The 227,412-nt window shown below is 59.2% G+C and carries 210 protein-coding genes, 8 tRNA genes, 3 pseudogenes and 1 riboswitch (1 of these 222 cut by a window edge); of the genes and pseudogenes, 158 read left to right on the top strand and 63 right to left on the bottom strand.

Annotated elements, in window-relative coordinates; translation table 11 throughout:
• The first annotated feature begins 11 nt into the window (after positions 1 to 11).
• Entirely contained in the window at positions 12 to 1,022 is a 1,011-nt protein-coding gene (gene astE, locus K5K95_RS01320; protein ID WP_222588078.1) for a succinylglutamate desuccinylase, read from the top strand.
• Between the two features lie 120 nt (positions 1,023 to 1,142).
• Here the strand turns inward: astE and K5K95_RS01315 are convergent, their stop codons facing one another.
• Together K5K95_RS01315 and K5K95_RS01310 are read right to left on the bottom strand one after the other, a co-directional pair.
• A complete protein-coding gene (locus tag K5K95_RS01315; RefSeq protein WP_090187099.1) occupies positions 1,143 to 1,652 on the bottom strand; it encodes a 6,7-dimethyl-8-ribityllumazine synthase in 510 nt (169 codons plus the stop codon).
• 102 nt (positions 1,653 to 1,754) lie between these two features.
• Positions 1,755 to 1,925, bottom strand: a riboswitch (FMN riboswitch).
• The gene (locus K5K95_RS01310) at positions 1,885 to 2,067 is read right to left on the bottom strand and encodes a hypothetical protein (protein WP_222588077.1); all 183 of its coding nucleotides are present in this window, start codon (positions 2,065 to 2,067) and stop codon (positions 1,885 to 1,887) included. Its footprint overlaps the riboswitch before it by 41 nt.
• 56 nt (positions 2,068 to 2,123) lie before the next feature.
• Here K5K95_RS01310 and ltaE point away from each other — a divergent pair, with 56 nt between their 5' ends.
• The 7 genes from ltaE to K5K95_RS01275 all read left to right on the top strand — a co-directional run bounded on the left by ltaE (position 2,124) and on the right by K5K95_RS01275 (position 8,094).
• Positions 2,124 to 3,128 (top strand): low-specificity L-threonine aldolase, encoded by a 1,005-nt coding sequence (ltaE, locus tag K5K95_RS01305; RefSeq protein ID WP_222588076.1) that lies wholly within the window; start codon positions 2,124 to 2,126, stop codon positions 3,126 to 3,128.
• Between the two features lie 146 nt (positions 3,129 to 3,274).
• On the top strand, positions 3,275 to 5,899 hold the full coding sequence (gene alaS, locus K5K95_RS01300) for an alanine--tRNA ligase (protein WP_222588075.1): 2,625 nt from the start codon (positions 3,275 to 3,277) through the stop codon (positions 5,897 to 5,899).
• Between the two features lie 91 nt (positions 5,900 to 5,990).
• Positions 5,991 to 7,232, top strand: a complete 1,242-nt coding sequence (locus K5K95_RS01295; protein WP_222588074.1) for an aspartate kinase — start codon at positions 5,991 to 5,993, stop codon at positions 7,230 to 7,232.
• 188 nt (positions 7,233 to 7,420) lie between these two features.
• Complete coding sequence (gene csrA / locus K5K95_RS01290; protein WP_002554426.1) at positions 7,421 to 7,609, top strand: carbon storage regulator CsrA; 189 nt, start codon at positions 7,421 to 7,423, stop codon at positions 7,607 to 7,609.
• 62 nt (positions 7,610 to 7,671) lie between these two features.
• Positions 7,672 to 7,762, top strand: a tRNA-Ser gene (locus K5K95_RS01285).
• A 107-nt stretch (positions 7,763 to 7,869) separates the two neighbouring features.
• Positions 7,870 to 7,946 (top strand) — tRNA-Arg (locus K5K95_RS01280).
• A 71-nt stretch (positions 7,947 to 8,017) separates the two neighbouring features.
• A tRNA-Arg gene (locus tag K5K95_RS01275) sits at positions 8,018 to 8,094 on the top strand.
• Between the two features lie 19 nt (positions 8,095 to 8,113).
• On the opposite strand, the gene K5K95_RS01270 is transcribed toward K5K95_RS01275, so the two are convergent.
• Positions 8,114 to 8,632 carry a cell envelope protein SmpA gene (locus K5K95_RS01270; protein WP_222588073.1) on the bottom strand — a complete coding sequence of 173 codons (519 nt, stop codon included), beginning with the start codon at positions 8,630 to 8,632 and terminating at the stop codon, positions 8,114 to 8,116.
• A 321-nt stretch (positions 8,633 to 8,953) separates the two neighbouring features.
• On the opposite strand from K5K95_RS01270, the gene mgtE reads away from it, so the two are divergent.
• Entirely contained in the window at positions 8,954 to 10,396 is a 1,443-nt protein-coding gene (mgtE, locus tag K5K95_RS01265; protein WP_222588072.1) for a magnesium transporter, read from the top strand.
• A gap of 102 nt (positions 10,397 to 10,498) precedes the next feature.
• Here mgtE and K5K95_RS01260 read toward each other — a convergent pair whose 3' ends face one another.
• The gene (locus K5K95_RS01260) at positions 10,499 to 10,825 is read right to left on the bottom strand and encodes an Arc family DNA-binding protein (protein WP_028620557.1); all 327 of its coding nucleotides are present in this window, start codon (positions 10,823 to 10,825) and stop codon (positions 10,499 to 10,501) included.
• Positions 10,826 to 11,210: 385 nt separating this feature from the next.
• Here K5K95_RS01260 and phnN point away from each other — a divergent pair, with 385 nt between their 5' ends.
• A complete protein-coding gene (phnN, locus tag K5K95_RS01255; RefSeq protein WP_222588071.1) occupies positions 11,211 to 11,783 on the top strand; it encodes a phosphonate metabolism protein/1,5-bisphosphokinase (PRPP-forming) PhnN in 573 nt (190 codons plus the stop codon).
• Here phnN and K5K95_RS01250 read toward each other — a convergent pair.
• Positions 11,758 to 11,937, bottom strand: coding sequence for a PA3371 family protein (locus K5K95_RS01250; protein WP_222588070.1), 180 nt, complete (start codon positions 11,935 to 11,937; stop codon positions 11,758 to 11,760). The genes phnN and K5K95_RS01250 overlap by 26 nt on opposite strands.
• Positions 11,938 to 11,960: 23 nt before the next feature.
• A complete protein-coding gene (locus K5K95_RS01245) occupies positions 11,961 to 12,197 on the bottom strand; it encodes a hypothetical protein (protein WP_222588069.1) in 237 nt (78 codons plus the stop codon).
• Positions 12,198 to 12,488: 291 nt separating this feature from the next.
• On the opposite strand from K5K95_RS01245, the gene K5K95_RS01240 reads away from it, so the two are divergent.
• Together K5K95_RS01240 and K5K95_RS01235 are read left to right on the top strand one after the other, a co-directional pair.
• Positions 12,489 to 12,565: transfer RNA gene (locus tag K5K95_RS01240), tRNA-Arg, on the top strand.
• A 148-nt stretch (positions 12,566 to 12,713) separates the two neighbouring features.
• Positions 12,714 to 13,253 carry a hypothetical protein gene (locus tag K5K95_RS01235; protein ID WP_222588068.1) on the top strand — a complete coding sequence of 180 codons (540 nt, stop codon included), beginning with the start codon at positions 12,714 to 12,716 and terminating at the stop codon, positions 13,251 to 13,253.
• Position 13,254: 1 nt separating this feature from the next.
• Here the strand turns inward: K5K95_RS01235 and K5K95_RS01230 are convergent, their stop codons facing one another.
• Positions 13,255 to 17,403, bottom strand: a complete 4,149-nt coding sequence (locus K5K95_RS01230; RefSeq protein ID WP_222588067.1) for a CheR family methyltransferase — start codon at positions 17,401 to 17,403, stop codon at positions 13,255 to 13,257.
• A 202-nt stretch (positions 17,404 to 17,605) separates the two neighbouring features.
• Between K5K95_RS01230 and K5K95_RS01225 the strand changes: the two genes are divergently transcribed.
• The 4 genes from K5K95_RS01225 to K5K95_RS01210 all read left to right on the top strand — a co-directional run bounded on the left by K5K95_RS01225 (position 17,606) and on the right by K5K95_RS01210 (position 22,782).
• The gene (locus tag K5K95_RS01225; RefSeq protein ID WP_222588066.1) at positions 17,606 to 19,210 is read left to right on the top strand and encodes a tetratricopeptide repeat-containing response regulator; all 1,605 of its coding nucleotides are present in this window, start codon (positions 17,606 to 17,608) and stop codon (positions 19,208 to 19,210) included.
• Positions 19,207 to 19,899, top strand: coding sequence for a sensor histidine kinase (locus tag K5K95_RS01220; protein ID WP_222588065.1), 693 nt, complete (start codon positions 19,207 to 19,209; stop codon positions 19,897 to 19,899). The genes K5K95_RS01225 and K5K95_RS01220 overlap by 4 nt, the downstream gene beginning before the upstream one ends.
• A gap of 200 nt (positions 19,900 to 20,099) precedes the next feature.
• On the top strand, positions 20,100 to 21,341 hold the full coding sequence (locus K5K95_RS01215; RefSeq protein WP_222590261.1) for a glutamine synthetase family protein: 1,242 nt from the start codon (positions 20,100 to 20,102) through the stop codon (positions 21,339 to 21,341).
• A gap of 70 nt (positions 21,342 to 21,411) precedes the next feature.
• Positions 21,412 to 22,782 carry an MFS transporter gene (locus tag K5K95_RS01210; protein WP_222588064.1) on the top strand — a complete coding sequence of 457 codons (1,371 nt, stop codon included), beginning with the start codon at positions 21,412 to 21,414 and terminating at the stop codon, positions 22,780 to 22,782.
• A 66-nt stretch (positions 22,783 to 22,848) separates the two neighbouring features.
• Here K5K95_RS01210 and K5K95_RS01205 read toward each other — a convergent pair whose 3' ends face one another.
• From K5K95_RS01205 to flgA, 4 genes are all read right to left on the bottom strand, one after another.
• Entirely contained in the window at positions 22,849 to 23,595 is a 747-nt protein-coding gene (locus K5K95_RS01205) for a flagellar brake protein (protein WP_222588063.1), read from the bottom strand.
• Positions 23,596 to 23,687: 92 nt separating this feature from the next.
• A complete protein-coding gene (locus K5K95_RS01200) occupies positions 23,688 to 24,155 on the bottom strand; it encodes a flagella synthesis protein FlgN (RefSeq protein ID WP_222588062.1) in 468 nt (155 codons plus the stop codon).
• A 48-nt stretch (positions 24,156 to 24,203) separates the two neighbouring features.
• The gene (gene flgM / locus K5K95_RS01195) at positions 24,204 to 24,530 is read right to left on the bottom strand and encodes a flagellar biosynthesis anti-sigma factor FlgM (RefSeq protein WP_090187018.1); all 327 of its coding nucleotides are present in this window, start codon (positions 24,528 to 24,530) and stop codon (positions 24,204 to 24,206) included.
• A gap of 172 nt (positions 24,531 to 24,702) precedes the next feature.
• On the bottom strand, positions 24,703 to 25,464 hold the full coding sequence (gene flgA / locus K5K95_RS01190) for a flagellar basal body P-ring formation chaperone FlgA (protein ID WP_222590260.1): 762 nt from the start codon (positions 25,462 to 25,464) through the stop codon (positions 24,703 to 24,705).
• 81 nt (positions 25,465 to 25,545) lie between these two features.
• Here flgA and K5K95_RS01185 point away from each other — a divergent pair, with 81 nt between their 5' ends.
• The 6 genes from K5K95_RS01185 (at position 25,546) to flgE (ending at position 30,661) form a co-directional block, all read left to right on the top strand.
• Positions 25,546 to 26,478 (top strand): chemotaxis protein CheV, encoded by a 933-nt coding sequence (locus K5K95_RS01185; RefSeq protein ID WP_222588061.1) that lies wholly within the window; start codon positions 25,546 to 25,548, stop codon positions 26,476 to 26,478.
• Between the two features lie 47 nt (positions 26,479 to 26,525).
• Positions 26,526 to 27,353: a protein-glutamate O-methyltransferase CheR gene (gene cheR / locus K5K95_RS01180; protein ID WP_007899126.1), complete on the top strand. Its 828-nt coding sequence runs from the start codon at positions 26,526 to 26,528 to the stop codon at positions 27,351 to 27,353.
• A gap of 364 nt (positions 27,354 to 27,717) precedes the next feature.
• Entirely contained in the window at positions 27,718 to 28,125 is a 408-nt protein-coding gene (flgB, locus tag K5K95_RS01175; RefSeq protein ID WP_222588060.1) for a flagellar basal body rod protein FlgB, read from the top strand.
• 3 nt (positions 28,126 to 28,128) lie between these two features.
• The gene (flgC, locus tag K5K95_RS01170) at positions 28,129 to 28,572 is read left to right on the top strand and encodes a flagellar basal body rod protein FlgC (protein ID WP_007937507.1); all 444 of its coding nucleotides are present in this window, start codon (positions 28,129 to 28,131) and stop codon (positions 28,570 to 28,572) included.
• Positions 28,573 to 28,587: 15 nt separating this feature from the next.
• Positions 28,588 to 29,316, top strand: a complete 729-nt coding sequence (gene flgD / locus K5K95_RS01165; protein ID WP_222588059.1) for a flagellar hook assembly protein FlgD — start codon at positions 28,588 to 28,590, stop codon at positions 29,314 to 29,316.
• A 31-nt stretch (positions 29,317 to 29,347) separates the two neighbouring features.
• Positions 29,348 to 30,661: a flagellar hook protein FlgE gene (flgE, locus tag K5K95_RS01160; protein ID WP_222588058.1), complete on the top strand. Its 1,314-nt coding sequence runs from the start codon at positions 29,348 to 29,350 to the stop codon at positions 30,659 to 30,661.
• Between the two features lie 289 nt (positions 30,662 to 30,950).
• Here flgE and K5K95_RS01155 read toward each other — a convergent pair whose 3' ends face one another.
• Positions 30,951 to 33,845 carry a ribonucleoside-diphosphate reductase subunit alpha gene (locus tag K5K95_RS01155; protein ID WP_222588057.1) on the bottom strand — a complete coding sequence of 965 codons (2,895 nt, stop codon included), beginning with the start codon at positions 33,843 to 33,845 and terminating at the stop codon, positions 30,951 to 30,953.
• A gap of 140 nt (positions 33,846 to 33,985) precedes the next feature.
• Between K5K95_RS01155 and K5K95_RS01150 the strand changes: the two genes are divergently transcribed.
• The 3 genes from K5K95_RS01150 (at position 33,986) to K5K95_RS01140 (ending at position 36,900) form a co-directional block, all read left to right on the top strand.
• The gene (locus K5K95_RS01150) at positions 33,986 to 34,126 is read left to right on the top strand and encodes a hypothetical protein (RefSeq protein WP_222588056.1); all 141 of its coding nucleotides are present in this window, start codon (positions 33,986 to 33,988) and stop codon (positions 34,124 to 34,126) included.
• 453 nt (positions 34,127 to 34,579) lie between these two features.
• Entirely contained in the window at positions 34,580 to 35,293 is a 714-nt protein-coding gene (locus K5K95_RS01145; RefSeq protein WP_222588055.1) for a response regulator, read from the top strand.
• Entirely contained in the window at positions 35,290 to 36,900 is a 1,611-nt protein-coding gene (locus K5K95_RS01140) for an ATP-binding protein (protein ID WP_222588054.1), read from the top strand. The genes K5K95_RS01145 and K5K95_RS01140 overlap by 4 nt, the downstream gene beginning before the upstream one ends.
• Positions 36,901 to 37,024: 124 nt before the next feature.
• Here K5K95_RS01140 and K5K95_RS01135 read toward each other — a convergent pair whose 3' ends face one another.
• Together K5K95_RS01135 and K5K95_RS01130 are read right to left on the bottom strand one after the other, a co-directional pair.
• Positions 37,025 to 37,750, bottom strand: a complete 726-nt coding sequence (locus K5K95_RS01135) for a 4'-phosphopantetheinyl transferase (protein WP_222588053.1) — start codon at positions 37,748 to 37,750, stop codon at positions 37,025 to 37,027.
• Positions 37,751 to 37,911: 161 nt separating this feature from the next.
• Positions 37,912 to 38,703 (bottom strand): dienelactone hydrolase family protein, encoded by a 792-nt coding sequence (locus K5K95_RS01130; RefSeq protein ID WP_222588052.1) that lies wholly within the window; start codon positions 38,701 to 38,703, stop codon positions 37,912 to 37,914.
• Positions 38,704 to 38,822: 119 nt separating this feature from the next.
• Here K5K95_RS01130 and K5K95_RS01125 point away from each other — a divergent pair.
• The 4 genes and pseudogenes from K5K95_RS01125 to K5K95_RS01110 all read left to right on the top strand — a co-directional run.
• Positions 38,823 to 39,052 (top strand): annotated as a pseudogene (locus K5K95_RS01125) (hypothetical protein); the annotation flags it as partial.
• Between the two features lie 72 nt (positions 39,053 to 39,124).
• Positions 39,125 to 39,802, top strand: coding sequence for a response regulator (locus K5K95_RS01120; protein WP_222588051.1), 678 nt, complete (start codon positions 39,125 to 39,127; stop codon positions 39,800 to 39,802).
• The gene (locus K5K95_RS01115) at positions 39,799 to 41,145 is read left to right on the top strand and encodes an ATP-binding protein (protein ID WP_222588050.1); all 1,347 of its coding nucleotides are present in this window, start codon (positions 39,799 to 39,801) and stop codon (positions 41,143 to 41,145) included. Before K5K95_RS01120 ends, K5K95_RS01115 begins: the two co-directional genes overlap by 4 nt.
• Positions 41,146 to 41,615: 470 nt before the next feature.
• Positions 41,616 to 41,972, top strand: a complete 357-nt coding sequence (locus tag K5K95_RS01110; RefSeq protein WP_222588049.1) for a DUF6124 family protein — start codon at positions 41,616 to 41,618, stop codon at positions 41,970 to 41,972.
• A 150-nt stretch (positions 41,973 to 42,122) separates the two neighbouring features.
• Here K5K95_RS01110 and K5K95_RS01105 read toward each other — a convergent pair whose 3' ends face one another.
• Positions 42,123 to 43,121: an AraC family transcriptional regulator gene (locus K5K95_RS01105; protein WP_222588048.1), complete on the bottom strand. Its 999-nt coding sequence runs from the start codon at positions 43,119 to 43,121 to the stop codon at positions 42,123 to 42,125.
• Between the two features lie 338 nt (positions 43,122 to 43,459).
• Here K5K95_RS01105 and K5K95_RS01100 point away from each other — a divergent pair, with 338 nt between their 5' ends.
• The gene (locus tag K5K95_RS01100) at positions 43,460 to 44,794 is read left to right on the top strand and encodes a dicarboxylate/amino acid:cation symporter (RefSeq protein WP_222588047.1); all 1,335 of its coding nucleotides are present in this window, start codon (positions 43,460 to 43,462) and stop codon (positions 44,792 to 44,794) included.
• A gap of 145 nt (positions 44,795 to 44,939) precedes the next feature.
• Positions 44,940 to 46,121, top strand: a complete 1,182-nt coding sequence (locus tag K5K95_RS01095; protein WP_222588046.1) for a CaiB/BaiF CoA transferase family protein — start codon at positions 44,940 to 44,942, stop codon at positions 46,119 to 46,121.
• Between the two features lie 121 nt (positions 46,122 to 46,242).
• Here K5K95_RS01095 and K5K95_RS01090 read toward each other — a convergent pair whose 3' ends face one another.
• Positions 46,243 to 46,737: a SprT family zinc-dependent metalloprotease gene (locus K5K95_RS01090; protein WP_222588045.1), complete on the bottom strand. Its 495-nt coding sequence runs from the start codon at positions 46,735 to 46,737 to the stop codon at positions 46,243 to 46,245.
• A 157-nt stretch (positions 46,738 to 46,894) separates the two neighbouring features.
• Positions 46,895 to 47,497, bottom strand: a complete 603-nt coding sequence (locus K5K95_RS01085) for a Yip1 family protein (protein WP_090186965.1) — start codon at positions 47,495 to 47,497, stop codon at positions 46,895 to 46,897.
• Between the two features lie 369 nt (positions 47,498 to 47,866).
• On the opposite strand from K5K95_RS01085, the gene ttcA reads away from it, so the two are divergent.
• Positions 47,867 to 48,691, top strand: coding sequence for a tRNA 2-thiocytidine(32) synthetase TtcA (gene ttcA / locus K5K95_RS01080; protein ID WP_090186962.1), 825 nt, complete (start codon positions 47,867 to 47,869; stop codon positions 48,689 to 48,691).
• A 132-nt stretch (positions 48,692 to 48,823) separates the two neighbouring features.
• Positions 48,824 to 49,498, top strand: a complete 675-nt coding sequence (locus tag K5K95_RS01075) for a DNA-3-methyladenine glycosylase I (protein ID WP_222588044.1) — start codon at positions 48,824 to 48,826, stop codon at positions 49,496 to 49,498.
• 99 nt (positions 49,499 to 49,597) lie between these two features.
• Here K5K95_RS01075 and K5K95_RS01070 read toward each other — a convergent pair whose 3' ends face one another.
• Genes K5K95_RS01070 through arsC form a run of 3 tightly spaced genes read right to left on the bottom strand, consistent with a single transcriptional unit; the run spans position 49,598 to position 50,971 of the window.
• Positions 49,598 to 50,023: a DUF2069 domain-containing protein gene (locus K5K95_RS01070; protein WP_222588043.1), complete on the bottom strand. Its 426-nt coding sequence runs from the start codon at positions 50,021 to 50,023 to the stop codon at positions 49,598 to 49,600.
• A gap of 1 nt (position 50,024) precedes the next feature.
• Complete coding sequence (gene wrbA, locus K5K95_RS01065; RefSeq protein WP_090186954.1) at positions 50,025 to 50,621, bottom strand: NAD(P)H:quinone oxidoreductase; 597 nt, start codon at positions 50,619 to 50,621, stop codon at positions 50,025 to 50,027.
• A complete protein-coding gene (gene arsC, locus K5K95_RS01060) occupies positions 50,618 to 50,971 on the bottom strand; it encodes an arsenate reductase (glutaredoxin) (protein ID WP_090186951.1) in 354 nt (117 codons plus the stop codon). The genes wrbA and arsC overlap by 4 nt, the downstream gene beginning before the upstream one ends.
• Before the next feature lie 114 nt (positions 50,972 to 51,085).
• On the opposite strand from arsC, the gene K5K95_RS01055 reads away from it, so the two are divergent.
• The gene (locus tag K5K95_RS01055; protein ID WP_222588042.1) at positions 51,086 to 51,553 is read left to right on the top strand and encodes a TlpA disulfide reductase family protein; all 468 of its coding nucleotides are present in this window, start codon (positions 51,086 to 51,088) and stop codon (positions 51,551 to 51,553) included.
• A gap of 160 nt (positions 51,554 to 51,713) precedes the next feature.
• Here K5K95_RS01055 and K5K95_RS01050 read toward each other — a convergent pair whose 3' ends face one another.
• A complete protein-coding gene (locus K5K95_RS01050; protein WP_222588041.1) occupies positions 51,714 to 52,118 on the bottom strand; it encodes an META domain-containing protein in 405 nt (134 codons plus the stop codon).
• Positions 52,118 to 52,552: a hypothetical protein gene (locus K5K95_RS01045; protein ID WP_033056853.1), complete on the bottom strand. Its 435-nt coding sequence runs from the start codon at positions 52,550 to 52,552 to the stop codon at positions 52,118 to 52,120. The genes K5K95_RS01050 and K5K95_RS01045 overlap by 1 nt, the downstream gene beginning before the upstream one ends.
• 134 nt (positions 52,553 to 52,686) lie before the next feature.
• Between K5K95_RS01045 and K5K95_RS01040 the strand changes: the two genes are divergently transcribed.
• Complete coding sequence (locus K5K95_RS01040) at positions 52,687 to 53,094, top strand: hypothetical protein (protein WP_222588040.1); 408 nt, start codon at positions 52,687 to 52,689, stop codon at positions 53,092 to 53,094.
• 6 nt (positions 53,095 to 53,100) lie between these two features.
• On the opposite strand, the gene K5K95_RS01035 is transcribed toward K5K95_RS01040, so the two are convergent.
• Together K5K95_RS01035 and K5K95_RS01030 are read right to left on the bottom strand one after the other, a co-directional pair.
• Complete coding sequence (locus K5K95_RS01035; RefSeq protein ID WP_222588039.1) at positions 53,101 to 54,090, bottom strand: 2-hydroxyacid dehydrogenase; 990 nt, start codon at positions 54,088 to 54,090, stop codon at positions 53,101 to 53,103.
• Between the two features lie 83 nt (positions 54,091 to 54,173).
• Complete coding sequence (locus tag K5K95_RS01030) at positions 54,174 to 56,927, bottom strand: response regulator (RefSeq protein WP_222588038.1); 2,754 nt, start codon at positions 56,925 to 56,927, stop codon at positions 54,174 to 54,176.
• 214 nt (positions 56,928 to 57,141) lie between these two features.
• On the opposite strand from K5K95_RS01030, the gene K5K95_RS01025 reads away from it, so the two are divergent.
• The 8 genes from K5K95_RS01025 (at position 57,142) to K5K95_RS00990 (ending at position 66,746) form a co-directional block, all read left to right on the top strand.
• Entirely contained in the window at positions 57,142 to 57,864 is a 723-nt protein-coding gene (locus K5K95_RS01025) for a response regulator transcription factor (RefSeq protein WP_222588037.1), read from the top strand.
• Positions 57,851 to 59,281 carry a sensor histidine kinase gene (locus K5K95_RS01020; protein ID WP_222588036.1) on the top strand — a complete coding sequence of 477 codons (1,431 nt, stop codon included), beginning with the start codon at positions 57,851 to 57,853 and terminating at the stop codon, positions 59,279 to 59,281. Before K5K95_RS01025 ends, K5K95_RS01020 begins: the two co-directional genes overlap by 14 nt.
• Positions 59,282 to 59,464: 183 nt before the next feature.
• On the top strand, positions 59,465 to 60,487 hold the full coding sequence (locus K5K95_RS01015) for a YhcG family protein (RefSeq protein WP_222588035.1): 1,023 nt from the start codon (positions 59,465 to 59,467) through the stop codon (positions 60,485 to 60,487).
• A gap of 114 nt (positions 60,488 to 60,601) precedes the next feature.
• Positions 60,602 to 61,504 (top strand): cysteine synthase CysM, encoded by a 903-nt coding sequence (cysM, locus tag K5K95_RS01010; protein WP_084321990.1) that lies wholly within the window; start codon positions 60,602 to 60,604, stop codon positions 61,502 to 61,504.
• On the top strand, positions 61,504 to 62,856 hold the full coding sequence (rlmD, locus tag K5K95_RS01005) for a 23S rRNA (uracil(1939)-C(5))-methyltransferase RlmD (protein WP_222588034.1): 1,353 nt from the start codon (positions 61,504 to 61,506) through the stop codon (positions 62,854 to 62,856). Before cysM ends, rlmD begins: the two co-directional genes overlap by 1 nt.
• Positions 62,857 to 62,978: 122 nt before the next feature.
• Positions 62,979 to 65,222, top strand: a complete 2,244-nt coding sequence (relA, locus tag K5K95_RS01000) for a GTP diphosphokinase (RefSeq protein ID WP_090186916.1) — start codon at positions 62,979 to 62,981, stop codon at positions 65,220 to 65,222.
• 119 nt (positions 65,223 to 65,341) lie between these two features.
• Positions 65,342 to 66,175: a nucleoside triphosphate pyrophosphohydrolase gene (gene mazG / locus K5K95_RS00995; protein ID WP_090188863.1), complete on the top strand. Its 834-nt coding sequence runs from the start codon at positions 65,342 to 65,344 to the stop codon at positions 66,173 to 66,175.
• A 28-nt stretch (positions 66,176 to 66,203) separates the two neighbouring features.
• Entirely contained in the window at positions 66,204 to 66,746 is a 543-nt protein-coding gene (locus tag K5K95_RS00990) for a DUF2058 domain-containing protein (protein WP_208669451.1), read from the top strand.
• Between the two features lie 76 nt (positions 66,747 to 66,822).
• On the opposite strand, the gene K5K95_RS00985 is transcribed toward K5K95_RS00990, so the two are convergent.
• The 6 genes and pseudogenes from K5K95_RS00985 to K5K95_RS00960 all read right to left on the bottom strand — a co-directional run.
• Positions 66,823 to 67,011: a hypothetical protein gene (locus tag K5K95_RS00985; RefSeq protein WP_090186910.1), complete on the bottom strand. Its 189-nt coding sequence runs from the start codon at positions 67,009 to 67,011 to the stop codon at positions 66,823 to 66,825.
• 392 nt (positions 67,012 to 67,403) lie between these two features.
• Positions 67,404 to 68,624, bottom strand: a complete 1,221-nt coding sequence (fabB, locus tag K5K95_RS00980) for a beta-ketoacyl-ACP synthase I (protein ID WP_222588033.1) — start codon at positions 68,622 to 68,624, stop codon at positions 67,404 to 67,406.
• 11 nt (positions 68,625 to 68,635) lie between these two features.
• Entirely contained in the window at positions 68,636 to 69,151 is a 516-nt protein-coding gene (gene fabA, locus K5K95_RS00975) for a 3-hydroxyacyl-[acyl-carrier-protein] dehydratase FabA (protein ID WP_008148022.1), read from the bottom strand.
• A gap of 248 nt (positions 69,152 to 69,399) precedes the next feature.
• Complete coding sequence (locus K5K95_RS00970; RefSeq protein ID WP_222588032.1) at positions 69,400 to 71,301, bottom strand: ATP-binding protein; 1,902 nt, start codon at positions 71,299 to 71,301, stop codon at positions 69,400 to 69,402.
• Complete coding sequence (locus tag K5K95_RS00965; RefSeq protein ID WP_222588031.1) at positions 71,298 to 72,230, bottom strand: ABC transporter substrate-binding protein; 933 nt, start codon at positions 72,228 to 72,230, stop codon at positions 71,298 to 71,300. Before K5K95_RS00965 ends, K5K95_RS00970 begins: the two co-directional genes overlap by 4 nt.
• Positions 72,231 to 72,278: 48 nt before the next feature.
• A pseudogene (locus K5K95_RS00960) lies at positions 72,279 to 72,632 on the bottom strand (TonB-dependent receptor domain-containing protein); the annotation flags it as partial.
• Between the two features lie 285 nt (positions 72,633 to 72,917).
• Between K5K95_RS00960 and K5K95_RS00955 the strand changes: the two are divergent.
• From K5K95_RS00955 to K5K95_RS00910, 10 genes are all read left to right on the top strand, one after another.
• On the top strand, positions 72,918 to 73,943 hold the full coding sequence (locus tag K5K95_RS00955) for an NAD(P)H-dependent glycerol-3-phosphate dehydrogenase (protein WP_222588030.1): 1,026 nt from the start codon (positions 72,918 to 72,920) through the stop codon (positions 73,941 to 73,943).
• A gap of 31 nt (positions 73,944 to 73,974) precedes the next feature.
• Positions 73,975 to 74,322, top strand: coding sequence for a DUF4389 domain-containing protein (locus K5K95_RS00950; protein WP_222588029.1), 348 nt, complete (start codon positions 73,975 to 73,977; stop codon positions 74,320 to 74,322).
• Positions 74,319 to 74,774, top strand: coding sequence for a phosphohistidine phosphatase SixA (gene sixA / locus K5K95_RS00945; protein WP_222588028.1), 456 nt, complete (start codon positions 74,319 to 74,321; stop codon positions 74,772 to 74,774). The genes K5K95_RS00950 and sixA overlap by 4 nt, the downstream gene beginning before the upstream one ends.
• A 205-nt stretch (positions 74,775 to 74,979) precedes the next feature.
• The gene (locus tag K5K95_RS00940) at positions 74,980 to 76,647 is read left to right on the top strand and encodes an AMP-binding protein (RefSeq protein WP_222588027.1); all 1,668 of its coding nucleotides are present in this window, start codon (positions 74,980 to 74,982) and stop codon (positions 76,645 to 76,647) included.
• A 33-nt stretch (positions 76,648 to 76,680) separates the two neighbouring features.
• Positions 76,681 to 77,124: a hotdog fold thioesterase gene (locus K5K95_RS00935; protein WP_222588026.1), complete on the top strand. Its 444-nt coding sequence runs from the start codon at positions 76,681 to 76,683 to the stop codon at positions 77,122 to 77,124.
• Between the two features lie 202 nt (positions 77,125 to 77,326).
• Complete coding sequence (locus tag K5K95_RS00930; RefSeq protein ID WP_090186881.1) at positions 77,327 to 78,133, top strand: alpha/beta fold hydrolase; 807 nt, start codon at positions 77,327 to 77,329, stop codon at positions 78,131 to 78,133.
• Positions 78,130 to 78,984, top strand: a complete 855-nt coding sequence (locus K5K95_RS00925) for an alpha/beta hydrolase (RefSeq protein ID WP_090186877.1) — start codon at positions 78,130 to 78,132, stop codon at positions 78,982 to 78,984. The genes K5K95_RS00930 and K5K95_RS00925 overlap by 4 nt, the downstream gene beginning before the upstream one ends.
• A gap of 50 nt (positions 78,985 to 79,034) precedes the next feature.
• The gene (locus K5K95_RS00920) at positions 79,035 to 79,694 is read left to right on the top strand and encodes a glutathione S-transferase family protein (protein ID WP_222588025.1); all 660 of its coding nucleotides are present in this window, start codon (positions 79,035 to 79,037) and stop codon (positions 79,692 to 79,694) included.
• Positions 79,695 to 79,702: 8 nt separating this feature from the next.
• Positions 79,703 to 80,509: a DUF4892 domain-containing protein gene (locus tag K5K95_RS00915; protein WP_222588024.1), complete on the top strand. Its 807-nt coding sequence runs from the start codon at positions 79,703 to 79,705 to the stop codon at positions 80,507 to 80,509.
• 68 nt (positions 80,510 to 80,577) lie between these two features.
• Positions 80,578 to 81,633, top strand: a complete 1,056-nt coding sequence (locus K5K95_RS00910) for an AI-2E family transporter (protein ID WP_222588023.1) — start codon at positions 80,578 to 80,580, stop codon at positions 81,631 to 81,633.
• Positions 81,634 to 81,760: 127 nt separating this feature from the next.
• On the opposite strand, the gene xopAW is transcribed toward K5K95_RS00910, so the two are convergent.
• The 3 genes from xopAW to K5K95_RS00895 form a co-directional block, all read right to left on the bottom strand.
• Positions 81,761 to 82,414, bottom strand: coding sequence for an EF-hand domain-containing protein (gene xopAW, locus K5K95_RS00905; protein ID WP_222588022.1), 654 nt, complete (start codon positions 82,412 to 82,414; stop codon positions 81,761 to 81,763).
• A gap of 235 nt (positions 82,415 to 82,649) precedes the next feature.
• Positions 82,650 to 83,699 carry a sensor histidine kinase gene (locus tag K5K95_RS00900; RefSeq protein ID WP_222588021.1) on the bottom strand — a complete coding sequence of 350 codons (1,050 nt, stop codon included), beginning with the start codon at positions 83,697 to 83,699 and terminating at the stop codon, positions 82,650 to 82,652.
• On the bottom strand, positions 83,699 to 84,457 hold the full coding sequence (locus tag K5K95_RS00895) for a response regulator (protein WP_090186861.1): 759 nt from the start codon (positions 84,455 to 84,457) through the stop codon (positions 83,699 to 83,701). The genes K5K95_RS00900 and K5K95_RS00895 overlap by 1 nt, the downstream gene beginning before the upstream one ends.
• Before the next feature lie 293 nt (positions 84,458 to 84,750).
• Between K5K95_RS00895 and pyrF the strand changes: the two genes are divergently transcribed.
• Positions 84,751 to 85,449 (top strand): orotidine-5'-phosphate decarboxylase, encoded by a 699-nt coding sequence (gene pyrF / locus K5K95_RS00890; protein WP_222590259.1) that lies wholly within the window; start codon positions 84,751 to 84,753, stop codon positions 85,447 to 85,449.
• 138 nt (positions 85,450 to 85,587) lie between these two features.
• Here pyrF and K5K95_RS00885 read toward each other — a convergent pair whose 3' ends face one another.
• A complete protein-coding gene (locus tag K5K95_RS00885) occupies positions 85,588 to 86,592 on the bottom strand; it encodes an NADP-dependent oxidoreductase (protein WP_222588020.1) in 1,005 nt (334 codons plus the stop codon).
• A gap of 235 nt (positions 86,593 to 86,827) precedes the next feature.
• Between K5K95_RS00885 and K5K95_RS00880 the strand changes: the two genes are divergently transcribed.
• From K5K95_RS00880 to K5K95_RS33435, 4 genes and pseudogenes are all read left to right on the top strand, one after another.
• A complete protein-coding gene (locus tag K5K95_RS00880) occupies positions 86,828 to 87,589 on the top strand; it encodes an SDR family oxidoreductase (RefSeq protein ID WP_222588019.1) in 762 nt (253 codons plus the stop codon).
• Positions 87,590 to 87,772: 183 nt separating this feature from the next.
• Positions 87,773 to 89,155 (top strand): PLP-dependent aminotransferase family protein, encoded by a 1,383-nt coding sequence (locus K5K95_RS00875; protein ID WP_222588018.1) that lies wholly within the window; start codon positions 87,773 to 87,775, stop codon positions 89,153 to 89,155.
• A 117-nt stretch (positions 89,156 to 89,272) separates the two neighbouring features.
• Positions 89,273 to 90,328, top strand: a pseudogene (locus tag K5K95_RS33440) (HAMP domain-containing protein); the annotation flags it as partial.
• Positions 90,329 to 90,355: 27 nt separating this feature from the next.
• Positions 90,356 to 91,237, top strand: coding sequence for a methyl-accepting chemotaxis protein (locus tag K5K95_RS33435; protein WP_409999748.1), 882 nt, complete (start codon positions 90,356 to 90,358; stop codon positions 91,235 to 91,237).
• 1,583 nt (positions 91,238 to 92,820) lie between these two features.
• Here the strand turns inward: K5K95_RS33435 and K5K95_RS00865 are convergent.
• The gene (locus tag K5K95_RS00865) at positions 92,821 to 93,591 is read right to left on the bottom strand and encodes a hypothetical protein (protein WP_222588016.1); all 771 of its coding nucleotides are present in this window, start codon (positions 93,589 to 93,591) and stop codon (positions 92,821 to 92,823) included.
• 379 nt (positions 93,592 to 93,970) lie between these two features.
• On the opposite strand from K5K95_RS00865, the gene K5K95_RS00860 reads away from it, so the two are divergent.
• The 4 genes from K5K95_RS00860 (at position 93,971) to K5K95_RS00845 (ending at position 94,384) form a co-directional block, all read left to right on the top strand.
• Positions 93,971 to 94,046, top strand: a tRNA-Glu gene (locus K5K95_RS00860).
• Between the two features lie 2 nt (positions 94,047 to 94,048).
• A tRNA-Gly gene (locus tag K5K95_RS00855) sits at positions 94,049 to 94,124 on the top strand.
• Positions 94,125 to 94,229: 105 nt separating this feature from the next.
• Positions 94,230 to 94,305 (top strand) — tRNA-Glu (locus K5K95_RS00850).
• A gap of 3 nt (positions 94,306 to 94,308) precedes the next feature.
• Positions 94,309 to 94,384 (top strand) — tRNA-Gly (locus K5K95_RS00845).
• Between the two features lie 136 nt (positions 94,385 to 94,520).
• Here K5K95_RS00845 and K5K95_RS00840 read toward each other — a convergent pair.
• The 4 genes from K5K95_RS00840 to K5K95_RS00825 all read right to left on the bottom strand — a co-directional run bounded on the left by K5K95_RS00840 (position 94,521) and on the right by K5K95_RS00825 (position 98,586).
• The gene (locus K5K95_RS00840) at positions 94,521 to 96,260 is read right to left on the bottom strand and encodes a dipeptidase (RefSeq protein WP_222588015.1); all 1,740 of its coding nucleotides are present in this window, start codon (positions 96,258 to 96,260) and stop codon (positions 94,521 to 94,523) included.
• A gap of 196 nt (positions 96,261 to 96,456) precedes the next feature.
• Positions 96,457 to 97,095 carry a LysE family translocator gene (locus tag K5K95_RS00835; RefSeq protein WP_222588014.1) on the bottom strand — a complete coding sequence of 213 codons (639 nt, stop codon included), beginning with the start codon at positions 97,093 to 97,095 and terminating at the stop codon, positions 96,457 to 96,459.
• Position 97,096: 1 nt separating this feature from the next.
• Positions 97,097 to 97,867, bottom strand: a complete 771-nt coding sequence (locus K5K95_RS00830; protein ID WP_222588013.1) for a 2OG-Fe(II) oxygenase — start codon at positions 97,865 to 97,867, stop codon at positions 97,097 to 97,099.
• A gap of 92 nt (positions 97,868 to 97,959) precedes the next feature.
• A complete protein-coding gene (locus K5K95_RS00825; RefSeq protein WP_222588012.1) occupies positions 97,960 to 98,586 on the bottom strand; it encodes an alanyl-tRNA editing protein in 627 nt (208 codons plus the stop codon).
• A 90-nt stretch (positions 98,587 to 98,676) separates the two neighbouring features.
• On the opposite strand from K5K95_RS00825, the gene K5K95_RS00820 reads away from it, so the two are divergent.
• Positions 98,677 to 99,666, top strand: coding sequence for a LysR family transcriptional regulator (locus K5K95_RS00820; RefSeq protein ID WP_222588011.1), 990 nt, complete (start codon positions 98,677 to 98,679; stop codon positions 99,664 to 99,666).
• A 191-nt stretch (positions 99,667 to 99,857) separates the two neighbouring features.
• On the opposite strand, the gene K5K95_RS00815 is transcribed toward K5K95_RS00820, so the two are convergent.
• Positions 99,858 to 100,265 carry a PA2817 family protein gene (locus K5K95_RS00815; RefSeq protein ID WP_222588010.1) on the bottom strand — a complete coding sequence of 136 codons (408 nt, stop codon included), beginning with the start codon at positions 100,263 to 100,265 and terminating at the stop codon, positions 99,858 to 99,860.
• 77 nt (positions 100,266 to 100,342) lie between these two features.
• Positions 100,343 to 102,790: an acyl-CoA dehydrogenase gene (locus K5K95_RS00810; RefSeq protein WP_222588009.1), complete on the bottom strand. Its 2,448-nt coding sequence runs from the start codon at positions 102,788 to 102,790 to the stop codon at positions 100,343 to 100,345.
• A gap of 249 nt (positions 102,791 to 103,039) precedes the next feature.
• Here K5K95_RS00810 and K5K95_RS00805 point away from each other — a divergent pair, with 249 nt between their 5' ends.
• From K5K95_RS00805 to K5K95_RS00790, 4 genes are all read left to right on the top strand, one after another.
• Positions 103,040 to 103,699 (top strand): transglutaminase-like domain-containing protein, encoded by a 660-nt coding sequence (locus tag K5K95_RS00805; RefSeq protein ID WP_222588008.1) that lies wholly within the window; start codon positions 103,040 to 103,042, stop codon positions 103,697 to 103,699.
• A 43-nt stretch (positions 103,700 to 103,742) separates the two neighbouring features.
• Positions 103,743 to 104,366: a glutathione S-transferase family protein gene (locus K5K95_RS00800; RefSeq protein ID WP_222588007.1), complete on the top strand. Its 624-nt coding sequence runs from the start codon at positions 103,743 to 103,745 to the stop codon at positions 104,364 to 104,366.
• Positions 104,367 to 104,498: 132 nt separating this feature from the next.
• The gene (locus tag K5K95_RS00795) at positions 104,499 to 105,431 is read left to right on the top strand and encodes an ABC transporter ATP-binding protein (protein WP_222588006.1); all 933 of its coding nucleotides are present in this window, start codon (positions 104,499 to 104,501) and stop codon (positions 105,429 to 105,431) included.
• Complete coding sequence (locus tag K5K95_RS00790) at positions 105,428 to 106,207, top strand: ABC transporter permease (RefSeq protein ID WP_222588005.1); 780 nt, start codon at positions 105,428 to 105,430, stop codon at positions 106,205 to 106,207. Before K5K95_RS00795 ends, K5K95_RS00790 begins: the two co-directional genes overlap by 4 nt.
• A 170-nt stretch (positions 106,208 to 106,377) precedes the next feature.
• Here K5K95_RS00790 and K5K95_RS00785 read toward each other — a convergent pair whose 3' ends face one another.
• On the bottom strand, positions 106,378 to 106,893 hold the full coding sequence (locus K5K95_RS00785; RefSeq protein WP_222588004.1) for a DUF2062 domain-containing protein: 516 nt from the start codon (positions 106,891 to 106,893) through the stop codon (positions 106,378 to 106,380).
• A 136-nt stretch (positions 106,894 to 107,029) separates the two neighbouring features.
• Here K5K95_RS00785 and K5K95_RS00780 point away from each other — a divergent pair, with 136 nt between their 5' ends.
• From K5K95_RS00780 to K5K95_RS00725, 12 genes are all read left to right on the top strand, one after another.
• Positions 107,030 to 109,264, top strand: a complete 2,235-nt coding sequence (locus tag K5K95_RS00780) for a DNA internalization-related competence protein ComEC/Rec2 (RefSeq protein WP_222588003.1) — start codon at positions 107,030 to 107,032, stop codon at positions 109,262 to 109,264.
• Positions 109,265 to 109,362: 98 nt separating this feature from the next.
• Positions 109,363 to 110,001 carry a MotA/TolQ/ExbB proton channel family protein gene (locus K5K95_RS00775; protein WP_222588002.1) on the top strand — a complete coding sequence of 213 codons (639 nt, stop codon included), beginning with the start codon at positions 109,363 to 109,365 and terminating at the stop codon, positions 109,999 to 110,001.
• Positions 109,998 to 110,426: an ExbD/TolR family protein gene (locus K5K95_RS00770; RefSeq protein ID WP_208669422.1), complete on the top strand. Its 429-nt coding sequence runs from the start codon at positions 109,998 to 110,000 to the stop codon at positions 110,424 to 110,426. The genes K5K95_RS00775 and K5K95_RS00770 overlap by 4 nt, the downstream gene beginning before the upstream one ends.
• Complete coding sequence (gene lpxK / locus K5K95_RS00765) at positions 110,426 to 111,436, top strand: tetraacyldisaccharide 4'-kinase (RefSeq protein ID WP_222588001.1); 1,011 nt, start codon at positions 110,426 to 110,428, stop codon at positions 111,434 to 111,436. Before K5K95_RS00770 ends, lpxK begins: the two co-directional genes overlap by 1 nt.
• A gap of 23 nt (positions 111,437 to 111,459) precedes the next feature.
• Entirely contained in the window at positions 111,460 to 111,645 is a 186-nt protein-coding gene (locus K5K95_RS00760) for a Trm112 family protein (protein ID WP_090186803.1), read from the top strand.
• Entirely contained in the window at positions 111,642 to 112,406 is a 765-nt protein-coding gene (gene kdsB, locus K5K95_RS00755) for a 3-deoxy-manno-octulosonate cytidylyltransferase (protein WP_222588000.1), read from the top strand. Before K5K95_RS00760 ends, kdsB begins: the two co-directional genes overlap by 4 nt.
• Positions 112,406 to 112,870 carry a low molecular weight protein-tyrosine-phosphatase gene (locus tag K5K95_RS00750; protein ID WP_090186798.1) on the top strand — a complete coding sequence of 155 codons (465 nt, stop codon included), beginning with the start codon at positions 112,406 to 112,408 and terminating at the stop codon, positions 112,868 to 112,870. The genes kdsB and K5K95_RS00750 overlap by 1 nt, the downstream gene beginning before the upstream one ends.
• Positions 112,867 to 113,886 (top strand): UDP-N-acetylmuramate dehydrogenase, encoded by a 1,020-nt coding sequence (murB, locus tag K5K95_RS00745; RefSeq protein ID WP_222587999.1) that lies wholly within the window; start codon positions 112,867 to 112,869, stop codon positions 113,884 to 113,886. Before K5K95_RS00750 ends, murB begins: the two co-directional genes overlap by 4 nt.
• Positions 113,887 to 114,132: 246 nt before the next feature.
• Positions 114,133 to 114,603 carry a (2Fe-2S)-binding protein gene (locus tag K5K95_RS00740; RefSeq protein WP_222587998.1) on the top strand — a complete coding sequence of 157 codons (471 nt, stop codon included), beginning with the start codon at positions 114,133 to 114,135 and terminating at the stop codon, positions 114,601 to 114,603.
• Positions 114,600 to 116,921, top strand: a complete 2,322-nt coding sequence (locus K5K95_RS00735) for a xanthine dehydrogenase family protein molybdopterin-binding subunit (RefSeq protein WP_222587997.1) — start codon at positions 114,600 to 114,602, stop codon at positions 116,919 to 116,921. The genes K5K95_RS00740 and K5K95_RS00735 overlap by 4 nt, the downstream gene beginning before the upstream one ends.
• Positions 116,921 to 117,904 carry an XdhC family protein gene (locus tag K5K95_RS00730; protein ID WP_222587996.1) on the top strand — a complete coding sequence of 328 codons (984 nt, stop codon included), beginning with the start codon at positions 116,921 to 116,923 and terminating at the stop codon, positions 117,902 to 117,904. Before K5K95_RS00735 ends, K5K95_RS00730 begins: the two co-directional genes overlap by 1 nt.
• Entirely contained in the window at positions 117,901 to 118,491 is a 591-nt protein-coding gene (locus K5K95_RS00725; RefSeq protein WP_222587995.1) for an NTP transferase domain-containing protein, read from the top strand. The genes K5K95_RS00730 and K5K95_RS00725 overlap by 4 nt, the downstream gene beginning before the upstream one ends.
• Before the next feature lie 186 nt (positions 118,492 to 118,677).
• On the opposite strand, the gene rne is transcribed toward K5K95_RS00725, so the two are convergent.
• The gene (gene rne / locus K5K95_RS00720; protein ID WP_222587994.1) at positions 118,678 to 121,914 is read right to left on the bottom strand and encodes a ribonuclease E; all 3,237 of its coding nucleotides are present in this window, start codon (positions 121,912 to 121,914) and stop codon (positions 118,678 to 118,680) included.
• 701 nt (positions 121,915 to 122,615) lie between these two features.
• On the opposite strand from rne, the gene rluC reads away from it, so the two are divergent.
• Genes rluC through K5K95_RS00705 form a run of 3 tightly spaced genes read left to right on the top strand, consistent with a single transcriptional unit; the run spans position 122,616 to position 125,241 of the window.
• Positions 122,616 to 123,578 carry a 23S rRNA pseudouridine(955/2504/2580) synthase RluC gene (gene rluC, locus K5K95_RS00715; protein WP_090186781.1) on the top strand — a complete coding sequence of 321 codons (963 nt, stop codon included), beginning with the start codon at positions 122,616 to 122,618 and terminating at the stop codon, positions 123,576 to 123,578.
• On the top strand, positions 123,565 to 124,227 hold the full coding sequence (locus K5K95_RS00710; RefSeq protein ID WP_222587993.1) for an HAD-IA family hydrolase: 663 nt from the start codon (positions 123,565 to 123,567) through the stop codon (positions 124,225 to 124,227). Before rluC ends, K5K95_RS00710 begins: the two co-directional genes overlap by 14 nt.
• Before the next feature lie 24 nt (positions 124,228 to 124,251).
• Positions 124,252 to 125,241, top strand: coding sequence for a S49 family peptidase (locus K5K95_RS00705; RefSeq protein ID WP_222587992.1), 990 nt, complete (start codon positions 124,252 to 124,254; stop codon positions 125,239 to 125,241).
• 118 nt (positions 125,242 to 125,359) lie between these two features.
• Here the strand turns inward: K5K95_RS00705 and K5K95_RS00700 are convergent, their stop codons facing one another.
• Complete coding sequence (locus K5K95_RS00700; RefSeq protein ID WP_222587991.1) at positions 125,360 to 125,938, bottom strand: Maf family protein; 579 nt, start codon at positions 125,936 to 125,938, stop codon at positions 125,360 to 125,362.
• A gap of 106 nt (positions 125,939 to 126,044) precedes the next feature.
• Between K5K95_RS00700 and K5K95_RS00695 the strand changes: the two genes are divergently transcribed.
• From K5K95_RS00695 to K5K95_RS00565, 27 genes are all read left to right on the top strand, one after another.
• The gene (locus K5K95_RS00695; protein ID WP_004371317.1) at positions 126,045 to 126,572 is read left to right on the top strand and encodes a YceD family protein; all 528 of its coding nucleotides are present in this window, start codon (positions 126,045 to 126,047) and stop codon (positions 126,570 to 126,572) included.
• Positions 126,573 to 126,585: 13 nt separating this feature from the next.
• The gene (rpmF, locus tag K5K95_RS00690; RefSeq protein WP_003179396.1) at positions 126,586 to 126,768 is read left to right on the top strand and encodes a 50S ribosomal protein L32; all 183 of its coding nucleotides are present in this window, start codon (positions 126,586 to 126,588) and stop codon (positions 126,766 to 126,768) included.
• Positions 126,769 to 126,771: 3 nt separating this feature from the next.
• A complete protein-coding gene (gene plsX / locus K5K95_RS00685; RefSeq protein ID WP_222587990.1) occupies positions 126,772 to 127,782 on the top strand; it encodes a phosphate acyltransferase PlsX in 1,011 nt (336 codons plus the stop codon).
• Between the two features lie 125 nt (positions 127,783 to 127,907).
• Complete coding sequence (fabD, locus tag K5K95_RS00680) at positions 127,908 to 128,846, top strand: ACP S-malonyltransferase (RefSeq protein WP_222587989.1); 939 nt, start codon at positions 127,908 to 127,910, stop codon at positions 128,844 to 128,846.
• A gap of 16 nt (positions 128,847 to 128,862) precedes the next feature.
• Positions 128,863 to 129,606 carry a 3-oxoacyl-ACP reductase FabG gene (gene fabG, locus K5K95_RS00675; RefSeq protein ID WP_090186765.1) on the top strand — a complete coding sequence of 248 codons (744 nt, stop codon included), beginning with the start codon at positions 128,863 to 128,865 and terminating at the stop codon, positions 129,604 to 129,606.
• A 191-nt stretch (positions 129,607 to 129,797) separates the two neighbouring features.
• Positions 129,798 to 130,034 carry an acyl carrier protein gene (gene acpP, locus K5K95_RS00670; RefSeq protein WP_003442511.1) on the top strand — a complete coding sequence of 79 codons (237 nt, stop codon included), beginning with the start codon at positions 129,798 to 129,800 and terminating at the stop codon, positions 130,032 to 130,034.
• Positions 130,035 to 130,142: 108 nt separating this feature from the next.
• Complete coding sequence (fabF, locus tag K5K95_RS00665; RefSeq protein WP_095132060.1) at positions 130,143 to 131,387, top strand: beta-ketoacyl-ACP synthase II; 1,245 nt, start codon at positions 130,143 to 130,145, stop codon at positions 131,385 to 131,387.
• A complete protein-coding gene (gene pabC, locus K5K95_RS00660) occupies positions 131,387 to 132,202 on the top strand; it encodes an aminodeoxychorismate lyase (protein WP_222587988.1) in 816 nt (271 codons plus the stop codon). The genes fabF and pabC overlap by 1 nt, the downstream gene beginning before the upstream one ends.
• Positions 132,203 to 132,205: 3 nt before the next feature.
• The gene (mltG, locus tag K5K95_RS00655; protein WP_222587987.1) at positions 132,206 to 133,444 is read left to right on the top strand and encodes an endolytic transglycosylase MltG; all 1,239 of its coding nucleotides are present in this window, start codon (positions 132,206 to 132,208) and stop codon (positions 133,442 to 133,444) included.
• A gap of 19 nt (positions 133,445 to 133,463) precedes the next feature.
• Positions 133,464 to 134,096, top strand: a complete 633-nt coding sequence (gene tmk / locus K5K95_RS00650) for a dTMP kinase (protein ID WP_222587986.1) — start codon at positions 133,464 to 133,466, stop codon at positions 134,094 to 134,096.
• Positions 134,089 to 135,075, top strand: coding sequence for a DNA polymerase III subunit delta' (locus tag K5K95_RS00645; protein WP_222587985.1), 987 nt, complete (start codon positions 134,089 to 134,091; stop codon positions 135,073 to 135,075). The genes tmk and K5K95_RS00645 overlap by 8 nt, the downstream gene beginning before the upstream one ends.
• A gap of 42 nt (positions 135,076 to 135,117) precedes the next feature.
• Complete coding sequence (locus K5K95_RS00640; protein WP_090186752.1) at positions 135,118 to 135,474, top strand: PilZ domain-containing protein; 357 nt, start codon at positions 135,118 to 135,120, stop codon at positions 135,472 to 135,474.
• A gap of 14 nt (positions 135,475 to 135,488) precedes the next feature.
• The gene (locus tag K5K95_RS00635; RefSeq protein WP_222587984.1) at positions 135,489 to 136,274 is read left to right on the top strand and encodes a TatD family hydrolase; all 786 of its coding nucleotides are present in this window, start codon (positions 135,489 to 135,491) and stop codon (positions 136,272 to 136,274) included.
• A gap of 342 nt (positions 136,275 to 136,616) precedes the next feature.
• Positions 136,617 to 137,255, top strand: coding sequence for a TetR/AcrR family transcriptional regulator (locus tag K5K95_RS00630; protein WP_008152317.1), 639 nt, complete (start codon positions 136,617 to 136,619; stop codon positions 137,253 to 137,255).
• 138 nt (positions 137,256 to 137,393) lie between these two features.
• On the top strand, positions 137,394 to 138,362 hold the full coding sequence (locus K5K95_RS00625) for a GTP 3',8-cyclase MoaA (RefSeq protein ID WP_222587983.1): 969 nt from the start codon (positions 137,394 to 137,396) through the stop codon (positions 138,360 to 138,362).
• Between the two features lie 95 nt (positions 138,363 to 138,457).
• Positions 138,458 to 139,063 (top strand): DUF4823 domain-containing protein, encoded by a 606-nt coding sequence (locus tag K5K95_RS00620; protein WP_222587982.1) that lies wholly within the window; start codon positions 138,458 to 138,460, stop codon positions 139,061 to 139,063.
• A gap of 15 nt (positions 139,064 to 139,078) precedes the next feature.
• The gene (locus K5K95_RS00615) at positions 139,079 to 139,639 is read left to right on the top strand and encodes a DUF1285 domain-containing protein (RefSeq protein WP_222587981.1); all 561 of its coding nucleotides are present in this window, start codon (positions 139,079 to 139,081) and stop codon (positions 139,637 to 139,639) included.
• A gap of 110 nt (positions 139,640 to 139,749) precedes the next feature.
• On the top strand, positions 139,750 to 140,466 hold the full coding sequence (locus tag K5K95_RS00610) for a FadR/GntR family transcriptional regulator (protein WP_222587980.1): 717 nt from the start codon (positions 139,750 to 139,752) through the stop codon (positions 140,464 to 140,466).
• Positions 140,467 to 140,592: 126 nt separating this feature from the next.
• Entirely contained in the window at positions 140,593 to 141,468 is an 876-nt protein-coding gene (locus K5K95_RS00605; protein WP_222587979.1) for an SMP-30/gluconolactonase/LRE family protein, read from the top strand.
• A gap of 196 nt (positions 141,469 to 141,664) precedes the next feature.
• Positions 141,665 to 142,483 carry an SDR family oxidoreductase gene (locus tag K5K95_RS00600; protein ID WP_222587978.1) on the top strand — a complete coding sequence of 273 codons (819 nt, stop codon included), beginning with the start codon at positions 141,665 to 141,667 and terminating at the stop codon, positions 142,481 to 142,483.
• A 115-nt stretch (positions 142,484 to 142,598) separates the two neighbouring features.
• Positions 142,599 to 143,603 (top strand): substrate-binding domain-containing protein, encoded by a 1,005-nt coding sequence (locus K5K95_RS00595; RefSeq protein ID WP_090186726.1) that lies wholly within the window; start codon positions 142,599 to 142,601, stop codon positions 143,601 to 143,603.
• Positions 143,604 to 143,669: 66 nt separating this feature from the next.
• Positions 143,670 to 145,214 carry an L-arabinose ABC transporter ATP-binding protein AraG gene (gene araG, locus K5K95_RS00590; protein ID WP_222587977.1) on the top strand — a complete coding sequence of 515 codons (1,545 nt, stop codon included), beginning with the start codon at positions 143,670 to 143,672 and terminating at the stop codon, positions 145,212 to 145,214.
• A gap of 9 nt (positions 145,215 to 145,223) precedes the next feature.
• Positions 145,224 to 146,192, top strand: a complete 969-nt coding sequence (gene araH, locus K5K95_RS00585; RefSeq protein WP_090186721.1) for an L-arabinose ABC transporter permease AraH — start codon at positions 145,224 to 145,226, stop codon at positions 146,190 to 146,192.
• Positions 146,193 to 146,421: 229 nt separating this feature from the next.
• A complete protein-coding gene (locus tag K5K95_RS00580) occupies positions 146,422 to 147,135 on the top strand; it encodes a GntR family transcriptional regulator (protein ID WP_222587976.1) in 714 nt (237 codons plus the stop codon).
• Positions 147,132 to 148,130 (top strand): ADP-ribosylglycohydrolase family protein, encoded by a 999-nt coding sequence (locus tag K5K95_RS00575; protein WP_222587975.1) that lies wholly within the window; start codon positions 147,132 to 147,134, stop codon positions 148,128 to 148,130. Before K5K95_RS00580 ends, K5K95_RS00575 begins: the two co-directional genes overlap by 4 nt.
• A gap of 222 nt (positions 148,131 to 148,352) precedes the next feature.
• The gene (locus K5K95_RS00570) at positions 148,353 to 149,819 is read left to right on the top strand and encodes a purine-cytosine permease family protein (RefSeq protein ID WP_222587974.1); all 1,467 of its coding nucleotides are present in this window, start codon (positions 148,353 to 148,355) and stop codon (positions 149,817 to 149,819) included.
• Positions 149,812 to 150,741 (top strand): PfkB family carbohydrate kinase, encoded by a 930-nt coding sequence (locus K5K95_RS00565; protein ID WP_222587973.1) that lies wholly within the window; start codon positions 149,812 to 149,814, stop codon positions 150,739 to 150,741. The genes K5K95_RS00570 and K5K95_RS00565 overlap by 8 nt, the downstream gene beginning before the upstream one ends.
• 131 nt (positions 150,742 to 150,872) lie before the next feature.
• Here K5K95_RS00565 and K5K95_RS00560 read toward each other — a convergent pair whose 3' ends face one another.
• From K5K95_RS00560 to K5K95_RS00545, 4 genes are all read right to left on the bottom strand, one after another.
• Positions 150,873 to 151,253, bottom strand: a complete 381-nt coding sequence (locus K5K95_RS00560) for a Rho termination factor N-terminal domain-containing protein (RefSeq protein WP_222587972.1) — start codon at positions 151,251 to 151,253, stop codon at positions 150,873 to 150,875.
• A 73-nt stretch (positions 151,254 to 151,326) separates the two neighbouring features.
• On the bottom strand, positions 151,327 to 151,581 hold the full coding sequence (locus K5K95_RS00555) for a hypothetical protein (protein ID WP_222587971.1): 255 nt from the start codon (positions 151,579 to 151,581) through the stop codon (positions 151,327 to 151,329).
• Positions 151,582 to 151,627: 46 nt separating this feature from the next.
• Positions 151,628 to 151,963, bottom strand: coding sequence for a hypothetical protein (locus tag K5K95_RS00550; RefSeq protein WP_222587970.1), 336 nt, complete (start codon positions 151,961 to 151,963; stop codon positions 151,628 to 151,630).
• Positions 151,964 to 152,076: 113 nt separating this feature from the next.
• Positions 152,077 to 152,730, bottom strand: a complete 654-nt coding sequence (locus K5K95_RS00545; protein ID WP_222587969.1) for an HD domain-containing protein — start codon at positions 152,728 to 152,730, stop codon at positions 152,077 to 152,079.
• A gap of 130 nt (positions 152,731 to 152,860) precedes the next feature.
• Here K5K95_RS00545 and K5K95_RS00540 point away from each other — a divergent pair, with 130 nt between their 5' ends.
• The 6 genes from K5K95_RS00540 to K5K95_RS00515 all read left to right on the top strand — a co-directional run bounded on the left by K5K95_RS00540 (position 152,861) and on the right by K5K95_RS00515 (position 158,740).
• Positions 152,861 to 153,343 (top strand): GNAT family N-acetyltransferase, encoded by a 483-nt coding sequence (locus K5K95_RS00540; RefSeq protein WP_090186699.1) that lies wholly within the window; start codon positions 152,861 to 152,863, stop codon positions 153,341 to 153,343.
• 179 nt (positions 153,344 to 153,522) lie between these two features.
• Positions 153,523 to 154,515 (top strand): 2-dehydro-3-deoxygalactonokinase, encoded by a 993-nt coding sequence (locus K5K95_RS00535; protein ID WP_222587968.1) that lies wholly within the window; start codon positions 153,523 to 153,525, stop codon positions 154,513 to 154,515.
• Positions 154,516 to 154,534: 19 nt separating this feature from the next.
• Positions 154,535 to 155,155: a 2-dehydro-3-deoxy-6-phosphogalactonate aldolase gene (locus tag K5K95_RS00530; protein ID WP_222587967.1), complete on the top strand. Its 621-nt coding sequence runs from the start codon at positions 154,535 to 154,537 to the stop codon at positions 155,153 to 155,155.
• Between the two features lie 63 nt (positions 155,156 to 155,218).
• A complete protein-coding gene (gene dgoD, locus K5K95_RS00525; protein ID WP_090186690.1) occupies positions 155,219 to 156,367 on the top strand; it encodes a galactonate dehydratase in 1,149 nt (382 codons plus the stop codon).
• A 198-nt stretch (positions 156,368 to 156,565) separates the two neighbouring features.
• Entirely contained in the window at positions 156,566 to 157,876 is a 1,311-nt protein-coding gene (locus K5K95_RS00520; protein ID WP_222587966.1) for an MFS transporter, read from the top strand.
• A 60-nt stretch (positions 157,877 to 157,936) separates the two neighbouring features.
• A complete protein-coding gene (locus tag K5K95_RS00515; RefSeq protein WP_090186684.1) occupies positions 157,937 to 158,740 on the top strand; it encodes an IclR family transcriptional regulator in 804 nt (267 codons plus the stop codon).
• Here the strand turns inward: K5K95_RS00515 and K5K95_RS00510 are convergent.
• Positions 158,737 to 159,789, bottom strand: coding sequence for an NAD(P)-dependent alcohol dehydrogenase (locus K5K95_RS00510; RefSeq protein WP_222587965.1), 1,053 nt, complete (start codon positions 159,787 to 159,789; stop codon positions 158,737 to 158,739). The genes K5K95_RS00515 and K5K95_RS00510 overlap by 4 nt on opposite strands.
• A gap of 191 nt (positions 159,790 to 159,980) precedes the next feature.
• Here K5K95_RS00510 and K5K95_RS00505 point away from each other — a divergent pair, with 191 nt between their 5' ends.
• Complete coding sequence (locus tag K5K95_RS00505) at positions 159,981 to 160,871, top strand: AraC family transcriptional regulator (RefSeq protein WP_090186679.1); 891 nt, start codon at positions 159,981 to 159,983, stop codon at positions 160,869 to 160,871.
• A gap of 181 nt (positions 160,872 to 161,052) precedes the next feature.
• Here the strand turns inward: K5K95_RS00505 and K5K95_RS00500 are convergent, their stop codons facing one another.
• Positions 161,053 to 162,717, bottom strand: coding sequence for an electron transfer flavoprotein-ubiquinone oxidoreductase (locus tag K5K95_RS00500; RefSeq protein WP_222587964.1), 1,665 nt, complete (start codon positions 162,715 to 162,717; stop codon positions 161,053 to 161,055).
• Positions 162,718 to 163,263: 546 nt separating this feature from the next.
• On the opposite strand from K5K95_RS00500, the gene K5K95_RS00495 reads away from it, so the two are divergent.
• From K5K95_RS00495 to K5K95_RS00450, 10 genes are all read left to right on the top strand, one after another.
• Positions 163,264 to 164,013: an electron transfer flavoprotein subunit beta/FixA family protein gene (locus K5K95_RS00495; protein ID WP_090186674.1), complete on the top strand. Its 750-nt coding sequence runs from the start codon at positions 163,264 to 163,266 to the stop codon at positions 164,011 to 164,013.
• Positions 164,014 to 164,015: 2 nt separating this feature from the next.
• Positions 164,016 to 164,945 carry an electron transfer flavoprotein subunit alpha/FixB family protein gene (locus K5K95_RS00490; protein WP_222587963.1) on the top strand — a complete coding sequence of 310 codons (930 nt, stop codon included), beginning with the start codon at positions 164,016 to 164,018 and terminating at the stop codon, positions 164,943 to 164,945.
• A 193-nt stretch (positions 164,946 to 165,138) separates the two neighbouring features.
• A complete protein-coding gene (locus K5K95_RS00485) occupies positions 165,139 to 165,966 on the top strand; it encodes a substrate-binding periplasmic protein (RefSeq protein WP_222587962.1) in 828 nt (275 codons plus the stop codon).
• 9 nt (positions 165,967 to 165,975) lie between these two features.
• A complete protein-coding gene (locus K5K95_RS00480) occupies positions 165,976 to 166,332 on the top strand; it encodes a DUF4398 domain-containing protein (RefSeq protein ID WP_222587961.1) in 357 nt (118 codons plus the stop codon).
• Positions 166,329 to 167,141: an OmpA family protein gene (locus K5K95_RS00475; RefSeq protein ID WP_222587960.1), complete on the top strand. Its 813-nt coding sequence runs from the start codon at positions 166,329 to 166,331 to the stop codon at positions 167,139 to 167,141. Before K5K95_RS00480 ends, K5K95_RS00475 begins: the two co-directional genes overlap by 4 nt.
• A gap of 201 nt (positions 167,142 to 167,342) precedes the next feature.
• Positions 167,343 to 168,782 carry a PLP-dependent aminotransferase family protein gene (locus K5K95_RS00470; RefSeq protein ID WP_059406834.1) on the top strand — a complete coding sequence of 480 codons (1,440 nt, stop codon included), beginning with the start codon at positions 167,343 to 167,345 and terminating at the stop codon, positions 168,780 to 168,782.
• Between the two features lie 89 nt (positions 168,783 to 168,871).
• The gene (locus K5K95_RS00465; RefSeq protein ID WP_222587959.1) at positions 168,872 to 169,342 is read left to right on the top strand and encodes a translation initiation factor 2; all 471 of its coding nucleotides are present in this window, start codon (positions 168,872 to 168,874) and stop codon (positions 169,340 to 169,342) included.
• A 163-nt stretch (positions 169,343 to 169,505) separates the two neighbouring features.
• Positions 169,506 to 169,760: a YkgJ family cysteine cluster protein gene (locus K5K95_RS00460; protein ID WP_222587958.1), complete on the top strand. Its 255-nt coding sequence runs from the start codon at positions 169,506 to 169,508 to the stop codon at positions 169,758 to 169,760.
• Between the two features lie 41 nt (positions 169,761 to 169,801).
• Positions 169,802 to 170,407: an START domain-containing protein gene (locus K5K95_RS00455; protein ID WP_222587957.1), complete on the top strand. Its 606-nt coding sequence runs from the start codon at positions 169,802 to 169,804 to the stop codon at positions 170,405 to 170,407.
• A 285-nt stretch (positions 170,408 to 170,692) separates the two neighbouring features.
• Positions 170,693 to 172,786 carry an LTA synthase family protein gene (locus K5K95_RS00450; RefSeq protein ID WP_222587956.1) on the top strand — a complete coding sequence of 698 codons (2,094 nt, stop codon included), beginning with the start codon at positions 170,693 to 170,695 and terminating at the stop codon, positions 172,784 to 172,786.
• Between the two features lie 60 nt (positions 172,787 to 172,846).
• On the opposite strand, the gene K5K95_RS00445 is transcribed toward K5K95_RS00450, so the two are convergent.
• Entirely contained in the window at positions 172,847 to 173,005 is a 159-nt protein-coding gene (locus K5K95_RS00445; RefSeq protein ID WP_169858239.1) for a DUF3309 family protein, read from the bottom strand.
• Between the two features lie 278 nt (positions 173,006 to 173,283).
• On the opposite strand from K5K95_RS00445, the gene K5K95_RS00440 reads away from it, so the two are divergent.
• The 3 genes from K5K95_RS00440 (at position 173,284) to csrA (K5K95_RS00430) (ending at position 174,827) form a co-directional block, all read left to right on the top strand.
• On the top strand, positions 173,284 to 174,099 hold the full coding sequence (locus K5K95_RS00440; RefSeq protein WP_222587955.1) for an SDR family oxidoreductase: 816 nt from the start codon (positions 173,284 to 173,286) through the stop codon (positions 174,097 to 174,099).
• A 64-nt stretch (positions 174,100 to 174,163) separates the two neighbouring features.
• The gene (locus K5K95_RS00435) at positions 174,164 to 174,496 is read left to right on the top strand and encodes a YnfA family protein (protein ID WP_222587954.1); all 333 of its coding nucleotides are present in this window, start codon (positions 174,164 to 174,166) and stop codon (positions 174,494 to 174,496) included.
• A 145-nt stretch (positions 174,497 to 174,641) separates the two neighbouring features.
• Positions 174,642 to 174,827: a carbon storage regulator CsrA gene (csrA, locus tag K5K95_RS00430; RefSeq protein WP_222587953.1), complete on the top strand. Its 186-nt coding sequence runs from the start codon at positions 174,642 to 174,644 to the stop codon at positions 174,825 to 174,827.
• A 5-nt stretch (positions 174,828 to 174,832) separates the two neighbouring features.
• Here the strand turns inward: csrA (K5K95_RS00430) and K5K95_RS00425 are convergent, their stop codons facing one another.
• The 4 genes from K5K95_RS00425 to K5K95_RS00410 form a co-directional block, all read right to left on the bottom strand.
• Positions 174,833 to 175,060 carry a YheU family protein gene (locus tag K5K95_RS00425; RefSeq protein ID WP_007945785.1) on the bottom strand — a complete coding sequence of 76 codons (228 nt, stop codon included), beginning with the start codon at positions 175,058 to 175,060 and terminating at the stop codon, positions 174,833 to 174,835.
• 188 nt (positions 175,061 to 175,248) lie between these two features.
• Entirely contained in the window at positions 175,249 to 176,439 is a 1,191-nt protein-coding gene (locus K5K95_RS00420) for an osmoprotectant NAGGN system M42 family peptidase (protein ID WP_090186641.1), read from the bottom strand.
• Positions 176,440 to 176,601: 162 nt separating this feature from the next.
• Positions 176,602 to 178,350: an N-acetylglutaminylglutamine synthetase gene (gene ngg, locus K5K95_RS00415; protein WP_222587952.1), complete on the bottom strand. Its 1,749-nt coding sequence runs from the start codon at positions 178,348 to 178,350 to the stop codon at positions 176,602 to 176,604.
• Between the two features lie 3 nt (positions 178,351 to 178,353).
• On the bottom strand, positions 178,354 to 180,126 hold the full coding sequence (locus K5K95_RS00410; protein ID WP_222587951.1) for an N-acetylglutaminylglutamine amidotransferase: 1,773 nt from the start codon (positions 180,124 to 180,126) through the stop codon (positions 178,354 to 178,356).
• Positions 180,127 to 180,422: 296 nt separating this feature from the next.
• Between K5K95_RS00410 and K5K95_RS00405 the strand changes: the two genes are divergently transcribed.
• Positions 180,423 to 185,225 (top strand): NEL-type E3 ubiquitin ligase domain-containing protein, encoded by a 4,803-nt coding sequence (locus K5K95_RS00405; RefSeq protein WP_222587950.1) that lies wholly within the window; start codon positions 180,423 to 180,425, stop codon positions 185,223 to 185,225.
• A gap of 3 nt (positions 185,226 to 185,228) precedes the next feature.
• Here K5K95_RS00405 and mnmC read toward each other — a convergent pair whose 3' ends face one another.
• A complete protein-coding gene (gene mnmC / locus K5K95_RS00400) occupies positions 185,229 to 187,208 on the bottom strand; it encodes a bifunctional tRNA (5-methylaminomethyl-2-thiouridine)(34)-methyltransferase MnmD/FAD-dependent 5-carboxymethylaminomethyl-2-thiouridine(34) oxidoreductase MnmC (RefSeq protein WP_222587949.1) in 1,980 nt (659 codons plus the stop codon).
• 161 nt (positions 187,209 to 187,369) lie between these two features.
• Between mnmC and pap the strand changes: the two genes are divergently transcribed.
• Positions 187,370 to 188,893: a polyphosphate:AMP phosphotransferase gene (gene pap, locus K5K95_RS00395; RefSeq protein ID WP_222587948.1), complete on the top strand. Its 1,524-nt coding sequence runs from the start codon at positions 187,370 to 187,372 to the stop codon at positions 188,891 to 188,893.
• A gap of 102 nt (positions 188,894 to 188,995) precedes the next feature.
• Positions 188,996 to 190,180, top strand: a complete 1,185-nt coding sequence (locus tag K5K95_RS00390; RefSeq protein ID WP_222587947.1) for a thiolase family protein — start codon at positions 188,996 to 188,998, stop codon at positions 190,178 to 190,180.
• Positions 190,181 to 190,291: 111 nt separating this feature from the next.
• On the opposite strand, the gene K5K95_RS00385 is transcribed toward K5K95_RS00390, so the two are convergent.
• Positions 190,292 to 190,486, bottom strand: a complete 195-nt coding sequence (locus K5K95_RS00385; RefSeq protein ID WP_222587946.1) for a DUF6316 family protein — start codon at positions 190,484 to 190,486, stop codon at positions 190,292 to 190,294.
• Positions 190,487 to 190,699: 213 nt separating this feature from the next.
• On the opposite strand from K5K95_RS00385, the gene K5K95_RS00380 reads away from it, so the two are divergent.
• Positions 190,700 to 191,659, top strand: a complete 960-nt coding sequence (locus K5K95_RS00380) for a DMT family transporter (RefSeq protein WP_222587945.1) — start codon at positions 190,700 to 190,702, stop codon at positions 191,657 to 191,659.
• Between the two features lie 122 nt (positions 191,660 to 191,781).
• Here the strand turns inward: K5K95_RS00380 and K5K95_RS00375 are convergent, their stop codons facing one another.
• Entirely contained in the window at positions 191,782 to 193,176 is a 1,395-nt protein-coding gene (locus tag K5K95_RS00375; protein WP_222587944.1) for a class II fumarate hydratase, read from the bottom strand.
• A 191-nt stretch (positions 193,177 to 193,367) separates the two neighbouring features.
• Here K5K95_RS00375 and K5K95_RS00370 point away from each other — a divergent pair, with 191 nt between their 5' ends.
• The 7 genes from K5K95_RS00370 (at position 193,368) to K5K95_RS00340 (ending at position 201,418) form a co-directional block, all read left to right on the top strand.
• Positions 193,368 to 193,892 carry a DUF2059 domain-containing protein gene (locus tag K5K95_RS00370; RefSeq protein WP_033055281.1) on the top strand — a complete coding sequence of 175 codons (525 nt, stop codon included), beginning with the start codon at positions 193,368 to 193,370 and terminating at the stop codon, positions 193,890 to 193,892.
• Positions 193,893 to 193,904: 12 nt separating this feature from the next.
• Entirely contained in the window at positions 193,905 to 194,204 is a 300-nt protein-coding gene (locus K5K95_RS00365) for a BolA family protein (RefSeq protein ID WP_017340055.1), read from the top strand.
• Positions 194,205 to 194,306: 102 nt separating this feature from the next.
• Positions 194,307 to 195,248 (top strand): rhodanese-related sulfurtransferase, encoded by a 942-nt coding sequence (locus K5K95_RS00360; RefSeq protein ID WP_222587943.1) that lies wholly within the window; start codon positions 194,307 to 194,309, stop codon positions 195,246 to 195,248.
• A 39-nt stretch (positions 195,249 to 195,287) separates the two neighbouring features.
• Positions 195,288 to 195,890, top strand: a complete 603-nt coding sequence (locus tag K5K95_RS00355) for a DsbA family protein (protein WP_222590258.1) — start codon at positions 195,288 to 195,290, stop codon at positions 195,888 to 195,890.
• Entirely contained in the window at positions 195,883 to 197,700 is a 1,818-nt protein-coding gene (locus K5K95_RS00350) for an ABC transporter ATP-binding protein (protein WP_222587942.1), read from the top strand. The genes K5K95_RS00355 and K5K95_RS00350 overlap by 8 nt, the downstream gene beginning before the upstream one ends.
• A gap of 418 nt (positions 197,701 to 198,118) precedes the next feature.
• On the top strand, positions 198,119 to 200,578 hold the full coding sequence (locus tag K5K95_RS00345) for an EAL domain-containing protein (protein WP_222587941.1): 2,460 nt from the start codon (positions 198,119 to 198,121) through the stop codon (positions 200,576 to 200,578).
• 78 nt (positions 200,579 to 200,656) lie between these two features.
• Positions 200,657 to 201,418 carry a TenA family transcriptional regulator gene (locus tag K5K95_RS00340; protein ID WP_405046048.1) on the top strand — a complete coding sequence of 254 codons (762 nt, stop codon included), beginning with the start codon at positions 200,657 to 200,659 and terminating at the stop codon, positions 201,416 to 201,418.
• A 75-nt stretch (positions 201,419 to 201,493) separates the two neighbouring features.
• On the opposite strand, the gene K5K95_RS00335 is transcribed toward K5K95_RS00340, so the two are convergent.
• The 5 genes from K5K95_RS00335 to K5K95_RS00315 all read right to left on the bottom strand — a co-directional run bounded on the left by K5K95_RS00335 (position 201,494) and on the right by K5K95_RS00315 (position 206,477).
• Positions 201,494 to 202,420: a GGDEF domain-containing protein gene (locus K5K95_RS00335; RefSeq protein WP_222587939.1), complete on the bottom strand. Its 927-nt coding sequence runs from the start codon at positions 202,418 to 202,420 to the stop codon at positions 201,494 to 201,496.
• Positions 202,421 to 202,792: 372 nt separating this feature from the next.
• Positions 202,793 to 203,533 carry a YciK family oxidoreductase gene (locus tag K5K95_RS00330; RefSeq protein WP_222587938.1) on the bottom strand — a complete coding sequence of 247 codons (741 nt, stop codon included), beginning with the start codon at positions 203,531 to 203,533 and terminating at the stop codon, positions 202,793 to 202,795.
• Between the two features lie 177 nt (positions 203,534 to 203,710).
• Complete coding sequence (gene mupP, locus K5K95_RS00325) at positions 203,711 to 204,382, bottom strand: N-acetylmuramic acid 6-phosphate phosphatase MupP (RefSeq protein WP_222587937.1); 672 nt, start codon at positions 204,380 to 204,382, stop codon at positions 203,711 to 203,713.
• A 4-nt stretch (positions 204,383 to 204,386) separates the two neighbouring features.
• The gene (gene ubiG / locus K5K95_RS00320) at positions 204,387 to 205,085 is read right to left on the bottom strand and encodes a bifunctional 2-polyprenyl-6-hydroxyphenol methylase/3-demethylubiquinol 3-O-methyltransferase UbiG (RefSeq protein ID WP_046042598.1); all 699 of its coding nucleotides are present in this window, start codon (positions 205,083 to 205,085) and stop codon (positions 204,387 to 204,389) included.
• A gap of 60 nt (positions 205,086 to 205,145) precedes the next feature.
• Positions 205,146 to 206,477 carry a TRZ/ATZ family hydrolase gene (locus K5K95_RS00315; RefSeq protein WP_222587936.1) on the bottom strand — a complete coding sequence of 444 codons (1,332 nt, stop codon included), beginning with the start codon at positions 206,475 to 206,477 and terminating at the stop codon, positions 205,146 to 205,148.
• A gap of 108 nt (positions 206,478 to 206,585) precedes the next feature.
• Here K5K95_RS00315 and mtnA point away from each other — a divergent pair, with 108 nt between their 5' ends.
• From mtnA to K5K95_RS00225, 18 genes are all read left to right on the top strand, one after another.
• Positions 206,586 to 207,662 (top strand): S-methyl-5-thioribose-1-phosphate isomerase, encoded by a 1,077-nt coding sequence (mtnA, locus tag K5K95_RS00310; RefSeq protein ID WP_222587935.1) that lies wholly within the window; start codon positions 206,586 to 206,588, stop codon positions 207,660 to 207,662.
• 426 nt (positions 207,663 to 208,088) lie between these two features.
• Positions 208,089 to 210,752 (top strand): DNA gyrase subunit A, encoded by a 2,664-nt coding sequence (gyrA, locus tag K5K95_RS00305; RefSeq protein ID WP_222587934.1) that lies wholly within the window; start codon positions 208,089 to 208,091, stop codon positions 210,750 to 210,752.
• A 266-nt stretch (positions 210,753 to 211,018) separates the two neighbouring features.
• Positions 211,019 to 212,104: a 3-phosphoserine/phosphohydroxythreonine transaminase gene (gene serC, locus K5K95_RS00300; protein WP_222587933.1), complete on the top strand. Its 1,086-nt coding sequence runs from the start codon at positions 211,019 to 211,021 to the stop codon at positions 212,102 to 212,104.
• Positions 212,104 to 213,198, top strand: coding sequence for a prephenate dehydratase (pheA, locus tag K5K95_RS00295; RefSeq protein ID WP_007899727.1), 1,095 nt, complete (start codon positions 212,104 to 212,106; stop codon positions 213,196 to 213,198). The genes serC and pheA overlap by 1 nt, the downstream gene beginning before the upstream one ends.
• A gap of 10 nt (positions 213,199 to 213,208) precedes the next feature.
• Complete coding sequence (gene hisC / locus K5K95_RS00290; protein WP_222587932.1) at positions 213,209 to 214,321, top strand: histidinol-phosphate transaminase; 1,113 nt, start codon at positions 213,209 to 213,211, stop codon at positions 214,319 to 214,321.
• Positions 214,322 to 214,349: 28 nt separating this feature from the next.
• A complete protein-coding gene (locus K5K95_RS00285) occupies positions 214,350 to 216,557 on the top strand; it encodes a bifunctional prephenate dehydrogenase/3-phosphoshikimate 1-carboxyvinyltransferase (protein ID WP_261398201.1) in 2,208 nt (735 codons plus the stop codon).
• Positions 216,554 to 217,243 carry a (d)CMP kinase gene (gene cmk / locus K5K95_RS00280; protein WP_090186583.1) on the top strand — a complete coding sequence of 230 codons (690 nt, stop codon included), beginning with the start codon at positions 216,554 to 216,556 and terminating at the stop codon, positions 217,241 to 217,243. The genes K5K95_RS00285 and cmk overlap by 4 nt, the downstream gene beginning before the upstream one ends.
• 120 nt (positions 217,244 to 217,363) lie before the next feature.
• Positions 217,364 to 219,052: a 30S ribosomal protein S1 gene (gene rpsA, locus K5K95_RS00275; protein ID WP_208669354.1), complete on the top strand. Its 1,689-nt coding sequence runs from the start codon at positions 217,364 to 217,366 to the stop codon at positions 219,050 to 219,052.
• A 219-nt stretch (positions 219,053 to 219,271) separates the two neighbouring features.
• Positions 219,272 to 219,550, top strand: a complete 279-nt coding sequence (locus tag K5K95_RS00270; protein ID WP_222587930.1) for a hypothetical protein — start codon at positions 219,272 to 219,274, stop codon at positions 219,548 to 219,550.
• A 155-nt stretch (positions 219,551 to 219,705) separates the two neighbouring features.
• On the top strand, positions 219,706 to 220,002 hold the full coding sequence (gene ihfB, locus K5K95_RS00265) for an integration host factor subunit beta (RefSeq protein ID WP_003369729.1): 297 nt from the start codon (positions 219,706 to 219,708) through the stop codon (positions 220,000 to 220,002).
• A gap of 27 nt (positions 220,003 to 220,029) precedes the next feature.
• A complete protein-coding gene (locus K5K95_RS00260; protein WP_222587929.1) occupies positions 220,030 to 220,269 on the top strand; it encodes a LapA family protein in 240 nt (79 codons plus the stop codon).
• Between the two features lie 229 nt (positions 220,270 to 220,498).
• Positions 220,499 to 221,575 carry a dTDP-glucose 4,6-dehydratase gene (gene rfbB / locus K5K95_RS00255; RefSeq protein WP_222587928.1) on the top strand — a complete coding sequence of 359 codons (1,077 nt, stop codon included), beginning with the start codon at positions 220,499 to 220,501 and terminating at the stop codon, positions 221,573 to 221,575.
• Positions 221,572 to 222,465: a dTDP-4-dehydrorhamnose reductase gene (gene rfbD, locus K5K95_RS00250; protein WP_222587927.1), complete on the top strand. Its 894-nt coding sequence runs from the start codon at positions 221,572 to 221,574 to the stop codon at positions 222,463 to 222,465. Before rfbB ends, rfbD begins: the two co-directional genes overlap by 4 nt.
• Complete coding sequence (gene rfbA / locus K5K95_RS00245; RefSeq protein ID WP_222587926.1) at positions 222,462 to 223,352, top strand: glucose-1-phosphate thymidylyltransferase RfbA; 891 nt, start codon at positions 222,462 to 222,464, stop codon at positions 223,350 to 223,352. The genes rfbD and rfbA overlap by 4 nt, the downstream gene beginning before the upstream one ends.
• A 54-nt stretch (positions 223,353 to 223,406) precedes the next feature.
• The gene (locus K5K95_RS00240) at positions 223,407 to 224,330 is read left to right on the top strand and encodes a glycosyltransferase (RefSeq protein ID WP_222587925.1); all 924 of its coding nucleotides are present in this window, start codon (positions 223,407 to 223,409) and stop codon (positions 224,328 to 224,330) included.
• Complete coding sequence (locus tag K5K95_RS00235; protein ID WP_222587924.1) at positions 224,327 to 225,289, top strand: UDP-glucose 4-epimerase family protein; 963 nt, start codon at positions 224,327 to 224,329, stop codon at positions 225,287 to 225,289. Before K5K95_RS00240 ends, K5K95_RS00235 begins: the two co-directional genes overlap by 4 nt.
• Positions 225,286 to 226,305: an MraY family glycosyltransferase gene (locus tag K5K95_RS00230; RefSeq protein WP_222587923.1), complete on the top strand. Its 1,020-nt coding sequence runs from the start codon at positions 225,286 to 225,288 to the stop codon at positions 226,303 to 226,305. The genes K5K95_RS00235 and K5K95_RS00230 overlap by 4 nt, the downstream gene beginning before the upstream one ends.
• 136 nt (positions 226,306 to 226,441) lie before the next feature.
• Positions 226,442 to 227,412 carry the 5' portion of a glycosyltransferase family 2 protein gene (locus K5K95_RS00225; protein WP_222587922.1) on the top strand. 967 nt of this gene lie beyond the right edge of the window, so the window shows 971 of its 1,938 coding nt (coding positions 1-971); its start codon is at positions 226,442 to 226,444; the stop codon falls past the right edge of the window.

Here is a 227,412-nt window from a genome sequence, read left to right as displayed (position 1 = left end):
GAAACCGCTCTATGCTCGCCCTCGGCAAACTGCTTGAACTGACGCTCGCCGGCCGCGAACCGGCGGAGAAGACTCAACTGACTGTCGAAGGCGTACGCATGCGCTGGTTGAGCGAAGGTGCGCTGGAAGTCCGGCCACCCGAAGCTCGCGACAATGGCCTGGACCTGCTGCTGTCAGCCGGTATCCATGGCAATGAAACAGCGCCGATCGAGTTGCTCGATCGCCTGTTGCACGACATTGCCCGCGGCGATATCAAGCCGCGCGCCCGTATTCTGTTTCTGTTCGGTAACCCTGAAGCCATTCGCAAAGGCGAGCGTTTCGTTGAGCAGGACGTCAATCGGCTGTTTAATGGCCGTCACGAACAAACCAGCGGCTCCGAAGCCCTGCGCGCGTGTGAACTGGAACGGTTGGCCGCGAGTTTCTTCAGCTTGCCGGACCGCAACCGTCTGCATTACGACCTGCACACGGCGATCCGTGGCTCGAAAATCGAGCAGTTCGCGCTGTATCCGTGGAAAGAAGGTCGCCAGCATTCACGCGTAGAGCTGGCTCGCCTGCGCGCCGCCGGCATGGAAGCGGTATTGCTGCAGAACAAACCGTCCATCGTGTTCAGCTCCTACACCTACGACAAGCTCGGTGCCGAGTCTTTTACCCTTGAGTTGGGCAAGGCGCGGCCGTTCGGGCAGAACGAAGGGGTTAACGTCTCGCTGCTGGAAAAGCGTCTGCAGCAGATTATCGAAGGCAACGAACCGCCGATGGCTGATGACGACCTCAATGGTTTGCAGCTGTTTAGCGTGGCCCGGGAAATCATCAAGCACAGCGATAGCTTCCGCTTGAACCTGCCAGCAGACATTGAGAATTTTTCGGAATTGGATGTGGGTTACGTGCTGGCCGAAGACATCGCCCAGACCCGCTGGATCATCGAAGAGCAGGGCGCGCGGATCATCTTCCCCAACCCCAAGGTCAAGAACGGCTTGCGTGCCGGCATCCTGATCGTGCCCACCACCGACGAAAACCTCGCCTGAATTCGCCGCAAACCAATGTGGGAGCTAGCCTGCTGGCGATAGCAATGTGTCAGTCACCCTGGTTGTCGACTGATACTCCGCTATCGCCAGCAGGCTAGCTCCCACATTTTTGTCCGGTGTTTAGACGGCTACTGCGCGATGTTCTGTGCGACGCAACGCACGCATCTTGTGCAGTGTATCGGCACACGTCTTCGCTGCTTCCTGACCTTTATGCACGAAATGCTCGAAGAAGAACTTCTGATGTTCTTCGCCGGCATGGAAGTGATGAGGGGTCAACACCACCGAGAACACCGGCACTTCGGTTTCCAGCTGAACCTGCATCAGGCCGCTGATCACCGACTGGGCAACGAATTCGTGACGGTAGATGCCGCCATCAACCACCAAGCCAGCAGCGACGATACCGGCGTATCGGCCGGACTTGGCCAGCAGCTTGGCGTGCAATGGAATTTCAAAGGCGCCGCCGACTTCGAAGAAATCGATGTCCGACTCCTGATAACCCTGCGCAATCATTTCGGTGACGAAGCCTTTACGGCTCTGGTCGACAATTTCCTTGTGCCAGCAGGCCTGGATGAACGCAACGCGCTCGCCCTGATGGTTTTTGCTTTTGCTATCGATTGCGGTGGGTTGCATGTTCTGACTCCTGTTTATGTATAAAACAGGGCATATGAATCGAATGGGATTTAAGGGTGCGCACGCTTGCACGGATGCCTGCGGACGGCCCTTTGGCGCCAATCCCGTTCTCTCTTCATCCGGACTATGACCGTCGGCCCCGGGATCACACCGGGTCTGCTGACCTTGTCGCCAGTACGGCCATTGCCGTGTCAGTCGCCAAGCGCTCGCGGGCTATACGCATTGCGCGCAATTACCGCCGGTGGGGAGTTGCACCCCGCCCTGAGAACGTTTTTGCCGCCAGATTGTTTGGCGGCGAAGCGTTTTTAACACATATTTGTGGGCTGCGCACCGCTGCTTTCTGATGATTGATATCGAGATTTTCACTGATACGGCGGGTCTTTTCCGTGCTCAAGGGTTGATTATTCATCGTCATGACCGCAGTACTTCCTTCCTGAAAGGGATTTTCCCCTGCTTACCGAGGCCAGATTCATGAGCGTTATCGATCTTCGCAGCGACACCGTCACCCAACCGACCGCAGGGATGCTCGACGCGATGGCCAACGCGGCCACCGGGGACGACGTTTATGGCGAGGATCCGACGGTCAATCGTCTGGAAGCGGAATTGGCAAAACGCCTGGGTTTCGCCGCGGCGCTGTTCGTGCCGACGGGCACCATGAGCAACCTGCTGGGCCTGATGGCTCACTGCGAGCGCGGCGATGAATACATCGTTGGCCAACAAGCGCATACCTATAAGTACGAAGGTGGCGGCGCGGCGGTGCTCGGCTCGATCCAGCCACAACCGCTGGAGGTGCAGGCCGACGGTTCGCTGGACCTGGCGCACGTGGCGGCGGCGATCAAGCCGGACGATTTCCACTTCGCCCGCACGCGCCTGCTGGCGCTGGAAAACACCATGCAAGGCAAAGTGTTGCCACTGGAGTATCTGGCGCGGGCCCGCAGCTTCACCCAGGAACATGGCCTGGCCTTGCACCTGGACGGTGCCCGGTTGTACAACGCGGCGGTCAAATTGGGTGTTGATGCCCGGCAGATCACTCAGTATTTTGATTCGGTCTCGGTCTGCCTGTCCAAAGGTCTGGGCGCGCCGGTTGGTTCGGTGCTGTGCGGTTCCGCCGAACTGATCGGCAAGGCGCGGCGTCTGCGCAAGATGGTCGGCGGCGGCATGCGCCAGGCCGGCATTCTGGCGGCGGCGGGGCTGTACGCCCTGGACAATAATGTCCAGCGTCTGGCCGATGATCATGCCAATGCTCAATTGTTGGCCGAGGGGCTGCGCGCGGCGGGTTACGAAGTCGAGCCGGTGCAGACCAACATGGTCTATGTGCAGATGGGCGACAAGGCTGAGGCGATCAAGGCGTTTGCCGGCGAACGCGGGATCAAGCTGAGCGCCGCAGGTCGCTTGCGAATGGTCACGCACATGGACGTGAGCCGTGCTCAAATCGAGCAGGTCGTCGCGACATTCGTCGACTTTTCTCGCAACTGATCGCGTCAGCGGTCCAATTGACCGTTTCTATCGTATAAACACGCTGTACCCCGCGCGCTGGGCCGATATAATGCGGCCCTTTGCCGTCGCTTCGTCTGTTGACGTTTCGAACAGGCCTTTGGCCGCAGCCTCCGTGGAAGAACCTAATGAAAAGCGCAGAAATCCGTGAAGCCTTCCTTCGCTTCTTCGAAGAGCAAGGCCACACCCGTGTAGCCTCCAGCTCTTTGATTCCGGGCAACGACCCAACCCTGCTGTTCACTAACGCGGGGATGAACCAGTTCAAGGACTGCTTCCTGGGCCAGGAAAAGCGCGCGTACACCCGCGCGGTCTCCAGCCAGAAATGCGTGCGCGCCGGCGGTAAGCACAACGACCTGGAAAACGTCGGTTATACCGCTCGTCACCACACGTTCTTCGAAATGCTGGGTAACTTCAGCTTTGGTGATTATTTCAAGCGCGACGCGATCACCTACGCGTGGAACTTCCTGACCTCCGAAAAGTGGCTGAACCTGCCCAAGGAAAAGCTCTGGGTCACCGTTTACGCCAGCGATGACGAGGCGTACGACATCTGGACCAAGGAAATCGGCGTTCCGGCCGAGCGCATGGTTCGCATCGGCGACAACAAGGGCGCGCCGTACGCTTCCGACAACTTCTGGACCATGGGCGATACCGGCCCGTGCGGTCCTTGCACCGAGATTTTCTACGATCACGGCGCCGACATCTGGGGCGGCCCACCGGGCTCGCCGGAAGAAGACGGCGACCGTTACATCGAGATCTGGAACAACGTCTTCATGCAGTTCAACCGCACCGCCGATGGCGTGTTGCACCCGCTGCCAGCACCGTCGGTCGATACCGGCATGGGCCTGGAGCGGATCAGTGCCGTGCTGCAGCACGTTCACTCGAACTATGAAATCGACCTGTTCCAGAGCCTGCTGAGCGCATCGGCCAAGGCCATCGGTTGCACCAACGACAACCAGGCTTCCCTGAAAGTCGTGGCCGACCACATTCGTTCGTGCGGCTTCCTGATTGCCGACGGCGTGCTGCCATCCAACGAAGGCCGTGGCTACGTGCTGCGCCGGATCATCCGTCGCGCCTGCCGTCACGGCAACAAACTGGGCGCCAAAGGCAGCTTCTTCTATCAGATCGTTGCAGCCCTCGTGGCTGAGATGGGCGAAGCGTTCCCTGAGCTGAAATCCCAGCAGGCGCACATCGAGCGCGTCCTGAAAGCCGAAGAAGAGCAATTCGCCAAGACCCTGGAGCAGGGCCTGAAAATCCTCGAGCAGGATCTGGCCGAGCTCAAGGGCGACGTAGTGCCGGGCGACGTGGTGTTCAAACTCTACGACACCTACGGTTTCCCGATGGACCTGACGGGCGACATCGCTCGCGAGCGCAACCTGACCATCGACGAAGAAGGCTTCGAGCGCGAGATGGAAGCCCAGCGAGTCCGTGCCCGTTCCGCCAGCTCCTTCGGCATGGACTACAACAGCCTGGTCAAGGTTGACGTGGCCACCGAATTCACCGGCTATCAAGCGACTAAAGGTTCGGCGAAAGTCGTTGGTCTCTATAAAGATGGCCAGTCGGTCGACGTACTGAGCGAAGGCGAAGAGGGTGTGGTCGTACTGAACCAGACGCCGTTCTACGCTGAATCCGGCGGTCAGATTGGTGACTGCGGTTATCTTCAGGTCGGCAACGCACGCTTCGACGTACGCGATACCACCAAAACCGGCGGCGCTTTCTTGCATCACGGCGTGCTGGCCTCGGGCAGCCTGACCATTGGTGCGCCGGTAGAGACTCATGTTGATGCCGAAGTGCGTCACGCCACGTCGTTGAACCACTCGGCGACTCACTTGCTGCACGCCGCACTGCGTCAGGTGCTGGGCGATCACGTCCAGCAGAAAGGCTCGTTGGTCGACAGTCAGCGCCTGCGCTTTGACTTCAGCCACTTCGAAGCCATCAAGCCTGAGCAATTGAAGGCGCTGGAAGATATCGTCAACGCCGAGATTCGCAAGAACTCCGAAGTTGAAACCGAAGAAACCGACATCGAAACCGCCAAGAAAAAAGGCGCCATGGCGCTGTTTGGCGAGAAGTACGGTGACAACGTGCGCGTACTGAGCATGGGCGGCGATTTCTCCGTCGAGCTGTGCGGCGGTATCCACGCCAACCGTACCGGCGACATCGGCCTGCTGAAAATCATCAGCGAAGGCGGTGTAGCCTCTGGCGTACGTCGTATCGAAGCGGTCACCGGTGCTGCGGCATTGGCATACTTGAACGCTGCGGAAGAACAACTCAAGGAAGCGGCTAACCTGGTCAAGGGCAGCCGCGACAACCTGATCGACAAGCTGTCGGCTGTGCTGGAGCGCAACCGTCTGCTGGAGAAGCAACTCGAGCAGTTGCAGGCCAAGGCTGCCAGCGCGGCGGGCGACGATCTGTCGGCTTCCGCTCTGGACGTCAAAGGCGTGAAAGTGCTGGCCGTGCGTCTGGACGGTCAGGACGGCAAGGCGCTGCTGGCGCTGGTCGATCAACTGAAAAACAAACTCGGCCGCGCAGTGATCCTGCTCGGCAGTGTCCATGAGGAAAAGGTCGTTCTGGTTGCAGGCGTAACCAAAGACCTGACTGGCCAACTCAAAGCCGGTGATTTGATGAAGCAAGCCGCTGCGGCAGTGGGCGGGAAGGGCGGTGGTCGTCCAGATATGGCGCAGGGCGGTGGTACTGACGCTGGCGCACTGGATGCCGCATTGGCCCTGACCGTTCCATTTGTAGAGCAGGGTTTATAAGGCAGTGTGTACGGCCCGCAGTCTAGTGGCGGGCCGCAACGCTGTTTGAGTGATTATTTGGGCGCCCTTCATGGGCTGAGGCGGCTTTGAAATGGCTTTGATCGTACAGAAATTTGGAGGCACCTCAGTCGGTACTGTCGAGAGAATCGAGCAGGTCGCCGACAAGGTTAAGAAATTCCGCGATGCCGGCGATGACCTGGTGGTTGTGCTGTCTGCAATGAGCGGCGAAACCAACCGTCTGATCGATCTGGCCAAGCAAATCAGTGGCGACGGCCAACCGGTTCCGCGCGAGCTGGACGTGATCGTCTCCACCGGTGAGCAGGTGACGATTGCGCTGTTGGCGATGGCGCTGATCAAGCGCGGCGTGCCAGCGGTGTCGTACACCGGCAATCAGGTGCGGATTCTGACGGACAGCGCGCACAATAAAGCGCGGATCTTGCAGATTGATGACCAGAAGATTCGCGGTGATCTGAAGGCGGGTCGTGTAGTAGTTGTCGCCGGTTTCCAGGGCGTCGACGAGCACGGCAACATCACCACCCTCGGTCGTGGCGGTTCCGACACCACCGGCGTGGCGCTGGCGGCAGCCTTGAAGGCTGACGAATGCCAGATCTACACCGACGTCGATGGCGTCTACACCACCGATCCGCGTGTTGTGTCCATGGCTCAGCGCCTGGACAAGATTACCTTTGAAGAGATGCTGGAAATGGCCAGCCTCGGTTCCAAGGTGTTGCAGATCCGTGCGGTGGAATTCGCCGGCAAGTACAACGTTCCGCTGCGCGTACTGCACAGCTTCAAGGAGGGTCCGGGCACCCTCATTACTATTGATGAAGAGGAAACCATGGAACAGCCGATCATTTCCGGCATCGCTTTCAACCGCGATGAAGCCAAGCTGACCATCCGTGGCGTGCCAGACACCCCAGGCGTGGCGTTCAAGATTCTCGGCCCGATCAGTGCCGCGAACATCGAAGTCGACATGATCGTGCAGAACGTCGCGCACGATAACACCACCGACTTCACCTTCACCGTGCACCGCAATGACTTCCAGGCTGCACAGACCGTGCTGGAAAACACCGCTCGCGAGATCGGTGCCCGTGAAGTGGTTGGCGACATCAAGATCGCCAAGGTCTCGATCGTCGGCGTCGGCATGCGTTCCCACGCAGGCGTGGCCAGCCGTATGTTCGAATCGCTGGCAAAAGAAAGCATCAACATCCAGATGATCTCGACCTCGGAAATCAAGGTTTCCGTGGTGATCGAAGAGAAGTACCTGGAACTGGCTGTGCGCGCCCTGCACACAGCTTTCGAACTGGACGCTCCGGCCCGACAGGGCGAGTGATGCGTTTTGCCAAAGGGCGCGGTCTGACCGCGCCCTTTGTCTTTTTTGAATGGCGCGACCCAGGAACTGTTCTTTTGCTCGCGCTGGTCAATACTCAGGCATGTAGGCCGCGATCGTTCAGGTTGTAGGTCGAGTGCCTTTTTTTTGCAGACTGCTGTCCCTGAAATGAAATGCGTGAGGAGAAAGGTATGCTGATTCTGACTCGTCGGTGCGCAGAAAGCCTGATTATTGGTGATGGCGAAATCACCGTGACCGTGCTCGGCGTTAAAGGAAATCAAGTGCGCATCGGTGTCAACGCCCCGAAAGAGGTTGCGGTCCACCGTGAGGAAATTTACCTGCGTATAAAGAAAGAGAAGGACGAAGAACCAAGCCATTAATTTTTATCGTTTTTTATGTTTGCAAACGGGGAAGAAGCTGGTTAATATACGCCCCGTGTTGCGGAGAGCTGGCCGAGTGGCCGAAGGCGCTCCCCTGCTAAGGGAGTACACCTCAAAAGGGTGTCGGGGGTTCGAATCCCCCGTTCTCCGCCATTATTTGCGTAGTACGTTGTAATCTGGCTTTTTCGGTAAGTGTTTGAAATTACTAGAAAAAGTGCTTTACATAGAGATTAAACGGCCTATAATGCGCGGCAACAAATGCACTCGTAGCTCAGCTGGATAGAGTACTCGGCTACGAACCGAGCGGTCACAGGTTCGAATCCTGTCGAGTGCACCATTTAAGAGTCAGTTGCAGTAATGTGAATGACTTGGCTTCAACCAGTTGTGATCTGGTCTAAAAACACAAATGCACTCGTAGCTCAGCTGGATAGAGTACTCGGCTACGAACCGAGCGGTCACAGGTTCGAATCCTGTCGAGTGCACCAAACACCAAAAAGCCCGCGTTTAACGCGGGCTTTTTGCCGTCTGGGATTTGGCTTTTCCTTTAGTACATCCTTTCTCATCGAACTCCACGTTTGCGCTACGACCTCGCTTGGTGTCGTAGCGGTAGCTCGTGGCTGAATTGCGAACGCTGACCTTGTCTGGCTTGCCAAGGGCGCTCTCGACGTCCTGCTGGCTCATGCCGGCGATGACCCGTTGATTGATGATCGCTTCGCGCCGCTCCCTGGCGCTGATCAGGTTTCCACATTTATCTTCGGTCTTGCCGACAATGACCGGTTCTCTTCTTTTTACTTTCGTGTCAGTTTTTTCGCGATTGTCGGCTTCCGGCATGACAGCCACTGTGCTGCTTGGCGGGAGTGCGCGGACATCCTGCAGCGAGAGGTTTTCTCCGGCTGTACAACTGAGAGTGGTGAACGTAATGCGCCCGTCATCGGCTTCGCAGCGGTGAATTGTCTGTGCGTTCACGCAGGGCGGCAGACAGAGCAGGATGCTCAGCAAAAAATAATGTGAATGAGATGGCATTTGGCGTCCTCCATGACGGTCCAAGCCAAAGGGTAGTCGCTGCATTTTTCAACGGTGGTGTGTTTTCTTTTCAGAATGAGTCGTCGCAGTTTGAGAGATCAGGACTGCACTCAGCTTTGTCTTGCAACCGCTTGTTTCAGCCACGATTTTTTAACGTTTTAAACCGTCGGGCGGTGTATCATTGCGCCCGTCAGCCCCGCCGGGGCTTGTGGAATACCTCCATGGACTTACCCAGTAGTTACTCAGTATCCCGTTTTTCCAATCATGAATTGACTGATTGATCCTTCCGGCGTGCCCCGCTGCTGGGAGTGGAGTTCGCCTATGTCCGATGTTGAAGTAAAGAAAACACAAGAAAGCTTGCAGGACCGCCTTGCTCAAGTCATTGAGCTGCTGCAACGCCAGCGCGTGGTCGAAGACCTGACTCACCGCCAGGAAGGTCCGCATCACGACCGGGTCGAGAACCTGGTCCACCGGCAAAACCTCGTCGAGCTGCAGCGCAAGCTCGATGATCTGCACTCCGCCGACGTTGCCTATATCCTTGAAGCCTTGCCGCTGGACGACCGTCTGACGCTCTGGCAACTGGTCAAGGCTGATCGCGACGGCGACATCCTCCTCGAAGTATCCGACTCGGTTCGTGAAACCCTGATCGCCGACATGGACGATCACGAGCTCCTGGCTGCGGCCAAGGACATGGACGCCGACGAACTCGCTGACCTGGCCTCCGAGCTGCCGCGAGACGTCGTCCACGAGCTGATGGAAACCCTCGACACTCAACAACGCGAGCGCGTGCGCTCTGCGTTGTCCTATGACGAGGAGCAAGTCGGTGCGCTGATGGACTTCGAGATGGTGACCATCCGTGAGGACGTCAGTCTCGAAGTGGTTTTGCGTTACCTGCGTCGTCTCAAGGAGTTGCCGGGCCACACCGACAAGTTGTTTGTGGTCGACAGCGACGGCGTGCTCAAGGGCGTGCTGCCAATCAAGCGTCTGCTGGTCAACGATCCGGAAAAGCAGGTGTCGGAAGTCATGGCCAGCGACCCGGTGAGTTTTCACCCGGACGAGGACGCTTACGACGCGGCTCAGGCATTCGAACGTTACGACTTGATCTCGGCCCCTGTGGTCGACAAGAACGGCAAGTTGATCGGCCGTCTGACCATCGATGAAATGGTCGACCTGATTCGTGAAGAGAGCGAAAGCGAAGTGCTCAACATGGCGGGTCTGCGCGAAGAAGAAGACATCTTCGCCTCGGTCTGGAAATCCCTGCGCAACCGTTGGGCCTGGCTGGCAGTCAACTTGATCACCGCATTTCTCGCCTCCCGGGTGATCGGTCTGTTCGAAGGCTCCATCGAAAAACTGGTGGCGCTGGCGGCATTGATGCCAATCGTGGCGGGTATCGGCGGTAACTCGGGCAACCAGACCATCACCATGATCGTTCGCGCCATGGCGCTGGATCAGGTGAGCACCGGCAACACCTCGCGTCTGATGCGCAAAGAGTTGGCCGTCGGTTTGATCAACGGACTGGTGTGGGGTGGCGTGATTGGTATCGTCGCCTATCTGTTGTATGGCAGTTGGTCCCTGGGGGTGGTGATGACTGCCGCCATGACGCTTAACCTTTTACTGGCGGCGTTGGCGGGGGTGTTGATTCCGATGACGCTGGCGCGGCTTGGGCGCGATCCTGCGATGGGGGCCAGTGTGATGATCACCGCCATGACCGACAGTGGCGGCTTCTTCATCTTCCTCGGGCTGGCGACAATATTCCTGCTGTGAGTTGAATGCCCATTAAGAACCCGCCAATCGGCGGGTTTTTTGTGGTCGAATTTCAGGCAAAAAAAAGCCAGCAATTACGCTGGCTTGAACTTTCGGGTTGAATCAGGAAGCGTCTGCGGCCAATTCGGCATCATGCGCGATCAGCGAAACAAGAGCGTTTTGCTGGCGGTGGGAGAGCTGGCGGAAACGTTGAAGCAATTCGCGTTCGTGCAATGACAGCTCCGGGCTGTCCAGGCGCATGCTTAATTCTTCGCCCAGTGCGCCTTCCTGAATAAGACTCTGCTCAAGGCGCGCAATGATTTCGGAGTTCATGCTGCGATGATGATTGCGAGCCACCTCGGCAATGCGTTCACGCATTCCGTCTGGCAGACGTACGACGAACTTGTCAGCCGTACGGCTGGAATAAATTGCCTGTTTCAATGGGCGCATATATTTAACCGGTTAGTTCAGGGGAGCGGTTCTCGGGATTGGCCGCAGGATGTCAAATAGGACAAGCACTATGGCCAAATGTTCAACCTGAATTGATAGAGGCTCGCATCATGCCTCAAAGAAGCCAGATCATTGGCGTCAATTCTGTGACAAATATTGAACTGGATAAAGGCGTTATGCCAGCACCAATTATCAGAAATGCGGACTGGTTTGAAAAGTTTGCTCCAGTGCCATTTCGCTGATCGCGTCCTTTGCCCGACAGGTGGTGTCCAAATACGCCTGAAGGTGCATGCTATGCGGATTCGATCCGTGGTCCTTACCTTAACAGGATAGTGGCAAATGGCCGATTTACTAGTGGCGCATGCGCACAGAGGGATGATTCAGGATGGATGGCAGGCTGATTTATTTGATGGGGCCCTCCGGATCAGGCAAGGACAGCCTCATCGAAGCGGCGCGCAAACCCCTTCAGTCGTTTGACTGCGAAGTGGTACGACGGGTCATCACGCGCTCCGCCGAATCCGTGGGCGAGGATGCCATCGGCGTCAGCCATGAAACATTCGAGCGACGTCGGCAGGCGGGTGAGTTCGCGTTGTCCTGGAATGCCAATGGGCTGGATTACGGTATTCCGATCCAGATCGATCATTGGCTCAAGGAAGGTCGGCAGGTATTGGTCAACGGATCTCGCGGCCATCTGGCCGAAGCGCTGCAGCGCTATCCCACGCTGCTGCCAGTGCTGTTGACGGTCAAGGAAGAGGTACTTCGCGAGCGACTGTTACGGCGTAATCGAGAGAGTCTTGTGCAAATTGAAGAGAGATTGCGCCGTAACGCGCTATTTACGGCAAGCGATTGCGTCGGTGACGTGCAAATTCATCTGCTCGACAACTCTGGCGAGCTGGCCGTCACCGTTGAAAACCTTCTGAAGTTGATCACGGTTAGCGCAGAACCGGATCGAACTTGAATTTGCGACCGGCAATCAGCGCCAGCACGAACAGCGCGCTGAAAACGCCGCAAGCAATCAGCGGCAGAGTTACAACCGCGTCCTGAATCAATGACAGATGAAGAATGCCGCTCAGTAAGGCAAGGATCAGAAATCCTGCGGCTGATTTGGACATGCTGTGCTCCTGATAGGGGTAAATCAAAATACCAAGCGTTCGGAAGACTGTGTTGCTGGCGGATCGTATTGCTGGCTTACGTCTTGACCAACAAAGACACGCTGATCGCTCATGACGGCCAATTGCGGGGCTTTTTGCAGTTGAAGGTAATGAGGCATGCGTTGGGCGACGACCTGGACAGCACCGTTCTCGGGGGCAAAATGAAATCCCAACAGAATGGCCAGGGCGATCGCATTCGAGAGTAATAGGGCGCTGTTCATGAGGCTGACCTCCGTTGTTCTTGGGAACAGCTAAAGCAGCCCGCGTGCCAACAGTCTAACGGCTATTAAATCCTTTAAAAACAAGCAATTAAGTTAATGTTGCGAAAGCCGTTCATTGCAAATTGCAATGATGGCACTTTGAGAGGATGCAAATTGCACGGTAAACAAAAGCTACGGTGTCGAGGGGCGTCTGCCTACACTTAAAAAGCCCAAGGACGACATGACAAACGCAGGCCTGCCCGTTAACATGCACGCCGTCTATCGCACCGCATTTTTTGCGGAGCGACTTGTGTCTCAGTAGCTCAATTGGATAGAGCATCCCCCTCCTAAGGGGAAGGTTGGCAGTTCGAACCTGCCCTGGGACACCACATTGATTTCAGCCTCGCGCTGCAAAACGAAAGCCCTGCCGGAAACCTTCCTCCGGCAGGGCTTTTTTGTGTCCTCGAAACCGACGATCTACATGGAAAGTCTTTGATTGCTGTGCCTTACTCCAGATACGAAACAAGGAGCGAAGCAATGCGACGCAGAGGCGCACAGTTCTGGCTATGGACCAACACCCGGTTGCCTCTCCACACCCACGAAGAAGTGCTCAGCGACGGCGTACAGGTCGAAGTCCAGGCGCGGGTGAGTCATACAGGCGTCACTCAGGTGTTTATCGGGATATATGCCGACAGTGGTTGGGCGATTTGCGAAGAGTTTCATGACCGCTGTGTCGGTGAGTTTTACTGCACTGCGTTGAAGTGGGGCGCGCGGCGAGCCAGAGAGCTGGTGGCCGATACTCGGGCGTTTGTGGCTCCGCATCGGGTGCAGCTGACGTTGGACCCGGTGATCACCGATGAAACAACGCTGGCTCTGCGACGGATGGAAATGACCGAGCGTGAACGTCTGAAGATCCGCACCGACGACGCCTGGTTGGAATACGTGGCAGCGAAGGAGGCGATGCTCGATTTGATGCGCGCGCCCAAAGTCGATCCCGGGATCTGGGCGGACCATAAAGAGCGACTCAGGCAAGCAATTGATCGGCGCATCAGCGTGCAACGCGCCTATTTGTGTTGAGTCATTTGCCCATCGATACGCTCTTGGAGCGTAGTGCCTCAATGGTTTCGATCAACTCCTCGTAGGACACCGGTTTTCCCACGTGCTGGTCAAAGCCCGATTGCCGGGACTTTGTGATGTCGTTGTGGGCGCCATAGCCCGTCAGCGCAATGGCCGGCACATCCTTGGCGAGCGGTAGCTGACGTAACGCGCTCATCAGCTCGTGACCGCTCATGACCGGCATGCCAAGGTCCGAAATGATGAGGTCGAAATGCATGCTTTTCGCTGCATCCAGAGCTTCCACCGGGCGGTCGAAGGCGATGACTTCGGCGCCTTCCATTTCCAGCAGAACTTTCAAGGTTTCCAGCACATCGGCAGAGTCATCGACCAGCAGAATGGTTAAACCGCTCAGCCTTCCGCTAGCTTCTTCGTGCTGCGGGGCAGGGTGAGCCTCGCCATCCGTCCTGGCCATCGGCAGGCAGACGCTGAACGTACAGCCTGCCCCCAGCCCTGGCGAGCTGACTTCAACCGTGCCTTGCTGTGCTTCTGTCAATTGGCGCACCAGCGACAGGCCAATGCCCAGTCCCTCGCGGTGGTGCGAAGCGTGCTGCTTCTCAGCCTGCCCGAACAGATCGAACACGTGCTCGAGGTTCTCGGCGGCGATGCCGGTGCCGTTGTCTTTGACGTCCAGTCGCACCTTGTCGCCGTCCTGGCTGGCGATCAGTTGCACGCGACCGTTGGGCGGGGTGAATTTCAGTGCGTTGTTCACCAGATTCCAGATGATCTGCTCCAGGCGCGTCGGGTCGGCGTGAACCATCAACGGCTGCGAAGGCACTTCAAGCTCGACCGTGGTTTCGTGCTGTTCGTTGAGGACGACCGTATGAATGTCGCGCAGCACGCTGACCAGGTCCACGGTGACCGATTGCAGCTTGAGCTTGCCGGTTCGCACCCGCGCGACATCCAGCAGGTCGTCGATGATCCGCGCCTGGCTGTTGACGGCATCGCAGATCGTGTTGACGGCCTTGGCGGCCGGGGCCACAGACTTGGTCACCGGCAACCGGCGCAGCAGCTCGGCGTTGAGCTGGATCAGGTTCAATGGATGCTTGAGTTCATGGGACATGACCGCGAAGAACTCATCCTTGAGGTAGCTGGTGTTGCGGGTCTCGGCCAGTGCCTGGCTTTGTTCCTCGTGCTGGCGCTTGTGGCCGGTCAGGTCGCGGGCGATTTTCACGTAGCCACGCAGATTGTCGCCAGTGAGTAGCGTCACCTCACCACTGCAATAGAAGCGGCTGCCATCCTTGCGCTGGTACCAGCGTTCGTCTTCGCTGCGACCTTGGGTGCGGACCCTCTGCAGCTCGGATTTGGGGATGCCGGAGGCGCGGTCTTCTTCGGAGAAAATGAAGTCGTAATAAGCGCCTTCAGCCTCGGCCTTGCTGTAGCCGAAAATCAACTCGGCGCCTTTGTTCCAGCTGGTGATCACACCTTGTTCATCGAGGGTGATGATTGCGTAATCGCGGGTGCTTTCAGCCACCAGGCGCATGCGTTCTTCGCCCAGGCGCAGCTCTTCTTCGGCGGCGCGGCGCTTGGTGATGTCGATGAAGGTCAGCACCGTGCCGTCGATGTGGTCTTCGCTGGAGCGGTAAGGCAGAAGACGGGCGATGTACCAGCGATTGTCGGTGCTGCTGATTTCACGTTCGATCATGTTCAACGATTCGAATACCAGCGCGGCATCTTTGGCCAGGTCGTCGTATTGCAGGCGATGGGTGATATCGAGCAAGGATCGTCCGGTATCCACCGGCAACATGCTGAAGATGTCCGTGGCGCGCGGCGTGAACCATTTGATCCGCATACCCCGGTCGACAAACACCGTGGCGATGTCGGTCGAGGCGATCAGGTTGGTCAGGTAGTCGTTGATCTTGTCGGTTTCTTCAACTTTGGTTTTCAGCTCGTAGTTGACCGTCAACAACTCTTCGTTGATCGACTGCAGCTCTTCCTTGCTGGTTTCCAGCTCTTCGGTGGCCGAGCGCAGTTCTTCGTTGATCGCCTGCATTTCTTCGTTGGAGGCCTTGAGCTCTTCGCTGGAGACTTCCGATTGTTCAATGGTGTCCTGCAAGTGCAATTTGGTGCGTTGCAGTTCCCGTTCAAGGTTGGACAGGACCTGGCTTTCGGTTTGCAACAGGGTCGTTGCTTCCTGTTCGGACGGGTCGATTTCGGCTTCTTCGAAAATCACCAGGACAAATTCGCCTTCCGACTCGTCGTCCTTATACGGCTGCGCCAGCAGGTCGATCCTGTAGCGTCGATTGTCGCGCGTGATAGGCACCGCGCGGGATTTGACCGCCAGGCCGCTTTGTTGAACCTGGAACAGCGTGGTGCGGATTTCCAGGCGCAACTCAGGAAGGATCAGCGTCAGCAGGTTGCGTGACAACTCACCGCCCACATAGCGCAGGAAACGTCCGGCGCTTTCGCTCATGTGCAGGATGTCGGCGTTGGCATCGACAATCATGCTCGGTGGCGCTGTCCGTTCCAGGGCGCGCTGATGAATGTCACTGAAGGACAGCTTGCGCTGCACCGCGTTTTGCGGGGTCTCGCGGGAAACATTGGAGCGCACGTAACCACCACGCGGCATGGTCGGGGTTCGACGGCTGTTGGCGGTGCCGGTTTTGGCGCGGAAGATCCGGTTGCGCTTGTCCACTGGGGCGAATAGCTCGTGGCACGCGTCCGCGCTTTCGGAGGAGCCCAAAAACAGAAAACCGCCCGGGCGTAGCGCAAAGTGGAACATCTGCAGAATTTCGCGTTGCACTTCGCGATCCAGATAGATCAACAGGTTCCGGCAAACGATCAGGTCGATTTGCGAGAAGGGCGGGTCGGACAACAGGCTGTGTTTGGCAAACAGGACTTTTTCGCGCAGCTCCTTGCGAATCCGGTAGTGGTCGTCTTCCTTGACGAAATAATTGCGCAGGCGCGTTGGCGGCACATCGGTCACGATTGCTTGCGGATACAGGCCTGCGCGGCCGACGCTGATGGCACGTTCGTCGATGTCGGTGGCGAACAATTGCAAGGTGGCTTTGCTGGAGTCGAGTTGCAGCTGGTCACTGAGCAGCATCGCCAGGCTGTAGGCTTCCTCGCCCGTGGAGCAGCCCGCCGACCAGACGCGGATTTCTTCTTTTTCGGGTTGCGCCGACACGGCCGCGCTGACTAGTTGCGGCAGCACATCGCGTTCCAGAGCCTCGAACGCTTCGCGATCGCGAAAGAAATTGGTCACGCCAATCAGCATGTCGCCCAGCAGGGCCTTGGTTTCTTCCGGGTTGTTTTGCAGGTAGTGATAATAGGCCGCGAGGTCAGGTTGTGCCGTAACCTGCATCCGGCGCTCGATACGCCGCAGCACGGTTGCGCGCTTGTAGTGCTTGAAGTCGTGACCGGTGCCGGTGCGTAACTGGATCAGGATGTCGTGCAGCAATTGCTCGGCGATCGCCGCATCGCGCTCGGACACGGACGCGAAGGATTGCAGTTCCGGGTCGTTGGCGGTGGGCAAGCTGATTTCCTGGGAGTTGTGCCACAACTCCAGCAGCTTCTGCGGCATTTCCACCACCGGTAACACCAGGTCGACCATGCCCGTCTCGATGGCGGCGCGGGGCATGCCGTCGAATTGGGCATCTTCCGGCGCCTGCGCCATGGTGATCCCGCCATGCTCCTTGATGCGCGACAAACCGACCGCACCGTCGGAGCCGCTGCCCGACAGCACCAGACAGAACGCGCGCTCGCGGTGCACTTCGGCCAGGTCGCGGAAGAACAGGTCAATGGAGGCGTGTCGGCTCTCCTTCAGGTCGTTGTTGCTGACCTCCAGCACACCGTCGCTCATCGTCAGCCGTTGAGCCGGGGAAATGACGTAGATGTGGTTCTTCTCGATCGGCACCGTTTCAGTGACTTGCAGCACCGGCATCCGGGTCGATTCCTGGATGATCTTGTCCGCGATGCTCTGGTGGTCGGGCGACAGGTGAAGAATGATCACGAACGCCATGCCGTTGTCGTGTGGCATGTGTTCGAAAAACAATTTGATGGCTTGCAGTCCGCCCGCCGATGCGCCAATGCCGACCACCGGAAAGTCCAGGGTGCTGGGGCTCAAGGCTTTTCGCTTGGGAGCGTTGGCCGAGTGGGGGGGAGTGCTGGTCATTTCTGCTGCCTTAGCCGGCGTTAGGGGCATTGAATTCAAATAGGTCTGAACGGGCTTTAATAAAGCAGGATAATCCCGTTTTTCAATAGCGCCTTCAAATATTTAGAGGCACTTTGCTGGCATGCGTTCTCAAGTGAACGGCACTGCTGGCCGATAACCCGATCGGTCATGGTCTTCTCCTTAAACTGCCTGGAAATCTTCGATGCTGTCGTATCACCAAAAGCGTTTTCTGATCGTCGATGATTTCTCGGACTTTCGCAGTTCCGTCAGGTCCATGCTGCGCGAATTGGGGGTCAAGGACGTCGACACCGCGGACTCCGGTGAACAGGCGCTGCGCATGTGCTCGCAGAAGGCCTACGACTTTATCCTGCAGGATTTTCACCTCGGCGACGGCAAGAAAAACGGTCAGCAGGTGCTCGAAGACTTGATGGTCGAGAAGCTGATCAGCCATGAAAGTGTGTTCGTCATGGTCACCGCCGAAACCAGCCAGGCGATGGTACTCAGTGCGCTGGAGCATGAACCCGACGCTTACCTGACCAAGCCGTTCAACCGCTCGGGTCTTGCGCAGCGCCTGGAGCGTCTGGAACAACGCAAGAACCTGCTCAAGCCGATTCTGCAAGCGCTTGATCGCGGCAAGCCGATGGAAGTGCTCAATGCCTGTATCGAGCTGTGCAAGAAGGACATCCGTTATTCGCCACTGTGCCTGCGATATCGCGCGGACGCGTTGCGTGACTTGAATCAGAACGAAGCGCTGGAACGCCTCTACGACGGCATCATTGCTGATCGGCCTTTGCCTTGGGCGTTTGCCGGGCTGGGCAAATTGCTGTTCAAGCGTGGTCAGGTCAGCCAAGCCAAAGGCGTCTACGAAAAAGCCTTGAAGGTGTTTCCGATGATGCCGGCGCTGTATGACGGCATGGCCGACGTGCTGGTGGCCGAAGGTGACAACAAGGGCGCACAGAAGGTGCTGGAAGAGGCCATTCGCCTGTCGCCGCTGGCGGTGCGCCGGCAAGCGCAGCTGGGCAAGCTGGCGATGGCCAACGAAGATTTCGAAACGGCCTCCAAGGCTTATCGCCAGGCCGTGTCCCAGGGTGCTCAATCACGTTTCAAGGATGCCGAAAGCAACCTGGGCCTGGCCCACGCCTTGATCAGCAAAGGCAGCGAGAAAGGCCTGGATACCCGCACCCGGCTGGAGATCAACACGACACTCAGCCAGGTCGCCAAGGAGAACCCGTCTGACCCGGGCCTGCAAATCCGTGCGCGGCTGATGAAGGCCACCAGCCTGTTGCTCAACGACGCGGAAACCGCGGAAAAACTCACCGAGCAAGCAATGATGCGCCTGGACGGCATGGAGCAGTTCATGAGCGCCGAAGCGGCGCTGCTGGTGGCCAAGCAGCTGCAAATGCTCGGGCAGGCCAGTGCCGGTGCGTCGATGTTGAAGAACTGCGCGGAAATTTACGGTGACGACCCTGTGGTGATGCAAGGGATCGCCAAATTGACCGATGATCCGACGATTCTGAATTCAGGCAACGTGGCCTCCGATCTCAACCGCCAAGGCGTGCAGATATACAAGACCGGCAACCTGGTCGAAGCCCGGGCGGTGTTTCGCAAAGCGCTGGCCCTGCAACCGAAAAACATCAGTATCGCGCTCAATATGGCGCAGTCGTTGTTGCACGGCACGGACACCAGCGTGCCTTCGCCCGAGCTTGAAGAATGTCGCGCCTGCCTGAAACAGGTCGGCATGATGCCCGACACCGACGCGCGTTATCCGCGCTACCAGAAACTGAAAATCAAGGCGTTCAGCGGATGAGCCAAGAGTACCCTGCACTGGATTTCTCCACGGTGATTGCCTCCACCGTGCACGACATGAAGAACTCGCTGGCTATGCTGATGCAGGCTCACAGCCAATGGATGGGGCGCTTGCCCAACTCTGAGCGGCAGAGTCCGGAGCAGGGCGTCATCGAGTTCGAGTTCGCTCACCTCAACGGCATGCTGGTGCAGTTGCTGGGGCTGTACAAGCTGGGCGTCAATCAGATGCCGTTGCAGCCGGCCTACCATGAGCTGGATGATTTCATCGAAGCGCAATTGGCCGCTCATCAAGAAGTGTTCGCCAGTCGCGGCATTATCGCGACCTATGAAGTCGACCCCCTGTGTCCCTTGGGGTTCTTCGACCGGGAGCTGGTTGCCTCGGTGCTGGCCAACACCATCAACAACGCCATTCGTTACGCCCGCCAGTCGCTGCTGATCAGTGTCAGCGACGAGGCCGGTCAGTTGATGCTGACCATCAATGACGATGGCGACGGCTATCCCGTCGAGATGATCGAGCGTCAGGCCGACTATGTGCAGGGCATCAATCACAGCAGCGGCAGCACAGGCCTGGGCTTGTATTTCGCCGGCCGGATCGCCGCCTTGCATCAGCGCAATGGCGTGGAAGGGCGCACCCGGATCAGCAACGGCGGCCCGTTGGGTGGCGGCGTGTTCAGCCTCTATCTGCCCTGACGTTTCTTTTTGTGTGTGCTGCTTGATATTCCGAACAGGCGGAGCCTATTTTGTACGGGTCGCCGTTCGCGGCTTGCACCACTACAAAGGATTGCGTCATGACAACCGATGGCCAGCGTTCACTCGCGCAGCGATTGACCGGCATTGACGAGATTGAATGTGTCACGCCGGACTTGAACGGCGTGCCGCGCGGCAAAGTAATGACCGCCGAAGGATTCCTTGAAGGGCGACGTTTGCAGATGGCGCGGGGTGTGCTGCTGCAATGCATCATGGGCGGCTACCCGCCGGCACGGTTTTACGGCAGTGACGACGGCGACCTGGCGCTGGTGCCTGATCCGGCGCAGATCCATCGCCTGCCCTGGAGCAATCCACCGCGGGCGTTGGCCATTTGTGACGCCGACGAACTGACCGGCGAACACTCGAACCTGTCGACCCGTGGCCAGCTCAAGGCGGTCATCGCGCGTTACGCGGCCCTGGGCCTGGCGCCAGTGGTGGCGACCGAGGTGGAATTCTTCGTGTTCGCCCCCAATCCCGATCCGACCCAGCCGTTCCAGCCGCCGCTGGGCCTGGACGGTCGACGCGAAGACGGTCATTCGGCGTTCAGTGTCAGTTCCAATAACGGTTTGCGGCCATTCTTCAGTGACGTCTATCAATGCATGGCGGCGTTGGGCCTGCCGCGCGACACCTTTATGCACGAGATGGGCGTCAGCCAGTTCGAGATCAATTTGCTGCACGGCGATCCGTTGCTGCTGGCCGACCAGACGCTACTGTTCAAGCATCTGCTCAAAGAAGTCGCGCTCAAGCATGGCTTGACCGTGGTCTGCATGGCCAAACCCTTGGCTCACACGCCGGGCAGTTCGATGCACATTCACCAGAGCATCGTCGAGATCGGCAGCGGGCGTAATGTATTCAGCGACGAGGCCGGGCAGCCGACCGCCACCTTCCGTCATTTCATCGGCGGCCAGCAGGCCTGCATGGCGGATTTCACCGCGCTGTTTGCGCCGAACGTAAACTCCTATCAGCGCTTGTGCCATCCCTACGCGTCACCGAATAATGCCTGCTGGTCCCACGACAACCGAGCCGCCGGGTTGCGCATTCCCGCCAGTTCGCCGGCCGCTCGTCGGGTCGAGAACCGTCTGCCGGGCGCCGATGCCAATCCGTACCTGGCGATCGCTGCCAGCCTTGCCGCCGGTTTGCACGGTATTGAAAACGAACTGGAGCCGAGCGAGGCGATCCAGGGTGAATTCCAGGTGCCGGATAATCTTTCGTTGCCGTGTACCTTGCATGCCGCTCTTGAACGTCTGAAACGTAGCCAATTGGCGAAGGAACTGTTTGGCAATGAGTTCATCGAAGGCTACGTCGCTTCGAAGACCATGGAGTTGACCAGCTTCTTCGATGAAATTACGCCCTGGGAGCGCCGTGTCCTGGCTGCTCAGGCCTGACGATCCATCGTCTACGGTCTATCTTTTCGGATAGCCCGACTCTCACTGCAAGGAGCCGCTCGGAACGCCGATGCGCCAAATCTGGAAACCTTTTCGAGCGCTTTATTTTGCCTCGCTGATGATGTTGATCGGCTCTGGCTTGCTGAGTACGTACCTGGGCTTGCGCCTGGCGGCCGATCACGTCGACAGCCTGTGGGTCGGTGCGTTGATGGCGGCCAACTATTTTGGCCTGGTGCTGGGCGGCAAGATCGGGCACCGGCTGATTGCCCGGGTCGGACACATTCGAGCCTATTCGGCCTGCGCCGGTATCGTTGGCGCGGCGGTACTCGGCCACGGCCTGATCGACTGGCTGCCAGCCTGGATATTCCTGCGGATCATCGTCGGCCTGGGCATGATGTGCCAGTACATGGTCATTGAAAGCTGGCTCAACGAGCAGGCCGAAGCTTCGCAGCGTGGCACGGTGTTCAGCGGCTACATGATCGCCTCCTACCTGGGGCTGGTGCTGGGTCAGCTGATTCTGGTCATGCACCCGGCGCTGGGCCTGGAGCTGCTGATGCTGGTCGCCTTGTGCTTCGCGCTGTGCCTGGTGCCGGTGGCCCTGACACGCCGGATTCACCCGGCACCGTTGCATCCGGCGCCAATGGAGCCGCGGTTCTTCATCAAGCGTGTGCCGCAGTCGTTGAGTACGGTGCTGGGGGCGGGGCTGATCATTGGCTCGTTCTACGGTCTGGCGCCGTTGTATGCCTCGCAGCAAGGGTTGTCCACCGAGCAGGTTGGTCTGTTCATGGGTAGCTGTATTTTTGCCGGACTGGTGGTGCAGTGGCCGTTGGGCTGGCTGTCCGACCGTTATGACCGGGCATTGTTGATCCGCTGTTTTGCGGTGGTGCTGGCCCTGACTGCGTTGCCGCTGGCCATCATGCAGCAGGTGCCGCTGGAGATTTTGTTTGTCGCCGGGTTCTTCTGTTCGCTGGTGATGTTCTGCCTGTATCCGCTGGCGGTGGCATTCTCCAATGACCATGTCGAAGGGGATCGTCGTGTCTCGCTGACTGCCATGCTGCTGGTGACCTACGGCGTTGGCGCCAGTATCGGGCCGTTGGTGGCCGGTGTACTGATGAAGCTGTTTGGCAGCCACATGCTTTATGCCTTTTTCAGTTTCTTTGCGCTGGTGCTGGTGTGGCGCATCCGCCCCAAAGCCGTCACCAACCTGCATCAGGTCGACGATGCGCCGCTGCATCACGTGGCCATGCCGGACAGCATGTCCAGTTCGCCGCTGGTGGCGTGCCTCGATCCGCGTGTCGATGAGCAGGTGGTGCAAGACCAGATGCAGAGCCCGATCAGCCCCGAACCGGAGCCTGAACCGGAAATGGAACCGCAGGCGGATCCTCCACCTGAAGATCCGGACGCGGGCCGCGAGCAGAGTTTTACCGAGGCCCGGCCATAGGCCAAGGCATAAAAAAAACGGGCAGTCACCGCAAGGGACTGCCCGTTTTTTTGTTGACGCGTCGTATTACATGTCGTCTTTGTCGAAACGTCGTGCTTCGCGTTGCAACTGATAGACGAAGCGCTCGACTTGCCGCTGCACCAGTCCGCTCATGTTATGGAAGCGAACACCGGCAAAGGTAGTGGAGATCTTCTCTTCGAAGTGCAGGTAACGCAGCTCGACCGGCGCGGTCATGTTGCCGAAGGGCAGGGCGGCGACGAAGCGGTCATAGACCTGGCCCAGTTGCAGGCTGCTGGTGATGTCGCCTTCAAAACGCAGCTTGCAGCCGGTGGCCGAGATGTCCAGCAGCTTGCCGCCCAGGCTCGACTTGAGTTTGTCGCCACCCAGTTCGACGCTGACCAGTTGCGCCAGTTTCAACGCTGCACGGAACGCATTGCGGCGCTGGTGATAAACCACTTCAGCGGGCAGGGGGCCACGATAGCAGCGAGTATCGCCGGACTCATCGATGGTCAGCGCGCCATTGCTTTCCCAGGCGATGCGCACACCGTCGTGGAAGCCTTCAACTTTGTACGGTTCTCCGGCCAGCAGAAACCGTTCTCCGTCACGCGGGATCATTTCATCCAGGGCGATCATGTTGCGGTCGCGATCAACGTCCACCAGATAGCTCTGAAAGCGCTGGGTGCGCTCATGGAACGTGATGATCAGTGGGTCATGGCTGTCCTGAAGCTGGCGCAGGTTGCTGGAGATTTCCAGAGGTGTGGTAAGCACCTTGGGTGGCTGCGGGGCGTCTTCCGCGCTTTGGGTATTGAACACGGTTAATCAATCTCCAGGCAAAAAATGACTACGGCGAGCCAGCATTTTGCCAGCATGTTTCGTGTCTTGATAGGGCGTGTCGATGCAAAGGCTCAAGCCTGACTGAGCGGGCGCGGCTTCGCAAGCTTGGCGGTGGATCCGCGAGCATCATAAAGTGCGGGTGGTTCGCCGCCGGTGAGGATTTTCAGCTGATTGGCCGTAGCGGCTTGCTGAACCAGAATGGACTGGCCGTTACTGGCGTTCGCAGCCTGGCACTGAGCCAGGAGGTCAGTCAGTACATCGCTCTGTGCCAGCAACTGTTCGCCAATGCTGGAATGGCTGGCAAGTTGCTCGAGGCCTGTGCGATCGAGCGGCAGGTTGAGGCTGGCGAGGATTTCACTGCGCTTGCGGCCATGCTGGTCAAGCAAAACGATCAGTGCCTGTTTCTGCGCGAGAATCTCCTCGAGCAGTTGCATGTCACGACCATGCAAGGCGAGGGACTCGGTTTGCAGTAACTCCAGCAAGTGTTGCGCCGGGGCAAAGTCGTCGATGATCAGTTGCAGTAAATTAGTATCGTGCATGGCTGGCCTTGGGGTTTAAGCGTCCAAAAGCCTGGCGCAGGCAATGGCCTAGCGCTGGGCTTCGAAGTTGAGCAGTTTGCTGGCTACACGGTTGCTGTCGACTTTATAGCTGCCATCGGCGATTGCTGCTTTCAACTCTGCCACGCGGGCGTTGTCGACGGCAGGCTGATCGCGCAGCTTGTCAGTGACCTTCTGCAACTGTTGAGCCTCATTACTGAGGTGTACCGATTCCCCGCTTGTGACGGTACTGGCCTGTTCGGCCGGGGTATTCAGCGGCGCGGATTTGCCGGCTTCGGCTGTTTCCTTCGCGGCGCTGGTACGCGTACTGCCGGTAAGTGGCGAGGAGCTGTTTAAACGGCTGAAATCGATGACCATGATAAAAAACCTCTGGGTATTTGGACGCTTGCCATGTTTTCGGCTCTCCCTGCAAAAACTTTAGGCCCATTTATCAATGAGCGTGCAAGTGCCAGTGCTTGTCCTGCCTGGTGCACAGTTTAGGGAACCGCCGGGCAACGCGCCATCTCTTCACCCATAGAGCCAGAGATATCTACATAGCCACTTCCACTTGGCCTGGCGCGATCACCTGCGCCTTGATGACCCGGTTGGAATTAAGGTTTTTCACTCGAATCTGTTCACGCAAGCCGCCGTTGGACAGCGCTTCGCCGGGCATGCGCACACTGAGCGTACCACTGCGCGCGGTAATCACCACTTGGTCGCCCTTGCTGATGACTTCCGCCTGTTCCAGATGGACCAGCGTCAGGACCTGATCGGCGACCGTTGGTCGGGTAAGTTTTTGTCCAATGGCTTGATCCAGCGCGGTGAAATAACCCTGGTTGATCAGACTGATGTCGCGTTCGCGCAGCATCACGTCGCTGGGCTCGATGATACCGGCGCGCTTGAGCGGCCGAGTGGTCGTGACAACGTCCCGAAACAGGCGGACTTGAGCGGGTACGAACACGGTCCAAGGCGATGAGCTATCACAGCGAACCTTGACCGTGACCCGTCCGATCGGAGTCGCCGGGCTCTCCAGAGTGGCTGTCAATTCCTTGTCGCACATGGGCATATGCATACGTGGATCGAGTCGGTTGACTTCGATTTCGTAGCGGCCTTCGGTTTGACTGGTAGCCAAATAGTCTTCTACGGTGAACTCAAGAAAGCCCTGAGTGACGCCGATAAGCATGTCAGGCAAGGTAACCGCGTCAGCAAGGGCAGGGCTGCCAGCGTTGAACAGGCAAACGGCCGATATCGCACAAAGCAATTTGCGGGAAGTTGATGTCAGGCGTCGGAAAAATGTCGGTTCTGTGTTCATAAGAGTTAAAAAGCAAGCGCCGTGCCGTTTAGCAATGAATGGGCGTCGCAACACACTTAGCGTTGGTGTAGGAGTCTGTGCATGGCTGGTGTAATGGATGCGGTAAACCAGCGCACGCAACTGGTGGGGCAGAATCGCCTTGAGCTGTTGTTGTTCCGTCTTGACGGCCAGCAGCTGTATGGGATCAACGTGTTCAAGGTTCGTGAGGTGCTGCAATGCCCCAAGCTGACCCTGATGCCCAAGTCCAGTCCTGTCGTGTGCGGTGTAGCAAATATCCGAGGGGCGACCATTCCGATTCTTGATCTGGCAATGGCAACCGGCTCCGGCGCGCTTAAGGATCAGAGCAATCCGTTTGTGATCATTACGGAGTACAACACCAAGACCCAGGGTTTCCTGGTGCGCTCGGTGGAGCGCATCGTCAACATGAACTGGGAGGAAATTCATCCGCCTCCCAAGGGCACCGGGCGCGATCATTACCTGACCGCTGTGACTCGGGTCGACAATCAGCTAGTCGAAATCATCGACGTCGAGAAAGTGCTGGCGGAAGTGGCGCCGACACCGGAAGCGATTTCGGTCGGCGTGGTGGATGTCGAAACCCAGCACAAAGCATTGTCGCTGCGGGTCTTGACGGTCGATGACTCATCGGTGGCGCGCAAGCAAGTGACGCGCTGCCTGCAAACGGTCGGCGTCGAAGTGGTGGCGTTGAACGACGGTCGGCAAGCGCTGGAATACCTGCGCAAGCTGGTCGACGAGGGCAAGAAGCCGGAAGAAGAGTTCCTGATGATGATTTCCGACATCGAGATGCCGGAAATGGACGGGTACACCCTTACGGCGGAGATCCGCGCCGACCCGCGCATGCAAAAGCTTCATATCATCCTGCATACTTCGTTGTCGGGCGTATTCAATCAGGCGATGGTCAAGAAAGTCGGTGCTGATGACTTTCTTGCCAAATTCCGCCCTGATGACCTGGCATCCCGGGTAGTCGACCGGATCAAAGCAGCAGATATCAGCTAGGGGCCTTTTGTCCCTGGCGGTTCAACACGATTTAAGAGGCGGTATCTTTGTCTACGGGTAATTTGGATTTCGAACAGTTCCGGGTATTCCTGGAAAAAGCCTGTGGCATTTTGCTCGGTGAAAACAAGCAATACCTGGTCTCGAGCCGTCTCAACAAACTGATGGAACAGCAGGGTATCAAGTCGTTGGGTGAACTGGTCCAGCGCATTCAGACCCAGCCGCGCAGTGGTTTGCGCGAGATGGTGGTGGATGCCATGACCACCAACGAAACCCTGTGGTTTCGTGACACCTATCCGTTTGAAGTCTTGAAGAACAAGGTGCTGCCCGAAGCGATCAAGGCGGCCCCCGGCCAACGTCTGCGGATCTGGTCGGCGGCGTGCTCGTCGGGTCAGGAACCGTATTCGCTGTCGATGTCCATCGATGAGTTCGAGCGGGTCAACATGGGCCAGTTGAAAATGGGTGTGCAGATCGTTGCCACTGATTTGTCCGGCACCATGCTGACCAACTGCAAGACCGGCGAGTACGACAGCCTGGCCATCGGCCGTGGCCTGTCGCCCGAACGCCTTCAGCGTTATTTCGACCCCAAGGGGCCGGGACGCTGGGCCATCAAGGCGCCGATCAAGAGCCGTGTGGAGTTTCGCTCGTTCAACCTGCTCGACAGCTACGCGGCCCTGGGCAAGTTCGATATCGTGTTCTGCCGCAACGTGTTGATCTACTTTTCCGCCGAGGTGAAGAAAGACATCCTGTTGCGCATTCACAGCACCCTCAAGCCCGGCGGTTATCTGTTCCTCGGCGCCTCCGAAGCGCTGAACGGTTTGCCGGATCACTACCAGATGGTCCAGTGCAGCCCGGGGATCATTTACCAGGCGAAGTGATGGATTGGCGGCACACATGAAAACGGGAGTCCTCAGGGGCTCCCGTTTTTTTGTGCCTGTCGATATCCCGCAAACACTCCAATTCAAATGTGGGAGCGGGCTTGCTCGCGAAGGCGTCGTGTCAGTCGACATCTGCTTTGATTGACACCCCGCCTTCGCGAGCAAGCCCGCTCCCACATTCGAATAGGTGCTGCCGGTGGGAAAGCGGCAGAAAAGCGGCAGACGGCGGAAACCGGTTGCCGCTTTTCTGGCATTGCCGTCTTGCCACCACCCCGCAAAGCCCCGGTTTACGGGCTTTTTTGAATTGGCACGCCGCTTGCTAAGTCTCTGTTACGAAAATCAGGTCACCCGAAGGTTTCCCGACATGAGCATCAGCTTCGATAAAGCGCTCGGTATCCACGAACAAGCCTTGGGCTTTCGCGCCCAGCGTGCCGAAGTCCTGGCCAACAACATTGCCAACGCCGATACCCCGAACTACAAGGCTCGGGATCTGGAGTTCTCCAAAGTGCTCGCTGCACAGAACGAGAAAACCAACGGCGGCACCTTTGCCTTGAACATGACCAACAACCGTCATATCGAAGCACAAGGCCTGGGTAACGGCGACGAATCGCTGATGTATCGCACCCCGATGCAACCGTCGATCGACCAGAACACCGTGGACGCTCAACTGGAACAGTCGAATTACGCGGAAAACGCGGTCGGCTTCCAGGCCAGCTTCACCCTGCTCAACAGCAAATTCAAAGGGCTGATGTCAGCCCTGCGCGGAGAGTAAATCATGTCTCTATCCAGTGTTTTCAACATTGCCGGTAGCGGCATGAGTGCCCAGACCACTCGCTTGAACACCGTGGCTTCGAACATCGCCAACGCCGAAACCGTTTCGTCGAGCATCGACCAGACCTATCGCGCCCGTCACCCCGTGTTCGCCACCATGTTCCAGGGCGGCCAGAGCGGCGGCAGTGATTCGCTGTTCCAGAACCAGGACGCGGCCGGTCAAGGCGTACAAGTGCTGGGCGTGGTTGAGGATCAGAGCAACCTTGAGGCGCGTTACGAGCCGAACCATCCGGCGGCCGACGCCAAGGGCTACGTCTACTACCCGAACGTCAACGTCGTGGAAGAAATGGCCGACATGATTTCCGCCAGTCGTTCGTTCCAGACCAACGCCGAAATGATGAACACCGCCAAAACCATGATGCAAAAGGTCCTGACTCTAGGTCAGTGATAAGGGGCAACTCAGATGAGTGTTACCGATTCCACCAGCAGCCTCAGCGTCAATGACATTCTGGCGAACTCTTCCGTCAAGTCCAGCAGCTCCACGTCGGGCGGCATTGCCTCCGCGACCAACAGCGCGACGGGTGGTCAGGCGCTGGGCAAGGATGCGTTCCTGCAATTGCTGGTGACCCAGCTCAAAAACCAGAACCCGCTGGACCCGCAGGACAACAGCGCGTTCGTCGCCCAGTTGGCCCAGTTCAGCAGCCTGGAAGGCATCACCACGCTCAACAGCACGGTCAGCTCGATTGCCGGCAACTACAGCTCTTCGCAAGCGTTGCAGGCGTCTTCCCTGGTCGGCCGTTCCGTGATCGTGCAGACCAACAACATCCAGGTCGATGATCCGACCAAGGCCGTCAACGGCTCGGTCAACCTGACGTCGTCCATCGCCAGCGGCACCGTGACCGTTGCCGACAGCACTGGCAAAACCATCAGAACCATCGATCTGGGCACCCGTGCGGTCGGTAGTTCCAGCTTTACCTGGGATGGCAAGGACTCGAGCGGCAATCCCGTTCCGGTCGGCGCCTACACCATCAAGGCCAGTGCACCGGTCAACGGCACGGCGACGGACCTGGCGGTTTACCTGCCGGCCACCGTCAACAGCGTAACCTTGAGCCAGACCGGCGGCGAGCTGACGCTCAACCTGGCGGGCCTGGGCCCCGTCGCCCTGTCCAAAGTTCAAACCATTGGTATATAGAGCCGACTAACCCGGCACAAAGGAGTGGAATATGTCTTTCAATATCGGCCTTAGCGGTCTCTATGCAGCCAACAAACAACTGGACGTGACCGGTAACAACATCGCCAACGTCGCGACCACCGGTTTCAAATCCTCCCGCACTGAATTTGAAGACGTCTACTCGGCGACCAAACTCGGCAGCGGCGGCAAAGTGGTCGGCAGCGGCGTGCGCCTGGCCAACGTGTCCCAGCAGTTCACCCAGGGTGACATCAACAACACCGGTAACGTGCTGGACATGGGCATCAACGGTTCGGGTTTCTTCGCCTTGAGCAATAACGGTTCGGTGTCCTACACCCGTAACGGTACGTTCAAGGTCGACAAGGACGGCTTCATCACCAACACCGATTACACGTCCCGCCTGCAAGGCTACGGCGTGGATGCCAACGGCAAGATCATCAACGGCGTGTTGACTGACCTGAAACTGGACACCTCGAACCTGGCGCCGAAGTCCACTTCGGCTGTGGCATCGACGATCAACTTGAACTCGACGGCTCCGGTCATCGACGATACCGTCCCGGCGGGCAAGTTCGACCCGACACTGACGGCGACCTACACCAAGTCGTTCAGCACTCCGATCTATGACAGCCAGGGCAACCAGCACACCATGGATCAGTACATGGTGAAAACGGCTGGCAACACCTGGAAGGTTTATACCCTGGTCGATGGTCGTAACCCGGATGCTACCGGCAGCGACCCGAAAGTCACTGCCCCGGTCGCTTCGACACTGTCGTTCGACTCTGGCGGCAAGTTGACTCAGGTCAGCACGCCCCCTGGAGTCATCAGCACTGACTTGAAGCTGAACAACTGGGTACCAGGCACCGTGACCAATGGCGTCTGGACAGCCAACGGTGCCGCCGCCAACCCGGCAGGCGTAACCATTTCGTTGGCCAAGACTACCCAGTACAACGCTGACACCGCCCGTTCCATCCCGACCCAGGACGGTTACGCCACTGGCCAGATCACCAACCTGACCATCGACGGCACCGGCACCCTGTTCGCCAACTTCAGCAACAACCAGAGCAAGGCCATCGGCCAGGTTGCGCTGGCCAGCTTCACTAACGAACAAGGCCTGCAAGCGATTGGCGGTACCAGCTGGAAAGAGACTTACGCCTCGGGTATCCCGGGCTATGACGCTCCGGAAACCGGGACCCTGGGCTCCATCCAGTCCAACTCCCTGGAAGAGTCCAACGTCAACCTGACCAACGAACTGGTCAACCTGATCAAGGCGCAGAGCAACTACCAGGCGAACGCCAAGACCATCTCCACCCAGAGCACCATCATGCAGACCATCATTCAGATGACCTGATGCGGGTTAGCGCTGCATAAAGAACCCCTCGCAAGAGGGGTTTTTTTTTGCCGGGATTATTTATGTGGTGCCGAAGTTTTGGTGGTATGTGCAGGCCTCTTCGCGGGCAAGCCCGCTCCCACAGGCGACCGGGGTGGCCCAGAGAAATGCGATCACAGTGGGAGCGGGCTTGCCCGCGAAGGCGTCAGCCCGGCCGCCACTTTCCTTGAGGTAAAAGAAAACCCCCGACAGTCCAGAGGACTGATCGGGGGTTTTCGAGTCAGCGCCTTTCAGCGCTCACCGGTTCAGCTTATTGGCAAGCTTCGCAATCCGGCTCGTCGATGGCGCAAGCCTTCGGTACTGGAGCAGGACCGGCTGGAGCTGCCAGGACCGAATCTTCACCGTGGTTGCCGCCGCTGGAAACAGCGTTCAGTTTGCCGGTGTTGATGGTCGACTTCTCGGTGCTGGTCGCGGCCAGGGCACGGAGGTAGTAAGTGGTTTTCAGACCACGGTACCAAGCCATGCGGTAGGTCACGTCCAGCTTCTTGCCCGAGGCGCCGGCGATGTACAGGTTCAGCGATTGAGCCTGGTCGATCCACTTCTGACGACGGCTTGCCGCGTCAACGATCCACTTGGTGTCCACTTCGAACGCAGTCGCGTAGAGCTCTTTGAGTTCTTGCGGGATGCGCTCGATCTGCTGCACCGAACCGTCGTAGTACTTCAGGTCGTTGATCATGACCGCGTCCCACAGACCGCGAGCCTTCAGGTCGCGAACCAGGTACGGGTTGATCACGGTGAATTCGCCCGACAGGTTCGATTTCACGTAGAGGTTCTGGTAGGTCGGTTCGATCGACTGCGATACGCCAGTGATGTTGGCGATGGTCGCGGTCGGTGCGATGGCCATGATGTTGGAGTTACGAATGCCTTTCTGTACACGGGCACGAACTGGTGCCCAGTCCAGGGATTCGTTCAGGTCAACATCAATGTACTTCTGGCCACGCTGTTCGATCAGGATCTGTTGCGAATCCAGCGGCAGGATGCCTTTGGACCACAGCGAACCCTGGAACGTCTCGTAGGCGCCGCGCTCGTCGGCCAGGTCGCAGGAAGCCTGGATCGCGTAGTAGCTGACCGCTTCCATCGACTTGTCGGCGAACTCGACGGCAGCGTCGGAACCGTAAGGAATGTGCTGCAGGTACAGCGCGTCCTGGAAGCCCATGATGCCCAGGCCGACCGGACGGTGCTTGAAGTTGGAGTTCTTCGCTTGCGGCACCGAGTAGTAGTTGATGTCGATCACGTTATCGAGCATGCGAACGGCGGTGTTCACGGTGCGTTCCAGCTTGGCGGTGTCCAGCTTGCCGTTGACGATGTGGTTCGGCAGGTTGATCGAGCCCAGGTTGCAAACGGCGATCTCGTCCTTGTTGGTGTTCAAGGTGATCTCGGTGCAAAGGTTCGAGCTGTGGACCACGCCCACGTGCTGCTGCGGGCTGCGCAGGTTGCACGGGTCTTTGAAGGTCAGCCATGGGTGGCCGGTTTCAAACAGCATGGACAGCATTTTGCGCCACAGGTCTTTGGCCTGGATGGTCTTGAACAATTTGACCTTGCCTGGGTATTCGGTCAGGGCTTCGTAGTACTCGTAACGCTCTTCGAAAGCCTTGCCGGTCAGGTCGTGCAGGTCAGGCACTTCGGATGGCGAGAACAGGGTCCACTTGCCGTCATCGAAGACGCGCTTCATGAACAGGTCAGGGATCCAGTTGGCGGTGTTCATGTCGTGGGTACGACGACGGTCGTCACCGGTGTTCTTGCGCAGCTCGATGAACTCTTCGATGTCCATGTGCCAGGTTTCCAGGTAGGCACAGACAGCGCCTTTGCGCTTGCCACCTTGGTTAACGGCGACGGCGGTGTCGTTCACCACTTTCAGGAACGGTACAACGCCCTGGGATTTGCCGTTGGTGCCCTTGATGTACGAACCCAGTGCACGAACCGGTGTCCAGTCGTTGCCCAGGCCGCCAGCGAATTTGGACAACATGGCGTTGTCGTGGATCGCGTGGTAGATGCCGGACAGGTCATCCGGCACGGTGGTCAGGTAGCAGCTCGACAGCTGTGGACGCAGGGTGCCGGCGTTGAACAGGGTCGGGGTCGAGGACATGTAGTCGAAGGACGACAACAGGTTGTAGAACTCGATCGCACGGTCTTCCTTGTTCTTCTCTTCGATCGCCAGGCCCATGGCCACGCGCATGAAGAAAATCTGCGGCAGTTCGAAGCGGATACCGTCCTTGTGGATGAAGTAACGGTCGTACAGGGTTTGCAGGCCCAGGTACGTGAACTGCTGATCGCGCTCGTGGTTGATCGCCTTGCCGAGTTTTTCCAGGTCAAACGTGGCCAGGACCGGGTTCAGCAATTCGAACTCGATACCCTTGGCGATGTACGCAGGCAGGGCCTTGGCGTACAGGTCGACCATTTCGTGGTGGGTCGCGCTTTCGGCGACGTTCAGGAAGCTCAGGCCTTCGGCACGCAGGGTGTCCATCAGCAGGCGGGCGGTCACGAACGAGTAGTTCGGCTCACGCTCGACCAGAGTACGGGCGGTCATCACCAGGGCGGTGTTGACGTCGGTCAGGGCCACGCCGTCGTACAGGTTCTTCAGGGTTTCGCGCTGGATCAGGTCGCCGTCGACTTCTTCCAGGCCTTCGCACGCTTCGGTGACGATGGTGTTCAGGCGGCCCATGTCCAGCGGAGCAAAGGTGCCATCGGCGCGGGTGATGCGGATCGACGGGTGAGCGTTGACGGCTTCTTCGGCCGGTGCGTGGGCAGCGCGTTCTTTGGAACGGCCGTCACGGTAGATCACGTAGTCGCGAGCCACTTTCTGCTCGCCGGCACGCATCAGGGCCAGTTCGACCTGGTCCTGGATTTCTTCGATGTGGATGGTGCCGCCCGATGGCATGCGACGCTTGAAGGTCGCGGTGACTTGTTCGGTCAGGCGGGCAACGGTGTCATGGATTCGCGACGAGGCGGCAGCGGTGCCGCCTTCAACTGCGAGAAACGCTTTGGTGATCGCGACGGTGATCTTGTCATCGGTGTAAGGAACGACAGTGCCGTTACGCTTGATCACGCGCAGTTGACCAGGCGCGGTGGCGGACAGATCCGAAGTCGAATCAGCGGCCTGCGGCAAGGTGCCCTGCGGGTTCTCGCGAGTTGTGTCGGTTTGCATGGGGGGTTGTCTCCACATTCTCTATGTTTGTTTGGGCACCATCACGGTGCCCACCGTTCTGTCCTGAAGCACTACAACCGACGAGATGCCGGGTATAACAACTTCGAGACAGTAGGAAAAAGGCTAATGATGCCGCTTCCTTGCCGAAGTCTTTGGCCGCGAGCCTGGGCTCGAAGCCGGATTCCTTTCAGGGTGCCAGTTATGACTGCAACACCCGTACCGTTCTGACCGTTCAGGCCTGGAAAAACGGTGCCATCCGCGCACGCGGTTTGGGCTTGTAAATTCGTGCTTGGTTCAACCTGCAACACGCAATAAAGCGCTTGAGTTTCAGGTCTGAAATGTGGTTGGGCTTTTAAGCTAAAACCCTACATGTAGGGTTTTTTTCGCGCCGAGGTACAAGATAATGCGTTTTGGAGGGTGTTGCAACGTACTACCTGTGGATAAACCTGTGCGTAAATTGTGTGTGAAACGTGGAACGGGCGTGTAGGCCGCGACCTAGCTGGAGCGAACCGTTTTCCACTGATTTTCAGCGATTGAAAACAGTCATTCGGATTTTTAAGGGCGCGAACCCTATCACAAAAAATCCGCTTGTCCGAACGCATCTGTCGGCTTGTGTTCTCGGCGTTCGGCGTTTATACAATCGGCCAGTGCGTACGCATTCTTATCCTCCCCAATCATTACAAAAAGACGGGCGGATCCTTCCTTATAAGTGTTGTTGGCAAGCAGAGGTCACCGTGGAGCAAGAAGCCTGGCAGGTATTGATTGTGGAGGACGACCAGCGTCTGGCCGAACTGACCCGCGAATATCTGGAAGCCAACGGCCTGCGCGTGTCGATCGAAGGCAATGGCGCGCTGGCCGCTGCGCGCATCATCAACGAGAAGCCGGACCTGGTGATCCTCGACCTGATGCTGCCGGGCGAAGACGGCCTGAGCATCTGCCGCAAGGTGCGCGACAAATATGACGGCCCGATCCTGATGCTCACCGCCCGCACCGACGACACCGATCAAATTCTTGGCCTCGACCTGGGTGCCGACGATTACGTGTGCAAACCGGTGCGCCCGCGTCTGTTGCTGGCACGGATCCAGGCGCTGTTGCGCCGCAGTGAAGCCCCTGAGGTGGCCCCGGAAAAACAACGGCGCCTGCAGTTCGGTCCGCTGGTGGTGGACAACGCGCTGCGCGAAGCCTGGCTCAATGACAGCGGTATCGAACTGACCAGCGCCGAGTTCGACCTGCTGTGGTTGCTGGTGGCCAACGCGGGCCGAATCCTGTCCCGGGAAGAGATTTTCACCGCGCTGCGCGGCATCGGCTATGACGGCCAGGACCGCTCCATCGACGTGCGCATCTCGCGCATACGTCCCAAAATCGGCGACGACCCGGATCATCCGCGACTGATCAAAACCATCCGCAGCAAGGGTTATCTGTTCGTTCCGGAAGCCTGCACCCCGTGAACTCGATCTTCCTGCGCATCTACGGCGGCATGTGCGCGGCGCTGATTCTGGTGGCTGTGCTGGGCGTGCTGGCGTTGCATTTGCTCAATCAGGTGCGCAGCGAGCAATACCGCGAGCGCCTGGCCCACGGCACCTTTTCGCTGATGGCCGACAACCTGCAACCGATGAACGATACCGAGCGCCACCGGGCCTTGCTGGTGTGGGAACGCTTGCTCGGCATTCCATTGGCGTTGAACACCTTCGCCCAGACCGACCTCGACCTCACTCAGCGCACCCGCGTGCTGCGTGGCCAAGCGCTGGTGGAACAGACCGGCCCGCATGCGGCGAAGGTTTACCGTCTGGTCAGCGAGAAGGAACAGCTCGTTCTCACGGGTGAAGTCCAGCAGATCAGTGAGCAACTGGCGCGGGCCACCATTTATCTGTTGGCCGACGAACTGGTGCGCGTACCGGTGGCCGAACAGCCCAAGCGTCTGGCGCAATTGAAGAAAGACAAAGGTTTTGGTTTCGACCTGCGCCTGGTCACCGTCGACCAGGCGGACATGGACGAGGACCAGAGCCGCCGCATCTCCGAGGGCGACACGGTGATGGCGCTGGGCAAGGGCGGCGATTCGATCCGGGTGTTCGCCGGCATGGTCGGCACGCCGTGGGTGCTGGAAATCGGCCCGCTGTATCAGATGAATCCGTATCCGCCGGAATGGCTGGTGTTGATCGCGGCCCTGGGGTTGAGCCTGATCGGTTTGATCGTCTATCTATTGGTGCGTCAACTGGAGCGCCGCTTGCGTGGCCTCGAAGCCGCCGCCACGCGCATTGCCAAAGGCAGCCTGGAAACCCGTGTGCCGGCACGTGGCGCCGATTCGGTGGGGCGCCTGGCCTCGGCGTTCAACGGCATGGCCGAGCACTTGCAGCAGTTGCTGGCCATCCAGCGTGAACTGGTGCGCGCGGTCTCCCACGAATTGCGCACACCGGTGGCGCGCCTGCGTTTCGGCCTGGAGATGATCGGCTCGGCCACCACGCCGCAGGCGCTGGAGAAATACCTTGAAGGCATGGACCATGACATCGAGGACCTCGACAAACTGGTCGATGAGATGCTGACGTACGCGCGGCTGGAGCAGGGCTCGCCGGCGCTGAATTTTCAACGGATCGACCTGGATGCGCTGGTGACTCAGGTGATCGAGGAGCTGGCGCCATTGCGCGCCGATGTCACCGTGCAGCGTGGTTTGTGTTTGTCGGCTGCCGATTGTGATGACGCCTGGGTTGAAGCCGAGCCGCGCTATCTACACCGGGCGATGCAGAACCTGGTGAGCAACGCCATGCGCCATGCGTCGTCGCGGGTGACTGTCAGTTATCAGGTTGGGCAGCAGCGTTGCCGGGTGGACATCGAAGATGATGGGCCGGGCGTGCCGGAGTCGGCGTGGGAGAAAATCTTCACGCCGTTCCTGCGCCTCGATGACAGCCGAACTCGCGCCTCGGGTGGGCATGGTCTGGGCCTGTCGATCGTGCGACGGATCATCCATTGGCATGACGGGCGGGCGTTGATCAGCAAGAGCAAAAGCCTGGGCGGGGCGTGTTTCAGCCTGAGTTGGCCGAGGAGTCAGGAGAGGCGCTGAGATTGTTGGTGTTCTTTAGGGCCTCATCGCGGGCAAGCCCGCTCCCACAGGGATCTCAGGTGCTGCGTAGATCGTGTGGGAGCGGGCTTGCTCGCGATGAGGCCAGTACACGCACCGAAAATCCTCAGGCCTTGATGCTTACCAGACTCAACAGCTGCCCATCCTTGATCCCAAACTGCGCGTCCAGCTCAGTGCCGTTGCGCCACTCGGCGGACAAATCCGTCAGCAAGCGCAACCTCACTTCACCAGTCTCACTCCACTCCAGCACTTCAGCGTGCTCAAAATAAAAACGCTGCTGGACAATCGGATACAGCGCCTTGAACAAGCTTTCCTTCACCGAAAATGTCAGCGTCACCAGCAGCGCCAACTGATCGCGAGCACCGGCTGCCATGCGCTGCATCTCCGCCGGTATAAGGATTTCCCCGGCCAGGCGCTCGGCCCGTTCCGGGTTGAGCAGGTTTTCCAGGTCCATCCCCAAACCGCGCCAATCACTTTTCTTCGCCACAATCGCCGCCGCACGGCCGGTGCTGTGGGTGATGGAGCCGCTTATATGCGCAGGCCACACCGGGGCACGATCGTCACCGATGGCCGGGATGAAACTCAGCCCTTCCAGTTGTTGCAACGCGGCGCGTGCACAAACACGCCCGGCGAGAAACTCGGCCTGACGCTTGGCGACCGAGCGCTGAATGCTCGCTGGCGGCTCGATGGCGCTGCGCTGGAAATCATCGCTGGCCAGTTGCGCGGTATCGAAGTGAGTGCTCAACAGCACGGTATCGGGCAGCACAAACGGCAGCGGCCAATGGGCATCGAGTGGGGTGCAGCATACGGGCAGGGCGGGGACGGAATTCATGTCGGGCATTTTGCCGGGTTGCTCTCGGGCTGGGTAGTGCAAAGGTTCAAACCGAGGCGCGGCCATCGCGGGCAAGCCCGCTCCCACATGGATTTGTGTTGCAATATAGATCCAGTGTGGGAGCGGGCTTGCCCGCGATGGCCGCGCCTCGGTCTGTCCGATCAGCCAAAAATCTTCTTGAAAAACGCCTGCATGTCCGCCCAGGATTTTTCATCCGCCGATTTGTTATAGCCAATGTCCGGCCCGCCGTGATCGCCATGGCTCAAGCGATCTGCATCCGGATTGCTGAACCCGTGCTTGGCGCCTTCAAGGCTGACGAACTTGTAGTCAGCCCCGGCCTTGTCCATTTCAGCCTTGAACGCCGCCACATTGTCCGCCGTCACCATGCTGTCCAGAGCGCCATGCTCCACCAGGATTTTCGCCTTCACGCTCCCCGGTGTCGCTGGCGTCTGGGTCGCCAGCGCGCCGTGGAAGCTCACGACACCGGCCAATGGCACGCCTTGGCGCGCCGCATTCAGCACCACGCCGCCACCGAAGCAGTAACCGATGGCGGCGATTTTATTCGGGTCGGTCTGCGCCTGTTTCTTCAGCAAGTCGAGCCCGGCCTTGAAGCGCGCACTGGACGCGGCACTGTCTTTAACCGCCGCCTGCATGAAGGTCATGGCGTCCTTGGGATGTTCGGTGTTCTTACCGTCGCCATACATGTCGATGGCCAGGGTGCTGTAGCCCAGGCCGGCCAAGTCGCGGGCGCGGCGTTTGGTGTAGTCATTGAGTCCCCACCATTCGTGCACCACCACCACGCCAGGTCGTTGGCCTTTGATCGCGTCGTCGTAAGCGTAATAGCCGATCAGGTGGGTGCCGTCAGGGCTCTGATAGGGGATTTCCTGAGTCTTGATCGCGGCTTGGCTAAGCCCGCTCAAGGCCAGTAATAGGAGGGCGAGGCAAACACGCATGGTCGGATCTCCTGCAATAAAGTCATCAAAACCGTCGGGTGGATGAGATTCAGCTTATGTTCAGAGTGCGTTCAGGGTGGTGTGCGTAACCTTGACCAGTGTCCAAAAGCTAATGGCGCATGAGGAAATGCCCCAATGGCTCGCTTAAAAAGCTGCTTGCGGCCTTTACCGTCTGGGGCGTGAGCACCACTGTTTTTGCCAACGGCGACAATTTCGCCAGCCTTACTCTTGGACAGACCAGCGACAGGATTAAAAAGTCCCACACCCGAACGACAACGTGTCGGTCTCGCACAATGGCATTAAACTGCATCAGGAAAACCTGCTGGGGCAGCTACGAACTATCCTGCCCGGTGAGGATTGCGCGGCTTACCTGACTGGCGAAACCATGCTTTGGAGATGTTGATTTGCCTAGGAGCGCGTTATGAAACTGCTGGTCGTTGAAGACGAAGCGCTGTTGCGCCATCACCTGCAAACCCGCCTGACGGAAAGCGGCCATGTGGTCGAGTCCGTGGCCAATGCTGAAGAAGCGCTCTACCAGACCGAGCAGTTCAACCATGACCTGGCGGTGATCGACCTCGGCCTGCCGGGCATGGGTGGGCTCGATTTGATTCGTCAGCTGCGCTCACGCGGCAATACCTTCCCGATCCTGATCCTCACCGCACGCGGCAACTGGCAGGACAAGGTCGAAGGCCTCGCCGCCGGCGCCGACGATTACGTGGTCAAGCCGTTCCAGTTCGAGGAGCTCGACGCACGCCTGAACGCCTTGCTGCGCCGCTCCAGCGGTTTTACGCAGTCGACCATCGTCGCCGGACCGCTGCTGCTGGACCTCAATCGCAAACAGGCCACCCTCGACGAAAAACCGCTGGCCCTGACCGCGTACGAATACCGGATCCTGGAATACCTCATGCGTCATCATCAGCAAGTGGTGGCCAAGGATCGCCTGATGGAGCAACTCTACCCGGACGACGATGAGCGCGATCCGAACGTCATCGAAGTGCTGGTCGGCCGTCTGCGCCGCAAACTCGAAGGCCCGACCGGTTTCAAGCCGATCGACACCGTGCGTGGCCTCGGCTACCTGTTCAATGAGCGCTGCACTTGATTCGATCCCTTCGTGTCCGTTTGATGCTCGCCGCCACCTTGCTGGCGGTGTTGTTCATGCTGGCGTTGCTGCCCGCGATGCAGGGCGCGTTCAGCCTCGCGTTACAGGATTCCATCGAGCAGCGCCTGGCGTCGGACGTGACCACGCTGATCTCCGCCGCGCGGATGGAAAACAACACCCTGCAAATGCCCGTGCAGTTGCCCGATGAACGCTTCAACCTGACCGACAGCCGCTTGCTCGGCTACATCTACGACCGTGAAGGGCATCTGGTGTGGCGTTCCAGAGCCACCCGCGAAGAAATGCTCAACTACAAACCGCGCTACGACGGACTCGGCAGCGAATTTGCGCGCATTCGCGAAGCCAATGGTCAGGAGTTCTTCGTCTACGACGTCGAAGTCAAACTGCTCGGCGGTAAAAACGCGGCATTCAGCTTCGTTGCCCTGCAACCGGTGCGCGAATACGAAGCGACCCTCGAAGGCTTGCGCGAAAATCTCTACCTGGGTTTCGGCGCCGCGTTGCTGGTGCTGCTCGCCTTGCTGTGGATCGGTTTGACCTGGGGTTTGCAGGCCTTGCGCCGGCTTAGTCAGGAACTCGACGAAATCGAAAACGGCGCCCGCGAAAGCCTCAGCGAACAACACCCACGCGAACTGCTGCGCCTGACCGGTTCCCTCAACCGTTTGCTACACAGCGAACGGGAACAGCGCAGCCGCTACCGCGACTCCCTCGACGACCTGGCCCACAGCCTGAAAACCCCGCTGACCGTGCTGCAAGGCGTCAGCGAAGACATGGCCAAACGCCCGCAAGACCGCGATCAGGCGCGGGTACTGCAAAACCAGATCGAACGCATGAGCCAGCAGATCAGCTATCAACTGCAACGCGCCAGCCTGCGCAAAAGCGGTCTGGTGCGCCATCAGGTGCGCCTGCGCCCAGTGTTGAAAAGCCTGTGCGACACGCTGGACAAGGTCTACCGCGACAAACCCGTGCGCGTCGCTTTCGATCTGCCGGACCCGTGTTACGTGCCGATCGAGCAGGGAGCCTTGCTGGAAATGATGGGCAACCTGCTGGAAAACGCCTACCGCCTGTGCCTGGGCGAAGTGCGCATCAGCGTGCGCGAAACCCTGAACGGCGTTGAGCTGTGCGTTGAAGATGACGGACCGGGCGTACCGCCGGACCAGCGGGCACGGATCCTCGAGCGCGGCGAGCGGCTGGACCGGCAACATCCGGGTCAGGGCATTGGCCTGGCAGTGGTCAAGGACATCATCGAGAGCTACAGCGCCAAGCTGACGCTGGGGGATTCGCCGATGGGCGGGGCGGCGTTCCGGATTCATTTTCCGGTGGTTTGATGTGGGTGCCTGGCCGAAAAGATCGCAGCCTCGTTGCACTCGACAGCTCCTACAGGCGCACGCAAATCCCTGTAGGAGCTGTCGAGTGCAACGAGGCTGCGATCTTTTGATTTTAAACAGCGCTGTTTAAAACACATCTCCAGACACTCACTCAGGCTACACATCCTTGCGCCGTAACCTACGGCTACGCCAGAATCCGCTGGCTTGTGCGCCTGGGGCGTGGACTCTATCGTTTGCGGGTCGCTGACGAATCAGCGATCGGGTTTAGCGATCCGATGCCCCGCAGCTGTAACACTCCAGTCTCAAATGCAGTTTTTCCTCTGCACTTTGCGTAATGGTGGCTGTGCGTGGGAGACCTTCGGGTCTACCCGGGGTTTCTGTGTCCCGGATCGCTAACCTGCGTACAGCCGCCACCTTTTACTTGTTTAGCGATAGGTCGTGGTGGCTCCACCAATCACGGAGATTCAAGCATGTTCAAAATCACACCCAACCCACCCGACGCCGACGACGTTTCCCCCTACGAATCCACTGATTCGAAAAAATTCAACGAAGCCGCCGACCGCGCCCTCGACTACTACCTCAAGCCCGCAGCGCTCAACGAGGCACCGCGCAAACCCAGCACCCTCTACTTCGTCGACCCCGACACCGACGACGAAACCCTGCTGGTCAACGCCTGTGAGTCCCTGGCGTCGGCGAGTGTGATGCTGAGTAATTTCGCGGGGTTGATCGAGGGCTCCCATCGCCACACGGTTTTGGGGATTCAGCAAGTCGTGATGCTCGGTGAGCTGGCGGTGAACCGGATGCTGGACAGGCTCGATCCGCCGTAGTCGTTCAGTCGGGCAGACCGCGTCATCGTTCTTCGCGAGCAAGCCCGCTCCCACAAGGGATCTTCGGTGACCACACTATTTGTGGATACCCGAGATCAAATGTGGGAGCGGGCTTGCTCGCGAAGAGGCCAGTCGATTCAACGCAACAAATCAGTTCTCTTGCGCGCGGTAAGCCCCTGGCGTCACCCCGGTCCATTTCTTGAACGCCCGGTGAAATGCCGAAGGTTCGGAAAACCCCAACTGCTCGGCGATCTGTTGCAACGACAGGTCCGCACGCCCCAGATGATAAATCGCAATGTCGCGGCGCAACTGATCCTTCAATTCCTGAAAGCTTGATCCTTCTTCACGCAAATGCCGGCGCAGGGTCTGTGGACTGATGTGCAGGTGTGCCGCCACGGCTTCGAGGTCCGGCCAGCGCGAACTGTCGCGGCTGAGCAAGCGGCGCAACTGGCTGCTCAGGCTGTCGCCGTCATCCGGGCGCGAGAGCAGGTCGGCGGGGGAGTGTTCGAGGAAGTGCTTGAGGGTGCGCTCGTCTTGTAACAACGGCATGTTCAAGTAACGACTGTGAAACAGCAGGCTGCTTTGCGCCGAGGAAAACACCATGGGGCAGGGGAACAGCAAGTCGTATTCCGCGCCGTGCTCCGGCTTTGGATAACTGAAGGTCGCCTGTTCCAGCCGGATACGCTGACCGATCAGCCAGCTGCCGAGACGATGCCATACCATCAATTGGCTTTCGGTCAGGAAATGGTCCGGGTCCTGGAACTTCGAATCGTCGAGGCTCAGGCGGATCATTTCATCTTCGCGGGTCAGGGTCAGACGCGGGCCGTCGGGGAATAGGCTATAAAATAATAAGCCGCGATGCAGTGCTTTTTCCAGATTGCGGCAGTGAATCACGGCATGGCACATCATCGCGAACGTGCCGGTTTTGCTGGGCACCGGCCCGAAGCCGAGGTATTCGTCGTCCAGTGCCAGCCACAAACCCTGGATCAAACGGGTGAACTGCTCAGGGGCAATACGCGCGCGCGGCTCATCCAGCACCTCGGAGCTGATGCCCAGTTGTTGCAACAGAGTGGAACAGTCATACCCGAGGCGTCTTGCGCCACCAAGGGCGGCACGGGCGAAATGACTGGCGATGGTGCGTTCGCGCATAGGAGGCAGGTCCGTCCATTGAACGGCGGATGGTAGCCGCGGTGCGCGACGATGAACAAGGCGGATATCCGCCAAATTGCAGGATGAGGTCTGGTTGATGGGCGGAAACCCGCCACATTGTTCTCGCCGATGGGTGGTATGAAAAAGCTGTAACCCCTGATGTCAAAAGGCTTGCGGGGATTTTGCAGAAGGTGGCACGGGCCTTGCGATACAACCGGCAGATGCTTGCCGATGCGCAGCTCGACAAAACAAATCCCTCCAGTGCAGGAGGGTTCGCAATTGAAGTGTTCAGGGCAACAGATGGATGTTGTCACCGGGCACTCTTGAGGAACTTTGCAATGACGACTCGTCAGCCACTGTACAAATCCCTGTATTTCCAGGTGATCGTTGCCATCGCCATCGGCATCCTGGTCGGTCACTTCTACCCACAGACCGGTGTGGCCCTCAAGCCGCTGGGTGACGGGTTCATCAAACTGATCAAAATGATCATCGCCCCGATCATCTTCTGCACCGTTGTCAGCGGTATCGCGGGCATGCAGAGCATGAAGTCGGTCGGCAAGACCGGCGGTTACGCGCTGCTGTACTTCGAAATCGTGTCGACCATTGCATTGCTGGTCGGTCTGGTTGTAGTCAACATCGTGCAGCCGGGCGCCGGCATGCACATCGACGTGACCACGCTGGATGCCTCCAAAGTCGCTCAATACGTCGCGGCCGGTGCTGATCAAAGCGTCGTTGGCTTCCTGCTGAACGTGATCCCGAACACTATCTTCGGCGCATTCGCCACCGGCGATATCCTGCAAGTGCTGATGTTCTCGGTGATCTTCGGTTTCGCTCTGCATCGCCTGGGTGCCTACGGCAAGCCGATTCTGGACTTCATCGATCGCTTCGCGCACGTCATGTTCAACATCATCAACATGATCATGAAGCTCGCGCCACTCGGTGCCCTGGGCGCCATGGCGTTCACCATCGGTGCCTACGGTGTGGGTTCGCTGGTGCAACTGGGTCAACTGATGGCCTGCTTCTACATCACTTGCATCGTGTTCGTACTGGTCGTGCTGGGCGCTATCGCTCGCGCTCACGGTTTCAGCGTGCTGAAAGTGATTCGCTACATCCGTGAAGAACTGCTGATCGTGCTGGGTACCTCTTCTTCGGAATCGGTACTGCCACGCATGCTGATCAAGATGGAACGCCTGGGCGCGCAGAAATCCGTGGTGGGTCTGGTGATCCCGACCGGTTACTCGTTCAACCTCGACGGTACTGCGATCTACCTGACCATGGCGGCGGTGTTCATTGCTCAGGCAACCGACACCCACATGGACATCACGCACCAGATCACCCTGCTGGTGGTGTTGCTGCTGTCCTCCAAAGGCGCTGCCGGCGTGACCGGTTCGGGCTTCATCGTATTGGCCGCTACCCTGTCCGCCGTTGGCCACCTGCCGGTTGCCGGTCTGGCGCTGATTCTGGGTATCGACCGCTTCATGTCCGAGGCTCGCGCACTGACCAACCTGGTGGGTAACGCGGTTGCCACCCTGGTTGTGGCCAAGTGGGTCAAGGAGCTGGACGTTGACGTGATGCACGCAGAACTGGCTTCTGGCGGTCGCGGTATCTCCGACGAACGCGTTGAAGACGACCTGGGTGTAGCCGAAGGCGCCACCCCAAGCAACGTCAAGTAAGACTTGCTGCAATGAAGAAACCCGCTTCGGCGGGTTTTTTCATGCCCGGGATTTGAGCGTAACGGTCACAGCCGCTGACACTTCAGGTGATTGCTGCAACGCCATTGCCTGCCTAGGCTTGAAGCATCGCTCACGGAGATTGCTCATGCTCGGTCCACTGGCATCACTCAAGGTTCTGGATTTTTCGACATTGCTGCCGGGGCCATTTGCCTCGTTATTGCTGGCGGACATGGGCGCCGAGGTATTGCGCATCGAATCGCCGACCCGCATGGACCTGCTACGGGTCTTGCCGCCGCACGATCACGGTGTGTCTGCCAGCCACGCCTACCTCAATCGCAACAAGCGCAGCCTGGCGCTGGACCTCAAGCAACCCGAGGCGCTGGAGGTGATCAAGCAGTTGCTGGCGGACCACGACATCGTGCTGGAGCAATTCCGTCCCGGCGTGATGGAACGCCTGGGGCTGGGGTATGAAGCGTTGAAGGCGATCAATCCGAGGCTGATCTACGTGTCGATCACCGGCTACGGGCAGACCGGCCCCTACAAGGATCGCGCCGGCCACGACATCAATTACCTGGCGCTGGCAGGGTTGGCGAGCTACACCGGTCGCGCCGACAGTGGGCCGTTGCCGCTGGGCATGCAGGTGGCGGATGTCGCCGGCGGCTCGCTGCATGGGGTCATCGGCCTGCTGGCGGCAGTGATCGCCCGGCAACAATCCGGGGTGGGGCAGCACCTGGACGTGAGCATGACCGACTGCGCCTTCAGCCTGAACGCCATGACGGGCGCCGGTTACCTGGCGTGCGGCGTGGAGCCGGGCAGGGAAGATCAAATGCTCAATGGCGGCAGCTTCTACGACTATTACCGCTCGCGGGACGGGCGCTGGTTATCGGTGGGCAGTCTGGAGCCGGGCTTCATGAAGCAATTGTGTACGGCGTTGGGGCTGGAGGAGCTGTCGGCGCTGGGCTTGTCGCCTCAGCCGGCCCAGCAAAAGAAGCTCAAGGAAGCGCTGAAGACCGAATTCGAGAAGCACGACTTTGCCGAGTTGTGTTCCCTGTTTGCCGAACTCGATGCGTGTGTCGAACCGGTATTGAGCCTGGGTGAGGCGGTGCGGCATCCGCAGCTCAAGGCGCGCGAGCTGGTGACTGAGGTGCCGCGTGGGGATGGCTCGACCCAGCCACAGATGGCTTGTCCGTTGAAGTTTTCAGATGGATTGCCAGAACCCCGGCATGTTGGCGCGTCGCTGGGGCAGCATACGGATGAGGTGTTGGCGGAGTTGGGGTTTAGCGCGCAACGGATTGAAGCATTGCGGCGCGCCCAGGTGATTCTCTAGCGCCTGTGGCGGCCTCTTCGCGGGCAAGCCCGCTCCCACAGGGGATTTTCGGCGTGACATAAATCCAGTGTGGGAGCGGGCTTGCCCGCGAAGAGGCCAGACCAGACACCACAAATCGGACCTATTCGACCCGCATCTCCCCGCTAAACACCAATGTACTGCGGCATCTGCGGCACAAATACCGCCGCCCTTGCCGCACCAGGCTATGGCGCTGGGCGGAAAACGGAAAGTCGCTGTCGGCGCACGGGCATTTATAGATATAGCGCGTCACGCTGCGGCGTTTGACGTCGTAGGTGTGGCAGCGGTTGGGCGGCAATTCATACACGCCGCGCATGATCAATTGCCACTCTTCGCCGTGCGGCTGGATGCGGTCGCCGAACAGTTGATGGGCGATCAGGTGCGCGACTTCATGGGCCACGGTCTGCTTGAGGAAGTCTTCGGTGTTTTCCCGGTACAACTGAGGATTGAAGCGCAGCAGGTTCTCGTGCAAATGCGCGACACCGGCTTTTTGCCCGCGCAGCTTGAGGCTCACCACGGGGCGTTTGAAAGAGCGTTTGAAAAAGGATTCGGCGAGTTGGTAACAGTCTTCGACGCGGGTATTGAGTTGCTCGGGCATGCTTGATGGATCTCCAGAGACGTCGAGTATGCCGCAACGCCGGGGCCTTGCGAATCGTCGATGTGCCGAGTGGTCGTCACCTTCTTTGTGCTTGGGCATTAGAAGGCCGCCTTGCGGCGGCCTGTATTGGCAGATCTGGTTATTAGTGGGTGAGTTGCTAATTGGTATAGACCGGCCCCACGCCGAGTCCCCAGACAATAACGGTAAACGCCATGATGGCCACCAGCACCACCAGGCCTACGGCTAGCACTGAACTGGAAAACAGGAATCCCTCGTCCGATGGAATGTTCATGAAGGTTGGTAAGCCCACATACAACAGGTAAACGGTATAGCAGATGGCCGCCGTCCCGACGATCATCCCCAGCCACATGTGTGGATACAGCGCCGCCAGACCGCCAATGAACAGCGGTGTCGCGGTATAGGTTGCAAACGCAACACAACGGGCCAGACTCGGATTGGCGTCATACGTGCGGGCCATCCAGTGGATGAATGCGCCCATCACCGCGACACCGCCGAGCATCGCCAGGTACGACATGATTGTCATCCATAGCGCGCTTTCATGGGTCAGCATCACCGGAGCCCGGCTGCCAATGACCCAGCCGACCTGAGTGGTGCCGATAAATGCCGACACGGCAGGGATCGCCGCCAGAATCAGCGTGTGAGTCAGGTACATGTGGCTGATGCTTTCCTCTTGGTCGCCACGGATTTGTTTCCATTCCTGGTCGGGGTGGGTGAAGAGCCCCACTACGTGATGGATCATGCCAGTCACTCCTCTTGTTTTTACCGTCGCCCCCCAGTGGAGCGCTTACAGGCCAAAGTGGCCAAGTAAGTAATAGGTCTGGATATGTCAGCGACCTTATGTCGCAGTATAGAAAGGTCTTTACGGCGCAGGTGCAGGGGCGTTAGAGCAAATCGCGCTGTAAACAGACCTGTTAATCGCTGCGGGGTCTGTCACCACAATCCCTGTGGGACGGGCTTGCTTGCGAAAGCGGAGTGTCAGGCAATATGGTTTCGACTGACACTCCGTCTTCGCGAGCAAGCCCGCTCCCACAGTGGACGGTGGGCCCTTCGCCCACGGAGCGTTTTTGCGTAAAATGCCGGCCTTTCGTCACATTCACGGATTCGCGTCATGGGCACACTCACGGTCAACCAGAACAAACTGCAAAAGCGCCTGCGCCGTCAGGCCGGTGAAGCTGTTGCCGATTTCAACATGATTGAAGACGGCGACAAGGTCATGGTCTGCCTGTCCGGGGGCAAGGACAGCTACACCATGCTCGACGTGCTGCTGCATTTGCAGAAGGTCGCGCCGATCAAGTTTGAAATCGTGGCCGTGAACATGGACCAGAAACAGCCAGGCTTCCCCGAAGAAGTGCTGCCGGCTTACTTGAAAACCCTGGGCATCGAGTACCACATCGTCGAGAAAGACACCTATTCAGTGGTCAAGGAGCTGATCCCGGAAGGCAAGACCACCTGCTCGTTGTGCTCACGCCTGCGTCGCGGCACGCTCTACACCTTCGCCGACGAAATCGGTGCGACCAAAATGGCCCTGGGTCACCACCGCGACGACATCGTCGAGACGTTCTTCCTCAATATGTTCTTCAACGGCTCGCTCAAAGCCATGCCACCCAAGTTGCGCGCCGACGATGGCCGCAACGTGGTGATCCGCCCGCTGGCCTACTGCAACGAAAAAGACATCCAGGCGTACTCGGACTTAAAGCAATTCCCGATCATCCCGTGCAACCTCTGCGGTTCTCAGGAAAACCTGCAGCGCCAAGTGGTCAAGGAGATGTTGCAGGAGTGGGAGCGCAAGACCCCGGGACGCACCGAAAGCATCTTCCGCAGCTTGCAAAACGTCATCCCGTCGCAACTGGCGGACCGCAACCTGTTCGACTTCACCAACCTGCGTATCGACGAAACCGCCGCGTCGCGGTTCGTCAATGTCGTGAACCTCTAAACACAATCACTGTGGGAGCTAGCCTGCTGGCGATGGCGGTGGGTCAGACACATCATTGTTGACTGACCCACCGCCATCGCCAGCAGGCTGGCTCCCACATGGGTCTATTTCACTTATTCATCTGGAGAGGGCATGCGCGATTACAAGTGGCTGCACGAATACTGTCTGAACCGCTTCGGTTCGGCGGCTGAACTGGAAGCCCATCTGCCCGTTCCCAAGACCCCGGCGCAATTGCGCAAGATCAGCGATGATCGCTACCTTTCGACCATGGCGCTGCGCGTGTTTCGCGCCGGCCTCAAGCACAGCCTGGTGGATGCCAAGTGGCCGGCCTTCGAAGAAGTGTTCTTCAAGTTCGACCCGGAAAAAGTCGTGCTGATGAGCGCCGAGCACCTGGAGCGCCTGATGCAGGACGCGCGGATCATCCGTCACTTGGGCAAGCTCAAGAGCGTGCCGCGCAATGCGCAGTTCATTCTGGATGTGGCTCATGAAAAGGGCAGCTTTGGCGAATTGATCGCCGACTGGCCGGTGACCGACATCGTCGGCTTGTGGACCTTCCTGAAAAAACGCGGGCATCAATTGGGCGGGCTGTCGGCGCCGCGCTTCTTGCGCATGGTCGGCAAGGACACGTTTGTACCGAGCTACGACGTGGTCGCAGCGTTGAACGCGCAGAAGATCGTCGACAAGGTGCCGACCAGTCTGCGCGATCAGGCGTTGGTGCAGGATGTGTTCAACCAGTGGCATGAACAGAGCGGCGGTCGGGCGATGAGCCAGATTTCGATGATGCTCGCGTACACCGTCAATCATTGAGACCGAGTCGCGGCAATCGCCAGCAGGCTGGCTCCCACATTGGATCTGTGGCGTACACAGGTCCAATGTGGGAGCCAGCCTGCTGGCGATTGCAATCTGTCAGGCAGCGGAAGTCTCGCCTTCGCCGGCGAGCTTGCGATTCAACTGAAACCGCCACCGCACATACAGCAACGCCGAGCAAAACACCGCCAGGCTTGCGCCCATCTCCAGCAAACCGAACAGCTGCCGGTTCGGGTCATACGCGGCCAACGCGCCCTTGATGAAATACAGGTTCACCACAAAACACATCCACGAATGCCCGCGTGCGCTGCCGACTATCATCCCCGGCGCCAATAACAGCAGGGGCACCAACTCGATCAGCAGAATCACCCACGGCCGCGCGCCATGCAGGTCGGCGACCAGCAGGTAGTAGACGCACAACAACCCCACCAGTCCGAAAAAGCACAACAGGCTGACAACCCGCATCGCCCGGACTCTCGGTTCGAGCCATTCGATGGCGGGCAGAATCTTTGGCTTCTTCGCCATGTCAGCCCTCCAGCTTCAGTGCAGTCTTCGCCAGCCGCAGGCCAAGCGCCCGGCACAGTGCGACTTCATGCTGGTTCAATCCCTGTTTGCCATCGGCCCCGGCGTGATGGCTGGCACCGTAAGGCGTGCCGCCGCCGCGGGTTTCCAGCAGGGCCGATTCGCTGTAGGGCAGGCCAGTGATCAGCATGCCGTGGTGCAGCAACGGCAGCATCATCGACAGCAGCGTGGTTTCCTGGCCGCCGTGCAGGCTTGCGGTCGAGGTGAAGACGCCAGCCGGTTTGCCCACCAGGGCGCCGGTCAGCCACAGGTTGCTGGTGCCATCGAGAAAGTACTTGAGCGGCGCCGCCATGTTGCCGAAACGGGTCGGGCTGCCCAAGGCCAGGCCTGCGCAGTTTTTCAAATCGTCGAGGCTGGCGTACAGCGCGCCTTCGTCGGGAATGTCCGGCGACACGGCTTCGCATTCGGTGGAGATCGCCGGCACGGTGCGCAACCGCGCTTCCATTCCGGCCTGTTCGACACCACGGGCAATCTGCCGCGCCATTTCATTGGTCGAGCCGCTACGGCTGTAATACAGAACCAGAATGTACGGTGCGCTCACGGCAGCAACTCCAGCACATTTTCCGGCGGACGGCCGATGATAGCTTTATCGCCGACTTCCAGAATCGGTCGCTCCATGAGTTTCGGGTGAGCGGCGATGGCAGCGATCAATTGCGCCTCGCTCAGGCTGGCGTCGGCCAGGTTGAGGGTTTTGTACTCCTCCTCACCGGTGCGCAGCAGTTGCCGGGCGCTGATGCCGAGCTTGGTCAGCAGACTCTGGATTTGCGCGGCGTCCAGCGGCGTTTCCAGGTAACGGACCACGGTCGGGGCCAGGCCACGGGCTTCGAGCAGTTCGAGCGCACCGCGGGATTTCGAGCAGCGCGGATTGTGATAAAGCGTCAGATCGGTCATGTGCGGGTCGCATCTTGCGTAAGGTGGCGGCTATTCTAACTGGGCAGCGCGCAATCCAGAACCTTGCGAGGCGATGGGTCGCAGGCGCATTCAATTTTGAACAAGGAACACGACATGACAAGGCGACTGGCAGCGGCATTGGCAATCATTGGCGCGTTGATGCTGGGGGGCTGCGGCAACGACTATGGCATCGACCAGAACGGTCACAAAGTCGCCGCCGAACGCCTGGACAAACAATGGGTGGTGCTCAACTACTGGGCCGAATGGTGTGGCCCGTGCCGGACGGAGATTCCGGAGTTGAATGTGCTGGCCGAGCAGTTGAAAGACAAAAAGATCGGTGTGTTCGGGGTCAATTTCGACAATGTGCAGGGTGAAGAGCTGAAAAGCGCCAGTGAAAAACTGGGGATCAAGTTCACGGTGCTGGCGTCGGACCCGGCCGATCTTTTTGAATTGCCACGCAGCGAGGCGCTGCCGGTGACGTACATCATCGATAACCGGGGCAAGGTGCGTGAACAACTGATGGGCGAGCAGACAGCGGCGGGGGTAATGGCCAAGCTCCAGGCGTTGCAGGCGGTCAAATGACCCGCTGATGATGATCGTTCCCACGCTCTGCGTGGGAATGCCGCCCGGGACGCTCCGCGTCCCTTCGCAAATCGTGACGCAGAGCGTCACAGGATGCATTCCCACGCAGAGCGTGGGAACGATCAGCACGCCTCGACGTGGGAACGATCAGCCAGAGGGATCAACCTTCTTCAAGCCACCAGCGCAACGGCTTGCCCTCGGCCGGCCAGAAACGCATCTGCTCGATCGGCGATACGTCCCAGCGCTGCACGCCTTCCAGCGCCTGCAAGAAGCGCTGTTCCTGCTCCATGACTGCCGGCGCACACAGCTTGCGGGTGCTGCCGATCTTGCCGAAGCTCAGCTTATCGCCATCTATCGTGTACGGCGCGAACCAATGGTTGCAGCCGCCGTTACCGTAGGCCCGACCGTCATCACCCAGGGTGATGGTCAGGTGGCTGTAATCCATCAGCGGACGTTCGCCGATCCATTCCAGAATGTAGCTGCGATTTTGTTCAAGTTGTACCGGCTCGGCAGCGCAGCCCATCAGGCTGGCACCAACGATTGCGGGTAGAGCAAGGCGTTTCATTACGCGGGCTCCTGGCATTTCGGGCACAGGTGCTTCTCGCCAACGGTGGTCCAGCCCAGCTCGGCAATCCGCGCGGTGGCCGCCGGTTTTTCAGCCTTGTTGCCCAGCTTGGCGTCGACCGCAAACTCGAAACTCAGCTCTTTGGCGCAGCTGTCGCAATTGACTTTCCAGGTGTGGATCGCCAATTCGCCAAACACCGGACCACTGGCCACTGCGACCCATTGGCCTGGCGGATTGATCAAGTGGCGAACCGTTTCAACGGTCAGGCGCATGGACAAGTCCTTGGCACCTTTGAGGGTCACGACCAGCACGTCATTATTACGAATCGAGCCGCCGTTGCCGGTGACTTGATAACGCCCCGGCACGAGGGCGCGGCATTCGGTGAGGGTGTGTTGCGGGTTCATCAGGCTGTAGCGGAAATCGTGTTCGACCATGGGTCCTCCAAATATGCGCGGTATGCTATCACGGGCCTGCACGCAGCATGGCGCGGGCAGATGACCTTCGATCAGGTTCAAATTACCCACCGACTCATGGCAAACTGCCGCTTTTGCATCTCTAAGGAACGGACATGGCGTTAATCGAATGTTATGAGTGCAAGCAGAGCATCAGCTCCACGGCGCCTGCTTGCATTCATTGCGGTGCCCCGGCGGGAACGGTGCAAGCGACCACGTCGACGCCAGCGCCTGCAGCAGCACCGCTTTCTTTCGGGCGTTTGCCGGCGGATGAGAAAGTGGCAAGGGTGACCCCGGCTGCATTTGGACGCAAACGCAAAACCCAGGGCCCGGCCGAGGTTCAGGCCGCCACACCAACACCGGTTCTCAACGGGCCGCGTCCGGTGGAGCTCTGGCTGAAACTGATGATTTTCTTCATGCCGCCGTTTTTTGTCTGGTTCCTGCTGCGTCGCGGGCATTCAGTGGGGCAGCGTTTGCTGGGCTTCGGCTGGCTGGGGCTGATGATCCTGTTGTCCAAGGCCTGATAGCAATCAACCCTCGACCTGATTCAGCGGCGTTCCGGCGGCCCAGGCTGCGATGTTCTGCAAGGTCGTCGCGGCAATCGCCGCCAAGGCTTCGCGGGTCAGGAAGGCCTGGTGCGCGGTGATGATCACGTTCGGAAAGGTCAGCAACCGCGCCAGCACATCGTCCTGCAACGGCAAGTCGGAACGATCCTCGAAGAACAACTGCGCCTCTTCTTCATACACATCCAGCCCCAGATAACCCAGTTGGCCGTCCTTCAGTGCGTCAATCAGCGCTGGCGTGTCGACCAAGCCGCCACGCCCGGTGTTGATCAACATGGCGCCGGGCTGCATGTGCGCCAGTGATTCGCTGTTGATCAAGTGTTTGCTCTGCTCATTCAGTGGGCAGTGCAGGCTGATGATCTGCGACTCGGCCAACAGTTGCGGCAAACTGAGGTAGCGGGCGCCAAGGGCCTCGACCTGAGGATTCGGATAGGGATCGTAGGCCAGCAACTGGCAGCCGAAGCCGTTCATGATTTTGGCGAAGGTCGCGCCGATCTGCCCGGTGCCGACCACGCCGACGGTCTTGCCCACCAAATCGAACCCCGTCAGCCCGTGCAAGCTGAAATCCCCTTCGCGAGTGCGGTTGTAGGCGCGGTGCAAGCGGCGATTGAGCGCCAGGATCAGCGCCACCGCGTGCTCGGCCACGGCATGCGGCGAATAGGCCGGGACCCGCACAACCGAAAGTCCCAAGCGCTTTGCCGCTGCCAGATCAACGTGGTTGTAGCCGGCCGAGCGCAGGGCGATCAGCCGTGTGCCGCCCGCCGCCAAACGTTCGAGCACCGGGGCGCTGAGGTCATCATTGATAAAGGCGCAGACCACCTCGTGAGCATCGGCCAGCGCCACCGTGTCGAGGCTCAGCCGTGCGGACTGAAACTGCAGTTCAATACCGGCGGGCAGATCGCAGCTCAGAAAGCTGTCGCGGTCGTAGGTCTGGCTGCTGAATAGAATCGTGCGCATGGTGGCCTCCTGGATAACGTGGTCAAGACTTACAGGACCCCACTGAGATTAGCGCTGGTGGAGATCAGCGCCATTGCGCTGCATCAAGCGTTGATCCGGGCGTGGGCGGCCAGGCGATTGATCGCGCGGTCGAGTTCTTCCAGCGCTCCGGTGGCTTTGGGGTCCTGTTGCTTGAGCAAGGTTTCGCTGCGCTGACAGGCAGCACGCAGTTGCGGCACACCGCAATAACGCGTCGCCCCGTGCAAGCGGTGAACGCGCTCGATCAGGGCGTTGTGGTCGTTGTTCTCACGAGCAACGCGAATCGCCTCGCGGTCCGCCTCCAGGGACGCCAGCAACATCGCCAGCATATCCGCCGCCAGATCGGCTTTGCCGGCGGCCAAGCGCAAACCTTCGTCGTGGTCGAGCACCTGCAACTCATGAGCGATGCCTAGGCTGTCGCTGGAACGCTCCGGTCCGTGATTGCGCAACGCCAGGCCGGTCCACTTCAGCACCACCTGCGCCAGTTGCCGCTCGCTGATCGGTTTGGTCAGGTAGTCGTCCATACCACTTTGCAGCAGGGCGCGTTTTTCGTTGGCCATGGCGTGGGCGGTGAGGGCGACAATGGGCAACGGCGTGCAGTGCCGTTCGGTTTCCCATTGGCGAATCGCTTCGGTGCTTTGGCGCCCGTCCATGCCGGGCATTTGCACGTCCATCAGCACCAGGTCGAAGGTTTCGGTTTGCACAGCTTTGACCGCCGCGTAACCGCTTTCCACCGCAAGAACCTTGGCGCCCATGTCTTCGAGCAGGGTTTGCACCAGCAACAGGTTGGCCGGGTTGTCGTCGACGCACAGCACTTTCGGCGCGCGGCTCGACACCGGCTCGCCAGGCTCGCTGCGCTGTTGGCGCGGGTTGACCAGATCGGACAATGCCCGACGCAGTTTGCGGGTGCAGGCCGGTTTGGCTTGAAGCTGGCTGTGCGGATTGGGTACCGAAAGATGAAACAGCGTCTGTTCGGTGGTCGGGCACAGCACCAGCACTTTGCAGCCCAGGTGTTCGAGGTCCCAGATGTGCTGGTTGAGGCGCTCGGGCGGCATGTCGTTGCTGGTGATGCCGAGCACCGCCAGATCGATCGCCTGATCGGTCTGATGCGCGCCGGTCACGCCATTGGCCAGGCTTTCCAGGGTATTGAACGGCGTCACCGCGAGGCCGCAATCCTCCAGTTGATGTTGCAATGCCTGACGCGCCAGCTCATGGTTTTCCAGCACCGCCACGCGGCGCCCGAGCAACGGCGGGCCGGGCAGGTCTTCGGCATCATCGCGGGTTTTGGGCAGGCTGAGGCTGATCCAGAATTCCGAGCCTTCCCCCGGCGTGCTGTCGACACCGATCTCGCCACCCATCTGTTCGATCAACCGCTTGGAAATCACCAGCCCCAGGCCGGTGCCCCCCGGCTGGCGCGACAGCGAATTGTCGGCCTGGCTGAACGCCTGGAACAGCGCACGCACGTCCTGGTTCGACAGGCCGATGCCGGTGTCCTGAATGCTGATACGCAGTTGCACGCTGTCTTCATGCTCTTCTTCAAGCATGGCGCGGGCGACGATGGTGCCCTCGCGGGTGAACTTGATTGCGTTGCTCACCAGGTTGGTGAGGATCTGCTTGAGTCGCAGCGGATCGCCCACCAGCGATAACGGCGTGTCGCGGTACACCAGGCTCACCAGTTCAAGCTGTTTGGCGTGGGCGGCCGGGGCGAGGATGGTCAAGGTGTCTTGCAGCAGGTCGCGCAGGTTGAACGGGATATTGTCGAGTACCAGTTTGCCGGCCTCGATTTTCGAGAAGTCGAGGATCTCGTTGATGATCCCCAGCAGGCTGTCGGCGGATTTCTCGATCGTGCCTAGATAATCGAGCTGGCGTGGGGTCAATTCGCTTTTTTGCAGCAGGTGGGTGAAGCCGAGAATGCCGTTGAGCGGCGTGCGGATTTCATGACTCATGTTGGCCAGGAACTCGGATTTGATCCGGCTCGCTTCCAGCGCTTCCTTGCGTGCCAGGTCCAGCTCGATGTTCTGGATCTCGATGGTTTCCAGGTTCTGGCGCACGTCTTCGGTGGCCTGATCGACGCTGTGCTGCAATTCTTCCTGAGCGTTTTGCAACGTGCCGGCCATGCGGTTGATGCCGGACGCCAACTCATCCAGTTCCTGGCTGCCAAGCGGCGGCAGGCGGGTTTCGAGGTGACCGTCCTTGAGTTGCGCCACCGCCAGTTTGATCTGGCTGATCGGTCGGTTGATCGTGCGGCCCATGCGCAACGCCAACAGTGTCGCACCGGCCAGGCCAGCGCCGATCAACAGCAGGCTGGCGAACAGGCTGCGGTAACCGCGCAGCAGCATGCCGTTGTGGGACAGTTCGAGTTCGACCCAGCCCAGTAGCAGATCGGCTTCTTCGGGAATCAAGTCACCGGCCAGGTTGCGGTGTTTGCCGAACACCGGCAGCAGATAACGTGTGGCATCGTTGCCACTGCGGCGCAGCATCTGCGAGCCATTGCCCATGGGCGCCTGATTGAGCATGGTCGGGCCGGCATGGGCCAGCGGCGTGCGGTCGGGGGCGAGGAAGGTCACGGCGCGAACGTCGGTTGTTTCCAGCGACTGGGTAGCGATGCGCTCCAGCAGCTCGCTGTCCTTGTGGCTCATGGCCGGAGCGACCAGCGGCGCGAGCTGTTCGGCGATCATTTCACCGCGTTGCATCAGTTGGGTTTGCAGGTCCGATTGCTGCATCCAGGTGAAATAGCCGCCCAGGACCAACGCCATCAGGGTGGTCGGCAACAGGGTCAGCAACAGCACGCGGCCTTTAATTCCCAGTTTCGTGAGCACGCATCTCTCCTGCATCCAGCTATTGATTGACCTGCGCGTACATCCGGCACGCGCCACTTGGGCAGTGTAGCGATTTGCATGCGGGCAATCTTCGTAAAATTGATGTCGTTATTCGTCGACCGGATCAGCGCTTTAGCGTCATGGGCAAAGCTTGGGTTGCCCATCGGCAGGCAATCTTGAATAATCGACAACTGAGAATTATTTGCAGATACTCATGACTCCCATCTCTGTTGGCCATCCCCGAATCCTGTCCATCGAAGACGACCTTGTGCTTGGTGCTTACGTGCACGAGCATTTGGGGCGCTGTGGGTTTCAGGTGACCTGGTGCCAGAACGGCCGAGAGGGCCTGGCCATCGCGCGTGCGCAAACCTTCGATGTGGTGTTGATGGATATTCTGCTGCCGGGGCTGGACGGGCTCAACGTGCTGACGCAATTGCGACAAAGTCATTCCACCCCGGTGGTGCTGATGTCGGCGCTGGGCGCCGAGGCGGACCGCATCAGCGGTTTTCGTCTGGGGGCCGACGATTACTTGCCCAAACCCTTCAGTATCGCCGAGTTGCGGGTGCGCATCGAGGCGATCCTGCGCCGGGTAGCGCTTGACCGTCGACCGCAACCGTCACCGATTGCGCCTTCCCTGGATAGCCTGCGTTTTGACGATGAACGGTACGAGGTTTTTTACGGCGAGCATGCCGCCGGCCTGACCCGCAGCGAGTACCGTTTGCTGGAAACGCTCAACCGCAATGGCGATGAAGTGTTGAGCAAGGCCTTCCTTTATCAGCACGTGCTGCAACGCGGGTACGCGGCCCATGACCGCAGCCTGGACATGCATATCAGCCAGATCCGTCGCAAGCTCAACGCCATCGGTTACACCGAGCGCAAAGTGCGCACGGTCTGGGGCAAGGGTTACGTCTTGAGTGCCGGCGATGAAATGGTCTGACCTGCCGGGCCGGCATTCACTGTTCTGGAAACTGGCGTGCCTTTTGGTGGCGTTCTGTCTGTTGATGATCTGGCTGAGCTGGTCCTGGGGTCGATACATGGAGCAGAAGAACCTGTTCCTCTCCGACGAGGCCCGGGGCACGCTGACCCGCTACGCCGCCGAAGCCGAGCATGCCTGGAATCACCGCCAGAACGCAGGCATCGATGCCTGGCTGCAGGAGCTGGGCACGCGTGAAACCACGTGGGTCGGAGTCATCGGAGGTGATTTGCAGTCCTTGAGCAGCTACCCGCTGACCGACAAGGAAGTCCAGCGCCTGACCTTTTTGCGTGGGCTGGATTGGCCAACGAGTCTCCATACCAAGGGGCTGCCCTGGTTGAGAATCCCTTTTCCAAACGACCCGGCGGTCGGCAGCCTGGTGATCGAACTGCCCCAGCGCTTCATGCCCGGCCAATACCGGGTGTTCTGGCGCGTGATCACCAACGGCATCATTCCCGGGCTATTCACGTTATTGCTGTGCGTCGGTCTTTATCGGCTGCTGGTCGTACCGTTGAACAGCTTGCGTGAACAAGCCAACGCCTGGCGCGTCGACCAGTTGAATGTGCGCCTATCGAGCAACACCACCAATCGTCCGGATGAACTGGGTGAGCTGGGTCGGGCGTTCGATCACATGGCCGAGCGCCTGCAAAGCAGCGTGGCCCTGCAACAGCAATTACTGCGCGACCTGTCCCACGAACTGCGGACGCCGCTGAGCCGATTGCGGGTCGCCAGCGAAAGCGAGCAGGGGCTGCCGCAATTGCGTGAGCGTATCGCTCGGGAAGTCGATGGCATGCAGCGTCTGGTGGAGGACACGCTGCAACTGGCCTGGCTCGACACCGAACGCGCACCGCTGCCCGACGACGCGATCCAGATTCAGGCGCTGTGGGAAATGCTCACGGAAAACGCCTGCTATGAAACTGGCTGGCCGGCCAGTCAGTTGCACTGTTCGGTGGATTCGTCGTGCTGGGTTCGCGGCCATCTCAACACCTTGGCGCAGGCGCTGGAAAACATCCTGCGCAATGCCATTCGTCATTCCCCAAGCGGCGGCATCGTCCGTCTTGGCGCAGAGCGCGATGGTGACTTCTGGCAGGTGTGGCTGGAGGATGAGGGCGGCGGGGTGGCTGACGCGGATCTTGAGCGGATCTTCAGTCCGTTCATTCGCCTCGACGGCTCGCGGCCGGGGGATGGCGGGTTTGGCTTGGGATTGAGCATCGCCAGGAATGCGGTGAAGCGTCAGGGCGGGAGCCTTTGGGCCGAGAACACCGGGACCGGGTTGCGGTTGAATATGCGGTTGGTGGCGGATGATGACATTGCCAGTGATGACGCCATCGCGAGCAGGCTCACTCCCACATTAGATGTGTGTCGCCCACAAATGGTGTGATCACCCCCAATCCCCCTGTAGGAGTGAGCCTGCTCGCGATGAGGCCCTCCCAGCCACCAAAAAGCCGGTTTCGCCGGAGCGTTCCCGTTTTTTTGTACGACGTTTCCTAAAGCGTATTACCGACACCTTCAGCTTGACTCTACTGAATAGACTCGCGTTTTTCCTCTTCCTCAGGAGTCCGGCATGAATGCATCCAGCGTCCCCGACAATGCAACCGACGACCGCTTCAATGAAGTGCTTGCACTGATTCAACGTGCCAAACAGCAGGCCATGCAGGCGGTGAATACCCAGTTGATTGAGCTGTATTGGCAGGTGGGTGCTTACATCAGTCGCAAGCTGGAACGGGCCGAGTGGGGGGACTCAGTGGTCAGTCAGTTGGCTGAGCATCTGGCCAGCACTCAGCCGGGGTTGCGTGGCTTTACCCGGTCAAACTTGTTTCGCATGCGCCAGTTCTATGAGACTTATCACGCTGAAGAGAAAGTCGCACCACTGGTGCGACAATTGTCCTGGTCGCACAACCTGATCATTTTCAGCCAGAGTAAACGGCCGGAAGAGCGGGAGTTTTACGTCCGATTGGCAGTTCAGGAAAAATGGTCGAAGCGCGAACTCGAACGTCAGTTCAAGGCCGCACTTTTTGAGCGCAGTGTGACCCAACCGGCAAAAATATCTGCGGTGCTGAGACAAACTCATCCGTCAGCGCTTGAGATATTCCGTGATGCCTACATGCTCGAGTTTCTCGACTTGCCCGGCAGCCATGCTGAAACCGATTTACATAAAGGGTTGATGGCGCGGCTCAAAGAGTTTCTGAGCGAGCTCGGTCGCGATTTCTGTTTTGTCGGTTCCGAGTATCCGCTGCAAGTGGGTGGGTGTGATTTTGCACTGGATCTACTGTTCTTCCACCGTGGCCTTAATTGTCTTGTAGCCATTGAGCTTAAGGTCGGTCGGTTTAAACCGGAGTATTTGGGCAAGCTGAACTTCTATCTGGAAGCGCTGGATCGCAAGGAGCGCAAACCCCACGAAAACCCCTCCATCGGTGTATTGCTCTGCGCCAGCAAAGAGGACGAGGTAGTCGAATACGCACTTAACCGCAGTCTGTCGCCTGCACTGATCGCCGAGTATCAGGTCCAGCTACCGGACAAGCAGCTGTTGCAGGCCAAATTGCATGAGTTCTATGCATTGAATGTCGCGCAAGCGGAGGAATTCTGAACACGCTCAGGCTGCTTATTCCCATAAGCCATAAGCACCGCACTTTGCGTGATATGGCCTGCGCACGTTTGCCGGTATGATAGGCGCCCCCGCAGTCTGGATTGCGAATACGCCATGACCTTGCAGTACCCAACCATCGCCGATTGCGTCGGCAACACTCCGCTGGTCCGTTTGCAGCGCCTGCCTGGCGCCACCAGCAACACCCTTTTGCTCAAGCTCGAAGGGAATAACCCGGCGGGTTCGGTCAAGGACCGTCCGGCGCTGTCGATGATCACCCGCGCTGAACTGCGCGGGCAGATTCATGTCGGCGATACGCTGATCGAAGCGACCTCGGGCAACACCGGGATCGCCCTGGCGATGGCCGCGGCGATCAAGGGTTACAAGATGATCCTGATCATGCCGGACAACTCCAGCGCCGAGCGCAAGGCCGCGATGACGGCGTATGGCGCCGAGCTGATCCTGGTCACCCAGGAAGAAGGCATGGAAGGCGCTCGCGATCTTGCCCAGCGCATGGAGGCCGAAGGCCGGGGCAAGGTGCTGGACCAGTTCGCCAACGGCGATAACCCCGAGGCGCATTACACCACCACCGGCCCGGAAATCTGGCGTCAGACCGAGGGCACCATCACGCATTTCGTCAGCTCGATGGGCACCACTGGCACCATCATGGGCGTCTCGCGCTACTTGAAAGAGCAGAACGAGAACGTACAGATCATCGGCCTGCAACCGATGGAAGGCTCGGCGATTCCGGGCATCCGTCGCTGGCCGCAAGAATACCTGCCGAAGATTTACCAGGCTGATCGCGTTGACCGGATCGTCGACATGGCGCAAAGCGAGGCCGAAGACGTAACCCGTCGTCTGGCCCGCGAAGAAGGCATCTTCTGCGGCGTTTCTTCGGGCGGCGCGGTGGCCGCGATGCTGCGTCTTTCCAAAGAAGTTGAAAACGCGGTGATCGTCGCGATCATCTGCGACCGAGGCGACCGTTACTTGTCGACCGGCATTTTCGACGCGCCCAACTGATGGCCAAGCAAGAGAGAGGCCTGCGCTTCCAGCCCACCGGCGGTAGCAAGGCCCCGCAAATCCCGACCGGCAAAAAGCAGCGCTTGAGCATCGAGCGCCTCGCCAATGACGGTCGTGGCATCGCGTTTTTCGAAGGTCGCACCTGGTTCGTCATCGGCGCATTGGCGGGTGAAGAGGTTGAGGTGCGCGTGTTGGGTGCCCGCGGCAAAGTCGTCGAGGCACGCACCGAGCGTGTATTCCAGGCCAGCGAATTGCGTCGTCCGGCGCCGTGTCCGCATGCCGGTCGCTGTGGCGGTTGCAGCGTGCAACACCTGCCGCACAACGAACAACTCGCCCTCAAGCAGAGCATGCTCGCCGAGCAACTGTCGAAGGTCGCCGGCGTTGAACCCCAAGAGTGGGCGGCACCGTTGAGCGGACCGGAATTCGGTTACCGTCGTCGCGCCCGCGTGGCGGTGCGCTGGGACATGAAAGCGAAAAAACTCGAAGTCGGTTTCCGTGCGGCGGGCAGTCAGGACATCGTTGCAATCAATGAATGCCCGGTGCTGGTTCAGCCCTTGCAGCCCATCATGACCGGCTTGCCGGAAATGTTGCGGCGCTTGAGCAAACCGCAAGCGCTGGGCCATGTGGAGTTGTTCAGCGGCTCGTCATTGGCGGTGTTGCTGCGGCACATGGCGCCGTTGTCCGATGCCGACCTGACCATTCTCAAGGAATTCTGCGCCGCCCATGAAGCCCAGCTGTGGCTGCACGGGGAAGGTGAACCGCAACCGGTCGAGGCGGGGCAATCCCTGGGTTATCGCCTTGAACAGTGGGACTTGAACCTGGCGTACCGGCCCGGAGATTTCATTCAGGTCAACGCCGGGGTCAACGAAGCGATGATTGCCCAGGCACTGGACTGGTTGAAGCCGACAGCGCAGGAACGGGTTCTCGATCTATTCTGTGGGTTAGGCAACTTCGCCTTGCCGCTGGCCAAAGCCGTTCGCGAAGTGGTGGCGGTCGAAGGCGTGCAAGCGATGGTCGAGCGGGCGGCCGAAAATGCGGCTAGCAATAATCTTCATAATGCGCATTTTTTTCAGGCCGATTTATCCCAGCCTTTGACCGATGCCGAGTGGGCGCGCGAAGGCTTTTGTGCGGTACTCTTGGACCCACCGCGTGACGGTGCTTTCGAGGTCGTGCGCACGCTGGCATCGCTGGGTGCCAAGCGGTTGGTGTATGTGTCGTGCAACCCGGCAACGCTGGCGCGCGACACGGTTGAATTGATCAAGCAGGGCTACCGGTTAAAACGTGCCGGGATTCTCGATATGTTTCCTCAGACGGCACATGTCGAGGCCATGGCGTTATTTGAAGCGAGCTAGGACGGCTCGTCTGGTCCGACTGGCCGCCCGTGCAGCTCTCGCATTAGCCCCGTGAGGGCAATCGGGCAATGAAGGTCAGCGAATTGACGCATTGAATCTGCGTCGTAGGGAAGGTAAGCAAGATGGTACAGGTGAGAGCACACCAGCCGATCAACACCGACGGCAGTATCAATCTCGAGGCTTGGCTCGATCACGCGGTCAGTGTCGATCTGGCACTGGATCGCGAAGCCTTGAAGGAAGCGTGCGAGTTCGCTCGTACGTCTGAACAACAAGCCAATGCGGCGAAAAACCTGTGGTCCGAAGGGACCTCCAGTTTCCGCACGGGCCTTGAGATCGCCGAGATTCTCGCCGACCTCAAACTTGATCAGGATTCGTTGGTCGCGGCGGTCTTGTACCGCGGCGTGCGCGAAGGCCAGATCGAATTGCCGGCCGTGAGCCAGCGCTTCGGTCCGGTGGTCGCCAAACTTATCGACGGCGTGTTGCGCATGGCGGCGATCAGCGCCAGCCTGAGCCCCCGTCAATCGCTGGTGCTGGGCACTCAGGGCCAGGTCGAAAACCTGCGCAAGATGCTCGTGGCGATGGTCGACGACGTTCGCGTCGCGCTGATCAAGCTGGCCGAACGCACCTGTGCGATCCGTGCGGTGAAAACCGCCGACGATGAAAAGCGCAATCGCGTGGCCCGTGAAGTCTTCGACATCTACGCGCCGCTGGCTCACCGTCTCGGTATCGGTCATATCAAGTGGGAGCTGGAGGACTTGTCCTTCCGTTACCTCGAGCCCGATCAGTACAAGCAGATCGCCAAGTTGCTCCACGAGCGGCGGCTGGATCGCGAGCGCTTCATCGCCGATGTGATGAGTCAGCTGAAGAATGAGCTGACCGCTACCGGCGTCGACGCCGACATCAGTGGCCGGGCCAAACACATCTATTCGATCTGGCGCAAAATGCAGCGCAAGGGTCTGGAGTTCAGCCAGATCTACGACGTGCGTGCCGTGCGCGTGCTGGTGCCGGAAATGCGCGATTGCTACACCGCGCTCGGCATCGTCCACACCTTGTGGCGGCACATCCCGAAAGAATTCGACGACTACATCGCCAACCCGAAAGAGAACGGCTACCGCTCGCTGCACACCGCAGTGATCGGCCCCGAAGGCAAAGTGCTGGAGGTGCAGATCCGCACCCACGCCATGCACGAGGAAGCCGAGCTGGGCGTTTGCGCGCACTGGCGCTACAAGGGCACCGACGTCAAATCCGGCTCCAATCACTACGAAGAGAAAATCTCCTGGCTACGTCAGGTGCTCGAGTGGCATGAAGAGCTGGGCGATATCGGTGGTCTGGCCGAGCAGCTGCGTGTCGATATCGAACCGGACCGGGTCTACATCTTCACCCCGGACGGCCACGCCATCGACTTGCCCAAGGGCGCGACGCCGCTGGACTTCGCCTACCGTGTGCACACCGAAATCGGCCACAACTGCCGTGGCGCGAAGATCAACGGGCGCATCGTACCGCTCAACTACAGCCTGCAAACCGGTGAACAGGTCGAGATCATCACCAGCAAGCACGGCACGCCGAGCCGCGACTGGCTGAACCCGAACCTGGGTTACATCACCACTTCGCGGGCGCGGGCGAAGATCGTTCACTGGTTCAAATTGCAGGCTCGCGACCAGAACGTCGCGGCCGGCAAAACCTTGCTCGAACGTGAGCTGAGTCGCCTCGGTCTGCCGGCGGTGGACTTCGACAAGCTGGCCGACAAGGCCAACATGAAGACCGCCGAGGACATGTACGCGGCGTTGGGCGCCGGCGATTTGCGCCTGGCGCAACTGGTGAACCTGGCGCAGCAACTGGTCGAGCCGGAACGCGGCAACGAACAGCTGGAACTGATCCCGCGCAAAGCCACCGGCTACAAACCGGGCAAGCGTGGCGACATTCAGATCCAGGGCGTCGGCAACCTGATGACGCAAATGGCCGGCTGCTGCCAGCCGTTGCCGGGCGATGCGATCGTCGGTTACATCACCCAGGGTCGCGGCGTGAGCATTCACCGTCAGGACTGCGCCTCGGTGCTGCAACTGGCCGGGCGCGAGCCGGAGCGGATCATCCAGGTCAGCTGGGGCCCGGTGCCGGTGCTCACTTACCCGGTGGACATCATCATCCGCGCTTACGACCGTTCCGGTTTGCTGCGTGACGTGTCGCAGGTGCTGCTTAACGAGCGGATCAACGTGCTGGCGGTCAACACCCGCTCGAATAAAGAGGACAACACCGCGTTGATGTCCCTGACCATCGAGATTCCCGGGCTGGATGCACTGGGGCGGTTGCTGGGACGGATTTCCCAGTTGCCGAACATCATCGAAACCCGGCGTAACCGGACACCTTGAAGATGTACCCGTGTGGGAGCTGGCCTGCCAGCGATGCAGGCACCTCGGTCTTTCAGTAGCGTCGAGGTGATGTCATCGCTGGCAGGCCAGCTCCCACAGGTTCTTGTAGAGACTGATTGATGTATTCACTCGAAGACTTGCTGCACCTGATGAGCCGCTTGCGCGACCCGCAATTCGGTTGCCCGTGGGACATCAAGCAAACCTACGCCACCATCGTCCCGCATACCCTTGAGGAAGCCTACGAGGTCGCCGATGCCATCGAGCGCGGTGACTTCGATCACTTGCAGGGTGAGCTTGGTGATTTGCTGTTCCAGGTGGTTTATTACAGCCAGCTGGCCCGGGAAGAAGGGCGCTTCGAATTCGCCGGGGTGATCGACAGCATTACGCGCAAGCTGATCCGTCGTCATCCGCACGTGTTTCCGACCGGCGATCTGTACGCACCGCTGGATGTCCCGCGCCTGAGTGAAGAACAGGTCAAGCAGCGCTGGGAAGAGATCAAGGCCGAAGAACGTGCCGAGAAATCTGTCGCCCCGCAGCAGCTGTCATTGCTCGACGACGTGCCCGCCGCGTTGCCGGCGTTGTCTCGTTCGGCCAAATTGCAAAAGCGCGCAGGGCAGGTCGGTTTCGACTGGCCGCACGCCTTGCCGGTGCTGGACAAGGTTCGCGAAGAGCTCGATGAAATACTCGAAGCCATGGCCGATAACGATCCGGTAGCGATTGCCGATGAAGTCGGCGACTTGCTGTTTTCCGTGGTCAATCTGGCGCGTCATCTGAAGGTCGATCCGGAAACTGCATTGCGTGGCGCCAACAGCAAGTTCGAAAGACGCTTCCGTTTTATCGAACAGGCATTGCGCGACACCCATCGTCCCATGGAAGATTGCACCCTCGAAGAGTTGGACGCCTTGTGGGGCGAAGCCAAACGTCAGGAAAAGAATGTGTCCAGCTGCGGTTGAGCAGTGGCCTAAGTGAGAAATAAGCACCATGAGCATTTCCCTTCGCGACCAGTTGCTCAAAGCAGGGCTGGTCAACCAGAAGCAGGCCAAACAGGTCGGCAAAGAGAAGCAGAAGCAGCAGCGCCTGGCCCATAAAGGTCAGATCGAACTCGATGACTCGCAGCAGCGTGCGGCCCAGGAAGCGATGGCCGAGAAGGTCAAGCGTGACCAGGAGCTGAACCGTCAGCAACAGGAGAAAGCCGAGGCGAAGGCCCGTGCGGCCCAGGTCAAGCAATTGATCGAAGTCTCGCGCCTGCCGAAGCTGACCACCGAGGACTACTACAACTTCGTCGATGACAAGAAGGTCAAGCGCATCTGCGTCAACACCCTGATGCGCAACAAGCTCAGCAACGGTTCGCTGGCGATCGTGCACCATGCCGGCGGCTATGAAGTGATCCCGCGTGAAGCCGCTCTGAAGATTCAGGAGCGCGATCCGCAGCGTATCGTGCAGATGAACGTGAAGACCGAAGACGTCATCGCCGAGGACGATCCGTATGCGGCCTATCAGATTCCTGATGATCTGATGTGGTAAGGCTGTAGAGACCGCAATCGCAATAAAGACAAACCCCGCTCATGGCGGGGTTTGTCGTTTTCAATGCTGTCATTGCTTATGCGGATCGGAGCTCTCGTTGTTGCTCCAGTTTTTCCAGTTCGGCCTTGTAGCTGTGGGCATCGGTCTCGGAGTGGAACATCCCCACCAGCATGTCTTGTTGATGTACGTCCCAGATGCGGATACCGGCGGCTACGCCTTCATGGGATTTATGTGAATCGTCGCGTTCAGTTACTTTTACAGTCATCTGCTAGCTCCAATCTCTGTTATCTGCAGCAAGGCATGTGCAGGACTCCGTTATAAGTTTTGTTAGCCTGCTAAGTAAATAACCGGATTTTGTAATGGACAATTGCCAATTCTGCAAAAGTCCTGCAGCCCTTCAAGCCCGCGGCATTCGGTCGCAGGGCGTTGGGTTTTATGACAAAAACTTCATGTTTTCATTGAAGAAAACCCGGGTTCAACACCGACACTGTGGGAGTGAGCCTGCTCGCGATTGCGGTGTTTCAGTCGACGGATGTGTTGTCTGGACATCCGCTATCGCGAGCAGGCTCACTCCCACACGGTGTTCTCCATTATTCAGGCGAAAAAAAACGCCCCGAACCAGTCGGGGCGTTTTTTGTGCTGCGAGACGGCGGAGTATTACTTGCCGGTCCAGCGCTTCAGTACCAGCGTGGCATTGGTGCCACCGAAGCCGAAGCTGTTGCTCATCACGGTGTTGATGGTGGCGTCTTCGCGCGTCTTGGTCAGGATCGGCATGTCTGCCACTTCCGGGTCCAGTTCGTCGATGTTGGCGGAACCCGCCATGAAGTTGCCTTCCATCATCAGCATGCAGTAGATCGCTTCGTGAACGCCGGCGGCGCCCAGGGAGTGACCCGACAGGCTCTTGGTGGAGCTGATGGCCGGAGCCTTGTCGCCGAACACTTCACGCACACCTTTCATTTCCATGACGTCGCCGACCGGAGTCGAGGTGCCGTGGGTGTTCAGGTAGTCGATCGGAGCATCGACGGTGGACATGGCCATCTGCATGCAGCGGATGGCGCCTTCGCCGCTTGGAGCGACCATGTCGTAGCCGTCGGAGGTCGCGCCGTAGCCAACGATTTCCGCGTAGATCTTCGCGCCGCGAGCCAGAGCGTGTTCCAGCTCCTCGACCACGACCATGCCGCCACCGCCGGCGATGACGAAACCGTCACGCTTGGCGTCGTAGGCACGGGAAGCTTTTTCCGGGGTTTCGTTGTACTGGCTGGACAGTGCGCCCATGGCGTCGAACAGGAACGACTGGCTCCAATGTTCTTCTTCACCGCCGCCAGCGAACACGATGTCCTGCTTGCCCATCTGGATCTGTTCCATGGCGGTACCGATGCAGTGAGCACTGGTGGCGCAGGCAGAAGCGATGGAGTAGTTCAGGCCCTTGATCTTGAACGGGGTGGCCAGGCAAGCGGAAACAGTGCTGCTCATGGTCCGCGTGACGCGGTATGGGCCAACGCGCTTCACGCCTTTCTCGCGCAGGATGTCCAGCGCTTCCATCTGGTTCAGCGTGGAGGCACCACCGGAACCGGCGATCAGGCCGGTACGCGGGTTGGAGACTTGCTCTTCGGTCAGACCGGAGTCGGCGATAGCGTCTTTCATGGCCAGGTAGGCGTAAGCCGCCGCGTGGCCGACGAAGCGATAGATCTTGCGATCGATCAGCTCTTCGAGTGGAAGGTCGATGGAGCCGGAAACCTGGCTACGCAGACCCATTTCAGCATATTCCGGGTTGAACCGGATGCCAGGGCGGCTTGCACGCAGGTTAGCGGAGACGGTCTCTTTGTCATTGCCCAGGCACGAAACGATGCCCAGACCAGTGATAACGACGCGGCGCATGCGGATAACCCTTAGAAGTTGTCAGTGGAGGTGAAAACGCCGACCCGAAGGCCTTCGGCGGTGTAGATCTCGCGGCCGTCGACACTGACCGAACCATCGGCGATGGCCAGGTTCAGCTTGCCCTTGAGCACGCGCTTGATCTGAATGTTATAGGTAACTTTCTTGGCGGTCGGCAGGACCTGGCCGAAGAATTTCACTTCGCCCGAACCCAGCGCACGACCACGGCCCGGCAGACCTTGCCAGCCGAGGAAGAAGCCGACCAGTTGCCACATGGCGTCGAGGCCCAGGCAGCCTGGCATCACCGGATCACCTTCGAAGTGGCAGGCGAAAAACCACAGGTCCGGAGTGATATCCAGCTCGGCGACCAATTCACCTTTGCCGTACTTGCCACCCTCGGCACTGATATGGGTGATGCGATCCACCATCAGCATGTTCGGGGCGGGCAGTTGTGCGTTACCTGGGCCGAACAGCTCACCGCGACTGCAGCGCAGCAGGTCTTCCCGAGTAAAGGCGTTTTGTTGGGTCATGCGAGCTCCTCAATAGTCCCATGCGGCAGGGTGGGGCAAATCTTCCCGGCCGATCGAGGCGTTCATGCCTCGAGTCAGCAGCCTACTCATAGACTATTGCGTTGTGGTGAAAGTCACAGCACCAAGGACATGAATGTACACTTGTGCACTGAAATTATTATTCAAGCCCCTTTTCGGGCTTGTTCGGGTGCCTAAGACTGCCGCACTTTCGACTTTCACGCCAGTCGCAGATGGTCGAAAGGCCTGCACTACTGCACCCAGCGCTGCAGAATTTGCTGCAGATCCGTGCGTTTGAACGGCTTGGCCAGGTAATCGTTCATTCCTGCCGATAAACATGCTTCCCGGTCGCCCTGCAAGGCGTTGGCGGTCAGGGCGATGATCGGCAGGTCCACGCAGCCCGGCAACTGGCGAATCTGGCGAGTGGCTTCATAGCCATCAATGATCGGCAGCCGGCAGTCCATCAGAATCGCTTCGAAAATCAGGCTTTCGGCACTGAGCACCGCTTGCGCGCCATCGGTGGCGACGCTGACAGTAAAGCCCAGGCTGCGCAACATTGCTTCAATGACTGTCTGGTTGACCGGGTTGTCTTCCACCAGCAACACATTGCGCCCTTCGCCATGGCTGTCTCCGGTCAGGGCGCGCGGCAACCGCTCCGGCAACGACTGCTTATAAAGCGCCAGCGGAATTTCCAGGGTAAACACCGACCCCACACCTTCCTGGCTCTGTGCACGCAAGGTGCCGCCCATGCGTTCGGCCAGGGTGCGGGCAATCGGCAGGCCCAGCCCGGTGCCGCCGTAACGCCTTGAAATAGAGCTGTCGGCCTGCTGGAACGCGTTGAACATCAATTCCAGGCTTTCGGCCGAGATGCCGATCCCGCTGTCGCGCACGGTGCAGGTAAACCACAGCAATTCATGGTCCAGCGACTGCCACTGCGGCTCGATGCTGACTCGGCCGTGCTCGGTGAATTTCAGCGCATTGCCCACCAGGTTGACCAGAATCTGCCTGATTCGTGTGGGATCGCCCTGGACCTGCAACGCGCGCATGTCCTCGGGAATCGTCAACGCCAGGTCGAGCCCGCGTTGCGCCGCGCCGTGCGAAAAGGACTGGGCGCAGCTGCTGATCAGGTCCGCGAGGTTGAACGGGATGTGTTCCAGCTCCAGTTCCGAGCGCTCGATGCGCGAGAAGTCGAGAATGTCATTGATCACTTTGAGCAAGTGTTCGGTGGACTCCGAAGCCAGTGCCGCATATTCCACCTGCTCCTCGGTCATGTCGGTGGTTTCCAGCAGTTGCAGCATTCCGAGCACGCCGTTCATCGGAGTGCGCAGTTCGTGGCTCATCATCGCCAGGAAGTCAGACTTGGCGTTGTTGGCTTTTTCCGCTTCTTCACGCGTCTTGATCAACTGTGCCATGGCCTGATGCTGTTCGCGGCTGGCTTGTTCGAGGCCGTGGGCAAGATTATTGATGTGTTGCGACAGCGCGCCCAGTTCGGTGTCGTCGACTATCGGTAGGGGCTTCTTGTAGTCGCCCTGCTGAATCGCTTTCACGGCGTGGCCAATGTCGCGAATCGGCTGCGACAAGCTGCCGGCCAGGCGTCGGGCCACCAGAAAGGTAAACAGCAGGGCGAACAAGGCGAGGATCCCGGCCTTGAACAGGATTTCCTGCTGGCGCTGGCTGAACGCATCATTGGACAAGCCGACAATCACCCGGCCCAGATAGTCCTCGGGCGGCGCGGTGTTGGCCGCTTTGTTGCCCTGGAAAAAATCAGTGTTCAGGGCGATCCGCTGCAACCGTACCGGTGCCTGGAACACTTCGACCTGGTGTGAACGCGTGTGGGTTTCCGACGGTTGCTCGACATACACCAGAATCCGGTTGGCGCTGTCCTGGACTTCCAGAAAGCGCACGTTGGGCGTGGCCAGCGTCGCCTTGAGCAAGCTTTCGAGGACGTCGTTGTTGCCTGAAATCACCCCGTATTCCGTGGCCGGTGCCAGCTGGTTGGCGATCATCTGACCGGTGTGATTGAGTTCCTGACGCAGGTCCTGAAGGCGCACGAAGGTGAAGAAGCTGATCAGCAGCAGCGTCAGCAACAGGGCAGGGCCGAGGCTGATCATCTGCGTGCGGGTGTTGATGTCCCAACGGCGTCGGAAGGTCATGGACGGTTTTCTCCTTCAGCCAGCTGGGTGGCGACAGACGCTTCATTCAACGGCTCAATACCTAATGAACGAGCCACCTGCGGGTTGCTTAAAACTTTGAAGTGGTGCGGATAGAGCATGCGTGGCCAACTGCTGGGTGAACGGTCGAGCAATTCGTTGAGCACCGCCAGCCAGTCATGTTGATCGCTGTAGGTGCTGGCCAGGCTGCCGGCCTTGACGAATGCGGCGTTGGGGCCGATCAGCGCCAGTTGCCGCGTATAGCTGCTCAGCAGCAGGTTTTTCGCGGTTTTGGGGTTGTACACATTGGGATCGTCGAGCCCCAGCAGCACGTCGCTGCTTTTCAACAGGGCCTGCAAGGGGCGACTGTCGCTGGTGTTATCCCAGCGCTCGGTGACCAGTTCAAGTCCCAAAGTCTGAGCGGCCAGATGCAGTTCTTGCAAAAGGAATTCACTGTGACTGTCGTACAGCACGCCGACCCGATGGGCCTGGGGCAGGATGAGCCGGATCAGGCGCAATTGACGATCCAGTGGCGGATCACTCCAGAGTAGACTCAAGTGCGGCGGCAGGTGAGTGCCGAAGCGTTGGTGGGCCTGCAAGCGGCTGATGCGCAGGACCAGCGTCGCCGGGCCTTGGGCGTCTTGCAGGCGCCAGTCGAGACTCGGCAGATCGAGCAGGATCAGCCGGGTGCTGACTGGCAGCTTGCCAGGGACCGGAAGACTCGCCAAGGTCTGGAAACGCACGGTGTCGGCAGGGCGCAGTTCACTCAGTGCGTGGGCGAAAGATTGCACGCCGGGGTTGTCTTCTACGCCGGTCAACAGAATGTCGGCAGCCTGTGTTGGAAGGCAGCCAAGCAGGCCAGCCAGGAGCAGGCACAACCCTGCCAGCAGGCGGCCAAGGCTTGGCAACTTCCGCGACAGGCGACGCAGCATTTAAAACGTCAGCTCCGCGCTGAAGTAGAGCACCCGGCGCTCGTCATAGTTGTTCTCGAACATGTCCGGCGAGCGGACGGCTTGCGAATACACGGCGCCCAAGCCGTGGCGCGGGGTGATCAGATAATAGTTGACGGCGACCCGTGGGGTCAGCGAGCTGCCAGTCAATTGCGTGTCTTCGAACATTGCTCCGCCCTGCCGCAACCAGTGTTCGGTGGCCCGCCACTCGAGTTGGCCAAATGTCCGCCAGGTGGTGTCGTCGAGCGTGCCGTTAAAGCAGGTCTCGGATTCTGCCCGGTCGTAACGATAGTTCATGCCGCTGACCAGTCGCAGGCTGTCGGACAGGCTGAGAGTGTCCTGCAATTCGAGGTCGTAGCGCGACTCCCGGGTGCTCTGGTCTTGTCGAGGAACAAGTCGTCGGGCAGCGCTGGCGAGCTGAAAATCAGTGCCAGGACCAGCGGCGAGCGAGGTGAAGGAGTGCCTAACGACACGAAACATCCCTGATAGCGATTAGTTGGCGCGCATGTTAACCGAGCGCTACTACTTTTCCAGTCACGATGAAGGCATTTTCCTCGTGTTTGTTGGTCTTCTTCCTACAAATACCGGTAATTGATGCGGGGACTGGCCGCCACTGGGCCGCTCCGTATAATGCCGACATCGCCACTGGTATGGATTAACGGATTACATATGACTGAACAGCGCCCAATTGCGGTCCTGGGAGGCGGAAGTTTTGGTACCGCCGTGGCCAATCTACTGGCCGAGAACGGGCATCAGGTCCGGCAGTGGATGCGTGACCCTGAACAGGCCGAGTCCATTCGGGTCAATCGCGAGAACCCGCGTTACCTCAAAGGCATCAAGATTCTGCCGGCCGTGGAGCCGGTGACCGACATGCAGGCAACCCTGCAAGCCTGCGACTTGTGTTTTGTCGCACTGCCGTCCAGCGCGCTGCGCTCGGTGCTGGCCCCGCATGCCGAGCTTTTGAGCGGCAAATTGCTGGTGAGCCTGACCAAAGGCATCGAAGCCCACACGTTCAAGCTCATGAGCCAGATCCTCGAAGAAATCGCACCGCAAGCGCGCATCGGCGTGTTGTCCGGGCCGAACCTGGCCCGTGAAATCGCCGAACACGCGCTGACCGCCACGGTGGTGGCCAGCGAAGACGAAGAATTGTGCCAACGCGTCCAGGAAGCGCTGCACGGCCGCACTTTTCGTGTCTACGCCAGTGCGGACCGCTTTGGCGTGGAGTTGGGCGGGGCGTTGAAGAATGTCTACGCGATCATCGCCGGCATGGCGGTGGCACTGGGCATGGGTGAAAACACCAAGAGCATGCTGATCACCCGCGCACTGGCGGAAATGACTCGTTTCGCGGTCAATCAGGGCGCCAACCCGATGACGTTCCTGGGGCTCGCCGGTGTCGGCGACCTGATCGTGACTTGCTCCTCACCCAAAAGCCGTAACTATCAGGTCGGTTTTGCCCTCGGTCAGGGCTTGAGCCTTGAGGAGGCGGTGACCCGCCTGGGCGAAGTGGCCGAAGGGGTGAATACACTGAAAGTGCTCAAGGCCAAGGCTCAGGAGGTCGGCGTCTATATGCCGCTGGTCGCCGGATTGCACGCGATCCTGTTCGAAGGGCGCACGCTTGATCAAGTGATTGGGCTGTTGATGCGCGGCGAACCGAAAACCGACGTCGACTTTATTTCGACCAGCGGTTTCAACTGAGCACGCTTTCCAAAAGGAGCAGGAGATAGCTATGAACGATCCGAAAACAGAATCCGGTTACGAATCCATCTTGCTGCGCGTGCTGTGGATGATCGTCTTCTTGCTGGTCTGGCAAGTGGCGCAGTTCATCCTTGGCGCGGTGGTGCTGGTCCAACTGATCTATCGTTTGATTTATGGCGCCCCGAGCGCCAGCCTGATGAACTTCGGCGACAGCCTGAGCCAGTTTTTGGCGCAGATCGGTCGTTTCGGCAGCTTTCACAGCGACCAGAAGCCCTGGCCGTTCGCCGACTGGCCGACGCCGCGTACTCCGGAAGGTGAAGCGCCGCACGTCGTGGCGCCTGCGCCACATCCGGCCCGAGATGAGGAGCCCAAGCTATGAAACTCTGGGTATTGCGTCATGGTGAAGCCGAGCCACACGGTTCCAAGAACCACGATTCGGAACGGGCATTGACGGACAATGGTCGTAAAGAAGTGCTGCGCAGCGCTGCCAAGTTAATTGGCGAACCGCTTACCGCGATCTACGCCAGCCCGTATCGCAGAGCGCAGGAAACTGCTCAACTGGTGCGAGAAGCACTGGGTTTCGAACCGGAGATCCGCACTGTCGAGTGGCTCACCCCGGAAATCGACCCGGACAAGGTGGCCGAGCAGTTGGTGTCAGTGAGTAACGTTCTTTTGGTCAGCCACAATCCGCTGGTGGGTAACTTGCTCAGCTATCTGCAACATGGCGCTGGATATCCTCCGGAGAAGGTCGGTACTGCCGGACTGGCCGAGCTTGAGGGCAATGAACTGTTGATTGGATCGATGAAGCTCAACGGCATAAAGCACCCCTAGTAACTTCAAAAACCGTATCCCTGTGGGAGCGTGGCTTGCCCGCGATGCAGGCACCACGCTCTTCCAGAAAGACCGGGTCGATGCTTTCGCGGGCAAGCCCGCTCCCACAGGGTCGGCGGTGCTGCTGATTTTCTAGTGAAATAGTTAACCAAGCAACCGCTTGGTTGACTACGCTTGCTCCAGACCAAAAAAAGGAGCGAGTCGCATGCCTGCTGCTGTTCGTTTGCCGCTGGACGTCTTTTACGAGCGCGAAGCCCGCCATCCCCGCCAGCGTTTTCTGGTCCAGCCCACGGGCGGCGGACAAGTCGAGACCCTGACCTGGGCCGACGTCGGCCATCAGGCCCGCTGCGCTGCGCACTGGCTGCGAGCCCGCGAACTGCCCCAAGGCAGCCACATCGCCCTGATCTCGAAAAACTGCGCCCACTGGATCATCGCCGACCTGGCGATCTGGATGGCTGGCCACGTGTCGGTGCCGCTGTACCCCAACCTCACCGCCGAGTCCGTGGCGCAAGTGCTCGACCACTCCGAAGCGGCGCTGGCGTTCATCGGCAAGCTCGATGACTGGCCGAGTATGTCCCGCGGTGTCAGCCCTGATCTGCCGACCATCAGCCTGCCGTTGCACCCGCCCGGGCGCTTCGATTTCAGCTGGGACGATCTGCAAAAAAGCTCGCCGATCCAGGACGACCCCAAACCGGCGGCCGATCAGTTGGCAACCATCATCTACACCTCCGGCACCACCGGCCTGCCCAAGGGCGTGATGCACAGTTTCGGCAACCTGGGATTCGCCACCACGCATGGCACCCAGTTGTTTGGCCTCAATGAATCGGACCGTTTGTTGTCCTATCTGCCGCTGTGCCATGTTGCGGAGCGCATGTTCGTCGAACTGGCATCGATCTACACCGGCCAAACCGTGTTCTTTGCCGAGAGCCTCGACACTTTCCTCACAGACTTGCAGCGCGCACGCCCGACCGCGCTGTTCGGTGTGCCGCGCATCTGGACCAAGTTCCAGATGGGCGTGTACAGCAAGATCCCGGCGAAACGCCTCGACTTCCTGCTCGGGCTGCCCTTCATTGGCAAGCGGGTCGGGCACAAAGTGCTCGCCGGGTTGGGACTGGATGCGTTGCGCATCGCCTTGTCTGGCGCCGCGCCCGTGCCGCAGACCTTGTTGCTGTGGTACCGCAAACTGGGGCTGGATGTGCTGGAGGTCTACGGCATGACCGAGAGCTGCGGGTATTCCCATATCTGCCACCCTGGCGAGAACAAACCCGGCTGGATCGGCAAACCCTGCCCAGAGGTCGAAGTGCGGATCGCCGAATCAGGCGAGGTCATGGTGCGCAGTGGCGCGACCATGCTTGGCTATTTCAAGGAACCCGGGAAAACCGCTGAAACCATCACCGAGGATGGCTTCCTGCGCACCGGCGACAAGGGCGAGCAAGATGCCGAGGGTAACCTGCGCCTGACCGGGCGACTGAAGGAAATCTTCAAGACCAGCAAAGGCAAATACGTTGCCCCGGCGCCGATCGAAAACCGTCTGGCGGTGCATTCGCGGATCGAACAGGTGTGCGTGGTGGGCGATGGCTTGAGTGCGCCGCTGGGGTTGTGCGTGCTGTCGGCAGTCGGCCAGCAGGACGCCAGCGGAACGGCGCGGGCCGGGCTGCATTCGAGCCTGGAAAAACTGCTGGAGGAGGTCAACGCTGCGCTCGACAAGCACGAACGCCTGCGCCGGTTGGTGGTGGTCAAGGACAGTTGGGCGGTGGAAAACGGCTTTCTGACGCCGACGCTGAAGATCAAGCGCAACGTGATCGAGGCGGCTTATGGCGCGCGCTTCGAAGAATGGAGCGAGCGCAGCGAGGCGGTGCTGTGGCAGGATTGAGCCACGAACAAAATCCAATAAAGGAAAGCAACGATGAGTCTGTGGCGTACTACTCCCAACATCGAGCAGTTGAACGCAATCCAGAAAAACACCATCGGCGAAGTGCTGGATATTCGCTTCGAAGCCTTCGACGAAGAGTCCCTGACCGCCAGCATGGTCATCGACCACCGCACTCACCAGCCTTACGGGTTGCTGCACGGCGGCGCGTCGGTGGTGCTGGCCGAATCGGTCGGTTCAATGGCCAGTTACCTGTGCATCGATGCGAGCAAGTTCTATTGCGTGGGCCTGGAAATCAACGCCAACCATTTGCGCGGACTGCGTAGTGGGCGGGTGACCGCGGTGGCCAAGGCGATTCACATCGGACGCACGACGCATGTCTGGGATATTCGCCTGACCAGCGATGAGGGCAAGGCCAGTTGCGTGTCCCGGCTGACGATGGCGGTGGTGTCGCTGGGTGAGAATCCTCCCGCGCGTTGATGTTTATTAATCAAAGGATCGCAGCCTCGTTGCACTCGATAGCTCCTACAGGGGAATGTGTAGGAGCTGTCGAGTGCAACGAGGCTGCGATCTTTTGATCTGCGCGATATCTCCTACCACCATTCCTGGCAGTTATGGTCATTGCCGTAGGGCGTGGTCTTACGGACAATCAGCCTTTGTTTTCGTTGATGGATCGACCGGTATGTCGCAACAGATCTTTTTCGCCCACGCCAATGGCTTTCCTTCGGGGACCTACGGCAAGTTGTTCGCGGCGCTGGCGCCCGAGTACCAGGTGACGCATCTGGAACAGCACGCCCACGACCCGCGTTTCCCGGCGGACGATAACTGGCACAACCTGGTGGACGAACTGATCCATCACCTCAAGCAACAACCGGAACCGGTGTGGGGCGTCGGCCATTCCTTCGGTGGCGTGTTGCACCTGCACGCGGCGCTGCGTTGCCCAGAGTTGTACCGCGGTGTGGTGATGCTCGATTCGCCGGTGCTGACCCGCGCCGATCAATGGGTGATTCGCGCTGCCAAGCGCTTCGGTTTTATTGATCGCCTGACGCCCGCTGGCCGTACGCTGGGGCGGCGGGAAGAGTTCGCTGACCTGGAAGCGGCGCGACTCTATTTCGCCGGCAAAACCCTGTTCCGTGGCTTTGATCCGGAGTGCTTCGACGCCTACCTGCAACACGGTTTGCAAAAGGTCGGCGACAAGCTGCGTCTGCGCTTCGACCCTGCCACGGAAATCAGCATCTACCGCGGCGTGCCGCACACCAGTCCCGGTCGTGCCCGACAATTGAAAGTGCCACTGGCGGTGGTTCGTGGGCACAAGAGCCGCGTGGTGATGCGTCATCATGCAAGCTCGGTTGGGCGCATGCCGCTGGGTGAGTCCCTGACGATGCCCGGCGGCCACATGTTTCCCCTCGAACGTCCACAGGACACCGCCACGCTGCTGAAAAACCTGTTCAGCCGCTGGGAAGGTCGTCGTCAACAGGATTGCGCATGAACCACGTCGTCGAAGAAGTTCGCCTGAGCCTGCCGCACATCGAACTGGCGGCGCACTTGTTCGGCCCCGAAGACGGTTTGCCGGTGATTGCCTTGCACGGCTGGCTGGACAACGCCAACAGCTTCGCCCGGTTGGCGCCGAAGCTCAAAGGGCTGCGCATCATTGCGCTGGACATGGCCGGCCACGGTCATTCCGGGCATCGACCGCCCGGTGCCGGTTACGCAATGTGGGACTACGCCCATGACGTGCTGCAAGTCGCCGAACAGCTTGGACTGAAGCGATTTGCCCTGATGGGGCATTCCATGGGCGCGATCGCTTCGTTGATTATCGCCGGCTCAATGCCCGAGCGCGTCACGCATCTGGCGTTGATCGACGGAGTCATTCCTCCTACAGACAAAGGCGAAAATGCCGCCGAACGCATGGGCATGGCCCTGCAGGCGCAACTGGATCTCCAGGAGAAGCGCAAACCGGTCTACACCACGCTGGACCGTGCCATCGAGGCACGCATGAAAGGCCTGGTGGCGGTCAGTCGCGAGGCTGCCGAACTGTTGGCCCAACGTGGACTGATGCCCGTGCCGGGCGGTTACACCTGGCGCACCGACAACCGCCTTACGCTGCCATCGCCGCTGCGTCTGACAACCGAACAGGCAATGGCCTTCGTCCAGCGGGTCAGTTGTCCTGCGCTGTTGGTGGTTGCAGCCGACGGCATGCTCGCCAAACATCCCGAATTGCTGGAGCGTCTACCCTTTAGCCGTGAACAGCTGCCTGGCGGCCATCATTTGCACCTCAATGATGAACCCGGCGCCGACCTTGTCGCAGACTGTTTCAATCGGTTCTTCGCCGTTCCTTGACTTGCGCCGGGCAACTGTCGAGGCTGGGCGGGTTGAAATGGGAGACAACCATGATAGATCTCTACACCGCTGCGACCCCGAATGGCCACAAGGTCTCTATCGTGCTCGAGGAACTCGGCCTGCCCTACACGGTGCATGCCTTGAGTTTCGACAAAAAGGAACAGAAGTCCGAGGACTTCCTCAAGATCAATCCCAATGGCCGGATTCCGGCGATTGTCGACCGCGCCAACGGTGATTTCGCCGTATTTGAATCTGGCGCGATCCTGATTTACCTCGCAGAACTCAGCGGCAAGCTGATGCCCCAGGACCCTAAAGGGCGCTCGGTGGTGTTGCAGTGGCTGATGTTCCAGATGGGCGGAATCGGTCCGATGCAGGGCCAGGCCAATGTGTTTTTCCGCTATTTCCCGGAAAAGCTTCAGGGCGCCATCGATCGTTATCAACATGAAACCCGTCGCCTCTATGAAGTGCTCGACACGCGCCTGCAAGCCGTGGAGTTTCTGGCCGGCGAGTACAGCATTGCCGACATCGCCACCTTCCCGTGGGTCCGCGGCCATGAGTGGTCCGGTGTCTCGGTGGAGGGCCTGACGGCCTTGCAGCGCTGGATGTCGACCCTGGAGGCGCGTCCGGCGGTGCAGCGTGGTTTGCTGGTGCCGGAGCGTACTGATGAAGCCAGTATCATCAAGGGTGCCCAGGCCATGCTGATCCGATGAGTCTATTCATGCGTTCATTCAGTGTGCTGGCGCTGTGTTGTTTCAGTCCCTTGTTGTTTGCCGCCGATGTCCCGGGCAGTCAGGACTTGCCGATCGTGCCGCGTCTGGCCGATGCGCAGATCGTCGACTATCGCCCGGCGGTGGAACTCGAGCGGATCTATCCGCTGGGCTCGATCCGCAAGATCAGCGGCCAGTTGCGTTTTGACGGCCAGGTCAGCGCCCGCGGCCAAACCACATCGGTGACCTATGAGCTGCCGGCGGAACACACCTCCACGGAAGCCTTTACGGCCGCCCGCGAAGCCTTGCAAAAGCAGGGCGCCGAGCTGCTGTTCTGGTGCCAGGCGCGCGATTGCGGCGAAAGCAGCCTGTGGGCCAATGAAGTGTTCACCAACGCCAAACTCTACGGGGCCGACGACCAGCAGGCGTACTTGCTGCTGCGACTGGCCGCGCCACGGGACAACACGCTCGTCGCGCTTTACGGGATCACGCGCGGCAATCGCAAAGCGTATCTGCATGTCGAACAATTCGACGCCGCAGCCCCGCTGGGCGATTTGCAGCCGACGTCGGCGACCCTGCTGCGACAACTCAAAAGCACGGGTGAACTCGATTTTCCCAAACTGAGCGCCGATCCTGATGAGACCTGGTTGCGTTTGATTTCCCGTGGGTTGAATCTGGACACCACGTTGCGCATCACTGTTTCAGGGGCCAAGGCCGAAGCCTGGCGTCAGGCGCTGATCGGGCAGGGCGTGCGTGCGGCGCGGATGGAAACCGGCACTGCCGAAGGCTCTGGCCTGCGCATCGAACTGTTGCGATAAGCTTCACAGTCGAACGCGCACCTCGCGTTCGCCTACTTTTGATTGACTGACTTTTCTCGAGACTCTACATGCCCAATAACGATCGGCTGTTGGTGCAGATTCTGCTCCTGGTGCTGTTTGGCGCGAGCTTCTGGGTGATGGCGCCGTTCTGGTCGGCGCTGTTCTGGGGGGCGGTGCTGGCGTTTGCCAGTTGGCCGTTGATGCGTTTGCTCACTCGCTGGCTCAACGGTCGTGAATCCCTTGCAGCGGCGCTGCTGACCCTCGGCTGGATGTTGCTGGTGGCTGTGCCGCTGGTATGGCTGGGCTTCAACCTGGCAGATCATGTGCGCGATGCCACGGCATTCATCAAGGATGTACAGGTCGACGGTCTGCCTGAAGCACCGGTCTGGCTGGGCAGCGTTCCCCTGGTTGGCGCGCGGCTGGTGGTGATCTGGAACAGCATCGACCAGCAGGGCGCGGCGGCGATGGTGGCCGTCAAACCTTATCTGGGGCAAGTCGGCAACTGGTTGCTGGCGCGCAGTGCCCAGATCGGTGGCGGGATTCTGGAGCTGACGCTGAGCATTGTCTTCGTGTTCTTTTTCTACCGGGACGGGCCGCGATTGGCGGTATTTGTTCATGGCTTGCTGGAGCGGCTGATCGGTGATCGCGCCGGTTATTACATCGAGTTGGTGGCGGGGACGGTGCAGCGGGTGGTGAATGGGGTGATAGGGACCGCGGCGGCGCAGGCGGTGCTCGCCTTGATCGGCTTCCTGATTGCCGGGGTGCCCGGGGCGTTGGTGCTAGGCATCGTGACGTTCCTTCTGAGTCTGATTCCGATGGGGCCACCCCTGGTCTGGATTCCGGCCACCGCGTGGCTGGCCTGGAAAGGCGAATACGGAATGGCGGTGTTCCTCGGGATTTGGGGGACATTCATCATCAGCGGCGTCGACAACGTGCTGAAGCCGTACCTGATCAGCCGCGGCGGAAATTTGCCGCTGGTGATCGTGTTGCTCGGCGTGTTTGGCGGGTTGATTGCGTTTGGCTTTATCGGATTGTTCATCGGGCCGACGTTGCTGGCGGTCGCGTACAGTCTGTTGACTGACTGGAGCAAGAGTCAGGCGCGGGTAGAAGATCGCCGGCCTTAAGGTTTTTCGTTGAGGCTCAGGGCCTCATCGCGGGCAAGCCCGCTCCCACAGTGTTGCGCGGTGTTCACACGTTATGTGTTTTCATCCGGATTCCTGTGGGAGCGGGCTTGCCCGCGATGCTTTTGACTCAGGTCGACACGTTCAGGTACTTGCCCACACTCGCCACGTTATCGAGCGAATACTGCTTGCTCAGGTTGGCGATCATCTTGTTCAGCGCGTCATTGACGTTGAACTGATCGGTGGAACTGTCGCTGGTTTTCTCGCGACCGGCTTGCAACGCAGCCTTGAGTTCATCGCTACTGACGCCACCGCTGCTGTCGCTGTCCAGCGCTTTGAGTAGCGCAGCGCTGGTGTCGGTGCCGGTCGATGACGTGCCGTTGCTTGCCTGCAGCGCGCTGTTCAGTTCATCGCTGCTGAGGGTGCCGTCACCGTTGGCGTCCAGGGCGCTGATCAGTGCGTCGGCCAGTTCGGTGCTCGGAGGCTGGTCATGCTGTGATGGCGGCGGCGGAGCCATTGCGGCCATTTCTTCGCTGCTCAGGTTGCCGCTGCTGTCGCTGTCGAGGTTGGCGAAGTTTTTGCTCAGGCTGACCAACAGGCCATCGTCGGCTTTCTGCGACAGGGCGTTTTTCAATTCGTCCTGATCCACCGCCCCGTCGCTGTTGCTGTCGAGCTTGGCGAACAGTTCTTTCTGGAATTGCTGGCTGCGGGCGTTGTTGGTTGTGGCGGTGCTGGCGCTGGTGGCGCTGGTATAGGCGGTGTAGTTGCTGACGCTACCGATCATTGGACTCACTCCCTGGAATGGAAAGCCGGTGGGTACACCGGCTTATGCAGCGTCAGGGGGCAAGTTGTCGTCGGTATGTGGGATTTGTACCGTTCGCAACACACAAATCTCAGGTTAAACCCCGACCCTGTGGGAGCGGGCTTGCCCGCGATAGCGGTGTATCAGGCAACATTGATATCGACTGACACGCCCTCATCGCGGGCAAGCCCGCTCCCACAGGGGATGTATGTTTGGTTCAGGTGCGGGGCAGGCGGATGACGGCGGTCAGGCCGCCACCGGGGGTTTCTTCCAGGCTCAATTGCCCGCCTAGCCGTTCCGCCGCTTCGCGGGCGATGGTCATGCCCAGGCCGACGCCACCGGAGTTGCGGTTACGCGATCCCTCAAGGCGAAAGAACGGTTCGAACACCGCCTCACGTTTATCCGCGGCAATACCCGGGCCGTGATCGATGACCCGGATCACCAGAAGGTCGCGATTGTCTTCAAGTGTGATCAGCGCCTGTCCGGCATAGCGCAAGGCGTTGTCCAACAGATTATTGATGCACGAGCGCAAGGCCATCGGCTGCACTTGCAGCGGCGCGCAGTGGCCGCTGGCCTGGACGTCGGCGCCCTGGTCCTGGGCGTTTTCGCTCAAGGATTCCACCAGCGCTTGCACATCCATCCACTGCCGAGCCTCACTGGTGCGCTGCTCGTGCAGATAAGTGAGAGTGGCATCGAGCATGCCGATCATGTCATCCAGGTCCTGGCGCATCTGGCCCTGCAACTTGACGTCGTCGATTTTCTCCAGCCGCAGCTTGAGGCGAGACAGCGGCGTACGCAGGTCATGGGACACCGCGCCGAGCATCCGCGAGCGCTGCTGCACTTGTTCGATGATGCGTTTTTGCATCAAGTTAAAGGTGTAGGCCGCTTGCCGGGCTTCCCGTGGACCGGATTCTTCCAGCGGCGCGCTGTCGAGGTTCTCACTCAGGCGCTCGGCGGCATCGCTTAAACGCTGGATCGGTCGACTGAGCAACTTGGCGCCGTACCAGGCGGCAATGATCAACGAGACACACTGGAAGGTCAGCGGCACCAACGGGCCGCCGAACCACGGTCGCGGTGGCCGGTTTTCGAAGCGCGGGCCCATCGGTGGACGCTGCCCCTCGATGCCTTGGGAAAACCCGGGCGGCGGTGGGGGCGGGGGAGGCCCGTAATGGTGAAACCAGGCAAACGCCAACAAGTGCGCCAGGATGATCGCCAGCAGCAGCACGCCAAACAGACGGCCGAACAGCGTATCGAAGCGCGCCCGCATCAGCCGATGTCTCGTGCGTCGAACAGATAACCTTCACCGCGAACGGTTTTGATCAATTGTGGGGCTTTGGGGTCATCGCCCAGCTTCTGGCGCAAGCGCGAGACCAGCAAGTCGATGCTGCGATCAAAGGCTTCGATCGAGCGACCGCGGGCGGCGTCGAGCAGTTGCTCGCGGCTGAGTACCCGGCGCGGACGTTCGATGAACACCCAGAGCAAACGAAATTCGGCGTTGGACAGCGGCACGACAAGGCCATCGGCCGCGATCAGTTGGCGCAGCACGCTATTGAGGCGCCAGTTGTCGAAGCGAATGTTCGCACGCTGTTCAGTGCGATCGTCACGCACCCGACGCAGAATGGTCTGAATCCGCGCGACCAGTTCACGCGGTTCGAACGGCTTGGCCATGTAGTCGTCGGCGCCCAGCTCCAGGCCGATGATCCGGTCGGTGGGTTCGCAGCGTGCGGTCAGCATCAGGATCGGAATGTCCGATTCGGCGCGCAGCCAGCGGCACAGCGACAATCCGTCTTCGCCAGGGAGCATCAGGTCGAGCACCACCACGTCGAAATGCTCGGCTTGCAGTGCCAGGCGCATCGCGGCACCGTCGGTGACGCCGCTGGCGTGAATGTTGAACCGGGCGAGATAGTCGATCATCAGCTCGCGGATCGGGACGTCATCGTCGACGATCAGGGCGCGAATGCTCCAGCGCTTGTCGTCGCCGGGCGCTTTTTGATCGTCGTTCAAGGGTGCTGGGGTGCTGTGCATGCGTGCGTTCATCTGCCAGGTAGGCTGCCAACCACAAAGATAGGCTGCGAGGTTGTGGCTTCAGCATAGGCGTCCGGCCCGGAGGCGGGAAGTGCTGTAAGGACGTGTTGCGGCTGCCGAAGGTAATGATGAAGGGTGTTGTGGGCGTGTCGGGTGTGTATCAGGCTCGACACAATCGGCGCAGCAGCTAGTCTTGCCTGAGTCTTCGGGACGATTTACCGATCATCGGGTCCCGCAGCGGCGCTGGTTCCGCTACAATGCGCGCCGATTTCGTCCTGCCTGAGAGCCCGCACATGTCCGTCTGCCAGACTCCTATCATCGTCGCCCTGGATTTCCCCACCCGTGACGCCGCACTGAAGCTGGCCGACCAGTTGGACCCGAAACTGTGCCGGGTAAAAGTCGGCAAGGAACTGTTCACCAGCTGCGCCTCGGAAATTGTCGGCACCTTGCGCGACAAGGGCTTCGAAGTGTTCCTGGACCTCAAGTTCCACGACATTCCGAACACCACGGCCATGGCGGTCAAGGCGGCAGCGGAAATGGGCGTGTGGATGGTCAATGTGCACTGCTCCGGCGGTCTGCGCATGATGGCGGCCTGCCGTGAAGTGCTCGACCAGCGCACCGGCCCCAAGCCGCTGTTGATCGGCGTGACCGTGCTGACCAGCATGGAGCGTGAAGACCTGGCGGGTATCGGCCTGGATATCGCGCCGCAGGAGCAGGTGCTGCGCCTGGCGGCACTGGCAGAAAAAGCCGGAATGGACGGTCTGGTGTGCTCGGCTCTGGAAGCCCAGGCCTTGAAATCGGCTCACCCTTCGCTGCAACTGGTGACCCCGGGGATTCGCCCGGCGGGCAGTGCGCAGGACGATCAACGCCGTATCCTGACGCCGCGTCAGGCGCTGGCTGCCGGTTCCGATTATCTGGTGATCGGCCGTCCGATCAGCCAGGCGGCCGATCCGGCCAAGGCGTTGGCCGACGTTGTAGCTGAAATCGCCTGATCTAACACCGAAGATCGACTGTGGGAGCGGGCTTGCTCGCGAAGGCGGCGTGTCAGGCAACATTGATGTCAACTGACACTCCGTCTTCGCGAGCAAGCCCGCTCCCACATTGGTTTTGTGGCTACCTCGAACGCTGGGTTAGACCTTCAGTACGAGCTTCCCGAAATTCTCGCCGCTGAACAATTTCATCAGCGTTTCCGGGAACGTCTCCAGGCCTTCAACGATATCTTCCTTGCTCTTGAGCTGCCCCTTGGCCATCCAGCCGGCCATTTCCTGTCCGGCGGCGGCGAACTGCGCCGCATAGTCCATCACCACAAAACCTTCCATCCGCGCGCGATTGACCAGCAACGCCAGGTAGTTGGCCGGGCCCTTGACCGCTTCCTTGTTGTTGTACTGGCTGATGGCGCCGCAGATCACTACTCGCGCCTTCAAATTGATGCGGCTCAGCACCGCGTCGAGAATATCGCCGCCAACGTTATCGAAGTACACGTCGACGCCTTTCGGGCATTCACGCTTGAGTCCGGCGTGGACGTCTTCGTTTTTGTAGTCGATGGCGCCGTCGAACCCCAGTTCGTCGATCAGGAACTTGCACTTGTCCGCGCCGCCCGCGATGCCGATCACGCGACAGCCTTTGATCTTGGCAATCTGCCCGGCAATGCTGCCCACTGCACCGGCCGCGCCTGACAGCACCACGGTGTCACCTTCTTTGGGGGCGCCGACATCGAGCAGGGCGAAGTACGCGGTCATGCCGGTCATGCCCAGGGCGGACAGGTAACGCGGCAGCGGTGCCAGTTTCGGATCGACCTTGTAGAAACCCCGTGGCTCGCCAAGGAAATAATCCTGCACGCCCACGGCGCCGTTGACGTAGTCCCCGACTGCAAAGCCGGGATTGTTTGAGGCAACGACTTTGCCTACGCCCAATGCGCGCATGACTTCACCGATACCGACCGGTGGAATGTAGGACTTGCCTTCGTTCATCCAGCCACGCATGGCCGGGTCCAGGGACAGGTATTCGTTTTTGACCAGGATCTGACCCGCGGCCGGTTCGCCGACCGGTACTTCCTGATAGGTAAAGGTCTCGCGGGTCGCCGCGCCCACCGGTCGTTTGGCAAGCAGGAATTGGCGATTGGTCTGGGTAGTCATGACAGGCACTCAAGATGAATGAAGCCTTGTTGATAGACCTTCATGATCGAAGCCGCAAGTTTGGCTGATGCGGCGAATGCACATCAATCCAGTGCAGTGATAGTCAGTGCGGCAGTTCTATCACTGCAACTCATGGTCACCCAACCGGGCCTCTGATAGTGCTGCCGTGTCGAAAGGCCTGTGCCTAGACTGGGAACACGCGATCCCCCGCATTCTTCTTCCAGAGGACATAACAATGAGCATGACGTTTTCCGGCCAGGTCGCTGTTGTGACAGGCGCTGCCAACGGTATTGGCCGCGCGACCGCCCAGGCATTCGCCGCTGAAGGCTTGAAAGTGGTGGTGGCCGACCTCGACACGGCCGGAGGCGAAGGCACCGTAGCGTTGATTCGTGCGGCGGGCGGCGAAGCGACCTTCGTGCGCTGCAACGTCACGGTGGAGAGCGAAGTCAAACATCTGATGGACGAAGTGGTGAAAACTTACGGCCGTCTGGACTATGCCTTCAACAACGCGGGCATCGAGATCGAGAAAGGTAAATTGGCCGACGGTACCCTCGACGAGTTCGACGCGATCATGGGCGTCAACGTCAAAGGCGTCTGGTTGTGCATGAAGTACCAGTTGCCCTTGCTGCTGGCCCAAGGCGGCGGTGCGATCGTCAACACGGCTTCGGTAGCAGGTCTTGGCGCTGCGCCGAAGATGAGCATCTATGCGGCATCGAAACATGCGGTGATCGGCCTGACCAAGTCAGCGGCCATTGAGTACGCCAAGAAAAAGATCCGCGTGAATGCGGTCTGCCCGGCGGTGATCGACACCGACATGTTCCGCCGAGCCTACGAAACGGACCCGAAGAAGGGCGAGTTTGCCAACGCGATGCACCCGGTCGGGCGCATCGGCAAGGTCGAGGAAATTGCCAGCGCCGTGCTCTACCTGTGCAGCGACGGCGCGGCGTTCACCACCGGTCACTCGCTAGCGGTGGATGGTGGCGTCACGGCGTTCTAAAACCAGGACTTGCCGAGTAGGAAAAAGCCCGCATCCGTGCGGGCTTTTTCATGGTCGCGGGAAAGGGCCCGACAATGTGTTTCAAATGGTTAGAACCGAGGGTTTTGGCGGCGTTGTCGCACAGCCGATCCGGCACACCTGTGATTAACTGTTTCCCGCAAATGGACAGGAGTTTGCTTGCTCATGGAATTGAGAATTGATCGACAGGCATTGGTGCCGGTCGTACAGCAAATCGTCGACGCGTTGGCCGGCTGGGTGCGTCATAACGAGTTGATGCCGGGAGCGCGTCTGCCTTCGGCGCGGCACATCGCGAGGGTCAATCTGCTCAGTCAGTCTTGCGTCGTCGAAGCCTGCGAGCGCCTGGTGGCAGAAGGGGTTTTGGCATCGCGTCATCGCGCCGGTTTTATTGTTGCCGTCCCTGCACCTGTCTCTCAGGAGCAGCAGGATTGTCCGTGGTTCGAGGGCGCAGACTTTAAGCACGGCGGCGCTGCGGGTGAACTAAAACTGGGTTGTGGCGGGTTGCCCGAGAGCTGGCGGGAAACGGACGACCTGAGCTACGCGATTCGTCAGGTCAGCCGTACCGACATGGCCGGGTTGTTCAGCTACAGCACCTCCCTGGGGTTGCCGGCCTTGCGCCAGCAGATTCGCAAGCGCCTCGAACTGCTCAGCATTGAAGTCGACGAGAACCGCATCCTGACGACCGCGGGGGGCAGTCACGGCCTCGACCTGATCGTGCGCACCTTGCTCAATCCCGGGGATTGCGTGGTAGTGGAAAGTCCAGGTTATTCGCTGTTGTTCGATCTGCTCAGGCTGCACGGAGTGCAGATGATCGAGGTGCCGCGCACCCCGCTCGGGCCAGATGTGCAGGTGCTTCAAACGCTGTTGGCGAAGTACAGGCCCCGTGCGCTGTTCATCAACAGCTTCTGCCATAACCCGACGGGCAGCAGCCTGGTACCCGTGGTGGCGCGGCAGATTGCGCAACTGACCAAGACCCATGGCGTGCTGGTGATCGAAGATGACGTCTACGCGGACTTGCACAGTGGCCCCGGCACTCGCCTCGCCGCGTTGGGTATCGATGACCACGTGATTTACGTCGGCAGCTATTCCAAAACCCTCAGCAGTTCATTGCGGCTCGGTTTTGTCGTGGCCGGTAGCGAGGTTATTTCGCGGCTGGCCGAGGTCAAGATGATCAGCAGCATGGGAGCCTCAAGGTTCGGCGAATCGGTGCTGGCCTGCCTGTTGGCCAGCGGCGCCTATCGCAAACTGGTTCAACGCCAGCGCCTGCGTTTGAACACTGACAGGCAGGCCGCCTTGCAAGTGCTCGAGGACGCCGAATGGGAGGTCTTCGGCAAGCCCGACGCAGGCTTGTTCATCTGGGCGCGATCACGGATGTCCGACTATGCTCAGGTGCGCACGCTAGCCCGGCGTTTTGGTGTGTTGCTGTCTTCTGCCAGCGCATTCAACCCCGGCGGCGACGCTGGTGACTGGCAACGTATCAACGTGGCATATGCCTGTGATCCTCGTGCCCGGGCATTTTTTCAGGCTACCGCTCTGAATCGACCTTAAACGTTCTGAAAACGACGTGGGCGTAGCTTTTTGCCATTATTCCGACGCCAGAGACTTGTGTTGGCGTATGCCCATTGCGAATCTGCGACAACAGACTATGTCAGGGGACTAAGCGCAATGATTTCGGCCGTGCAAGGACGTTTTGCCAACCTCGGTATGGCGAAAAAAATGGGTGTCGGGTTTGTATTGGTGCTGCTGCTGACAGCACTGGTGGCAGCCATCGGCGTATGGTCCCTGCAAACCATCAGTCATCGCTTCGACGGGCTCAAGCAGATGTCGTCGCTCAACAGCGGCTTGCTCAAGGTGCGACTGCTGGAGCAGGAGTACGCCTTGCACGGCAACCCGAAAACCGCTGATGCGCTGCGCGAAGGCGTAGACGCCCTGATCGCCCTGGCGAATCAGCTCAAGGCTCAAACGGCCGCCAATGTTCCAGTGATGAACGACGTCGAGCAGTCTCTGGGCGCTTACCGCAAGGCGTTCGACGAGTTCGTCTCGCTGAGTCAGGCCAAGGACCTGGCGCTGGAAATGGCCAGTTGGTCGGTGTCCAGCGTGGCCAATAACCTTGATGTGCTGCAGTCCGGGCTGGCTGATGACGGCGCCTATACCTTGAAACAGTCCGAGGGCAAGGACGGCGGGCAGTTTATCGAACAGGCCAGTCAGGTCAGCCAGGTGTCGCGGTTGATGCTACAGGCCATGAACGAAGCGCGTGTGCGTCTGGACCAGAGCCGCAAGGGTGACGACAGCGCAGGCCAGGGCAAGATCGAGCAGGCCGATCAGGCGCTGGCTCAGGCCGAGCAGTTGAAAAGCACGGTCAAGGATGAGGGCTATCTGACGGTCCTTAATGAAGTGTCTGGCCACATCGGCGGTTTCAGCGAAAAACTGGCTGAGTACACCGGCTTGTTGGCCCAGGAAAAAACCGTCTATGAGCAATTGCACCAGCGCGCCGAGCAGGTGATGGCGCGGGTGGATCAGGCCTATGTCGCCGAAGACCAGTCGATGCAGACCGAACTGAAAAAGAATTCAATGCTGATCATCGGGTCCTCTGCACTGGCGTTGCTGGTGGGGTTGATTGCGGCCTGGGTGATTACCCGTTTGATCGTGGCGCCGCTGCGCAGTGTGATCCGTGTTGCTCAGCAGATCGCCGCCGGCGACTTGAGTGCAACGGTTGAAGTGACTCGCCGCGACGAAATCGGCCAGTTGATGCAGGCGATGCAGCAGATGGGGGCGGGCCTGAGCACCATTGTCAGTGGCTTGCAGGCTGGCATCGAGCAGTTGGCGAACTCGGCACAGTCGCTGTCGGCGGTGACCGAGCAGACCAACCTTGAGGTCAGTAGCCAGAAGGAAGAAACCGAGCAGGTCGCCACGGCGATGAATCAGATGACGGCGACGGTGCACGATGTTGCGCGTAATGCCGAGGAAGCTGCGCAAGCTGCACAGACGGCCGATGGCAAGGTTGAAAGCGGCCAGCAGGTGGTGCGTCAGAGCATGGCGCGGATCGAGCAGTTGGCGGATTCGGCGACGTCGGCCAGTTCAAGTATCGAAAGTTTAAGTGCGGAAATTCAGAACATTGGCACGGTGCTCAGTGTGATCAAAAGTGTTGCCGAGCAAACCAATCTGTTGGCGCTCAATGCGGCTATCGAGGCGGCACGGGCCGGTGAGCAGGGCAGGGGGTTCGCGGTGGTGGCTGATGAGGTTCGGGCGTTGGCCAAGCGGACTCAGCAATCGACTGAGGAAATCGAGCGTCTGGTAAGTGCCTTGCGTTCGGCGGCGCAGTCGTCGGTGCAGCAGATTCAGAACAGTGGTGAGTTGGTGAAGCTGGCGGTGAGTGACGCTTTGCAGACTGAGAGTGCGTTGGGGAGTATTGCGGCGGCGGTGTCGTTGATTCAGCAGATGAACCAGCAGATTGCGGCGGCAGCCGAGGAGCAGAGTTCGGTGGCTGAGGAGATTAATCGCAGTGTGACGAGTATTCGGGCGAGTGCGGATCAGTCTTCGTTGGCGATGCAGGGGAATGCGGCGTCGAGTATTGAGCTGGCGCAGTTGGGGGTTGAGTTGAAGGGGATGGTCGGGCACTTTCGGCTCTGACCATTTGGGCTGTGTAGTGGCGGCCTTCGGGCCGACCATGTTTTGGGTTGGCTGGGTACATATCCGTTGCTGCGGTAACGGCGGCTTAGGGTTTCGCCCTGACGGCGACTCCCTTTGGCAAACGCCCCAAAGGAAGCAAAGGTCTTTGCCCCGGCGTTCGGCCCCTCGCTTAGGCTCGGTGTTCCTTCGCTCCGGCATTCATCTGGGGGCATCGCCTCCGGTCTGCTTCGCTACGACCTCCTCTCGATGTGTTCGACTTCGTCGAACGGCGCTACGCGCCTGCCCCCCAGATAAACGCCTCCACTCAGCCTGCCGAAGGGGCGGATGGATCAAAATCAAAAGCAGGCGAGCTACCGCTCGGCCTATTGAGTGGTGTAGAGCGAGGCATGTACGCCGATCTATTGTGGGAGCTGGCCTGCCGGCGATGGCGGTCTGCCTGCCAACCAATCTCTTGCAGGTGTACACCAAACCCTGTGGGAGCTGGCCTGCCAGCGATGGCGGCCTGACAGCCGACCAATCTCCTGCAGGTATACACCGAACCCTGTGGGAGCTGGCTTGCCGGCGATGGCGGCCTGACAGCCGACCAATCTCCTGCAGGTGTACACCGAACCTTGTGGGAGCTGGCCTGCCAGCGATGGCGGCCTGACAGCCGACCAATCTCCTGCACTCGATGTGTTCGACTTCGTCGAACGGCGCTACGCGCCTGCCCCCCAGATAAACGCCTCCACTCAGCCTGCCGAAGGGGCGGGTGGATCAAGATCAAAAGCAGGCGAGCTACCGCTCGGCCTATTGAGTGGTGAAGAGCGGGCGGGGTAGACACCGGTCCATTGTGGGAGCTGGCCTGCCGGCGATGGCGGCCTGACAGCCGACCAATCTCTTGCAGGTGTACACCGAACCCTGTGGGAGCTGGCCTGCCGGCGATGGCGGCCTGCCAGCCAACCAATCTCCTGCAGGTGTACACCGAACCCTGTGGGAGCCGGCCTGGCAGCGATGGCGGTCTGCCAGCCAACCAATCTCTTGCAGGTGTACACCGAACCCTGTGGGAGCTGGCCTGCCAGCGATGGCGGCCTGACAGCCGACCAATCTCCTGCACTCGATGTGTTCGACTTCGTCGAACGGCGCTACGCGCCTGCCCCCCAGATAAACGCCTCCACTCAGCCTGCCGAAGGGGCGGGTGGATCAAGATCAAAAGCAGGCGAGCTACCGCTCGGCCTATTGAGTGGTGTAGAGCGAGGCGTGTACGCCGATCTATTGTGGGAGCTGGCCTGCCGGCGATGGCGGCCTGCCAGCCGACCAATCTCTTGCAGTTGTACTCCGAACCCTGTGGGAGCTGGCCTGCCGGCGATGGCGGCCTGACAGCCGACCAATCTCTTGCAGGTGTACACCAAACCCTGTGGGAGCTGGCTTGCCAGCGAAGACGGCATGCCAGCCGACCAATCTCCTGCAGGTGTACTCCGAACCCTGTGGGAGCTGGCTTGCCAGCGATGGCGGTCTGCCAGCCAACCCAGTCTCTTCGGATGTATTTCCCATTCAAATCCAACCCAAAAAAAGCCACCTTGCGGTGGCTCGATTAATTCTTCCGATCAGTCGTAGATCACTTTCTTCTTCCAGTCTGCGTCCGCCTCGACTTCTTTGAGGCCTTCGTTCAATTGGTTTGTTTCGCTTTCAACCGCTGCGATGTTGTCCATCACCATGGCGTTGGCGCGGGCCAGGAGTTTTTCCAGGTATTCGAGTTGTTCGGCGTAGGCCTGGGGTTCCTGTTGTTTGCGCAGGTATTGCACGCCGCGTTCGAAAGCAAGACGGGCCTGGCCTGGCTGGTTCTGTTGCAGGCATTGCTGGCCAAGGTTGTTGAAGAACTCGATGTGCAGCAGCACCAGTATGTGGCGCACTTCGCGGATCCAGCGCTTGGCTTCGTTGGTCGGCAGGAAGCCGTCCTGGGCGGCGCGGGTGATTTGGCCATGCAGGGCTTCGAGCAGGAAGCGCACATCTTTGGCTTTGGCTTCGGTCTGGATCGGGGCCGGGGGGTTGTTGACCGGGATTGAGTCGCCTTGGGCGACAAGGGCTTGCAGTTCGCTGACGCGGGCCTTGAGGTTGCTGCTGGTTTTTTCCAGGTTGAGCAGGCGCTGGCAGACGTTCAGTTCCAGGCGAGTCAGCAGCAGCTTGAGCCCCGGCGTCATCAACTGGCCAGGGAAGGTCTCGGTGATTTCACCGCAGCGACGCAGGCGGTCGTTGAGTTCAACCTTGGTACGGGCCTTTTCCAGCTTGTTGTTTTCCACCACATGGTTCATGTAGCCAATGGCGATCAATAGTGCGATCCCGGCTACGACTAGCAGGGTGATCATGAGTGGTGTCACCGGTAAGACCTCTTTATAGGGTTCGCGATCGAGTGTAGTAGCTTGGCATTTGGACGCATAGGGCCGCTCGACGAGTTGGATCGGTCGTGGCTCTATCTGTATCGGCCGCGATTGCGCTTATATAAGTGGTGGCAAATATGAAGCAGATTGCCATTACTCCGTTGCCGTCGACTATAACGTCTTGCCGGGTATCGGAATATAGCCACCCAAGGCCGTCAGACGGAAAAGCCCGAATCGCCTCGCAAAGCAGGGCGAAGTCATTGATTTAAATAAATTTATATCAGGGGGTTGACGACCCCTCAATCCATCCATAGAATGCGCGCCACTTACAGCGTAAAGCACACAGCGAAACGCGGTAGGGAGTGAATGTTGTACGTGTGTCCCCTTCGTCTAGTGGCCTAGGACACCGCCCTTTCACGGCGGTAACAGGGGTTCGAGTCCCCTAGGGGACGCCAATGCGGGAATAGCTCAGTTGGTAGAGCACGACCTTGCCAAGGTCGGGGTCGCGAGTTCGAGTCTCGTTTCCCGCTCCAATTTTAAGCAGCGTTGCTTTCGGGCAGGGCTGAGTGAAGCCAGAGCCGACATCTTCGGATGCGGATTTGGGCACTGAAATACACACCATGTGTTTCAGTTAGCGTGTCCCCTTCGTCTAGTGGCCTAGGACACCGCCCTTTCACGGCGGTAACAGGGGTTCGAGTCCCCTAGGGGACGCCATTTGCGGGAATAGCTCAGTTGGTAGAGCACGACCTTGCCAAGGTCGGGGTCGCGAGTTCGAGTCTCGTTTCCCGCTCCATATTTAACGAAAACGCCGCTCAGCAATGAGCGGCGTTTTTGTTTGTGCGTTTTTTACCTTTTGCTGATCGACGCTCTGTCGCAATCAGGTCGATCAAATCGTTGGGCCCACCAGAACAGTGGGCCCAACAAGGCAATCAGAGCGTCGGCAACTGCCCGATACGTCCCATCATCTCGGTTACGATCTGCAGATCCAGCAGGAACTGGTCGACGGTCTTGAACTCATTGTCGGTGTGCCCCGTGTATTTATTCTCGGGTCTGGCCAAACCAAATTGCACGCCATTGGGCAATTCATGGACCGAAGTGGCGCCCGCGGAAGTACCGAACTTGTGCTCCATGCCCAGGTTTTCGCTGGACACGGCCAGCAAGGCCTTGACCCATTCGCCCTCAGGATTGCGGTACATCGGCTCGGCGATCGAGTAGTCGATTGCAGGAGTGATGTGGGTCTTGTTGCTCCAGGCACTCAGTTTGTTGGCGATTTCGGTCTTGAGCGTTTCCGGGGATTTGCCCTTTGGCACCCGCAGATTAACTGCAAGCTTGAAGACTTTTTCATCCATGGCCACGTAGGTCAGGGAAGCGGTCAGTGGTCCCATGAACGCATCGGAGAAGCCAACGCCCAGATTTGCGCCCAGGTAATCCAGTCCCCAGTTGTCGGCGGCATAGCGGGCAGCGTCGGTGATGTGGTTGTGCTTGAGCGCGACTTTGCCGTCAAGGCTGTTGATGAAGCCCAGCATCCTGGCCACCGGGTTAACGCCTGACTCGGGCTCGGAGGAGTGGGCTGAAACGCCGGTGATCGTCAGCTTGACGTCTTTGCCAACGACTTTGGCGCTGACCTCGAAGTTGCCGCCATTTTGCTTGGCATACGCAGCGCCAGCCTTGTTCAAGCTGGCAGCTAGGTCGGCAGGTTTCTCGCTCAAAAGGGTGGCCACCGATGTCGATGGAATCTGGTTGGTGGCCATGCCGCCGGTCATCGATATGATTTCAGCGCCTTTGCCATCCGCCTTGCGTTTGGTGAAGTTCGCCATGACGGTGCCGTAGCCTTTCTCGGCAATTACCACCGGATAGCCGCCATCCAGCGCCAGGTTGTAGTTGGGCGTCGGGTTATGTTCGAAGTAATAGGGAATGGCGTCGCCGGTGGTTTCTTCGGTGGTGTCGACCAGCAGCTTGAAATTCCTGGCCAGTGGCAGCTTCTCTTCCTTGATGACTTTCATGGCGTACAGCGCCACCACGATACCGTTTTTGTCATCCTCGGTGCCTCGGCCGTACATGCGGTCGCCGATCAGCGTGACCTTGAACGGATCGAGTTTGGTGCCGTCTTTCAGCACCCAGTTCTCCGGGGTCACGGGGACTACGTCGGCATGGGCGTGAATGCCCACGACTTCGTCGCCACTGCCTTCGAGGGAAATTTCATAGACGCGGTTGTCGATGTTGCGGAAGTTCAGGTTGAACGTCTGGGCCAGGCCCTTGATCTTGTCGGCGATCTTGATGAATTCCGGATTGTCGTGCTGGGCAACGCCGTTCACTTGGAAGGTCGGAATGGCCACCAGCTCGCGCAGGGTCTCGGTGGCAGCCTTGCCGTATTTCACTCGCGTATACAGGCCCAGCAGGCGATGGATCTCGTTCTGCTGTTCAGCCGAGAGGGTCTTGTTGTCGAGGAAGGCACTGATGGCTGGATTGAGGTCACTGGTGTTGGCCAGGTCGCTTTTGGCCAGCCCACCCAGGAACTGCCTGAAATCCGTGACTGATGCGTCACTGAACGTCTTGAGGATGGCCGCGCTCTGTTGCGGGGTGATGTTGGCGTGTGCGGCCAGTGTGTACGACGACAGGCCGGCCACTATCAGGGTTGACGCAGCCAGGTGCTTGAATGAGAAATTCATTGTTGAGGGCATTCCTTTGCAGGCAGTTTGTGAGAAATTTCTGATCGATAAGACAGAAAGTTTTCCAAGCTAACACCCTGAAGGCACGATAGGGGAGCCTTCAAGCGGGATCTGTCGCACAAAAATGCAAAAGCGACGCACAAACGAAAAAGGCCCGCCAGTCAGACTGAGCGGGCCTTTTTCGTGGGCGCAGGTCTTACATCGACAGCATCAGGCGCCCGGCGAACAGGATCAGAATCACCCCCATGGTCCGTTCAAACCAATGCCCCATGCGCATGAACAGCAAGCGCACCCGGGCACTGGAAAAGAACAGTGCGACGATCACAAACCACAGCGCATTCACCAAGCACATCCACACGCCGTAGAGCGCCTGGATCTTCAGTGGCGTCGTGGCGCTGATGATCGTGGTGAAAATCGCCAGGAAAAACAGGGTCGCCTTGGGGTTGGTCGCGTTAGTGAGAAACCCGGTGGTGAACGCCTTCAGCAACGTTTGCTCAATGACCGGTTCGTCGGCGACCTTGTCACCTTCAAGTGCTGACTTGGGTTTGCTGCGCAACAGGCTGACACCTAGGTACAAGATATAGGCGCCACCGATGACCTTGGCCACGGTCAGCAGCCAGGGCGTCGAGTGCATCAGCGCGCCGACCCCGAGCAGGGTGTAAAGCACGTGCACGGAAATGCCCGCGCCAATGCCCAACGCCGTACAGATACCGACAAGCCGACCGAAACGTACACTCTGACGGATGGTGACGGCGAAGTCGGGTCCGGGTGCGACGACTGCCAGGAAGTGAATAGTCGCCAGCGCCAGGAACTCGCCCAGGTAATTCGAAAGCATCTCAACTCCAAAAAGTAAGGGGTGACGCATTGCCGCGATAGCCGACAAAGAACGAAAGGCTCAAGCGCGGCTCTTCCAGCCCCGGCGTCACGGAGTGCATGCGGCGCGAATTGAACATGATGAAATCACCCGGCTCGGGACGAATCTCCAGGGTCGGAGTGCCGAGCAGGTCGGGATCGATGCCGTAGCTGTCGCCGCGCATTTCGTCGAACTGGTCCGCAGAAATGTCGTGGTCCCACATCTGCAATGCACCGCCCTCGGTCGGCATGCTCAGGTAGACGTTGCAGGCGAACTGCGCTTCCAGGCTCCTGGCCTGAAAACTGTCCGGGGCGTCTTTGGCGAATATGTCGTGATGGGCAAGGAAGCAGACCCCGGGTTTTACCACCCGGGACAGCCCGACATACATTTTGCGACCGTAGAGATTTTCCAGATGCGCACCCGCAGGCCAGGTCTCATCGAGCATGCAGCGCAGGGTGTCGACCGGGGACGAGTAAGGCGCGCAACGGTTGCGCAGTTCGGCGATGTTGCGCGAGGCGCGCTCGAAGTAATCTTCGATCAGCAGTGGCTGGTTTTCCGCTTCATAGAACGCCATGCCGATGCGGCCAATGCTGGGCGCGTTGATATAGCCTTCGAAGCCTGGCGCAAGGATTTTTTCGCCAATCTGCTTCGCCAGCGGCCGGGGCAATAAGCCTTTGACGCGGATCGCGAGGACTTCTTCGTTGGCCAGTTTTTTTATGCACGTCTCATCGAGACGCTCGACGTCAAGCATCATGTTTTAGGTCCATCTATCAGATAGTCAACAGAGCCTGCGAACCCAGGCTCCCCCGGCGTCAGGCGATGACGGGGACGGCATCGCCCAAAAGCTCAATCCACGCTGTAGTGGACTGACAGCGTTCCCTTCTTCAGTGAAAGGGACGTGATCGTGACCGTGCCCAAATCCTTCAGGCTACGTACATGGGTGCCGCCGCAGCCGTAGGCGGGCAGTTCACCGAATCCAATTTCCCGGGAGCCTTCGCGCAAAGACGTCAGGCGTGGCAGGTCATTAGCCACCCATTGCGCGATGCCCTGTTGAATCATCCCGGCATCAACTTCTTTTGCTGAATCTGCCGGTTTGAACTGCACGCGTCCTTCGCCCGGCCAGTGATGAGCCTTGATCGGCATCCAGCCCAGGGCCTGGACAAAATGGCCGATCAGATGCCCGGCCGAATGCATGCGCGAATTGAACTGGCGACGTTGTTCATCAATCCGGATCTGGGTCATGCCCGGTTTAACCGGGCGGTCGACGAAATGAATGATGCGGTCCGGATCCTGCACTACGCGCAGAACCTGGCTTTCGCCAATCCACCCGGTGTCGTATGGCTGACCGCCACCTTGGGGGTGAAACAACGTGGCGCGCAGCACCACCGCGAATTCGTTCTCCTGGGGGGTGCAGTCCAGGACTTCCACATTGGCCTTGAGGTCATCACTATGGAAAAAGAGGCGAAGCGTCATATTCCATGTCCTCATTAGAGTTTCTTTTTTTATTATATGAAGCGTGGAATTGCGTGATAATCCGTTCAAACATCAAAGGACTGTTGCGCTGTGAGCATAAATCTTCCACTGCCTCTGCTCGGTGAAATGGCGATTTTCGTCAAGGTTGTCGAGACCGGCAGCTTTTCCGAAGCAGCGCGTCAATTGGGGTCGTCACCCTCGGCGGTCAGTCGCAGCATTTCGCGCCTGGAAAAGGCGTTGGCCACACGTCTGCTGCAGCGAACCACCCGCAAACTGCGGTTGAGCGATGGCGGCGAAGAAGTGTTCAAGCGTTGCCAGGAGATGGTCAGCGCGGCCAAGTCGGTGATGGAAATCAGCGGGCAGTTCACCCATGAGGCACAAGGACTGGTGCGGGTCAGCGTGCCCAAGGCTGTCGGTCGATTTGTGATTCATCCGCACATGCCAGAGTTTCTGCGGCGTTATCCCAAAGTGGACGTGGAGTTGTTGCTGGACGATCGGCAGGTGGACCTGATCGATGACAACGTCGATCTGGCCATTCGCATTACCGATCGACCACCCGCCGGTCTGGTCGGGCGGCAGTTGCTGACCATCGACCATCTACTTTGCGCGACACCGCAATATCTGGCCGAACACGGCACGCCCACCCATCCCCACGACTTGCTCAACCATAGCTGCATCTATTTGGGTGAAACCCCAAGCGATGCGCGCTGGAAGTTCAAGAAGGGCACCAAGGCCGTCACTGTCGGTGTGCGCGGACGCTATGCGGCGAATCACACCGGCGTGCGATTAGGCGCGGTGTTGCAGCACATCGGGATTGGCAGCCTGCCGTACTTCACCGCGCGCTATGCGCTGGAACAGGGCTTGATTGTGCAGGTCTTGCCGGACTGGACCTTTCTGGCGTCTTACCATGGCGGCGCGTGGTTGCTGCATTCGCCAACGCGTTATCTACCGCCGAAGTTGCGGGTGTTTATCGATTATCTGGTGGAATGCCTGGAGAAGGAGCCGACGCTTGGCAAGCCGGGGAAACCGGGAAAGGTCGCGGCGGAGTATGAATTGCCTGAGAGTGATGGGTTGCTCTGAAGACCGCGATCGCGAGCAGGCTCGCTCCCACAAGGGATCAGTGGTGAACACAAAATTTGTGAGCGACCGCAGTCAATGTGGGAGCGAGCCTGCTCGCGATGGGGCCGCCCAGACACCACATCACTTGCAAATGCCACAAAAAAAGGCCCGCATGAATCACCATGCGGGCCTTTTGCGTTTCCAGCCTGGAATCAGTGCTTCGGCTCGTCGTTCGACATCGCCAGCAGCTGTTTTTCCTGGTTCCAGTCGAACGGTTCGTCGTTCTGCTCGGCTTCGAAACGACGTTCTTCCAGCGCCTGGTACAAGTCGATTTCATCATCGGGCATGTAATGCAGGCAGTCCCCGGCGAAGTACCACAGCAGGTCGCGAGGGACCAGATGGGCGATTTGCGGGTAACGGGTGATCACCTGGCACAGAATGTCCTGGCCCAGGTATTGGCTTTCGATCGGGTCGACCGGCAGTAATGCACGCAGTTCGTCGAAGCGCTCCAGGAACAAGGCATGGCTTTCTTCGGGAACCTGTTCGGCCTCACCCACGGCGACCAGGAAGCTACGCAAGTGGTCAAGCAAGACGAGATGATCGGCAACGACGTTGGACACGAGATAAGTCCTCAAGAGCAAAACGGGCGCGGGAGTATAAAGCCCCCGCGCCCATTTTTACATGATAGTCGACTTGATCAGCGGACCTTTCCGTCGGCCCGCGCCAGCTCTTCCTTGGCGAAATCATCGACGTCGATCACCTTGCGCCGCGCTGCTTCGGCCTCACGCAGGGAATGCGCCTCACCCGCCTGCAATACTCCGGCTTCCAGCGCCGCATCGATCGCGTGTTCCCCGGCAGCCGGTTTGACCTGGCCACTTTTGAGCGCCACGTGCAGCTTTTTCTGCAACGGTTGAGCGGCGTTCAACAGGTTGCATGCGTGTTGCAGCGCTCCGACGGCGTCATCGGCCGATTGCGGACGGTAGCAACCGGCCAGCAACTCTTCGAGCGTCGGATCGCCCTTGGCCCGGCCAATCACTGCGGCCACTTCGGCAGCGAGTTTGTCCGACGGACCTTTGTGGCGACGACCCAGCGGGAACACGATAACGCGCAACAAGCAGCCCAGTACCTTGTTCGGGAAGTTGCTCAGCAACTCATCCAGCGCTCGTTCCGACTGGCCAAGACTCTCTTCCATGGCCCAGGTAAACAGCGGCGCCATATGCTCCGGCGAGTCTAGGTCGTGGTAACGCTTGAGCGCGGCGGAGGCGAGGTACATGTTGCTGAGCACATCCCCAAGCCGTGCCGAGAGGCGTTCGCGACGTTTCAGCTCACCGCCCAGCAACATCATGCTCAGGTCCGCGAGCATGGCGAACGCGGCAGCCTGACGATTGAGGGCACGGAAGTAACCCTGGCTGAGCTTGTTGCCTGGCGCGTGTTCAAAGTGACCGAAGCCGAGGTTCAGTACCAGTGTGCTGGCGGCGTTGCTCACGGCAAAACCGATGTGCTTGAGCAGCAGGCCATCGAATTCGGTGAGGGCCTGGTCCTTGTCTTCACGAGCGGCGAGGGCCATTTCCTTGAGCACGAACGGATGGCAGCGAATGGCGCCCTGGCCGAAGATCATCAGGTTGCGCGAGAGAATGTTGGCGCCTTCCACGGTGATGAAAATCGGTGCGCCATTCCAGCTGCGACCCAGGTAGTTGTTCGGGCCCATGATGATCGCCTTGCCGCCATGAACATCCATGGCGTGGCTGATGCATTCGCGGCCGCGTTCGGTGAGGTGGTATTTGAGAATCGCCGACAGCACCGACGGCTTCTCGCCGAGGTCGACTGCGTTGGCGGTCAGCATCCGCGCCGCATCCATCATCCAGGCGTTGCCACCGATACGCGCCATGGCTTCCTGAATGCCTTCGAATGCGGACAGCGGCACGTTGAATTGTTCGCGAACCTGCGCATATTGGCCGGTCACCAGGCTGGTGAATTTGGCGGCGCCGGTGCCGACCGCCGGCAGGGAAATCGAACGCCCGACCGACAGGCAGTTCATCAGCATCATCCAGCCCTTGCCGAGCATTTCCTGGCCGCCGATGAGGAAGTCCAGCGGCACGAATACGTCCTTGCCGGAGTTCGGGCCGTTCATGAACGCTGCACCTAGCGGCAGGTGGCGGCGGCCGATTTCAACACCGGCGGTGTCTGTCGGGATCAGCGCCAGGCTGATGCCCAGGTCTTCCTTGTCACCGAGCAAATGGTCCGGGTCATAAGCCTTGAAGGCCAGGCCGAGCAGGGTCGCCACCGGGCCCAGGGTGATGTAACGCTTTTCCCAGTTAAGGCGCAGACCAAGGGTTTCCTTGCCTTCCCATTCACCTTTGCAGATCACCCCGGTGTCGGGCATGGCACCGGCGTCGGAACCCGCCAGTGGCCCCGTCAATGCGAAGCAGGGAATGTCGTCGCCGCGTGCCAGCCGTGGCAGGTAATGGTTGCGCTGTTCCTCGGTGCCGTAATGCAGCAGCAGTTCGGCCGGGCCGAGGGAGTTGGGGACCATCACGGTGGACGCGAGGTCGCCGCTGCGGGTCGCCAGTTTCATCGCCACCTGGGAGTGGGCATAGGCCGAGAAGCCCTTGCCACCAAACTCCTTGGGGATGATCAGCGCGAAGAAACCGTTTTCCTTGATGTGAGCCCAGGCCTCGGCGGGCAAGTCCATGTCTTGTCCGATCTGCCAGTCGGTGACCATTGCGCAGAGCTCTTCGGTCGGACCGTCGATAAAGGCCTGTTCTTCTTCACTCAACTGCGCTTTTGGATAAGACAGCAGCTTGTCCCAGTCCGGGCGACCGCTGAACAGTTCGCCGTCCCACCACACCGTGCCGGCGTCTATTGCATCGCGTTCGGTCTGTGACATGGGCGGCAGGGTTTTCTGAAACCAGTTGAACAGCGGCGCGCTGAAGTATTTGCGACGCAGGTCGGGCAGCAACAACGGTGCCGCGACGGCAGCGATCAACACCCAGAGAACCAGCAACAGCCAGCCAGGCGCGCGGCTGAAGGCACCCATCGCGACGACAAAGACCGCGACGATGCACAGGGCGGGCAGGGGGGCGATGCGGCGGTGCGCCAAATAGGCTATCCCGACAACCAGAACCAGTATCCACAACAGCAGCATATTTAATCCTCCGTGAACCAGGGCAAAACCAACCTTCAGAGCTTAGACGGCATCCGCAAAACAGGGTGGTCGGAGCGAGGTGATTGAATTCGTGGGAAATCATGGGTGAGTTTTGTAGGTTGGGTTGGCAACACGCCCGTTAAATCGTTCGTTTCCTACGCGGCTATACGCCCATGTTTGGCTGAAACGTCGTTATCTCTGTGCTGATGGTCTCGCTAGACTCGTGGCTTCCCCAAGGAGATTGTTCTCATGCACGAGTACCTGACACCCGGTCGCTTCATCGATAGTGACCACCCGTCGGTGGTGGAGTTCGCCGAAAAACATCGCGGTGCCAGTCGCGACCCGCTCGAGCAGGCGATCAATCTCTATTACGCAGTCCGCGAAGCCGTGCGCTACAACCCCTACACCTTCAGTCGCGACCCGCAGACCTTGCGCGGCAGTCATGCATTGGCAACCGGGGAGAGTTATTGCGTACCCAAAGCCACACTGCTGGCAGGCGCCGCGCGTCATTGCGGCATCCCGGCGCGTATCGGCCTGGCGGATGTGCGCAATCACTTGTCGACCCCACGTTTGCTCGAGTTGCTCAGGAGCGACGTGTTCGCCATGCATGGTTATACGGAGTTGTACCTGAACGATCGCTGGGTCAAAGCTACACCGGCCTTCAACCAGAAACTCTGCGAACTGTTCAATGTGGCGCCGCTGGAGTTTGACGGGGTCAACGACAGTGTTTTCCATCCCTTCAATCGCGATGGCGAACAGTTGATGGAGTACCTGGTCGACCACGGCCAGTTCACCGATGTGCCCGAAGCATTCTTTTTCGAGCACCTGGAAAAGTGCTATCCGCACCTGTTCAGCGACACACTGCCCGTGCTCTTGGGTGATATGCAGAGCGATTTGAGCCGCGCCTGATCCGGCGTATGCTGCCTGCGCATTCATCCATAAAGAGGCGGTCATGCTGAAAATCTGGGGTCGGAAAAATTCGTCGAATGTCAGAAAGCCATTGTGGGCCGCCGAAGAGCTGGGCCTGGCGTACGAAGCCATCGATGCGGGCGGTGCCTTCGGTGTGGTGGATACGCCTGAGTATCGCGCGATGAATCCCAACGGCCGCGTGCCGGTGATCGAGGACGACGGCTTTGTGCTGTGGGAATCCAACGCCATCGTGCGCTACCTGATGGCTCGTCACGCCAGCGACACGGCCTGGTATCCAGCGGATTTGAAAGCTCGTGCCTCGGCCGACAAGTGGATGGACTGGACCACTTCGAGTTTCGCCGGCCCGTTTCGCACGGTGTTCTGGGGTGTGTTGCGCACGCCCAAGGATCAACAGGATTGGACCGCGATCAACGCCGCAATAAAAGAATGCGATGGCCTGCTGTCGATGGCCGACCAGATGCTGGCGACCCAACCGTACTTGTCGGGTGACGCCATTGGCATGGGCGATATCCCGCTCGGCAGTTTCATTTATGCCTGGTTCGAGATGCCGATCGAGCGTGCGCCGCAACCCAATCTTGAAGCCTGGTACGCCCGACTTAAGCAGCGGCCGGCGTATCGGAAAGCGGTGATGACCGCGTTGACTTAATACTCACTATCGACACACTTGACTGTACTTGTGTGGCGGCGACACGCACCATTGCGCTCAAGCGCCGTGGTTGTATTAGTCGCCGCCCGCCCTTATTTATCCCTTTCTTCCCTTCTTGGTGCGTAATCAGATATGAGTTCCGCTCTGTCCATCCGGCAGCTAACCAAAACCTACGGCAACGGTTTCCAGGCCTTGAGTGGTATCGATCTGGACGTCGCCGAAGGTGACTTTTTCGCCTTGCTCGGCCCCAACGGCGCGGGCAAATCCACGACCATCGGCATTCTCTCGACCCTGGTGAACAAGACCAGCGGCACGGTGAATATCTTCGGTCACGACCTGGACAAGAATCCTGCGCAGCTCAAGCGCTGCATCGGCGTGGTGCCCCAGGAATTCAACTTCAACCAGTTTGAAAAGACCTTCGACATTGTCGTGACCCAGGCCGGTTACTACGGCATCCCGCCGAAAATCGCCAAGGAACGCGCCGAGCAATACCTGACCCAACTCGGTCTGTGGGACAAGCGCGATGTGCCGTCGCGTTCACTGTCCGGGGGCATGAAGCGTCGATTGATGATCGCCCGCGCGCTGGTTCACGAACCGCGCCTGCTGATCCTCGACGAACCGACGGCGGGGGTGGACATCGAACTGCGTCGCTCGATGTGGACGTTCCTCACCGAGCTGAACCAGAAAGGCATCACCATCATCCTCACCACGCACTACCTGGAAGAGGCTGAGCAGTTGTGCCGCAACATCGGCATCATCGACCACGGCACCATCGTCGAGAACACCAGCATGAAACAGTTGCTGGGCCAGTTGCATGTGGAGACCTTCTTGCTGGATTTGAAGAACGGCTTGGGCGTTGCACCGCAGTTGATCGGTTACCCGACGCGGTTGCTCGACGGTCACACGCTGGAAGTCCAGGTGGACAAGGCCATGGGCATCACGTCGCTGTTTACCCAATTGGCGCAGCAGAACATCGAAGTGCTGAGCTTGCGTAACAAAACCAATCGCCTTGAGGAGTTGTTCGTGTCCCTGGTGGAGAAAAATCTGTCGAAGGTGGCGGTATGAGTTCCGAGCTGCAACCCAACCTCGTCGCCCTCAATACCATCGTTTACCGTGAGGTTCGCCGCTTCACCCGGATCTGGCCGCAGACCTTGCTGCCCCCGGCCATCACCATGGTTTTGTACTTCGTGATCTTCGGCAATCTGATCGGCAAGCAGATTGGCGGCATGGGTGGTTTCACCTACATGGAGTACATCGTCCCGGGGTTGATCATGATGTCGGTGATCACCAACTCCTACGGCAACGTGGTGTCGAGTTTCTTCGGCAGCAAGTTCCAGCGTTCCATCGAGGAATTGATGGTGTCGCCGGTGTCGCCGCACACCATTCTGATCGGCTACACCCTCGGCGGCGTCCTGCGTGGCTTGATGGTCGGGGTCATCGTGACGATGCTGTCGCTGTTCTTCACCGATTTGCAGGTCCATCACCTGGGCGTGACCATTCTGGTGGTGGTGCTGACGGCAACTATCTTCTCGCTGCTGGGTTTCATCAACGCTGTGTTTGCGCGCAACTTCGATGATATTTCGATCATCCCGACCTTCGTGCTGACACCGCTGACGTACCTGGGCGGGGTGTTTTACTCGATTAGCCTGCTGCCTCCGTTCTGGCAAACCGTGTCCCTGGCGAACCCGGTACTGCACATGGTCAACGCCTTCCGTTACGGCATTCTTGGCGTATCGGATATCAAGATCAGCGTAGCGATTACCTTCATGCTGGTGGCGACCGTTGCGTTGTATATCGGTTGTGCGCGGTTGCTGGTCAGTGGGCGCGGCATGCGTACCTGATCAAGACCGAGTCGCCCCTTTCGCGGGCAAGCCCGCTCCCACAAAACCTCTGGTGTCTGTGCGATTTGTGCTACTCAGCAGATCCCTGTGGGAGCGGGCTTGCCCGCGATGGCGTCAGCCCAGACATTGCAAAAAAAACGGCCTCCAACACTGGAGGCCGTTTTGCATTTCTACATCCGGTTTTTCTTGCGCCGCGTCCATTGCCGCGCAACCCACCAACGCCAATAGAGCATGGTCAGGCAATAGGCGAGGGCGCCCAGCACCAGCCCTGTCACCACCGATCCCAGCAGGAACGGTTGCCACAGCGTCGACAGCTCGCCGCTGATCCATTCCCAGCTCAACTCGTCCGGCAAATGCCTGGCAGGAACGTCCATCAACCACGCCCCGGTTTGATAGGTGCAGAAAAACACCGCCGGCATGGTGATCGGGTTGGTCAGCCAGACCAGGCTCACGGCAATCGGCATGTTGCCGCGCACCATGATGGCGAGGATGGCGGCCACCAGCATCTGCAACGGAATCGGCAGAAAGGCCGCAAACAAACCCACCGCCATGGCACGAGCGACCGAGTGACGGTTGAGGTGCCAGAGGTTCGGGTCATGCAGCAGGGTGCCGAGAAAGCGTAAGGATTTGTGTTCCCTGATGCTGGTCGGGTCTGGCATGTAACGTTTGAATAAGCGCCGGGGCATAAGGCTTCTCGGTCGGTTAAGGCGGCAAGTATGTCTGGATTCCATGAACGGCCCATTCAGACTTTGTGACAATTAATAACCGTGCCTGTGCGATCCGCCCGCTATGACTAGGGAGGGGACTCTCAAGGACGGGCTTATGCGCACAGGGATGATGGCGCTGGCGACGGGTTTGCTGGCGTTGCGTTTTTTACCGGAATTACCGCCGGTCTGGGTTTGGATGTTGCTGCCTGTGGTGGGGCTGATGCTGCTGCCGTTTCGCACGTACGCGTTGGCATTCTTTGTGTTCGGCTTCAGTTGGGCCTGCGCGAATGCACAGTGGGCGCTGGATGATCGTCTGCCGCTGAAGCTTGATGGTGAGACTCGCTGGGTCGAAGGGCGGGTGACAGGGTTGCCGCAGAATGCCGACGGTGTGGTGCGTTTTGAACTGAGTGACAGTCAATCGCGACGCACCCGCCTGCCCAGGCATTTACGCCTGGCCTGGTACGACGGCCCCGCCGTCAACGCCGGCGAACGGTGGCGGCTGGCAGTCAAGTTGAAGCGTCCCGCCGGGCTGCTCAATCCGCATGCGTTCGACTACGACGCCTGGTTGCTGGCGCAACGCATCGGTGCCACCGGGACGGTCAAGGCCGGTCAAAAGCTTGCCGATGCTCAATGGGCCTGGCGCGACAACATTCGTCAACGCCTGCAGGCCGTGGATGCACAAGGTCGAACGGGGGCGCTGACGGCCTTGGTGCTGGGGGATGGCGCCGGGCTGAGTCGCGAGGATTGGCAAGTCCTGCAAGACACCGGCACCGTACATCTGTTGGTGATTTCCGGGCAACACATCGGTTTGCTCGCGGGATTGGTGTATCTGCTGATCGCCGGGCTGGCCCGTTATGGCCTATGGCCGAATCGTTTGCCCTGGCTGCCGTGGGCGTGCGCGCTGGCGTTCGCCGCCGCGCTCGGTTACGGGCTGCTGGCCGGTTTCGAGGTGCCGGTGCGGCGCGCGTGCGTGATGATCGGCCTGATACTGTTATGGCGGCTGCGGTTTCGTCATCTCGGTGCGTGGTGGCCGCTATTGCTGGCGCTTGATGCGGTGTTGCTGCTGGACCCGCTGGCCAGTCTGCAACCGGGTTTCTGGTTGTCTTTCGCCGCAGTGGCCGTGCTGATCTTCACTTTTGGTGGACGGCTCGGGCCTTGGCGATGGTGGCAAACCTGGACCCGCGCGCAATGGCTGATCGCGATCGGTTTATGTCCGTTGCTGCTGGTGCTCGGCTTACCGATCAGCATCAGTGGCCCGCTGGTCAACTTGCTGGCGGTGCCCTGGATCAGTCTGGTTGTGCTGCCACCGGCCTTGCTGGGCACGCTGCTGTTGCCAGTGCCTTATGTGGGCGAGGGGTTGTTGTGGCTGGCGGGCGGTCTGATTGACTGGCTGTTCAAGGGACTGGCGTTGATGGCAGGCCGATTGCCTGCTTGGGTGCCGGCAGCGATCCCGCTGTGGAGTTGGGCGCTTGGCACGCTGGGGGCCATTGTTCTCTTGCTGCCCAAAGGTGTGCCGATGCGGCCGCTGGGTTGGCCGTTGCTGTTGCTGCTGGTTTTTCCACCTCGAGAACTGGTGCCTGCCGGCATGGCTGAAATCTGGCAACTGGATGTCGGCCAAGGATTGGCCATTCTCGTGCGCACGCGTCATCACACCTTGTTGTACGACACCGGCCCGCGTTTTGGCGATTTCGACCTGGGGGAGCGGGTGGTGCTGCCATCGTTGCGCAAACTGGGGGTGGACGGGCTCGATATGATGCTCATCAGTCACCCCGACGCCGATCACGCCGGCGGCGCACGAGCGGTGGCCAACGGATTGCCGGTGACCCGGGTCCTCGGCGGCGATCATCAGGCGCTGCCGGCCGAGTTACAGGCCGAAGCCTGTGAAAGTGGTCGGCGATGGACCTGGGACGGCGTGAACTTCCAGCTCTGGCAATGGGCTGCCGCCAGCGACAGCAATCAGAAATCCTGCGTCTTGCAGATCGAAGCCAACGGTGAGCGATTGCTGTTGACCGGCGATATAGATGTCGCCGCCGAACGGGCGCTGCTCGACAGTCCGCTCGCCGTGCCCACCGATTGGCTGCAATCACCGCACCACGGCAGCCGCAGTTCGTCGTCAATGGCGCTACTGGCCGTGCTTGAACCCCATACGGTGCTGATCTCCCGTGGCCAGGGCAATTCCTTTGGCCATCCACATCCAACGGTCATGGCGCGCTATCAAAAACGTGGCATGGCGATCTATGACAGCGCCGACCACGGCGCCATTCGTCTGCAACTCGGACGCTTCAAATCGCCCTGGTCGATGCGTCTGCAACGGCGTTTCTGGCGCGATTCGCCGCCGCTCAGCCAATAACCCGCAGTTATTACAGACCGACCGGATGCGACATCACGGTCTTCGGTGCATCCACCCCCTATGTTAGAGTGGCGCACTTTTTCGAGGGGACTGTCACTGTGTGGGAATTGGTCAAATCCGGCGGCTGGATGATGCTGCCGATCATTCTGAGTTCCATCGCGGCCATGGCAATCGTCGCCGAGCGTCTCTGGACCCTGCGTGCCAGCCGTGTAACCCCGGAGCATCTGCTCGGGCAGGTCTGGGTATGGATCAAGGACAAGCAACTCAACAAAGAAAAACTCAAGGAACTGCGCGCCCACTCACCGTTGGGCGAGATCCTGGCAGCCGGCCTCGCCAACTCCAAACATGGTCGAGAGATCATGAAAGAGTGCATCGAAGAAGCCGCTGCGCGGGTGATTCATGAGCTTGAACGCTACATCAATGCGCTGGGCACCATCGCCGCCATGGCCCCTTTGTTGGGGTTGCTGGGTACGGTGCTGGGCATGATCGATATTTTCAGTTCGTTCATGGGCACGGGCATGACCACCAATGCCGCAGTGCTGGCCGGCGGTATTTCCAAAGCCCTGATCACCACGGCTTCGGGCCTGATCGTCGGTATCCCGTCGGTCTTCTTCCACCGGTTCCTGCAACGGCGCATCGATGAGCTGGTGGTGGGGATGGAGCAGGAAGCGATCAAACTGGTCGAGGTCGTGCAGGGTGACCGTGACGTGGACCTGTCCGAGGGCAAAAAAGCGTGAAATTCCGCCGCAAGCAACGGGAGAACGTGGACATAAATCTTGTGTCGCTGATCGACGTGGTGTTTGTCCTGCTGCTGTTTTTCGTCGTGACCACCACCTTTACCCGTGAAACCCAGCTACGTGTCGAACTGCCGGAAGCGGTCAGCGGTTCGCCGGCAGAAGATCAGCAGATCAAGCAACTGGATATCGCCATCAATGCCGAAGGCGCGTTCTCGGTGAACAATCAGGTGCTGCAGAAAAACGATCTGGCGACCCTGATGGACGCGTTGCAAAAAGAATCCAATGGCGACACCAACCTGCCGCTGTCCATCAGCGCTGACGGCAAGACCCAGCATCAATCCGTCATCACCGCCATGGACGCTGCCGGCAAGCTCGGTTTCAGCCACTTGCGCATGACCACGGTCGAGGCGGCGCCCGCGCCCTGATGGCCATGTCCGATCGTTTGCTCGCCGCGTGGTACGAAGGTCATCCGGCCCTGAAACTGTTACAGCCACTGGAGTGGCTGTATCGGCGCGTGGTCATGAACAAGCGCAAACGCTTTCTGGCGGGCGAGGGCGAGATCTATCAGCCTCCCGTGCCTTTGATCGTGGTCGGTAACATCACGGTCGGCGGCACCGGCAAGACCCCGCTGATTTTGTGGATGATCGAGCATTGCCAGCGCAGTGGCCTGCGCGTCGGCGTGGTCAGCCGGGGTTACGGCGCCAAGCCGCCGCAGCTGCCGTGGCGCGTCGAGGCGGATCAAGGCGCCGAAATGGCCGGCGACGAGCCGCTGTTGATCGTCCAGCGCACCGGCGTGCCGTTGATGATCGACCCGGACCGCAGCAGTGCCGTCAAGGCTCTGCTGGCAAGCGAACCGCTGGACCTGATTCTCTCCGATGACGGTATGCAGCATTACCGCCTGGCGCGTGATCTTGAGCTGGTGCTGATCGACGCCGCGCGTGGCCTGGGCAATCGCCGTTGCCTGCCCGCCGGGCCGTTGCGCGAGCCGGTCGAGCGTCTGCAAAGCGTCGACGCGGTGCTGTACAACGGCGCGGCCAATGATCGCGAAGACGGTTTTGCCTTCCAGTTGCAACCCACCGAATTGGTCAATCTGCACAGCGGCGAACGGCGTCCTCTGGACCATTTTCCCCCTGGCCAGGCGCTGCATGCCGTGGCCGGGATCGGCAATCCCCAGCGTTTCTTCAAAACCCTCGAAACGCTACACTGGCAGCCAGTCCCACATGCGTTTGCCGACCACGCCGAATACAGCGTGCAGGCCTTGAATTTCACGCCGTCGTTGCCGTTGGTGATGACTGAGAAAGACGCGGTCAAGTGCCGTGCTTTCGCCGGGACCGACTGGTGGTACCTGGCGGTCGACGCTGCGCCATCGCAGGCCTTCGTGGCCTGGTTCGATACACAACTGATGCGCCTGTTGCCAGATCGTCTTCTGCCTTAACCGTTTTTATCCAGGGAATGTACATGGACACCAAATTGCTCGATATCCTCGCTTGCCCGGTCTGCAAAGGTCCTCTCAAGCTCAGCGCCGACAAAACCGAGCTGATCAGCAAAGGCGCAGGTCTGGCCTACCCGATTCGTGACGGGATTCCGGTCATGCTCGAAACCGAAGCCCGCACCCTGACCACCGAAGAGCGCCTGGATAAATGACCACAGCCTTTACTGTTGTCATTCCATCGCGTTATGCCTCGACCCGCCTGCCGGGCAAGCCGCTGCTGTTGATCGCCGGCAAGCCGATGATCCAGCACGTCTGGGAACAGGCGAGCAAAAGCAGTGCCCAGCGGGTCGTGGTCGCCACGGATGATGCGCGCATCGTCGAGGCCTGCAACGCCTTTGGCGCAGAAGTGGTGCTGACCCGTGAAGATCATAATTCCGGCACCGACCGTCTGGCCGAAGTGGCGGCGAAACTGGGGCTGGCGCCTGACGCCATCGTGGTTAACGTCCAGGGTGACGAGCCGTTGATCCCGCCGAGCGTGATCGATCAGGTCGCAGCCAACCTGGCCGCGCACACTGAAGCGCGCATGGCCACGTTGGCCGAGCCGATCGAAGACGTCGAAACCCTGTTCAATCCCAATGTGGTCAAGGTCGTCAGCGACCTCAATGGCCTCGCGCTGACCTTCAGTCGCGCCACGTTGCCGTGGGCCCGGGATGCATTCGCCAACAGCTGTGAGCAATTGCCAGAAGGCGTGCCGTATCGCCGCCACATCGGCATCTATGCCTACCGCGCCGGTTTCCTGCATGACTTCGTCAGCTGGGGGCCGTGCTGGCTGGAAAACACCGAATCCCTGGAACAGCTGCGTGCGCTGTGGCATGGCGTGCGAATTCACGTTGCCGATGCGCTGATCGCACCGCCGACCGGTGTCGACACGGTCGAAGACCTTGAGCGCGTTCGTCGCCTGCTGGAGGCCTGATGCGCGTTTTGTTCGTGTGCCTGGGCAACATCTGCCGGTCTCCCACGGCCGAAGGTGTGCTGCGCCATAAACTGCGTGAAGCCGGGCTGGCCGATCAGATCGAAGTCGCTTCCGCCGGCACCGGCGACTGGCATGTCGGCAAGGCGCCGGACAAGCGCAGCCAGGCGGCCGCAAAGCTGCGTGGTTACGACCTGTCCGCCCAGCGCGCCCAGCAAGTGACCCGCGCTGATTTCGCCGCCTATGACCTGATCCTGGCAATGGACAACAGCAACCTGCGCCACCTCAAGGCCCTGCAACCGGCCAAGGGCAAGGCGGAACTCGACCTGTTCCTGCGGCGTTATCAGTCGGAACTCGATGAAGTGCCGGATCCCTATTACGACGGCGACCAGGGTTTCGAACAAGTGCTGGACCTGATCGAGCGCGCCAGTGATTTGCTGGTGATCGAATTGAAGGGGCGGTTATGAGTTTGCAGGTTCAACCTCAGGTTTCGCTCAAGCCGTTCAATAGCTTTGGTGTCGACGTCAAGGCGCGTTTGTTTGCCGAGGCACACAGTGATGCCGATGTGCGCGAGGCCCTGGCCTATGCGACAGCGCATGAGGTGCCGCTGTTGGTAATCGGCGGTGGCAGCAACCTGCTGCTGACGGCCGATATCCCGGCGCTGGTGCTGCGCATGGCCACGCGCGGGATTCGGATCCTGAGCGATGACGGCAACAAAGTCGTCATCGAAGCCGAGGCCGGCGAGCCCTGGCACCCGTTTGTGCAACACACCCTCGCGCAGGGTTTGGCGGGGCTTGAAAACCTCAGCCTGATCCCCGGCACCGTGGGCGCGGCACCGATGCAGAACATCGGTGCTTATGGTGTCGAGATCAAGGACGTTTTCGCCGGCCTGACCGCTCTGGATCGCCAGAGCGGCGAGCTGCGGGACTTCACCTTGGCGCAGTGCAACTTCGCCTATCGCGACAGCCTGTTCAAACAGGAGCCGGGGCGCTGGTTGATCCTGCGCGTGCGTTTCACCCTGGACCGCGCCGCACACCTGCACCTGGAATATGGCCCGGTGCGCCAGCGCCTGACCGAGCAAGGCATCGATCATCCGACCGCTACCGATGTCAGCCAGGCGATTTGCAGCATTCGCAACGAAAAGCTCCCGGACCCGGCTGTGCTGGGCAATGCCGGCAGCTTCTTCAAGAACCCACTGGTGCCGGCCGCGTTGGTCGCTCAGCTCAAAATCGAATACCCGGACCTGGTGGCCTACGCGCAGCCCGACGGGCAGATGAAACTGGCGGCGGGCTGGTTGATCGAGCGAGCGGGCTGGAAAGGCTTTCGAGACGGGGATGCCGGCGTGCATAAGTTGCAAGCGCTGGTGCTGGTCAACTACGGCACTGCCACCGGCCTGCAATTGCTGAGCCTGGCGCAGCATATTCAGAAAGACATTTCAGAACGATTCAAGGTCGATCTGGAAATGGAGCCGAACCAGTATTGAAGCTACGCTTCAATGACTGATTTCAGAGCCCTGCACACCTTCAAATGTGCAGGGCTTTTTTGTTAATGCTGAGTTAACTTAGCCACCTAACGATGCAAGCATTTGCTCCACCAAAGGCCCGATGCAGACCTTCCTGTCCGCATAAGAGAGCCTCATTAGCCTGAGTCGATCTGCGTAATGCCAACCGCCAACCCCAGGCGGCAGATTGCTCGACCCCATAACCTCAATAAATATGCGGGCGTGCCCATGATTACCCTGAAACTCAATGGTCAAGACCATCAACTCGATGTCACCGAGGACATGCCGCTGCTCTGGGCTATCCGCGACGTAGCCGGCTACAACGGCACCAAGTTTGGCTGCGGCATGGGCCTGTGCGGTGCCTGCACCATTCATATCGACGGCGCTCCGGCGCGCAGTTGCATCACGCCGATCGGTTCGGTGGTCGGCCAGAACGTCACCACCATCGATAATTTGCACGTCGACCCGGTCGGGCAAGTCGTGCAACAGGCCTGGCTCGACACTGCTGTGGCTCAATGTGGTTTCTGCCAGGGTGGGCAAATCATGTCGGCCACCGCGCTGCTCAAGACCCATCCGAACCCCAGCGACGAACAGATTGAAGAGGCGATGGTCGGCAACATTTGCCGCTGCGGCACCTACAACCGGATCAAGACCGCCATCCGCCAGGCATCCACTCACCTGAAGGAGGCCAAGGCATGAGCCAGTTGCCGAATGATTTTGCGCTGAGCAACCTCAGTCGCCGTGGTTTCCTTAAAGGTGTCGGTGCGACCGGTGCGTTGGTGCTGGTGGCAAGCTGGGGCTGGCAAGACGCTTTCGCTGAAGAAAAAGAGAAAAAGTTCGGCGCCGACGGCATGCCCAATGGCTGGGTCGATGATCCCAAGGTTTACGTCAGCATCGCCGCTGACGGCATGGTGACAGTCGTCTGCAACCGTTCGGAAATGGGCCAGGGCGTGCGCACCAGCCTGACCATGGTAGTGGCCGATGAACTGGACGCTGACTGGGCGATGATGAAGGTGCAGCAGGCGCCGGGCGACGAAGTGCGCTTCGGCAACCAGGACACCGACGGCTCGCGCAGCATGCGTCACTGGTACGAACCGATGCGCCGCTGCGGTGCTGCCGCGCGGACCATGCTGGAACAGGCTGCGGCCGATCAGTGGAAAGTCCCGGTCAGCGAGTGTCATGCGCAACTGCACAAAGTGGTTCACCAACCCACCGGCCGTGAACTGGGCTATGGCGCCTTGGCCGCTGCTGCCGGAGCGCTGGCCGTGCCGGCTCGCGACAGTCTGCGACTCAAGCAACCATCGGAATTTCGCTACATCGGCAAAGAGGGCACCAAGGCTATCGACGGTGCCGACATCGTCAATGGCCGTGCCGTTTACGGTGCCGATGTGCATTTCGACGGCATGCTATACGCCACGATTGCCCGTCCGGCGGTCTATGGCGGCAAGGTTAAATCCGTCGATTCCAGCGCCGCGCTGAAAGTCCCGGGGGTGATAAAGGTCATTCAGATCGAAGGCCGTCCGCTGCCGTCCGAATTCCAGCCATTGGGCGGCGTTGCCGTCGTGGCCAGCAACACCTGGGCCGCGATCAAGGGCCGCGAAGCGCTGAAAGTCGAGTGGGATGACGGTCCCAACGCCAGTTATGACTCGATTGCCTACCGCAAGGAACTGGAAGCTGCGTCCCTGCAACCCGGCAAAGTGGTGCGCAATACCGGCAACATCGACGAGGCCATGAAAGGCGCCAGCAGCACTGTCGAAGCCTCCTACTACCTGCCACACCTGGCACAGGCGCCAATGGAGCCGATGGTCGCCATCGCCCGCTTCAAGGATGGTGTGTGCGAAGCCTGGGGGCCGAGCCAGGCGCCGCAAGTCACCCGCGAGCGCATCGGCGAACGCCTGGGCATTCCCTTCGATAACGTCACGTTTAACGTGACCTTGCTGGGTGGCGGTTTCGGTCGCAAGTCCAAACCGGATTTCATCATCGAAGCGGCCGTTCTCGCCAAGGAATTCCCGGGCAAGGCTGTACGTGTGCAATGGACCCGTGAAGACGACATCCACAATTCCTACTTCCATACGGTGTCGGCCGAATACCTGAAGGCCAGCCTGAACAAGGATGGCTTGCCTTCCGGTTGGCTGCACCGCACCGTTGCCCCGAGCATTACGGCGCTGTTCGCGCCGGGCATGAACCACGAAGCGGCGTTCGAGTTGGGCATGGGGTTCACCAACATGGCCTACGCCATTCCCAATGTGCGCCTGGAAAACCCGGAAGCCGCGATCCACACCCGGGTCGGCTGGTATCGCTCGGTATCGAACATTCCTCACGGCTTTGCGATTCAGAGCTTTGTCGATGAGCTGGCGCACAAGGCAAAGCAGGATCCGCTCAAGTACCAGATCAAGTTGCTCGGTCCGGACCGCCAGATCGATCCGCGCACCTTGAGTGAAGAGTGGAACTACGGCGAGTCGCCCGAGCGTTACCCGATCGACACCGCCCGGATGCGCACGGTGCTGGAAACCGCGGCCAAAGCAGCCGGCTGGGGTCGTGAGTTGCCCAAGGGCCGAGGTTTGGGGCTGGCGGTGCATTACAGCTTTGTTACCTACGTGGCGGCGGTCATTGAGGTCGAGGTCAAGGACGACGGCACGTTGATCGTGCATAAAGCCGACATCGCCGTGGATTGCGGTCCGCAAATCAACCCGGAGCGGATTCGCTCTCAGTTTGAAGGCGCCTGCGTCATGGGCCTGGGCAATGCGGTGCTGGGTGAAATCAGCTTCAAGGACGGCAAGGTCCAGCAGGACAACTTCCACATGTACGAAGTGGCGCGCATGTCCCTGGCACCGAAGGAAGTCGCCGTGCATCTGGTGACGCCTCCAGGCGTGGTGCCGCTGGGCGGTGTTGGTGAGCCAGGCGTGCCACCGATAGCGCCAGCGCTGTGCAACGCGATCTTCGCGGCGACCGGCAAACGCATCCGCTCTCTGCCGGTTCGCTTTCAGTTGCAGGGTTGGCAGAAGGCACAAGCCTGATGGACAGCGCAGATCTGAACGTCCTGCGCAGCGTCCTCGAATGGCGCCGTGCCGGTCAGCGGGTGGTGTTGTTCAGCGTGGTCCAGACCTGGGGCACCGCGCCCCGGGCCCCTGGCGCCATGCTGGCGTTGCGTGAAGACGGCGTGGTGATCGGTTCGGTGTCCGGCGGTTGTGTCGAGGATGATCTGATTGCGCGGTTGCACGACGGGCGGATTGCGACTGACGGGCCGCCTGTGCAATTGATCACCTACGGCGTCACCCGCGAGGAGGCTGCGCGGTTTGGTTTGCCCTGCGGCGGCACGTTACGCCTGACCGAAGAGCGTGTGGGCGATCCGGAATGGGTGGCGCAGTTGCTGGCGCGTTGCGAGGCCCATGAAATCGTTGCCCGCACACTCGATCTTGAGACGGGAGAAGTGGTTTTACAGCCGGCCAGCAAGAGCGATGTGCTGACGTTTGATGGCAAAACGCTGCGGGCCATCTACGGTCCTCGTTGGCGGCTATTGCTGATCGGCGCAGGGCAGCTGTCCCGGTACGTCGCCGAGATGGCCCGATTGCTCGATTTCGAGGTGCTGATCTGCGATCCGCGCAGCGAGTTCGTCTACGGTTGGGAAGAGCAGCACGGGCGTTTCGTCCCGGGCATGCCGGATGAGGCGGTGCTGACGATCCAGACTGACGAGCGCACGGCCATCGTCGCGCTGACCCACGATCCGCGTCTGGATGACATGGCGCTGCTGACGGCCCTGGACTCCAAGGCTTTCTATGTCGGTGCCCTGGGATCACGGGTCAACAGCCTCAAACGTCGGGATAACCTGGCTCAGCTAGGCTTGTCACCACAGGCCATCGAACGGTTGCACGGTCCGATCGGTTTGCACATCGGTAGCCACAGTCCGGCGGAAATCGCCTTGTCGCTGCTGGCCGAAATTGTGGCGATCAAGAACGGCGTCGAACTCAAGCAGAAGAAGCCGTTGCAGGAGGTTGTATGAGTGAGCTCATCGGCATCATCGTCCTGGCGGCGGGGCAGGGCAGTCGTTTCAGGCAGGTGGCGGGGACGGACAAGGACAAGTTGCTGGCTGATTGCACGGGGCGGGATGGCGCGGTTCGCTCCGTCATCGAGCAAGTCCTGGTGAGCCTGCCTGCTCCGCCGGGGAAGCGCGTGCTGGTGACCACCGCGGACCGTCCCCAAGTGATACGCATGGCTCAGGCGCACGGCTTCGAGGTTGTATTGATCGAGCCTGCCGGGATGGGCGACAGCATTGCTGCCGGTGTGAAGGCGTGCCCAGAACTTGGTGGCTGGGTGATTGTGCTGGGGGATATGCCGTTTATCCTGCCGTCGAGTATTGAGCGGGTGGTCGCCGGCATAGCTGCTGATTGCGTCACCGTGCCGGTTTACGAGGGCAAGTATGGGCATCCGGTCGGGTTTGACCGCAGTTTTGGACCGGGGTTGATGGCATTGTCCGGCGATCACGGTGCCAAGCCGTTGTTTGCGCAGGGCAGGGTGGTCGAAGTGGCGGTGGATGATCCCGGGGTGTTGTGGGATGTGGATGTCCCGGAGAAATTGCTCTTCAAGTAGCTTCAGCACAAATTCCTTGTGGGAGCGAGCTCGCTCGCGATTGCTGTTTTACATTCAACATTTATGCAAGCTGATCCTCCGCCATCGCGAGCAAGCTCGCTCCCACATTGGATCCTGGTGATTTACAACGGACATAAAAAAGCCCCGCCTGGGTTACCAGGCGGGGCTTTTTAGTGGCCGGTGGAATCAGACGAGTGGTTTAGGCTCGTGTTCTTTTTCCAGGGCTTGTTCGTGTTGCTCTACCGCTTCCTGTACGGAGCGTGGTGCTTCTTCGATGACCGACTCGGCAACAGGTGCCGATTCGATCACTTCAGCTGCAACCGGTGCAGGCTCGGAGGCCGGAGCCGGAGCTGCTTCTGCCGGAGCAGCAGCGGCAGCCAGTTCGGCTTCCTTCTTCAGACGCTCTTCTTCACGCTTGCGACGACGCACTTCACGCGGGTCGTTGGGCGCACGGCCGCTTGGGGTCAGGGCGCTGACAGGGGCAGCTTCGACTTGCGGCGCAACAGCTTCAGCCACAACCGGCGCTTCCACGACCGGAGCAGGCTCGGCGGCAGCAACCACTGGCTCGGAGACGATCGCTTCATCAACCGGAGCTTGCGCAACAGGTGCTGGAGCTTCGACAGCTACCGGCTCGGCAACCCAGTTGAACGCGGTTTGTTCTTCGCGAACTTCACGGACAGCTTCGGTTACGGTTTCGCTGGAGGTTTCGCCAGCTTGCTCGGCGGCAAACACGGGTTCGGCGGCCGGTGCGGCTTCAACCACTGGCTGTGCTTCTTCGCGAACCGGGGCCACTTCGATTTCCGGTGCGGCGGTGGCTTCGACCGGAGTCGTCGCTTCAACCACAGGTGCTTCAACCGGAGCTGTTTCCAGAGTAGCGGCAGTGGCGCGTTCGGCTTGCTCGTGCGCTTGTGCTTCAGCTGGTGCGCTGATCACGGTGCTGGCAACGGCTGCGGTAACAGCCAGGCCGGCGGCCAGATCGGAAGTGCTTGGCGCTTCGTTGCGTTCGGCAGCTTCATTACCTTCGCCGGACTCGGATTCTTCCGAACCTTCGATCACGTTGCCGTTGGCATCACGCTGACGCTCGCGACGGTTGCTGCGACGACGCTGGCCACGGGAGCGGCGGCGTGGACGATCGCCTTCGGCGCCTTCCTGACCGTCTTCCTGCAGTTGCTCATCGTTGGTCACCAGTTCTTCTTCGGCGACGGCGGCAGCTTGCTCGGCACGTGGTTGACGTTCTTCACGCGGTGGGCGTGGAGCACGTTCTTCACGTGGCTGGCGAGCTGGACGCTCTTCAGCGGTAACGGCAGCGGTCGCGACGGCGGCAGCGGCAGCTGGAGTGGCATCCAGAGGCTCACGCAGTTCACGAACCGGACGCTCTTCGCGGTCACCGCGTGGCTTGCGATCTTCGCGTGGAGCGCGCGGGGCACGTTCTTCACGAGGGGCGCGTGGAGCGCGTTCTTCACGAGGTGCACGTTCTTCGCGAGCAACAACCGGCGTTTCTTCGCGGGGTTCGCGGGCTTCACGTGGCTCACGTGGTGCACGTTCTTCGCGCGGTGCACGCTCTTCACGAGGCTTGCGTTCTTCATCGCGGCGACCATTACGGTTGCGGCTCTGCTGACGACCGTTGCGACGCTCTTCGTTGCGGGCCGGACGCTCGGTGGTTGCCGGTTTTTCAACCACAACCGGAGCAACAGGCTCTTCCTTGGTCGCGAACAGGCTGACCAACGACTTCACCAGACCCTTGAACAGGCTTGGCTCTGGCGCCGAGACCGGTGCAGCCACTGGCGCGGCAGCGACGACTTCGGTCGGAACCGGAGCATTGGCGCGGGCCGGAGCGGTCTTGACCGCGGCTTCCTGGCGAACCAGGGTGCGGGTCGCAGCGGCTGGCTGGACTTCTTCGACTTCGGCAGCGGCAGCAGCGATTTCGTAGCTGGACTGGCCGACAGCGGCTTCCGGGCTGTCATCGCGCAGACGCTGAACTTCGAAGTGCGGCGTTTCGAGGTGATCGTTCGGCAGAATGACGATGCGGGCACGGGTGCGCAGTTCGATCTTGGTGATCGAGTTGCGTTTTTCGTTGAGCAGGAACGCAGCTACCGGGATCGGCACTTGGGCGCGAACTTCAGCGGTGCGGTCTTTCAGGGCTTCTTCTTCGATCAGGCGCAGGATCGCCAGCGACAGCGATTCAACGTCACGGATGATGCCGGTGCCGTTGCAGCGTGGGCAGACGATGCCGCTGCTTTCGCCAAGCGATGGACGCAGGCGCTGACGGGACATTTCCAGCAGGCCGAAGCGCGAGATGCGACCGACTTGCACGCGAGCGCGGTCGGCTTCCAGGCATTCGCGGACTTTCTCTTCCACGGCGCGCTGGTTCTTGGCAGGGGTCATGTCGATGAAGTCGATGACGATCAGGCCGCCGATGTCGCGCAAGCGCAACTGACGGGCAATTTCTTCGGCGGCTTCAAGGTTGGTCTGCAGGGCGGTTTCTTCGATGTCGCTGCCTTTGGTGGCGCGCGCCGAGTTGATGTCGATGGACACCAGGGCTTCGGTCGGGTCGATAACGATGGAACCACCGGAAGGCAGTTCGACGACGCGCTGGAAAGCGGTCTCGATCTGGCTTTCGATCTGGAAACGGTTGAACAGAGGAACGCTGTCTTCGTACAGCTTGATCTTGCTGGCGTACTGCGGCATCACCTGACGGATGAAGGTCAGGGCTTCGTCCTGGGCTTCAACGCTGTCGATCAGCACTTCGCCGATGTCCTGGCGCAGGTAATCGCGGATGGCGCGGATGATCACGTTGCTTTCCTGATAGATCAGGAAAGGCGCGGAGCGATCCAGCGAGGCTTCTTTGATGGCGGTCCACAGTTGCAGCAGGTAATCGAGGTCCCACTGCATTTCTTCGCTGCTGCGGCCAAGGCCGGCAGTGCGCACGATCAGACCCATGTCGGCTGGGGCAACCAGACCGTTAAGGGCTTCACGCAGTTCGTTGCGCTCTTCACCTTCGATGCGACGGGAGATACCGCCGGCACGCGGGTTGTTCGGCATCAGCACCAGGTAACGACCGGCCAGGCTGATGAAGGTGGTCAGGGCAGCGCCCTTGTTGCCACGTTCTTCTTTTTCGACCTGAACGATGACTTCCTGGCCTTCGCTCAGGACGTCCTTGATGTTGACGCGGCCTTCAGGAGCTTTCTTGAAGTATTCGCGGGAGATTTCTTTGAGGGGCAGGAAGCCATGGCGCTCAGAGCCGAAATCGACAAAGGCAGCCTCAAGGCTTGGTTCGATGCGAGTAATCCGGCCTTTATAGATGTTGGCCTTTTTCTGCTCGCGTGCACCGGATTCGATGTCCAGGTCGTAGAGGCGTTGGCCATCTACCAGTGCAACACGCAACTCTTCGGGTTGAGTTGCGTTAATCAGCATTCTTTTCATGTAGTACCGTCGGTTTCCGGGCTGCCGGAAACGGCGTTCGGCACACACGACTTCTCATGGTCGGTGTCAGGTGCGTCGGGAGTGGTTGGCCATTCCCGTGTCCAGCGATGTCTGGCCAATTGGGCCGTTATCGCGACGTACGCGTCCTGCTTGCTGTGGCTACTTAAGCACTCAGTCAGGAGGAGGAATCAACCAGCGGCTGTGGACGAGATGAAGCGTCTTGATAAAGCCTATTGCTACACAGTCCAGCGGTTGTGCATCTCCACCCTACACGTATCCCTGATAATTCGGGTGCTGCCGCGCGCAGAATCCGCAGCGGGTTGGCATTTACCGTGAGCTCCGAAGGGGGGAGGTCACGCATCATGGCTAATTTAGGCGGTGTTTCCGAAGCGTTCGCTCGAGGTCGTTCGCCGCTGACTGCACTTTGTGAACTGGCCGTGAATATTGGCTCGCAAGGCGAGTGAAAACTCTGCTTTGCGGCTTGATTCAGGCCTCATGTCACCTGCGCTCGTTACAGCTGCAAACTCCACCGTTACGTAGCGAAAGCCCCGTAGGACGGCCTCGCGTCCTGGTGAATTGCGTTGGTCAGGGCCGGTTTTTGACCGTTAGTCCGCTGTCCAGGCCGCTTTTGGCGGCGTTCGCGACTATAGCAGCAATGATTAAGTGCTTCAATTCCATAAAAAATTGTTATCATCCGCGACATGACGACTACTGCCCCTTCGACCCCAGCCGTACAACTGCTGGAGGTCTCGCCGGAATATGCCGGCCAACGTATTGATAACTTCCTTCTCGCTCGGCTCAAAGGCGTGCCCAAGACTTTGATTTACCGCATTTTGCGCAAAGGCGAAGTGCGGGTGAACAAAGGTCGGATCAAGCCCGAATACAAGCTGCAGGCGGGCGATATCGTGCGCGTGCCGCCGGTTCGCGTGCCTGAGCGCGACGAGCCTGTGCCGCTGGCCCAGGGTCTGCTGCAGCGCCTCGAAGCGTCGATTGTCTTCGAGGACAAGGCGCTGATCGTGATCAACAAGCCTGCCGGCATCGCTGTTCACGGCGGTAGCGGCCTGACTTACGGCGTGATCGAAGCCTTTCGTCAGTTGCGTCCCGATTGCAAGGAGCTCGAGCTGGTTCACCGACTCGACCGTGATACCTCCGGCCTGTTAATGATCGCCAAGAAACGCAGCATGTTGCGCCACTTGCACACTGCCTTGCGCGGCGACGGGGTCGACAAGCGCTACATGGCGCTGGTTCGCGGTAACTGGGCGACATCGATCAAGCAAGTGCGCGCGTCGCTCGGCAAGAGCAATCTGCGTTCCGGCGAGCGTATGGTCGAGGTCGACGAGGAGGAGGGCAAGGAGTCCGTGACCGTGTTCAAGGTCCTGCGTCGCTTCGGTGACTTTGCCACCATGGTCGAAGCCAGGCCGATCACCGGCCGGACCCACCAGATTCGCGTCCACACCTTGCACGCCGGGCACTGCATCGCAGGCGATACCAAGTATGGCGATGAAGCGTTCAGCAAGGAAATTCGCGACCTGGGCGGCAAGCGCCTGTTCCTGCATGCCTACATGCTGACCGTGCCGCTGCCCGATGGTGGTGAGCTGAAGTTGCAGGCGCCTGTCGACGAAATGTGGGCCAAGACCGTGGAGCGCCTGAGTGCACCCCTCTGATTACAAGCTGCTGATATTTGATTGGGACGGCACGCTCGCTGACTCCATCGGTCGGATTGTCGAGGCGATGCATGTCGCCTCCGAACGGTCCGGATTTCAGTTGCGCGATGATTTTGCCGTCAAAGGCATTATCGGTCTCGGTTTGCCCGAGGCTATTCGCACCTTGTATCCCGACATTGGCGATGCCGACCTCGTGGCGTTCCGTCAACACTATGCCGATCATTACATCGCCTCTGAAGCTGTGCCTTCGCCGCTGTTCGAGGGTGTGGTTGAGTCGATGGAGGCGTTTCGCGCCGAGGGTTATCATTTGGCCGTGGCGACGGGCAAGGCGCGTCGCGGGCTGGATCGCGTGCTCAAGTCTCACGGCTGGGAAGATTATTTCGATATCACCCGCGCCGCTGACGAAACCGCCAGCAAGCCCCATCCGCTGATGCTCGAGCAGATTCTGGCGCATTGCAACGTTCGCCCCGAGCAGGCGTTGATGGTTGGCGATTCTTCGTTTGATCTGCAGATGGCGCGTAACGCCGGTATGGATTCGGTGGCGGTCAGCTATGGCGCGCAATCGATCGAGGCGCTGAAGCTGTTCGAGCCGGCACTGGCCATTGACCATTTTTCAGAATTGCATGCCTGGCTGAGTGAGCGGGCTTAATCGTTTTTTGCTGGGGTAGATGTCATGACCGACGAATGGAAAGCGCCCGCCAAGGCGAGCGCAGAGAGCGGTGACGAGAAAAGCTGGAAGCTGCTGGAAAAAACCTTGCTGGCCAGTGTGCAGGAGCAGCGCCGGTCTCGTCGCTGGGGGATTTTCTTCAAGCTGCTGACCTTTGTGTACCTGTTTGCCGCGCTGATCCTGTTCACGCCGCTGATGGACATGGAAAAAAGCGCGACCCGTGGCTCCCACTACACTGCGCTGATCGACGTGGCCGGGATGATTGCCGACAAGGAACCGGCCAGCGCTGACAACATCGTCGGCAGCTTGCGTGCGGCGTTCGAGGACGAAAAGGTCAAGGGCATTATCCTGCGCATCAACAGTCCGGGCGGCAGTCCGGTACAGTCTGGTTACGTTTACGACGAAATCGTCCGTTTGCGCGGTCTGCACCCGGACACCAAGGTGTATGCGGTGATTTCGGACCTGGGCGCCTCCGGTGCCTACTACATTGCCAGTGCGGCAGATCAGATCTACGCCGATAAGGCGAGTCTGGTGGGTTCCATTGGTGTGACGGCGGCCGGGTACGGTTTTGTCGGCACGATGGAGAAGCTTGGCGTTGAGCGTCGGACCTATACGTCGGGCGAGCACAAATCGTTCCTTGATCCGTTCCAGCCGCAGAAACCCGAAGAAACCCAGTTCTGGCAGGGCGTGCTTGATACGACTCACCAGCAGTTCATCAACAGCGTCAAGAAAGGGCGTGGGGATCGTATCAAGGACAAGGAGCATCCAGAGCTGTTCTCCGGTCTGGTCTGGAATGGCGAGCAGGCGCTGCCGCTGGGGCTGATCGATGGTCTGGGCAATGCCAGTTCGGTTGCGCGCGATGTGATTGGCGAGAAGGAACTGGTGGATTTCACCGTTCAGGAGTCGCCATTCGATCGCTTCTCGAAAAAACTCGGTGCCAGCGTTGCCGAGCAATTGGCGATGTGGATGGGCTTTCACGGTCCGTCGCTGCGCTGATCCTCCGGTTTTTTTCAAGTCAAAAGATCGCAGCCTCGTTGCACTCGACAGCTCCTACAGGAATACGCATTCCAATGTAGGAGCTGTCGAGTGCAACGAGGCTGCGATCTTTTGACCTTTAAGGTATTTGCACCCCTTCGGTCAGCAGCATGTCGATCAGGCGAATCAGCGGTAGGCCGATCAGGCTGGTGGCGTCAGGGCCTTCGGTGCTTTGAAACAGGCTGACCCCTAAACCTTCAGCCTTGAAGCTGCCAGCGCAGTCGTAGGGTTGTTCCGCGCGCAGGTAGCGCTCGATGCGTGCCGGATCGAGCGTGCGCATGTGTACGGTAAAGGGTACGCAGTCGACCTGGCAGTCGCCGGTCTGGCTGTTAAGCAGTGCCAGGCCGGTGAGGAAGGTGACGCTGGCACCGCTCGAAGCGAGCAGTTGTTCGCGGGCTTTTTCGAAGGTGTGGGGTTTGCCGATAATCCTGTCGCCGAGTACGGCGACCTGATCGGAGCCGATAATCAGATGAGCGGGGTGGCTGGTGGCAAGCGCCAGCGCCTTCTCTTTGGCGAGGCGCTTGACCAGATCAATGGCTGGCTCGCCCGGACGGTGGCTTTCGTCGATATCCGGTGAGCTGCAAATGAACGGCAGCTGCAGGCGGGCCAGCAATTCCCGGCGATACACCGAGCTTGAAGCGAGTAATAAAGGCAGCATGCGCATCTCCAAAAGGCAGGTGCGAATTCTAGCGGAGGCGTGCAAGTGACGGACAGGGCTGAATTTCCTTTGACATGGCTGGGGGCATCCCTATAATGCTGCGCCTATGTTGAATGACCCGATTCCACCTCACGTTGACCCGCGCAAATTGGCTGATCGTGGCACCACCCTTCAAGGTGAATTGCTGCTAGCCGATTTGGAGAGACTCTGCGACCCGCTTTCCGATACTGTCGGTACGGTGCAGGCTAAATTCGTTTTTGAACGAGATGAACGTAAATCTGTGGTAATTCACAGCTTTATCGACACCGAAGTCAAAATGGTTTGCCAGCGTTGTCTTGAGCTGGTCACCCTGCCGATCCATAGCGAATGCAGTTATGCTGTGGTGAAGGAGGGTGCGAATACCCAGTCGTTGCCGAAAGGTTATGACGTGCTGGAACTGGGCGAAGATCCATTGGATCTGCAGTCACTGATCGAGGAGGAGCTTCTGCTCGCCTTGCCCATTGTGCCTGCTCATCATCCGGAAGAATGCCAGCAGCCGGCGGGTCTCGATGAGCCCGAACCGAGCGAGGACGAGGTAACGCGGTCCAACCCGTTCAGTGTATTGGCGCAGTTAAAGCGTGACCCAAACGTTTAGGAGTTAATCAATTATGGCTGTTCAGCAGAACAAAAAATCCCGCTCTGCCCGTGACATGCGCCGTTCGCACGACGCTCTCGAGGCTAGCACCCTGTCTGTAGAAAAAACCACCGGTGAAGTTCACCTGCGTCACCACGTATCGCCAGAAGGCGTATACCGTGGCCGTAAAGTGATCGACAAGGGCGCTGACGAGTAATCCTTGTCTGCTCAAGTCATCGCGATTGACGCAATGGGCGGGGACTTCGGTCCCCGCAGCATTGTTCAGGCCAGCCTTGCTTGTCTGTCTGCTACGCCCTCGCTGCACCTGACCCTCGTCGGTCAACCTTCCCTTCTTGAAGAGCTGCTCTCTGGCCAATCGGCTATGGATCGCGCGCGCCTGTCGATTGCTCCGGCATCCGAAGTTATCACCATGGACGAGAAGCCTGCCCAGGCACTGCGTGGCAAGCCCGACTCGTCGATGCGTGTGGCGCTCGAGTTGCTGCGCGATGGCAAGGTCCAGGCGTGTGTCAGTGCCGGCAATACCGGCGCGCTGATGGCGTTGTCGCGGTTTGTGCTCAAGACGTTGCCGGGTATCGATCGTCCGGCGATGGTGGCGGCTATTCCGACGCAGAAGGGGTATTGCCAGTTGCTTGACCTGGGCGCCAACGTCGATTGCAGTGCCGAGCACTTGTTGCAGTTTGCAGTGATGGGCTCGGTGGCGGCGGAGACCCTGGGCATCGTTCGTCCGCGCGTGGCGTTGCTGAACATCGGTACCGAAGACATCAAGGGCAATCAGCAGGTCAAGCTGGCCGCGACTTTGTTGCAGAGCGCTCGCGGCATCAACTACATCGGCTTTGTCGAAGGTGACGGTTTGTACCGGGGCGAGGCGGACGTGGTGGTGTGTGACGGCTTTGTCGGCAATATTCTGCTCAAGTCCAGCGAAGGACTGGCGACCATGATTGCCGGGCGTATCGAGGCCTTGTTCAAGAAAAACCTCGCGTCAAAAATGGTCGGTGCGCTGGCGCTGCCGCTGATGAAGCGCCTGCAAGCCGATCTGGCGCCTGCGCGGCATAACGGCGCGAGTTTCCTCGGATTGCAGGGGATTGTCGTGAAGAGCCATGGTTCTGCCGGCGTTCAGGGGTTTCAAAGTGCGATACAGCGTGCGGTGATCGAGATCCAGGAAAACCTGCCGGAGCGTATTCACGGCCGTCTGGAGGATTTGTTGCTTTAGGCGTTTTCGTCGGACAATGCTTAAATGTGACCGCTCAGTTCAATTGGCCATCCAACTGTCAGTTTCTTGCGTCCCCGGAGCGGGACGTCAATTCTCCGACGACAAGATCATTAGGGGCTTGTTACATGTCTGCTTCCCTCGCATTCGTCTTTCCAGGACAGGGTTCGCAGTCCCTCGGCATGCTGGCCGAGTTGGGCGCGCAACATCCGATTGTCCTCGAAACATTCAAAGAAGCTTCCGATGCTCTGGGTTACGACCTGTGGGCACTGACCCAGCAAGGGCCGGAAGAGCAACTCAATCAAACCGATAAGACCCAGCCGGCCATTCTGACCGCCTCGATCGCCTTGTGGCGCCTGTGGCTGGCTGAAGGCGGCGCGCGTCCGGCTTACGTTGCCGGTCACAGTCTGGGCGAGTACAGCGCACTGGTTGCCGCGGGTAGCCTGACGCTGGGCGATGCGGTCAAGCTGGTTGAGCGTCGTGGTCAACTGATGCAGGAAGCCGTTCCGGCCGGGCAGGGTGGCATGGCCGCTATCCTCGGTCTGGACGATGCTGATGTGCTGGCCGCCTGTGCTGAAGCGGCACAAGGCGAAGTGGTCAGCGCGGTGAACTTCAACTCCCCGGGCCAAGTGGTTATCGCTGGTGCCAAGGCGGCGGTCGAGCGCGCCATTGAAGGCTGCAAGGCCCGTGGCGCCAAGCGCGCCATGCCATTGCCAGTGAGCGTGCCATCGCACTGCGAGCTGATGCGTCCGGCAGCCGAGCGCTTCGCCGAGTCGATCGCGGCGATTGACTGGCAGGCGCCGCAGATCCCTGTGGTACAGAACGTCAGCGCCGGCGTGCCGGCCGATCTGGAAACCCTCAAACGCGACCTGCTCGAGCAGCTCTACAAGCCTGTGCGCTGGGTCGAATCGGTCCAGGCACTGGCTGCCAAGGGCGCGACTCAACTGGTCGAATGCGGTCCTGGCAAAGTGCTGGCCGGCCTGAACAAACGTTGCGCCGAAGGCGTGTCGACATCCAATCTTAATACCCCAGACGCTTTCGCTGCCGCCCGTGCAGCGCTGGCCTGAATCAGGAGAAACTTGCATGAGTCTGCAAGGTAAAGTTGCACTGGTCACCGGTGCAAGCCGCGGTATCGGCCAGGCCATTGCCCTGGAGCTGGGTCGTCAGGGCGCCATCGTTGTGGGCACCGCGACTTCCGCTTCAGGCGCCGAACGTATTGCCGCCACCCTGAAAGAAAATGGCATTCAAGGCACTGGCATGGAACTCAATGTCACCAGCGACGAATCCGTTGCTGCGGTGCTGGCGAGCATTTCTGCACAGTTCGGTGCGCCGGCGATCCTGGTCAATAATGCCGGTATCACCCGCGATAATCTGATGATGCGAATGAAAGATGACGAATGGCATGACGTCGTCGATACCAATTTGAACAGTCTGTTCCGCCTGTCCAAGGGTGTTTTGCGCGGTATGACCAAAGCCCGTTGGGGACGAATTATCAGTATTGGTTCGGTTGTGGGTGCCATGGGCAACGCAGGCCAAGTAAACTACGCAGCCGCCAAGGCCGGTCTGGAAGGTTTCAGCCGTGCACTGGCGCGTGAAGTCGGTTCGCGTTCGATTACGGTAAACTCGGTGGCCCCAGGGTTCATCGACACCGATATGACCCGTGAACTGCCTGAGGCACAGCGTGAAGCCTTGCAGACGCAGATTCCGCTGGGTCGTCTGGGACAAGCTCAAGAGATCGCGTCTGTGGTCGCTTTTCTTGCATCCGACGGTGCGGCTTACGTTACTGGGGCTACAATCCCGGTGAACGGCGGGATGTACATGAGTTAAATGTGACGGATTGCTTCAAAAAAATGTCATACGAGCTGTCTAAAATCCGTTATAAAGCTGCAATCTATTTATAGGCAGAGGGCCGCCGGGTTTGAGGAGTGAAGCTTTCAGTTGAAATGCTGAAAAGTCTTTCTATACACTTACCCACTGGCCAGCTGCCTGAATTTGTCCATTAGGAGTGAAAACAAGGTATGAGCACCATCGAAGAGCGCGTCAAGAAAATCGTTGCCGAGCAACTGGGCGTTAAAGAAGAAGAAGTGGTCAACACTGCTTCCTTCGTTGAAGACCTGGGTGCTGACTCCCTTGACACCGTTGAGCTGGTGATGGCTCTGGAAGAGGAATTCGAGACCGAAATCCCTGACGAAGAAGCTGAGAAGATCACTACAGTACAAGCCGCAATCGATTACGTTACAAACCACCAGGCTTAATAGCTTGTAATCGTTGCTTGCTGTCATGGAAAAACCGCACTGCCATCACGGCGTGCGGTTTTTTCTTTAGGCCTGATGCAAAGTCGTCATTTGAAAAAGGAGAGTGCTGTGTCGCGTAGACGCGTCGTAGTCACCGGTATGGGTATGTTGTCGCCACTGGGCACGGATGTGCCGAGCAGTTGGCAGGGCATTCTGGCTGGCCGCAGTGGCATTGGTCTGATCGAACACACCGACCTTTCTGCCTATTCCACCCGTTTTGGCGGCTCGGTAAAGGGCTTCAATGTCGAGGAATACCTGTCGGTCAAGGAAGCTCGCAAGCTTGACCTGTTCATTCAGTACGGTCTGGCCGCAGGTTTTCAGGCTGTACGCAACGCCGGTCTGGAAGTCACCGACGCCAACCGTGAGCGCATCGGCGTGGCCATGGGTTCTGGTATTGGCGGTCTGACCAATATCGAAGAAACCAGCCGCACGCTGCATGATTCCGGCCCACGACGGATTTCTCCGTTTTTCGTGCCTGGCTCGATCATCAATATGATTTCCGGTTTTCTGTCCATCCACCTGGGTGCACAGGGACCTAACTACGCCATTGCCACAGCCTGTACCACCGGTACGCACTGCATCGGCATGGCGGCACGCAACATCATGTACGACGAAGCCGACGTGATGATTGCCGGCGGCGCCGAGATGGCGGCTTGCGGTCTGGGCATGGGCGGCTTCGGTGCCTCCCGCGCGCTGTCGACCCGCAACGACGAGCCAACCCGCGCCAGCCGTCCATGGGACAAGGGTCGTGACGGCTTCGTGTTGTCCGACGGTGCCGGTGCTCTGGTTCTCGAAGAGCTGGAACACGCAAAAGCGCGTGGCGCGACCATCTATGCCGAGCTGATCGGCTTTGGCACCAGCGGCGATGCCTACCACATGACTTCGCCGCCCGCCGATGGCGCTGGTGCCGCACGTTGCATCACCAATGCCTTGCGCGACGCGAAGATCAATGGCGATCAGGTCCAGTACGTCAACGCCCACGGCACGTCGACTTCGGCCGGCGACCTCGCTGAAGCGTGTGCCATCAAGTCGGTGTTTGGCGATCACGCCTACAAACTGGCCGTCAGTTCGACCAAGTCCATGACCGGTCACTTGCTGGGTGCAGCAGGCGCGGTCGAGGCGATCTTCAGCGTGCTGGCGATCAACAGCCAGGTGGCGCCACCGACCATCAACCTCGACGAACCGGACGAAGGTTGCGACCTCGATTTCGTACCTCACACCGCGCGCAACATGGACATCGATGTGGTGCTATCCAACTCCTTCGGTTTTGGCGGTACCAACGGCTCGCTGGTGTTCCGCCGGTTCGCTGACTGATGGACAGCTGGGTCGACGGTCAGCCGGCTGACGCTTTGTCGCTGAAGGATCGCGGCCTGGCTTATGGCGATGGTCTGTTCGAGACCATCGCAGTCAAGGGCGGGCAACCACTGTTGCTGGACCGGCATCTGTCGCGTCTGGCCGATGGCTGTTCGCGCCTGGCAATCACTACCGATCTCGAGCTCGTGCGCAGTGAACTGTTGGCCTACGCCAAAGCGTTGGGTGAAGGCGTGCTCAAGCTCATCCTCACTCGCGGTGACGGTCTGCGTGGGTATGCCCCCGATCCCTCGGCTCAGGCCCGACGCATTCTGCAGGGCAGTCCTCCCGTGGCTTATCCTGCCGTGCATGGCGAGCAGGGCGTTCGCCTGTTCCCCTGCGCGACACGGCTGTCCCGCCAGCCACTGCTTGCAGGGCTCAAACACCTGAACCGTCTCGAGCAAGTGATTGCCCGCGCTGAATGGCAAGATACGGATCACGCTGAAGGGTTGATGCTCGATCAGGCCGGTCGGGTGATCGAGGGCGTGTTCAGCAATCTGTTCCTGGTGCGCGAAGGTGTGTTGATGACGGCCGATTTGAAGCGCTGTGGCGTGGCCGGCGTGATGCGTGCCGAATTATTGTTTCAAGCAAAATCATTGGGGATCCCCACCCAAATCACCGACATCAGCCTTGATCAGCTGCAATGGGCTGACGAAGTCTTTGTCTGTAATAGCGTGTACGGTGTTTGGCCGGTGCGCGCCTTTGCAGCTCTGAGCTGGCCGGTTGGGCCGCTCACCCGTAAACTCCAAACCATTGCCCGCGCGCTACTGGATGCTTGATACGTGAGACGTAAACTCTTGCTGCTGCTGGAAACCGGATTGGTTCTGGCGGGACTGTGTCTGGGCGCTGCCGCCTGGAAAATCCATTCGGCGCTGGAACAGCCGCTGAACATTTCCCAGGAACAGTTGCTGGATGTGCCCAAGGGCACGACGCCGACCCGCACTTTCTATCGACTCGAAGCCGATGGCATCATCAAGGATGCCTTCTGGCTGCGTGTGTATTGGCGCTTCAATCTGAACCGGCAGCCTTTGCATAAGGGCGAGTACCGCATGCAGCCGGGCATGACCGTCGAAGGGTTGATCGATGAGTGGAAGCGCGGTGATATCGTGCAGTACAGCCTGACACTGGTTGAAGGCTGGAATTTCCATCAGGTCCGTGCGGCCCTGGCCAAGGATGAAAAACTCGAGCAGACCCTGAACGGTTTGAGCGATAGCGAAGTGATGGACAAGCTTGGTCACGCCGGGATTTTCCCGGAGGGGCGATTCTTCCCCGACACTTACCGCTTCGTGCGCGGGATGACGGACATCGAGCTGCTGAAAAAAGCCTACGATCGTCTCGACGAGGTCCTGGCCAAGGAGTGGGAACAGCGGGCCGCCGATGTGCCGTACACCGAACCCTATCAGGCGCTGATCATGGCCTCGTTGGTGGAAAAGGAAACCGGTGTGCCACAGGAACGCGGGCAGATCGCCGGTGTGTTCGTGCGGCGTATGGCGATGGGCATGTTGCTGCAGACCGATCCGACGGTGATCTACGGACTTGGTGAGCGCTACAGTGGCAAGCTGACTCGCGCCCACCTCAAGGAGCCGACGCCTTATAACACCTACATGATTTCAGGCCTGCCGCCGACGCCGATTGCGATGGTCGGCCGCGAAGCAATCCATGCTGCTTTGAATCCGGTGGCCGGCAACAGTCTGTATTTTGTTGCGCGCGGTGACGGCAGCCATGTGTTCTCCGATGATCTGGAGGCGCATAACAATGCGGTGCGCGAGTTCCAGCTCAAGCGTCGTGCCGATTATCGCTCCAGCCCGGCACCGGCCTCGGCGCCCGAAACGTCGAGTGGTGAAACCCCGAATACCGGCACCCCGGACGCGCAGGCGCCGATTCCGGCAGCGTCCCCTAATCCCGATCCCGAATCTTTGCCTCAAGTAGCGCCACAAGAGGCGCAGAAAGAACCCGCTGCTGCACCCGCTCCGGAACCTGAGCACGCGCCGGATGCCGCGGCGCCGCAAAACCCGCAATGACTTTGATTAAGGACCGCCTGTGACTGGCTTGTTTATTACCCTGGAAGGCCCGGAAGGTGCTGGCAAGAGCACCAATCGCGAATACCTGGCCGAGTGCCTGCGCGCTGCCGGTATCGAGGTTGTGCTGACCCGCGAGCCCGGTGGCACGTCGTTGGCCGAGCGGATCCGTGAGGTATTGTTGGCCCCAGTCGATGAAGTCATGAACCCGGACACCGAATTGTTGCTGGTGTTTGCCGCGCGAGCCCAGCATCTGGCGGAAGTGATTCGCCCTGCATTGGCGCGGGGTGCGGTTGTATTGTGTGATCGTTTTACCGATTCGACTTATGCGTATCAGGGTGGCGGTCGCGGCTTGTCGCTGGCGCGCATTGCGACCCTGGAAACCTTCGTCCAGGGCGATTTGCGTCCGGACCTGACGCTGATCTTCGATCTGCCGGTGGAAGTGGGTCTGGCCCGCGCCAGCGCGCGCGGTCGGCTGGATCGCTTCGAGCTTGAAGGGCGTGCCTTTTTCGATGCCGTGCGCAGCGCGTTCCTGGCGCGGGCCGAAGCGGACCCTTCGCGTTATGTCTTGATTGATGCCGCTCAGCCGCTGGCACAGGTTCAGCGCTCTCTGGATGCGTTGCTGCCACGTTTGCTGGAGCTGACCCGTGGCTGAGGCCTATCCGTGGCAGGACGGCCTCTGGCAGCAGTTGGCCGGGCGCAAGCAACATGCTCACGCCTATCTGCTGCATGGCCCGGCCGGGATCGGCAAGCGCGCGCTGGCTGAACGGTTGATGGCCAGCCTGTTGTGCCAGCGTCCGACTGCTCAGGATGCGTGCGGTGAATGCAAATCGTGCCTGCTGCTCAAGGCGGGCAGTCATCCCGACAATTACATCCTGGAACCGGAAGAGGCCGACAAGGCGATCAAGGTCGATCAGGTGCGTGATCTGGTCAGCTTCGTGGTGCAGACCGCACAAATGGGCGGGCGCAAAGTGGTGTTGATCGAGCCGGTCGAGTCGATGAACATCAACGCCGCAAACGCCTTGCTCAAAAGCCTCGAAGAACCGTCCGGCGACACCGTTTTGCTATTGGTCAGTCACCAGCCCAGCCGGTTGTTGCCGACCATCAAGAGCCGCTGTGTGCAACAGGCCTGTCCGTTGCCGAATCAAGCGATGAGTCTGGCCTGGCTGGCCAAGGCCCTGCCGGACAGCTCGGAAGAAGAACGCATCGAACTGCTGACCCTGGCCGCCGGTTCGCCGCTGGGCGCGGTCAAATTGCAAACCCAGGGCGTGCGTGAACAGCGAGCGTTGGTGGTCGAAGGGGTGAAGAAGTTGCTCAAGCAGCAACAATCGCCGACTCAACTGGCCGAAGAATGGAAAACCATTCCGCAGTTGCTGTTGTTCGACTGGTTCTGTGATTGGTCGAGCCTGATCTTGCGCTATCAGTTGACCCAGGATGAAGAAGGCCTTGGGCTTACCGATATGCGCAAGGTCATTCAATACCTGGCGCAGAAGTCAGCCCAGGAGAAAGTCTTGAATATTCAGGACTGGATCCTTGCCCAGCGTCAGAAGGTCATGAGCAAAGCCAACCTCAATCCGGCGTTGCTGCTGGAAGCGTTGCTGGTGCAATGGGCATCCTTGCCTACCCAGAAGTGATCGTCTGGGCATAGACTCAGGTCATCAGTAACGGAGGTGCGCATGAATGAAGCCGTCAATCCGGGGCCGCGCAACGGCATTTTGTCTCTGACCATCAAGGACAAGTCGGTGCTGTATGCGGCTTATATGCCATTCATCAAGAACGGCGGCCTGTTTATCCCGACCAACAAGAGCTACAAGTTGGGCGATGAGGTGTTCATGCTGCTGAACCTGATGGACGAGCCGGAGAAGATTCCGGTGGCCGGTAAGGTCGCCTGGATCACGCCCAAAGGTGCGCAGGGCAACCGGGCAGCCGGGGTCGGCGTGCAGTTCAACGACGGCGACAACACCGCGCGCAGCCGAATCGAAACCCATCTGGCCGGAGCCCTGAAGTCCGACCGTCCCACTCATACGATGTAAGTTGCAGCCCTTTTATGCTCGTAGATTCCCATTGTCACCTCGATCGTCTTGACCTCGCCGCCCACGACGGCTCACTCGATGCTGCGCTCGATGCAGCCCGGGAACGCGGGGTCGGTCACTTTCTGTGTATCGGCGTCAGCGTCGACAACGCCGCGGACGTCAAAGCCCTGGCCGAACGTTATGACGATGTCGATTGTTCAGTAGGCGTGCATCCTCTGGATGTGCAACCGGGTGCCGCGCCGGCGCTTGACTGGCTGTTGCGCGAGCTCAATCACCCGCGTGTAGTGGCGATTGGTGAAACCGGTCTGGATTATCACTACGAGCCAGAAGCGGCAGAATTGCAGCAGGAGTCTTTCCGACTGCATCTACAGGCGGCCCGGCAAACCGGCAAGCCCGTGATCATCCACACCCGCGGTGCCCGCGCCGACACGCTGAACCTTCTGCGCGAGGCGGCGTTGCCTCAGGCGGGTGTGCTGCATTGCTTCACGGAAGATTGGGACATGGCCAAAGCAGCGTTGGACATGGGCTATTACATTTCCTTGTCCGGCATTGTCACTTTTCGCAATGCCGATGCGCTGCGTGACGTTGCCAGCAAGGTGCCGGCTGATCGATTATTGGTGGAAACCGACTCGCCGTATCTCGCGCCGATTCCTTATCGCGGCAAGCCGAACCTGCCGCAGTACGTTCGCGAGGTAGCGGAATTTCTGGCAATGTTGCGAGGCGAGTCCTATGAGCGATTTGCCGCGCAAACCACTGAAAACTTCAAGCGTCTGTTTCCGCTGGCGCATGTGAAAGGCTAAATCGCAGGCAAAAAAAACCCGGGTTCTGGGGGGTGAATCCGGGTTAAGACCATTAGGAGTAAAACAAAGGCACGCGGTCCGTTGGTACCTATATCGGCGCGACACTTGGGGGAGATGCCCCGCCGACAGTTGAAGTATTGATCAGTATTGCGCCGAGTCCAGTTTACCGGCCCCGATTTTTAAACAATTTTGGAATACGGGCGCTTCAGAAGAGTTCTCATCAATGGACGATCCTTTCTGAAATCATCAAGAAACACAGATATGGTCGGATGATCCGTGCATTTTTGCGTAAGTTAGGCATAATACGCGGCTTCGAATTTTGACCCCTACAGACCTTTTCTTATGCATAAAGAACCTCGTAAGGTCCGTGAGTTTCGTCGCCGCGAGCAAGAAATTCTCGATACCGCGCTCAAGCTGTTCCTCGACCAGGGTGAAGACAGTGTCACCGTCGAGATGATTGCTGATGCCGTCGGTATCGGTAAAGGCACGATCTACAAGCACTTCAAATCCAAGGCCGAGATCTACCTGCGCCTGATGCTCGACTACGAGCGTGATTTGAACGAGCTGTTGCATTCGGCCGATGTCGACAAGGATAAGGAAGCCCTGTCCCGGGCTTACTTCGAATTCCGCATGCGCGACCCGCAACGCTATCGTTTGTTCGATCGCCTGGAAGAGAAGGTGGTCAAGGGCAATCAGGTGCCTGAGATGGTCGAGGAACTGCACAAGATCCGCGCCTCGAACTTTGAACGCCTGACCTTGCTGATCAAGGGCCGGATCAGCGAAGGCAAGCTCGAAGACGTGCCGCCATACTTCCATTACTGCGCGTCCTGGGCGCTGGTGCACGGCGCTGTTGCGCTGTATCACTCGCCGTTCTGGAGCAACGTGCTGGAAGATCAGGAAGGCTTTTTCCAGTTCCTGATGGACATTGGCGTGCGCATGGGCAACAAACGCAAGCGCGATACCGACACCCCGAGCAGCTGAACCATTCAGTGGTCTTATAGCGCCATGTTTTTACTACATGGCGCAGTACCTCAGGAATATACTCAGGCATAGGACTTGCTAAAACTTGATTTGTGAGTCAAGTTTTGTGCGTTCAAATTCCTTTTGCCGGAGTGATCCATGATCGTTGACCGTCAAGGCAGGCGTTTTCGCAATCTGCGGATCAGTCTGACTTCAGCCTGCAATTACGCGTGTACCTATTGCGTGCCCAATGGCAAGCGCCTGGTGGCTGCGCAGGATGAATTGTCGGCCGAGGCCATGGCGCGCGGCGTGGCTTATCTGATCGAAGCCGCCGGCATCGAGCGTTTGCGCATTACTGGTGGCGAACCACTGGTCAGCCCCAAACTCGAATCCTTCATGACGGCTGTCGGCAAGATGGGCCTGGAAGACATCAGCCTGACCACCAATGGTCAGCTGTTGGCGAAAAAGCTGCCCTTGCTGGTGGATGCCGGCATCCGCCGCATCAACGTTTCCCTCGATACCCTGGATGCCAGCGCCTTTCGCAGCATTGCCCGTGGCGGCGATCTGGCGACCGTGCTCGACGGTATGGACCAGGCCAAGGCCGCCGGCCTGAAAATCAAGGTCAACATGGTGCCGTTGCGAGGCCAAAATCTCGATCAGGTCATGCCGTTGCTCGATTATTGCCTTGAGCGGGGCTATGAGCTGCGCTTCATCGAACTGATGCGCATGGGTCACCTGGCCAGCGATAACAACGCCTTTCTGCAACAGTTCGTCAGCCTTCAGCAGTTGCTGAGCCTGATTGGTGAGCGCTACGAATACCTGCAAGCCGACGCCCCTGTGGACGCCACTGCCGTGCGTTACGAAATTCCAGGGCTTGGGCACTTCGGCGTCATCGCCAACGAAAGCGTTCCCTTCTGCCGCACCTGCTCACGGCTGCGCCTGTCGTCCACGGGCTGGTTGCACGGCTGTCTTTCCTCGAGCAACCGTCACTATGTCGGTGACCTGCTGGACAAGCCGCGTCACCAGGCATTGCCGGCGTTGCAGCGCCTTCTGGTCAAAGCCTTGGGCGACAAACAGGAAGTGGCGTTCTCTGGCGGCGCGACCATCATGAAGATCATCGGCGGCTGATGCGTCCTGTGTGGCCCCCATACGCTTGAGCTGGCGCGGAAGCTGCATCCCATGGCCATTCGCCGGTTTTCCGTCACCGGCCTCTGGAGGGTAGGATGCGTAGCCTGGTTTTGCTGCTGGCCGTTTTGGCGCTTGGTGGCTGCATGAATGTCAGCGACATGGCTGAAGGGACTCGCTACCACATGAGCGATGCAGGGCTGTTGGATCACAGCGACAATCACCGGGCCAATAACCTGCGCATTCAGCCGGATTCGTTCATCTACATCGCCCAGGGTGCGTTCGCGCCGCCAGGCAGTGCCTACCCGCGGCCCAACGTAGTCGCTGAAGAAGCCTTCAATGGCTTTATCGAATACTTCCCGATGGTGCGCCGCGCCCGTGCCCCCGAAGGACTCGACCAAGCCATGGGCGAAGCCCGTGCCGCCGGTGCTCATTATCTGCTCTACACCCGATTCGCCAAGGCCGACGACCGGATTGGCAACTCCGATGAATGGCTCGATCAGGAATACGTGGATCGCCTGGGCATCGACAGCGGGGTGATTCAGATCATGTTGATCGAGACCAGCACCCAGTATTTGATTGATACTGCACGCATCAAGAGTCGTGGCGGTTTACTGACGTTCCACGACAACAAGCCAGAAGACCTGATTGGCCCGCCGCTGGCGCAATACGCGCGCGGCCTGATCGGGCTCAGCGACCAGTAATTCAAGGAGAACGCCATGAGTGGCCCGCAAAAAGCCAACGACTTGTTGGGGCAAATCCCCAAAACCAAAGGCTTGCCGCCGGTTCACTTGTGGAACCCCGACTTTTGCGGCGACATCGACATGCGCATTGCCCGCGACGGCACCTGGTATTACCTGGGTACGCCGATCGGGCGCAAGCCGATGGTCAAGCTGTTCTCCACCATCATTCGCCGCGACGGCGATGATTATTTTCTGATCACCCCGGTCGAGAAAGTGGGCATCAAGGTTGATGACGCGCCGTTTGTGGCGGTTACCCTGGAAGTGGAGGGCGAGGGCGAAGCCCAGGTTCTGCGCTTCACGACCAACGTCGACGAGGTTGCCGAAGCTGGCGCCGACCACCCGATTCGTGTGGTCATCGATCCGGTCACGCAAGAGCCCGCGCCGTATGTGCATGTGCGCACCAACCTCGAAGCGCTGATCCATCGCAATGTGTTCTACCAACTGGTGGAGCTGGCGGTGAGCCGCGACATCGACGGACAACGCTGGCTCGGGGTGTGGAGCGGCGGCGAATTCTTCAAGATCGGTCTAGAACCGTAATCGCTCCCAGTTCGATTTTGTTCAAAAATCAAATTGACACCCAATCGTATGATGATTAGCGTGGGCTCCTATCGCGAACGGCTTTGTGCCGTTCCTGCATCGAGGTGCCCATGTCCAGCAGTTTTCATGCGTCGACCGTCGATTGGCTGGGTTGCTGGATAGCCGCCGGCCAGGTCAAGCCCGGCGAAACCATCAAGGTTGAAGCCGATCTCGGCGAACAACTCGGCGTCAGCCGCACGGTCATTCGCGAAGCCATCAAGACCCTGGTCGCCAAAGGCATGCTCGAAGTCGGGCCGAAGGTCGGGACGCGGGTGTTGCCGGTGCGGCGCTGGAATCTCTTTGATCCGCAAGTCGTGGGCTGGCTGTCACGCAGCGGCTTGCCGGAAAATTTCGTTGACGACTTGCTCGACCTGCGCCGCACCATCGAACCGATGGCGGTGCGCTGGGCCTGTGAACGGGCAACCGTCGAACAGGTGCAAGCCGTGCTTCAGGCCTATAACGCGCTGGAGCGAGCCGTCGACAGCGGCGTCGATTACAACCGCGCCGACCAGTTCTTCCACGAATGCATCCTCGCTGCCAGCCACAATCAATTCATCGAGCAAATGGTCCCGGCCCTCGGCGCGCTCCTGGCCGTGTCGTTTGAAGTGTCCGCGGCTGACCCGGACGAGCTGCGTCGCACGCTGCCCATTCACAAAGACATGGCCGACGCCATCGCCGCCCGGGATTCCGCGCGCGGTGTCTGGGCGTGCATGACGCTGATCGATAACGCCGACCTGGCGATCAAACGTTTCTACCCGAAAGTCATGGCCGACAAAAAAGCCAGCTAAATACACAGACCCCTTGTGGGAGCGGGCTTGCTCGCGAAGGCGTCGGCATATCCGACATTGATGTCATGGATACACCGCTTTCGCGAGCAAGCCCGCTCCCACATAAAAACAAAAGCAGGAGGCTTCATGACGTGGAATGCGGTTACTGGACACCGTGCGCAACTGGGCGAAGCCCCGTTCTGGGATGCGCCGACGCAAGCGTTGTACTGGGTGGACATCGCCGGTCAGCAGGCGCTACGGCTGATCGGTGCCAACGTGCAGATCTGGCAGATGCCAGAGCACGTGTCCGCGTTCATTCCCTGCGAAAGCGGCGATGCGCTGGTGACGTTGAGCAGCGGAGTCTATCGACTCGATCTGGATTCGCCGGGACTTGAGCCGCGCCTGACCTTGTTCTGCGTCGCCGACCCACAACCCGGCAATCGAGGCAACGAAGCGCGCTGCGATCCCCTGGGTCGGCTCTGGCTCGGCACCATGCAAAACAACATCGGCGAGCAGGGCGAAGACCTGCCGATCGAGCGGCGCAGCGGTGGTTTGTTTCGCATTGACCGCGATGCCCGGGTCACGCCGCTGCTGCGTGGGTTGGGTATTCCCAACACGTTGCTGTGGAGCGATGACGCAACGATGCTGTATTTCGGCGACAGCCTCGACGGCACGTTGTACCAGCATTTCATTCACACCGACGGCAACCTGGACGCCGCGTACGTCTGGTTTGGCCCCCATGCGCGTGGCGGCCCGGATGGTTCGGCGATGGATGCCGAGGGTTTCATCTGGAACGCCCGCTGGGACGGTAGTTGTCTGCTCAGGCTGAGCCCGAGCGGGCATGTCGACCGTGTGATCGAGCTGCCGGTCAGCCGTCCGACCAGTTGCGTGTTTGGCGGCGACGACCTGAAAACCCTGTACATCACCAGCGCCGCCAGCCCGCTGAACCATCCGCTGGATGGCGCGTTGCTGTCGATGCGCGTCGATGTGGCCGGAAAACCCTGTACTCGATTCGCTGGGTGAATCCCAAAATATGGGATGTAAAATTATATATTGAGATTATTTGGCGGTCGGGTTTATAGTCGGCCATCAGTTACACGCACTCACACTTAAAAAAACAAAACAGGTGAAGTGATGCAGCGATTTTCCAAAAAGCCTTTTGGCCGGTCATCGACAGATGCCCGGTTTTTGTCGTGCCTGCAAAAAGGAGCGCTGAACCATGGCTGAGCCTCTCTCCTTGCCGCCGGCGCCAGAGCCGCCCAAGGGCGAGCGCCTGAAAAACAAGGTCGTGCTGCTGACCGGCGCGGCACAGGGCATTGGCGAGGCCATCGTTGCCACTTTTGCGTCGCAACAGGCCAAGCTGGTGATCAGCGATATTCAGGCTGAAAAAGTCGAGAAAGTTGCCGCGCATTGGCGTGAGCAAGGCGCGGATGTGGTCGCCGTCAAAGCCGACGTGTCACGCCAGCAAGACCTGCATGCCATGGCCCGGCTGGCGATCGAACTCCACGGCCGGATCGATGTGCTGGTCAATTGCGCCGGGGTCAACGTGTTCCGCGATCCACTGGAAATGACCGAAGAGGACTGGCATCGCTGCTTCGCCATCGACCTTGATGGCGCCTGGTACGGTTGCAAAGCGGTGTTGCCGCAAATGATCGAGCAGGGTATCGGTAGCATCATCAATGTTGCCTCGACGCACTCCAGCCACATCATTCCAGGCTGCTTTCCCTACCCGGTGGCCAAGCACGGTTTGCTTGGCCTGACCCGCGCGCTGGGCATCGAATATGCGCCGAAGGGCATTCGCGTCAACGCGATTGCACCGGGCTACATCGAAACCCAGTTGAACGTCGATTACTGGAACGGCTTTGCCGACCCACACGCCGAACGTCAACGGGCCTTCGACCTGCATCCGCCGCGCCGCATCGGGCAGCCGATGGAAGTGGCGATGACCGCCGTGTTCCTGGCCAGCGATGAAGCGCCGTTCATCAACGCCTCGTGCATCACCATCGATGGTGGGCGTTCGGTGATGTACCACGACTGAATACAACAGGTTTCAGGCGCGGAACTCCGTCTGAAATCCAATCATCATACGATATGACTATTTGCTGTACCGGCTTTCAAATAACGCCTCAAAAAAAATAACAAGGAGTCAGCTTATGAATCGTCGTCGTGGGATCCGTTCCCTGTGCTGTGCCGCTTTGGCGGTCACTGCGGTCAGCTTGAGCAGTACGTTGCTGGCGGCAGAGGAAGTGAAGATCGGTTTCCTGGTCAAGCAGGCCGAAGAGCCCTGGTTCCAGACCGAATGGGCGTTTGCCGAAAAGGCCGGGAAAGACAAAGGCTTCACCGTCATCAAGATCGCCGTGCCTGACGGCGAGAAAACCCTCTCGGCCATTGACAGCCTGGCCGCAAACGGCGCGAAAGGTTTTGTGATTTGCCCGCCAGACGTCGGCCTCGGCCCGGCTATTGTGGCCAAGGCCAAGGCCAACGGTTTGAAAGTGATCGCGGTCGATGACCGGTTTGTCGATGCCAGCGGCAAGTTCATGGAAGACGTGCCTTATCTCGGCATGGCCGCGTTTGAGGTCGGCGAGAAACAAGGCAGCGCCATGGCCACCGAAGCGAAAAAACGCGGCTGGGACTGGAAAGAAACCTACGCGGTGATCAACACCTTCAATGAACTCGACACTGGCAAGAAACGCACCGACGGTTCCGCCAAGGCACTGCAAGACGCCGGTTTTCCAAAAGACCACATCCTCTTTACCGCACAGAAAACCCTCGACGTGCCAGGTAGCATGGACGCCACCAACTCGGCGCTGGTGAAACTGCCGAGCGGGGCGAAAAACCTGATCATCGGCGGCATGAACGACAACACCGTGCTGGGCGGCGTGCGCGCCACCGAAAGCGCCGGCTTTACAGCCGCCAACGTGATCGGCATCGGCATCAACGGCACCGACGCCATCGGCGAATTGAAGAAAGCCAACAGCGGCTTCTTCGGCTCGATGCTGCCAAGCCCGCATATCGAAGGCTACAACACGGCCAACATGATGTTCGAGTGGGTCACCACCGGCAAAGAACCGCCGAAATACACCGCGATGGACGACGTGACACTGATCACTCGCGAAAACTTCAAGCAGGAGCTGGAAAAGATCGGCCTGTGGAACTGAGGCTCGGTTGATTTCATCGGCGGCCCTGGTCACAGGGCTGCCTGATCTGTGTGATGAGGTGGTTTTATGCACGCGCAAGTACAGACACACGAGCACAGCGTCGGCGGCAGCCTGCGTTTCAACGGAATCGGCAAGACCTTTCCCGGAGTGAAGGCGCTGGACGGCATCAGTTTCGTTGCCCATCCGGGCCAGGTTCACGCCCTGATGGGCGAGAACGGTGCCGGTAAATCCACGCTGCTGAAAATCCTCGGCGGTGCCTACACGCCCAGCAGCGGCGACCTGCAGATCGGCGAACAGACGATGGCCTTCAAGTCCACCGCCGACAGCATTGGCAGCGGCGTCGCGGTGATCCATCAGGAGCTGCATCTGGTCCCGGAAATGAGCGTGGCGGAGAACCTTTTCCTGGGGCACTTGCCGGCCAGTTTCGGCCTGATCAATCGCGGCGCGCTGCGCCAGCAAGCACTGGCCTGCCTTAAGGGCCTGGCCGATGAAATCGATCCGCAAGAGAAAGTCGGGCGCCTGTCCCTAGGCCAGCGGCAGTTAGTGGAAATCGCCAAGGCGTTGTCCCGTGGTGCGCACGTCATTGCGTTCGACGAACCCACCAGCAGCCTGTCGGCGCGCGAGATCGATCGCTTGATGGCAATCATCGGGCGCCTGCGCGACGAAGGCAAAGTGGTGCTCTACGTTTCCCATCGCATGGAAGAAGTGTTCCGCATCTGCAATGCGGTGACGGTGTTCAAGGACGGTCGCTACGTGCGCACGTTCGAGAACATGAGCGAACTGACCCACGATCAGTTGGTGACGTGCATGGTCGGTCGCGACATCCAGGACATCTACGATTACCGCAGCCGCCAACGCGGCGCGGTGGCGCTCAAGGTTGACGGTTTGCTCGGGCCGGGGTTGCGCGAACCGGTGAGTTTCGAGGTGCACAAGGGCGAGATTCTCGGGCTGTTCGGCCTGGTCGGCGCGGGGCGTACCGAGTTGTTCCGGATGCTCAGCGGGCTGACGCGCAATACCGCTGGACGCCTGGAGCTTCGCGGTCATGAAGTGAAACTGCGTTCCCCCCGCGATGCCATCGCGGCCGGCATTCTGCTGTGCCCCGAGGACCGCAAGAAGGAGGGCATCATCCCGCTCGCCAGCGTCGCCGAGAACATCAACATCAGTGCACGCGGTGCGCATTCCACTTTCGGTTGCCTGTTGCGCGGCCTGTGGGAGAAGGGCAATGCCGACAAACATATCAAGGCGTTGAAGGTGAAGACGCCGAGCGCCGAACAGAAAATCATGTACCTGTCCGGCGGCAATCAGCAGAAGGCCATTCTCGGTCGCTGGCTGTCGATGCCGATGAAAGTCCTGCTGCTGGACGAGCCGACTCGCGGTATCGACATCGGTGCCAAGGCCGAGATTTACCAGATCATCCATAACCTGGCCGCCAGCGGCATCGCGGTGATCGTGGTGTCCAGCGACCTGATGGAAGTGATGGGCATTTCCGACCGCATCCTGGTGCTCTGCGAAGGCGCGATGCGCGGCGAACTGTCTCGCGCAGAGGCCAATGAATCCAACCTGCTGCAACTGGCTTTGCCGCGCCAACGCGCTGACGGCGTGGCGAACTGAGAGGTGACTATGACAATTCAAAACAACGCTCTGCCCACCCAGCGAAAACCTCTGGACCTGCGGCGCTTTCTCGATGACTGGGTGATGCTGCTGGCGGCCGTCGGGATCTTTGTAGCCTGCACCTTGCTGATCGACAACTTCCTCTCGCCGCTGAACATGCGCGGTCTGGGCCTGGCGATTTCGACCACCGGGATCGCGGCCTGCACCATGTTGTATTGCCTGGCGTCCGGGCATTTCGACTTGTCGGTGGGCTCGGTGATTGCCTGTGCCGGTGTGGTCGCGGCGGTGGTCATGCGTGACACCGACAGTGTGTTCCTCGGTGTGAGCGCGGCGCTGTTGATGGGCCTGATTGTCGGGCTGATCAACGGGATCGTGATCGCCAAGCTGCGGGTCAACGCGTTGATTACAACGCTGGCGACCATGCAGATCGTGCGGGGTCTGGCTTACATTTTTGCCAACGGCAAAGCAGTGGGCGTGTCCCAGGAATCGTTCTTCGTCTTTGGTAACGGCCAGTTGTTTGGCGTGCCCGTACCGATCCTGATCACCATCGTGTGCTTCCTGTTTTTCGGCTGGTTGCTGAACTACACCACCTACGGCCGCAACACCATGGCCATCGGCGGCAACCAGGAAGCGGCACTGCTGGCCGGGGTCAACGTTGACCGCACCAAGATCATTATCTTTGCCGTGCACGGCTTGATTGGTGCGTTGGCCGGGGTAATCCTCGCGTCGCGCATGACGTCCGGTCAGCCGATGATCGGCCAGGGTTTCGAGCTGACGGTGATCTCTGCTTGCGTGCTGGGCGGGGTGTCGCTGAGCGGCGGGATCGGCATGATTCGGCATGTGATTGCCGGGGTGTTGATTCTGGCGATTATCGAGAACGCGATGAACCTGAAGAATATCGATACGTTCTATCAGTACGTGATTCGCGGTTCGATCCTGCTGCTGGCCGTCGTGATCGACCGCCTCAAACAACGCTGAGCAATTTGGCCCTGCACAAATACTGTATGTGCATGAGATCGAATGTGGGAGCGGGCTTGCTCGCGAAAGCGGTCTATCTGACATCTGGATGTTGGATGTCCTGACGCCTTCGCGAGCAAGCCCGCTCCCACATTAGTCCGCGTTGCAGTCACTATTGGCTCTATCCCTTCTGTCACTTACCTTAAATTTTCCTTGCTCGCCAGACCCCGTTTCGGTTATCACTTTGTACATGATTAGACAGGTACGATTTGACAAGAAACAACGGGTGGTCGACGAACTCATTCGGCGCATCGAAAGCGGCCTCATGGAAGACGGCTTTCTGTTGCCGGGCGAGCATCAATTGGCTCAAGAATTCAAAGTCAGCCGCGGCACGCTGCGCGAAGCCCTGGCCGAACTGAAAAGGCGCAAATACATCGCCACGCAAAGTGGAGTCGGTTCTATTGTCACCTTCGACGGAGTGGTGCTCGACCAACGCAGCGGTTGGGCCCAGGCGCTGGCCGACAGCGGCGCGCTGATCAATACCGAAGTGCTGCGGCTGGAGGCGGTGACGCGTCCTGACTTGCTGCCACGCTTTGGCACCGACCAATTCATTACCCTCGACCGACGCCGCCGTTCGACTGACGGCAAACTGGTCTCCCTCGAACGCTCATTGATGCCCGCCACCGGAGGCCTGGAAAGCCTGCCGCGTGTCGGCCTGATCGACAATTCCCTGACCATCACCCTGGCCGCTTACGGCTACATCGGCGAGCGCGGCGATCAATGGATCGGCGCCGAACCCTTGAATGCCGAAGACGCCGAGTTGCTCGGACGTCCCGAAGGCACCGTCTTTCTCAAAGCCTTGCGCACCACGTACGACCGGCAAAACCGCTTCATGGAACAGGTTGAAAGCCTGCTCGACCCGGTGCATTTCCGTCTGCACCTGCAATTTGGTGAGTCGAAATGACCGCGCTCAACCGTGCGCTTGGCGCGTTCTACGGACTCGCCCTGGGTGACGCGCTGGGCATGCCGACTCAATCCCTGAGCCGTGCCGAAATCAAGGCGCGCTTCGGCGAAATCACTGACTTGCAAGACGCTGGCCCCGATCAACCGATCGCTGCCAACATGCCTAAAGGCTCGATCACCGACGACACCGAGCAGGCGATTCTGGTCGGTCGATTGTTGATTGAAGGCAAGGGCTGGATCGAACCGGCCATGCTCGCGCAACGACTGATCGAATGGGAAGCCGCGATGCAAGCCAAAGGCTCGCAGGACTTGCTCGGGCCGTCGACCAAGCGCGCGATCGAGATGATCCTCGACGGGTACTCGCCGGAAGAGGCCGGGCGCTATGGCACCACCAATGGCGCGGCGATGCGCATCACGCCGGTGGGGATTGCGGCAGATGTCGCCAACCCTGAACGCTTCATCAGGGCCGTGGTGCAAGCCTGCCAGGTCACCCACAACACCACGCTGGGCATTTCCAGTGCAGCGGCGGTGGCGGCGGTGGTCTCGGCCGGAATCAATGGCATGGATTTGGGCGAGGCATTGAACCTCGGCCAACAAATAGCGCAGCAAGCCGAGAGCCACGGTCACTGGGTGGCAGGCGGCAGGATCGCCTCGCGCATCAGTTGGGCACGAACCATCAGCGTCGACAGTGACAAAGAGTTACTGGCGGATTTGCTGTACGACGTGATCGGCACGTCGGTAGCATCGCAGGAATCGGTGGTGGTCGCATTCGCCCTGGCGCAACACGTGGCCATCGGCGAAATGAACGCCTTCGAAGCGTTGTGCATGGCCGCCAGCCTGGGCGGCGACACCGACACCATCGCGGCGGTTCTCGGCGCAATGCTCGGGGCCTGCCTGGGTCTTGAGAGTTGGCCGGTAGCGATGATCGACACGGTTAAATCCGTGAACGATCTTCAACTGGAACCATTGGTGCAAGGACTTCTCGCCCTGCGTTGACTGGGCCGACGCCATCGCGGGCAAGCCCGCTCCCACAAGGTTATTGTGCAAGCCTCTGGTACACGCCCTACCTGTGGGAGCGGGCTTGCCCGCGATGGCCGCACCGCCATTTAATTTGATAAACCCGCAATGGAACGCACGAATACGGCCAGGACGGCCGGCATGTAGTTTCGTCTTCCGTCATTGCCCACAACCACAACAAAGGCAACAGGAGCATTTCACATGAGTTCATCGAACGCCGGGCCAAGTGCCGGGCAACTGGAAACCCGTGGCATCGAGCCGGTGCCCGAAGCGGAGTGCAACGGTCATCCGCTGCAGCTGTTCTGGGTCTGGTTTGCCGCCAACATTTCCATCCTCGGGCTGCCACTGGGCGCTACGCTGGTGGCGTTTCGCGGTTTGGCGATCTGGCAGGCGATCATTGTCGCGATCCTCGGCGCCGCCGGTTCCTTTGCGGTGGTCGGGATCATTTCCATTGCCGGTCGCCGTGGTCGCGCCCCGAGCCTGACGCTGTCGCGAGCGATCTTTGGCGTGCGTGGCAATATCGGCCCGACCCTGGTTTCGCTGATGTCGCGCCTGGGTTGGGAAACCGTCAACACCACCACGGCCGCTTTTGTGTTGCTGTCGCTGTGTTCGATCCTGTTCGGCTCACCGGTGGAAGCCAAAAGCGCTCCTGTGCTGACCCTGATCTTCATCGCGATTTTCGTCCTGCTGACTTTGTCGGTGTCCGGCCTCGGTCACGCCACGTTGTTGTTGATCCAGAAGTGGGCTACCTACGTGTTCGGCGCGCTGAACATTCTGGTCGGCGGCTTTCTCTGCGCCACCATCGACTGGAGCGCGGTGTTCAACGCCACGCCTGCGCCGTTGAGCGCAATGATCATCGGCGTCGGCACCATGGCCGCGGGCACCGGGATCGGCTGGGCCAACGCCGGCGCCGACATGTCACGCTATCAGCACCGCAGCGTCAAAGCCGTGCGTCTGGTGGCTTCGGCGGCGTTTGGTGCGGGGATTCCACTGGTGTTGCTGATCACCCTCGGCGGCTTGCTGTCGGTAGGCAACAACGACCTGGCCTCGGCCACTGACCCGATCATTGCGATCCGCGACATGTTGCCGACCTGGATGGCCGTGCCGTATCTGATCACGGCGTTCGGCGGGCTTCTGCTGTCGAATAACCTGTCGGTGTATTCCGCCGGTTTGACCACGCTGACCCTCGGCCTCAAGGTCAAGCGCGTCTACGCCGTGGTGGTCGACATCGTGGCGATCTTCGCCGGTTCGATCTACTTCATGCTGATTGCCGACAGCTTCTACGGCCCGTTCATTACCTTCATTTCCCTGTTGGCGGTGCCGATCACGGCGTGGGTCGGGATCTTTGTGGTCGACCTGATTCACCGTCATTACTACAGCCCCAAAGACCTGCTGGACGTCAGCCCGAGCAGCGCCTACTGGTACAACGGCGGCATCGAGTGGCGCGCGTTCGGTGCGTGGGCGCTGGCGATCGTTCTGGGTTTCAGCTTCACCACCATCGGCACCACTGAGCAGACTATCTGGTTCCGGGGCTTCCTGTCCGACTCGTGGCTGGGCCATAACGGCCTCGGCTGGATCGTGACGTTCCTGGTGGCCGGCGGGATTTATTTCGTTCTCGGCGGGGCGAAGGATCGTCGCGCCGCAATAACCGAGAATGCTCATGCCTAAGATGTTGCACACCGGCCAGGTCATCATCGACCTGGTCATGGCCGTCGATAAACTGCCTCAACCGGGCGGCGATGTGTTGGCGCAGTCCGCCAGTTTCGAAGCCGGCGGTGGCTTCAACGTGATGGCCGCCGCTCAGCGTAATGGCTTGCCGGTGGTTTACCTCGGACGTCACGGCACCGGTCGTTTCGGCGATCTGGCCCGGGAAGCAATGCAGGCCGAAGGCATTTGGATCGGCATCGCGCACAAAGCCGAACGGGATACGGGATTGTGCGTTGCCGTGACCGACGCGTCGGCCGAGCGCAGTTTCATTTCCTATATCGGTGCCGAGGGTGAGTTGACGGCGCAGGATCTGGCTAGCGTGGCGGTCGAGGCGGGCGACTACGTTTACGTCAGCGGCTACAGCCTGTTGCACAGCGGCAAGGCCCAGGCGCTGGTGGATTGGGTGCTGGCATTGCCACGCACAGTCAACGTGGTGTTCGATCCGGGGCCATTGGTGGAATCTCCGGAGGCGCCGTTGATGCAGGCGTTGTTGCCGCGCATTGATCTGTGGACCAGCAACAGTGTCGAAGCGCTGCGGTTCACCGGGGCGATGGACATTGCCGAGGCGCTGGACGGGCTGACCGAGCATCTGCCGGCCGATGTGCTGATGGTGGTTCGCGATGGGCCGCAAGGGTGCTGGATCAGTCAGCGTGGCGACCGTCAGCATGTGCCGGGTTTCAAGGTCGAGGCGGTGGACAGCAATGGCGCCGGCGATGCGCATGCCGGCGTGTTTATCGCCGGTCTGGCGCAAGGTTTGTCGGCAGGCGAGGCGGCCAGGCGGGCCAATGCCGCAGCGGCGCTGGCGGTGACTCGTTGGGGGCCGGCGACTTCGCCTGGGGTCGCTGAGGTGGATGCATTAATCAGTCAGACTTCCTGCGTTTAAACTGACGCCATCGCGAGCAAGCCCGCTCCCACAAGGATCTGAGTCTAGCCACAAATTGGTGGCCAACACGGATCCCTGTGGGAGCGGGCTTGCCCGCGATGGGGCCATCAAATTCAGTAGAGATCCTGGATTTATCCAGCCTTGCGCAACGCCTCGATCAGCTCCTGCTTGCGCATGCCCGAACGTCCCGGAATATTCTTGGCCGAGGCTTCTTTCCTCAAACTGTCGACGGTCTGCGTGTCCCGCGAAGCCTTGCTGTTGCGCGGATGACCTTCGCGACTGGCCACCGCTCGGCGCGATGATTCCTTGCGATCTTCGGACTTGGCGCTCGCCGGTTTCTTGCGTCCGGAACCGCCTTTACGCTCGCCGCCACCGGACTGCTTGTTCACGGTCGCCCAGGCGCGAGCTTCGGCCTCATCCTTGGGGACACCTTTTTTCTCGTAGCTGTCTTCGATGTGTTCTGCCTTGCGTTTCTGCTCGGCGGTGTATTTGTCTTTGCTTCCACGAGGCATGGGATTTCTCCTGCTGCTTGTAGAGTCTGTCAAACAGTCGCCGCCGCTTAAGACGGCGACTTGATTCAGGGTGTTAAGCGTCCAGCTTGCGCGCCGCTTCTACCCCGGCGGCGCTGAGTTTGATCGGCAGGTTCAGCGAGTGCTCGCCTGCCTCGTTGCACGTCACGTGCCCGTGCTGGATCAGTCCACGGTCCTGCAAAGTGGCGAGGGTACTGGCCACGACTTTCTCCCCCCGGTAATTGTCCAGGACCTCCTTGCCCAAGCCACCAGGATGGGCGTGCAGTAGGCGGGTCAGGACTTCTTTTTCCAGGTTTTTATCGACGTTCATGCTTACCTCTTCATGGATGTGGATAGGTGCAACTCGCATCGGCGAACTATTGGCTGGCACCGCCCTCGGAGCCCGAACCACCAGTGGTGGTTTTCGAGCCGATGCCGCTGCCGGCGTTGTCGGGCGTTTGGGTATCGGGCTGATTCATTCCACCTTGACGGCCCGCGTCGTTGCCTTGAGTCCGCGGGTCCGTGCCCGTGGAGGGAGGCAGGCCGCTGTCGACACCCGTGCCGTTGATGTTCAGGCCGGGCGAGCTTTGGGGCGCCGGGGATTTATGGCTATCGACCGGGTCGGTCGGGCCGGTCCCCGAGGTGGTCGCGGCGAAGGCGGCAGAGGACAGCAGCGTGGCGAGTGCGAGGGCAGTCAAGCGGAATGTGATCATGGTTCGTCTCCATTTAATAAGAGTCCTTACCTGATGTTGGTCCACCCTCGATTTAATTTGGTGCCTGATGAACGACGAACGGTCCGGGCCTTTTGCTGGCCGGAGTATTGGATTCAGACGATGCCGATTTCTTCCTCGAACAACTCCATGAAGTCTTTCAACCGATCATGCCGGATGCGCGCCAGGCGCTGGCCAGTGGTCGTCTGGAAACCGTCCGCCAGATGCAAGAGCTTGGTCTGAAAGTGATCCAGGCAAAAACGCTTGTCATCGTAATCCCGCGCCTTCGCTTGCGGGTCTTGCGGATCGTACAGCGCGCTGCCCATGCGCCCGGCAACGTAGAATGTGCGCGCAACACCGAGCATGCCGAGGGAATCGAGCCGGTCGGCGTCCTGCATGATTTTCGCTTCGAGCGTGAGAGGGGCGATGTTGGCGCTGAAGCTGTGAGCTTCGATCGCGTGGGTCACTGCGTTGATTTTTGCGCTGGGCCAATCCAGGTCGGCCAACACGGCAGACGCTTTCTCGGCGGCCAGTCGTGACGCCTGCGAGCGCAATGGCGAGTTCTTCTCCACCGCCACGCAATCGTGCAGTAGCACTGCCGCCAGCAACACATCAAGGTCGCCCGCTTCTTCAGCATGAAGCGTGCGCACGTTGTGCCACACCCGCTGCAGATGGGACAAATCGTGCGCGCCATCCTCCGAAGGCTCCAGTGCGTGGGGCAGCAGTTGCGCTGCGAGGGTTTGCAGCGGCGCGAAAGCATCAGTGGTCATAAACATCCTGTTAAGTGAAAGCGTTTCTGGCAACGACACATGCTCCATGGATCAGCTTTGCATTTCCAGTGTGACGAGTCCCTCGCGCCGACTTAGTATGGCGTTTTCAACCTATGACGAAGGCACGTCCATGACGATCGAGATCCGCCCGGCGACCCCCAGCGATGCACCGCAAATCCTCGGGTTCATCACTGAACTGGCCGACTACGAACGTGCCCGCCACGAAGTTATCGCCAGTGTTGCCGACATCGAGCGCAGCCTGTTCAGCGAAGGCGCCACCGCCCACGGCCTGATCTGCCTGCGCGACGGCTTGCCAATCGGCTTCGCCGTGTTCTTCTTCAGCTACTCCACTTGGCTGGGCAGCAACTGCCTGTACCTCGAAGACCTCTACATCACCCCCGAACAGCGCGGTGGCGGCGCCGGCAAAACCTTGCTGCGCCACCTTGCCAAAATCGCCTGCGCCAATGACTGCGGGCGGTTTGAATGGAGCGTGCTGGACTGGAACAAACCGGCCATCGAGTTTTACAAGTCGTTGGGCGCGCAGCCGCAGGAAGAGTGGGTTCGGTATCGGATGGACGGGGCGGTGTTGCGCGAGTTCGCCGAGGGCAACTGATTCCCTGAGCGATCGCAGCCTTTGGCAGCTTTTACATCCAGGTGTAGGCGCTGACCAAGGCTGCGATTTTTTTTGCTCTCATCCCATAATATGGGAGTGATATTTATATATTGAGATTTCAAGGCGTCCGGGTTTATAGTCCAGCTCACTCACTGCCAATAAACAAAACAGGTGAAGCGATGCTGGCGCAATTGATCGCGCTCGATTGGGGGACAACCTCATTACGTGCTTACAAACTCGCCGCGGGTGGCCAGGTGCTGGAACAGCGTTCGCTGTCGTCCGGGATCATGCAGCTGCCGCGGACTCCGCGAATCATCAACGGCCAGGAATGCACCGACGGTTTTGAACTGGCCTTCGATGAGGCTTGCGGTGACTGGCTCGACGCTCAACCTGATTTACCCGTGATCGCCTGCGGCATGGTCGGCAGCGCGCAGGGCTGGCGCGAAGCGGCCTACCGCGACACGCCGGCGAACGTCGCCCATCTCGGTAACTCCCTGCAATCGGTTCGCAGTCTTCGCGGTGTCGATGTGCACATCGTGCCGGGCGTGATTCAGCGTTCGCGCTTGCCGAATGTGATGCGCGGTGAAGAAACCCAAGTGCTGGGTGTCCTGCAGAATCTGCCGGTCGAGCAGGGCGCTGACCTGTTGATCGGCTTGCCGGGCAGTCATTCGAAATGGGTGGAAGTGGCCGACGGTTGCATCGTGCATTTCGACACCTTCATGACCGGCGAGATCTTCGCCGTGCTCAGCGAGCACAGCATTCTGGGGCGCACCCAGCAACGCGGCGCGTCCTTTGATGGCAAAGCGTTTGATCGTGGCGTGCAGGTGGCCCTGTCGGTGGACGGCGAGATCGGTCCGTTGTCGACACTCTTCAGTGCGCGCAGCCTCGGACTGACCGGCGAACTGAGTGCCACTGCGCAACCGGATTATTTGTCCGGGCTGCTGATCGGCCATGAGCTGTCAGCGCTGGCCAACGTTCAGCGACGTCGACGCAACGGCGCATCTTTGCCCTCAGTCATCCTTATCGGTAATGCCCAACTCTGTGCCCGCTATCGCCGGGCCCTCGACGCCTGCGGTTTTGCCCACGTGACGCTGGCGGAAAACGCCACCGAGCGCGGCTTGTGGCAGTTGGCGGTGGCCGCCGGACTGATCACTTCAACCCCATCCCGTTAAACCTGACTGGAGGTCTGACATGCTCAAGCAAGCACTGGCGCAAAACGGTCTGATCGCGATCCTGCGTGGCCTGCGCCCGCAAGAAGCGGCCGCCATTGGCGAAGTCCTTTACGCCGCCGGATTTCGCGTCATCGAAGTGCCGCTCAATTCGCCCGAGCCGTACGACAGCATTCGCATCCTGCGTAGCACGTTGCCCGCCGATTGCCTGATCGGCGCGGGCACGGTGCTGACGCCGGAGCAGGTCGAGCAAGTGAAAGCGGCGGGCGGCCAAGTGATCGTCATGCCGCACAGCGATCCCAAGGTGCTGCGCGCGGCGAAAGCGGCGGGTCTGTTCCTGTCGCCGGGCGTTGCCACGCCGACCGAAGCCTTTGCCGCACTGGCCGAAGGCGCGGACGTGCTGAAGATGTTCCCGGCCGAGCAAATGGGCCCGGCCGTGGTCAAGGCCTGGCTCGCGGTGCTGCCGGCCGGAACCGTTCTGGCGCCGGTCGGCGGGATTACACCGGACAACATGCAGGTGTTTATCGACGCGGGCGTCAAAGGTTTCGGCCTCGGTTCCGGGTTGTTCAAACCGGGCATGACCCCGCAAGAAGTGGCAGTGAACGCCAAGGCGTATGTCGCTGCATGGAACGCTCTGCGTTAAGACTTTTTTGGCGCCGAGCGCGCTGCATCTAATAAGAGCTGCATCTACAAAAAGAGAGCACAGATGAAAATCACCAAACTCACCACCTTCATCGTTCCGCCGCGCTGGTGCTTCCTCAAGATAGAAACAGACGAGGGCGTGACCGGTTGGGGCGAGCCCGTGGTCGAAGGCCGCGCGCACACCGTGGCGGCGGCCGTTGAAGAATTGTCCGACTACCTGATCGGCAAAGACCCGCGCAACATCGAAGACATCTGGACCGTGCTCTATCGCGGCGGCTTCTACCGCGGCGGAGCGATCCACATGAGCGCGCTGGCCGGCATCGACCAAGCGTTGTGGGACATCAAGGGCAAGGCCCTGGGTGTGTCTGTCAGCGATCTGCTCGGCGGTCAGGTGCGGGACAAGATTCGCGTCTATTCATGGATCGGCGGCGACCGCCCGGCGGACACCGCTCGTGCAGCGAAAGAGGCGGTCGAGCGTGGTTTCACCGCCGTGAAAATGAATGGCACCGAAGAGCTGCAATTCCTCGATTCCTTCGAGAAAGTCGACCTGGCCCTGGCCAACGTCGCCGCCGTGCGTGACGCGGTCGGCCCGAACGTCGGCATCGGCGTGGACTTCCATGGCCGGGTGCACAAGCCCATGGCCAAGGTCCTGATGAAGGAACTCGATCCATACAAATTGATGTTCATCGAAGAGCCGGTGCTCAGCGAAAACTATGAAGCGCTGAAGGAACTGGCGCCGCTGACCAGCACCCCGATTGCCCTCGGCGAGCGTTTGTTCTCGCGCTGGGATTTCAAGCGCGTGCTCAGCGAAGGTTACGTCGACATCATCCAGCCGGACGCGTCGCACGCCGGCGGCATCACCGAAACCCGCAAGATTGCCAACATGGCCGAAGCCTACGACGTGGCACTGGCGCTGCATTGCCCGCTGGGCCCGATTGCGCTGGCGGCGTGCCTGCAACTGGACGCGGTTTGCTACAACGCGTTCATCCAGGAGCAGAGCCTGGGCATTCACTACAACGAGAGCAACGACCTGTTGGATTACGTGAAAGATCCGCGGGTGTTCGACTATGACAAAGGCTTCGTGAAGATCCCGAATGGCCCAGGCCTGGGCATTGAGATCAACGAGGAGTACGTGATCGAACGTGCGGCGGTCGGCCACCGCTGGCGCAACCCGATCTGGCGCCATGCCGACGGCAGCTTCGCCGAGTGGTGAGTGCTTCCTGACCCACCGCAAACCCTTGTGGGAGCCAGCCTGCTGGCGATTTGGTCGGCACATCCAGCATTCATGGTGCCTGACACACCGCTATCGCCAGCAGGCTGGCTCCCACAGTTTGATCTCCATGGAAACGGAGATCTTCGGCAACTGCTGATTTCAATTCGACCTCAATAAACATAAGAAGAGGCATCCCTCATGCAACCGCAAACCCTCGCAGGGCAGGCGTCGTTGGTGACGCCCAGTCGCAAGCGTTTTTTCATCATGGTCCTGCTGTTCATCACCGTGGTGATCAACTACCTGGACCGCAGCAACCTGTCCATCGCCGCCCCGGCACTGACCAGCGAACTGGGGATCGACCCGATCCATGTCGGGCTGATTTTCTCGGCATTCGGCTGGACCTACGCCGCCATGCAGATTCCCGGTGGCTGGCTGGTCGACCGGGTGCCGCCGCGCATTCTCTACAGCGTTGCCTTGCTGCTGTGGTCGATCGCCACGGTCATGCTCGGCTTCGCCGCCAGCTTCATTGCGCTGTTCGTGTTGCGCATGGCGGTCGGCGCCCTCGAAGCGCCGGCGTATCCGATCAACAGCCGCGTGGTCACCACCTGGTTCCCCGAGCGCGAACGCGCTACGGCCATCGGTTTCTACACCTCCGGGCAATTCGTCGGGCTGGCGTTTCTGACGCCGGTGCTTGCCTGGCTGCAGCATGAATTTGGCTGGCACATGGTGTTCGTCAGCACCGGCGTCGTCGGCATTCTCTGGGCGGTGATCTGGTACGCGGTTTATCGCGAGCCACGGGATTTCAAAGGCGCCAACGACGCCGAAATCGACCTGATCCGCGAAGGTGGCGGGCTGGTGGATATCCAGGCCGAGCAAGCCAAGGTCAAGGCCAAATTCAGCTGGACCGATCTCGGCATCGTGCTGACCCAGCGCAAGTTGTGGGGCATCTACCTCGGCCAGTTCTGTCTCAATTCGACGCTGTGGTTTTTCCTGACATGGTTCCCGACCTACCTGGTGAAATACCGCGGCATGGATTTCATCAAGTCCGGCCTGCTGGCGTCGCTACCGTTTCTCGCGGCCTTTGTCGGCGTGTTGTGCTCCGGTTTCTTCTCCGACTTCCTGATCCGTCGCGGTTACACGGTAGGCTTCGCCCGCAAATTGCCAATCATTGGCGGTCTGTTGATTTCCACGTCGATCATCGGCGCCAACTTCGTCGAGTCAACACCACTGGTGATTGCCTTCCTCGCGTTGGCGTTCTTCGGTAATGGCCTGGCCTCGATCACCTGGTCACTGGTGTCCACGCTGGCTCCGGCGCGTCTGCTTGGATTGACCGGCGGGGTGTTCAATTTCATCGGCAACCTGGCGGCGATTACCACGCCGATTGTCATCGGTTTCCTCGCCACTGGTGATTCGTTTGCTCCGGCGATCACCTACATCTCGGTTCTGGCGTTGATTGGCGCACTTTCCTACATCTTGCTGGTCGGTAAAGTCGAGCGTATCAAGTTGTAGTGATCGCCGTCGGGCGACCATAATGCCGCCCGTTCACTCGCTCAACGGTAAAGGCTGGATATGCAGGAAGACGCCCCAAAAATCGCCAAGGACGCCGCGCCGACCGGCACCCAGACACTGCTTCGCGGTTTGGGTGTGGTTCAGGCCGTGGCCAGTGGCGCCCGCGACCTCAAAGAGATCGCCCGGTTGATCGGCACGACACGCAGCACCACTCATCGTCTGGCCAGTTGCCTGGTGGACGAGCGCTACCTGCGCGTGGTGCCGCAAGTCGGATATCTGCTGGGGCCGAAGCTGATCGAACTGGGTTTTCAGGCGCGCGAAGAACTGCCGTTGGTGACGTTGGCGGGGCCCTATCTGGATGAGTTGTCGGCGTTGACCGGCGACACTATTCACCTGGCGATACGTGAAGGCGACGAGGTGCTGTACCTGCACAAGAATCCGGGGCGCAATGGCCCGGAAATGCGCTCGCGGGTCGGCCATCGCATGCCGTTGGCGCGTACCGGGATCGGCAAGGCACTGATGCTCGATGACACGCAGGAAGAATGGAAAAGACTGTACGAAGTCAGTCTGCCGGCGGGTGGGAAAAATCAGTTTTGGCCGCAGCACCCGGAGCAGTCCTGGGAGCAGTTTCAGCAGCGCATGATCGAGTATGTCGCGGGCGGTTACGCCTTCGACCTCGAAGACAACGAACCGTCGATCCGCTGTGTCGCGGCACCGATCCGCGATGCCAGCAAGCGCATCGTCGCCGGCATCAGCATCGCCAGCACCGTGCCGTACATGCCGCTGGAAAAAATGGCCGAGCTGATTCCCCTGATCAAAGGGGTCACAGCCCGGCTCTCGGCGGAGCTTGGCGCTAAGGTTTAAGCTTTCAGCGTCGCCATATCGATCACGAAGCGGTACTTCACGTCACCGGCAATCATGCGGGTGAACGCTTCGTTGATCTGATGGATGTCGAGCATTTCGATGTCGCAGGTGATGTTGTGTTCGGCGCAGAAATCCAGCACTTCCTGGGTTTCGGCAACGCCACCGATCAACGAGCCGGCGAGTACGCGACGACCCAATACCAGTTTGGCGGCATGGACCGGTGGATCGATCGGTTCGATCAAGCCCACCAGAATGTGCACGCCGTCGAAACGCAGGGTATCGAGGTAGGGGTTGAGGTCGTGTTGCACCGGAATGGTGTCCAGCAGGAAGTTGAAGTGCCCGGCAGCGGCTTTCATCTGCTCGGCATCGGTGGACACGATCACGTGGTCAGCGCCTTGGCGACGACCTTCTTCAGCCTTGCTCGCCGAGCGGGTGAACAGGGTGACTTCGGCGCCCATCGCCTTGGCGAACTTGATGCCCATGTGGCCGAGGCCGCCCATGCCGAGAATCCCGACCTTATCGCCCGCTTTCACGCCGTAATGCTTGAGCGGCGAGTAGGTGGTGATGCCGGCGCAAAGGATCGGCGCGGCGCTGGCCAGGTCGAGTTTTTCCGGGATGCGCACCACAAAGTGTTCGCTGACCACGATGCTGTCGGAGTATCCGCCCATGGTGTTGCTGCCATCGACCCGATCCGGGGTGGCGTAGGTCATGGTCGGACCTTCGAGGCAGTATTGCTCCAGGTTCGACTGGCAGGCCTCGCAACTGCGGCAAGAATCGACCATGCAGCCAACGCCGACCAGATCGCCGATTTTGTGCCGGGTGACATTCGCACCAACGGCGGTAACTTTGCCTACGATCTCGTGGCCAGGCATCAGCGGATAAACGGCAATACCCCACTCGTTGCGGGCCTGATGGATGTCGGAATGGCAGACGCCGCAGTAAAGAATGTCGATGGCAACGTCGTCAGCACGAGGGCTGCGGCGTTCGAATTTTACGGGGGCGAGGGGAGTGGTGGCCGACTGGGCGGCGTATCCGATAGCGGTGTACATGAGGAACCTCGCAAAAGCAGTGACAGGTGAGGCGACGCATTTTGGGCGCCGTGCCGGCCACCGGCCATGGCGATTCCTCCGGGTGTCATGCCTAATCCTCCGGCATCAGCCTTTGATGGGGTGCATTGGCGTTCAGACCTGCGATGATGCTTTCATCCCATTTCCCGCGACTTTTTTGGTGAAGAGCTCCCATGTTGTTGACCCGTCATCTCGACGCCAATGCCACCCTGGTTTCGTTGATCCAACCGCTGACCACCCGCGACGGCTTTGCCCCTACGGCATTGCCGGGCGTGCAGGTTTTGCGCGCCAGTTGTGATGTGGCCCGTGGTCCACAGATCTACGAGCCGAGCCTGGTGATCATTGCCCAGGGCAGCAAACTGGCGTACCTGGGGCCGCGAACCCTGGAATATGGCGCCGGGCATTATCTGATCCAGGCATTGCCGGTGCCTTTCGAGTGCGAAACGTTTTCAGCGCCGGACGGGCCGATGCTCGGGGTTTCGATTGCCATTGATCGGGTCTTGCTCGGTGAGTTGGTGTTGGCCATGGGATTGGCGCCGGGGCGCAATATCGCTGCGCAAACGCCAGAGTCGATGGCCTCGGCCGTGCTCGACGATGACATGCGCGGTTGCGTGGAGCGGTTGTTGCGTTGTCTGCACGATCCGCAGGAATGCCAGATCATGGGGCCGGCGCGATTGCGCGAATTATTGTTCGTCGCGTTACGCGGTCCGCAAGCGGATGTATTGCGGGCACTGGTGGAGCAGCAGGGTCAGTTCGCCCGGATTGCGGCCTCGCTCAACCATCTGCACGGGCATTACACCGAGCCGCTGAACGTCGAGACGCTGGCCAGTTGCGCGAACATGAGTGCGTCGACCTTCCATGAGCATTTCAAACGCAGCACCTTGTTGTCGCCGGTGCAGTACTTGAAGCGCTTGCGCTTGCTCAAGGCGCAGCAATTGTTGCTCGCCGAAGGCCTGGGGGTGGCGCAAGCGGCGCATCGGGTGGGGTACCAGAGCACGTCGCAGTTCAGTCGCGAGTACAAGCGTTACTTCGAGCGCAATCCAGGAGATGAGCGGGCTGCCTGATTTTTCGCAGATCCCTGTGGGAGCGGGCTTGCTCGCGAAGGCGTTGTATCAGTCACGATTTGAGTCGACTGACATACCGTCTTCGCGAGCAAGCCCGCTCCCACTTTGGTTTTGGGTTGGGTTTGAATCGTGAGCAACAAAAAGGCCCCCGTTCGGGAGCCTTGATGTTCAGGCGTTCGGCTTACATGTTCGGGTAAGTCGGGCCGCCAGCACCTTCCGGCGCCACCCAGGTGATGTTCTGTGCAGGGTCCTTGATGTCGCAGGTCTTGCAGTGAACGCAGTTCTGGGCGTTGATCTGGAAGCGTTTTTCGCCGTCTTCCTTGGTCACCACTTCGTACACGCCAGCCGGGCAGTAACGCTGGGCGGGTTCATCGTACAGCGGCAGGTTCTTGCCGATCGGGATGCTCGGATCGGTCAGCTTCAGGTGGCACGGCTGTTCTTCTTCATGGTTGGTACCGGAGATGAACACCGAGCTGAGTTTGTCGAAGCTGATCTTGCCGTCGGGTTTCGGGTAGTCGATCTTCTTGCAGTCCGCCGCGAGCTTGAGGCACGCGTAATCCGGCTTGGTATCGTGCAGGGTGAACGGCAGTTTGCCGCCGAAAATGTTCTGGTCGAGCCAGTTGAAACCGCCGCCGACGATGGCGCCGAACTTGTGGATCGCCGGGCCGAAGTTGCGGCTGGCGAACAGTTCTTCGTAGAGCCAGCTCTTCTTGAACGCGTCGACGTAAGTGGTCAGTTCTTCGGTGCCGTCTTTCTCGGCGAACAATGCCTCGGCCACGGACTCAGCGGCGAGCATGCCGGACTTCATCGCCGTGTGGCTGCCTTTGATCTTGGCGAAGTTCAGGGTGCCCAGGTCGCAACCGATCAGCGCGCCGCCCTTGAACACCATCTTCGGCAGCGAGTTCAGGCCGCCTTTGCAGATGGCGCGTGCGCCGTAGCTGATGCGCTTGCCGCCTTCCAGGTACTGCTTGAGCACCGGGTGATGCTTGAGGCGCTGGAACTCGTCGAACGGCGACAGGTAGGTGTTGCTGTAGGAAAGATCGACAATCAGACCGACGACCACCTGGTTGTTTTCCAAGTGATAGAGGAACGAGCCACCGGTGTTCTCGGTGCCCATGATGTCCATCGGCCAACCGGCGGTGTGGACCACCAGGCCAGGCTGATGCTTGGCTGGGTCGACTTCCCAGATTTCTTTCAGGCCGATGCCGTAGTGCTGGGCGTCAGCCTCGCTGTCGAGATTGAAGCGCTTGATCAACTGCTTGCCGATGTGGCCACGGCAACCTTCGGCGAACAATGTGTACTTGCCACGCAGTTCCATGCCTGGGGTGTACAGGCCTTCTTTCGGGTGACCTTCGCGGTCAACGCCCAGATCACCGGTGATGATCCCGCGCACCACGCCGTTCTCATCGAACAGCGCTTCCTGGGCGGCGAAGCCCGGGTAGATTTCCACGCCCAGGTTCTCGGCCTGCTGGGCGAGCCAGCGGCACAGGTTACCCAGGGAAATGATGTAGTTGCCTTCGTTGTGCATGGTCTTGGGCACAAAGAAGTCTGGAATTTTTTGCGCGCTGTCGGCGTTCTTGAGAACGAAAATGTCATCGCGGGTGACTGGCGTATTCAGCGGGGCGCCGAGTTCTTTCCAGTCCGGGAACAATTCGTTCAGGGCGCGCGGTTCGAAAATCGCGCCGGAGAGGATGTGAGCACCGACTTCGGAGCCTTTTTCGACCACGCAGACGCTGATTTCCTTACCGGCTTCAGCGGCCTTCTGCTTCAAGCGGCAGGCGGCGGAAAGACCAGCGGGGCCGGCACCGACGATGACGACGTCGAATTCCATGTATTCGCGTTCCACAGGTTATCTCCTACTCAAGGCTCAACAGTTTTTTTTCTAATTGGAGGTTTGGTGTCGCATCCATGAATGACTGCTCAACGCACAGCACGGACAATCGATTGACCACCTTTCTCTTTGGGTGGCGCATTATATCTACACCACTCCTAGCGTCCAATACAAACGTTTGTTTGAATTGGCTCAAAGCCAGAGAAATCAAAGTCACGCGGCTTATGAACGGCCATTTTGCCGTATTGACCGGAATAAGCGTTCCGGTCAAGATACGGTCGGTTTTGCGCTCGCCGTAGGCTGACTGTTGGTATCAAGAGCACCTCTAAAGACAGGGCGATGGCAGTACAAGGTGATTTGTTGCGCAGGTTTGGCGCGCAGTTTACACGCCGCGATAATAAATGACTTGTCGGTCACCACTGACGAACGGTCATCTGCCTCGTGAGCAAGGTCACCCGATACACCTGCCAGCGTTTTTAGAGGTGCCCTTGCGCCGATGAGCATCAAACCGCCAGGTTCGCCTAGGCGACTTTCTTTTCACCGGAGAGTAACGAGGAATCCATGAAGGTTCTTGTAGCTGTCAAACGCGTTGTGGATTACAACGTCAAGGTTCGCGTCAAGGCGGACAATTCCGGCGTCGACCTCGCCAACGTCAAGATGTCGATGAACCCGTTCTGCGAAATCGCAGTGGAAGAAGCCGTACGCCTGAAAGAGAAAGGTGTTGCGACTGAAATCGTCGTCGTCTCCGTCGGCCCGTCCACCGCTCAAGAGCAACTGCGCACTGCGCTGGCTCTGGGTGCGGACCGTGCCATCCTCGTCGAATCCGCTGAAGATCTGACTTCCCTGGCCGTTGCCAAGCTGCTGAAGGCTGTTGTCGACAAGGAACAGCCTCAGCTGGTGATCCTTGGCAAACAAGCCATCGACAGTGATAACAACCAGACTGGCCAGATGCTCGCTGCATTGAGTGGCTACGGTCAGGGCACCTTCGCTTCGAAAGTCGAAGTGTCCGGCGACACCGTTGCCGTGACCCGCGAAATCGACGGCGGCGCGCAGACAGTTTCCCTGAAGCTGCCAGCCATCGTCACCACCGACCTGCGTTTGAACGAGCCGCGCTACGCGTCCCTGCCAAACATCATGAAAGCCAAGAAGAAGCCTCTCGAAGTGCTGACTCCGGACGCTTTGGGCGTTTCCACCGCCTCCACCAACAAGACCGTGAAAGTCGAAGCGCCAGCTGCACGCAGCGCGGGTATCAAGGTCAAGTCGGTGGCTGAACTGGTCGAGAAACTGAAAAACGAAGCGAAGGTAATCTGATCATGACTATCTTGGTAATCGCTGAACACGACAACAAGGTAGTGGCCCCGGCCACCCTGAACACCGTGGCTGCTGCCGTCAAAATCGGCGGTGATATCCATGTTCTGGTTGCCGGCCAGGGCGTTGGCGCCGTGGCTGAAGCCGCAGCGAAAATCGCTGGCGTGGCTAAAGTGCTGGTGGCCGACAACGCCGCCTACGCTCACCAGTTGCCGGAAAACGTCGCGCCTCTGGTCGCCGAGCTGGGCAAGGGCTACAGCCACATCCTGGCTGCCGCCACGTCCAACGGTAAAAACATCCTGCCGCGCGTTGCCGCACAGCTGGACGTTGACCAGATCTCCGAGATCATCTCGGTCGAAAGCGCTGATACCTTCAAGCGTCCGATCTACGCCGGTAACGCCATCGCCACCGTTCAATCGAACGCTGCCGTGAAAGTCATCACCGTGCGTGCCACCGGTTTCGACCCGGTTGCTGCCGAAGGTGGCTCCGCTGCTGTTGAAGCGGTTGCTGCTGCGCACGACGCTGGCACTTCGAGCTTCGTCGGCGAAGAACTGGCCAAGTCCGATCGTCCTGAACTGACTGCTGCCAAGATCGTCGTTTCCGGCGGCCGCGGCATGCAGAACGGCGACAACTTCAAACACCTGTACGCCCTGGCCGACAAGCTGGGCGCTGCCGTCGGTGCTTCGCGCGCCGCGGTCGACGCAGGTTTCGTACCCAACGACATGCAGGTCGGTCAGACCGGCAAGATCGTTGCTCCACAGCTGTACATCGCCGTCGGTATCTCCGGCGCGATCCAGCACCTGGCCGGCATGAAAGACTCCAAAGTGATCGTTGCGATCAACAAGGACGAAGAAGCGCCGATCTTCCAGGTGGCCGATTACGGCCTGGTGGCGGACTTGTTCGAAGCCATCCCTGAGTTGGAGAAGCTGGTCTAATCCGGCTGCTTCACTTATAAAGAGCCCGGCCTGTTGGTCGGGCTTTTTTTTGTTCTTTTGTAGGAGATGTCGAGTGAAACGAGGCTGCGATCTTTTGATCTTGGAATTCAAGCGGACCTGAAAGGATCGCAGCCTCGTTTCACTCGACAGCTCCTACAGCTGGCATAACCGGGATTGAGAGGAGTATTTGGCCATGGATCTGCGTCTGGTGTGGGGATTGCTGGGATTAGCGGTATTGCCGGCGCTGTCCAACGCCGCGGGCAAGTGCGAACGCCTGGTGGTGACCGGCAGTCCGGACGCGCCGCCTTACCTTTGGCAAGACCCGCAAGACCCCAGGCATTTGATTGGTGCCAGCGCTGACCTGTTGCAACAGGTGGCGGGGCAGATAGGCATCAAGGTCGAACTGCTTTATGCCGGCAAGCGCGCACAGGCACTGGATGAAGTGCGCAGCGGGCGCATGGACATGCTGGCCGACGCGCCTCTGACCGTCAGTGAGCTGGACACCCTGGACTACATCCATCCACCGCTGCTGGAAAATGATTATCTGGTCTGGACCCGCAAAGATTCGGCGCTGATCTATAACCAGGTGCAGGACCTCCACGGCCATCCCGGCGCACTGTCGGAAAAGTCTCGAATGACCCAGGCATTCGGCACTTTCGCCGAGCAGCAATTGACCCTCGTGCGCACTCCAAACCTGACCCAGGCCTTTCAGAAATTGCTGCTGGGTGAGGTGGAATTTGTCCTCGCCGGGCGCTACTCGGGCATGGCCGCCGCGCAGGCGCTGAGCATGGCCAATGACCTGATCCCTCGCCCGCAGCCGGTCGACAAGCCGGGCCTGTTCCTCGCGGTTTCCCACAACTCCGCCTGCAACGATCCTTGGTTGCGCGGACAGCTGGCCAAAAAGATGACAGAATTGCCCGCGTCCGGACTGACGGAGGCTGTGTTGCAACGCAACATCGAGCGCTGGAAAGCGCAGCAGCAACAACCGCAGCAACTGCCTGTCAGTACCCCAAAACAGTAGGGATTTTTAGTGAGTATTCGACCTCTTTTCGCTGCCCTGGCCGTTCTGGCTCTGGCGGGTTGTGCAGCCGATCCGGCGCCGAATGAACAAATACGCTTGACCGAACAGACCCTCTTACAAGCCAAGGCCGTTGGCGCCAACGCCGACGATGTGCCGGAACTGAAGCTGGCCGAAGAAAAGTTTTCTCGCGCCCAGGGCGACATGGCCGATCATTCCTACAAGCATGCGCGCATGCGGGCCGAACAGGCCGAGCTGGATGCACGCCTGGCTGAAGCGAAGGTGCTGACCCTCAAGAGCGAGGAGCAGTTGAACGTGCTCAACACCCGCATCACTCGTCTGCGCAAGCAACTGGGAGATGCCCAATGAGCCTCACGTCCAAAGCACTCGGCGGTTTGATCCTGGCAGGTTGCGCGAGCCTTTATGGTTGCGCCGGTCAACACAGCGAGACCGCGCTGCAGCAAGCCGGCCAAGACTTCCAGAAGGTCAAGGAAGACTCCAACGTGCTGCGCATCGCTCCCAAGGATGTGATCCGCGCCGGCGAATCCCTGGCCCGCGCCGACCGGCTTTCCAGCTATTGGGGCAGCGGCGCGGACGTGGTGCATTACGCCTACCTGAGCCAGCGCTACAGTGAAATCGCGCGTGAACACACCAATCAAGTGCTCAACGAAGAGCGCGCGACGAAGCTTGAACTGGAGCGTCAACGCCTGCAATTGGCCTTGCGTGAGTCCAAGTTGCTCAGCGTGCAGCAGCAGGGCAAGTGGCTCGAAGAACAGATCGTTGCAATGGCGACCACGCAGACCGATCGCGGTCTGGTGATGACCCTGGGTGACGTGCTGTTCGATACGGGTGAGGCGGAGTTGAAGAACTCGGCGAACCGTGTGGTCCTCAAAATCGTGCAATTCCTGCAACTCAATCCCAAGCGTGTAGTTCGCATCGAGGGCTACACCGACAGCACTGGCGGCAAGCAGGAGAACCTCAAGCTGTCCCTTGACCGCGCACAATCGGTAGCGGATGTGCTGATGGATCTGGGTATCGACGATAAACGTATCAAAGTCGAAGGCTACGGCGATGAATACCCGGTGGATGTGAACGCTTCCGAGCGTGGTCGCGCGCAGAACCGACGGGTGGAAATTGTGTTCTCCGACGAAAAAGGCCAGCTCGGCGCCGCTCGCTAAAGGCTGCGTCACTGGAAAACCCGGCCTGCCTGTCAGCGCCGGGTTTTTTTACGCCTGCCAATAGCTTCACAAAGCAGTACAGTTTTTGCTGACACTGCACTGTACGGTCGACTATTGTGGCAACTGTCCCAGTACACTTCTAAACTGTTCCGGTATTGTTTCACACAAGAATAAAATGCCCGTGAAATCGAGTGCTGCGTCATGACCAATCTCTTGCTCTACCAACGTATTGCTCAGCAACTGGCCGAAGACATCCGTCGTGGCGTCTATCAGCCGGGGGAGCGCGTGCCTTCGGTACGCAAGATGAGCTCGCAGCTCAACGTCAGTCATGCGACCGTGTTGCAGGCTTACGCCAACCTTGAGGATCAAGGGCTGATCCGCGCCCGACCCCAGTCCGGTTACTACGTACACCAGACGCCGGCCCTGACCGCGCCGACGCCGGATATCGCCCGGGTCGAGCGCCCGGGCCTGGTCACGCGCAGCAGCATCATTCAACAGGTACTGGTCGAGTCGCGCCGCGAGGGCGTTTTCCCCTTGGGGGCGGCGGTGCCGAGCGTCGACTATCTGCCGGTCCGCGCCTTGCACCAGCAGTTGGCCAAAGTCACCCGTTTCCATAGCCCGCGGGCTTTCAGCTACATGTTCAGCCCCGGTTTCGAACCGTTGCGCCGACAGGTGGCGATCCGCATGCGCGATGCCGGCGTAGTGGTCGACCCCTCCGAGGTAGTGATCACCCACGGTTGCGTTGACGCGTTGCAGATGTCACTGCGCGTGCTGACCCGGCCTGGCGACCTGATCGCCGCCGAATCACCGACCTATTACGGATTGCTGCAACTGGCCGACCTGCTGGGCCTCAAAGTCATTGAAATCCCCAGCGATCCGGCGACCGGCATGAGCCTGGAAGCCCTGCAATTGGCGGCCAACCAGTGGTCGATCAAGGCGCTGGTGCTCACCACGCGTCTGAGCAATCCACTGGGCGGCACCATGCCTGAAGAGCGGCAGAAGCAACTGCTGCGCCTGGCCTCGGATTTCGATATCCAGATCGTCGAAGACGACATTTATGGCGAGCTGATGTTTGAGCAAGGGCGCACTAAGTCTCTGAAAGCCTATGACCGGCTGGATCGCGTGATTTATTGCTCAAGCTTCTCCAAAACCCTGTCACCGGGCGTGCGCATCGGCTGGATGATCGCCGGCAAGTATCAGCAGGAAATTCAGCGTTTGCAGACCTTCAGCACGCATTCGGCGTGCAGCGTCACGCAAATGGGGATAGCCGCTTACCTGGAGAACGGCGGTTACGACCGTCACCTGCGCTACATTCGTCAGGAATATCGCAAGAACCTCAGCGCTTTCCAGCTGGCCGTGCAGCAGTATTTCCCGGAAGGCACGCAAATGACCCGGCCTACCGGCGGTTTCATTCTATGGGTCAGTCTGCCGGGGCGGGTCAACACTCAGGAACTGCATGTGCGTGCTTTGCAGCAAGGCATCAGCATCGCGCCGGGGTTGATTTTCAGTAATACCGAGCAGTTCAATCACTGTATTCGGCTGAACTGTGGCACGCCGTGGAACCGTGAAGCCGAACGTGCATTGATGACATTGGGAATGTTGGCAACTCAACTTTGCCAGGAGATGGCCGGCGGCATTTAAAGGGACGGACTGGTCAGGCCTGTCCATGCTTGTCTTGTTGCGCGCAACAAGCGAGCATATGGCCCTCTGCCGTTAGCCCTGTTGGGTCCATGAAACCGATTTATCCTGCCGTCTGGCTGTCGTTATGCCTGTTGATGACCTTTCACGCCGAAGGCGTCATGGGCGCTTCCGTTCAGGAAAAACCGGCCGCCAGCACATCCTCGAAGAAAGCAGCACCTGTAAAAAAAGTCGCGCCGGTGAAAAAGAAGCCGACGGTGAAAAAGCGTCCGCCCATTGCCTCCAAGTCGAAACCGGCCAGCGAAGTGGTGAAAACCCAACTTCCTCCGGTCAAACTGGACTTGAGCTTGCCGCAAGGCATGGTTGAAGAGCTGAAACCGATCGGAACGGTGCCGTTGCCCCGGCACGATGCAGTGTTGCCACAAATGTTTGGTGACAAGGCGAACAGCAGCCCGTTTCAACTTAACGGCCGTCTGCTTAATAACGAGATGCAGTTGCAACGACGTAACGACGAACGCCGGGATGTCGAAGGTGCAGCACTGGATTTCGAGTTCAAGCAGTAAACGACGCTGATTCGTGACCCGCGGCCCAGACACTTTGTCGGAGACTGGTCAGTCACGCTCCTTTGAGTGCAAAAACCCCGGTCCAGGTAATTTTAAACGGCTGTTTTAGCGGTTACTCTGTGCCTCGTCCATTAACACATTGCCCCGCGAGGAGCTTTTCGTCATGAAGTGCCGTGAAGGCTGTGGCGCCTGTTGCATTGCCCCTTCCATCAGTTCACCGATTCCCGGCATGCCCAATGGCAAAGCCGCTGGCGAACGTTGTATTCAGCTATCTGTCGATAACTTGTGTCGCATTTTCGGTATGCCGGAGCGTCCTGCGGTCTGCTCGGCATTTGCAGCCGATGTCGAAGTCTGCGGAAGCAGCCGTGACGAAGCGATCAAGTTGCTGGGTTGGTGGGAGCAAGTAACGGCGGCGTGATGTGTTCAACGAACGGAACTTCAACAATAAGGAATAAGACTATGGGTTCGCTGCATCGTATGGCTGTGCTGTCTGGTTTGACGCTGGTGCTGGCCACCTCGGCGGCACACGCCGAAGACTGGAAGGTTGCCAAGAACGAAGACGGTATCAAAGTATCCTTGAGTGAAGTGCCCGGCTCTGACTACAAGGCCTATCAAGGCGTTACGTTGATGAAAACCACCGTTGCCAAACTGCGTGCATTGCAGGAAGACGTGGCGGGTGCCTGCGCCTGGATTCACGATTGCAAGACCCAGAAACTGCTCAAGCACGAAGGCGATCAGAACTGGACCTACACCCAGTTCAATACCCCATGGCCAGTGACTCCGCGTGATTCGGTGTTGCATGTCACCACCGTTGAAGGCGCCGACGGCAGCCTGACGCGCAAACTCGAAGGCGTGCCGAAATACATTCCGGAAGAAAAAGGTTTCGTGCGGGTTACCAAGGTCGAGGGTTTCTGGAAGTTCGTACCCAAGGGTGATCAGGTGGAAGTGACTTACCAGGTGCACACCGAGCCGGGCGGCAGCATCCCGTCGATAGTGGCCAACAAGTTCGTGGTCGATGCACCGTTCAACACGCTCAAAGCCCTGAAGCAACGCGCCGAGAAGTAATCGCGCGGCGTTTCAGGTAACGCCCCGGGTTTTTCGGGGCGTTTGCGTTTCTGATGACGGTAAAAAGGGTTTATTTTGTTTCTGGATATACGTTGCACGAAATTTTCACAAAGCCTCCAAGACAATCCGCCCGCTCAGCTTGCCAAACAGTAATCATTGGCAATGAGGTGGGTGATCGTGCAACATTTGCGCACCGCGCAAGCCCCGGGGCCGAGAACTGGCCAACAGAGGGCAGGGCGCCACTTTATTTTTGTAACTTCAACTTCCAATGGGTCCTAAAACGACATGGCAAACCCGGATGCCCTGAATCAGCAGCGAGCTTCTAGTCGCCTGCTGCAACCGACCGTCAAATCGCATATGGCCTACACGCTGCTGTGCGCTTTTGTCATGATGGTCATGTTCAGCCTGCTGCGCGTTGCGCTGCTGGTCTACAACCGCTCGATGATTCTTGATACACCGGCCTCGACCTTCCTTGAAGCGTTCGCCAACGGCCTGCGTTTCGACCTGCGTCTGGTGGTCTACCTCATCGTTCCGTTGCTGCTGGCGTTGTTCAGTGCACGGGCCATGGCGGCACGCGGTTTTTTCCGCCTTTGGCTCACCGTCGCTTCGAGCATCGCGTTGTTCCTCGGCTTGATGGAAATGGACTTCTACCGCGAATTCCACCAGCGCCTCAACGGTCTGGTCTTCCAGTATGTGAAGGAAGACCCGTCTACCGTCATGAGCATGCTCTGGTATGGTTTTCCGGTGGTTCGCTACCTGCTGGCCTGGGCCTTCGGCACGCTGATCCTGACCCTCGCGTTCAAGGGCGCGGACCGCGCGACCCGGCCTCGTGGCCCATTCAGCGGCGGCAGCATCGGCACGCGCCAGATCGCCCCGTGGTATGCACGCATCGCGGTATTCGTGGTTTGCCTGATGATGTGCGTAGTTGCCGCCCGCGGTACTCTGCGTCAGGGGCCGCCATTGCGTTGGGGTGACGTCTACACCACCGACTCGAACTTCGCCAACCAGTTGGGCCTCAACGGCACGTTGCAACTGATTGCCGCCGCCAAGAGCCGGATGTCGGACGAGCGCAGCAACATCTGGAAAGCCACGCTGGACCAGCCGCTGGCCCAGCAGACCGTACGCGACATGTTGCTGACACCGAGCGACAAACTGGTTGATGCAGATATTGCCGCAGTCCGTCGCAACTTCACCCCGAATGCCGACAAGACCCTGCCGATCAAGAACGTCGTGGTGATCCTGATGGAAAGCTTCGCCGGTCACTCGGTAGGCGCATTGGGACGTCCGGGTAACATCACGCCTTCGTTCGATGCACTGTCCAAAAACGGTCTGTTGTTCGATCGCTTCTTCTCCAACGGCACGCATACCCACCAGGGCATGTTCGCGACCATGGCCTGCTTCCCGAACCTGCCGGGTTTCGAATACCTGATGCAGACCCCGGAAGGCAGTCACAAACTGTCAGGCCTGCCGCAGTTGCTCAGCGCCCGTGACTACGACGATGTGTACGTCTACAACGGCGATTTCGCCTGGGACAACCAGTCGGGCTTTTTCAGCAACCAGGGTATGACCAACTTCATCGGGCGTAACGACTTCGTTAATCCGGTGTTCTCCGACCCGACCTGGGGTGTGTCCGACCAGGACATGTTCAACCGTGGCCTGGAAGAGTTGAAAGCGCGTGATGGCAAGGAGAAGAAACCGTTCTATGCCTTGTTGCAAACCCTGTCCAACCACACGCCATATGCCTTGCCAACGCCGTTGCCGGTCGAGCGCGTCACTGATCGTGGCACCCTTAACGAGCACCTGACCGCCATGCGCTACTCTGACTGGGCGCTGGGGCAGTTCTTCGAGAAGGCGCGCAAAGAACCGTACTTCAATGAGACGCTGTTCGTGATCGTCGGCGACCACGGTTTCGGCAACGAGCAGCAGATCACCGAAATGGACCTGGGGCGCTTCAACGTTCCGATGCTGATGATCGCGCCGGGCATTCAGGACAAATTCGGTAAGGTCGACCACACCGTGGGCACTCAGATCGATATCGTGCCGACCATCATGGGCCGTGTCGGTGGCGACGTGATTCATCAATGCTGGGGTCGTGACTTGCTGAACCTGCCGGAAGGCGACAAGGGTTTTGGCGTGATCAAACCTTCGGGCAGCGATCAAACCGTAGCGTTGCTCACAGCGGATCGTATACTGGTCCTGCCCAAAGATATGCCGCCCAAGTTGTATCAATACGAGCTGGGCGCCAATCCTAAAGGTGACGTGATTCCCGAGTCGGCCGATGAAGCAGCCCTCAAGCAGAAACTTGAAGCGTTCTTGCAGACCGCGACCAAGAGCCTGCTCGACAACACCGCCGGTGTGGTAGACGGCAAGCCGGATTAAATTTTCGGCAATAAAAAAGAGGCCCTTTTTCAAGGGCCTCTTTTTTTGCCTGTCAGATCGTTAGATCTTGCCGAGTAACAGCAGAATCAACAGCACTACCAACACCACGCCGATGATACCCGACGGGCCATAACCCCAACTTCTGGAGTGTGGGAAGACCGGCAAACCACCTACCAGTAGAAGAATCAGAATAACGATAAGAATTGTGCCCATGTCTATTTCCTTGTTGGAAGTGTTTCGAAGTGACCTAGCTTTAAACTGTCAGCTGGAAAGCATTTAATTCAAGCTGCTTATAAAGTCGGACTGGCGCGCGGGTCAGAAAATTCCAAGTTTTTTTAATGTTTTTCGAAGATAGGCTTATTTCGTTTTTGCAACGTTAATTGATGCAGGCTCGCCGTGGTTTGCTCGGGCCATTCAGCAATTTGATGGAGCGTGGGTCGGGCAATGTCCTTCGCTACACTCAGCGCATCTTTCCCGGAACGACAAGGCTGTTTGCTATGCAAAATCGCATGATGATCACTGGCGCAGGCTCAGGCCTGGGTCGCGAAATCGCGCTGCGCTGGGCGCGTGAAGGCTGGCAGCTGGCCTTGTCGGATGTCAGCGAGCCTGGCCTGCAAGAGACCCTCAAACTGGTCCGGGAAGCCGGCGGTAACGGTTTTATCCAGCGTTGCGATGTGCGCGATTACAGCCAGCTGACCGCGTTCGCCCAAGCGTGCGAAGAGAAACTGGGCGGCATCGATGTCATCGTCAACAACGCGGGCGTAGCCTCGGGCGGTTTCTTCAGTGAGCTGTCACTTGAAGACTGGGATTGGCAAATCGCGATCAACCTGATGGGCGTGGTCAAGGGCTGCAAGGCTTTCCTGCCGCTGTTGGAAAAAAGCAAAGGCAAGATCATCAACATTGCTTCGATGGCCGCCCTGATGCAAGGTCCGGCCATGAGCAACTATAACGTGGCCAAAGCCGGCGTCGTGGCATTGTCAGAAAGCTTGCTGATCGAATTGGCACAGCAGGAAGTGGGCGTGCATGTGGTCTGTCCTTCGTTCTTCCAGACCAACCTGCTCGACTCCTTCCGTGGCCCGACCCCGGCCATGAAAGCCCAGGTCGGCAAACTGTTGGAAAGCTCGCCGATCACCGCGACCGACATTGCCGATTACATCTACGAGCACGTTGCCGCTGGCGAATTCATGATCCTGCCCCACGAACAGGGCCGCATGGCGTGGGCGCTCAAGCAGAAGAATCCACAACTGCTCTACAACGAAATGACCGTCATGGCCGACAAAATGCGCGCCAAGGCCAAACAAAGCGCGGGCTGAACTTGCCCCTGCGCAATACCCTCGTTAGGGTGGCCGCAATCGGCCATCCTCGCGAGACGTTTGCATGCTCAATTACTTGTGGTTTTTCCTCGCGGCGCTGTTTGAAATCGCCGGTTGCTTCGCGTTCTGGATGTGGCTTCGTCAAGGTAAAAGCGCCTTGTGGGTCGTGCCGGCGCTGCTCAGCCTGACCTTGTTTGCGGTGTTGTTGACCCGGGTCGAAGCGACTTACGCCGGCCGCGCCTATGCCGCTTACGGGGGCATCTACATTGTCGCGTCGATCGGCTGGCTGGCGGTGGTCGAGCGGATTCGTCCCTTGGGCTCGGACTGGCTGGGTGTGGCGTTGTGTGTGATCGGGGCCAGCATCATTTTGTTCGGCCCGCGCTTCTCCGCCTCCTGATGCTGCATTGAGCCGATTTGTCAGACGTTTCCGTCGGGGGGAATCGTAGTGCGCTGTAGGGCGGGACTGATTTGCCTTCGCTGCATTGAAGACCCGCTGTGCGACGGGCATCTTCAAGGGCCGGTAACCCTGAAGGATGAATGCCATGCTTGTACTCAGCCGCGTTGTGGGCGAGATGATTTCCATCGGTGACAACATTTCCGTACGCATCCTTGCCGTCAATGGAGGCAGCGTGCGTTTCGGCGTCGAAGCCCCCCAGAGCGTCAATGTCCATCGCGCCGAAGTCTATGAGCGCATCCAGATCAAACTGGCCAAAAACAAGGGTCGTTGAAGGGCTCAGTCGAACAGGTGCTTGGGCACATCATGCTTGAGCATCAACTGGCATTGCTCGCTCTCCGGATCGAAGACAATCAGTGCCTGACCCTTGGTCAGCGCCTGGCGAACGCGTAATACGCGGGTTTCCAGCGGCGTGTCATCGCCGTTGTCCGTACCGTCACGGGTCACGAAATCCTCGATCAGGCGGGTCAGGGTGTCGACTTCTAGTTGGTCGTAGGGAATCAGCATAGGCACCTCGGTTTGACAATGGCGCGATGCTACGGCGAATGATGGGTGGCGGCTAGCCTAAGCCCATTCATTGCCCGACCTGCCGCCTTCGCGAGCAAGCCCGCTCCCACAGTTGATCGCATTCCATTGTGGGAGCGGGCTTGCTCGCGAAGGCGATATTCCTCGCGCCCATAATCGCAAGTCGGGACTCAACTCTCTGAGCGCTGCCCAACGAGGCTATCCACCGACGGCACCCGCGTGTCGCTTTCCATCTGCGCGTCGTGCTCGATCTGATGACTGAACCGGTCCAGCGATCCCTTCGCCGGCTGAGCATCACTGGCAAATACCGGCGGACTCAGAATATAGGCACCCAGCAACCGGCTGAGCGCAGCCAGGCTGTCGATGTGCGTACGTTCATAGCCGTGAGTGGCGTCACAGCCGAAGGCGAGCAGGGCGGTGCGAATGTCGTGGCCGGCCGTCACTGCCGAATGCGCGTCGCTGAAGTAATAACGGAACAAGTCGCGACGCACCGGCAGCTCGTTTTCACTGGCTAATCGAAGCAGGTGCCGCGACAGGTGATAGTCATAGGGGCCGCCGGAATCCTGCATGGCGACGCTCACCGCGTGCTCGCTGGAATGCTGGCCGGGGGCGACCGGTGCGATGTCGATGCCGACGAATTCGCTGACGTCCCAGGGCAATGCCGCCGCTGCGCCGCTGCCGGTTTCTTCGGTGATGGTGAACAGGGGATGGCAGTCGATCATCAACTCTGCGCCGCTGTCGACGATCGCTTTCATCGCCGCCAGCAGTGCCGCAACGCCGGCCTTGTCGTCCAGGTGGCGAGCACTGATGTGGCCGCTTTCGGTGAACTCGGGCAGCGGGTCGAAGGCGACAAAATCGCCCACGCTGATGCCCAGTGAGTCGCAATCGGCACGGGTCGCGCAGTAAGCGTCCAGGCGCAATTCAATGTGATCCCAACTGATCGGCATCTCATCCACCGCCGTGTTGAACGCGTGCCCGGAGGCCATCAACGGCAATACGCTGCCACGGATCACGCCGTTGTCAGTGAACAGACTGACGCGGCTGCCCTCGGCAAATCGGCTGGACCAGCAACCGACCGGCGCCAAGGTGAGTCGACCATTGTCTTTCACGGCACGCACCGCCGCACCGATGGTGTCGAGGTGGGCCGAAACCGCGCGGTCAGGGCTGTTTTTCTTGCCCTTGAGCGTTGCGCGGATCGTACCGCGCCGGGTCATTTCGAACGGAATGCCCAGTTCTTCAAGGCGCTCGGCTACGTAACGCACAATGGTGTCGGTGAACCCGGTCGGGCTGGGAATGGCGAGCATTTCAAGCAAGACTTTCTGCAGATAGTTGAGATCCGGTTCGGGGATTTTGCTGGTCATGGAAACTCCTGATGAGTTGTGCGCATCGATGGTTTCGATGAGAGGAAGGAATTTTTGTCGACTGTTCGGCCGTCTTCGCGAGCAAGCCCGCTCCCACATTTGACCGCGTACCCCTGTGGGAGCGGGCTTGCTCGCGAAGGCGCCCTGACAGGCACTACTTCATTAAGAAACCGCCGGCTGACTGTGCGGAAACAACAAATCCACGAACCGCTCAGCCGTCGGCTGCGGTTCATGATTAGCCAGTCCGGCGCGCTCGTTGGCTTCGATGAATACGTATTCCGGCTGATCCGCCGCAGGCACCAACAGGTCGAGCCCGACCATTGGAATGTCCAGCGCCCGCGCGGCACGCACGGCGGCATCCAACAGGGTCGGATGCAGGATCTCCGTGACGTCCTCAAGGACGCCACCGGTATGAAGATTCGCCGTGCGCCGTACGAACAGATGCTCGCCGGCCGGCAGAATGCTGTTGTAGTCGTAACCCGCCGCCTGCAAGGTGCGCTCGGTCTCGTGGTCCAGAGGGATTTTGCTTTCACCGCTGGTAGCGGCCTGCCGACGGCGACTCTGGGCCTCGATCAGCGCACCGATCGAATGCTGGCCATCGCCGACCACTTCTGCCGGTCGACGAATGGCCGCCGCGACCACTTCAAAACCAATCACCAGAATCCGCAGATCAAGGCCTTCGTGGAAGCTTTCCAATAACACACGGCTGTCGAACTGGCGGGCCGCTTCGACGGCTTGCTGAATGTCCTCGATGGTCTGCAGGTCCACGGCAACGCCTTGACCCTGTTCACCATCCAGAGGTTTGACCACCACCCGCTCGTGCTCATCGAGAAAGGCCAGGTTGTCATCGGCATTGCCCGCCAGTTGCTGGGACGGCAGGTTCAGTCCGGCGGCCTTGAGCACTTTATGCGTCAGGCTTTTGTCCTGGCACAGGCTCATGCTGATGGCGCTGGTCAGGTCACTCAGCGATTCGCGACAACGTACGCGACGTCCGCCATGACTGAGGGTGAACATGCCGGCATTGGCATCATCGACCTGTACATCGATGCCACGGCGATGGGCTTCCTCGACGATGATTCGCGCATACGGATTGAATTCCGCTTCCGGACCCGGACCGAGAAACAACGGCTGGTTGATGCCATTCTTGCGCTTGATGGCAAAGGTCGGGAGGTTGCGGAAACCGAGCTTGGCATAAAGACTCTTGGCCTGACGATTGTCGTGCAGCACCGACAGGTCGAGGTAGCTCAGGCCGCGGCTCATTAAGTGTTCGATCAGGTGGCGCACCAGCACTTCACCGACGCCGGGCCGCGAGCAGTGCGGATCCACCGCCAGGCACCAAAGGCTGCTGCCGTTTTCCGGGTCGTTGAAGGCCTTGTGATGATTGAGGCCCATGACACTGCCAATGATTGCGCCGCTGTCCTCATCTTCAGCGAGCCAATACACCGGGCCACCTTGATGGCGCGGCGTCAGCAGGTGGGCATCGATGGGCAACATGCCGCGTGCGTGGTACAGCTGATTGATCGCCTGCCAGTCTGTTTCGCTCTGGGCGCGGCGAATCCGGAAACCACGAAACACGCGCGTTGACTGACGGTAATCGCTGAACCACAGACGCAAGGTGTCGGACGGGTCGAGGAACAATTGAGCCGGCTCCAGCCCCAGCACTTGCTGAGGGGCGGCGACGTACAGCGCAATGTCTCGCTCGCCCGGCTGCTCATTGAGCAGCTCCTGGGCGAGGCTCGCCGGATCAGGAAAGGTGTGGCCGATCAGCAACCGGCCCCAGCCGCAATGCACCGCAATGGGCGCGGTGCCCAGTTCACTGCCATCCTCGGCCAGGCGCGCCTGCAAGCGTTCATAAGTGGGCGACTGACCGCGCAACAAGCGTTGGCTATACGCCGTAGCGTTAGGTTTCATCGATCAGATTCCTTGTTCACTGAGCCACAGGTTGAGGGCCGCCAACTGCCACAGCTTGGAGCCGCGCAACGGGGTCAACTGGCCTTGCGGATCGGTCAGCAGGCGGTCAAGCATGGCCGGGTTGAACAGGCCGCGATCCTGACTCGGATCCAGCAGCAGTTCACGGACCCAGTTCAGCGTGTCACCTTGCAAGTGCTTGAGGCCCGGCACCGGAAAGTAACCTTTCTTGCGATCAATCACTTCGCTTGGAATGACCAGTCGCGCCGCTTCCTTCAGTACCTGTTTGCCACCGTCCGGCAGTTTGAATTTACCCGGCACGCGGGCCGACAATTCCACCAGTCGATAGTCCAGAAACGGTGTGCGCGCTTCCAGGCCCCACGCCATGGTCATGTTGTCGACGCGTTTGACCGGGTCGTCCACCAGCATGATCGTGCTGTCCAGGCGCAGGGCCTTGTCGACGGCGGCATCGGCACCGGGCTGTGCGAAATGTTCCTTCACGAAGTCGCCTGCGGCGTCATTTGCCGTCAGCCATTTCGGCTGCACCGTGGCGGCGTAGTCTTCATAGCTACGGTCGAAAAATGCTTCGCGGTAGGCGGCATACGGATCGGCGGCGCCGTCGACTTGCGGATACCAGTGATAACCGGCAAACAGCTCATCCGCACCCTGGCCGCTCTGCACCACTTTGCAATGCTTGGCCACTTCCCGGGACAGCAGGTAGAAGGCGATGCAGTCATGACTGACCATCGGCTCGCTCATGGCGCGGAACGCCGCGGGCAGTTGCTCGATGATCTCTTTTTCGTCGATGCGTAGTTGATGGTGTTGCGTGTTGTAGTGCTTGGCGATCAGGTCCGAATACTGGAATTCGTCGCCGCGCTCGCCGCCGGCATCCTGGAAACCGATGGAGAACGTCGACAGGTTTTCGACGCCGACTTCGCGCAACAGGCCGACCAGCATGCTCGAATCGACGCCGCCGGAAAGCAGGACGCCGACGTCGACCGCTGCCCGTTGACGGATCGCTACGGCATCACGGGTGCTGTCGAGGACACGGTCACGCCAGTCTTCGAGCGTCAGGTTCATCTCGTCGGCGTGCGGGCCGTAGGGCAGGGTCCACCAGGTTTTCTGTTCGGTACGACCGTCCGCCTCGATGCGCATCCAGGTCGCGGGCGGTAGTTTTTCAATGCCTGCCAGCAAGGTGCGCGGCGCCGGGACCACCGCATGAAAGTTCAGGTAGTGATTGAGCGCCACCGGATCAAGGACCGGATTGATATCGCCGCCCTTGAGCAGTGCCGGCAAAGCGGAAGCAAAACGCAGGCGCTGGCCGGTACGCGACAGGTACAGCGGCTTCACGCCGAGACGGTCGCGGGCGATGAACAGGCGTTGGGCGTCACGTTCCCAGATAGCGAACGCGAACATGCCGTTGAGTTTGGGCAGCAGCGCTTCACCCCAGGCGTGATAGCCCTTGAGCAGCACTTCGGTGTCGCCACCGGAATAGAAGGCATAGCCGAGACTTTCGAGCTCGGTGCGCAGTTCCGGGAAGTTATAGATCGCGCCGTTGAAGGCCAGAGACAGGCCCAGTTGGTTGTCGATCATTGGCTGCGCCGAGCCGTCCGACAGGTCCATGATTTTCAGGCGACGATGGCCCAGGGCAATCGGCCCTTGGGCATGAAAACCCCATGCGTCAGGGCCACGTGGGGCTAGGTGATGGGTGATCCGTTCAACGGCCGCCAGGTCCGCAGGTTGATGATCGAAGCGTAACTCGCCAGCTAATCCGCACATAAATTCCTTACCGGTTATTCCGTTGGGGAGGGTCAATCGATAGTCGGCCAAAGTGCCGGGTACTCAGAAACTGACCCGGTGAAATCCTGTGAGTTTTAGATCGATAAGTAATAAGGGTTGGAGCTCAAGGGGCTGCCTTTAACTCAAAATGCGCAGTCGCGTGCGGTACATAGTTAGGTTATGTATGGACAATGTTGCTAGTTAAGTGGCTGAAACACCTTGGTTTTTGCGTTATTCATTGGCCGATGCATTCGCTACGGTAGGGGCTCTTTTGTATGCAATAAGGAACATTGCGTATGCCCGTGAAGGACCCCATTGTTGCGGCGATCAAGCCGTTCACGACCACAGACCGGCTCGCCGCCTTGATGCTGATGACCGGCGATCTGGAAACCGCCGAATCTCTGCAAAAGAGCCTTCCTGTGTGGCTCGCTGATGCAACGCCGGAAAAAATCGTGGCGTTTGCAGCCGCCCTGCATGAACTTCAAGCCTGTCAGCTCAAAGTCCAGCCGGCGCTTGATCGGCTCAAGCCACTGGACGAATTCTGTCGCGTTGAACTGACCGAGGCGCTGACGCGGCAATACGGCGTTGTATTCGATGTCGAGCATGATGGCGTCGAGCTACCGGGTTTTGACTGTGGTTGCGCCGGATCCACCTCGCCCGATGATGCTGAAAAACTGAATGTGATCGCCAAGCGCAGCCTGTTGCAGGCGGCGATGCACAACTTCACCGAGGATGAAACCGAGGACGATGGCTTTCCTGCCGGCTCGATCGTACGTGTGGCTTCTACCCCCAAGGGCGTTCCACGGCTGACGCCCGAGGCCTTTGCCAAGGTGTGTCGCGATCTTGATCTGGGTCAGCGATATCAGCGTCATTTCGATGCGACGTTCACGGCAGGCGCGCTCGACGCTGATATCCGCCAGCTCAAATGGAGTGCCCTGAAAGTCGATGCGCACACTGCGTACTTGAAAGGGCACATTGGCGAATCGGCTTTTCAGATGTTTGAAAACCTGGCATTGACCAGTGGCACCGGTACTGCGCCGGGTATTACCCCGATTCTTTACGAGACCGTACCGGTTCAATTGCAAGGGCTGGAGATGTTCGGCATGTGCCTGTGGGGCGTGGTGATCTTTTCAAAGCGCTCGCTCAAGGACCATCCCGTGGACGCGTGCGTTGTGTACATGCCCAACGAGCCAACTCGGCCGATTTACGAATACACCACGTTCGCGCTGTTCCAGTGGTATTTGGGTCAGCAACTGAAGGTCAGTGCCTATGCCGATTTTTTTGCCGGCTACATTGATGAAAGCAACAGGACCGATTTTTTTACCTCCCTCGCCAACACCGAACCTTGGGCGCTCGACACGCCAGCCATCCCTTCGACGCTGTTGAGTTTCCTCTATCAAAGCCACTTCACGAAGATGAAAAGCCATGCCCTGGTATTGGCGGTACCGACTGCGCAGGTAGACGCCGAAGTCCGTCAGAAACGGCTGCTGGATTACGAAGAAGCAGGCTTGTTGATCGCAAACATCGCCGGACTGTTTGTCCCGGTGCTGGGGCAGTTGATGATGGGTGTCGCCGTCGGACAACTGCTGGGTGAGGTTTACGACGGCATTGAAGACTGGCGCCATGAGGACAAGGTTGGCGCGGTGGGGCATTTGCTCAATGTGGCCGAAAATATTGCGATGATGGCGGCGTTTGCGGCCGGCACCAAGGCCATCGGTTCGTTGATCAAGCGGACCGTTGCGGCGCATCCGGATTTTTTCAGTCGCTTTATCGCCGTCGAAAACACGGCAGGGAAACCGCGACTCTGGAAGCCGGACATAGAACCGTACCAGCAGGCAACGACTGTCGGGGTGAACGCCGACGCCGAAGGGTTCTATCGGGTCAACGCGCGGCGTTTTGTCAGGATTGATGGTTGCACTTATGAAGTTGCTTTCGATTCATCCGAGGGCAAGTGGCGCGTCAGGCATCCTGTGCGTAGCGATGCTTTTTCGCCGATCGTCGAGCACAACGGCGAGGGTGGCTGGCGTTTTGCGCATGAACAGCCGCAAACGTGGAGCAGCGGCGCCTACGCACTGAAACGTATCGACCCGCGCCTGGCCGTACTCGACGAAGAGCGTCTGGAAACCATCCGCAAAATCACCGATAACCCGGTCACCCGGTTGAATCACCTGTGTGAAGAAAACCAAAGGCTGCCCGCCCGATTGAAAGATTGCATCGAACGGTTTCGGATCGAGCAGTATTTGAGTGATTTCATTGCCGACATGCAGGCCGCAGACGTGGCAAATGCCGGTCATGCTCAGGCACAACTGCACACCTTGCCGTCTCTGCCCGGTTGGCCTGCGGAGCGCTACATCGAAGTGCTCGATGACGAACGCAAGGTTACGGCGATGTACCCGCCTACGACACTCGTCGCTGACGAGGAGTTGAGTGTTGAGGTGACCCAAGCGCAGTTGAACAACGGCGAACTGCTTGAGACGGTCGTTGCGGGTCTGTACCCGCGTGAAGTCGATGCGTTGCTGGGCGCAGGCGTCGTCAAGGGTAACGAAAGTAAAGCGTTGGCGAAAAAACTCGGGGCTGCGATCAAGTCCGATCGCCAGTCTGTGTTCAGGCACCTCTATCAACGCTATGAACAGAACGGCATCGGCGATGTGCAAAAAATACGCGGTGTTTTCCCCGAACTTCCCGTTGGCCTGGCGCAGGAGTTGATCGAGGGGGCAACCAGCACCGAACGTTTGCACCTGCGAACCACTGGACGGGTACCAATGGGCATGGCGCAAAAGGTTCGCCGAGCAGTGGCCGACGTACGACTCGACCGTGCGTTGTCTGGGCTCTATTTGCCCGATATCGCAGAGATCGATTCCCAAAAGCTGGCGATTCAACTGCTACCGCGATTGAGCGGCTGGAGCAACACGCTGCGCCTGGAACTGCGTCAAGGATCGTTGACCGGTTCGTTGTCGGCCAGTGCCGGTAAAGTGGACGCGACGCTCAAACGGATCATCGTTCGCAGTGCGACCGGTTATGAAGCGTTCACCGCAGAGGGTCAATCGCTGGGCGTTGCTGCCAGCGGATCAAGCGGTTTTTACCAGTCGATTCTGCGCGCCATACCTCAGGGTCAGCGTACTGCCATGGGCATCGTAAATCTTGAAGAGAGCGAAGGCGTGCGCCTGCGTCGTGATTTGCTGAACAAGGGTCTTGAGGATCGACCCGTCACCGAGCGTGTATTTACTGGTGCGGCCCTTGATGAGACGGTCTCGTCAGCGTCGTGCATGCCGGCCGATGCGCCGGTGCCGGGTTCGACCCACCCTCGGGCGCTGGTGCGCAAAGTCCAGAAACTGTATCCGCTATTTTCCGACGGCCAGGCTCATACGTTTCTGGACGGATTGGGCAGCGATCATCTGACGCGGGCGAAAGAAGTCAAAACTCTACAGCAGGCATTGAAGACATTGCGTCGGTCGCTTGAAGTCTGGAGCAGCGATGAGAGTGGGCTGAACTCGACAGCCGAAAAGGTTGAGCGACGCCATAGCCGTCGACAGGTGTCTGACATTATCGAACACTGTTGGCGACGCCTGAGTTTTCTGCGCAATGAAAAAGGTATGTCGGAGCAAGGTTTCAAGCTCGACGGGATGCGCGTGGGCAAACTGCCGATTTTGCCACCTCAGCTGAATTTCGATCACGTGGAGTCGCTGTCACTCAAGAATATGGAGCTGGATAACGACGTCGCTTATTTCATCAAGGCATTCAGCAAGGTCGAGTCGCTGAATATCAATGACAACAAGCTGACCCAGTTACCCGAAGTGCTCTCGGTAATGCCGAACCTCAAGCAACTGAGTTTGGCCAACAATGACCTGCAATTGACCGAGCAGACCCTGAAAAAGCTGTCCGGGATGCGTACGCTTGAAAACCTCAATCTGAGCGCCAACCGAAGGCTTGGCGCCACGCTCGACGTAGGCAAGCAGTTCGACTTGCGATACCTGTCGTTGCGCGATACCCGTGCCACTGAGCTGCCGAAAAACCTGTCGCGCTTACCCAATCTGGAGCGGGTGGATTTGCGCGATAACGAGATCAAAATGCTGCCGGACTGGTTGTTCAACACCCCCCGACAGTTCAGTGAGGCGCTCAACGTGCGACACAACCCGCTTTCCGGCGCCAGTCGTTCCCAGCTCCAGCGTTACCGTGACCGGATCGGAATCGGCATGGGTTATCTCGAAGACGATATTGAACGCTTGAATGAACAGCGAGCCCGGGAACTCTGGTTACCGCAAGAGTGGGCATCACCTGCGCGCACCTCAACCTGGACGGCGATCAAAGACGATCCCGCCGCGGATGGTCTGTTTCGATTGCTGGCCGAGCTGGGCGATACCGCCGATACCGAACATGTGCGCGAGGACATGACCCATCGAGTCTGGAGCGTGCTGGAGGCTGCCGAGGCGGACACGCCAATACGCGAGCAGGTGTTTGAGTTGGCGGCCAATCCAATCAACTGCACGGATTCAGCGGCGTTGAACTTCAGTCACCTGGAAGTCGCGGTGGAAGTGGACAGGGTGATCAGTTCGGCCACTGCCGCGCACTCGGCGGCGGCACAGTTGTTGAAGCTGGGACGCGGCCTGTTTCGACTCGATCAATTGGATCAGATTGCCCAGAAGCACATTGCGCAGGATCCCAAGGCAGACCCGCTTGAAGTCAGCCTTGCCTTTCGTACCGGGCTGGCACAGACCTTCGAGCTGCCGGGGCAACCGAAGCATATGCGCTATGCAACGTTGAGTGGTGTGTCGCAAGCCATGCTCGATAATGCGGAGCGAACCATCAAAAACGCTGAACTGTCGCCGGCCTTCATGCGGTTCCTGATACGCCAGCCGTTCTGGACCGATTACCTTGGTCGCCATTACCCGCGAAGCTTAGCGGCGCTCAACGTGACTTACCCGGCGAAGATGCAGGCGGTGTTCGAGAAGGCGGACACCCTCTCGACGGCCGACTATCTGCTCCAGGTGTCGGTGATCAAGGCTGAAAAGGAAGCCGCGCAGAACGCCGTGTTCGAGCAGTTGACCCAGGCCGCATTGAGAATTGACGACCTGGGCATCTGTGCGCTGCCGGGCAGTTGAGGTTTATTGGCCCCGGATCAGGCGCCGCAGGGCAAAGCGGTTCGGATGACAGGCCTCGGCCACGGCTCTGGGCAGTGGCAATGGTTCGTCGTCGAGCCAGGCCGCCAGCAACTCCCCTGACAAGGGCGCGGTGATCAGCCCACGCGAACCGTGGCCGCTGTTGATGTAAACGCCTTCCAGCCATGGACACGGGATGTCCGGGGTTTGCCTGGCATCCTTGCCCAGGGAGGCGTAGGCGTCGGCGAAGGCCTCACGGTCGGCCAAAGGGCCGACGATCGGCAGGTAATCGGGGCTGGTGCAGCGAAACGCCGCGCGACCTTCGAGCGTCTCGGGGTGCAAGGTGTCGGCGCCAAGTCGAGCCACCAGGTCCATCGAGATTTCTTCGAGCATGTGCAGATTGCCAGCGTGCTCGGCGGCTGTTGGCGTCAGGTCGTCGTTATTGAAATCAAAACTCGCGCCGAGAGTGTGCTCGCCCAAGCGAGCCGGCGCGACATAGCCTTCGGCGCACACGACGGTGCTCAGGCCTTGGCTTTCTGGTGTCTGGGGCAGTCGGGTGATTTGGCCGCGAATACGTTTGAGGGGTAAATCGCTACTGAAGTCGAAACACTTGATGTCCGCCGCACCGGCTAGTACCACTGTCGGAGCGCTGGCCAGCAAGCGGTCGCCGTCCCATGCTTGCCAATGTCCCTGCTCACGGCGCAATTGCAGCACATTGTGGTGCGTCAGGATCCGGATACCCGGATGCGCTGCTTGCCATGTGCAAAGTGCGGGCGGGTGCACCCAACCGCCTTCGGGATAGAACAGGCCGCCCCATTGCAGGTCGACACCCGCGCGAATCCGTGCGTGTTGTTGATCGAGCGTGTGCAATAAATCTTCGGGAAAGGCTTGCGCCAATTGCGCCTGGCGTTGCGCTTCCTTGGCGTTGAACGCCAGTTGCAATACGCCGCAATCGTCCCAGTCAACGCCGCGCTGCAGATGCTCGAGCAGGCGTCGGGTGTAACCGAAACCACTGACAATCAAGTGTGACAACGCCGTACCGTGGGCCGAAAGCTTGAGGTACAAAACGCCTTGCGGATTGCCCGAGGCTTCCTGTGCCAGCGCGTCATGTCGCTCCAGCAAACTCACCTGCCAACCCCGCGCAGCGAGGCTGGCGGCTGTCGCGCAACCGGCCAGGCCGGCGCCGATCACCAGCGCATGACGTTCACCGGACGTTGGCGTCGGGCGTGCGAACCAGGGCTTGGCAGCAACGGGCGGTGCAGTTTCTTCAGGCCAGCCGAGGAACACTCCGCGCAGGATTTCCCACTTATGGCCAATGCCCGGCGTGCGCTTCATCTTGAACCCTGCTGCATTCAGCAGGCGGCGTACCCAACCCGTACTGGTGAAGGTGCTGATGGTCGATCCTGGCGCGGCCAGGCGCGCCAGTTCGGCAAACAGTTCGGCGGTCCACATGTCGGGGTTTTTCGCCGGGGCGAAACCGTCGAGAAACCAGGCATCGATCCGTGCATCCAGTTGCGGCAGCTGCTCCAGTGCGTCGCCGATCAACAAGGTCAGGGTCACTCGGCCATTGTCCAGAACCAGTCGCTGGAAGCCTTGATGGATCGCCACGTAGTGCGCCAGCAATTGATCGGCAAACGGCTTGAGTTCCGGCCATAACGCCAGTGCCCGTTGCAGGTCCGGGGTACTCAACGGGTATTTTTCGACGCTGACAAAATGCAGACGTGCACCGGCCACTGCATGCTGCTCGAACAACTGCCAGGCACACAGAAAGTTAAGCCCGGTGCCGAAGCCCGTTTCGCCAATGACCAGCCGACCGCTGGCCGGCAACGCCGCAAAACGTTCACGCAATCCGTTCTGTTCAAGGAATACGTAACGGGTTTCTTCAAGGCCTGACTGGTTGGAAAAATACACATCGTCAAAGACTCGCGAACGCGGAAGTCCCTGGTCGTCCCAGTCAAGTTGGGCGTTAGGCAATACAGGTTTCATGGCAGGCTCTGCAACGGCAAGGTGGCCATTCTAGCCGATCGCCGCGGCGACGCTTGATCCATGGCAGCTGCGCACCTCATATCCCTTGCCCGAGGGAATTTTCTCTACGGACTGACGGCCCAATCCGCTAGTCTTGCTCAATACGGGAAAGGGAGCTGTCCATGTTCGAATCTGCTGAAATCGGTCACGCCATCGACAAAGAAACCTATGACGCCGAAGTGCCGGCGCTGCGTGAGGCCTTGCTTGAAGCGCAGTTCGACCTCCAGCAGCAAAAACGCTTTGCGGTGATTATTTTGATCAACGGCATCGAAGGCGCCGGCAAGGGTGAAACGGTCAAGTTGCTCAACGAATGGATGGACCCACGCCTGATCGAGGTCCGCACGTTCGATCAACAGACCGACGAAGAACTGGCGCGGCCACCGGCCTGGCGCTATTGGCGGATGCTGCCGGCCAGCGGGCGCATGGGGGTGTTCTTTGGCAACTGGTACAGCCAGATGCTGCAAGGTCGGGTGCATGGCTTGTTCAAGGATGCAGTACTGGATCAGGCGATCAACCAGTCCGAACGCTTTGAAAAAATGTTGTGCGATGAAGGCACGCTGATCTTCAAGTTCTGGTTTCACCTTTCCAAAAAACAAATGAAGGCGCGACTCAAGGCGCTCGCCGACGATCCGTTGCACAGTTGGCGCATCAGCCCGCTGGACTGGCAGCAATCGGCAACTTACGACAAGTTCGTTAAATACGGCGAACGCGTGTTGCGCCGCACCAGCCGTGACTACGCGCCCTGGCATGTGATTGAAGGGATGGATGCGCATTATCGCAGCCTGACGGTGGGCAAGATCCTGCTCGAAGGTTTGCAAAATGCCCTGCAACGTACCCAGGTGCACGCGGACAAGGTCAACGCGGCGCCGCTGCCGATCCATGTCGACCAGTTGAACCTGCTCGACAGTCTGGACCTGACCCTCAATCTGGATAAGGACGATTACGAAGAGCAACTGATTACCGAACAGGCGCGATTCTCGGGCTTGATGCGCGACAAACGCATGCGCCGACACGCCTTGGTGGCAGTGTTCGAAGGCAATGATGCAGCCGGCAAGGGCGGAGCGATTCGTCGGGTCGCCGCCGCGCTCGACCCCCGTCAATACAATATCGTGCCGATTGCCGCACCCACCGAAGAGGAACGGGCGCAGCCCTATCTGTGGCGGTTCTGGCGGCACATTCCGGCCAAGGGCAAATTCACGGTGTTTGATCGATCGTGGTACGGCCGGGTCTTGGTCGAGCGCGTTGAAGGTTTCTGTCCACCCGCCGACTGGCTGCGGGCTTACAGCGAGATCAATGATTTCGAAGAGCAGATTTCCGATTCGGGCGTTATCGTGGTCAAGTTCTGGCTGGCCATCGACAAGGCGACGCAACTGGAGCGATTCCAGGCGCGCGAAAATATTCCCTTCAAGCGTTTCAAGATCACCGAAGACGACTGGCGCAACCGCGAACGGTGGGACGCTTATCGTGAGGCGGTGGGCGACATGGTTGACCGCACCAGCACCGAAATTTCGCCGTGGACGCTGGTGGAGGCCAATGACAAGCGCTGGGCTCGGGTTAAAGTCCTGCGCACCATCAACCATGCTCTGGAAGAAGCGTTCAATAAATCAGACAAGCAGGCTAGGAAGGCGAAAAAACACAAGCAGTGAGGCGATGGTTACGCATACGCGGGGTGAATGATTGTCGCGGTCGGTTATGCGGTGGACTTATGCTCGGTCCACTCTCAACCGACAACAACAATGAGGTATGCCATGCGTGAAGTGGTGATCGTCGACAGCGTGCGGACCGGCCTGGCCAAATCCTTTCGCGGCAAGTTCAACCAGACCCGTCCGGACGACATGGCGGCGCATTGTGTCAATGCGCTGCTGGAGCGCTTGGGCATTGACCCTGCCAGCGTCGAGGATTGCATCGTCGGTGCGGGCTCCAACGAAGGCGCGCAGGGCTTCAATATCGGGCGCAATGTCGCGGTGTTGTCGCGGTTGGGCATCGGCACCGCCGGCATGACCCTCAACCGTTTCTGCTCCTCGGGCTTGCAAGCCATTGCCATTGCCGCCAACCAGATCGCTTCGGGTTGCAGCGACATCATTGTTGCCGGTGGTGTGGAGTCCATCAGCCTGACCATGAAAAGCGTTAACACCGACAACCTCATCAACCCGCTGCTGAAAGAGCAGGTGCCGGGCATTTATTTCCCGATGGGGCAGACTGCCGAAATCGTCGCGCGCCGCTACCACGTCAGCCGTGAAGAGCAGGATCTGTACGCCCTGCAAAGCCAGCAACGAACCGCGCAAGCGCAGGCCGCTGGATTGTTCGACGATGAAATCGTGCCAATGGCGGTGAAGTATCGGGTTGAAGACAAGGCCACCGGCCAGATTCAAATCCTCGACGGTATCGTCGATCACGACGACTGCAATCGCCCGGACACCACGCTGCAAAGCCTGGCCGGGTTGAAGCCGGTGTTTGCTGAAGACGGCTCGGTGACGGCGGGCAACTCTTCGCAATTGTCCGATGGCGCGTCGATGACGCTGGTGATGAGCCTGGATAAAGCGCTGGAACTGGGTCTGAAGCCTAAAGCGTTTTTCCGTGGCTTCGCGGTCGCTGGCTGCGAGCCGGACGAGATGGGCATCGGCCCGGTGTTCTCGGTGCCAAAACTGCTCAAGGCCAAGGGTTTGCAGGTGGCGGACATTGACCTCTGGGAGCTCAACGAGGCCTTCGCTTCGCAGTGCCTGTACAGCCGCAATCGCCTGGAAATCGACAACGACAAGTACAACGTCAATGGCGGCTCGATTTCCATTGGCCACCCGTTTGGCATGACCGGATCGCGTCAGGTCGGGCATATCGTGCGTGAGTTGCAACGGCGCAATTTGCGCTACGGCGTGGTCACCATGTGCGTGGGTGGCGGGATGGGGGCGACCGGGTTGTTTGAGGCGGTGCGTTAAAAATTTCAAGATTTGTAGCGATTGTTAAATAGCTATCGCGGGCAGGCCGGCTCCCACAGTGGATTGAATTCCAATGTGGGAGCCGGCTGCCCGCGATGCACTCGCCTCGGTCTACAGGCTCATACTCAAAAGCAGCTTGCGCTCGATGTAAGTCTGGATCTCCCGCATCGCCTTCTCCTGGTTTTCAAACGGCCCCTCGAGGGTGTTTTCCCGGGTAACGAAAAACAATTGCCCATTCACACGGCACAAACGCTCACTGCGAAAGTACGTGGCGGGAGCTGGGTCCTTGGCGCGCATGCCGTACATGGCTGTCTCCTGGTGGATGTTCTTGTTGGCGGACCCAATGAGCTTATGCATGAACCACTTGCGGCGCCTGTCCATCTGATCGACGGCACTTCGTCAGATTTTTGATGCGACCTGCACAGTTTCATTCGCGGCCTGCCAGTAACTGTGCCTGTGTCGCCCTCCGGTCTGAGCCTAGAATGGTCTCTCTTGCCATCTGGCTTTTTCGGGGTTCGCATGCACATTTCATCCGGTCGCTGGGTTTACGGTCTCTTCCTGGCCTTGCTGACCGCGTTGTTGTGGGGAATCCTGCCGATCAAACTCAAGCAAGTGCTGCTGGTGATGGACCCGGTGACCGTCACCTGGTTTCGCCTGATCGTGTCCGGCGGTTGCCTGTTCGTTTACCTGGCCGCGACCAGGCGTTTGCCCAGCCGTAAAGCCCTCGGCCCGCGCGGTGGCTGGCTGGTGGTGATGGCGGTGCTCGGTCTGGTCGGCAACTACGTGCTGTACCTGATGGGCTTGAACCTGCTCAGCCCTGGCACCGCGCAACTAGTGGTGCAGATGGGCCCGATCATGCTGCTGATCGCCAGTCTGTTTGTGTTCAAGGAGCGGTTTAGCGTGGGGCAGGGGATAGGCCTGCTGGTGCTGTTGATCGGCTTCGGGCTGTTTTTCAACCAGCGTCTGGTCGAGTTGTTGACGTCGCTGAGTGATTACACCGCGGGTGTGTTGCTGGTGTTGTTGGCCTCAACCGTCTGGACCTTTTACGCACTGGGGCAGAAGCAATTGCTGACGGTGTGGAATTCATTGCAGGTGATGATGGTGATCTACCTGTTCTGTGCTCTGTTGCTAACGCCATGGGTGCATCCGCTGGAAGCGCTGCAACTCAGTCCACTGCAAGGCTGGCTGCTGCTGGCGTGCTGCATGAACACGCTGATTGCCTACGGCGCATTTGCCGAAGCGCTGGCGCATTGGGAAGCTTCACGGGTCAGTGCGACGTTGGCAATTACACCGTTGGTGACGTTCGCTGCTGTCGCCGTGGCGGCGTGGTTATGGCCGGAGTATGTGCACGCCGAGACGATCAATGGTCTGGGGTATGGAGGAGCGGTGCTGGTGGTGCTGGGATCGGCGCTGGTGGCATTGGGGCCTTCGTTGATGGCCGGGCTTCGGGCCCGGCGCGTTCGGATGTCCGTAAGCTGAAACGTGTCATCGTTCATCGCGAGCAGGCTCGCTCCCACATTGAACCGAGTCCTATCAGAAGAACGCGGTCACCTGTGGGAGCGAGCCTGCTCGCGATGACGGACTAACAATCACTACAAAATTCAGCCCTTGGCCCCGGCCTCCAGCATATTCTCCGGCCGCACCCACGCATCAAACTGTTCATCGGTCAGATAGCCCAACTGCAACGCTGCTTCCCGCAGCGTCAGCCCTTCGGCGTAGGCCTTCTTGGCAATCTCCGCGGACTTGTCGTAACCGATATGCGGGTTCAGCGCCGTCACCAGCATCAATCCGCGTTCCAGGTGCTCGGCCATTTTCGCCGCATCCGGCTCAAGGCCGGCGATGCAATGCTGCTGGAAGTTGCTGCAGCCATCGCCCAGCAGGCGGATCGATTGCAGCAGGTTGTGGATGATTACCGGTTTGAACACGTTCAATTGCAAGTGGCCCTGACTCGCCGCAAAACCGATGGCGACGTCATTGCCCAAGACCTGACACGCAAGCATCGACAGCGCTTCACACTGCGTCGGGTTGACCTTGCCCGGCATGATCGAGCTGCCCGGTTCGTTGGCCGGCAGCTTCACTTCAGCGAACCCGGCGCGCGGCCCGGAACCCAGCAGACGCAGGTCGTTGGCGATTTTCATCAGGGTCACGGCAAGGGTTTTCAGCGCTCCGGACAAGGTGGTCAGCGGCTCATGTCCAGCCAGCGCGGCGAACTTGTTCGGTGCGGTGACGAACGGCAGGCCGGAGAGGGCGGCCAATTCGGCAGCGATCGCCTCGCCAAAACCATGCGGCGAGTTCAGCCCGGTGCCGACGGCGGTGCCGCCCTGTGCCAACTCGCATACCGCTGGAAGCGCGCTGCGGATCGCCCGTTCGGCGTAATCCAGTTGTGCGATGAATGCCGAGAGTTCCTGGCCGAAGGTGATCGGCGTGGCATCCATCATGTGGGTCCGGCCGGTCTTGACCAGTTTCATGTGCCGCGCCGACAGCTCAGCCAAGCCGCCAGACAGCTCGCTGATGGCCGGCAGCAAATGCTGCTGGACCGCCTGAACGGTGGCGATGTGCATGGCCGTCGGGAAACAGTCGTTGGAGCTCTGGGAGCGATTGACGTGATCGTTGGGATGCACCGGCGACTTGCCGCCGCGCGGGTTGCCGGCCAATTCGTTGGCACGTCCGGCAATCACTTCGTTGACGTTCATGTTGCTCTGGGTGCCGCTGCCGGTCTGCCAGACCACCAGCGGGAACTGGTCGTCGTGGCTGCCGTCGAGCACTTCGTCGGCGGCCTGTTCGATCAGCCGGGCAATGTCGGCGGGCAGATCACCGTTGCGGTCATTGACCCGCGCCGCGGCTTTCTTGATCAGCGCCAGTGCATGCAGCACAGCCAGCGGCATGCGTTCGTTGCCGATGGCGAAGTTAATCAGTGAGCGTTGCGTCTGAGCGCCCCAGTAGGCCTCATCCGGGACTTCCACCTGGCCAAGGCTGTCGGTTTCGATACGGCTCATCTTGCACACTCCTGTAGGTCGATAGCGCAGTTTAGGCCGTGATCGCCGGCCGTGGTTCCATCAGTCTGGATTTTGACCGTTCAACCCCTCTAAATCAGACCCGACAAGGCTTGGGGTTGAGCGACACACTTTTTTAGGCGCAGAATGGACGCCCTTGGGGTTTTACCTCGCCTGCTAGAAAAGGAAACTCGATGACTCGTCTTCGTGCCATCTGTACCGCGGTTGCACTGGTTTGCGCCAGCGGCCCTGTTTTTGCCGATACCGCCAGCCATAACGCCAGTGCCGAAGCTTTCCTGACCCTGGCGCACGCTGACAAATTGGGCACTCCGGTGTACATGCAAGTGCAGCAAATGTTCGCTCAGCGCTTTGAACAGACCAAAGCCCCTGAATCGAAAAAAGCCTTGTTGGAAACTTACCAGGCCAAAGCCAACGCAGCGCTGGACCAAGCCATTGGCTGGAACAAGCTGAAGCCGGACATGGTCAAGCTCTACACCACCAACTTCAGCGAATCCGAGCTCAAGGACCTGGTTGCTTTCTACCAGTCGCCTCTGGGCAAGAAAGTCCTGGAAAAAATGCCGCAGCTGACTCAGCAATCGGCCCAGATGACTCAAGCCAAGCTGGAAAGCGCAGTGCCTGTGGTCAACAAACTGCTGGCTGACATGACGGCCGAGCTGGAGCCTAAAGGCGCCGCTGCTCCTGCCAAGAAAAAGCCATAAGCGGAGTTCGGTATGACCATGCAACAACGCATCGAATCGACGCTGGGCCTGTTACAGCCCGAGCACCTGCAAGTGCTGGATGAGAGCCACATGCACAGCCGTGGGTTGCAGACCCATTACAAGGCCGTGGTGGTCAGCCAGCAGTTCGAGGGGCTCAACCGCGTCAAGCGTCACCAGAAAGTCTACGGCACGCTCGGCGAGCTGATGGGCGAATTCCATGCGTTGGCGCTGCATACCTACACGCCAGAAGAATGGGCACAGATCGATGCGGCTCCGGCCTCGCCAACCTGTGCCGGCGGCAGCAAGCATTAACCCTAGGTTTTTTGCTAGAATCCGCAACGCGCCGCTTACCCGGCGCGTTTTTTTTCGCATCCGGTTCACCCTTTGCGAGGGTAGCCACCTGGAGAATCACCCATGACACAAAAGATTGTCGTGGCGGCACTGTATAAGTTCGTCACCCTGGAAGATTACGTCGCCCTGCGCGAGCCATTGCTGCAAGCAATGGTCGACAACGGTATCAAAGGCACGCTGCTGATCGCCGAAGAAGGCATCAACGGCACCGTGTCCGGCAGTCGTGAAGGCATCGACGGGCTGATGGCCTGGCTCAAGAACGACCCGCGCATGGACGACATCGACCACAAAGAGTCGTACTGCGACGACCAGCCGTTCTACCGCACCAAGGTCAAGCTCAAGAAAGAAATCGTCACCCTCGGCGTCGACGGCGTGGACCCGAACAAAAAGGTCGGCACCTACGTCGATCCGCAGAACTGGAATGCGCTGATCAGCGATCCTGAAGTGCTGTTGATCGACACCCGCAACGATTACGAGGTCTCGATCGGCACCTTCGAAGGCGCCATCGATCCGAAAACCACCAGTTTTCGTGAATTCCCTGACTACATCAAAGCCAATTTCGACCCGGCCGTACATAAGAAAGTCGCGATGTTCTGCACCGGTGGCATTCGTTGCGAGAAGGCGTCGAGCTACATGCTCAGCCAGGGCTTCGATGAGGTTTACCATCTCAAGGGTGGCATCCTGAAGTACCTCGAAGAGGTGCCGCAGGAAGAAACCAAATGGCAGGGCGACTGCTTTGTGTTCGACAACCGCGTGACCGTACGTCATGACCTCAGCGAAGGCGACTACGATCAGTGTCATGCCTGTCGTACGCCGGTGAGCGTCGAAGACCGCGCCTCAGAGCACTACGTGGCCGGCATCAGCTGCCCGCATTGCTGGAACACGCTGAGCGAGAAGACCCGCCGCAGTGCCATTGATCGGCAGAAGCAGATCGAACTGGCCAAAGCACGCAACTTGCCTCACCCGATCGGCTACAACTACAAGCAAACTCCTTCCGAGGCTTGAACCATGTCTGCACGCCGCCTGCTCTATGTGATGGACCCGATGTGTTCCTGGTGCTGGGGCTTTGCGCCCGTCGCCAATGCGCTGGTCGAGCAGGCGCGCGCGGCAGGCGTTGAGGTGCATTTGGTGGTCGGTGGTTTACGCACCGGCAGTGGTTCGGCGCTGGAGCCGACCACCCGGCGCTACATTCTTGAGCACTGGCAGGCGGTCCATAAGGCCACCGGCCAGCCGTTCAAAATCGAAGGCGCATTGCCAGACGGGTTTGTCTACGACACCGAGCCTGCCTGCCGGGCGCTGGTGACCGCGCGCAGCCTGGCGCCGGATTGCGCGTGGAAACTGCTCGGCCTGATTCAGCACGCGTTCTACGCCGAAGGTCGCGACGTTACGCACGCCAGTGTGCTGGTGGAACTGGCTGAGAAAGCCGGCCTGCCGCGCATCGAATTTGCCGCCGCGTTCGACCGTGCCGATCAGCACGCCGCGACCGCTGCCGATTTCACCTGGGTCCAGGACCTGGGCATTGCCGGCTTCCCGACATTGCTGGCTGAACGCAATGGTCAACTGGCTCTGCTGACCAATGGTTACCAACCTTTGAGTGAGCTTTCGCCGTTGCTTGGCCGTTGGCTGGAGCGCGCCGCCTGTGCATGACCTGCCCGATGGCGCGCCCGCTCCCAAGCGTGTCGATCGGCTGAGTTGGGCCGAAATCCGTCGATTGGCCCTGCACCATAAAAAATCCCTGTGGATCGCCAACGGCGTCGCGGTGCTGGCTACCTTGTGCAGCGTGCCGATTCCGTTGCTGTTGCCATTGCTGGTCGACGAAGTGTTGCTGGGGCATGGCGACGCCGCCCTGAAGATCATGAATCACGCACTGCCCCAAGGCTGGCAGAAAGCGGCAGGCTACATCGGCCTGATGCTGCTGGTGACCTTGTTGCTGCGCTGTGGCGCCCTGTTGTTCAACGTGGTGCAGGCGAAGTTGTTTGCGGCGTTGGCCAAGGACATCGTCTATCGCATTCGTGTGCGGCTGATTGAGCGGCTCAAGTGCATTTCCCTGGGCGAATACGAAAGCCTGGGCAGCGGCACGGTGACCACGCACCTGGTCACCGACCTGGACACGCTGGATAAATTCGTCGGCGAAACCCTCAGCCGTTTTCTAGTCGCCATGCTGACGTTGGTGGGCACCGCATCGATCCTGATGTGGATGCACTGGAAGCTGGCGCTGCTGATCTTGCTGTTCAACCCGTTGGTGATTTACGCGACGGTGCAGTTGGGCAAGCGGGTCAAGCACCTCAAGAAACTCGAGAACGACAGCACTTCGCGCTTCACCCAGGCGCTGACCGAAACACTCGATGCCATTCAGGAAGTGCGCGCTGGCAACCGTCAGGGGTTTTTCCTCGGGCGCCTGGGACTGCGTGCCCGGGAAGTGCGCGACTACGCCGTGAATTCGCAGTGGAAAACCGATGCCTCCAACCGTGCCAGCGGTTTGCTGTTCCAGTTCGGCATCGATATTTTCCGGGCGGCAGCGATGCTCACCGTGCTGTTTTCCGACCTGTCCATCGGCGAGATGCTGGCGGTGTTCAGCTACCTGTGGTTCATGATCGGTCCGGTGGAGCAACTGCTCAATTTGCAGTACGCCTATTACGCCGCCAGCGGTGCATTGTCGCGGATCAACGAACTGCTGGCCCGCGCCGATGAGCCGCAATACCCCGGTGGGGTCGACCCGTTCCAGGGCCGCGATACCGTGGGCATTGAAGTCCGGGGGCTGAGTTTCGGCTATAGCGACGAGCTGGTATTGAACAAGATGGACCTGTCCATCGCGCCCGGTGAAAAAGTCGCCATCGTCGGTGCCAGTGGCGGCGGCAAAAGCACCCTGGTGCAATTGCTGCTGGGGCTGTACACGCCGCTTGCAGGGAGCATTCGCTTCGGCGGCTCGACTCAGCAGGAGATAGGTCTGGAAGTCGTGCGGGAAAATGTTGCCGTGGTCTTGCAGCACCCTGCGCTGTTCAACGACACCATCCGTGCCAACCTGACAATGGGCCGTCTGCGCAGCGACGAGGCCTGCTGGCAGGCGCTGGAAATTGCGCAGTTGCACCAGACCGTCCGAGCGCTGCCCGATGGTCTGGACAGCATTGTCGGACGTTCCGGAGTGCGTCTGTCTGGGGGGCAGCGTCAACGACTGGCCATTGCGCGGATGGTGCTGGCCGAACCCAAGGTCGTGATTCTCGATGAGGCGACCTCGGCGCTGGACGCGGCCACCGAATACAACCTGCACCAGGCGTTGGCGCGGTTCCTGAGCCACCGCACCACGCTGATCATTGCGCATCGGTTGTCGGCGGTGAAGCAGGCCGATCGGGTGCTGGTGTTCGACGGCGGACAAATTGCCGAGGATGGCGACCATCAGCAACTGATTGCCGAAGGTGGTTTGTACGCCAAGCTTTATGGGCATTTGCAGCAACATTGAGTGACGGGTGTCGCACTTCAGCATCATTGTGCGTCGGTTTTTGGAACTGTGAAGGCTGTTACCCGGTCTGCCAATTAACTGATTTTGCACAGTATTGGTGTAAGCCTGTTCGTCGTCGCAAGGCGCGCGTTGATGTTTCATTGAAGCGAATTGTCTGTACGCAGGTTGTGCCAGGTTGTCGGATTCGGCGCCTGTAGATGCGCTAGTATGTGGCCGACGGAAGGGAGACCCCGTTTCAGCCCGAACGAATAAAAAAACGCGGTACAAGTCCACGGCTCGACGGCAAAGCGCTGATCGGTCCCAGGCACGTGTATGCGCAAAATATGGGCGCTGGCTTGCCGGGATCGATTACGCACCCTAGTCTAGCTTTAGCGATCACGTGGAATGATGATCTGGCAGTGCTAAAACAAGGGACCTCATGAAGCAAAAGCGGACTCTCGGAACGCCAAGGTTGTTGGGCATCGTCTGGCCATTTATCGCGGTAGTGCTGTTTCAGGCGCTATTGGGTGGGGTCAGTCTGTATGTGCTTTCGGCGGTTCGCGGCTATGTCGCCGGGGAAAGCCTCTGGTCCAAGGGCCAGAAGGATGCCATCTATTACCTTAATCTCTACGCGGACAGTCGTGACGGGGCGATTTTTCTCAAGTACCAGAACGCCATTGCCGTACCTCAGGGGGGGCACGAGTTGCGGTTGGCGCTGGACCACCAGCCGCCGAATATCGAAGCCGCGCGCGTAGCCATTATCAAAGGTGGCAACCACCCTGATGACGTCTCCAGCCTGATCTGGCTTTACCTCAATTTCAGGCATTTCAGTTACCTGGAAAAGGCTATTGATCGTTGGACGGTGGGTGATTCCTATCTGGTGCAGCTCGATGACGTCGCTCAGGACATGCATCAGCGTATTACCGGAGGTCAGGCTTCGGACGCCGACATCAAGCGCTGGAAGGCACAGATTTTTGCGATCAACGACGGTGTGACGCCTGCCGCCAAAGCTTTCAGTGATGCCTTGGGCGAGGGCTCGCGTCTGATTTTGCGCCTGCTGCTGGTGACGAACCTCGCCACGGCCCTGGGCTTGATTGCATTGGCCCTGATGCGCACGCACAAACTGCTCAAACAGCGCCATGCTTTCGCCGAGGCCTTGCAGTTGGAGAAAGACCGGGCGCAGATAACGTTGCAATCCATTGGCGACGGGGTGATTACCACGGATGTCGAGGGGGCGATCGCCTACATGAACCCGGCGGCCGAGGCTCTGACCCACTGGAAAGGCGAGCAAGCCATTGGCTTGCCGCTGGCAGCCTTGTTCAATCTGCTGGATGAAAACGCTCAGGCCGATGGGTTCACGCTGATTGAACACATCCTGAGCGGTCAGCTCAGCGGCGGCAGCGAACACTCCAAGCTGATCCAGCGTCTGGATGGCAGCACTGTGTCTGTCACCCTGGTCGGCGCGCCGATCCGTAATGCCGGCAAGGTCAGTGGCACGGTGCTGGTGTTGCATGACATGACCCAGGAGCGTCAGTACATCGCCAATCTGTCCTGGCAGGCGACCCATGACGCCTTGACCGGGCTGGCCAACCGCCGGGAGTTCGAGTATCGCCTGGAGCAGGTCATGCACAACCTGACGCGGCACTCCGGTCGCCACGCCTTGATGTTTCTCGACCTGGATCAATTCAAGCTGGTCAACGACACCTGCGGTCACGCGGCGGGCGATGAACTGTTGCGGCATATCTGCGCGTTGCTGCAATCGGGCTTGCGCGAAGGTGACACCCTGGCACGGCTGGGCGGCGACGAGTTCGGTATCTTGCTGGAAAACTGTCCGCCGGAAGCGGCCGAGAAAATTGCCGAGAACCTGCGTCAGACCGTCCAGAATCTGCACTTTGTCTGGAAAGGCCGGCCTTTCGTGACGACAGTCAGCATCGGGCTGGTTCATGTCGCGCAAACGCCGACAACTCTTGAAGCCTCGTTGCGCGCCGCGGATATGGCCTGTTACATGGCCAAGGAAAAGGGGCGTAATCGTGTGCAGGTCTATCATGCCGATGATTCGGAGTTGTCCCTGCGCTTCGGTGAAATGGCGTGGGTGCAGCGCTTGCACATGGCGCTCGAAGAAGACCGCTTTTGCCTCTACTCCCAGGAAATCGCGCCGCTTGGACACACTCAACAGGGCGGCGGGCATATAGAAATCCTGCTGCGTCTGCATGACGAAGCCGGGCGCATGATATTGCCCGACAGTTTCATTCCGGCTGCAGAGCGTTATGGGCTGATGACTGCGCTGGACCGCTGGGTGGTGGAGAACGTTTTCAAGATCATTGCCCAATGTATTGCAGAAGAGCGCAAAGGTCCTTTGGCCATGTGTGCGATCAATCTGTCAGGCACGACTATCGGAGATGACGCGTTCCTGGACTTCTTGCGCGAACAGTTTGTTGTGTGGTCCATTCCTCCTGAAATGATTTGTTTTGAAATTACAGAAACCAGTGCAATTTCAAATTTGGGAAGCGCGATCAGATTTATTAACGAACTCAAAGGTTTAGGTTGCCATTTTTCATTGGATGACTTCTGCGCCGGGATGTCCTCATTCGCCTACTTGAAACATTTACCTGTAGACTTCTTGAAGATCGATGGAAGTTTCGTAAAGGATATGCTGGACGACCCGATTAACCGCGCCATGGTAGAAGTGATCAATCACATCGGCCATGTCATGGGTAAGCGCACGATTGCCGAGTTTGTAGAGACGCCCCAGATCGAGCAGGCACTGCTCGAGATCGGGGTGGATTTCGCTCAAGGGTATGTCATTGAACGCCCGCATCTGTTTACCTGCGATAGTTTGCAAAGTCGCCCCGCCAGGCCCCAACCTTTGTTGTTCAAGGCGCCTGGCACGTTCCGTTGAAATCTCTAGCTGATCCTAACAATCACAATCAAAAGGAGCCCGACAGTGATCGACACATTCAACCGAACCGGACCACTCATGGAAGCTGCAAGTTATCCAGCCTGGGCGCAACAGCTCATCAAGGATTGCAGCGAGAGTAAGCGCCGGGTTGTCGAGCACGAACTGTATCAGCGCATGCGAGATAACAAACTCAGCGCAAAAACCATGCGTCAGTACCTCATTGGTGGCTGGCCGGTGGTTGAACAGTTCGCGTTATACATGGCACAGAACCTGACCAAGACCCGCTTTGCCCGCCACCCCGGCGAGGACATGGCGCGTCGCTGGCTGATGCGCAACATTCGTGTCGAATTGAACCATGCCGATTACTGGGTGAACTGGAGTCGGGCACATGGCGTCAGCCTGGAAGATCTGCAGGCGCAACACGTTGCCCCGGAACTTCACGCGTTGAGCCACTGGTGCTGGCACACCAGTTCGGCGGATTCTCTGATCGTCGCCATCGCCGCCACCAACTATGCGATCGAAGGTGCCACCGGGGAGTGGTCGGCGCTGGTCTGTTCCAGCGGCGTGTATGCGGCAGCCTTCCCTGAGGAGGATCGCAAGCGGGCCATGAAGTGGTTGAAGATGCACGCCCAGTACGACGATGCCCATCCATGGGAAGCGCTGGAAATCATCTGCACGCTGGCCGGCATGAATCCGAGCAAATCACTGCAAGTGGAATTGCGTCAGGCCGTCTGCAAGAGCTATGACTACATGCACCTGTTTCTGGAGCGGTGCATGCAGCTGGAGCATTCGGAAAAGGCTCCCGTGGCACGTGAGCGCATGGCGCTCGCCGAAAGCTGATCCATCGGTAACACACACAAAATGAGGGAGCGAGTTTACTCGCTCCCTCATTTTTTTATGGTGTCGCTGATGTTCTCAGCCCGCCATCTGCAACCGGTTACGCCCCTCGCGCTTGGCGACATACAGCGCGCTGTCGGCCCGTCGCAACAAGCTTTCGGCAGACTCTCCGGGCAGCAGGGTCGAACAACCCAGGCTGACCGTCAGTTCGACCAGGTTGCCGTCGGCCTTGTAGTGCTCGGCCTGCGCTGCAAACCGCAATCGTTCGCCAACCATGGCCGCTGCTTCCCGATTGGTATTGGAAAGCAGGATCAGGAATTCTTCGCCCCCAAAGCGAAACACCATGTCCACGTTGCGCAACTGATTCTTGATCGAGGCTGCGACAGCCTTGAGCACGTCATCGCCTGCGCTGTGTCCGTAGTTGTCATTTACATTTTTGAAATGATCGATATCCAGCATCAGTAGCGACAACGGCATCAAGTGCCTTCGCGACATCTCGATTTCACGCTGCAGCGTCTGATCCATTGCGATGCGATTACCAGTACCGGTCAGTGGATCGCGCAATGCGCTTTGAGTCGCGGCCCGATAGAGCAGGGCGTTGCGGATCGGAAACAGCAAAGTGGGCAGCAACGATTCCAGCGAGGCCTGTTCGTATTCACTGAACCGCTGGTTGCGGCGGAAAATCAGTTCACCCAGGTTCTCATCTTCATGAACGAGGCTATAGGTGACCGAATGATGGCCGCGCTGCCCGAGCTCCAGGCGCAAGTCGCTGGCGGGGTGCTTATAAGTCAGCGCATCCAGTGGCACGACACGCTGAATCTCGCGGAAGAAAAGTCCGAGAATGCGTTGTGGCTCAAGGCTGGTCTGCAGCTGCTGGCCAAGTTGCTGACGCAATTGTGCGAGGCTGAATGGCCGCTCCAGAACGGGAGGCTTTTGACCAAAGCCCAGGCGCTGCAATTTGGCGTTATCGAAGTCAATTGCGCTGGTCTGGGATGGTGATTTCATATGGCGTGAGCCCCTAAGCAGTAAGGCTGTCTTACAGGCTGGGTGAGAGCGGCTTTGGGCTGCGCGTCATACTGGTCCATCAGTCCCGTAGGACATTTGGCGCAAGTTTAGTCCGCTTTGTCGAATATAAGTAACCTTCGACTGAGGCGTCCGCCCGATAGCTTTCACACGGCGTGTCTGAGCAAATTTAGAGCGAAAGTCATGCCAATGAGTTCCTTCAGATAAAAATCCTTTTTAATCAATGCCTTGAGGGGTGTGAGGGAGTAATTTGCACAATAAGTGACGTCGAATTGACAGAAACCGTGTGATTAAGGCGTCCTTTAAGTGCCGCGCCGAGATGTCGACGCGACACAAAAAAGCGACGTGTGGCTTTTACTGAGCGTTGAAAGCCTGGCCATTGATGCCGGTGCTGTCCGGACCCATCAGATACAGGTACACCGGCATGATTTCTTCCGGCGTTGGGTTATTCAGCGGATTTTCTCCCGGATAAGCCTGGGCACGCATGCTGGTGCGGGTGGCGCCGGGGTTGATGCTGTTGGAGCGCACGGGGGCGACGGTGTCGACTTCGTCAGCCAGGGTTTGCATCAAGCCTTCGGTCGCAAACTTGGACACGCCGTAAGCGCCCCAGTACGCGCGACCCTTGCGGCCCACGCTGCTGGAGGTGAACACCACCGAGGCGTCCTGGGACAGCTTGAGCAGGGGCAGCAGGGTGCTGGTGAGCATGAACATGGCGTTGACGTTGATGTGCATGACGCGCATGAAGTTCTCGCCGGACAACTGCTCGATCGGCGTGCGCGGACCGATGATCGAGGCGTTATGCAGCAAGCCGTCAAGGTGGCCGAACTCTGTTTCGATCATCGCGGCCAGCTCATCGTATTGATGGGGCAGGGCGGTTTCCAGGTTGAACGGGATCACCACCGGCTGAGGATGCCCGGCGGCCTCGATGTCGTCATAGACCTGCGTCAGATTGGCTTCGGTCTTGCCCAGCAGCAATACGGTGGCGCCATGGGCGGCATAGGTTTTCGCCGCTGCCGCGCCGATGCCGCGGCCCGCGCCGGTGACCAGGATGACCCGGTCCTTGAGCAGTTCAGGACGTGCGGAATAATCAAACATAAGAAACCTCAACAAAAATTCTTCAGGTCGAGCGCGATCCTGTGGGAGTGAGCCTGCTCGCGATAGTGGCGGCTCAGTCAACAGGGTTGTTGAATGTGATGACGCCATCGCGAGCAGGCTCGCTCCCACATTAGTAGTGCTCAAACCCCTTGGAAACCATGCCGCTACGAAAGCGGCTCAGCAGCCACACAGGGCGCTATCGAGCACCTTGCGCAACTCCAATGGATGATCCACCACCACGTCTGCTCCCCAGTGCCGAGGGTTGTCTTCCGGGTGAATGTAGCCGTAGGTCACGGCCGCCGTTTTGGTGCCGGCATCACGCCCCGATTCGATATCGCGCAAGTCGTCACCCACGAACAGTACGCTGGCCGGGTCCAGGTCGAGCATCTTGCACGCCAGGATCAACGGTTCAGGGTCTGGTTTGCTGTTCTTCACGTGATCCGGGCAGATCAACAAGGCCGAGCGTTCGGCCAGCCCCAGTTGCTGCATGATCGGCTCGGCGAACCGCAGTGGCTTGTTGGTCACCACGCCCCAGATCAGGTTGGCCTTCTCGATGTCGGCCAGCAGTGCGCCCATGCCGTCGAACAGCTTGCTGTGCACCGCGCAGCCGACCAGGTAGCGCTCAAGGAACTCCAGGCGAAGCTCCTCGAAGCCTGGCGATTCCGGGTCCATGGAGAAGGTCACCGCGACCATCGCCTTGGCGCCGCCGGAAATCTCGTCGCGAATATGTTTGTCGTTCATCAGCGGCAAACCGCGATCAGCGCGCATTGCCTGACAAATGGCAATGAAGTCCGGCGCGGTGTCGAGCAGGGTGCCGTCCATGTCGAAAAGGACTGCTCTGATACGCATCGGCTTACTCCTCGCGCAGGGTCTGGATCATGTAGTTGACGTCCACGTCGGCCGCCAGTTTGTAGTGCTTGGTCAGCGGGTTGTACGTCAGCCCGATGATGTCCTTGACGGTCAGGCCGGCCATGCGGCTCCAGGCGCCCAGTTCGGAAGGACGGATGAATTTCTTGAAGTCGTGAGTGCCGCGCGGCAGCAGCTTCATGATGTATTCGGCGCCGACGATGGCGAACAGGTACGCCTTCGGATTGCGGTTGATGGTGGAGAAGAACACCTGGCCGCCGGGCTTGACCATGCGGAAGCAGGCGCGGATCACCGAGGACGGGTCCGGCACGTGTTCAAGCATTTCCAGGCACGTGACCACATCAAACTGCTCGGGCATTTCTTCTGCCAGCGCTTCGGCGGTGATCTGCCGGTATTCGACGCTCACGCCCGATTCAAGTTGATGCAGTTGCGCGACGGCCAGTGGCGCTTCGCCCATGTCGATACCCATGACGGTGGCGCCACGCTGGGCCATGGCTTCACTGAGGATGCCGCCGCCGCAACCGACGTCGAGGACTTTCTTGCCGGCCAGATTGACCCGCTCGTCAATCCAGTTGACTCGCAGCGGGTTGATGTCGTGCAGCGGTTTGAACTCGCTTTCGCGGTCCCACCAGCGATGCGCCAGGGCTTCGAATTTGGCGATTTCGGCGTAGTCGACGTTGCTCATGGTTCAGTCCTCTAAAACTTGAAAAATCCTGTTGCCCCGGGGGTGAGTCCGGAGTGCTTGCTATTCGGTGCGGCCGCTGATGCGCTGGCCCCAGGCCTTGGCCGTGGCGCAAAGTTGTTCCTCGTCCAGGCGGGTCAGGCAGCGGTCATCGAGCAGTTGCTTGCCGGCGACCCACAGGTGCTTCACGCAGTCCCGGCCGGTGGCGTAAATCAGTTGTGAAACCGGGTCGTAGACAGGTTGCTGCGCCAGACCCGACAGATCGAATGCCACGATGTCCGCTGCCTTGCCGATTTCCAGCGAGCCGACCTCATTCTCGATTCCCAGCGCACGGGCACCGTTGAGGGTGGCCATGCGCAATGCGCGGTGGGCGTCCAGCGCGGTGGCCGAGCCGGCGACAGCCTTGGCCAGCAGCGCGGCAGTGCGGGTCTCGCCAAGCAAGTCGAGGTCGTTGTTGCTGGCTGCGCCATCGGTGCCGACCGCGACATTGACGCCCGCTTGCCACAGTCGCTCGACCGGGCAGAAGCCGCTGGCGAGCTTGAGGTTGGATTCCGGGCAATGAATCACGTTGGTGTTGCTTTCTACCAGCAATGCCAGGTCTTCCTCGCTGATCTGGGTCATGTGCACGGCCTGGAAGCGCGGGCCGAGCAGGCCAAGGCGACCAAGTCTGGCCAGTGGGCGTTCGCCGCGCTGTTCGACCGATTGCTGAACCTCGAAGGCGGTTTCGTGGACGTGCATATGAATGGAGGCGTCCAGCTCTTCGGCAATCACCCGGATTTTCTCCAGGTTTTCATCGCCCACGGTGTACGGGGCATGGGGGCCGAAGGTCACTTTGATGCGCTCATGGTGCTTGAGATCGCCGAACAGTTCGACGCCCTGACGAATGGCTTCGTCGGCCGTGCTGGCGCCCGGGATCGGGAAGTCGAGGATCGGAATTGCGATTTGTGCACGAATTCCGCTGTTGTGGACACGCTCGCTGGCAACCTTCGGGAAGAAATACATGTCAGAGAAGCAAGTGATGCCGCCTTTTATCTGCTCGGCGATCGCAAGGTCGGTGCCGTCGCGTACAAAGGCCTCGTCGACCCACTTGGCTTCGGCGGGCCAAATGTGGTTTTCCAGCCAGGTCATCAACGGCAGATCGTCGGCCAGGCCGCGGAACAGCGTCATCGCCGCATGCCCGTGAGCATTGATCAGGCCCGGACAGAGCAGCACGTCCGGCAGCTCGCGCACTTCGGTTGCGTTAAGCTTCAGCGCAGCGGACCGCGGGCCGATAAATACAATGCGTCCGTCGCGGATGCCCAGGCCGTGCTCTTTGAGGACAACGCCGGCGGGTTCGACGGGTACCAGCCAGGTCGGCAGCAATAACAGGTCGAGCGCAGCGGCAGTGTTCGGCATCGAGGATCGGTTCCAGTGCTTTTGTAAAGGATGGCGAAGTATACCCGAGCGTCTTCGCGGGGGGATCGCTATAATCGGCGGCTTTTGTTCATGAGTGCGGGGTGTGGGATGCGCGATCGACTGTTGGCTGCGGAGAAGGTAAAGGCCATCGATTGGCGTGATGGCGCCCTGTACCTGCTGGATCAGCGTGTTTTGCCGTTCGAAGAAACGTGGATCGCCTACACCAGTGCAGCGGGTGTCGCCGAGGCGATTCGCTCGATGGTGGTGCGTGGTGCGCCGGCCATCGGCATCAGTGCGGCCTATGGCGTGGTACTGGCGGCACGTAGCCGATTTGCCGAGGGGGGCGACTGGCAGGCGGCGCTGGAAGAGGATTTCGCTCTGCTTGCCGATTCCCGTCCTACCGCTGTCAACCTGTTCTGGGCCCTGGGCCGCATGCGTGAACGGCTTGAACGTCTGAAGCATCACGCCGATCCGCTGGCGGTGCTTGAAGCGGAAGCCATCGCCATCCACGAAAGTGATCGCGAAGCCAACCTGACCATGGCGCAGCTGGGAGTGGACTTGATCCGCAAACACCAGGGCAATGCGCAGGCAATCCTGACCCACTGCAACACTGGCGCCCTGGCCACTGGTGGTTTCGGCACGGCGCTGGGGGTGATTCGCGGCGCCTATATCGAGGGCATGGTCGAGCGTGTTTACGCCGATGAAACCCGTCCTTGGCTGCAAGGTTCGCGGTTGACTGCCTGGGAGCTGGCCAATGAAGGCATTCCGGTCACGGTCAATGCCGACTCCGCCGCCGCGCACATCATGAAAACCAAAGGTGTGACCTGGGTGATCGTGGGTGCCGACCGGATTACCGCCAATGGCGACGTGGCGAACAAGATCGGCACTTATCAACTGGCGGTGAGCGCCATGCACCACGGCGTGCGCTTCATGGTGGTGGCGCCGAGTTCGACCATCGACATGAACCTGGCCAGCGGCGATGAAATTCCTATTGAAGAGCGCGATGGTCGCGAACTGCTGGAACTCGGCGGCAAGCGGGTCGGGGCGGATGTCGATGCCTTCAACCCGGTGTTCGACGTGACGCCTGCGGACCTGATCGATGCGATCGTCACCGAAAAAGGCATCGTCGAGCGCCCGGATACGGCGAAACTGGCCCAATTGATGTGCCGCAAGCGTCTGCATTGAAGACATCTGGCGCCTGATAAACCGCCATCGCGGGCAAGCCCGCTCCCACAGGATTTGTGAGCGCAACAGAACCCTGTGGGAGCGGGCTTGCCCGCGATGAGGCCCACAACTCCAGCAAATCACCCAGAATCGGCTGCAATTTCAGCATTCAATCCGGCTCTAAGCCTCTCTCGTCCCCTTTCAGCCTGTCACCGGTCAACTAACTATGCTCCATGCGCATCTGGGGGATAGGTGCGTGGCGGCTCTTGTGATAACATCCGGCGTTTTCCGAGGCAGTCCCACGGGGTTGTCTTTACTGCGCAAATCCATGGTTCAACTTGTTGATTTGTCGTAAGTCGGTGCATGGCACTCAGCCTGCAGCGGCGAGCTTCGTTCGTCCCATATGGATGTGACGAAGTTTCACCAGAAAAAGGAATCGAGCTTCTCATGGGCGAACTGGCCAAAGAAATCCTCCCGGTCAATATCGAAGACGAGCTGAAGCAGTCCTACCTCGACTACGCGATGAGCGTAATTGTCGGGCGGGCCCTGCCGGATGCGCGCGATGGCTTGAAGCCCGTGCACCGGCGCGTGCTGTTCGCGATGAGCGAGCTGGGCAACGACTTCAACAAGCCGTACAAGAAATCTGCCCGTGTTGTCGGTGACGTAATCGGTAAGTACCACCCGCACGGTGATACCGCGGTGTACGACACCATCGTCCGCATGGCGCAGCCATTTTCGCTGCGCTATCTGCTGGTAGACGGTCAGGGCAACTTCGGTTCCGTGGACGGCGACAACGCTGCAGCCATGCGATACACCGAAGTGCGCATGACCAAGCTGGCGCACGAGCTGCTGGCTGACCTGCACAAGGAAACCGTGGACTGGGTGCCGAACTACGACGGCACCGAAATGATCCCGGCGGTCATGCCGACCCGTATTCCCAACCTGCTGGTCAACGGCTCCAGCGGTATCGCCGTGGGCATGGCGACCAACATCCCGCCGCACAACCTCGGTGAAGTCATCGACGGTTGCCTGGCGCTCATCGACAACCCCGAGTTGACCATCGATGAGCTGATGCAATACATCCCCGGTCCGGACTTCCCGACCGCCGCGATCATCAACGGTCGTGCCGGCATCATCGAAGCCTACCGTACCGGTCGCGGGCGCATTTACATGCGTGCCCGCTCGATCATCGAGGACATCGACAAGGTCGGTGGCCGTCAACAGATCGTCATCACCGAACTCCCTTACCAGCTGAACAAGGCCCGTCTGATCGAGAAGATCGCCGAGCTGGTAAAAGAGAAGAAGCTTGAAGGCATCACCGAACTGCGTGACGAGTCCGACAAGGACGGTATGCGCGTCGTGATCGAACTGCGTCGTGGCGAAGTGCCTGAGGTGATCCTCAATAACCTCTACGCCCAGACCCAGCTGCAAGCCGTATTCGGTATCAACATCGTTGCGCTGATCGACGGCCGTCCGCGGATCCTGAACCTCAAGGACCTGCTGGAAGCCTTCGTGCGTCACCGTCGCGAAGTCGTCACCCGCCGTACCGTGTTCGAGCTGCGTAAAGCCCGCGAACGTGGCCACATTCTGGAAGGTCAAGCGGTTGCCCTGTCGAACATCGACCCGGTCATCGCCCTGATCAAGGCTTCGCCAACCCCGTCGGAAGCCAAGGAAGCGCTGATCAGCACTGCCTGGGAATCCTCCGCGGTCGTTGCGATGGTTGAACGTGCCGGTGCCGACTCGTGCCGTCCAGAGACCCTGGACCCGCAATACGGTCTGCGCGACGGCAAGTACTTCCTGTCGCCGGAACAGGCGCAAGCCATTCTGGAACTGCGTCTGCACCGTCTGACCGGTCTGGAACACGAGAAGCTGCTGGCCGAGTATCAAGAGATCCTCAACCAGATCGGCGAACTGATCCGCATCCTCAGCAGCGCCACGCGCCTGATGGAAGTGATCCGCGAAGAACTGGAAGTGATCCGCGCCGAATACGGCGACGTGCGTCGCACCGAAATTCTCGATGCCCGTCTCGACCTGACCCTGGGAGACATGATCCCGGAAGAAGAGCGCGTCGTGACCATCTCCCACGGTGGCTACGCCAAGACCCAGCCATTGGCTGCGTACCAGGCTCAGCGTCGTGGCGGTAAAGGCAAATCGGCGACTGGCGTCAAGGATGAGGACTACATCGCTCACCTGCTGGTCGCCAATAGTCACACCACGCTGCTGCTGTTCTCCAGCAAGGGCAAAGTGTACTGGCTGAAAACCTATGAAATCCCGGAAGCGTCCCGTGCGGCCCGTGGTCGTCCACTGGTCAATCTGCTGCCGCTGGACAGTGATGAATACATCACCACCATGCTGCCGGTCGAGGAATACACCGAAGGTCACTTCATCTTCATGGCTACCGCCAAAGGCACCGTGAAGAAGACCCCGCTGGAATCCTTCAGCCGTCAACGCAGCGTCGGCCTGATCGCGCTGGAGCTGGACGAAGGTGATGTACTGATTTCCGCCGCCATTACCGATGGCGAGCGTGAAGTCATGCTGTTCTCCGACGGCGGCAAGGTCACCCGCTTCAAGGAAACCGACGTTCGCGCCATGGGCCGTACCGCTCGTGGTGTGCGCGGCATGCGTCTGCCGGAAGGCCAGAAGCTGATTTCCATGCTGATCCCGGAAGAAGGCAGCCAGATCCTCACCGCTTCGGCCCGTGGTTTCGGTAAGCGCACGGCGATCACCGAGTTCCCTGAGTACAAGCGTGGCGGTCAGGGCGTTATCGCCATGGTCAGCAACGATCGTAATGGCCGTCTGGTCGGCGCAGTCCAGGTGCTCGACGGCGAGGAGATCATGCTGATTTCCGACCAGGGCACTTTGGTTCGTACTCGTGTCGACGAAGTCTCCAGCCTGGGTCGTAATACCCAGGGCGTAACCCTGATCAAACTGGCCAGCGATGAAACGCTGGTAGGTCTGGAGCGGGTTCAGGAGCCGTCGGAAGTCGAAGGCGAAGAGCTGGAAGGCGAAGAGGGCGAAGAGGGCGCGGTGTTCGACGGTGAGGTCGTGATTGACGACGTCGTCGAAGATCAGCAGCTCGACGCCGCAGCCGACGAAGAACCGCAGGAATAAGCGGGCAAACAGGGGGCGGATGAAAATTCGCCCCCTTGTTGTTTGTCCCAGTTGAAAATATCGACACCCACGAAGATCCTGTGTGGAAGGGCTTTTGTGGGAGCCGGGCTTGCCCGCGATGCAGGCACCGCGGTGTGTCTTGCGTACCGCGGTGATGCAATCGCAGGCAAGCCAGCTCCCACAAAAGCTTGCTCCAGCAGGTGTCTGTGTTGACTGATATCGTGATTTTTATTGCGTGATACCACCAAATCAGAGCGAGATTGGATGTGAGCAAGAGAGCCTATAACTTCTGTGCCGGTCCTGCGGCACTTCCCGAAGCTGTCCTGCAGCGCGCCCAGGGTGAACTCCTTGATTGGCACGGCAAGGGCCTCTCGGTCATGGAAATGAGCCATCGCAGTGATGAGTTCGTGTCCATCGCCACCAAGGCCGAGCAGGATCTGCGTGATCTGCTGAATATCCCTTCGAACTATAAAGTGCTGTTTCTGCAAGGTGGCGCCAGCCAGCAATTTGCCCAGATTCCGCTGAACCTGTTGCCGGAAAACGGCACGGCCGACTATATCGACACCGGTATCTGGTCGCAGAAAGCCATCGAAGAAGCCTCGCGCTACGGCCGCGTCAACGTTGCCGCTACCGCCAAGCCTTACGACTATTTTGCTATCCCGGGTCAGAATGAATGGAGCCTGTCCAAGGATGCGGCCTACGTTCACTACGCGCCGAACGAAACCATCGGCGGCCTGGAATTCCAATGGATTCCCGAAACCGGTGACGTGCCGCTGGTGGCTGACATGTCCTCGGACATCCTGTCGCGTCCAGTCGATGTTTCGCGCTTCGGCATGATCTACGCCGGTGCCCAGAAAAACATCGGCCCGAGCGGCATCGTCGTCAACATCGTTCGCGAAGACCTGCTGGGTCACGCCCGTTCCATCTGCCCGACCATGCTCAACTACAAGGTCGCGGCCGACAACGGCTCGATGTACAACACCCCGCCGACCCTGGCCTGGTACTTGTCTGGCCTGGTATTCGAGTGGCTGAAAGAGCAGGGTGGTGTTGAAGCCATCGGCAAGCTCAATGAAGTGAAGCAGCGCACGCTGTACGACTTCATCGACGCCAGCGGCTTGTACAGCAACCCGATCAACAAGTCGGACCGCTCGTGGATGAACGTGCCGTTCCGTCTGGCTGACGACCGTCTGGACAAGTCGTTCCTGGCTGGTGCCGACGAGCGTGGCTTGTTGAATCTCAAGGGGCATCGCTCCGTGGGCGGCATGCGCGCCTCCATCTATAACGCCGTCGACATCGTTGCGGTCAACGCACTGGTTTCGTACATGGCAGAGTTCGAGAAGGAACACGGCTAATGTCTGAGCAAGAACTCAAGGCACTGCGCCTGCGCATTGATGCCCTGGACGAGAAAGTCCTGGAGCTGATCAGTGAGCGCGCACGCTGCGCCCAGGAAGTTGCGCGAGTAAAGATGGCCTCGCTGGCCGAAGGCGAAGTGCCGGTGTTCTATCGTCCTGAGCGTGAAGCTCAGGTGCTCAAGCGCGTGATGGAACGCAATCAGGGGCCGTTGGGCAACGAAGAGATGGCGCGGTTGTTTCGCGAAATCATGTCCTCGTGCCTGGCGCTCGAGCAGCCACTGAAAGTGGCTTACCTCGGCCCTGAAGGCACCTTCACCCAGGCGGCGGCCATGAAGCATTTCGGCCACGCCGTGATCAGCAAGCCAATGGCGGCGATCGACGAAGTGTTCCGTGAAGTGGCGGCCGGTGCGGTGAACTTTGGCGTGGTCCCGGTGGAAAACTCCACCGAAGGCGCGGTCAACCACACCCTCGACAGCTTCCTCGAACACGACATGGTCATCTGTGGCGAAGTCGAGTTGCGAATTCACCATCACTTGCTGGTGGGTGAAAACACCAAGACCGACAGCATCAGCCGCATCTATTCCCACGCCCAGTCCCTGGCCCAGTGCCGCAAATGGCTGGACGCCCATTACCCGAATGTCGAGCGCGTGGCGGTGTCGAGCAACGCCGAAGCGGCCAAGCGGGTCAAGGGTGAGTGGAACTCGGCGGCGATTGCCGGCGACATGGCCGCAGGCCTGTACGGGCTGACCCGTCTGGCCGAGAAAATCGAGGATCGCCCGGACAACTCCACGCGATTCCTGATGATCGGCAGCCAGGAAGTGCCGCCGACGGGCGACGACAAGACCTCGATCATCGTCTCCATGAGTAACAAGCCCGGCGCGCTTCACGAGTTGCTGGTGCCGTTCCACGACAATGGCATCGACCTGACACGGATCGAAACCCGTCCGTCGCGCAGCGGCAAATGGACCTACGTGTTCTTCATCGACTTCGTCGGCCACCATCGCGACCCGCTGGTCAAAGGTGTGCTGGAAAAGATCAGTCAGGAAGCAGTGGCACTCAAAGTGCTGGGTTCCTACCCGAAAGCAGTTCTCTAAGGGGTAGCAAATGAGTGGTGACTTCCTCGCTCTGGCACAGCCGGGCGTGCAACAACTTTCGCCGTACGTCCCGGGCAAGCCCGTGGACGAACTGGCGCGTGAGCTGGACCTCGATCCAGCCAGCATCGTCAAACTGGCCAGCAATGAAAACCCGCTGGGCGCCAGTCCGAAGGCTTTGGCGGCCATACGCGACGCGCTGGCCGAGCTGACCCGTTATCCGGATGGCAACGGTTTTGCGCTCAAGACCCTGTTGGCGCAGCAGTGCCGTGTCGAGCTCAATCAGGTGACGCTGGGCAATGGCTCCAACGACATTCTCGAGCTGGTTGCCCGCGCCTATCTGGCGCCGGGCCTGAACGCGGTGTTCAGTGAGCACGCGTTTGCGGTCTACCCGATCGTGACCCAGGCCGTGGGTGCCGAGGCCAAAGTGATCCCGGCCAAAGACTGGGGTCATGATCTGTCGGCCATGCTGGCGGCAATCGACGCCAATACCCGCGTGGTCTTTATTGCCAACCCGAACAACCCGACCGGGACCTGGTTCGATGCCGAGGCGCTGGACGAATTCCTCCAGGATGTACCGGCACACGTGCTGGTGGTGCTGGACGAGGCCTACATCGAATATGCCGAAGGCAGCGATTTACCGGACGGCCTGGATTATCTGGCGGCTTATCCGAACCTGCTGGTTTCGCGCACGTTCTCCAAGGCTTACGGCCTAGCGGCGCTGCGGGTCGGTTATGGTCTGTCCACCGCTGTGGTCGCGGACGTGCTGAACCGTGTGCGTCAGCCGTTCAACGTCAACAGCCTGGCCTTGGCCGCGGCGTGCGCGGCCTTGCAAGACACCGATTACCTGGCCGAAAGCCGTCGTTTGAACGAATCCGGCATGCAGCAACTGGAAGCGGGTTTCCGCCTGTTGGGGCTGAGCTGGATCCCGTCCAAGGGCAACTTCATTTGCGTCGATGTCGGTCGTGTTGCGGCGCCGGTGTTCCAGGGGCTGCTGCGCGAAGGCGTGATCGTGCGTCCGGTGGCCAATTACGGCATGCCGAACCACCTGCGTATCACCATCGGTTTGCCGGCTGAAAACAGTCGCTTCCTTGAGGCGCTGACCAAGGTTCTGGCTCGTGGGTGATGTCACTGCTCTGCAATCTGCTGAACCTATGATCGGTCGCCTGGTGGTGGTCGGTCTGGGGTTGATTGGCGGTTCGTTTGCCAAGGGGCTGCGTGAAAGTGGCCTGTGCCGTGAAGTGGTCGGGGTCGATCTCGACCCGCAGTCACGCAAGCTGGCGGTTGAGTTGGGCGTGGTGGATCGCTGCGAAGACGACCTGGCTGTTGCTTGCCAGGGTGCTGACGTGATTCAGCTGGCTGTGCCGATCCTGGCGATGGAGAAAATGCTCGGCCGATTGGCTGGCATGGACCTTGGGCAGGCGATTCTGACCGACGTCGGCAGCGCCAAAGGCAATGTCGTTCGGGCGGCCACCGAGGCGTTTGGCGGTATGCCCGCGCGTTTCGTGCCTGGGCACCCGATTGCCGGTTCCGAGCAGAGCGGGGTGGAAGCTTCCAACTCGGACCTGTTCCGTCGCCATAAAGTGATTCTGACGCCGCTGGATCAAACCGATCCGGCCGCGCTGGCGGTGGTCGACCGTTTGTGGCGCGAATTGGGCGCCGACGTCGAGCACATGCAGGTCGAGCGTCATGACGAAGTGTTGGCGGCAACCAGCCATTTGCCGCACTTGCTGGCGTTCGGTTTGGTCGATTCACTGGCCAAGCGCAATGAAAATCTTGAGATCTTCCGTTACGCTGCCGGCGGTTTCCGCGATTTCACAAGAATCGCGGGGAGCGACCCGGTCATGTGGCACGACATCTTCCTCGCCAACCGCGAAGCTGTCCTGCGCACACTCGATACATTTCGCAGCGACCTCGACGCCTTGCGCGACGCGGTCGATGCAGGGGATGGGCACCAATTGTTGGGCGTATTCACTCGCGCCCGGGTTGCCCGCGAACATTTCAGTAAAATCCTGGCCCGCCGGGCTTATGTGGACGCTATGAATTCCAACGACCTGATTTTCCTGGCACAACCTGGTGGCCGCCTGACTGGGCGGATTCGTGTACCGGGCGATAAATCGATTTCCCACCGTTCGATCATGCTGGGCTCCCTGGCCGAAGGCGTCACCGAAGTCGAAGGCTTCCTCGAGGGCGAAGACGCCCTGGCGACCCTGCAGGCTTTCCGTGACATGGGTGTCGTGATCGAAGGTCCGCACCACGGTCGCGTAACCATTCACGGCGTCGGCCTGCACGGCCTGAAGCCTGCGCCGGGCCCGATCTATCTGGGCAACTCCGGCACTTCGATGCGTCTGCTGTCCGGCCTGCTGGCTGCGCAGAGCTTCGACAGCACCCTGACTGGTGATGCCTCGCTGTCCAAGCGTCCGATGAATCGCGTGGCCAATCCGCTGCGTGAAATGGGCGCTGTGATCGAGACTGCCGCTGATGGCCGTCCACCGATGACCATTCGTGGCGGCAATAAGCTCAAAGGCCTGACTTACACCATGCCGATGGCCAGCGCCCAGGTTAAATCCTGCCTGTTGCTGGCGGGTCTGTACGCCGAAGGCAAGACCACTGTCACTGAGCCGGCTCCGACGCGCGACCACACCGAGCGTATGCTGCGTGGTTTCGGCTATCCGGTGAGCGTCAACGGCGCGACTGCGTCGGTCGAGTCCGGCCACAAGCTGACCGCGACCCATATTGAAGTGCCGGGTGATATCTCATCGTCGGCGTTCTTCCTGGTGGCGGCGTCGATCGCTGAGGGTTCGGAGCTGGTGCTTGAGCACGTCGGCATCAACCCGACCCGGACCGGCGTGATCGACATTCTGCGTCTGATGGGCGCTGACATCACCCTGGAAAACCAGCGTGAAGTCGGCGGTGAACCCGTGGCGGATTTGCGCGTACGGGCAGCTAAACTCAAAGGTATAGAGATTCCGGAAGCGCTGGTGCCGCTGGCTATCGACGAATTCCCGGTGCTGTTCGTGGCGGCGGCCTGTGCTGAAGGGCGCACCGTTCTGCGTGGTGCCGAAGAATTGCGCGTCAAGGAATCGGACCGCATTCAGGTCATGGCCGATGGCTTGCTGGCCTTGGGCGTGAAATGCGAACCGACCCCGGACGGCATCATCATCGACGGCGGCCAGATCGGCGGCGGCGAAGTGCATGGTCACGGCGATCACCGGATTGCCATGGCTTTCAGTGTGGCTTCGCTGCGCGCCACTGCGCCGATCCGTATTCATGATTGTGCCAACGTCGCGACGTCGTTCCCGAACTTCCTCGCGTTGTGCGCGCAAGTCGGTATTCGTGTAGCACAAGAGGCGCAGTCGTGATTATCAAGCCACCGGTCATCACCATCGACGGGCCCAGCGGTTCGGGCAAGGGCACGATTGCCGGTATTCTGGCAAAGCGTCTGGGCTGGTGCCTGCTGGATTCCGGTGCGTTGTACCGTTTGCTGGCGTTCGCGGCACGCAACCACGGTGTTGATCTGACCAATGAAGAGTCGCTGAAACTGCTGGCCGCTCATCTGGACGTGCAGTTCGTCGGAGCGACCGAAGGGCATCCGCAGCGGATCATTCTTGAAGGTGACGATGTCACTGACGATTTGCGCAACGAGCAAGTGGGTGCCTGGGCTTCCCAGGTCGCTGCGTTGCCAGCCGTTCGCGACGCTCTGCTTCAGCGCCAACGGGCGTTTCAGGAGCCTCCCGGATTGGTCGCCGATGGCCGCGACATGGGCACGGTGGTTTTCCCGGATGCGCCGCTGAAGATATTCCTCACTGCCAGTGCCGAGGAGCGTGCGCGCCGTCGATACTTGCAGTTGAAGGGAAAAGTCGATGGTGTTAGTCTGTCGAGTCTGCTAGATGAGATACGTGTTCGCGATGAGCGTGACACCCAGCGAGCGGTAGCCCCGCTCAAGCCGGCGGCTGACGCCATACAGCTGGATTCCACGGAATTATCCATCGAGCAGGTGCTTGAACGCATCATGAGCGAGATCGCCATTCGCGATATCGCCGGGTGACCAAGAAGCTTTGCAGGGGACCAGTCATAGTCTTGCAAGGCTTCTTTAAATGAACATAACCCACGTCGTCTGGGATGTGGAGATGGGCGTATCCTTCGCCCTTATTCAACAGGAATTAAAATGAGCGAAAGCTTTGCGGAACTCTTTGAAGAAAGCCTAAAAACCCTGAACCTTCAGGCAGGCTCCATCATCACCGGTGTTATCGTTGATATCGATTACCAAGCTCGCTGGGTAACCGTTCACGCTGGCCTGAAGTCTGAAGCACTCATCCCGCTTGAGCAGTTCTACAACGATGCTGGCGAACTGACTATCAACGTCGGTGACGAAGTTCACGTTGCTCTGGACTCGGTTGAAGACGGCTTTGGTGAAACCAAGCTGTCCCGTGAAAAAGCCAAGCGCGCTGAATGCTGGATTGTTCTGGAAGCAGCCTTCGCAGCCGAAGAAGTGGTCAAGGGCGTTATCAACGGTAAGGTTAAAGGCGGCTTCACTGTCGACGTTAACGGCATCCGTGCGTTCCTGCCAGGTTCTCTGGTTGACGTCCGTCCTGTGCGCGACACCACGCACCTGGAAGGCAAAGAGCTGGAATTCAAGGTCATCAAACTCGACCAGAAACGCAACAACGTTGTCGTTTCCCGTCGTAGCGTCCTCGAAGCCGAGAACTCCGCTGAGCGTGAAGCTCTGCTGGAATCCCTGCAGGAAGGCCAACAAGTCAAAGGTATCGTCAAGAACCTCACCGATTACGGCGCATTCGTCGATCTGGGTGGCGTCGATGGCCTGCTGCACATTACCGACATGGCTTGGAAGCGTATCAAGCATCCTTCCGAAATCGTCAATGTTGGCGACGAGATCGATGTCAAGGTTCTGAAGTACGATCGCGAACGCAATCGTGTTTCCCTGGGCCTCAAGCAACTGGGCGAAGATCCATGGGTTGCTATCAAAGCCCGTTACCCAGAAGGCACTCGTGTTACCGCTCGCGTAACCAACCTGACCGACTACGGCTGCTTCGCTGAGCTGGAAGAAGGCGTTGAAGGCCTGGTACACGTTTCCGAAATGGACTGGACCAACAAGAACATCCACCCTTCGAAAGTCGTACAAGTCGGCGACGAAGTGGAAGTTATGGTCCTGGACATCGACGAAGAGCGTCGTCGTATCTCCCTGGGCATCAAGCAGTGCAAATCTAACCCATGGGAAGATTTCTCTGGCCAGTTCAACAAGGGCGATAAAATCTCCGGCACCATCAAGTCGATCACCGATTTCGGTATCTTCATTGGTCTGGACGGCGGCATCGACGGTCTGGTTCACCTGTCCGACATCTCCTGGAACGAAGTGGGCGAAGAAGCCGTTCGCCGCTTCAAGAAGGGCGACGAGCTGGACACCGTTATCCTGTCGGTTGACCCAGAGCGCGAGCGCATCTCCCTGGGTATCAAGCAACTGGAAAGCGATCCGTTCTCCGAATACGTTCAAGAGAACGATAAAGGCGCCATCGTTAAAGGCATCGTGAAAGAAGTTGACGCTAAAGGCGCCATCATCACTTTGGCCGACGATATCGAAGCGACTCTGAAAGCCTCCGAAATCAGCCGTGACCGCGTTGAAGACGCGCGCAACGTTCTGAAAGAAGGCCAGGAAGTAGAAGCCAAGATCATCAGCGTTGATCGTAAGAGCCGCGTAATTCAGCTGTCGATCAAGTCGAAAGACGATGCTGAAGAGAAAGAAGCCATCCAGAGCCTGAAAACTGCTCCGGAAGGTGAAGCTGCAGCTGACACCACCATGGCGGCACTGCTGCGCCAGGCAATGGCCAAACAGAACTAAGTTCTGTAGGACCATAGAAAAAGGGCGACTTCGGTCGCCCTTTTTTGTGCCCGGAATTTGACGAATTTGCCAGGCATGGCTAACCCATGTGGGGGCGGTGTGAAACCAATAAGGTCAACAAGTTGTCCGATTCTTTAATCGGATCAATCGTTTATTAACAGCTAACCTTTAGTTTGTAGAGAACGACAGTCGGGCGGATCGTCCGGCGTAAGGAAGTGAATGAACAAGCTCATTGTCGTAATAGCAGTACTGACATTGGCGGGCTGTACAACAAATGCCAAGACTCACGTCGTGCGCGGGGTCAGTGGTATCGAGATTGATTGTTCGGGGTTGGGGTCCGGGTGGGAGAAATGTATCAAGCGCGCGAACAAGGAGTGTAAGGCGTCGGGGTACAAGGTCGTGGCGCGGTCTGATGATGCCAAAGAAGAAGATGAGTTTCCGTTTGGCTTCAATCCTGCTGGCTATCTGACGCGCACCATGCTGGTTATTTGTAGATAAACGATGACGAGCGGTATGGTGGGTGTTTTGAAGCCTTGGTGTCTGGTGCTCCAGTACTGGCAAATATATGTAGAAAGCCGGGCTGTTCAAATTCATCCGGGCGTGCTAAAACCTTTGAAGCGCTGATCTAGCTGCTTGAAAAAGAAGGGAAAAATATGACGAAGTCGGAGTTGATCGAACGAATTGTCACCCATCAAGGGCTGCTCTCATCAAAAGATGTGGAGCTGGCCATCAAGACCATGCTCGAGCAAATGTCCCAATGTCTGGCCACGGGTGATCGTATCGAGATCCGTGGGTTTGGCAGCTTCTCCCTGCACTACCGCGCCCCGCGCGTAGGCCGTAATCCGAAAACCGGTCAGTCGGTTAGTCTGGATGGTAAATTCGTTCCGCATTTCAAGCCTGGTAAAGAGCTGCGCGATCGTGTGAACGAGGATGAGGAGGAGGGGCTTTGACGGCTGTCGTAATTCAAGGAGCCGCTCATGCGTAATCTCAAGCGCGTACTTTTCGCCATATTGGTTTTGTTGCTGGTTTTAGCGACTCTTGCATTTGTTCTTGAAAATCAGCAATCGGTATCCTTGCTGTTTCTAGGGTGGGAAGGGCCGCGGTTGCCGGTATCTCTGATCATGGTTCTTTCGCTGCTGATCGGCATGGTGATCGGACCAATTCTTGGTTGGTTCCTGGGACGTACGTCCAAGGCGTCGCGCAAGCGTTTGGTCTGACGGCGACAATCGCATGACACACGTCGAATTTGCGTCACTGCTTGTCTATATCCATTAGTAAAACCTTCATTTAGCTGTAAAATGCTGCGGTTGTCCGATAGTGGCATATTCCCACGTCGGTTCAGACTGACTCTGTCAGAAGCCTCAGCGAACTTGATGGCTTTTGCATTCATGGATTCGACAGTGCTCGGTTGGCGGCCCTGTCAGCAACTCAAGGGTATGGTTTCGCGTGAAAATTCTAGTTACCGGCGGCGCCGGGTTTATTGGCTCGGCGGTCATCCGTCATATCATCTCCAACACAACTGACGCTGTCGTTAACGTCGATAAGCTGACTTATGCCGGCAATCTTGAGTCCCTGGCCGAAGTCAGCGAAGACCCGCGCTATGCATTCGAACGGGTCGATATCTGCGACCGCGATCAAATTGACCGTGTCCTGCGTGAACACCAACCGGATGCCATCATGCACCTGGCCGCAGAGTCCCACGTTGATCGCTCGATCTCCGGCCCGTCCGAATTCATCCAGACCAACATCATTGGCACTTACACCCTGCTTGAAGCTGCGCGCCACTACTGGGCGGCGCTGGATGGTGCGCGTAAAGCCAGCTTCCGCTTCCACCACATTTCGACTGACGAAGTTTACGGAGACCTTGAAGGTCCGGAAGACCTCTTCACCGAAACAACACCGTATCAGCCAAGTTCGCCTTACTCCGCGAGCAAGGCCAGTTCCGATCATCTGGTTCGTGCCTGGAGCCGTACTTATGGCTTGCCGACCCTGGTCACGAACTGCTCGAACAACTATGGCCCATGCCACTTCCCTGAGAAGCTGATCCCGCTGATCATTCTCAATGCGCTGGAAGGCAAGCCGCTGCCGGTCTACGGCAAGGGCAATCAGGTTCGTGACTGGTTGTACGTCGAAGACCACGCTCGTGCACTGTACAAAGTCGTGACCGAAGGCGTTATCGGCGAGACGTACAACATTGGTGGCCATAACGAAAAACAAAACATCGAAGTCGTGAACACCTTGTGTGCACTGCTCGACGAATTGCGTCCGGATTCCGCCTATCGGCCACATGCCAGCCTGATTACTTACGTTCAGGATCGTCCCGGTCACGACCAGCGTTACGCCATCGACGCCAGCAAAATCCAGCGCGAGCTAGGTTGGACGCCAGAAGAGACTTTCGAAACCGGCATCCGCAAGACTGTCGAGTGGTACCTCAGTAATACCGAGTGGGTTGCTCACGTGAAGAGCGGCAGCTATCAGCAATGGATCGACCAGAACTATAGTGATCGTTCGAGCAAGGCATGAAGATCCTCCTGCTCGGAAAAAACGGACAGGTGGGGTGGGAGCTGCAGCGCTCCCTGGCGCCGCTTGGCGAGTTGATTGCCCTGGATCGTCATGCGGTTGATGGCTTGTGTGGCGACCTGGCTGACCTCGATGCATTGCGTGCGACGATCCGCAAGGTCAAGCCCGACGTTATCGTCAATGCCGCGGCTTACACTGCCGTCGATAAAGCTGAGTCCGATACTGACTTGGCCGACCGCGTGAACGCTCAGGCAAGTGGGGTCATGGCCGAAGAGGCTGCGACCCTGGGCGCTTGGTTGATTCATTACTCGACTGATTATGTGTTCAGTGGGCAGGGTTCAAAGGCTTGGCAAGAAACCGATCCAGTGGCCCCGGTGAATCACTACGGCGCCAGCAAGCTGGCTGGCGAACAGGCGATTACCGCTTCTGGCTGCAAGCATTTGATCTTTCGCACCAGTTGGGTCTATGGCGCTCGCGGTAACAACTTCGCCAAAACCATGCTGCGTTTGGCCAAGGATCGCGAAACCTTAAGCGTTATTGCCGACCAGATTGGAGCTCCAACGGGCGCAGACCTGATTGCCGACGTAACAGCGTTGACCATTCAGCAGATTCTGCACCGTCCCGAGCTATCGGGTTTGTACCACTTGGCTGCCAGCGGTGAAGTTTCCTGGCACGGTTATGCCAGCCACGTAATCGAATTCGCCAAAGCCAACGGTGAACAGCTCGCCGTCATGGCGATTAACCCGATTGAAACGACCGCTTATCCAACACCCGCACGTCGCCCCCTGAATTCGCGTTTGAATACTCAGAAGCTACGTGACAATTTTTCTCTACACTTGCCGGATTGGCAAAGTGGTGTAACCCGAATGCTTAGGGAAGTTCTGAACAAATGACCACGACAAATCGTAAAGGCATCATCCTCGCTGGCGGCTCGGGCACTCGTCTGCATCCGTTGACCCTTGGTGTTTCCAAACAGATGCTGCCGATCTACGACAAGCCGATGATCTTCTATCCGCTGTCGGTGCTGATGCTTGCGGGCATGCGCGAAATCCTGATTATCTCAACGCCTGAAGACTTGCCATGTTTCCGCAAATTGCTGGGTGACGGCAGCCTTTACGGCATCAAGCTGACCTATGCCGAGCAACCTAGTCCGGATGGTCTGGCACAAGCCTTCATCATTGGCGAAGAGTTCATCGGCGAAGATCCTTGCTGCCTGATCCTGGGCGACAACATCTTTTACGGTCAGCATTTCTCGGACAACCTGCGCTCCGCCAGCACTCAACAACATGGCGCTACCGTGTTTGGCTACCACGTCTCCGACCCGGAGCGCTTTGGTGTAGTCGAGTTCGACAAAACCGGTCGCGCTCTTAGCATTGAAGAGAAACCGCTGAAGCCAAAATCCAACTATGCAGTGACCGGCCTTTACTTCTACGACAACGATGTTGTCGAGATCGCCAAGAACATTAAGCCGTCCTCGCGTGGCGAGTTGGAAATCACCGACGTTAACCGCGCCTACCTTGAGCGGAACACCCTCAATGTAGAAATGCTCGGACGCGGTTTTGCCTGGCTGGACACGGGGACTCATGACTCGTTGCTCGAGGCCAGTCACTTCGTGCATACGATCGAGCAGCGTCAAGGCTTGAAAGTGGCCTGCCTGGAGGAGATCGCCTACAACAACGGTTGGATTACCGCTGAACAGTTGGGCGCTCAGGCCGATAAGCTGAAGAAGACTGGATATGGTCAGTACCTGCAAAAACTGCTGGATTTGGGTTCCCTCTGAGTCGAGAGGGTTTACTTTCAAACCTAGCGTTTAATCCGTGCAAGCAGGAAGAGCATGCCAGTAAAACATCCCAAGGTTGCAGTTTTGCTGGCTGCGTACAACGGAATGCAGTGGATAGAGGAGCAACTGGTCTCGATTCTCGGCCAGTTATCGGTCGACGTTACCCTGCACATTAGCATCGACCCCTCTACTGACGGCACCGAGGCGTGGTGTAGAGCTTATGCGGCTGAGCATCCAGCAGTTGTAGTGCTTCCGGATGCCAACCGCTTCGGCGGAGCATCGCGCAACTTCTTTCGGTTGATCCGGGACGTTGACCTCGATGGCTACGACTTCGTCGCCTTTGCCGACCAGGACGACATCTGGTATCCCGACAAACTGCTCAGAGCAACCCAAACGCTGCAGGCACGAGGAGTAGATGCCTACTCCAGTAACGTGACGGCGTTCTGGCCAAACGGCAGAACCCTGCTGCTGGACAAGGCGCAGCCTCAGGTCGCCTGGGATTCTTTGTTCGAGGCCGCCGGGCCTGGCTGTACCTATGTCTTTGGAAAAAGCCTGGCAGAAGCCTTGAAAGGCTCGATGCTCGCCAACTGGCAGCAACTGCAAGGTGTAACTCTGCATGACTGGTATTGCTACGCCTTTGCGCGCAGTCATGGTTACCGTTGGTATATCGACCCGATACCCGGGATGGATTACCGGCAGCACGAGCGTAATCAGGTCGGTGCGAACACAGGCCTGAGTCCGTTGATCGCTCGTTACAAAACCATTCATGACGGTTGGTGGTTCGGTCAGGTTGACCTGATTGCAGATCTGGTGGGGCAGGGGACGAAGCCCTTTGAAGGCGCCTTGCTGCAATTGCGGCGCACGGAACTGATGAAACTGTCCTTCAGTGCCTGGCAATGCAGGCGTCGGGTGCGGGACAAGATTTTCTTCTTTTTTATCTGTTGGTTCACCGCGTTGATAGGAAACAAAGCTCAATGACAGCCCCAAAGGTATTGGTCACAGGGGCGGGCGGTTTCGTGGGTGAAGCGCTGGTTTTCAGGCTGTTGGTCGACAAGCAGTTCGCTCCGATCGCAGCCGCTCGCAGTCCTACCCGGTTACAGGGTTTGTGTCCGGTTGTACCCTTTGATCTGAATGATCCTGAAGCCTTGCCAGAGTTGAAGGATGTAAGTGCGGTCGTCCATGCGGCGGCCAGAGTTCATGTGATGAACGAAGTCGCTTCTGATGCCTTGGCCGAGTTTCGCAAGGTCAATGTGGAGGGCACTCTCCGGTTGGCAAGGCGCGCCGCTGAATCGGGGGTCAAACGCTTCATCTTCATCAGTTCGATCAAGGTCAATGGCGAAAACACCCTGCCAGGCAAGCCGTTCAAGGCTGACGATACTCCGGTCCCGGTGGATCCTTATGGCGTGTCCAAGCACGAGGCTGAACAAGGCCTGAGGCAACTCGCTCGTGAAACCGGCATGGAAGTGGTGATCATTCGCCCGCCATTGATCTATGGGGCGGGTGTTAAAGCCAATTTTCTGAGTATGCTGCGCTGGCTCAACAAAGGTATTCCGCTACCGTTGGGAGCGGTCCGGAATCAGCGTAGCCTTGTGTCGATCGGAAACCTGGTGGACCTTGTTATCACCTGTATCAATCACCCTGCTGCAGCGAACCAGACCTTTCTGGTCAGTGATGGCCAGGACTTGTCCACAACTGAAATGCTACGTCGCCTGGGCAAAGCGCTCGGGAAGAAGGCCTGGCTCTTGCCATTGCCAGAGTGGTTGCTGGTAGGGGTGGCTTCGGCATTGGGAAAGCAATCCGTTGCCCAACGGATCTGCGGGTCATTGCAGGTCGACATCAGCAAAAATCGTGAATTATTGGGGTGGACACCCCCCATCAACATGGATGAAGCCATGCGCCAAACCGCAGGTCACTATCTGGACGCGCAGACAAAATGACTTTTTTGTGGCTGCTACTAGCAGTATTCGTTGTTTCCTGGGGGCTGACGCTTGTTTTACGTCGTTATGCCTTGGCCAATAGCTTGATGGATACACCAAACGAGCGCAGCTCTCACTCTGTGCCTACTCCTCGGGGTGGAGGTGTAGCTATTGTTGTTTCCTTTCTGTTGGCGCTTCTGATCCTTCGCGGTCTTGATTTGATGAGCCTGGCGACGCTCGTTGGTTTGCTGGGGAGCGGCTTGTTGGTCGCGCTTATCGGTTTTGCCGATGATCACGGGCATATCGCCGCAAGGTGGCGCCTATTAGGCCATTTTGCAGCCTCGATATGGGCGTTATATTGGCTGGGAGGCTCTCCTGGCGTCACGCTCTTTGGCCTCACTCTTGATCCAGGTTGGATTGGGAATATTTTGTTTGTGCTGTATTTGGTCTGGATGCTGAATCTTTACAACTTCATGGATGGCATTGACGGCCTGGCCAGTGCTGAAGCGATCAGCGTCTGCCTCGGAATGTTGCTGGTCTATTGGTTTAGTGCAAACCTCGAACTGGCATGGGGGCCTCTGGCTCTGGTGGCAGCGGTCGGGGGGTTTCTCTGTTGGAACTATCCGCCGGCAAAAATTTTCATGGGAGACGCAGGCAGCGGTTTTTTGGGGATTGTATTGGCAGGGATGTCGATTGAGGCAGCCTCCAAGTCGCCCGAGTTGCTCTGGAGCTGGTTGATCATGCTTGGCGTTTTCATTGTTGATGCGACGTGGACCCTGATGCGCAGGCTTTTGCGAGGTGAAAAAGTGTATGAAGCCCACCGCAGTCATGGTTACCAATATGCCTCTCGCAAGCACCGTAGCCATAAAACAGTAACGCTGGCATCGATCGCTATCAATTTTGTATGGCTCATGCCGTTGTCGATTGCTGTAGCAAGTGGCTGGATTCCCGGATTTTTTGGTATGGTCATAGCTTATGCGCCACTGCTGTTTATCGCACGCACCTACAAAGCAGGAGAGTCGGAGCAAGTAGTGTAATTAAAAAGCGTCAAAAACACATATCAACACGGGTTTGCATGGTCGCCTCTCTTGTAGAGCATCTAGGGATGTACCTGCCGCTGATGTTGTGATATTTGCAGGTCGCTAAGTTGCATTGGTTAGGGAGTTCGATTTAATGAGTGGTTTATTCAGTATGGTTGCTTCAAAAATCTGGCGAGTCGTAACGCGTTTTTCTCGAGGGCTGCGCTCTTTTTTGGCCAAGTCTAAAGCGTTTATTCGGCCTTTTTACCAAAAGTTTCCTTTCCTTGTGTGGATTCGTGTTCGTATACATCTGTTTTTCAAGCGCTTGCGCGAAAACATTATGTTAGTGATTAATTCGCGGAATAATACCAAGGCTATCCAGGCTATATTGAATCGCCGTTTCTCACCGTTTCAGAACCCGTCGATTGTCCAGGCGCAGCCCGTTATTGATGTGTCGGTGGTGACGTACAATAGTGGCAAGTGGATTGATGGTTTTTTTGAGTCGTTAAAGGCGCAAAGTTACCCGCTCAGCAAATTGAATATGTTCTTTGTTGATAACGGATCTTCCGACAACACCATCGAAGCATTGCAACGTTGGCGGGCATTGCTTGGTCAGGATGTGGCGGGTTTCGACATTCTGGAAGGCGGCAATGTCGGCTTTGGTGCCGGGCATGAAAAGGCAATCAATAAAGGGCACTCTGAATATTTTCTTGTCAGTAATGTGGATATCGTTTTTGCCAAAGACTCTATAACCAGAGTGGTAGCCGCTGCTTTGGCTGATGCCAAGGCTGAGGTGGCGTCCTGGGAGTTGAGGCAGGCACCCTATGAGCACCCTAAATATTACGATCCGGTAACATTGGAAACCAACTGGTCGTCCCATGCCTGCGTACTCGTAAGAAGGTCGGCTTACGCTGAAGTCGGTGGATACGAGCGCGAGATCTTCATGTATGGCGAAGACGTCGAGCTTTCCTATCGCTTCAGGTCCTATGGGTACCAACTGAAGTATTGCCCGTCTGCCGTCGTTTATCACTACACCTATGAGCATGAGCATCATGTAAAGCCTATTCAGTATACCGGCAGCACGCTGGCCAATGCTTATATCAGGCTGCGCTACGGGAATTTGAG

This window comes from Pseudomonas sp. DR48 (assembly GCF_019823085.1).
Taxonomy (GTDB): domain Bacteria; phylum Pseudomonadota; class Gammaproteobacteria; order Pseudomonadales; family Pseudomonadaceae; genus Aquipseudomonas.
Note: the sequence above shows the minus strand (reverse complement) of the source record. Positions and strands in the feature narration are given on the sequence as shown.

Bases quoted from the DNA above. Each gene is read 5' to 3' on its own strand.
- astE (WP_222588078.1), top strand. From the start codon at position 12: ATGCTCGCCCTCGGCAAACTGCTTGAACTGACGCTCGCCGGCCGCGAA.
- K5K95_RS01315 (WP_090187099.1), bottom strand. From the start codon at position 1,652: ATGCAACCCACCGCAATCGATAGCAAAAGCAAAAACCATCAGGGCGAG.
- K5K95_RS01310 (WP_222588077.1), bottom strand. From the start codon at position 2,067: ATGACGATGAATAATCAACCCTTGAGCACGGAAAAGACCCGCCGTATC.
- ltaE (WP_222588076.1), top strand. From the start codon at position 2,124: ATGAGCGTTATCGATCTTCGCAGCGACACCGTCACCCAACCGACCGCA.
- alaS (WP_222588075.1), top strand. From the start codon at position 3,275: ATGAAAAGCGCAGAAATCCGTGAAGCCTTCCTTCGCTTCTTCGAAGAG.
- K5K95_RS01295 (WP_222588074.1), top strand. From the start codon at position 5,991: ATGGCTTTGATCGTACAGAAATTTGGAGGCACCTCAGTCGGTACTGTC.
- csrA (WP_002554426.1), top strand. From the start codon at position 7,421: ATGCTGATTCTGACTCGTCGGTGCGCAGAAAGCCTGATTATTGGTGAT.
- K5K95_RS01270 (WP_222588073.1), bottom strand. From the start codon at position 8,632: ATGCCATCTCATTCACATTATTTTTTGCTGAGCATCCTGCTCTGTCTG.
- mgtE (WP_222588072.1), top strand. From the start codon at position 8,954: ATGTCCGATGTTGAAGTAAAGAAAACACAAGAAAGCTTGCAGGACCGC.
- K5K95_RS01260 (WP_028620557.1), bottom strand. From the start codon at position 10,825: ATGCGCCCATTGAAACAGGCAATTTATTCCAGCCGTACGGCTGACAAG.
- phnN (WP_222588071.1), top strand. From the start codon at position 11,211: ATGGATGGCAGGCTGATTTATTTGATGGGGCCCTCCGGATCAGGCAAG.
- K5K95_RS01250 (WP_222588070.1), bottom strand. From the start codon at position 11,937: ATGTCCAAATCAGCCGCAGGATTTCTGATCCTTGCCTTACTGAGCGGC.
- K5K95_RS01245 (WP_222588069.1), bottom strand. From the start codon at position 12,197: ATGAACAGCGCCCTATTACTCTCGAATGCGATCGCCCTGGCCATTCTG.
- K5K95_RS01235 (WP_222588068.1), top strand. From the start codon at position 12,714: ATGCGACGCAGAGGCGCACAGTTCTGGCTATGGACCAACACCCGGTTG.
- K5K95_RS01230 (WP_222588067.1), bottom strand. From the start codon at position 17,403: ATGACCAGCACTCCCCCCCACTCGGCCAACGCTCCCAAGCGAAAAGCC.
- K5K95_RS01225 (WP_222588066.1), top strand. From the start codon at position 17,606: ATGCTGTCGTATCACCAAAAGCGTTTTCTGATCGTCGATGATTTCTCG.
- K5K95_RS01220 (WP_222588065.1), top strand. From the start codon at position 19,207: ATGAGCCAAGAGTACCCTGCACTGGATTTCTCCACGGTGATTGCCTCC.
- K5K95_RS01215 (WP_222590261.1), top strand. From the start codon at position 20,100: ATGACCGCCGAAGGATTCCTTGAAGGGCGACGTTTGCAGATGGCGCGG.
- K5K95_RS01210 (WP_222588064.1), top strand. From the start codon at position 21,412: ATGCGCCAAATCTGGAAACCTTTTCGAGCGCTTTATTTTGCCTCGCTG.
- K5K95_RS01200 (WP_222588062.1), bottom strand. From the start codon at position 24,155: ATGCACGATACTAATTTACTGCAACTGATCATCGACGACTTTGCCCCG.
- flgM (WP_090187018.1), bottom strand. From the start codon at position 24,530: ATGGTCATCGATTTCAGCCGTTTAAACAGCTCCTCGCCACTTACCGGC.
- flgA (WP_222590260.1), bottom strand. From the start codon at position 25,464: ATGAACACAGAACCGACATTTTTCCGACGCCTGACATCAACTTCCCGC.
- K5K95_RS01185 (WP_222588061.1), top strand. From the start codon at position 25,546: ATGGCTGGTGTAATGGATGCGGTAAACCAGCGCACGCAACTGGTGGGG.
- flgB (WP_222588060.1), top strand. From the start codon at position 27,718: ATGAGCATCAGCTTCGATAAAGCGCTCGGTATCCACGAACAAGCCTTG.
- flgC (WP_007937507.1), top strand. From the start codon at position 28,129: ATGTCTCTATCCAGTGTTTTCAACATTGCCGGTAGCGGCATGAGTGCC.
- flgD (WP_222588059.1), top strand. From the start codon at position 28,588: ATGAGTGTTACCGATTCCACCAGCAGCCTCAGCGTCAATGACATTCTG.
- flgE (WP_222588058.1), top strand. From the start codon at position 29,348: ATGTCTTTCAATATCGGCCTTAGCGGTCTCTATGCAGCCAACAAACAA.
- K5K95_RS01155 (WP_222588057.1), bottom strand. From the start codon at position 33,845: ATGCAAACCGACACAACTCGCGAGAACCCGCAGGGCACCTTGCCGCAG.
- K5K95_RS01135 (WP_222588053.1), bottom strand. From the start codon at position 37,750: ATGAATTCCGTCCCCGCCCTGCCCGTATGCTGCACCCCACTCGATGCC.
- K5K95_RS01130 (WP_222588052.1), bottom strand. From the start codon at position 38,703: ATGCGTGTTTGCCTCGCCCTCCTATTACTGGCCTTGAGCGGGCTTAGC.
- K5K95_RS01120 (WP_222588051.1), top strand. From the start codon at position 39,125: ATGAAACTGCTGGTCGTTGAAGACGAAGCGCTGTTGCGCCATCACCTG.
- K5K95_RS01110 (WP_222588049.1), top strand. From the start codon at position 41,616: ATGTTCAAAATCACACCCAACCCACCCGACGCCGACGACGTTTCCCCC.
- K5K95_RS01105 (WP_222588048.1), bottom strand. From the start codon at position 43,121: ATGCGCGAACGCACCATCGCCAGTCATTTCGCCCGTGCCGCCCTTGGT.
- K5K95_RS01100 (WP_222588047.1), top strand. From the start codon at position 43,460: ATGACGACTCGTCAGCCACTGTACAAATCCCTGTATTTCCAGGTGATC.
- K5K95_RS01095 (WP_222588046.1), top strand. From the start codon at position 44,940: ATGCTCGGTCCACTGGCATCACTCAAGGTTCTGGATTTTTCGACATTG.
- K5K95_RS01090 (WP_222588045.1), bottom strand. From the start codon at position 46,737: ATGCCCGAGCAACTCAATACCCGCGTCGAAGACTGTTACCAACTCGCC.
- K5K95_RS01085 (WP_090186965.1), bottom strand. From the start codon at position 47,497: ATGATCCATCACGTAGTGGGGCTCTTCACCCACCCCGACCAGGAATGG.
- ttcA (WP_090186962.1), top strand. From the start codon at position 47,867: ATGGGCACACTCACGGTCAACCAGAACAAACTGCAAAAGCGCCTGCGC.
- K5K95_RS01075 (WP_222588044.1), top strand. From the start codon at position 48,824: ATGCGCGATTACAAGTGGCTGCACGAATACTGTCTGAACCGCTTCGGT.
- K5K95_RS01070 (WP_222588043.1), bottom strand. From the start codon at position 50,023: ATGGCGAAGAAGCCAAAGATTCTGCCCGCCATCGAATGGCTCGAACCG.
- arsC (WP_090186951.1), bottom strand. From the start codon at position 50,971: ATGACCGATCTGACGCTTTATCACAATCCGCGCTGCTCGAAATCCCGC.
- K5K95_RS01055 (WP_222588042.1), top strand. From the start codon at position 51,086: ATGACAAGGCGACTGGCAGCGGCATTGGCAATCATTGGCGCGTTGATG.
- K5K95_RS01050 (WP_222588041.1), bottom strand. From the start codon at position 52,118: ATGAAACGCCTTGCTCTACCCGCAATCGTTGGTGCCAGCCTGATGGGC.
- K5K95_RS01045 (WP_033056853.1), bottom strand. From the start codon at position 52,552: ATGGTCGAACACGATTTCCGCTACAGCCTGATGAACCCGCAACACACC.
- K5K95_RS01040 (WP_222588040.1), top strand. From the start codon at position 52,687: ATGGCGTTAATCGAATGTTATGAGTGCAAGCAGAGCATCAGCTCCACG.
- K5K95_RS01035 (WP_222588039.1), bottom strand. From the start codon at position 54,090: ATGCGCACGATTCTATTCAGCAGCCAGACCTACGACCGCGACAGCTTT.
- K5K95_RS01025 (WP_222588037.1), top strand. From the start codon at position 57,142: ATGACTCCCATCTCTGTTGGCCATCCCCGAATCCTGTCCATCGAAGAC.
- K5K95_RS01020 (WP_222588036.1), top strand. From the start codon at position 57,851: ATGAAATGGTCTGACCTGCCGGGCCGGCATTCACTGTTCTGGAAACTG.
- K5K95_RS01015 (WP_222588035.1), top strand. From the start codon at position 59,465: ATGAATGCATCCAGCGTCCCCGACAATGCAACCGACGACCGCTTCAAT.
- cysM (WP_084321990.1), top strand. From the start codon at position 60,602: ATGACCTTGCAGTACCCAACCATCGCCGATTGCGTCGGCAACACTCCG.
- rlmD (WP_222588034.1), top strand. From the start codon at position 61,504: ATGGCCAAGCAAGAGAGAGGCCTGCGCTTCCAGCCCACCGGCGGTAGC.
- relA (WP_090186916.1), top strand. From the start codon at position 62,979: ATGGTACAGGTGAGAGCACACCAGCCGATCAACACCGACGGCAGTATC.
- mazG (WP_090188863.1), top strand. From the start codon at position 65,342: ATGTATTCACTCGAAGACTTGCTGCACCTGATGAGCCGCTTGCGCGAC.
- K5K95_RS00990 (WP_208669451.1), top strand. From the start codon at position 66,204: ATGAGCATTTCCCTTCGCGACCAGTTGCTCAAAGCAGGGCTGGTCAAC.
- K5K95_RS00985 (WP_090186910.1), bottom strand. From the start codon at position 67,011: ATGACTGTAAAAGTAACTGAACGCGACGATTCACATAAATCCCATGAA.
- fabB (WP_222588033.1), bottom strand. From the start codon at position 68,624: ATGCGCCGCGTCGTTATCACTGGTCTGGGCATCGTTTCGTGCCTGGGC.
- fabA (WP_008148022.1), bottom strand. From the start codon at position 69,151: ATGACCCAACAAAACGCCTTTACTCGGGAAGACCTGCTGCGCTGCAGT.
- K5K95_RS00970 (WP_222588032.1), bottom strand. From the start codon at position 71,301: ATGACCTTCCGACGCCGTTGGGACATCAACACCCGCACGCAGATGATC.
- K5K95_RS00965 (WP_222588031.1), bottom strand. From the start codon at position 72,230: ATGCTGCGTCGCCTGTCGCGGAAGTTGCCAAGCCTTGGCCGCCTGCTG.
- K5K95_RS00955 (WP_222588030.1), top strand. From the start codon at position 72,918: ATGACTGAACAGCGCCCAATTGCGGTCCTGGGAGGCGGAAGTTTTGGT.
- K5K95_RS00950 (WP_222588029.1), top strand. From the start codon at position 73,975: ATGAACGATCCGAAAACAGAATCCGGTTACGAATCCATCTTGCTGCGC.
- sixA (WP_222588028.1), top strand. From the start codon at position 74,319: ATGAAACTCTGGGTATTGCGTCATGGTGAAGCCGAGCCACACGGTTCC.
- K5K95_RS00940 (WP_222588027.1), top strand. From the start codon at position 74,980: ATGCCTGCTGCTGTTCGTTTGCCGCTGGACGTCTTTTACGAGCGCGAA.
- K5K95_RS00935 (WP_222588026.1), top strand. From the start codon at position 76,681: ATGAGTCTGTGGCGTACTACTCCCAACATCGAGCAGTTGAACGCAATC.
- K5K95_RS00930 (WP_090186881.1), top strand. From the start codon at position 77,327: ATGTCGCAACAGATCTTTTTCGCCCACGCCAATGGCTTTCCTTCGGGG.
- K5K95_RS00925 (WP_090186877.1), top strand. From the start codon at position 78,130: ATGAACCACGTCGTCGAAGAAGTTCGCCTGAGCCTGCCGCACATCGAA.
- K5K95_RS00920 (WP_222588025.1), top strand. From the start codon at position 79,035: ATGATAGATCTCTACACCGCTGCGACCCCGAATGGCCACAAGGTCTCT.
- K5K95_RS00915 (WP_222588024.1), top strand. From the start codon at position 79,703: ATGCGTTCATTCAGTGTGCTGGCGCTGTGTTGTTTCAGTCCCTTGTTG.
- K5K95_RS00910 (WP_222588023.1), top strand. From the start codon at position 80,578: ATGCCCAATAACGATCGGCTGTTGGTGCAGATTCTGCTCCTGGTGCTG.
- xopAW (WP_222588022.1), bottom strand. From the start codon at position 82,414: ATGATCGGTAGCGTCAGCAACTACACCGCCTATACCAGCGCCACCAGC.
- K5K95_RS00900 (WP_222588021.1), bottom strand. From the start codon at position 83,699: ATGCGGGCGCGCTTCGATACGCTGTTCGGCCGTCTGTTTGGCGTGCTG.
- K5K95_RS00895 (WP_090186861.1), bottom strand. From the start codon at position 84,457: ATGCACAGCACCCCAGCACCCTTGAACGACGATCAAAAAGCGCCCGGC.
- pyrF (WP_222590259.1), top strand. From the start codon at position 84,751: ATGTCCGTCTGCCAGACTCCTATCATCGTCGCCCTGGATTTCCCCACC.
- K5K95_RS00885 (WP_222588020.1), bottom strand. From the start codon at position 86,592: ATGACTACCCAGACCAATCGCCAATTCCTGCTTGCCAAACGACCGGTG.
- K5K95_RS00880 (WP_222588019.1), top strand. From the start codon at position 86,828: ATGAGCATGACGTTTTCCGGCCAGGTCGCTGTTGTGACAGGCGCTGCC.
- K5K95_RS00875 (WP_222588018.1), top strand. From the start codon at position 87,773: ATGGAATTGAGAATTGATCGACAGGCATTGGTGCCGGTCGTACAGCAA.
- K5K95_RS33435 (WP_409999748.1), top strand. From the start codon at position 90,356: ATGCAGGCGATGCAGCAGATGGGGGCGGGCCTGAGCACCATTGTCAGT.
- K5K95_RS00840 (WP_222588015.1), bottom strand. From the start codon at position 96,260: ATGAATTTCTCATTCAAGCACCTGGCTGCGTCAACCCTGATAGTGGCC.
- K5K95_RS00835 (WP_222588014.1), bottom strand. From the start codon at position 97,095: ATGCTTTCGAATTACCTGGGCGAGTTCCTGGCGCTGGCGACTATTCAC.
- K5K95_RS00830 (WP_222588013.1), bottom strand. From the start codon at position 97,867: ATGATGCTTGACGTCGAGCGTCTCGATGAGACGTGCATAAAAAAACTG.
- K5K95_RS00825 (WP_222588012.1), bottom strand. From the start codon at position 98,586: ATGACGCTTCGCCTCTTTTTCCATAGTGATGACCTCAAGGCCAATGTG.
- K5K95_RS00810 (WP_222588009.1), bottom strand. From the start codon at position 102,790: ATGCTGCTGTTGTGGATACTGGTTCTGGTTGTCGGGATAGCCTATTTG.
- K5K95_RS00805 (WP_222588008.1), top strand. From the start codon at position 103,040: ATGCACGAGTACCTGACACCCGGTCGCTTCATCGATAGTGACCACCCG.
- K5K95_RS00800 (WP_222588007.1), top strand. From the start codon at position 103,743: ATGCTGAAAATCTGGGGTCGGAAAAATTCGTCGAATGTCAGAAAGCCA.
- K5K95_RS00795 (WP_222588006.1), top strand. From the start codon at position 104,499: ATGAGTTCCGCTCTGTCCATCCGGCAGCTAACCAAAACCTACGGCAAC.
- K5K95_RS00790 (WP_222588005.1), top strand. From the start codon at position 105,428: ATGAGTTCCGAGCTGCAACCCAACCTCGTCGCCCTCAATACCATCGTT.
- K5K95_RS00785 (WP_222588004.1), bottom strand. From the start codon at position 106,893: ATGCCCCGGCGCTTATTCAAACGTTACATGCCAGACCCGACCAGCATC.
- K5K95_RS00780 (WP_222588003.1), top strand. From the start codon at position 107,030: ATGCGCACAGGGATGATGGCGCTGGCGACGGGTTTGCTGGCGTTGCGT.
- lpxK (WP_222588001.1), top strand. From the start codon at position 110,426: ATGGCCATGTCCGATCGTTTGCTCGCCGCGTGGTACGAAGGTCATCCG.
- K5K95_RS00760 (WP_090186803.1), top strand. From the start codon at position 111,460: ATGGACACCAAATTGCTCGATATCCTCGCTTGCCCGGTCTGCAAAGGT.
- kdsB (WP_222588000.1), top strand. From the start codon at position 111,642: ATGACCACAGCCTTTACTGTTGTCATTCCATCGCGTTATGCCTCGACC.
- K5K95_RS00750 (WP_090186798.1), top strand. From the start codon at position 112,406: ATGCGCGTTTTGTTCGTGTGCCTGGGCAACATCTGCCGGTCTCCCACG.
- murB (WP_222587999.1), top strand. From the start codon at position 112,867: ATGAGTTTGCAGGTTCAACCTCAGGTTTCGCTCAAGCCGTTCAATAGC.
- K5K95_RS00740 (WP_222587998.1), top strand. From the start codon at position 114,133: ATGATTACCCTGAAACTCAATGGTCAAGACCATCAACTCGATGTCACC.
- K5K95_RS00735 (WP_222587997.1), top strand. From the start codon at position 114,600: ATGAGCCAGTTGCCGAATGATTTTGCGCTGAGCAACCTCAGTCGCCGT.
- K5K95_RS00730 (WP_222587996.1), top strand. From the start codon at position 116,921: ATGGACAGCGCAGATCTGAACGTCCTGCGCAGCGTCCTCGAATGGCGC.
- K5K95_RS00725 (WP_222587995.1), top strand. From the start codon at position 117,901: ATGAGTGAGCTCATCGGCATCATCGTCCTGGCGGCGGGGCAGGGCAGT.
- rne (WP_222587994.1), bottom strand. From the start codon at position 121,914: ATGAAAAGAATGCTGATTAACGCAACTCAACCCGAAGAGTTGCGTGTT.
- rluC (WP_090186781.1), top strand. From the start codon at position 122,616: ATGACGACTACTGCCCCTTCGACCCCAGCCGTACAACTGCTGGAGGTC.
- K5K95_RS00705 (WP_222587992.1), top strand. From the start codon at position 124,252: ATGACCGACGAATGGAAAGCGCCCGCCAAGGCGAGCGCAGAGAGCGGT.
- K5K95_RS00700 (WP_222587991.1), bottom strand. From the start codon at position 125,938: ATGCTGCCTTTATTACTCGCTTCAAGCTCGGTGTATCGCCGGGAATTG.
- K5K95_RS00695 (WP_004371317.1), top strand. From the start codon at position 126,045: ATGTTGAATGACCCGATTCCACCTCACGTTGACCCGCGCAAATTGGCT.
- rpmF (WP_003179396.1), top strand. From the start codon at position 126,586: ATGGCTGTTCAGCAGAACAAAAAATCCCGCTCTGCCCGTGACATGCGC.
- fabD (WP_222587989.1), top strand. From the start codon at position 127,908: ATGTCTGCTTCCCTCGCATTCGTCTTTCCAGGACAGGGTTCGCAGTCC.
- fabG (WP_090186765.1), top strand. From the start codon at position 128,863: ATGAGTCTGCAAGGTAAAGTTGCACTGGTCACCGGTGCAAGCCGCGGT.
- acpP (WP_003442511.1), top strand. From the start codon at position 129,798: ATGAGCACCATCGAAGAGCGCGTCAAGAAAATCGTTGCCGAGCAACTG.
- pabC (WP_222587988.1), top strand. From the start codon at position 131,387: ATGGACAGCTGGGTCGACGGTCAGCCGGCTGACGCTTTGTCGCTGAAG.
- K5K95_RS00640 (WP_090186752.1), top strand. From the start codon at position 135,118: ATGAATGAAGCCGTCAATCCGGGGCCGCGCAACGGCATTTTGTCTCTG.
- K5K95_RS00635 (WP_222587984.1), top strand. From the start codon at position 135,489: ATGCTCGTAGATTCCCATTGTCACCTCGATCGTCTTGACCTCGCCGCC.
- K5K95_RS00630 (WP_008152317.1), top strand. From the start codon at position 136,617: ATGCATAAAGAACCTCGTAAGGTCCGTGAGTTTCGTCGCCGCGAGCAA.
- K5K95_RS00625 (WP_222587983.1), top strand. From the start codon at position 137,394: ATGATCGTTGACCGTCAAGGCAGGCGTTTTCGCAATCTGCGGATCAGT.
- K5K95_RS00620 (WP_222587982.1), top strand. From the start codon at position 138,458: ATGCGTAGCCTGGTTTTGCTGCTGGCCGTTTTGGCGCTTGGTGGCTGC.
- K5K95_RS00615 (WP_222587981.1), top strand. From the start codon at position 139,079: ATGAGTGGCCCGCAAAAAGCCAACGACTTGTTGGGGCAAATCCCCAAA.
- K5K95_RS00610 (WP_222587980.1), top strand. From the start codon at position 139,750: ATGTCCAGCAGTTTTCATGCGTCGACCGTCGATTGGCTGGGTTGCTGG.
- K5K95_RS00605 (WP_222587979.1), top strand. From the start codon at position 140,593: ATGACGTGGAATGCGGTTACTGGACACCGTGCGCAACTGGGCGAAGCC.
- K5K95_RS00600 (WP_222587978.1), top strand. From the start codon at position 141,665: ATGGCTGAGCCTCTCTCCTTGCCGCCGGCGCCAGAGCCGCCCAAGGGC.
- K5K95_RS00595 (WP_090186726.1), top strand. From the start codon at position 142,599: ATGAATCGTCGTCGTGGGATCCGTTCCCTGTGCTGTGCCGCTTTGGCG.
- araG (WP_222587977.1), top strand. From the start codon at position 143,670: ATGCACGCGCAAGTACAGACACACGAGCACAGCGTCGGCGGCAGCCTG.
- araH (WP_090186721.1), top strand. From the start codon at position 145,224: ATGACAATTCAAAACAACGCTCTGCCCACCCAGCGAAAACCTCTGGAC.
- K5K95_RS00580 (WP_222587976.1), top strand. From the start codon at position 146,422: ATGATTAGACAGGTACGATTTGACAAGAAACAACGGGTGGTCGACGAA.
- K5K95_RS00575 (WP_222587975.1), top strand. From the start codon at position 147,132: ATGACCGCGCTCAACCGTGCGCTTGGCGCGTTCTACGGACTCGCCCTG.
- K5K95_RS00570 (WP_222587974.1), top strand. From the start codon at position 148,353: ATGAGTTCATCGAACGCCGGGCCAAGTGCCGGGCAACTGGAAACCCGT.
- K5K95_RS00565 (WP_222587973.1), top strand. From the start codon at position 149,812: ATGCCTAAGATGTTGCACACCGGCCAGGTCATCATCGACCTGGTCATG.
- K5K95_RS00560 (WP_222587972.1), bottom strand. From the start codon at position 151,253: ATGCCTCGTGGAAGCAAAGACAAATACACCGCCGAGCAGAAACGCAAG.
- K5K95_RS00555 (WP_222587971.1), bottom strand. From the start codon at position 151,581: ATGAACGTCGATAAAAACCTGGAAAAAGAAGTCCTGACCCGCCTACTG.
- K5K95_RS00550 (WP_222587970.1), bottom strand. From the start codon at position 151,963: ATGATCACATTCCGCTTGACTGCCCTCGCACTCGCCACGCTGCTGTCC.
- K5K95_RS00545 (WP_222587969.1), bottom strand. From the start codon at position 152,730: ATGACCACTGATGCTTTCGCGCCGCTGCAAACCCTCGCAGCGCAACTG.
- K5K95_RS00540 (WP_090186699.1), top strand. From the start codon at position 152,861: ATGACGATCGAGATCCGCCCGGCGACCCCCAGCGATGCACCGCAAATC.
- K5K95_RS00535 (WP_222587968.1), top strand. From the start codon at position 153,523: ATGCTGGCGCAATTGATCGCGCTCGATTGGGGGACAACCTCATTACGT.
- K5K95_RS00530 (WP_222587967.1), top strand. From the start codon at position 154,535: ATGCTCAAGCAAGCACTGGCGCAAAACGGTCTGATCGCGATCCTGCGT.
- dgoD (WP_090186690.1), top strand. From the start codon at position 155,219: ATGAAAATCACCAAACTCACCACCTTCATCGTTCCGCCGCGCTGGTGC.
- K5K95_RS00520 (WP_222587966.1), top strand. From the start codon at position 156,566: ATGCAACCGCAAACCCTCGCAGGGCAGGCGTCGTTGGTGACGCCCAGT.
- K5K95_RS00515 (WP_090186684.1), top strand. From the start codon at position 157,937: ATGCAGGAAGACGCCCCAAAAATCGCCAAGGACGCCGCGCCGACCGGC.
- K5K95_RS00510 (WP_222587965.1), bottom strand. From the start codon at position 159,789: ATGTACACCGCTATCGGATACGCCGCCCAGTCGGCCACCACTCCCCTC.
- K5K95_RS00505 (WP_090186679.1), top strand. From the start codon at position 159,981: ATGTTGTTGACCCGTCATCTCGACGCCAATGCCACCCTGGTTTCGTTG.
- K5K95_RS00495 (WP_090186674.1), top strand. From the start codon at position 163,264: ATGAAGGTTCTTGTAGCTGTCAAACGCGTTGTGGATTACAACGTCAAG.
- K5K95_RS00490 (WP_222587963.1), top strand. From the start codon at position 164,016: ATGACTATCTTGGTAATCGCTGAACACGACAACAAGGTAGTGGCCCCG.
- K5K95_RS00485 (WP_222587962.1), top strand. From the start codon at position 165,139: ATGGATCTGCGTCTGGTGTGGGGATTGCTGGGATTAGCGGTATTGCCG.
- K5K95_RS00475 (WP_222587960.1), top strand. From the start codon at position 166,329: ATGAGCCTCACGTCCAAAGCACTCGGCGGTTTGATCCTGGCAGGTTGC.
- K5K95_RS00470 (WP_059406834.1), top strand. From the start codon at position 167,343: ATGACCAATCTCTTGCTCTACCAACGTATTGCTCAGCAACTGGCCGAA.
- K5K95_RS00465 (WP_222587959.1), top strand. From the start codon at position 168,872: ATGAAACCGATTTATCCTGCCGTCTGGCTGTCGTTATGCCTGTTGATG.
- K5K95_RS00460 (WP_222587958.1), top strand. From the start codon at position 169,506: ATGAAGTGCCGTGAAGGCTGTGGCGCCTGTTGCATTGCCCCTTCCATC.
- K5K95_RS00455 (WP_222587957.1), top strand. From the start codon at position 169,802: ATGGGTTCGCTGCATCGTATGGCTGTGCTGTCTGGTTTGACGCTGGTG.
- K5K95_RS00450 (WP_222587956.1), top strand. From the start codon at position 170,693: ATGGCAAACCCGGATGCCCTGAATCAGCAGCGAGCTTCTAGTCGCCTG.
- K5K95_RS00440 (WP_222587955.1), top strand. From the start codon at position 173,284: ATGCAAAATCGCATGATGATCACTGGCGCAGGCTCAGGCCTGGGTCGC.
- K5K95_RS00435 (WP_222587954.1), top strand. From the start codon at position 174,164: ATGCTCAATTACTTGTGGTTTTTCCTCGCGGCGCTGTTTGAAATCGCC.
- csrA (WP_222587953.1), top strand. From the start codon at position 174,642: ATGCTTGTACTCAGCCGCGTTGTGGGCGAGATGATTTCCATCGGTGAC.
- K5K95_RS00425 (WP_007945785.1), bottom strand. From the start codon at position 175,060: ATGCTGATTCCCTACGACCAACTAGAAGTCGACACCCTGACCCGCCTG.
- K5K95_RS00420 (WP_090186641.1), bottom strand. From the start codon at position 176,439: ATGACCAGCAAAATCCCCGAACCGGATCTCAACTATCTGCAGAAAGTC.
- ngg (WP_222587952.1), bottom strand. From the start codon at position 178,350: ATGAAACCTAACGCTACGGCGTATAGCCAACGCTTGTTGCGCGGTCAG.
- K5K95_RS00410 (WP_222587951.1), bottom strand. From the start codon at position 180,126: ATGTGCGGATTAGCTGGCGAGTTACGCTTCGATCATCAACCTGCGGAC.
- K5K95_RS00405 (WP_222587950.1), top strand. From the start codon at position 180,423: ATGCCCGTGAAGGACCCCATTGTTGCGGCGATCAAGCCGTTCACGACC.
- mnmC (WP_222587949.1), bottom strand. From the start codon at position 187,208: ATGAAACCTGTATTGCCTAACGCCCAACTTGACTGGGACGACCAGGGA.
- pap (WP_222587948.1), top strand. From the start codon at position 187,370: ATGTTCGAATCTGCTGAAATCGGTCACGCCATCGACAAAGAAACCTAT.
- K5K95_RS00390 (WP_222587947.1), top strand. From the start codon at position 188,996: ATGCGTGAAGTGGTGATCGTCGACAGCGTGCGGACCGGCCTGGCCAAA.
- K5K95_RS00385 (WP_222587946.1), bottom strand. From the start codon at position 190,486: ATGTACGGCATGCGCGCCAAGGACCCAGCTCCCGCCACGTACTTTCGC.
- K5K95_RS00380 (WP_222587945.1), top strand. From the start codon at position 190,700: ATGCACATTTCATCCGGTCGCTGGGTTTACGGTCTCTTCCTGGCCTTG.
- K5K95_RS00375 (WP_222587944.1), bottom strand. From the start codon at position 193,176: ATGAGCCGTATCGAAACCGACAGCCTTGGCCAGGTGGAAGTCCCGGAT.
- K5K95_RS00370 (WP_033055281.1), top strand. From the start codon at position 193,368: ATGACTCGTCTTCGTGCCATCTGTACCGCGGTTGCACTGGTTTGCGCC.
- K5K95_RS00365 (WP_017340055.1), top strand. From the start codon at position 193,905: ATGACCATGCAACAACGCATCGAATCGACGCTGGGCCTGTTACAGCCC.
- K5K95_RS00360 (WP_222587943.1), top strand. From the start codon at position 194,307: ATGACACAAAAGATTGTCGTGGCGGCACTGTATAAGTTCGTCACCCTG.
- K5K95_RS00355 (WP_222590258.1), top strand. From the start codon at position 195,288: ATGTGTTCCTGGTGCTGGGGCTTTGCGCCCGTCGCCAATGCGCTGGTC.
- K5K95_RS00345 (WP_222587941.1), top strand. From the start codon at position 198,119: ATGAAGCAAAAGCGGACTCTCGGAACGCCAAGGTTGTTGGGCATCGTC.
- K5K95_RS00340 (WP_405046048.1), top strand. From the start codon at position 200,657: ATGGAAGCTGCAAGTTATCCAGCCTGGGCGCAACAGCTCATCAAGGAT.
- K5K95_RS00335 (WP_222587939.1), bottom strand. From the start codon at position 202,420: ATGAAATCACCATCCCAGACCAGCGCAATTGACTTCGATAACGCCAAA.
- K5K95_RS00330 (WP_222587938.1), bottom strand. From the start codon at position 203,533: ATGTTTGATTATTCCGCACGTCCTGAACTGCTCAAGGACCGGGTCATC.
- mupP (WP_222587937.1), bottom strand. From the start codon at position 204,382: ATGCGTATCAGAGCAGTCCTTTTCGACATGGACGGCACCCTGCTCGAC.
- ubiG (WP_046042598.1), bottom strand. From the start codon at position 205,085: ATGAGCAACGTCGACTACGCCGAAATCGCCAAATTCGAAGCCCTGGCG.
- K5K95_RS00315 (WP_222587936.1), bottom strand. From the start codon at position 206,477: ATGCCGAACACTGCCGCTGCGCTCGACCTGTTATTGCTGCCGACCTGG.
- mtnA (WP_222587935.1), top strand. From the start codon at position 206,586: ATGCGCGATCGACTGTTGGCTGCGGAGAAGGTAAAGGCCATCGATTGG.
- gyrA (WP_222587934.1), top strand. From the start codon at position 208,089: ATGGGCGAACTGGCCAAAGAAATCCTCCCGGTCAATATCGAAGACGAG.
- pheA (WP_007899727.1), top strand. From the start codon at position 212,104: ATGTCTGAGCAAGAACTCAAGGCACTGCGCCTGCGCATTGATGCCCTG.
- hisC (WP_222587932.1), top strand. From the start codon at position 213,209: ATGAGTGGTGACTTCCTCGCTCTGGCACAGCCGGGCGTGCAACAACTT.
- K5K95_RS00285 (WP_261398201.1), top strand. From the start codon at position 214,350: ATGATCGGTCGCCTGGTGGTGGTCGGTCTGGGGTTGATTGGCGGTTCG.
- rpsA (WP_208669354.1), top strand. From the start codon at position 217,364: ATGAGCGAAAGCTTTGCGGAACTCTTTGAAGAAAGCCTAAAAACCCTG.
- K5K95_RS00270 (WP_222587930.1), top strand. From the start codon at position 219,272: ATGAACAAGCTCATTGTCGTAATAGCAGTACTGACATTGGCGGGCTGT.
- ihfB (WP_003369729.1), top strand. From the start codon at position 219,706: ATGACGAAGTCGGAGTTGATCGAACGAATTGTCACCCATCAAGGGCTG.
- K5K95_RS00260 (WP_222587929.1), top strand. From the start codon at position 220,030: ATGCGTAATCTCAAGCGCGTACTTTTCGCCATATTGGTTTTGTTGCTG.
- rfbD (WP_222587927.1), top strand. From the start codon at position 221,572: ATGAAGATCCTCCTGCTCGGAAAAAACGGACAGGTGGGGTGGGAGCTG.
- rfbA (WP_222587926.1), top strand. From the start codon at position 222,462: ATGACCACGACAAATCGTAAAGGCATCATCCTCGCTGGCGGCTCGGGC.
- K5K95_RS00240 (WP_222587925.1), top strand. From the start codon at position 223,407: ATGCCAGTAAAACATCCCAAGGTTGCAGTTTTGCTGGCTGCGTACAAC.
- K5K95_RS00235 (WP_222587924.1), top strand. From the start codon at position 224,327: ATGACAGCCCCAAAGGTATTGGTCACAGGGGCGGGCGGTTTCGTGGGT.
- K5K95_RS00230 (WP_222587923.1), top strand. From the start codon at position 225,286: ATGACTTTTTTGTGGCTGCTACTAGCAGTATTCGTTGTTTCCTGGGGG.